This is a genomic window from Leuconostoc kimchii IMSNU 11154 (assembly GCF_000092505.1).
Taxonomy (GTDB): Bacteria; Bacillota; Bacilli; order Lactobacillales; family Lactobacillaceae; genus Leuconostoc; species Leuconostoc kimchii.
Window position 1 is genome coordinate 1,435,514 of sequence record NC_014136.1, and the last position, 230,686, is coordinate 1,666,199.

210 protein-coding genes, 6 tRNA genes, 5 pseudogenes, 1 riboswitch and 2 other annotated features (2 of these 224 cut by a window edge) are annotated in these 230,686 nt (G+C 37.9%); of the genes and pseudogenes, 170 read left to right on the forward strand and 51 right to left on the reverse strand.

The window, feature by feature from the left end:
- The 3 genes from groL to LKI_RS07825 all read left to right on the forward strand — a co-directional run.
- Positions 1-942, forward strand: partial view of a chaperonin GroEL gene (gene groL / locus LKI_RS07815; RefSeq protein ID WP_013103601.1) — the 3' portion only. The gene continues 678 nt to the left of window position 1, outside the view; only the last 942 of its 1,620 coding nucleotides appear in the window; the start codon falls outside the window, past its left edge; it ends in the stop codon at positions 940-942.
- Positions 943-1,044: 102 nt separating this feature from the next.
- Positions 1,045-1,569, forward strand: a complete 525-nt coding sequence (locus LKI_RS07820; RefSeq protein ID WP_013103602.1) for a PadR family transcriptional regulator — start codon at positions 1,045-1,047, stop codon at positions 1,567-1,569.
- The gene (locus tag LKI_RS07825; RefSeq protein ID WP_013103603.1) at positions 1,566-3,131 is read left to right on the forward strand and encodes an MFS transporter; all 1,566 of its coding nucleotides are present in this window, start codon (positions 1,566-1,568) and stop codon (positions 3,129-3,131) included. The genes LKI_RS07820 and LKI_RS07825 overlap by 4 nt, the downstream gene beginning before the upstream one ends.
- Positions 3,132-3,179: 48 nt before the next feature.
- On the opposite strand, the gene LKI_RS07830 is transcribed toward LKI_RS07825, so the two are convergent.
- Positions 3,180-4,517, reverse strand: a complete 1,338-nt coding sequence (locus LKI_RS07830; protein ID WP_013103604.1) for a C1 family peptidase — start codon at positions 4,515-4,517, stop codon at positions 3,180-3,182.
- An 85-nt stretch (positions 4,518-4,602) separates the two neighbouring features.
- Here LKI_RS07830 and LKI_RS07835 point away from each other — a divergent pair, with 85 nt between their 5' ends.
- Genes LKI_RS07835 through LKI_RS07845 form a run of 3 tightly spaced genes read left to right on the forward strand, consistent with a single transcriptional unit; the run spans position 4,603 to position 6,624 of the window.
- A complete protein-coding gene (locus tag LKI_RS07835; RefSeq protein ID WP_013103605.1) occupies positions 4,603-5,046 on the forward strand; it encodes a DUF3290 domain-containing protein in 444 nt (147 codons plus the stop codon).
- Positions 5,043-5,681, forward strand: coding sequence for a DUF421 domain-containing protein (locus LKI_RS07840; protein ID WP_013103606.1), 639 nt, complete (start codon positions 5,043-5,045; stop codon positions 5,679-5,681). Before LKI_RS07835 ends, LKI_RS07840 begins: the two co-directional genes overlap by 4 nt.
- A 55-nt stretch (positions 5,682-5,736) precedes the next feature.
- A complete protein-coding gene (locus LKI_RS07845) occupies positions 5,737-6,624 on the forward strand; it encodes a prenyltransferase (RefSeq protein WP_013103607.1) in 888 nt (295 codons plus the stop codon).
- A gap of 30 nt (positions 6,625-6,654) precedes the next feature.
- Here the strand turns inward: LKI_RS07845 and cbpA are convergent, their stop codons facing one another.
- Positions 6,655-7,299 (reverse strand): cyclic di-AMP binding protein CbpA, encoded by a 645-nt coding sequence (gene cbpA / locus LKI_RS07850; protein ID WP_013103608.1) that lies wholly within the window; start codon positions 7,297-7,299, stop codon positions 6,655-6,657.
- A 118-nt stretch (positions 7,300-7,417) separates the two neighbouring features.
- On the opposite strand from cbpA, the gene pth reads away from it, so the two are divergent.
- The 13 genes from pth to LKI_RS07915 all read left to right on the forward strand — a co-directional run bounded on the left by pth (position 7,418) and on the right by LKI_RS07915 (position 21,560).
- Positions 7,418-7,987: an aminoacyl-tRNA hydrolase gene (gene pth / locus LKI_RS07855; RefSeq protein ID WP_013103609.1), complete on the forward strand. Its 570-nt coding sequence runs from the start codon at positions 7,418-7,420 to the stop codon at positions 7,985-7,987.
- Between the two features lie 56 nt (positions 7,988-8,043).
- The gene (gene mfd, locus LKI_RS07860) at positions 8,044-11,568 is read left to right on the forward strand and encodes a transcription-repair coupling factor (RefSeq protein ID WP_013103610.1); all 3,525 of its coding nucleotides are present in this window, start codon (positions 8,044-8,046) and stop codon (positions 11,566-11,568) included.
- 38 nt (positions 11,569-11,606) lie between these two features.
- Positions 11,607-11,897: an RNA-binding S4 domain-containing protein gene (locus tag LKI_RS07865; protein ID WP_013103611.1), complete on the forward strand. Its 291-nt coding sequence runs from the start codon at positions 11,607-11,609 to the stop codon at positions 11,895-11,897.
- A 69-nt stretch (positions 11,898-11,966) separates the two neighbouring features.
- Positions 11,967-12,362 carry an FtsB family cell division protein gene (locus LKI_RS07870; protein ID WP_013103612.1) on the forward strand — a complete coding sequence of 132 codons (396 nt, stop codon included), beginning with the start codon at positions 11,967-11,969 and terminating at the stop codon, positions 12,360-12,362.
- Between the two features lie 29 nt (positions 12,363-12,391).
- Positions 12,392-13,699, forward strand: coding sequence for a tRNA lysidine(34) synthetase TilS (tilS, locus tag LKI_RS07875; protein ID WP_013103613.1), 1,308 nt, complete (start codon positions 12,392-12,394; stop codon positions 13,697-13,699).
- Positions 13,699-14,238, forward strand: a complete 540-nt coding sequence (hpt, locus tag LKI_RS07880; RefSeq protein WP_013103614.1) for a hypoxanthine phosphoribosyltransferase — start codon at positions 13,699-13,701, stop codon at positions 14,236-14,238. Before tilS ends, hpt begins: the two co-directional genes overlap by 1 nt.
- 23 nt (positions 14,239-14,261) lie before the next feature.
- Positions 14,262-16,358 carry an ATP-dependent zinc metalloprotease FtsH gene (gene ftsH, locus LKI_RS07885; protein ID WP_013103615.1) on the forward strand — a complete coding sequence of 699 codons (2,097 nt, stop codon included), beginning with the start codon at positions 14,262-14,264 and terminating at the stop codon, positions 16,356-16,358.
- A gap of 68 nt (positions 16,359-16,426) precedes the next feature.
- A complete protein-coding gene (gene hslO / locus LKI_RS07890; protein WP_013103616.1) occupies positions 16,427-17,323 on the forward strand; it encodes an Hsp33 family molecular chaperone HslO in 897 nt (298 codons plus the stop codon).
- A 144-nt stretch (positions 17,324-17,467) separates the two neighbouring features.
- On the forward strand, positions 17,468-18,949 hold the full coding sequence (gene lysS, locus LKI_RS07895) for a lysine--tRNA ligase (RefSeq protein WP_013103617.1): 1,482 nt from the start codon (positions 17,468-17,470) through the stop codon (positions 18,947-18,949).
- An 82-nt stretch (positions 18,950-19,031) separates the two neighbouring features.
- A tRNA-Asn gene (locus tag LKI_RS07900) sits at positions 19,032-19,104 on the forward strand.
- 106 nt (positions 19,105-19,210) lie between these two features.
- Positions 19,211-19,283 (forward strand) — tRNA-Asn (locus tag LKI_RS07905).
- A 28-nt stretch (positions 19,284-19,311) separates the two neighbouring features.
- Positions 19,312-19,384: transfer RNA gene (locus LKI_RS07910), tRNA-Thr, on the forward strand.
- A gap of 373 nt (positions 19,385-19,757) precedes the next feature.
- Positions 19,758-21,560, forward strand: coding sequence for a bifunctional metallophosphatase/5'-nucleotidase (locus LKI_RS07915; protein ID WP_013103618.1), 1,803 nt, complete (start codon positions 19,758-19,760; stop codon positions 21,558-21,560).
- Between the two features lie 12 nt (positions 21,561-21,572).
- Here the strand turns inward: LKI_RS07915 and LKI_RS07920 are convergent, their stop codons facing one another.
- Positions 21,573-22,760: an MFS transporter gene (locus LKI_RS07920; RefSeq protein ID WP_013103619.1), complete on the reverse strand. Its 1,188-nt coding sequence runs from the start codon at positions 22,758-22,760 to the stop codon at positions 21,573-21,575.
- 297 nt (positions 22,761-23,057) lie between these two features.
- Between LKI_RS07920 and LKI_RS07930 the strand changes: the two genes are divergently transcribed.
- The 4 genes from LKI_RS07930 (at position 23,058) to LKI_RS07945 (ending at position 27,418) form a co-directional block, all read left to right on the forward strand.
- Positions 23,058-24,380, forward strand: a complete 1,323-nt coding sequence (locus LKI_RS07930; protein ID WP_013103621.1) for an APC family permease — start codon at positions 23,058-23,060, stop codon at positions 24,378-24,380.
- A gap of 86 nt (positions 24,381-24,466) precedes the next feature.
- Positions 24,467-25,855, forward strand: a complete 1,389-nt coding sequence (locus tag LKI_RS07935) for a DUF2130 domain-containing protein (RefSeq protein ID WP_013103622.1) — start codon at positions 24,467-24,469, stop codon at positions 25,853-25,855.
- A 380-nt stretch (positions 25,856-26,235) separates the two neighbouring features.
- On the forward strand, positions 26,236-27,240 hold the full coding sequence (locus tag LKI_RS07940; RefSeq protein WP_013103623.1) for a hypothetical protein: 1,005 nt from the start codon (positions 26,236-26,238) through the stop codon (positions 27,238-27,240).
- Positions 27,224-27,418 (forward strand): hypothetical protein, encoded by a 195-nt coding sequence (locus LKI_RS07945; RefSeq protein ID WP_013103624.1) that lies wholly within the window; start codon positions 27,224-27,226, stop codon positions 27,416-27,418. Before LKI_RS07940 ends, LKI_RS07945 begins: the two co-directional genes overlap by 17 nt.
- Before the next feature lie 109 nt (positions 27,419-27,527).
- On the opposite strand, the gene LKI_RS07950 is transcribed toward LKI_RS07945, so the two are convergent.
- The 4 genes from LKI_RS07950 to LKI_RS07965 all read right to left on the reverse strand — a co-directional run bounded on the left by LKI_RS07950 (position 27,528) and on the right by LKI_RS07965 (position 28,893).
- Positions 27,528-27,806: a type II toxin-antitoxin system RelE family toxin gene (locus LKI_RS07950; protein ID WP_013103625.1), complete on the reverse strand. Its 279-nt coding sequence runs from the start codon at positions 27,804-27,806 to the stop codon at positions 27,528-27,530.
- Positions 27,799-28,050 carry a DUF6290 family protein gene (locus tag LKI_RS07955; RefSeq protein ID WP_013103626.1) on the reverse strand — a complete coding sequence of 84 codons (252 nt, stop codon included), beginning with the start codon at positions 28,048-28,050 and terminating at the stop codon, positions 27,799-27,801. The genes LKI_RS07950 and LKI_RS07955 overlap by 8 nt, the downstream gene beginning before the upstream one ends.
- A gap of 146 nt (positions 28,051-28,196) precedes the next feature.
- Complete coding sequence (locus LKI_RS07960) at positions 28,197-28,445, reverse strand: hypothetical protein (protein WP_242651961.1); 249 nt, start codon at positions 28,443-28,445, stop codon at positions 28,197-28,199.
- Between the two features lie 142 nt (positions 28,446-28,587).
- Positions 28,588-28,893: a winged helix-turn-helix transcriptional regulator gene (locus LKI_RS07965; RefSeq protein WP_013103628.1), complete on the reverse strand. Its 306-nt coding sequence runs from the start codon at positions 28,891-28,893 to the stop codon at positions 28,588-28,590.
- Positions 28,894-28,973: 80 nt separating this feature from the next.
- Here LKI_RS07965 and LKI_RS07970 point away from each other — a divergent pair, with 80 nt between their 5' ends.
- Genes LKI_RS07970 through LKI_RS07980 form a run of 3 tightly spaced genes read left to right on the forward strand, consistent with a single transcriptional unit; the run spans position 28,974 to position 33,201 of the window.
- Positions 28,974-29,726 (forward strand): ABC transporter ATP-binding protein, encoded by a 753-nt coding sequence (locus LKI_RS07970; protein ID WP_013103629.1) that lies wholly within the window; start codon positions 28,974-28,976, stop codon positions 29,724-29,726.
- 2 nt (positions 29,727-29,728) lie between these two features.
- The gene (locus tag LKI_RS07975; protein WP_013103630.1) at positions 29,729-31,942 is read left to right on the forward strand and encodes an FtsX-like permease family protein; all 2,214 of its coding nucleotides are present in this window, start codon (positions 29,729-29,731) and stop codon (positions 31,940-31,942) included.
- The gene (locus LKI_RS07980; RefSeq protein ID WP_013103631.1) at positions 31,939-33,201 is read left to right on the forward strand and encodes a nucleotidyl transferase family protein; all 1,263 of its coding nucleotides are present in this window, start codon (positions 31,939-31,941) and stop codon (positions 33,199-33,201) included. The genes LKI_RS07975 and LKI_RS07980 overlap by 4 nt, the downstream gene beginning before the upstream one ends.
- Before the next feature lie 29 nt (positions 33,202-33,230).
- On the opposite strand, the gene LKI_RS07985 is transcribed toward LKI_RS07980, so the two are convergent.
- Both LKI_RS07985 and LKI_RS07990 read right to left on the reverse strand, forming a co-directional pair.
- Positions 33,231-33,302, reverse strand: a tRNA-Glu gene (locus LKI_RS07985).
- Between the two features lie 134 nt (positions 33,303-33,436).
- Positions 33,437-34,120, reverse strand: coding sequence for a YjjG family noncanonical pyrimidine nucleotidase (locus tag LKI_RS07990; protein WP_013975164.1), 684 nt, complete (start codon positions 34,118-34,120; stop codon positions 33,437-33,439).
- 62 nt (positions 34,121-34,182) lie between these two features.
- On the opposite strand from LKI_RS07990, the gene LKI_RS07995 reads away from it, so the two are divergent.
- The 5 genes from LKI_RS07995 to LKI_RS08010 all read left to right on the forward strand — a co-directional run bounded on the left by LKI_RS07995 (position 34,183) and on the right by LKI_RS08010 (position 38,466).
- Positions 34,183-34,875, forward strand: coding sequence for a cyclic nucleotide-binding domain-containing protein (locus LKI_RS07995; protein ID WP_013103633.1), 693 nt, complete (start codon positions 34,183-34,185; stop codon positions 34,873-34,875).
- Between the two features lie 228 nt (positions 34,876-35,103).
- Positions 35,104-35,571 carry a LytTR family DNA-binding domain-containing protein gene (locus LKI_RS08000; protein ID WP_013103634.1) on the forward strand — a complete coding sequence of 156 codons (468 nt, stop codon included), beginning with the start codon at positions 35,104-35,106 and terminating at the stop codon, positions 35,569-35,571.
- Entirely contained in the window at positions 35,558-35,950 is a 393-nt protein-coding gene (locus LKI_RS08005) for a DUF3021 family protein (RefSeq protein WP_013103635.1), read from the forward strand. The genes LKI_RS08000 and LKI_RS08005 overlap by 14 nt, the downstream gene beginning before the upstream one ends.
- A 180-nt stretch (positions 35,951-36,130) precedes the next feature.
- Positions 36,131-36,289, forward strand: a complete 159-nt coding sequence (locus tag LKI_RS11010; RefSeq protein WP_013103636.1) for a hypothetical protein — start codon at positions 36,131-36,133, stop codon at positions 36,287-36,289.
- Between the two features lie 107 nt (positions 36,290-36,396).
- Positions 36,397-38,466 (forward strand): DNA topoisomerase, encoded by a 2,070-nt coding sequence (locus tag LKI_RS08010; protein WP_013103637.1) that lies wholly within the window; start codon positions 36,397-36,399, stop codon positions 38,464-38,466.
- Between the two features lie 119 nt (positions 38,467-38,585).
- Here the strand turns inward: LKI_RS08010 and tenA are convergent, their stop codons facing one another.
- Genes tenA through LKI_RS08030 form a run of 4 tightly spaced genes read right to left on the reverse strand, consistent with a single transcriptional unit; the run spans position 38,586 to position 41,908 of the window.
- The gene (gene tenA / locus LKI_RS08015; RefSeq protein ID WP_013103638.1) at positions 38,586-39,254 is read right to left on the reverse strand and encodes a thiaminase II; all 669 of its coding nucleotides are present in this window, start codon (positions 39,252-39,254) and stop codon (positions 38,586-38,588) included.
- A gap of 11 nt (positions 39,255-39,265) precedes the next feature.
- On the reverse strand, positions 39,266-39,928 hold the full coding sequence (locus LKI_RS08020; protein WP_013103639.1) for an energy-coupling factor transporter transmembrane component T family protein: 663 nt from the start codon (positions 39,926-39,928) through the stop codon (positions 39,266-39,268).
- Positions 39,925-41,334, reverse strand: a complete 1,410-nt coding sequence (locus LKI_RS08025; RefSeq protein WP_013103640.1) for an ABC transporter ATP-binding protein — start codon at positions 41,332-41,334, stop codon at positions 39,925-39,927. The genes LKI_RS08020 and LKI_RS08025 overlap by 4 nt, the downstream gene beginning before the upstream one ends.
- Positions 41,327-41,908: an ECF transporter S component gene (locus LKI_RS08030; RefSeq protein WP_013103641.1), complete on the reverse strand. Its 582-nt coding sequence runs from the start codon at positions 41,906-41,908 to the stop codon at positions 41,327-41,329. Before LKI_RS08030 ends, LKI_RS08025 begins: the two co-directional genes overlap by 8 nt.
- Before the next feature lie 148 nt (positions 41,909-42,056).
- Positions 42,057-42,146, reverse strand: a riboswitch (TPP riboswitch).
- Positions 42,147-42,246: 100 nt separating this feature from the next.
- On the opposite strand from LKI_RS08030, the gene LKI_RS08035 reads away from it, so the two are divergent.
- Complete coding sequence (locus LKI_RS08035; RefSeq protein WP_013103642.1) at positions 42,247-42,795, forward strand: dihydrofolate reductase family protein; 549 nt, start codon at positions 42,247-42,249, stop codon at positions 42,793-42,795.
- On the opposite strand, the gene LKI_RS08040 is transcribed toward LKI_RS08035, so the two are convergent.
- Both LKI_RS08040 and LKI_RS08045 read right to left on the reverse strand, forming a co-directional pair.
- Positions 42,781-43,317, reverse strand: a complete 537-nt coding sequence (locus LKI_RS08040) for a GNAT family N-acetyltransferase (protein WP_013103643.1) — start codon at positions 43,315-43,317, stop codon at positions 42,781-42,783. The genes LKI_RS08035 and LKI_RS08040 overlap by 15 nt on opposite strands.
- A gap of 86 nt (positions 43,318-43,403) precedes the next feature.
- Positions 43,404-43,475 (reverse strand) — tRNA-Gln (locus tag LKI_RS08045).
- 110 nt (positions 43,476-43,585) lie between these two features.
- Here LKI_RS08045 and LKI_RS08050 point away from each other — a divergent pair.
- The 3 genes from LKI_RS08050 to LKI_RS08060 all read left to right on the forward strand — a co-directional run bounded on the left by LKI_RS08050 (position 43,586) and on the right by LKI_RS08060 (position 46,046).
- Positions 43,586-44,089, forward strand: coding sequence for a phosphatidylglycerophosphatase A family protein (locus LKI_RS08050; RefSeq protein WP_013103644.1), 504 nt, complete (start codon positions 43,586-43,588; stop codon positions 44,087-44,089).
- A gap of 104 nt (positions 44,090-44,193) precedes the next feature.
- Positions 44,194-45,342 carry an N-acetylglucosamine-6-phosphate deacetylase gene (gene nagA / locus LKI_RS08055; RefSeq protein ID WP_013103645.1) on the forward strand — a complete coding sequence of 383 codons (1,149 nt, stop codon included), beginning with the start codon at positions 44,194-44,196 and terminating at the stop codon, positions 45,340-45,342.
- Complete coding sequence (locus LKI_RS08060; RefSeq protein WP_013103646.1) at positions 45,339-46,046, forward strand: GntR family transcriptional regulator; 708 nt, start codon at positions 45,339-45,341, stop codon at positions 46,044-46,046. The genes nagA and LKI_RS08060 overlap by 4 nt, the downstream gene beginning before the upstream one ends.
- A gap of 215 nt (positions 46,047-46,261) precedes the next feature.
- Here LKI_RS08060 and LKI_RS08065 read toward each other — a convergent pair whose 3' ends face one another.
- The 6 genes from LKI_RS08065 to LKI_RS08090 all read right to left on the reverse strand — a co-directional run bounded on the left by LKI_RS08065 (position 46,262) and on the right by LKI_RS08090 (position 52,308).
- Complete coding sequence (locus LKI_RS08065) at positions 46,262-46,957, reverse strand: methionine ABC transporter permease (protein ID WP_013103647.1); 696 nt, start codon at positions 46,955-46,957, stop codon at positions 46,262-46,264.
- A gap of 2 nt (positions 46,958-46,959) precedes the next feature.
- Complete coding sequence (locus LKI_RS08070; protein ID WP_013103648.1) at positions 46,960-48,039, reverse strand: methionine ABC transporter ATP-binding protein; 1,080 nt, start codon at positions 48,037-48,039, stop codon at positions 46,960-46,962.
- A gap of 30 nt (positions 48,040-48,069) precedes the next feature.
- Positions 48,070-49,401, reverse strand: coding sequence for a M20/M25/M40 family metallo-hydrolase (locus LKI_RS08075; protein ID WP_013103649.1), 1,332 nt, complete (start codon positions 49,399-49,401; stop codon positions 48,070-48,072).
- Between the two features lie 63 nt (positions 49,402-49,464).
- Positions 49,465-50,310 (reverse strand): MetQ/NlpA family ABC transporter substrate-binding protein, encoded by an 846-nt coding sequence (locus LKI_RS08080; protein ID WP_013103650.1) that lies wholly within the window; start codon positions 50,308-50,310, stop codon positions 49,465-49,467.
- Positions 50,311-50,352: 42 nt separating this feature from the next.
- A complete protein-coding gene (locus tag LKI_RS08085) occupies positions 50,353-51,204 on the reverse strand; it encodes a MetQ/NlpA family ABC transporter substrate-binding protein (RefSeq protein WP_013103651.1) in 852 nt (283 codons plus the stop codon).
- Between the two features lie 116 nt (positions 51,205-51,320).
- Positions 51,321-51,588, reverse strand: a binding site (T-box leader).
- A gap of 45 nt (positions 51,589-51,633) precedes the next feature.
- A complete protein-coding gene (locus tag LKI_RS08090) occupies positions 51,634-52,308 on the reverse strand; it encodes a YoaK family protein (protein ID WP_041762781.1) in 675 nt (224 codons plus the stop codon).
- 184 nt (positions 52,309-52,492) lie between these two features.
- Between LKI_RS08090 and LKI_RS08095 the strand changes: the two genes are divergently transcribed.
- The 3 genes from LKI_RS08095 to LKI_RS08105 all read left to right on the forward strand — a co-directional run bounded on the left by LKI_RS08095 (position 52,493) and on the right by LKI_RS08105 (position 57,741).
- Positions 52,493-54,337 carry a DUF2207 domain-containing protein gene (locus LKI_RS08095; RefSeq protein ID WP_013103653.1) on the forward strand — a complete coding sequence of 615 codons (1,845 nt, stop codon included), beginning with the start codon at positions 52,493-52,495 and terminating at the stop codon, positions 54,335-54,337.
- 289 nt (positions 54,338-54,626) lie between these two features.
- Complete coding sequence (locus tag LKI_RS08100; RefSeq protein ID WP_013103654.1) at positions 54,627-57,290, forward strand: cation-translocating P-type ATPase; 2,664 nt, start codon at positions 54,627-54,629, stop codon at positions 57,288-57,290.
- Between the two features lie 7 nt (positions 57,291-57,297).
- On the forward strand, positions 57,298-57,741 hold the full coding sequence (locus LKI_RS08105; protein ID WP_013103655.1) for a hypothetical protein: 444 nt from the start codon (positions 57,298-57,300) through the stop codon (positions 57,739-57,741).
- A gap of 75 nt (positions 57,742-57,816) precedes the next feature.
- Here the strand turns inward: LKI_RS08105 and LKI_RS08110 are convergent, their stop codons facing one another.
- Positions 57,817-58,224 (reverse strand): Fur family transcriptional regulator, encoded by a 408-nt coding sequence (locus LKI_RS08110; RefSeq protein WP_013103656.1) that lies wholly within the window; start codon positions 58,222-58,224, stop codon positions 57,817-57,819.
- A gap of 120 nt (positions 58,225-58,344) precedes the next feature.
- On the opposite strand from LKI_RS08110, the gene LKI_RS08115 reads away from it, so the two are divergent.
- The 4 genes and pseudogenes from LKI_RS08115 to LKI_RS08130 all read left to right on the forward strand — a co-directional run bounded on the left by LKI_RS08115 (position 58,345) and on the right by LKI_RS08130 (position 61,293).
- The gene (locus LKI_RS08115) at positions 58,345-59,019 is read left to right on the forward strand and encodes a VIT1/CCC1 transporter family protein (RefSeq protein WP_013103657.1); all 675 of its coding nucleotides are present in this window, start codon (positions 58,345-58,347) and stop codon (positions 59,017-59,019) included.
- 46 nt (positions 59,020-59,065) lie between these two features.
- On the forward strand, positions 59,066-59,770 hold the full coding sequence (locus LKI_RS08120) for a VIT1/CCC1 transporter family protein (RefSeq protein WP_013103658.1): 705 nt from the start codon (positions 59,066-59,068) through the stop codon (positions 59,768-59,770).
- A gap of 46 nt (positions 59,771-59,816) precedes the next feature.
- Positions 59,817-60,665 (forward strand): YihY/virulence factor BrkB family protein, encoded by an 849-nt coding sequence (locus LKI_RS08125; RefSeq protein ID WP_013103659.1) that lies wholly within the window; start codon positions 59,817-59,819, stop codon positions 60,663-60,665.
- Positions 60,666-60,692: 27 nt separating this feature from the next.
- Positions 60,693-61,293 (forward strand): annotated as a pseudogene (locus LKI_RS08130) (DUF1054 family protein).
- A 32-nt stretch (positions 61,294-61,325) separates the two neighbouring features.
- On the opposite strand, the gene LKI_RS08135 reads toward LKI_RS08130, so the two are convergent.
- Complete coding sequence (locus LKI_RS08135) at positions 61,326-62,147, reverse strand: hypothetical protein (RefSeq protein WP_013103661.1); 822 nt, start codon at positions 62,145-62,147, stop codon at positions 61,326-61,328.
- 332 nt (positions 62,148-62,479) lie between these two features.
- Here LKI_RS08135 and metK point away from each other — a divergent pair, with 332 nt between their 5' ends.
- Positions 62,480-63,637: a methionine adenosyltransferase gene (gene metK / locus LKI_RS08140; protein ID WP_013103662.1), complete on the forward strand. Its 1,158-nt coding sequence runs from the start codon at positions 62,480-62,482 to the stop codon at positions 63,635-63,637.
- A gap of 32 nt (positions 63,638-63,669) precedes the next feature.
- Positions 63,670-64,608, forward strand: coding sequence for an ADP-ribosylglycohydrolase family protein (locus LKI_RS08145; RefSeq protein WP_013103663.1), 939 nt, complete (start codon positions 63,670-63,672; stop codon positions 64,606-64,608).
- Between the two features lie 69 nt (positions 64,609-64,677).
- Here the strand turns inward: LKI_RS08145 and LKI_RS08150 are convergent, their stop codons facing one another.
- The 4 genes from LKI_RS08150 to LKI_RS08165 form a co-directional block, all read right to left on the reverse strand.
- Positions 64,678-65,589, reverse strand: a complete 912-nt coding sequence (locus LKI_RS08150) for a diacylglycerol/lipid kinase family protein (RefSeq protein ID WP_013103664.1) — start codon at positions 65,587-65,589, stop codon at positions 64,678-64,680.
- 77 nt (positions 65,590-65,666) lie between these two features.
- A complete protein-coding gene (ppcA, locus tag LKI_RS08155) occupies positions 65,667-67,184 on the reverse strand; it encodes a phosphoenolpyruvate carboxylase (RefSeq protein WP_013103665.1) in 1,518 nt (505 codons plus the stop codon).
- 189 nt (positions 67,185-67,373) lie between these two features.
- Positions 67,374-69,056 (reverse strand): ribonuclease J1, encoded by a 1,683-nt coding sequence (rnjA, locus tag LKI_RS08160; RefSeq protein WP_013103666.1) that lies wholly within the window; start codon positions 69,054-69,056, stop codon positions 67,374-67,376.
- A gap of 2 nt (positions 69,057-69,058) precedes the next feature.
- A complete protein-coding gene (locus tag LKI_RS08165) occupies positions 69,059-69,271 on the reverse strand; it encodes a DNA-dependent RNA polymerase subunit epsilon (protein ID WP_013103667.1) in 213 nt (70 codons plus the stop codon).
- Between the two features lie 153 nt (positions 69,272-69,424).
- Between LKI_RS08165 and LKI_RS08170 the strand changes: the two genes are divergently transcribed.
- From LKI_RS08170 to LKI_RS08240, 15 genes are all read left to right on the forward strand, one after another.
- Entirely contained in the window at positions 69,425-69,988 is a 564-nt protein-coding gene (locus LKI_RS08170; RefSeq protein WP_013103668.1) for an LOG family protein, read from the forward strand.
- A gap of 13 nt (positions 69,989-70,001) precedes the next feature.
- Positions 70,002-70,466, forward strand: a complete 465-nt coding sequence (locus tag LKI_RS08175) for a MarR family winged helix-turn-helix transcriptional regulator (protein WP_013103669.1) — start codon at positions 70,002-70,004, stop codon at positions 70,464-70,466.
- A 104-nt stretch (positions 70,467-70,570) separates the two neighbouring features.
- The gene (gene efp, locus LKI_RS08180; RefSeq protein WP_013103670.1) at positions 70,571-71,131 is read left to right on the forward strand and encodes an elongation factor P; all 561 of its coding nucleotides are present in this window, start codon (positions 70,571-70,573) and stop codon (positions 71,129-71,131) included.
- Positions 71,132-71,293: 162 nt separating this feature from the next.
- On the forward strand, positions 71,294-71,752 hold the full coding sequence (locus LKI_RS08185; protein WP_013103671.1) for an Asp23/Gls24 family envelope stress response protein: 459 nt from the start codon (positions 71,294-71,296) through the stop codon (positions 71,750-71,752).
- On the forward strand, positions 71,752-72,168 hold the full coding sequence (gene nusB / locus LKI_RS08190; protein ID WP_013103672.1) for a transcription antitermination factor NusB: 417 nt from the start codon (positions 71,752-71,754) through the stop codon (positions 72,166-72,168). The genes LKI_RS08185 and nusB overlap by 1 nt, the downstream gene beginning before the upstream one ends.
- Positions 72,169-72,314: 146 nt before the next feature.
- Positions 72,315-73,112, forward strand: a complete 798-nt coding sequence (locus LKI_RS08195) for a TatD family hydrolase (protein ID WP_013103673.1) — start codon at positions 72,315-72,317, stop codon at positions 73,110-73,112.
- Positions 73,105-73,665 (forward strand): ribonuclease M5, encoded by a 561-nt coding sequence (rnmV, locus tag LKI_RS08200; RefSeq protein WP_013103674.1) that lies wholly within the window; start codon positions 73,105-73,107, stop codon positions 73,663-73,665. The genes LKI_RS08195 and rnmV overlap by 8 nt, the downstream gene beginning before the upstream one ends.
- Positions 73,666-73,669: 4 nt before the next feature.
- The gene (gene rsmA, locus LKI_RS08205; RefSeq protein ID WP_013103675.1) at positions 73,670-74,557 is read left to right on the forward strand and encodes a 16S rRNA (adenine(1518)-N(6)/adenine(1519)-N(6))-dimethyltransferase RsmA; all 888 of its coding nucleotides are present in this window, start codon (positions 73,670-73,672) and stop codon (positions 74,555-74,557) included.
- Positions 74,558-74,659: 102 nt separating this feature from the next.
- Positions 74,660-74,893 carry a Veg family protein gene (locus LKI_RS08210; protein ID WP_013103676.1) on the forward strand — a complete coding sequence of 78 codons (234 nt, stop codon included), beginning with the start codon at positions 74,660-74,662 and terminating at the stop codon, positions 74,891-74,893.
- Between the two features lie 49 nt (positions 74,894-74,942).
- On the forward strand, positions 74,943-75,797 hold the full coding sequence (locus LKI_RS08215) for a metal ABC transporter solute-binding protein, Zn/Mn family (RefSeq protein WP_013103677.1): 855 nt from the start codon (positions 74,943-74,945) through the stop codon (positions 75,795-75,797).
- Positions 75,797-76,498 carry a metal ABC transporter ATP-binding protein gene (locus LKI_RS08220; RefSeq protein WP_013103678.1) on the forward strand — a complete coding sequence of 234 codons (702 nt, stop codon included), beginning with the start codon at positions 75,797-75,799 and terminating at the stop codon, positions 76,496-76,498. Before LKI_RS08215 ends, LKI_RS08220 begins: the two co-directional genes overlap by 1 nt.
- Entirely contained in the window at positions 76,491-77,282 is a 792-nt protein-coding gene (locus LKI_RS08225; protein WP_013103679.1) for a metal ABC transporter permease, read from the forward strand. The genes LKI_RS08220 and LKI_RS08225 overlap by 8 nt, the downstream gene beginning before the upstream one ends.
- 101 nt (positions 77,283-77,383) lie before the next feature.
- The gene (gene purR / locus LKI_RS08230) at positions 77,384-78,217 is read left to right on the forward strand and encodes a pur operon repressor (protein ID WP_013103680.1); all 834 of its coding nucleotides are present in this window, start codon (positions 77,384-77,386) and stop codon (positions 78,215-78,217) included.
- A gap of 5 nt (positions 78,218-78,222) precedes the next feature.
- Entirely contained in the window at positions 78,223-79,596 is a 1,374-nt protein-coding gene (gene glmU / locus LKI_RS08235; RefSeq protein ID WP_041762779.1) for a bifunctional UDP-N-acetylglucosamine diphosphorylase/glucosamine-1-phosphate N-acetyltransferase GlmU, read from the forward strand.
- 103 nt (positions 79,597-79,699) lie between these two features.
- Positions 79,700-80,182, forward strand: coding sequence for a hypothetical protein (locus tag LKI_RS08240; RefSeq protein ID WP_013103682.1), 483 nt, complete (start codon positions 79,700-79,702; stop codon positions 80,180-80,182).
- Positions 80,183-80,211: 29 nt separating this feature from the next.
- Here the strand turns inward: LKI_RS08240 and LKI_RS08245 are convergent, their stop codons facing one another.
- Complete coding sequence (locus LKI_RS08245) at positions 80,212-80,469, reverse strand: hypothetical protein (protein ID WP_013103683.1); 258 nt, start codon at positions 80,467-80,469, stop codon at positions 80,212-80,214.
- Positions 80,470-80,836: 367 nt separating this feature from the next.
- On the opposite strand from LKI_RS08245, the gene LKI_RS08250 reads away from it, so the two are divergent.
- The 3 genes from LKI_RS08250 to holA are packed head-to-tail and all read left to right on the forward strand — an operon-like array spanning position 80,837 to position 84,724.
- Positions 80,837-81,472 carry a helix-hairpin-helix domain-containing protein gene (locus tag LKI_RS08250; RefSeq protein WP_013103684.1) on the forward strand — a complete coding sequence of 212 codons (636 nt, stop codon included), beginning with the start codon at positions 80,837-80,839 and terminating at the stop codon, positions 81,470-81,472.
- Positions 81,472-83,757, forward strand: coding sequence for a DNA internalization-related competence protein ComEC/Rec2 (locus LKI_RS08255; RefSeq protein ID WP_013103685.1), 2,286 nt, complete (start codon positions 81,472-81,474; stop codon positions 83,755-83,757). Before LKI_RS08250 ends, LKI_RS08255 begins: the two co-directional genes overlap by 1 nt.
- A complete protein-coding gene (holA, locus tag LKI_RS08260; protein WP_013103686.1) occupies positions 83,726-84,724 on the forward strand; it encodes a DNA polymerase III subunit delta in 999 nt (332 codons plus the stop codon). The genes LKI_RS08255 and holA overlap by 32 nt, the downstream gene beginning before the upstream one ends.
- Positions 84,725-84,777: 53 nt before the next feature.
- On the opposite strand, the gene rpsT is transcribed toward holA, so the two are convergent.
- Both rpsT and rpsO read right to left on the reverse strand, forming a co-directional pair.
- Positions 84,778-85,029 carry a 30S ribosomal protein S20 gene (gene rpsT / locus LKI_RS08265; RefSeq protein WP_010016113.1) on the reverse strand — a complete coding sequence of 84 codons (252 nt, stop codon included), beginning with the start codon at positions 85,027-85,029 and terminating at the stop codon, positions 84,778-84,780.
- 49 nt (positions 85,030-85,078) lie between these two features.
- Positions 85,079-85,348 (reverse strand): 30S ribosomal protein S15, encoded by a 270-nt coding sequence (gene rpsO, locus LKI_RS08270; RefSeq protein ID WP_013103687.1) that lies wholly within the window; start codon positions 85,346-85,348, stop codon positions 85,079-85,081.
- 226 nt (positions 85,349-85,574) lie between these two features.
- Here rpsO and gatC point away from each other — a divergent pair, with 226 nt between their 5' ends.
- The 16 genes and pseudogenes from gatC (at position 85,575) to LKI_RS08350 (ending at position 110,206) form a co-directional block, all read left to right on the forward strand.
- Positions 85,575-85,883 carry an Asp-tRNA(Asn)/Glu-tRNA(Gln) amidotransferase subunit GatC gene (gatC, locus tag LKI_RS08275; RefSeq protein WP_013103688.1) on the forward strand — a complete coding sequence of 103 codons (309 nt, stop codon included), beginning with the start codon at positions 85,575-85,577 and terminating at the stop codon, positions 85,881-85,883.
- A 2-nt stretch (positions 85,884-85,885) separates the two neighbouring features.
- Positions 85,886-87,352, forward strand: a complete 1,467-nt coding sequence (gatA, locus tag LKI_RS08280; protein WP_013103689.1) for an Asp-tRNA(Asn)/Glu-tRNA(Gln) amidotransferase subunit GatA — start codon at positions 85,886-85,888, stop codon at positions 87,350-87,352.
- 88 nt (positions 87,353-87,440) lie between these two features.
- Positions 87,441-88,880 carry an Asp-tRNA(Asn)/Glu-tRNA(Gln) amidotransferase subunit GatB gene (gene gatB / locus LKI_RS08285; RefSeq protein ID WP_041762776.1) on the forward strand — a complete coding sequence of 480 codons (1,440 nt, stop codon included), beginning with the start codon at positions 87,441-87,443 and terminating at the stop codon, positions 88,878-88,880.
- Positions 88,881-88,990: 110 nt separating this feature from the next.
- Positions 88,991-89,980 (forward strand): diacylglycerol kinase family lipid kinase, encoded by a 990-nt coding sequence (locus tag LKI_RS08290; protein WP_013103691.1) that lies wholly within the window; start codon positions 88,991-88,993, stop codon positions 89,978-89,980.
- A gap of 80 nt (positions 89,981-90,060) precedes the next feature.
- Entirely contained in the window at positions 90,061-91,455 is a 1,395-nt protein-coding gene (rlmD, locus tag LKI_RS08295) for a 23S rRNA (uracil(1939)-C(5))-methyltransferase RlmD (protein WP_013103692.1), read from the forward strand.
- A 188-nt stretch (positions 91,456-91,643) separates the two neighbouring features.
- On the forward strand, positions 91,644-93,257 hold the full coding sequence (locus LKI_RS08300) for a CTP synthase (RefSeq protein WP_013103693.1): 1,614 nt from the start codon (positions 91,644-91,646) through the stop codon (positions 93,255-93,257).
- Positions 93,258-93,332: 75 nt separating this feature from the next.
- Positions 93,333-95,126, forward strand: coding sequence for an excinuclease ABC subunit UvrC (gene uvrC / locus LKI_RS08305; RefSeq protein ID WP_041762774.1), 1,794 nt, complete (start codon positions 93,333-93,335; stop codon positions 95,124-95,126).
- A gap of 200 nt (positions 95,127-95,326) precedes the next feature.
- Positions 95,327-96,646, forward strand: a complete 1,320-nt coding sequence (gene obgE, locus LKI_RS08310; protein WP_013103695.1) for a GTPase ObgE — start codon at positions 95,327-95,329, stop codon at positions 96,644-96,646.
- A gap of 275 nt (positions 96,647-96,921) precedes the next feature.
- Positions 96,922-98,607: an acetolactate synthase AlsS gene (alsS, locus tag LKI_RS08315; protein ID WP_013103696.1), complete on the forward strand. Its 1,686-nt coding sequence runs from the start codon at positions 96,922-96,924 to the stop codon at positions 98,605-98,607.
- A 429-nt stretch (positions 98,608-99,036) separates the two neighbouring features.
- Positions 99,037-101,186, forward strand: a pseudogene (gene nrdD / locus LKI_RS08320) (anaerobic ribonucleoside-triphosphate reductase).
- The gene (gene nrdG / locus LKI_RS08325) at positions 101,167-101,754 is read left to right on the forward strand and encodes an anaerobic ribonucleoside-triphosphate reductase activating protein (RefSeq protein WP_013103699.1); all 588 of its coding nucleotides are present in this window, start codon (positions 101,167-101,169) and stop codon (positions 101,752-101,754) included. The pseudogene nrdD and the gene nrdG overlap by 20 nt, the downstream one beginning before the upstream one ends.
- Positions 101,755-101,888: 134 nt before the next feature.
- Complete coding sequence (locus LKI_RS08330; RefSeq protein ID WP_013103700.1) at positions 101,889-102,986, forward strand: ABC transporter ATP-binding protein; 1,098 nt, start codon at positions 101,889-101,891, stop codon at positions 102,984-102,986.
- Positions 102,987-102,993: 7 nt separating this feature from the next.
- Positions 102,994-103,809: an ABC transporter permease gene (locus LKI_RS08335; protein WP_013103701.1), complete on the forward strand. Its 816-nt coding sequence runs from the start codon at positions 102,994-102,996 to the stop codon at positions 103,807-103,809.
- A 74-nt stretch (positions 103,810-103,883) separates the two neighbouring features.
- On the forward strand, positions 103,884-107,426 hold the full coding sequence (locus LKI_RS08340) for a bifunctional glycosyltransferase/CDP-glycerol:glycerophosphate glycerophosphotransferase (RefSeq protein ID WP_013103702.1): 3,543 nt from the start codon (positions 103,884-103,886) through the stop codon (positions 107,424-107,426).
- 100 nt (positions 107,427-107,526) lie between these two features.
- The gene (locus LKI_RS08345; RefSeq protein ID WP_013103703.1) at positions 107,527-109,239 is read left to right on the forward strand and encodes a hypothetical protein; all 1,713 of its coding nucleotides are present in this window, start codon (positions 107,527-107,529) and stop codon (positions 109,237-109,239) included.
- The gene (locus tag LKI_RS08350; RefSeq protein WP_013103704.1) at positions 109,232-110,206 is read left to right on the forward strand and encodes a glycosyltransferase family 2 protein; all 975 of its coding nucleotides are present in this window, start codon (positions 109,232-109,234) and stop codon (positions 110,204-110,206) included. The genes LKI_RS08345 and LKI_RS08350 overlap by 8 nt, the downstream gene beginning before the upstream one ends.
- A 99-nt stretch (positions 110,207-110,305) precedes the next feature.
- Here LKI_RS08350 and LKI_RS08355 read toward each other — a convergent pair whose 3' ends face one another.
- Together LKI_RS08355 and LKI_RS11140 are read right to left on the reverse strand one after the other, a co-directional pair.
- Complete coding sequence (locus tag LKI_RS08355) at positions 110,306-111,142, reverse strand: helix-turn-helix domain-containing protein (protein ID WP_013103705.1); 837 nt, start codon at positions 111,140-111,142, stop codon at positions 110,306-110,308.
- 105 nt (positions 111,143-111,247) lie between these two features.
- Positions 111,248-111,418, reverse strand: a complete 171-nt coding sequence (locus LKI_RS11140; RefSeq protein WP_013103706.1) for a hypothetical protein — start codon at positions 111,416-111,418, stop codon at positions 111,248-111,250.
- Positions 111,419-111,687: 269 nt separating this feature from the next.
- Between LKI_RS11140 and LKI_RS11240 the strand changes: the two are divergent.
- The 4 genes and pseudogenes from LKI_RS11240 to LKI_RS08370 form a co-directional block, all read left to right on the forward strand.
- Positions 111,688-113,001: pseudogene (locus tag LKI_RS11240) on the forward strand (lectin-like domain-containing protein); the annotation flags it as partial.
- A gap of 695 nt (positions 113,002-113,696) precedes the next feature.
- Positions 113,697-114,167: pseudogene (locus LKI_RS11245) on the forward strand (pentapeptide repeat-containing protein); the annotation flags it as partial.
- A gap of 225 nt (positions 114,168-114,392) precedes the next feature.
- The gene (locus tag LKI_RS08365) at positions 114,393-115,946 is read left to right on the forward strand and encodes a glycosyltransferase (protein WP_013103708.1); all 1,554 of its coding nucleotides are present in this window, start codon (positions 114,393-114,395) and stop codon (positions 115,944-115,946) included.
- On the forward strand, positions 115,918-117,624 hold the full coding sequence (locus tag LKI_RS08370) for a glycosyltransferase (RefSeq protein WP_013103709.1): 1,707 nt from the start codon (positions 115,918-115,920) through the stop codon (positions 117,622-117,624). Before LKI_RS08365 ends, LKI_RS08370 begins: the two co-directional genes overlap by 29 nt.
- A gap of 219 nt (positions 117,625-117,843) precedes the next feature.
- On the opposite strand, the gene LKI_RS08375 is transcribed toward LKI_RS08370, so the two are convergent.
- The 3 genes from LKI_RS08375 to LKI_RS08385 all read right to left on the reverse strand — a co-directional run bounded on the left by LKI_RS08375 (position 117,844) and on the right by LKI_RS08385 (position 120,114).
- The gene (locus tag LKI_RS08375; protein WP_013103710.1) at positions 117,844-118,341 is read right to left on the reverse strand and encodes a GNAT family N-acetyltransferase; all 498 of its coding nucleotides are present in this window, start codon (positions 118,339-118,341) and stop codon (positions 117,844-117,846) included.
- Positions 118,342-118,380: 39 nt separating this feature from the next.
- Positions 118,381-119,349 (reverse strand): thymidylate synthase, encoded by a 969-nt coding sequence (locus LKI_RS08380; RefSeq protein WP_013103711.1) that lies wholly within the window; start codon positions 119,347-119,349, stop codon positions 118,381-118,383.
- A gap of 282 nt (positions 119,350-119,631) precedes the next feature.
- On the reverse strand, positions 119,632-120,114 hold the full coding sequence (locus tag LKI_RS08385; protein ID WP_013103712.1) for a deoxycytidylate deaminase: 483 nt from the start codon (positions 120,112-120,114) through the stop codon (positions 119,632-119,634).
- 73 nt (positions 120,115-120,187) lie between these two features.
- Between LKI_RS08385 and LKI_RS08390 the strand changes: the two genes are divergently transcribed.
- A complete protein-coding gene (locus LKI_RS08390) occupies positions 120,188-121,033 on the forward strand; it encodes a bifunctional 5,10-methylenetetrahydrofolate dehydrogenase/5,10-methenyltetrahydrofolate cyclohydrolase (protein ID WP_013103713.1) in 846 nt (281 codons plus the stop codon).
- A 374-nt stretch (positions 121,034-121,407) separates the two neighbouring features.
- Here LKI_RS08390 and LKI_RS08395 read toward each other — a convergent pair whose 3' ends face one another.
- The gene (locus tag LKI_RS08395; RefSeq protein WP_013103715.1) at positions 121,408-121,953 is read right to left on the reverse strand and encodes a biotin transporter BioY; all 546 of its coding nucleotides are present in this window, start codon (positions 121,951-121,953) and stop codon (positions 121,408-121,410) included.
- Positions 121,954-122,131: 178 nt separating this feature from the next.
- Positions 122,132-122,752, reverse strand: a complete 621-nt coding sequence (locus LKI_RS08400; protein ID WP_013103716.1) for a GntR family transcriptional regulator — start codon at positions 122,750-122,752, stop codon at positions 122,132-122,134.
- Positions 122,753-122,936: 184 nt separating this feature from the next.
- On the opposite strand from LKI_RS08400, the gene LKI_RS08405 reads away from it, so the two are divergent.
- The 3 genes from LKI_RS08405 to LKI_RS08415 all read left to right on the forward strand — a co-directional run bounded on the left by LKI_RS08405 (position 122,937) and on the right by LKI_RS08415 (position 127,006).
- Positions 122,937-124,127, forward strand: coding sequence for a quaternary amine ABC transporter ATP-binding protein (locus LKI_RS08405; protein WP_013103717.1), 1,191 nt, complete (start codon positions 122,937-122,939; stop codon positions 124,125-124,127).
- Complete coding sequence (locus tag LKI_RS08410) at positions 124,120-125,826, forward strand: ABC transporter permease/substrate binding protein (protein WP_013103718.1); 1,707 nt, start codon at positions 124,120-124,122, stop codon at positions 125,824-125,826. Before LKI_RS08405 ends, LKI_RS08410 begins: the two co-directional genes overlap by 8 nt.
- A gap of 184 nt (positions 125,827-126,010) precedes the next feature.
- Positions 126,011-127,006: an aldo/keto reductase gene (locus LKI_RS08415; RefSeq protein ID WP_013103719.1), complete on the forward strand. Its 996-nt coding sequence runs from the start codon at positions 126,011-126,013 to the stop codon at positions 127,004-127,006.
- Between the two features lie 71 nt (positions 127,007-127,077).
- Here LKI_RS08415 and LKI_RS08420 read toward each other — a convergent pair whose 3' ends face one another.
- The 5 genes from LKI_RS08420 to LKI_RS08440 are packed head-to-tail and all read right to left on the reverse strand — an operon-like array spanning position 127,078 to position 130,364.
- A complete protein-coding gene (locus tag LKI_RS08420; protein ID WP_013103720.1) occupies positions 127,078-127,545 on the reverse strand; it encodes a hypothetical protein in 468 nt (155 codons plus the stop codon).
- 17 nt (positions 127,546-127,562) lie between these two features.
- The gene (locus tag LKI_RS08425; protein ID WP_013103721.1) at positions 127,563-128,789 is read right to left on the reverse strand and encodes an ABC transporter permease; all 1,227 of its coding nucleotides are present in this window, start codon (positions 128,787-128,789) and stop codon (positions 127,563-127,565) included.
- Positions 128,782-129,675, reverse strand: a complete 894-nt coding sequence (locus LKI_RS08430) for an ABC transporter ATP-binding protein (RefSeq protein WP_013103722.1) — start codon at positions 129,673-129,675, stop codon at positions 128,782-128,784. Before LKI_RS08430 ends, LKI_RS08425 begins: the two co-directional genes overlap by 8 nt.
- Before the next feature lie 10 nt (positions 129,676-129,685).
- Positions 129,686-130,162 carry a hypothetical protein gene (locus LKI_RS08435; RefSeq protein ID WP_013103723.1) on the reverse strand — a complete coding sequence of 159 codons (477 nt, stop codon included), beginning with the start codon at positions 130,160-130,162 and terminating at the stop codon, positions 129,686-129,688.
- Positions 130,155-130,364, reverse strand: coding sequence for a helix-turn-helix transcriptional regulator (locus LKI_RS08440; protein ID WP_013103724.1), 210 nt, complete (start codon positions 130,362-130,364; stop codon positions 130,155-130,157). The genes LKI_RS08435 and LKI_RS08440 overlap by 8 nt, the downstream gene beginning before the upstream one ends.
- 149 nt (positions 130,365-130,513) lie before the next feature.
- On the opposite strand from LKI_RS08440, the gene LKI_RS08445 reads away from it, so the two are divergent.
- Positions 130,514-130,723: a P8 family protein gene (locus LKI_RS08445; RefSeq protein WP_013103725.1), complete on the forward strand. Its 210-nt coding sequence runs from the start codon at positions 130,514-130,516 to the stop codon at positions 130,721-130,723.
- 138 nt (positions 130,724-130,861) lie between these two features.
- Here LKI_RS08445 and LKI_RS08450 read toward each other — a convergent pair.
- The 3 genes from LKI_RS08450 to LKI_RS08465 all read right to left on the reverse strand — a co-directional run bounded on the left by LKI_RS08450 (position 130,862) and on the right by LKI_RS08465 (position 132,283).
- Positions 130,862-130,933 (reverse strand) — tRNA-Glu (locus LKI_RS08450).
- 115 nt (positions 130,934-131,048) lie between these two features.
- The gene (locus tag LKI_RS08455; protein WP_013103726.1) at positions 131,049-131,558 is read right to left on the reverse strand and encodes a ClbS/DfsB family four-helix bundle protein; all 510 of its coding nucleotides are present in this window, start codon (positions 131,556-131,558) and stop codon (positions 131,049-131,051) included.
- Positions 131,559-131,941: 383 nt separating this feature from the next.
- Entirely contained in the window at positions 131,942-132,283 is a 342-nt protein-coding gene (locus LKI_RS08465) for a hypothetical protein (RefSeq protein WP_013103727.1), read from the reverse strand.
- Positions 132,284-132,832: 549 nt separating this feature from the next.
- On the opposite strand from LKI_RS08465, the gene LKI_RS08470 reads away from it, so the two are divergent.
- The 3 genes from LKI_RS08470 to LKI_RS08480 all read left to right on the forward strand — a co-directional run bounded on the left by LKI_RS08470 (position 132,833) and on the right by LKI_RS08480 (position 135,817).
- Positions 132,833-133,651, forward strand: a complete 819-nt coding sequence (locus tag LKI_RS08470) for a VanW family protein (RefSeq protein WP_013103728.1) — start codon at positions 132,833-132,835, stop codon at positions 133,649-133,651.
- Between the two features lie 98 nt (positions 133,652-133,749).
- On the forward strand, positions 133,750-134,220 hold the full coding sequence (locus LKI_RS08475) for a YagU family protein (RefSeq protein ID WP_013103729.1): 471 nt from the start codon (positions 133,750-133,752) through the stop codon (positions 134,218-134,220).
- A gap of 190 nt (positions 134,221-134,410) precedes the next feature.
- Positions 134,411-135,817 (forward strand): NAD-dependent succinate-semialdehyde dehydrogenase, encoded by a 1,407-nt coding sequence (locus LKI_RS08480; RefSeq protein WP_013103730.1) that lies wholly within the window; start codon positions 134,411-134,413, stop codon positions 135,815-135,817.
- A 76-nt stretch (positions 135,818-135,893) separates the two neighbouring features.
- On the opposite strand, the gene LKI_RS08485 is transcribed toward LKI_RS08480, so the two are convergent.
- Positions 135,894-136,490 carry a recombinase family protein gene (locus LKI_RS08485; RefSeq protein ID WP_013103731.1) on the reverse strand — a complete coding sequence of 199 codons (597 nt, stop codon included), beginning with the start codon at positions 136,488-136,490 and terminating at the stop codon, positions 135,894-135,896.
- A gap of 299 nt (positions 136,491-136,789) precedes the next feature.
- On the opposite strand from LKI_RS08485, the gene LKI_RS08490 reads away from it, so the two are divergent.
- From LKI_RS08490 to LKI_RS08690, 40 genes are all read left to right on the forward strand, one after another.
- On the forward strand, positions 136,790-139,474 hold the full coding sequence (locus LKI_RS08490; RefSeq protein ID WP_013103732.1) for a SpaA isopeptide-forming pilin-related protein: 2,685 nt from the start codon (positions 136,790-136,792) through the stop codon (positions 139,472-139,474).
- Positions 139,471-140,595 (forward strand): pilin N-terminal domain-containing protein, encoded by a 1,125-nt coding sequence (locus LKI_RS08495; protein ID WP_013103733.1) that lies wholly within the window; start codon positions 139,471-139,473, stop codon positions 140,593-140,595. The genes LKI_RS08490 and LKI_RS08495 overlap by 4 nt, the downstream gene beginning before the upstream one ends.
- Entirely contained in the window at positions 140,585-142,111 is a 1,527-nt protein-coding gene (locus tag LKI_RS08500) for a SpaH/EbpB family LPXTG-anchored major pilin (protein WP_013103734.1), read from the forward strand. The genes LKI_RS08495 and LKI_RS08500 overlap by 11 nt, the downstream gene beginning before the upstream one ends.
- Positions 142,112-142,259: 148 nt before the next feature.
- Positions 142,260-143,438, forward strand: coding sequence for a class C sortase (locus tag LKI_RS08505; protein ID WP_013103735.1), 1,179 nt, complete (start codon positions 142,260-142,262; stop codon positions 143,436-143,438).
- Positions 143,428-144,567, forward strand: coding sequence for a class C sortase (locus LKI_RS08510; RefSeq protein ID WP_013103736.1), 1,140 nt, complete (start codon positions 143,428-143,430; stop codon positions 144,565-144,567). The genes LKI_RS08505 and LKI_RS08510 overlap by 11 nt, the downstream gene beginning before the upstream one ends.
- Positions 144,568-144,696: 129 nt before the next feature.
- Complete coding sequence (gene recG, locus LKI_RS08515; RefSeq protein ID WP_013103737.1) at positions 144,697-146,727, forward strand: ATP-dependent DNA helicase RecG; 2,031 nt, start codon at positions 144,697-144,699, stop codon at positions 146,725-146,727.
- 40 nt (positions 146,728-146,767) lie between these two features.
- Positions 146,768-149,365, forward strand: coding sequence for a DNA mismatch repair protein MutS (mutS, locus tag LKI_RS08520; RefSeq protein ID WP_013103738.1), 2,598 nt, complete (start codon positions 146,768-146,770; stop codon positions 149,363-149,365).
- A gap of 28 nt (positions 149,366-149,393) precedes the next feature.
- Entirely contained in the window at positions 149,394-151,373 is a 1,980-nt protein-coding gene (mutL, locus tag LKI_RS08525) for a DNA mismatch repair endonuclease MutL (protein ID WP_013103739.1), read from the forward strand.
- Between the two features lie 43 nt (positions 151,374-151,416).
- Positions 151,417-151,932: a YehS family protein gene (locus tag LKI_RS08530; RefSeq protein ID WP_013103740.1), complete on the forward strand. Its 516-nt coding sequence runs from the start codon at positions 151,417-151,419 to the stop codon at positions 151,930-151,932.
- 64 nt (positions 151,933-151,996) lie between these two features.
- On the forward strand, positions 151,997-152,410 hold the full coding sequence (ndk, locus tag LKI_RS08535) for a nucleoside-diphosphate kinase (RefSeq protein ID WP_013103741.1): 414 nt from the start codon (positions 151,997-151,999) through the stop codon (positions 152,408-152,410).
- Positions 152,411-152,513: 103 nt separating this feature from the next.
- A complete protein-coding gene (gene murB, locus LKI_RS08540) occupies positions 152,514-153,392 on the forward strand; it encodes a UDP-N-acetylmuramate dehydrogenase (protein ID WP_013103742.1) in 879 nt (292 codons plus the stop codon).
- Positions 153,393-153,395: 3 nt separating this feature from the next.
- The gene (locus LKI_RS08545; protein WP_013103743.1) at positions 153,396-155,489 is read left to right on the forward strand and encodes a Na+/H+ antiporter; all 2,094 of its coding nucleotides are present in this window, start codon (positions 153,396-153,398) and stop codon (positions 155,487-155,489) included.
- A gap of 68 nt (positions 155,490-155,557) precedes the next feature.
- Complete coding sequence (cdaA, locus tag LKI_RS08550; RefSeq protein ID WP_013103744.1) at positions 155,558-156,373, forward strand: diadenylate cyclase CdaA; 816 nt, start codon at positions 155,558-155,560, stop codon at positions 156,371-156,373.
- On the forward strand, positions 156,370-157,452 hold the full coding sequence (locus LKI_RS08555; protein WP_013103745.1) for a CdaR family protein: 1,083 nt from the start codon (positions 156,370-156,372) through the stop codon (positions 157,450-157,452). The genes cdaA and LKI_RS08555 overlap by 4 nt, the downstream gene beginning before the upstream one ends.
- A 9-nt stretch (positions 157,453-157,461) precedes the next feature.
- Positions 157,462-158,826, forward strand: coding sequence for a phosphoglucosamine mutase (gene glmM, locus LKI_RS08560; RefSeq protein WP_013103746.1), 1,365 nt, complete (start codon positions 157,462-157,464; stop codon positions 158,824-158,826).
- An 86-nt stretch (positions 158,827-158,912) separates the two neighbouring features.
- The gene (gene rnc / locus LKI_RS08565; RefSeq protein ID WP_013103747.1) at positions 158,913-159,614 is read left to right on the forward strand and encodes a ribonuclease III; all 702 of its coding nucleotides are present in this window, start codon (positions 158,913-158,915) and stop codon (positions 159,612-159,614) included.
- A gap of 3 nt (positions 159,615-159,617) precedes the next feature.
- Positions 159,618-163,172, forward strand: coding sequence for a chromosome segregation protein SMC (gene smc, locus LKI_RS08570; protein ID WP_013103748.1), 3,555 nt, complete (start codon positions 159,618-159,620; stop codon positions 163,170-163,172).
- Between the two features lies 1 nt (position 163,173).
- Positions 163,174-164,538 carry a signal recognition particle-docking protein FtsY gene (ftsY, locus tag LKI_RS08575; RefSeq protein WP_013103749.1) on the forward strand — a complete coding sequence of 455 codons (1,365 nt, stop codon included), beginning with the start codon at positions 163,174-163,176 and terminating at the stop codon, positions 164,536-164,538.
- Complete coding sequence (gene ylxM, locus LKI_RS08580; protein ID WP_013103750.1) at positions 164,535-164,879, forward strand: YlxM family DNA-binding protein; 345 nt, start codon at positions 164,535-164,537, stop codon at positions 164,877-164,879. The genes ftsY and ylxM overlap by 4 nt, the downstream gene beginning before the upstream one ends.
- Positions 164,880-164,951: 72 nt before the next feature.
- Positions 164,952-166,427 carry a signal recognition particle protein gene (ffh, locus tag LKI_RS08585; protein WP_013103751.1) on the forward strand — a complete coding sequence of 492 codons (1,476 nt, stop codon included), beginning with the start codon at positions 164,952-164,954 and terminating at the stop codon, positions 166,425-166,427.
- Positions 166,427-166,606 carry a hypothetical protein gene (locus LKI_RS08590; protein ID WP_013103752.1) on the forward strand — a complete coding sequence of 60 codons (180 nt, stop codon included), beginning with the start codon at positions 166,427-166,429 and terminating at the stop codon, positions 166,604-166,606. The genes ffh and LKI_RS08590 overlap by 1 nt, the downstream gene beginning before the upstream one ends.
- A 60-nt stretch (positions 166,607-166,666) precedes the next feature.
- Positions 166,667-167,470, forward strand: a complete 804-nt coding sequence (locus LKI_RS08595; protein WP_013103753.1) for a Cof-type HAD-IIB family hydrolase — start codon at positions 166,667-166,669, stop codon at positions 167,468-167,470.
- A 116-nt stretch (positions 167,471-167,586) separates the two neighbouring features.
- On the forward strand, positions 167,587-169,023 hold the full coding sequence (locus LKI_RS08600) for a 6-phospho-beta-glucosidase (protein ID WP_013103754.1): 1,437 nt from the start codon (positions 167,587-167,589) through the stop codon (positions 169,021-169,023).
- A gap of 13 nt (positions 169,024-169,036) precedes the next feature.
- Entirely contained in the window at positions 169,037-169,351 is a 315-nt protein-coding gene (locus tag LKI_RS08605; RefSeq protein WP_013103755.1) for a PTS cellobiose transporter subunit IIB, read from the forward strand.
- Between the two features lie 28 nt (positions 169,352-169,379).
- Positions 169,380-171,380 carry a BglG family transcription antiterminator gene (locus LKI_RS08610; RefSeq protein WP_242651964.1) on the forward strand — a complete coding sequence of 667 codons (2,001 nt, stop codon included), beginning with the start codon at positions 169,380-169,382 and terminating at the stop codon, positions 171,378-171,380.
- Positions 171,380-171,739 carry a PTS cellobiose transporter subunit IIA gene (locus tag LKI_RS08615; protein WP_013103757.1) on the forward strand — a complete coding sequence of 120 codons (360 nt, stop codon included), beginning with the start codon at positions 171,380-171,382 and terminating at the stop codon, positions 171,737-171,739. The genes LKI_RS08610 and LKI_RS08615 overlap by 1 nt, the downstream gene beginning before the upstream one ends.
- Entirely contained in the window at positions 171,696-172,247 is a 552-nt protein-coding gene (locus LKI_RS08620; RefSeq protein ID WP_242651965.1) for a sugar transporter, read from the forward strand. The genes LKI_RS08615 and LKI_RS08620 overlap by 44 nt, the downstream gene beginning before the upstream one ends.
- A 17-nt stretch (positions 172,248-172,264) precedes the next feature.
- Positions 172,265-173,593: a PTS cellobiose transporter subunit IIC gene (gene celB, locus LKI_RS08625; RefSeq protein ID WP_187286375.1), complete on the forward strand. Its 1,329-nt coding sequence runs from the start codon at positions 172,265-172,267 to the stop codon at positions 173,591-173,593.
- A gap of 61 nt (positions 173,594-173,654) precedes the next feature.
- On the forward strand, positions 173,655-174,512 hold the full coding sequence (gene hisJ / locus LKI_RS08630) for a histidinol-phosphatase HisJ (RefSeq protein WP_013103760.1): 858 nt from the start codon (positions 173,655-173,657) through the stop codon (positions 174,510-174,512).
- A 332-nt stretch (positions 174,513-174,844) separates the two neighbouring features.
- Positions 174,845-176,449 (forward strand): ATP phosphoribosyltransferase, encoded by a 1,605-nt coding sequence (gene hisG, locus LKI_RS10785; protein WP_013103761.1) that lies wholly within the window; start codon positions 174,845-174,847, stop codon positions 176,447-176,449.
- A 9-nt stretch (positions 176,450-176,458) separates the two neighbouring features.
- Entirely contained in the window at positions 176,459-177,736 is a 1,278-nt protein-coding gene (gene hisD / locus LKI_RS08645) for a histidinol dehydrogenase (RefSeq protein WP_013103762.1), read from the forward strand.
- 33 nt (positions 177,737-177,769) lie between these two features.
- Positions 177,770-178,357, forward strand: coding sequence for an imidazoleglycerol-phosphate dehydratase HisB (gene hisB / locus LKI_RS08650; protein WP_013103763.1), 588 nt, complete (start codon positions 177,770-177,772; stop codon positions 178,355-178,357).
- On the forward strand, positions 178,357-178,998 hold the full coding sequence (gene hisH / locus LKI_RS08655) for an imidazole glycerol phosphate synthase subunit HisH (protein WP_013103764.1): 642 nt from the start codon (positions 178,357-178,359) through the stop codon (positions 178,996-178,998). The genes hisB and hisH overlap by 1 nt, the downstream gene beginning before the upstream one ends.
- Complete coding sequence (gene hisA, locus LKI_RS08660; protein ID WP_013103765.1) at positions 178,995-179,708, forward strand: 1-(5-phosphoribosyl)-5-[(5-phosphoribosylamino)methylideneamino]imidazole-4-carboxamide isomerase; 714 nt, start codon at positions 178,995-178,997, stop codon at positions 179,706-179,708. Before hisH ends, hisA begins: the two co-directional genes overlap by 4 nt.
- 1 nt (position 179,709) lies before the next feature.
- The gene (gene hisF / locus LKI_RS08665) at positions 179,710-180,474 is read left to right on the forward strand and encodes an imidazole glycerol phosphate synthase subunit HisF (RefSeq protein WP_013103766.1); all 765 of its coding nucleotides are present in this window, start codon (positions 179,710-179,712) and stop codon (positions 180,472-180,474) included.
- Positions 180,471-180,872 (forward strand): phosphoribosyl-AMP cyclohydrolase, encoded by a 402-nt coding sequence (hisI, locus tag LKI_RS08670; RefSeq protein ID WP_013103767.1) that lies wholly within the window; start codon positions 180,471-180,473, stop codon positions 180,870-180,872. Before hisF ends, hisI begins: the two co-directional genes overlap by 4 nt.
- 22 nt (positions 180,873-180,894) lie before the next feature.
- Complete coding sequence (hisE, locus tag LKI_RS08675) at positions 180,895-181,221, forward strand: phosphoribosyl-ATP diphosphatase (protein ID WP_013103768.1); 327 nt, start codon at positions 180,895-180,897, stop codon at positions 181,219-181,221.
- Positions 181,218-182,291 (forward strand): histidinol-phosphate transaminase, encoded by a 1,074-nt coding sequence (gene hisC / locus LKI_RS08680; protein WP_013103769.1) that lies wholly within the window; start codon positions 181,218-181,220, stop codon positions 182,289-182,291. The genes hisE and hisC overlap by 4 nt, the downstream gene beginning before the upstream one ends.
- A gap of 306 nt (positions 182,292-182,597) precedes the next feature.
- Positions 182,598-183,881, forward strand: a complete 1,284-nt coding sequence (locus LKI_RS08685) for an adenylosuccinate synthase (RefSeq protein ID WP_013103770.1) — start codon at positions 182,598-182,600, stop codon at positions 183,879-183,881.
- Between the two features lie 38 nt (positions 183,882-183,919).
- Positions 183,920-184,432, forward strand: coding sequence for a YiiX/YebB-like N1pC/P60 family cysteine hydrolase (locus LKI_RS08690; RefSeq protein ID WP_013103771.1), 513 nt, complete (start codon positions 183,920-183,922; stop codon positions 184,430-184,432).
- 115 nt (positions 184,433-184,547) lie between these two features.
- Here LKI_RS08690 and LKI_RS08695 read toward each other — a convergent pair whose 3' ends face one another.
- Both LKI_RS08695 and LKI_RS08700 read right to left on the reverse strand, forming a co-directional pair.
- Positions 184,548-185,723, reverse strand: coding sequence for a DUF2075 domain-containing protein (locus LKI_RS08695; RefSeq protein ID WP_013103772.1), 1,176 nt, complete (start codon positions 185,721-185,723; stop codon positions 184,548-184,550).
- A 131-nt stretch (positions 185,724-185,854) separates the two neighbouring features.
- On the reverse strand, positions 185,855-187,906 hold the full coding sequence (locus LKI_RS08700; RefSeq protein ID WP_013103773.1) for an ATP-dependent Clp protease ATP-binding subunit: 2,052 nt from the start codon (positions 187,904-187,906) through the stop codon (positions 185,855-185,857).
- Between the two features lie 182 nt (positions 187,907-188,088).
- Between LKI_RS08700 and LKI_RS11025 the strand changes: the two genes are divergently transcribed.
- From LKI_RS11025 to LKI_RS08865, 34 genes are all read left to right on the forward strand, one after another.
- Positions 188,089-188,262, forward strand: coding sequence for a hypothetical protein (locus LKI_RS11025; RefSeq protein ID WP_013103774.1), 174 nt, complete (start codon positions 188,089-188,091; stop codon positions 188,260-188,262).
- A 101-nt stretch (positions 188,263-188,363) separates the two neighbouring features.
- Complete coding sequence (locus tag LKI_RS08705) at positions 188,364-189,371, forward strand: rod shape-determining protein (RefSeq protein WP_013103775.1); 1,008 nt, start codon at positions 188,364-188,366, stop codon at positions 189,369-189,371.
- 75 nt (positions 189,372-189,446) lie between these two features.
- Positions 189,447-190,304 carry a rod shape-determining protein MreC gene (gene mreC / locus LKI_RS08710; protein WP_013103776.1) on the forward strand — a complete coding sequence of 286 codons (858 nt, stop codon included), beginning with the start codon at positions 189,447-189,449 and terminating at the stop codon, positions 190,302-190,304.
- Positions 190,304-190,831: a rod shape-determining protein MreD gene (gene mreD / locus LKI_RS08715; RefSeq protein ID WP_013103777.1), complete on the forward strand. Its 528-nt coding sequence runs from the start codon at positions 190,304-190,306 to the stop codon at positions 190,829-190,831. The genes mreC and mreD overlap by 1 nt, the downstream gene beginning before the upstream one ends.
- 42 nt (positions 190,832-190,873) lie before the next feature.
- Positions 190,874-191,096, forward strand: a binding site (T-box leader).
- Positions 191,097-191,277: 181 nt separating this feature from the next.
- Positions 191,278-191,919, forward strand: coding sequence for an amino acid ABC transporter permease (locus LKI_RS08720; protein WP_013103778.1), 642 nt, complete (start codon positions 191,278-191,280; stop codon positions 191,917-191,919).
- Positions 191,920-191,922: 3 nt separating this feature from the next.
- Positions 191,923-192,561 (forward strand): amino acid ABC transporter ATP-binding protein, encoded by a 639-nt coding sequence (locus LKI_RS08725; protein ID WP_013103779.1) that lies wholly within the window; start codon positions 191,923-191,925, stop codon positions 192,559-192,561.
- Positions 192,561-193,415: an amino acid ABC transporter substrate-binding protein gene (locus LKI_RS08730; protein ID WP_013103780.1), complete on the forward strand. Its 855-nt coding sequence runs from the start codon at positions 192,561-192,563 to the stop codon at positions 193,413-193,415. Before LKI_RS08725 ends, LKI_RS08730 begins: the two co-directional genes overlap by 1 nt.
- Before the next feature lie 141 nt (positions 193,416-193,556).
- Positions 193,557-195,011: a cardiolipin synthase gene (gene cls, locus LKI_RS08735; RefSeq protein ID WP_041762604.1), complete on the forward strand. Its 1,455-nt coding sequence runs from the start codon at positions 193,557-193,559 to the stop codon at positions 195,009-195,011.
- Positions 195,008-196,270, forward strand: coding sequence for an EF-P 5-aminopentanol modification-associated protein YfmF (yfmF, locus tag LKI_RS08740; RefSeq protein ID WP_013103782.1), 1,263 nt, complete (start codon positions 195,008-195,010; stop codon positions 196,268-196,270). Before cls ends, yfmF begins: the two co-directional genes overlap by 4 nt.
- 3 nt (positions 196,271-196,273) lie before the next feature.
- Positions 196,274-197,545: an EF-P 5-aminopentanol modification-associated protein YfmH gene (gene yfmH, locus LKI_RS08745; protein ID WP_013103783.1), complete on the forward strand. Its 1,272-nt coding sequence runs from the start codon at positions 196,274-196,276 to the stop codon at positions 197,543-197,545.
- A gap of 13 nt (positions 197,546-197,558) precedes the next feature.
- A complete protein-coding gene (locus LKI_RS08750; protein WP_013103784.1) occupies positions 197,559-198,440 on the forward strand; it encodes a helix-turn-helix domain-containing protein in 882 nt (293 codons plus the stop codon).
- Positions 198,441-198,449: 9 nt separating this feature from the next.
- Positions 198,450-199,031 carry a CDP-diacylglycerol--glycerol-3-phosphate 3-phosphatidyltransferase gene (pgsA, locus tag LKI_RS08755; RefSeq protein ID WP_013103785.1) on the forward strand — a complete coding sequence of 194 codons (582 nt, stop codon included), beginning with the start codon at positions 198,450-198,452 and terminating at the stop codon, positions 199,029-199,031.
- A 132-nt stretch (positions 199,032-199,163) separates the two neighbouring features.
- Entirely contained in the window at positions 199,164-200,312 is a 1,149-nt protein-coding gene (gene recA / locus LKI_RS08760) for a recombinase RecA (protein ID WP_013103786.1), read from the forward strand.
- Between the two features lie 113 nt (positions 200,313-200,425).
- Positions 200,426-201,115 carry a response regulator transcription factor gene (locus LKI_RS08765; protein WP_013103787.1) on the forward strand — a complete coding sequence of 230 codons (690 nt, stop codon included), beginning with the start codon at positions 200,426-200,428 and terminating at the stop codon, positions 201,113-201,115.
- Positions 201,116-201,294: 179 nt separating this feature from the next.
- The gene (locus LKI_RS08770; protein WP_013103788.1) at positions 201,295-202,209 is read left to right on the forward strand and encodes a phosphate ABC transporter substrate-binding protein; all 915 of its coding nucleotides are present in this window, start codon (positions 201,295-201,297) and stop codon (positions 202,207-202,209) included.
- Between the two features lie 74 nt (positions 202,210-202,283).
- Positions 202,284-203,639: a sensor histidine kinase gene (locus LKI_RS08775; RefSeq protein ID WP_013103789.1), complete on the forward strand. Its 1,356-nt coding sequence runs from the start codon at positions 202,284-202,286 to the stop codon at positions 203,637-203,639.
- A 97-nt stretch (positions 203,640-203,736) separates the two neighbouring features.
- Complete coding sequence (locus LKI_RS08780; RefSeq protein WP_013103790.1) at positions 203,737-204,618, forward strand: phosphate ABC transporter substrate-binding protein PstS family protein; 882 nt, start codon at positions 203,737-203,739, stop codon at positions 204,616-204,618.
- 124 nt (positions 204,619-204,742) lie between these two features.
- Positions 204,743-205,666 carry a phosphate ABC transporter permease subunit PstC gene (gene pstC, locus LKI_RS08785; RefSeq protein WP_013103791.1) on the forward strand — a complete coding sequence of 308 codons (924 nt, stop codon included), beginning with the start codon at positions 204,743-204,745 and terminating at the stop codon, positions 205,664-205,666.
- Positions 205,666-206,550, forward strand: coding sequence for a phosphate ABC transporter permease PstA (pstA, locus tag LKI_RS08790; RefSeq protein WP_013103792.1), 885 nt, complete (start codon positions 205,666-205,668; stop codon positions 206,548-206,550). The genes pstC and pstA overlap by 1 nt, the downstream gene beginning before the upstream one ends.
- Positions 206,551-206,646: 96 nt before the next feature.
- Positions 206,647-207,486, forward strand: a complete 840-nt coding sequence (gene pstB / locus LKI_RS08795; protein ID WP_013103793.1) for a phosphate ABC transporter ATP-binding protein PstB — start codon at positions 206,647-206,649, stop codon at positions 207,484-207,486.
- A complete protein-coding gene (gene pstB / locus LKI_RS08800; RefSeq protein WP_013103794.1) occupies positions 207,483-208,253 on the forward strand; it encodes a phosphate ABC transporter ATP-binding protein PstB in 771 nt (256 codons plus the stop codon). The genes pstB (LKI_RS08795) and pstB (LKI_RS08800) overlap by 4 nt, the downstream gene beginning before the upstream one ends.
- 37 nt (positions 208,254-208,290) lie before the next feature.
- Positions 208,291-208,965 (forward strand): phosphate signaling complex protein PhoU, encoded by a 675-nt coding sequence (gene phoU / locus LKI_RS08805; protein ID WP_013103795.1) that lies wholly within the window; start codon positions 208,291-208,293, stop codon positions 208,963-208,965.
- Positions 208,966-209,168: 203 nt separating this feature from the next.
- A complete protein-coding gene (locus LKI_RS08810; RefSeq protein ID WP_013103796.1) occupies positions 209,169-209,525 on the forward strand; it encodes a phage holin family protein in 357 nt (118 codons plus the stop codon).
- A gap of 1 nt (position 209,526) precedes the next feature.
- The gene (gene hprK, locus LKI_RS08815; protein ID WP_013103797.1) at positions 209,527-210,489 is read left to right on the forward strand and encodes an HPr(Ser) kinase/phosphatase; all 963 of its coding nucleotides are present in this window, start codon (positions 209,527-209,529) and stop codon (positions 210,487-210,489) included.
- Entirely contained in the window at positions 210,482-211,492 is a 1,011-nt protein-coding gene (locus LKI_RS08820; protein ID WP_013103798.1) for an NAD(P)H-dependent glycerol-3-phosphate dehydrogenase, read from the forward strand. The genes hprK and LKI_RS08820 overlap by 8 nt, the downstream gene beginning before the upstream one ends.
- 48 nt (positions 211,493-211,540) lie before the next feature.
- Entirely contained in the window at positions 211,541-212,413 is an 873-nt protein-coding gene (gene galU / locus LKI_RS08825) for a UTP--glucose-1-phosphate uridylyltransferase GalU (protein WP_013103799.1), read from the forward strand.
- 152 nt (positions 212,414-212,565) lie between these two features.
- Entirely contained in the window at positions 212,566-213,513 is a 948-nt protein-coding gene (trxB, locus tag LKI_RS08830; RefSeq protein ID WP_013103800.1) for a thioredoxin-disulfide reductase, read from the forward strand.
- A gap of 274 nt (positions 213,514-213,787) precedes the next feature.
- Positions 213,788-214,981 carry an MFS transporter gene (locus LKI_RS08835; RefSeq protein ID WP_013103801.1) on the forward strand — a complete coding sequence of 398 codons (1,194 nt, stop codon included), beginning with the start codon at positions 213,788-213,790 and terminating at the stop codon, positions 214,979-214,981.
- Between the two features lie 93 nt (positions 214,982-215,074).
- Positions 215,075-216,526 carry a sucrose phosphorylase gene (gene gtfA / locus LKI_RS08840; RefSeq protein WP_013103802.1) on the forward strand — a complete coding sequence of 484 codons (1,452 nt, stop codon included), beginning with the start codon at positions 215,075-215,077 and terminating at the stop codon, positions 216,524-216,526.
- A 171-nt stretch (positions 216,527-216,697) separates the two neighbouring features.
- Positions 216,698-218,398, forward strand: coding sequence for a phospho-sugar mutase (locus tag LKI_RS08845; RefSeq protein WP_013103803.1), 1,701 nt, complete (start codon positions 216,698-216,700; stop codon positions 218,396-218,398).
- A 129-nt stretch (positions 218,399-218,527) separates the two neighbouring features.
- On the forward strand, positions 218,528-218,887 hold the full coding sequence (rplS, locus tag LKI_RS08850) for a 50S ribosomal protein L19 (RefSeq protein WP_013103804.1): 360 nt from the start codon (positions 218,528-218,530) through the stop codon (positions 218,885-218,887).
- 377 nt (positions 218,888-219,264) lie between these two features.
- The gene (dinB, locus tag LKI_RS08855) at positions 219,265-220,350 is read left to right on the forward strand and encodes a DNA polymerase IV (protein ID WP_013103805.1); all 1,086 of its coding nucleotides are present in this window, start codon (positions 219,265-219,267) and stop codon (positions 220,348-220,350) included.
- Between the two features lie 67 nt (positions 220,351-220,417).
- The gene (locus LKI_RS08860) at positions 220,418-221,410 is read left to right on the forward strand and encodes a DHH family phosphoesterase (protein ID WP_013103806.1); all 993 of its coding nucleotides are present in this window, start codon (positions 220,418-220,420) and stop codon (positions 221,408-221,410) included.
- 24 nt (positions 221,411-221,434) lie between these two features.
- Complete coding sequence (locus tag LKI_RS08865; protein ID WP_013103807.1) at positions 221,435-222,802, forward strand: DEAD/DEAH box helicase; 1,368 nt, start codon at positions 221,435-221,437, stop codon at positions 222,800-222,802.
- A gap of 40 nt (positions 222,803-222,842) precedes the next feature.
- Here LKI_RS08865 and LKI_RS08870 read toward each other — a convergent pair whose 3' ends face one another.
- Both LKI_RS08870 and LKI_RS08875 read right to left on the reverse strand, forming a co-directional pair.
- Positions 222,843-223,670 (reverse strand): alpha/beta hydrolase, encoded by an 828-nt coding sequence (locus LKI_RS08870; protein ID WP_013103808.1) that lies wholly within the window; start codon positions 223,668-223,670, stop codon positions 222,843-222,845.
- The gene (locus LKI_RS08875; RefSeq protein WP_013103809.1) at positions 223,660-224,877 is read right to left on the reverse strand and encodes a PTS sugar transporter subunit IIC; all 1,218 of its coding nucleotides are present in this window, start codon (positions 224,875-224,877) and stop codon (positions 223,660-223,662) included. Before LKI_RS08875 ends, LKI_RS08870 begins: the two co-directional genes overlap by 11 nt.
- Before the next feature lie 152 nt (positions 224,878-225,029).
- Between LKI_RS08875 and LKI_RS10790 the strand changes: the two genes are divergently transcribed.
- The 5 genes and pseudogenes from LKI_RS10790 (at position 225,030) to dltD (ending at position 229,471) form a co-directional block, all read left to right on the forward strand.
- The gene (locus LKI_RS10790; protein WP_083774976.1) at positions 225,030-225,170 is read left to right on the forward strand and encodes a teichoic acid D-Ala incorporation-associated protein DltX; all 141 of its coding nucleotides are present in this window, start codon (positions 225,030-225,032) and stop codon (positions 225,168-225,170) included.
- A 15-nt stretch (positions 225,171-225,185) separates the two neighbouring features.
- Positions 225,186-226,718: a D-alanine--poly(phosphoribitol) ligase subunit DltA gene (gene dltA, locus LKI_RS08880; protein WP_013103810.1), complete on the forward strand. Its 1,533-nt coding sequence runs from the start codon at positions 225,186-225,188 to the stop codon at positions 226,716-226,718.
- The gene (gene dltB / locus LKI_RS08885) at positions 226,711-227,916 is read left to right on the forward strand and encodes a D-alanyl-lipoteichoic acid biosynthesis protein DltB (RefSeq protein WP_013103811.1); all 1,206 of its coding nucleotides are present in this window, start codon (positions 226,711-226,713) and stop codon (positions 227,914-227,916) included. Before dltA ends, dltB begins: the two co-directional genes overlap by 8 nt.
- Before the next feature lie 28 nt (positions 227,917-227,944).
- On the forward strand, positions 227,945-228,181 hold the full coding sequence (gene dltC / locus LKI_RS08890; RefSeq protein WP_013103812.1) for a D-alanine--poly(phosphoribitol) ligase subunit DltC: 237 nt from the start codon (positions 227,945-227,947) through the stop codon (positions 228,179-228,181).
- Between the two features lie 5 nt (positions 228,182-228,186).
- Positions 228,187-229,471 (forward strand): annotated as a pseudogene (gene dltD, locus LKI_RS08895) (D-alanyl-lipoteichoic acid biosynthesis protein DltD).
- A gap of 61 nt (positions 229,472-229,532) precedes the next feature.
- Here dltD and LKI_RS08900 read toward each other — a convergent pair.
- Positions 229,533-230,240, reverse strand: a complete 708-nt coding sequence (locus LKI_RS08900) for a YslB family protein (RefSeq protein WP_013103815.1) — start codon at positions 230,238-230,240, stop codon at positions 229,533-229,535.
- Between the two features lie 90 nt (positions 230,241-230,330).
- Here LKI_RS08900 and racE point away from each other — a divergent pair, with 90 nt between their 5' ends.
- Positions 230,331-230,686: the beginning of a glutamate racemase gene (gene racE / locus LKI_RS08905; protein ID WP_013103816.1), read on the forward strand. Its footprint extends 487 nt past the window's final position; only the first 356 of its 843 coding nucleotides appear in the window; it begins with the start codon at positions 230,331-230,333; the stop codon falls past the right edge of the window.

Consider the following 230,686-nt stretch of genomic DNA (forward strand, 5'->3'; position numbering starts at 1 on the left):
AATATACAAGATGTTTTGCCTGTATTGCAAAGTGTTGTTGAACAAGGCCGTGCTTTGTTAATCATAGCTGATGATATTACAGGGGAAGCCTTGCCAACATTAGTTTTGAATAAGATGCGTGGTACATTTAATGTCGTTGCTGTTAAGGCACCTGGATTCGGTGATCGTCGTAAGGCACAATTAGAAGATATTGCTATTTTGACAGGCGGTACAGTTATCACGGAAGACCTTGGTTTGAATTTGAAGGATGTGACAATTGACCAACTTGGTCAAGCAAGTAAGATTAATGTCACAAAGGATAACACCACAATTGTAGAAGGTTCTGGTGATAAGGATGCCGTAGCAACACGTGTGGCTACGATCAAGCAACAAATTGCTGAAACCACTTCTGACTTTGATCGTGAAAAGTTGCAAGAACGTTTAGCTAAGTTGGCCGGTGGTGTCGCAGTGATTAACGTTGGTGCAGCTACTGAAACAGAATTGAAGGAACGCAAGTATCGTATTGAAGATGCTCTAAATGCGACACGTGCCGCTGTTGAAGAAGGATTCGTTTCAGGTGGTGGTACAGCCTTAGTGAACGCGATTTCTGCTGTTGCTGCCTTGTCAGAGACGGGTGACGTTCAGACAGGTATTAACACGGTTATTAAAGCATTAGAAGAACCTGTGCGCCAAATCGTTGAGAACGCTGGCTTGGAAGGTTCAGTGATTGTTAACAAATTGAAGGAACAAAAAGAAGGATTTGGATACAACGCTGCTACTGATGAGTGGGTAGACATGATTGCAGCTGGAATTGTCGATCCAACCAAGGTAACACGTTCGGCTTTGCAAAATGCGGCTTCAGTATCTGCATTATTGTTAACAACAGAAGCTGTTGTTGCTGAAGTACCAAAGGATGATGCACCTGTGGCTATGCCACAAGGTGGTATGCCTGGTATGATGTAATATTAGTTTTTGGCGAAAAATCAATTGTCATTGGGACAATTGATTTTTTTGTGCAAAAAAATATTGACAAGAGTATCTAAAAGATATATTTGGGAGTTTCGTATGTATGAATTATATATATTAGGACAATTATTGTTTACCGATCGTTCGGCTTATAAGTTGCGTTTTGTGCTTGAAAATGTTTTGGGAGATAATCGTAAAGTCAGTTTTGGTGTGCTGTACCCCTTATTAGAAAAAATGGAGGCAGCTGGGACCATTGTAATGACAGACGACTTAGATTTTCGTGGTAAAAAGAAACTTCGTGTAACGCAAGTTGGTCGAGATAGATTTTATACATTAATGCGTGAACCGGTCAAAAAAAATGCGCACATGAATGATGTTTACTTGTTTAAATTATCTAGCTTGTCTTTAGTGGATCGGACATTGGCCCAGGAAATTATCGATGCTTTTCGGATTGAAAAGCAAACACAACATGATAAACATAGTGAACACGTTGTTCAACTAAAAGCATATCATTCAGATGCACCGTTTTTAAAATCTGCCATGCAGACGAATCAGTTACAAATAGATTTGGCGGATACTTATTTGACGTATTTAGATAAAATTGAAAGTGAGTTACAGTCATGATAAAAGAACAAACATTAAATCCGAAACGCTGGTTAGCATTGATTGCTGTTGCTTTAGGTGTTTTTATGGCATTGATTGACACAACAGTGGTTAATGTGGCACTTCCCAGCATTCAAACGAATTTGAATGCCTCGTACGCTGATCTGCAATGGGTTATTTCAGCCTATACGATTGTTTTTTCAGTACTATTATTGATATGGGCAAAATTAGGTGACTTATATGGTCGTAAATTGATGTTTATTATCGGTCTGGTTATATTTACAATTGGATCTGGTTTGGATGCTGTATCAACATCTATCGGCATGTTACATATTTTCAGGGCTGTTCAAGCCATTGGTGGCTCTGCTATGATGTCGTTATCTTTTGCCATTATTGGCACGACATTCAATGGCAAAGAGCGAGGCATCGCTTTGGGTATATTAAGCTCCATTATAGGACTTTCTACTGCTTCGGGACCATTACTCGGGGGTTGGTTAGTCGACACGTTCGCATGGCAATCAATATTTACAATTAACTTGCCCATTGGTTTAATAACAGTGGTTTTGGCCTTGCTCTTTATTTCAAAAGAACAGGTTCACCATGAAACCGGCGGTGTTGATTATATTGGCATGATATTGTCAACTGGCACAATCTTTTCTTTGGTCTTTGGTTTAGTTCAAAAAGAAATGCATGCGAGTTGGAACTGGAGTAAGCCAGAAGTTTCAGGCTACTTAATTGCAGCAGTCATTTTATTTGTTTTATTTATTTGGCGACAAAAAACGGCAAAAAATCCAATGATGGATTTAAGCATGTTTAAGTCTACTAGTTTTACAGGTGCTGTGTTGGTAGCATTCTTCTTAGGTGCCGGTTTATATGGTTTCTTTGCCTATCTATCAACATTTATGCAAAATTATGTTGGGTATTCTGCGTGGGATACTGGTTTGAGACAAGCAACAATTTCAGGATTTTCCTTGGTATTAGGACCAATTGCTGGTATGCTGACTAATCGGTTGCGTCATGGTTACATGTTGGCAGTATCAGCAATGTTTATTGGTGTTGGATTATTTACTTTAAGTGCATTAACGACTGATACTGCAACATTTGCCGATTTTTGGCCAGCTTTTATTTTGATTGGTATTGGTAATGGATCCATTAATCCGCCGATGACAACAGCTGCTATGTCATCAGTTGAACCACGACAAATGGGAATGGCCTCGGGTATGATTTCAACATTTATGCAAGTGGGTGTCAGTTTTGGTGTTGTTTTCCAAGGCTTGCGTCTAGCTGATGGTTATCAAACTGGCTTAACACAACAGTTGCCCAATGTTCTTGGTGCTCCAAAGGCGATGATATCAGCTGTGCACGACGCATTGGTCACGGCAGGGCCATTTTCTGGTCATGCCATTGTGACAAGCAAACGTATCATGGCAACACCATTTGCTAAAGATTTAGAAATGGCTGTTCGTCGGGCATTTGATAGTGGTTTTAAGGACATTATGCATTTGGATGGTATGTTATTAATTATTGGTGGTATTGTAGCGCTTCTTTTGGTCAAAACAGGTGTTCAAGGTCAGAAAAAATAAAGTACCAGCGACTCGTTTAGTCGCTGGTACTTTATTTTAGTAACGATTTTATGCTAAAGCACCCATTGGATCCCATGGTGCTAATAGTTTAGGGGTTGTGTTGTTGTAGATATCGACTAATTCACCACTTAAATATGATTTATTAACAACGATTTGATAAGCATATTCACTCATCCAATCATCAGACATTGTGAAATAGCCTTTTTTACCTGCTTTTTCACCCCATGAATTTTCAACTTGCCATTTTGTTGGTTTCCCGGTTTCATCCAAATCAACACCGGTTAAAACCATTGCATGTGTCATTAGACTCTCTCCGTAATCTAGACGTTGTGCTTTGGTCATTGTCGTGTCTACTTGAAATAAGTCATCAGTGGCAAATATACCGGCAGCCATGATACCGTCGGTGCGGTCAACTTGTGGCCCCATATCGACACCGAACCAAACTGACTTGCCATCTTTTAGTTGCGCAATTGCCAATGCCTTCATTTTCTCAATTGTGACATTTAAATGTTTGACCTCCCGGCCACCGACAACGTTTCCTAACATATCAACGTTGTAAGTGGCATTGAAAGGTTTATCAGCAGTTGGGGCATTGATAATAGACACATAATCTGACAATTGCCAACCAACAAATTTGTCAAAGTAACTTTGTGGCGTTAATCCGCGATCAACTTTAAATTGATTATCCGTGTCGCGATATTCAAAGTCAAAATTAACAGGTGGTTCACCAAAAGTAATGGATAGGACACGATAAACATGTGCTAACATCTCTTCACGTCTAGCATTGATCATTTCTTCAGTGGCGTGTTGGGCGACTAATTCTCGTAAACTGACAGCATCATGACGTAATAGTGTATTAAATGTTGTATTAAATTCGCGTGAGGCTGATGAAGCGGCTGATTCAGGATAGACTGATTGCGGTACGACACCGTATTTTTCGATGAGGGCAACAATCATATCCCATTGACCACCATCTTGCTGAGGTGTTGTCATCAAAAAAGAGACTTTGCGTGAGTCGAGTGGTTCTTTAGCAGTATCTAAGACATTTTGATAAAAATAATTTGCTTTTTCAAATTTGTCCCAAAAAAAGGTGTAGCTTTGCGAAAGTTGAAATTCGTCACTAAGGTGAAATAGTGAGGTGATATCATGCCGCATGGTGTTAAGTGCAGCAAACATCCAGCAACGACCGGATTGTTTTTGGTTGGCTACTTTGCCAGTATTGAGGTCAATTGAAAAAATTGGGGTGTTGCTATTGGCCACTGATTGATTAAAACTGGCATTATGTATGCCGTTTTTTGTTGTAGCACGACGTGCAATATCAGTTGTTAGAGATTGTGCTGATTTTTTGAACTCAGCTATTTGATGTTGTGTAATTTCTAAAGACATTATAAGCTCCTTTCACATAATTATAATATAACGCTATTGGTTATAAAGGACAAGAATATGATAAAATAATTCACAGGAGTAACGTATGACATTCTATAGTGTAGATTATTTAACTAAACACAATGATTTAGGCGATACAATTGGCATATACTTAATGGTCATTGCTTTTGTGTTGATGGCGGCAGGTGCCTTTGCAGCTATCCGTAATCGACTACAAACAAAATATCGTGATTTAAGTATGATTGCTTTACTTTTGTTTTTATTCTTAGCTGGCGCGCGATATACTGATTATGAACAGGCAAAAACAAATGACTCGCAAATTACGCAGATGGCGTCGTTCGCAGAACAAGTGGCTAAAACACAGCACGTCAAAACAACGGCGTTATACTTCAATCAAAAAACAGTTAGCGATGGCATGTTGGTGCGATTTAATAAACGATTTTATCGCATGACAATTAGTTTGGACCAACAGTCATACACACTAGACAGAGCCTACCTTATCAATACGAAAGTTAACTATATCAAATGACAATTTATTTACCAATTTTAATTAAATTAGCAATCGGTTTATTGGCTTTGATTGTCCAAATTAATGTCATGGGAAAAGGGAACTTAGCGCCTACTTCCGCATTAGACCAAGTTCAAAATTATGTCTTAGGTGGTATTATTGGTGCTGTGATTTATTCCGATACGATCACGATTTTTCAATTTACAATCGTGTTAATTATATGGACCATGCTGGTGATGTCTTTAAAATTTGCTAAGCAGCATAATAATTTTGTTAAAAACCTTATTGATGGGCAGCCGCGTGTTGTTGTTGAACGGGGACAAGTCAAGGTTGAAAATGTATTAAAAGCTGGATTATCAGCGGATGATTTGATGTTCAAACTACGTTCACAAGGTATTTATGTTTTGGCTGATGTTAAACGTGCTGTGCTTGAACAAAATGGTCAATTGTCAGTCATTGAATATGGTGATGAAAGTATTAAGTACCCCATTATTTATGATGGTCAAATTAATTATGATGTTTTGGAACTGATTGACAAAACCGATGAGTGGTTGCTAGAGATAGTTCAATCACGTGGATTTGACCATATTAATCAAATATTTGTTGGTGAATATATTGACGGTGAAGTAAAAGTGGTACCGTATCCGAAACGTTAGAGACCGCCTTTGTGTTTGCTTTTCTGGTAAAATAGATGTTTAGAGGTTTAAAAAAATGACACCAAAACAATTTTTAGATTTAGTTGAAATTCGTGTTGTGATTCCAAGTGTGGCGCCATTAATGTTTGGTTTGGCTTATAGTCAGTGGCAATATGCGCGACTCAACTGGTTGAATGCTGTGTTATTGATTGTCGCTACAGTGAGTGTTCATTTAGCAGTGAATACATTTAATCGTTATGAGGACGCCAAACGTCAAAAAGTCAATGAATTTTTACGTGAACAGGCACAAGGTGAGACTGTCACCGATAAACAGGTATTGCATGTTGCTGAAATATTAGCCGTTATTGCCATGTTAGCCGGTGTGCTTGTTGCATGGCGTACAGATTATGTGACATGGATTATTGGTATTGTCAGTTTTTTAATTGGCTATCTATATTCAGCGGGTCCCAAACCAATTACAAACACACCTTTTGGTGAGGTTGTTTCTGGTATAACAATGGGGTATTTTATATTTGTTGCGCAAGTTTATGTTAATACACGTATGGTTCCTGTACCAAGCGTTTTATTCCAATGGTTTATTGTCAGTTTACCGTTGACTATATTTATTGCTGAAATCATGTTTGCTAATAACATTGCTGATCATGACGAAGATGAAGAAAATCAACGGCATACACTTGTGCATTATGTTGGTTTGGCATCGGCTAAAAAATTGTACATCTTTTGGGCAGTGGCTGCATTTATTGAAATCATCGTCGTAACAGTTGTTGGTTGGTTACCGGTGACAAGCTATGCCATGATTGTATTGCTTGTCATTGTTCTTCAGAATGCAAGGAAATTTGTAAATCGACCAATAAAGCAAGAAACCTTTGTGTTGGCTATCAAAAATCTTGTCATTGTGATGCTCGGTATGACATTAGTTGTTCTAGCTGGAATATTATTATAAAAAAGATCTGACTCGTTTGAGTCAGATCTTTTAGCTAAAACGTTGTAAATCTTCAATACTTGTCACTGTAAAGTGCCTTTTTTCTAAATGAGTCACAAGTTTTTGTAATAGCAGACTATCAAAAACGAGTGGGAGTGTAAACATTAAGGTCAGTGTTTCGTTTTTTGGTTGTACGCTCAATACGGATTCGATATTCGAATAGCGGGCAATAATTTTTGAAATGAGTTTTAGATCACCTTGTGTGTTATGTGAAGCAACAGAAAGCGCCACACCACCTGTACCGACAGACCAACTTTGAGACAATAAATCCATGAGTGAATCGTGTGTGAAAATACCAGTAAAATGATGATTTTCGTCTAGTACAGCAATAAAAGGTAGGTCACGAATAGCGAAAAAGACTTCATAAAACTGACTAGTTGTGTAAATGAATTTTGTTGAATTACGCATGATAGCCGTTACAGGTAGGTTCATATCCCCATTTTTGGCAATATGTTCGTAGACGTGCTGTTTATAAACATTGCCACGGAAAAGACTACCAGATTCATCTAGAATTGGCATTGTACGTGTATGCGCTTCTTTTTCCGAATTAAATAAGGTATTAACTTGCGCAATTGTTGTATTTTCAGTAACTGTTGTCAGCTCTGATTTTGGAGTAATCATTGATTTATGAAGCATTTGTATATCCTAAAATTAATTTTTTATCATGAAATAGCCATATATCATGATAACACAGAATTCTGGTATACTGGTAATTAAGATTAAGAATTTTGGTAAGGAAGCGCGTATAATTAGCATGAAATATATTATTGGATTGGGTAACATCGGCAAGCAGTATGATAAAACACGCCACAACATAGGATTTATGGCTCTTGATGCGTTTGCAGCAGCTTATCAAGCATCATTTACGCCGAGCAAACAATTTGCTACGACAGCTAAAATAACAGTTGATGGGGAGCAGGTGATGTTAGTGAAGCCAACAACCTATATGAACGACTCTGGTAAGGCTGTAAGAGCTATCTTAGATTATTATGGTGGCGATATTAATCAAGATGTCTTGGTATTAGTAGATGATATGGATTTACCTTTTGGTAAGTTAAGATTCCGCGCTAAAGGATCTGCTGGTGGTCACAATGGTTTGAAATCCATCATAGCACATACCAACTCGCAAACTTTTTTACGACTGAAATTTGGTCTGGGTCACCCAGATCATGATAAGCAAGTTGTGATTAATTATGTTTTAGGACAATTTACAGCTACTGAGTCACAAGATGTAGAACATATGCTAGACAACAGCACAAAAGCACTAGTAGATTGGATTCAAGGTGCAACCACGGCGCAATTGAGTAACCAATACAATGGCTAGTCAAACCAATCGATGACACGATTATCGGTTAATAAATAGGGGAATTGATTGGAAGTATGCTAACTGATTTTTTAGCAAAAACAGAAACAATAACACAGCTTAATGATCAAGCAACTGAGCACTCTGCCCAGTTGCTTTTAGGCGTTAATGGCAGTGCCCGTGCGGCTAGTATTGCTTCTTTATATTCAGGTAGACCACGACAAATGCTTGTTGTAACAGATACGCAGGCGCATGCAGATCAGTTGTTCTCAGATTTATCAGGACTCATGAGTCCTGTACTAAACTTTCCATCAGAAGAATCCCTGGCAACCGAGATGGCAATTAGTTCACCAGATTTACGTTTACAACGTATTGAAACGTTATTGGCATTGAGGCGCGGTGAGAAAAAAATTATTGTGACAAGTATCGCTGGGGTGGAGCGTTTATTACCACAGCCAGTTAGCCTTGATGAGGCGTATTTGTCGTTCACTGTTGGACAAAATTATGATTTAAATGAGATTAAATCAACACTTATGATGATGGGATACACGCCGACCAAGTTAGTACAAGGCGCAGGTGAGTTTGCACAGCGTGGTGCAATCATAGATATTTATCCATTAACAAGTGACGATCCTATACGGCTAGATTTTTTCGATACTGAATTGGATCAATTGAAACAATTTGATGTAGCTACACAAAAAAGCACAACTGTTCTGAAACAAGTTGTCATTCAACCTGCGACAGATTTTATTGTATCAGAGGCACAGTATCAAGCTGCTAAAATAGCCATTGAAAAAGATTTTAGTCAACATCGGACGACACTTACAGGTGTTAACAAAAAACATGCAACCGACGGCTTTATGCTGACACAACATGTTTTAAATGAACGTGAACGCGGTAATCAATTATTACCATATGCTGCTTATTTCTTTGGCGGTGTGACAACGTTGCGCGACTATTTTACAAAAGACGCCTTACTGATTGTTGATGAACAAACGAGGTTAAAAGAAACACGGCTACAACAATTGACCTATGATCAAGAATGGATTGACAAACAACTTGAAACTTATCAATTGTTACCTAACCAAATTTTACGCGCAGATTGGTCAGAACTATTAAGTCAAGAGACGCGTGCAATATTATACCTTGCTAATTTCCAGCGTGGATTAAATCAATTACGGTTTACGAATTTAGAAGAAGTCATTACACGACCGGCAAACCAATATTATGGACAACTAGATGCATTGAAATCAGATCTACTCTACGCACAAGATTCAGGGACAACGGTTGTTTTGTTGATTGATGATGCGAAACGCCGACAAACTTTTATTGCATCGTTAGACGAATTTAAAACACCAATTATCGAGACGCGTCAGGTTCAATCTAACCAAGTTCAGGTTATGGCAGGTGATTTAGCTACTGGTTTTGAATGGCCAAAGTTACATCTCACGGTATTAACAGAGCATGAGTTGTTTACTCAAACTAAGCGTGTTGCACCGCGACAGCGTAAAATCAATAACGCTGAGCGTTTGAAATCATATAATGAGCTCAACGTGGGTGATTATGTTGTGCACGTCAATCATGGTATCGGACGCTATGAGGGATTACAGACAATGACGTCTGATGGAGGTAAACAGGATTATCTTTCTATTGCCTACCAGAAGAATGCTAAAATATTTATTCCAGTTACCCAGCTTAATCTCATTCAGAAATATATTGGTGCTTCAGACGCAGCTAAGGCACCAAAGCTCAATCAACTTGGTGGCACACAGTGGGCCAAAACGAAACGTCAAGTTGCTACTAAAATTGAAGATATTGCTGATGACTTAATAGCACTTTATGCACAACGTGAGGCACAGCAAGGATATGCCTATCCACCTGATGATACAGATCAGTTAAAATTTGATACAGCATTTGGTTATCCTGAAACACCCGACCAGATTAGATCGATTGAAGAAATTAAGCTAGACATGCAGAAATCACGTCCAATGGATCGGCTACTGGTCGGAGATGTTGGCTTTGGTAAAACTGAAGTGGCATTGCGAGCTGTGTTTAAAGCTGTACATGCTGGCAAACAAGTGGCTTTTCTAGCACCTACGACGATCTTAGTTCAACAACACTACGAGACCATCTTGGCAAGATTTGATGACTTTCCAAAAATTAAAATTGGTGTCCTCAGTCGTTTTCAAACAACAGCACGCAACAAAGAAGTGATTAGAAAATTAAATGCGCACGAAATTGATGTCGTGGTTGGAACGCATCGTTTGTTGAGTAAAGATGTCGATTTTGCAGACCTTGGTTTATTAATTATTGATGAAGAACAGCGATTTGGTGTGAAACATAAGGAACGTTTGAAACAATTACGTCATTCTGTTGATGTGTTAACATTGACAGCCACACCAATACCAAGGACTTTGAATATGGCGATGGTTGGTGCACGAGATTTATCGGTTATTGAAACGCCGCCTGCTAATAGATACCCAATTCAAACCTATGTTTTAGAGGCTGATTGGGTGATTGTACGTAATGCTATTGAAAAAGAGTTATCTCGTAATGGTCAAGTCTTTTACCTTCATAATCGTGTGGCAGATATTGATCGTGTCGCTAGCCAAATTGAAGATCTGGTCCCATCGGCGCGTGTGGCTGCAATTCATGGTCAGATGTCTGAGACACAACTTGAGAGTATTCTATATGATTTTTTAAATGGTAATTACGATGTCTTAGTTACAACAACAATTATTGAGACAGGCGTTGATATTCCTAATGCCAATACGTTGATTGTTGAAAATGCTGATCATATGGGCTTGTCGCAGCTCTATCAATTAAGAGGACGTGTTGGCCGTTCAACACGATTAGCCTACGCGTACTTCACTTATCCTTTCTCGCGAACACCAAGTGAAGAAGCAGAAAAAAGATTGGAAGCTATCCGAGATTTTACTGAATTAGGATCTGGATTTCGTATTGCCATGCGTGATTTAAGCATTCGTGGTGCAGGCGATTTGCTAGGCAAGCAACAACATGGCTTCATTGATTCAGTTGGGTATGATATGTATATGGCAATGTTGAAGGAGGCGGTAGCTAACAAGCAGAAAAATCCAGATGATAAAACGGTGAAACAACAACCAGAGACTGATGCCGAAATGATTCTAGGGGTGTTAGCTTACCTACCTGATGATTATGTACCAGATAGTGCACAAAAGATTGAATTATATACCCGAATCAGGCAAGCACGAGCAGATCAACAATTTGAAGATGTTGAAGCTGATATGCTGGATAGATTTGGTGAGATGCCAGATGAAGTTGCTAGGTTATTGCTTGTTGGTCAAGTTAAGCAATTAGCCGATCAGGCGCAAGTGACAAGTATTAGGCGACAAAAAAGAATGTTAACGATTACTTTTAGTGCTGACGCAACAGCTAAATTGTCTGGTGAAACGATTTTTGAAACATTGGTGAACGTACCACTCAAAGTGGCCGTTCGAACTGAAAAAAATAAATTACAAGTAATTCTAACCGTTGATGATGTTGCTGAAAGTAGCATTTGGTTGAATATCTTACGTGATTTTTTGTTGGTTGTCCTAACACACGATGATAAAAAAGATTAATGAGCTAGCGTGTGTTATTAAAAAAAGAGGTAGAAAATATGCGTTTAGATAAATATTTGAAGGTATCACGCCTAATTAAGCGTCGTACTGTTGCAAAAGAGATTGCTGATCAAGGGCGTATTTCAATTAATGGTAAGGTAGCTAAATCATCATCTGATGTGTCAACAAATGATGAACTTGAGGTACGTTTTGGTAATAAAACGGTGACAGTTAAAGTCCTTAAAATTATCGAAACCACTAAAAAAGAAGACTCAGCTGATATGTATGAAATTGTTAGTGAAACATTTGCGCAAGATTTTCGGCAAGTTGGGGATGAACCATCTGCCTAATGTTTAAGTAAATCTAAATATTGTTGAAAAAAAATTAAGAACGTGCCAAACTAATACTAGGTAAAATTCATGTCGACTCAAAACAGAAGACAATTGAATAAACAACATGTTAATCCAGAAATACAGGCTATTATTCGTAATTCTGAACCTGCCAATATGAAGGCTAGGCGTTATTATCAAAGAGCACATGCTAATCGTGAGAAAAGAATTCTCTTTTTTGGTGCAATTTTTGCAACAATCTTTGCAGTGCAATTGTTGATTAGTCAAGTCAAGTTGCATACGGCAAATGTGACATTAACAGCAGCACAAGATCGTTTAACGGCTGTCCAAAAGACAAATGCGGACTTAAAAGTTGATGCCAAAAAAATAAATGATCCGAGTTATCTACAGCAAATATTACGGGATAAGTACGGTTACACAAAACAAGGTGAGTTAATTTATAACTTACCATCGGATAACAACTAATAAAGCACCTTTTGGGTGCTTTTTCCATCATGATTAATAAAATTGAAAAACAACTAAAAAAATATAAATGGGGTGATACAGTGATCGTTGCTGTGTCAGGTGGTGTCGACTCTGTTGTGTTGTTACATGCCCTACGCCAACAGTTACCAACTGCGAAACTAGTTATTGCCCATGTTAATTATCATCTGCGTGAGGAAAGTGATGCAGATGAGGTTTTTGTGCGCCGTTTGGCAGAAAAGTATCAAGCGGTATTTGAAATGACAACATGGTCTGACATACCAAGTAATTCTGTTGAGAGTAAGGCACGTCAGTTGAGATATCTCTTTTTTGAGAAATTAGCATATCAATACCATACGGAAACAATTGTTGTGGCACACCATGCAGATGACCAAGCTGAGACAGTGTTATTGAAGTTAGTGCGAGGTGGACAAGTCTCTCAACTGGCAGGCATGGATAGTCAAAACAGCCATATTACACGGCCGTTCTTGTGCATAACTAAACAAGAGTTGCGACATTATGCACAGGACAATGAGTTAACTTGGCGTGATGACAAAACGAATGCGGATCCATTATATACGCCACGGAATTTTTTCAGAAATCAAATTATACCAGAGCTCAAAACAATTAACCCCCAAGCAGTTGCCCATATCAATGATTTTGCCAAACAAATACAAGATCAAAATGCCTTAATAACAGCACAAACAGATATTTACGTGCAACAAATCGAAAACCATTGGCAAAGTATTCCACCAATATGGCTTGAACAGACAATTAAGCGTTTTATTCAAAAAAAAGGTATTTATCAGTTCAAACAAGTGCAGATATCACAAATACGTCATCTTTTAGAAAACAAACAAAAACCAATAGGTACTGTTCAATTATCTAAAAATATTAAATTTGTGAAGAATTATCAACAAATTGCCCTTAAAAATATGACAAAAGTTACAAATAAGGCACAAGTTTTGTCACCAGTTATGTTAAAATTAAACCAATGGCAAAATTTTTCAAAAAACACGTTTCTGTGGACGACTATTCGACCAGCTGAAGGGGTTAAAAATTTCTCATTTGATTTGCATCAAATGACGTCATCATTGTACTTGCGTCCAGTAAAAACAAGTGATAAAATTGCAGTCATACATGGACATAAAAAATTGAGACGCTTGGCAATTGATGAGAAACTAACCCAAGAGGAACGTCAGGAAATGCACGTCTTAGTGACGGGCAATGATGATGTTATTGCGGTCAATATTCGTCATCAGTGGCGTGTCAATGGTGATTTTGTCAGCAAACAAGATGTGAAGCCGTATTGGTTAGCATGGCGAATTGAGGAAAAGTAGTGAATAACGATATACAAGAAGTGTTGTTTGATCAAGGCCGCATCCATGATGCTGCAATGCGTCTAGGCAAACAAATTACACAAGATTATGCTGGAAAAAAGCCAGTGGTGCTATCAGTTTTAAAAGGTGCTTACCTTTGGACTGCTGATTTATTACGTGAGGTCGATCTGTATCTTGACTTGGAATTTATCAATGTTTCTAGTTATCATGGTGGTGTTTCAAGTACAAATGAAATTACGCTTGTCACAGATATACGTTCTGATATTCAAGGACGAGATGTGCTTATCTTAGAGGACATTGTGGATACAGGTCAGTCACTATTATTTATGAAAGAACTACTTGCTAAGCGTGGCGCCAGCTCAATTAAAGTCGCGACGTTACTTGACAAAAAAGACGGACGTAAAGTAATAATTGATGCAGATTATGTTGGCTTTGATGTGCGAAATGAATTTGTTGTTGGCTATGGTTTAGATTACAAAGAAATGTATCGGAATTTGCCATATGTCGGTATTTTGAAAAAAGAAGTTTATACTGATTAACTTCTAGAAATTGGGGAAACTTAATGAATAACAATCCTAAAGGTGGTTTTTTAAAAAGTTCGATCTTTTATGTCTTCATTTTCCTTGCTGTTGTGGGTATGATTTATGGTCTGTTTGGAAACGACAAATCAACATCTAAAGACCTCACATCAAGTGAATTTATGACCGCATTGAACGATAAAGACCTTAAATCAATTACCGTGCAGCCAAGTAATGGTGTTTACAATATTACTGGTGAGTACCGTAAAGCAAAAACTGTCAAAGCAGACAAGGGCTTTAATCTCTTACAACAGTCACAAAAAGTAACTAAGTTTACGTCAACTGTTTTGCCAAATGATACGTCATTGAAGTCGGTGACGGAAGCAGCGACAAAAACCAAGACAGGTTTGGTTACGAAACAACAAGAAACGTCTGGTTTTTGGTTAAATCTGCTTGTATCGTTGATTCCAGTTGTCCTTATTGTCGGTGTCTTCTATCTCATGATGAGTCAAGCTGGCGGTAAAGGTGGCGGACAAGGTGGTATGATGAGCTTTGGTAAGTCTAAAGCTAAGCCATCTGATCCAAAAGATAATAAAGTTCGTTTTTCTGATGTGGCTGGTGCTGAGGAAGAAAAACAAGAATTAGTTGAAGTTGTCGAGTTCTTAAAGTCACCTAAGAAATTTGTGAGCTTAGGTGCACGTATTCCAAAGGGTGTCTTACTCGAGGGGCCTCCGGGAACAGGTAAAACATTGCTTGCTAAAGCAGTTGCAGGTGAAGCTAATGTGCCATTCTTTTCAATGTCTGGTTCGGACTTTGTGGAGATGTTTGTCGGTGTTGGTGCATCACGTGTACGTGACTTATTCGAGAATGCTAAAAAGTCAGCCCCAGCAATTATCTTTATTGATGAAATAGATGCTGTTGGTCGTCGCCGTGGTACTGGTATGGGTGGCGGAAATGATGAACGTGAACAAACATTGAACCAAATTTTAATTGAGATGGATGGTTTTGAGGGGTCTGAAGGTGTGATTATTTTAGCCTCAACAAACCGTTCAGACGTCTTAGACCCAGCATTGCTACGCTCTGGTCGTTTTGATCGTAAAATCTTGATTGGTGCACCTGATGTTAAGGGCCGTGAAGCTATTCTTAATGTTCACGCTAAAAACAAACCATTAGCTGATAATGTTGATTTGAAAGCTGTTGCACAACAAACACCAGGTTATGTTGGTGCCGATTTGGAAAACTTGTTAAATGAAGCTGCTTTGTTAGCCGCTCGCCGTAACAAGAAAAAGGTAGATGCAGCAGATATTGATGAAGCTGAGGATCGTATTTTCCAAGGTCCAGCTAAAACGAATCGTGGCATGTCTGAAAAAGAACGTCGGACAACCGCTTATCATGAAGCTGGTCATGCGTTAGTCGGGCTGGTTCGATCTGAGGCATCAATCGTACGTAAAGTAACAATTGTGCCACGCGGTCGTATTGGTGGCTATGCCTTGATGACACCTAAGGCAGATCGCTACAATCTACGTTATTCTGAGGCAAAAGAACAATTGGCTGGCCTTATGGGTGGTCGTGCCTCTGAATTATTTACATTTAATGAAGCTAGTTCAGGCGCATCAAACGATTTCCAACAGGCGACTGGATTGGCACGTCAGATGGTAACTGCATTTGGTATGTCAGATAAATTAGGCATGGTACAGTTAGAAGGTAATGCTAGTGTCGGTTATTCAGAACAAGCTGGTAACCGTGCTTACTCTGAAGAAACTGCGCGTTTGATTGATGAAGAAGTGCGCCGTTTGTCTAAAGAAGCATTTGACGATGCTACGGCTATCATTTCAGAACATAAAGACAAGCTTGCAGCTATTGCCGAAGCCCTGCTCGAAGTTGAAACATTGGACGAAAAGCAGATCAAGGATATCTATGAAACGGGTGAATTTACACGTAAAGATATTCAAGACAATGATGAGTTGGCAAAAGCAAAATCATTTGAAGAAGCAAAGGCTGCTGCCGATGCGAAGGATTCTCAAGCTGAAGCGCGATTTGAGCATCCTGATGAGTCAGAAAAAAATGATGACGATGATCGTTCAGAAGCTGAACCGTCAGATGAATCAAATAGTGATGACAAAAGCGATGATAATAAGTAAAATAGAAGTTGACGTGACCGTCAACTTTTTTATTTTAAATGAACGTTAATTATAACTAGGAAAAGAATATGTCAGATCAATTTATCAAAACAATTACCAAAAACAAAAATTTTAGAGCTTACGCTTTAAATGGTACAAATCTTGTGCGTGAAGCAGCATTGACCCATGAAACATCGCGAATAGCTGCTGTTGTTTTAGGTCGTGGTCTGTTAGCGACGGCTTTGACTGCCCAATCTGTCCTTAAAGGCGAAGAACGGATGTCCATTCAAATTAACGGTCGTGGTCCTATTGGCAACGTGGTTGTTGAAGGCGATGCAAAAGGCAGCGTTCGTGGCTATGTGACTAACCCACAACTTGAGACAGTACTGGATGACAAAGGGCAATTAGATGTGTCACAAGCAGTCGGGACCAATGGCTTTTTGCAAATTACTAAGTTCGCGCCATATGCCAATCCATATATTGGTCAAAGCCAGCTTATTTCTGGCGAAATTGGTGATGATTTTACTTATTATTTGGCGCAATCAGAGCAAATTCCATCAGTGGTGGGTGTTTCTGTGTATATGAACGCTGATGACACAGTCGAAGTTGCTGGAGGATTTCTTGTTCAAGCTTTGCCAGATGCAACAGATGAAGCTATCGATGAACTTGAAGTTGCATTAAAAAACATGAAACCATTGTCTCAAATGTTGGTAGATGGATATACACCATTAGAAATATTAGAGACCATTTTTGGTAAAGATGAAGTCGACATTTTACAGGTTGCAGGTGTTGGATTGGCAGCAGAACCAAGTAAAGCTGCGTATCGAAAAATGTTGACCACGCTACCAGCCACAGAAGTACAAGCCATGATCGATGAAGATAACGGTGCAGAAGTTGTGGGTAAGTTCTCTGGTAAACGCTACTTTTTCACAGCTGACGAGTTACGTGATGTTATTTTAGAAATAAATGCTAATAATGCGGAGTAATCTTTGAGGTTGGACGTAATTTTTGGTATAGTAATTATTGGTGAAAACATTTAAAACCGGTCACTAGTTACCGGAATAAACTGGAGGAAATGTGCTTTAATACGTAATAGACACGATTATGACGTATTGGGTACGCTAAAAGATATGGCAGAAGAAAAAGCCCTTAATGATCAAATGTTAGCACGTCGTCAGAAGTTAGCGACAATTGTTGATGATTTAAAATTAGATCCATTTGGTAAACGATTTGAACGCACTGCTAAGGCGCAGGAACTACATGATTTGTATGACAGTAGCACCTTAGAAGAACTTGAAAAAACACCACACGAAGTGATTATCGCCGGACGTATGGTTGCTAAGCGCGGTGCTGGAAAGGTGATTTTTGCTGATTTTCGTGATGTTTCGGGTAAGATTCAAGTGTATGCGAAACGTGATGATTTGGCTGAAAATTATCCAATTATTAAGCGTGCAGATTTAGGTGATTTCCTTGGTATTAAAGGTATCATGATGAAGACTGAAGCGGGTGAGTTGACAATTTTGGCAACGGAATTGACACACCTAACAAAAGCTTTGCGTCCAATGCCTGATAAGTTTCATGGTATTGCTGATGTTGAAACACGTTACCGCAAGCGCTACTTAGATTTGATTGCGAATGAAGAATCATTTAAGAAGTTCCAATTACGCTCAAAAATTATCTCAGCAATTCGTGCTTATATGGATTCACAAGACTTCATGGAAGTTGAGACGCCTATCTTACAGACTGAAGCGGGTGGTGCGGCAGCACGACCATTTATAACACATCATAATGCGTTAAATATTGATATGTATATGCGTATTGCCACTGAATTGTATTTGAAACGTTTGGTTGTGGGTGGTTTTGAACGTGTGTATGAAATTGGTCGTATTTTCCGTAATGAGGGAATGGATCCTAAGCACAATCCTGAATTTACCACAATGGAAACATATGCGGCTTATATGGACTTTACTGACGTTATGAACGAGACTGAGGGTATTTTTAAAGCAGCAGCTTCGGTTGTGTCTGATGACCTTAAAGTGACGTACCAAGGGACGGAAATTGATCTTGGCACTAAATTTGCTCGCAAGCACATGGTTGACTTGATTAAAGAGCAAACAGGCATTGATTTCTGGCAAGATATGACTGTAGAGACAGCGCAAAAACTAGCTGATGACAAGCACGTCAAATACGAAAAGTATTGGGATGTTGGCCATATTATCAATGCATTCTTTGAAGAATTTGTTGAAGATACCTTAATACAACCAACGTTTGTTTATGGTCATCCAGTTTCAGTTTCACCGTTGGCTAAGCGTAATGCTGATGACGATCGTTTTACTGATCGATTTGAGCTTTTCATTATGGGAAGTGAATATGGTAATGCCTTTACTGAACTAAATGATCCAATTGATCAACGCGCACGTTTTGAAGCACAGGTTGCTGAACGTGAAAATGGTAATGATGAAGCAGAAGGTATTGATGAAGACTTCATAGAAGCACTAGAATATGGTATGCCACCAACAGGTGGTTTGGGTATTGGAATTGATCGTTTGATTATGCTGTTGACAGATTCTGACACAATCCGTGATGTCTTGTTATTCCCAACAATGCGTTAATTATTTTTTGAAACTGATTTTTAAAAGCTTGACAAAACCTCTAATTATTAGATATAATAGTTAAGTTGTGTTAAGCAATTATTCCGACTTAGCTCAGTTGGTAGAGCACCTGACTGTTAATCAGGTTGTCGTCGGTTCGAGCCCGACAGTCGGAGTTTTATGAGAAGCAAATCTTAGAAGATTTGCTTTTTTTGTGCCTTAAAAAGTATTGACAAATAGATGTGAAACTGGCATAATTAAATAGTTGTGTTAAGCAATTATTCCGACTTAGCTCAGTTGGTAGAGCACCTGACTGTTAATCAGGTTGTCGTCGGTTCGAGCCCGACAGTCGGAGTTATCAGATAACTTCAATGTTATTATTTGCCGATGTAGCTCAGTTGGTAGAGCACGGGTATCGTAAACCTGGGGTCGGAGGTTCGATTCCTCTCGTCGGCACTAATTAAAAAATAGCTATCAATTATGTATTATTGATAGCTATTTTTTTGTGCGCTTATCAATAATACACGAACATTAATGATCAATAGTATACTAATTTTTAACAAAAAATAATATAATGAGGTTTTTAATTAGTTAAAATCGTTTTTTACTGAATTTTTTGTTAGAAATTAGTGAGCAATAAAATGAACAACTAATATTTTCGCCCTTAATATCGTTATCTTACACTGAAAATATAAAATAAAAGTCCATTTAAATAAACGAACTATGAATGCTGATTTAATCAATATTGTTCTTTTTTAACCGAATTATAACTAGGTGACTATCATGTGAAATGATATACTAAAAACACTGATATTGAGGGAGAATGATTATGAAATTAAGATTTTTAAATGGTTTGTTACCATTGGCTTTATTTGGATTACTTTTAACGAGTGATTCGGTCATTTATGCAGATGTCCAAATTACGAACAATGCTGATAATTACAGTAAGCCAAGCTTGGAACCTGATTACAAAAAAGCGGACATCAGTAATAGCGATAATATTGCGGTACAGTTTTTAGGTATTAATGATTTACACGGTGGCTTAGAAACAACAGGATCTGTTGATATTGGCACAAAAACGTATGAAGATGCAGGAACGGTTGGTCGCTTGGCATCTTATTTGAACCAAGCCGAGTCACAATTTAAAAAAGTAACGCAATCAGATAATAGTTTACGTATTGAAGCAGGCGATATGGTGGGTGCTGCGCCTGCCAATTCATCGCTGCTAGCTCATGAATCAACTATGCATGTTTTAAAGGCAATGAAGTTTAAAATTGGTACCTTAGGTAACCATGAATTTGACCAAGGATTACCAGAATTCAATCGTATACTAACTGGCGGGGCACCAAGTAGTCAATCAGATTCTTTGATAAAGAAATATACACACGATGCTTCTGGTATTGAAATGGTCGTTGCCAATGTGATTAATAAGAAGGACCACAAAATACCTTATGGTTATAAGCCTTACGTTATAAAGACTATCAAGCAAAACAAAAAGACCGCTAAAATTGGCATTATCGGCTTAGAGACATCAACATTACCTAGTTTGACATTATATAAAAATTATAAAGACTATCAGGTACTTGATGAAGCAGACACGATTGCAAAATACGATAAGATTTTACGCGGCAAGGGCGTGAATGCGGTGATCGTTGTGGGACATACAGGCGTTCAAAGTAAAGATAAGACGACTAGTGGTCCGACAGTAGATATTTTGCAAAAACTCAATAAAATTAATCCGAATAATAATGTGGGATTATATATTGCTGCACATTCGCATCAATATGCAAATGCACAAGTTGGACATACTCATGTGGTGCAGGCTGTCTATACAGGAAAAGCATACGATAATAGCTGGGCGTATATTAATGCTAAAACCGGTAAATTCACCAAAGTGTCAACACATGTTTATCCAGTATTATCTCAAAAAGATGATCGTGAAACTAAAGCGGACAAAAAAGTGACCGCAATTGTTAAAGATGCCGATAAGCGGGTGAAAAGTAAGGTTAACAATGTGATTGGTTATGCGGGTAAAGCAGAAACAATCACAGGGCGATTACATAACAATGAAAGTAAAGAAAATCAAGCGGGTGAAATGGTTGCGGATGCACAATTATATGAAGCACAAAAAGCTGATTTGAAACCTGATTTTGCTTTTACCAACACTGGGGGCGTGAGATCGGACTTAGTCGTTAAAACAAATAAAGCGATTACATGGGGATCGGCAACAGCTGTTCAACCTTTTGGTAATATTTTACAGGTTGTTGAAATGACAGGCGCTCAAATTCGCCAAGCGTTGAATGAGCAATATGACGAAGAGCAACATTATTATTTACAAATAGCTGGGCTAACTTACAGCTACACAAAAAATGATAACAATAACCAAGCCTATATTGTCAAAGATATATGGGATAGTAAGGGCAATGTCGTGTCGGATGATCAAGTGTATCGTGTCGTGATTAATGATTTCTTACACGGTGCAGGTGATAATTTTCACGCATTCAAAGATACTAAGATCGTTGGGGCAGTTGGTACTGATACAGAGACGTTTATTAAATATATTAAAGCAATGACTAAAACCGAACATAAGGTTGTGCCACCAGTATTAAATAGAAAAAAATTTGTGGAATAAATAAAGCCAGCCTCACACAAGAGGCTGGCTTTGTTTTTTAAATTTCACTGTAAACGTTAACATACTGGCAATTGCTAGAATAACTGCGACAAACATATAGGGTAGGTTACTGCCAATATCTAGCAGTATGCCACCTAGAACTGGACCGATAATATTACCAACACTGGTTAATGACATGTTCAAACCATTGATGAGTCCTTGACGTTCTTCGTTGACATGTGACAATAATGTTGTAATTGCTGGTCGTAAGATATCAAATCCAACGAAGGCTATTAGTGTGGCGATAAATGCTTCCCATTTACTTTGCGATAATAAAATCCAAATAATAGCTAAGAATCCGGCTATGAAACTAATGCGAATGACCATTAATTCGCCAATGTAGCGTACCATTTTTTCAAAAAAGACCACCTGAATGATTAGTGATAAGAAGCCATTGACGACTAAAAACCAGGCAATTTCGGTTAGATTAAAGCCACGCACATCGTGAAAATACAAACTAAACATATTTTCGAACGCTGCTAAACCAAATGAAGCAACAAGAATCATCAGTAAGAGCATTGTTAATGCGACAGACCAAAAACGACCCGTTGGTTTGGTCATGTTATCTTGAATCGAATGAGAACCATTGATGCGTAACTTTTTTTCATCAGGCATAAAAATAATAAAGATGACAAAAGCCACTAACCCTAAGATAGCAGAACCAAAAAACGGTAAGGTGTGATTGATATTAGCTAAAACGCCACCAATACCTGGTCCTAAAATAATACCCCCACTAAATGAAGCGGATAACCACCCAATAACGCGGGCACGATTTTCACTTGTTGTCATGTTAGATGCTAGAGCAGTAATTGATGGCATTGAGAGGGCTGCAGCTAGGCCACCTAAGGCACGTGCGATGTTCAGTTGCCAAAGTGAATGACCAATACCCAAGGCAAATAGACCTTCTGAAATTGCGAATAGCAGTAAACCAGCAGCAATCAATGGTACGCGGGCGAATTTATCTGAAAAACGACCGATAATTGGTGAAGCAATAAACTGAACAGCAGCAAATAAAGCTGCCATGATACCCATATCAGTTGCTGTCAGGGACATGTCTTCTTTAATATAAGGTTCAACTGGGATAATCAAGCCAATGCCAAGCATAATTAAAAGTTGTGAGCCGACCAGTAGGAATAAGGCACGTTGTTGAATTTTTGTCATGAGAAATGAGCACGCTTTCTTTCAATTTCGTAAAAAAGGGTATAAAAAAGAGGGCGTCGCATTGACAACGCCCAGTCTACATCCACTATTGCAGGATAACGCAAACGCGATTAAAATCGCGTCAATATTTATTACCATCTCAGAACAGAATATCATCAAAAAAAGTCAGTGTCAAGTTAATAGTGCAATGTTAACGCTACTTCAGAGCAGTTGAAAAAACGTAAAATAATGATGTCTTTGCGGCGCGCAAACTGGTATCATAAAAGAGTATGATTAAATGCAGTTAAAGAGGTAAACATGGGGACGAATCAAAATCTTAATCGCACAATGACCTTGCTTCCGGCTATTTCAACTGTGGTCGGAACAGTCATTGGTGCTGGTGTGTTTTATAAAGCATCAAGTGTCGCTGATGCAACGGGATCAACAAGTATGTCATTATTTGTCTGGCTTATTGGTGGCTTGATTAGTTTAGCAGCTGGATTAACTGGTGCTGAATTGGCAGCAGCTTTGCCACAAACTGGCGGTATGTTAGTTTATATCGAGCGTGCCTATGGTAAATTAGCTAGTTATTTATTAGGTTGGGCACAAATTATTATTTATTTTCCAGCCAGTTTGGCGGCCAAAGGCATTATCTTTGGCACACAGGTGGCTAACCTCTTTCATTGGGGATATATCGCTATTATTCCTTCGGGTATCGCGGCGTTAGTTTCGGTTGCGGCTATTAATATGCTCGGTTCAAAAATTGCCGGACAGTTCCAGTCAATCACTTTGTTTTTCAAACTGATTCCATTAGCGTTGATCATTGTTTTTGGTCTATTACAGCCTGGTGGCGTTGACGTGAGCATTTTCCCAGTATCACCTGGACATGCTGTGGGTGGCTGGGCTTCCGCTATGGGTGCAGGCTTACTAGCAACAATGTATGCTTATGATGGTTGGATTCATGTTGGTAACATTGCTGGTGAGATGAAAAATCCAACGCGTGATTTACCACGTGCCATTGCTGGTGGTTTAGTTGGTATCATGGCGATTTATTTGCTTGTAAACTATGCGTTCTTACACGCGTTACCGTTTAGTGCTGTTCAGGGTAATGCCAACACTGCAATGGATGCTGCACAACAAATTTTTGGTGGTTTCGGTGGTAAATTAATTACGATTGGTATTCTTATTTCCATTTATGGGACATTGAATGGCTATACGATGACGGGGATGCGGTTACCTTATGCGATGGCGTTGGAAAAAGGCTTGCCATTTTCTAACCAGTTAGTCAAGTTAAACCGTTTTCAAGTGCCTTATATTGCAGGTATATTCCAACTGGTCTTAGCGATTGGCCTAATGTTCATGGGTGGCTTTGATATGCTCACGGATATGTTGGTTTTTGTGATTTGGTTATTTTACACGTTAGTCTTTGTGGCAGTTATTAAGTTACGCCATACAGAACCAGATCTTAAAAGACCATATCGTGTACCACTGTATCCATTCATGCCAATCATTGCTATTTTAGGTGGCTTATTCATCATTGTCATGACATTGATGACAGAATGGCAATTAGCTTTGATTGGTGTCGGTGCTACATTAGCAGGTTTGCCATTATATTTCGTGATGCAACATCGTCAAAAATAACCGAAATGTCACTGTATTTAACGCAGTGACGTTTTTTGTTATAATGAGACCAATAGAGTCAATTTTTAAAAAGGAAGGCATGGCGCATGGCAAAAATTAAATTCCATATTGCCTCACAAACTGAATTAATATTAGATCAAGCTGCCCAAGTTGGCGATGTGATTGATTTGACTGATGAGCAAAATATTGATACCAGTATTATCAATGGAAAAATCGCTGATATGATTGCGGATCAGGTTGCCCAAGCCAAAGAAGAGTGGGCAGTGCAACAAGATAAGCAAGCAGCTATTGAGTTGACTAATCAGTTACAGAAGCAAGAACAAACGTTACAATTAACCATTAATGATAAAGATAATCGCATCGTTGCGCTCGAAACGGAACTGAAAAGCATCGCGCAACAAAATGATGCTGAACTAAAAACACAACTAGTCAAACAAGAATTGACGTTGCAAGCGACTTTGGCGCAAAAGCAGACTGAAATTGCTGAACTAGAGTCAAAAATTCAAACAATTACCCAGCAAAGCCAATCTGAACTGACAACACAATTGCTTAAAAAAGAAGCGGCAGTCCAAAGCGAGTTAGCGCAACGAGATCAAAAAGTGTCTGAATTAACGTCACAGCTCCAGTTAAAAGACCAAGAGAAGCAGTTACAGTTGGTTAACATTCAAAGTCAATATGAAGCGCAACTCAAAACGGCTAATGAACAAGTTGAGTTCTATAAAGACTTTAAAGCACGTCAATCAACTAAAGAGATTGGGGAAAGTTTGGAACAATATGCGATGACAGAATTCAACAAAATTCGACCATACGCTTTTCCAAATGCTTATTTTGAGAAAGATAATACGTTGTCGGAGACCAATTCGAAAGGAGACTTCATTTTCCGAGATTTCCAAGATGGGTTAGAATTTATTAGTATCATGTTTGATATGAAAAATGAAGCTGACACGACTGCGACAAAGCATAGAAATATGGACTTTTTCAAGGAGCTAGACAAAGATCGCCGTGAAAAAAAGACAGAATATGCTGTCTTGGTGTCTATGCTAGAAGCTGACAGCGATTACTATAATACTGGGATTGTGCAAGTCTCAGAGTATGATAAAATGTATGTGATTCGGCCACAATTCTTCATTCAGTTCATTGGGGTGTTACGTAATGCAGCGTTGAATAGTGTGGCTTATAAGCAAGAATTAGAACAGGTACGCGAGCAAAATGTCGATATTACACATTTTGAAAGTGATCTGACAAACTTTAAAACAGCCTTTGGTAAAAATTATCAAAGTGCCTCAAAAAACTTTAAAACAGCTATTGATGAGATTGATAAGTCGATTGCACGTATGGAAGCCGTTAAACGCTCGCTGACGACGTCTGAGAACCAGTTGCGTTTAGCTAACAATAAATTGGAAGATGTGAGCGTTAAGAAGCTGACAAGGGGTAATCCAACGATGAAGGCGAAGTTTGATGAGGTTGGTGGGTAAAGTGTACAAAAAGCAATGTACATTGCTTTTTGATATCAACTAAATTACTTGTCAGCAAGTGATGCGATGTAGTTAGGAAAATTAATAGGATTATTGAAAGGTTTAACAATATAAAAAATTTCACAGCTAGCTTGAGCTTGTTGGAAGAGATTATAATTCTTAATTTGAATTTTTTCGATTGTTTCAAAAATAGACTATAATTAAATCAAACACTACGCCACTTATTGATGTAGTGTTAAGTGGTTGATATATTAACAGGAAAAAATTGATGTTTAAATGAACGATTTACTAAGTTGAAAAACAAAATTAAATGACGATAATCTTAGATATAATTGCGGATTAAGTAAGTAGTTAATGACAACCTATAAGGGGGCAAGTTAATGAATGAATTTGAAATAACTATACCAAATAATAAATCACTAATTGTTGATGTGACAGACAAGACACTTTACAATTATGATTTTGGAAGTTACTCGTTAGCACCATTACAAAAAGCAGCTGGCATAACTATTGGGGAAAAAATAAAAAAAGAATTAATTGCAAATGTTTCTAAAGCCGAGCTACTTCAAAAATCAGGATCAAAAAATAATGTAGAATATGTTGCCAAATTTACTAACGAAGCTAGAGAAAAATTAAAAACTGGAGAATGGTCATTAGGCGTCAAAAAGGATACAAACGACTTATTTGGCATTATCAAGGAGACTAAAACAGGTAAAAACAAAAGCATAATAACTTTAGATGCCAAAACTGTTGATAAATTAGGAAATTTGACTGAACTTTCTGCAATACAAGGACAGTTAACTGAAATAACTGAACAAATTGAAGGCTTGAATCGACTAATTGAACGTATAGAGCAAGGACAATATAATGATCGTTTTGCAGGGTTTTTCAGTGCACGACAGTTAGTCATTGAAGCATTGGCCAGTAATAATAACGATCTTAAAAAAGATTTATTAATATCAGCAGTTAAAACTAATAATGACACAATTGCAAAATTAATGTTTACGATACGACAAGATGCAGATGCTTTTATTGATATGAAGACAAAGGCTAAGGATGCAAAGCGTATTGATGATTTTCTTCAGAATTCAATTGGTTATTTGAATGCTTCAATACAATTAAATTTGGTTGCTTATACTGCAATGGGTGAAAAAATGCCATTGATGGCAACGTTGGTGAATTATCAATCTTTTATTGAACAGACATTGCTAAAGCAAATTGGTGATTCAGAAAAATCAGTTTCATGGAAAATTGATAATATGCATCAAGGAACAGAGGGGAAGTTCAATAAAATTGCTCAGAATGTATCTGGTAAAATTACTAGCTTAGTCCATAACATGGAAAAACTTAAAATTGGAGAATTAACTAATGACAGTATCGGATGAAAAAGTATGTAAGGTTCCAGGATGCAGCAAAGAAGTCTATAACGCAAAATCATTTTTTTGTGGAGAACATAAAAGAAGCGTAAAAGAAAATGGAAAAAAAGCACTACAAACAGCTGTTACAGTGGTTGCTGCTGTTGGTGTAGTTGCAGTAAAAATTAAAAAAAGTTTAAAGAAATAAAATACGCATTCACTGCGTACAGTAATATCAAAATGCAATTTATTATGAGTAACAAGTTGATTATATACTATAACCACAAAGGTATTAAAGCAAAAGCCATAACAGTCTGTTATGGCTTGAATTTATAAACTTCAGAGCGTTTACCAACATAAAGTGCAGTAATGATGAATACCTGATTATCAACCTTTGTAATGATACGAAAATCACCAATACGAAAGCGAATAAGACCAGATAACTCACCGGTTAGTGCTTTACCAGGTGATGTTGGGAAATCAACATCATGTAGGTGCGTGATAATCCATTTGGTAATCAGACGTTGTGTTGATTTGTCTAGTTTGCGAAACGTTTTCTTATAAGAGTCTGCAAATGCGACAGTATATTTAGTCATTGTCAGTCAAATCCATTAAATCAAATTCAGTTAAGAAATCATCGAGTGAAGTTGTCTTAAAATCATCTGCTTCCCATGCCTTATAAGCATTTTCGGCAATTTGATAATCCATTAAATCGGCCATTTTTTCAGCAACGGCCTGTTCAATAAATTTTGAAGTTGAAATATGTTGGTTATGAGCGTAGGCTTTGACGTTTTCCATTAAGGTATCATCAAAACGAACTGAAGTCGCATATGTGGCCATTAGAATTCCTCCGTGATATTTGTAGTTATATTATACTACAATTTGTAGTTGGATGTGGGTACAATAATTATTGATAACAGATGAATAAAATAAAGGTGCAACAAATTAAACATTTGCTCAATTTGCGAAACGGGCATATCAAAAGCCTAATTCAAAGTGACATTGCCATTTTCATCAATTTTACCAATACTTGTTTTCTTATCGCGTGTCCAAATAGAAACGTTTTTTGAGGGATACATAGGTGCTAAGCTAAGGCCCCATGCTTGAATCTGTTTTAACTTGTCATCACGCTTCAAATTAGATGTTACAAGGTATTTAATATTTTCAATATCAATATTTCTGTCTCTATCATTTTGTGCTATTCTAGTTCCAATAATATTGATAAATTTATTCAACGTGTTTTTTCCTGTTATTTTATTCATTGTAAATAAGTATACCTTTCCTCAGAGCGAAAAAGCCTCTACGACATGAACTATAGTTCATATCGTAGAGGCTTTTTAGTATCTCAACAAATTAGATCAATAATAGATTACGTCACTACCCATGATAACGAACATACCAAGCCTTAATATCGGGGATTAGCTTCAATAAATATAGACCTTTATCAGTAAAATGATAGGCAATTTGTGGTGGATTGGTTGGTAGATGCTCTCTTATAATAATACCGTTTGCTTCGAGATCTTTTATTCGAGTTGATAGAATTCTAGGATTGATGCTGGGAATATGACTTTTCATCAGACCATAGTGATTATGCCCATCGTGAATAGCCTGTAAAATTTCCACGGTGAATTTCCCTTTGACGACATCGATTGTAGATTGCACTGGGCAATTGGCTGCTGGCATAGTATACTTTTTTTCCCTTCTTGTGAAAAATTAATAATCGTTTATCATATTAAATATATCACAAGGGAGACGATAAACCAATGTCGAAGAGCAATATCATTAAAGTACAGCAGTTATCCAAACACTATGACAATCATAAAATTTTAGACAATGTCAATCTAGAGATTTTTGAATCAGATTTTACTGTCATCATGGGGCCTTCAGGTGCTGGGAAATCAACGTTGTTACAAAACATATCAACGATGGATAAACCAACTAGTGGCAAAGTTATATTTAACCAACAAGATCTCACAAAACTTACAGACAAAGCGTTGTCATTATTTAGAAAAAAAGATATTGGTTTTATTTTCCAGTCATTTAACCTTATTGAACATTTAAGTGTTTTGGAAAATGTTTGTTTGCCAGGATTATTACTGAAAACAGAGTCTAAACAACAAGTAATCCAAAGAGCTAAGCAACTGCTTACCGGATTAGGGCTTGATGCCCATATGGAGCAAGCTATTACACACTTATCCGGTGGTCAAAAACAACGTGTTGCTATTGCTAGAAGTTTGATTAACCAACCTAAAATTTTGTTCGCTGATGAACCAACAGGTGCCTTAGATTCGACTTCTGGTATTGAGGTGCTTGATAGCCTCACGTTGAATAATCAAAATGGTCAAACAATTGTTATGGTGACACATGATTTAAAAGCTGCACTACGTGCTGATCGTATTCTGTTTATTAAAGACGGTACAATTTTTGGAGATAGAAATTTTACGCCTTATAATGCTAGTCAAATTGCAGCACGACGAATAGAAATTGAATCTTGGTTACAAGAAATGGGATGGTAACTATGAGAAAAATTATCAAATCACTCATTATGGGGCAAAAAACCTTTATGATAACCATTGCCTTATTAACACTTGTATCGGCACTGACAAGTATGACAATTTTAACTGCTTATCGCGCTAACATTTCCCAATATCGATCAGCTTACCGTACGGATAAATTACCCGATGTACTTGTTAAAGTCGACAATCGTGATAATGTCACAAACGCGATAAAATCACTTAAAAACGTTAAAAATGTCACTTCTAAAGCAGGTATTGTGTCACAAGTTATGGGCAAAAATGACGAAAATGTTGCCTTATTTATTTCAAATGATGTCTCAAATCTCAATTTAAAATTACCGGATAATCATAAGATTGTATTATCTTCCTATCTTAAATCGAATAATAATTTTAAAGTAGGCGACACCTTTGAAATTGGGCAACAACGATTAACAGTTCAAGGATTTTATGATGATCACTTACTTGGCAGTCCATTGTTTAAATATAAGCAAGGCACTGTCTCTGAAGAAACAATGCAAGTCTTGCAGTCACAAAAAGGACAACAGAAAAGTCAATTGGCACTTGTGAATGTATTTGGAAAAATTAAAAACAACAATAAACTATTATCAGATTATCCAGACAGATTGCAAGCGGATTTGATTTATGATAAAGACTACATTCAAAAAGCCTATACAATGTTACCAACAATTGTGGCACTCGTCATTATTTTAGCCGCCGTATTTTTATTTGGTATTTGTTTATTTGTTATGCGTTTTGCGCTTTTGTCGGGTATTGATAAAGATCGTCAGAAGATTGCAACCTTTAAGACGCTAGGCATGACTAATCGACAAGTTAATTTGGCATACGTGATGTCTTATTTAGGCAGTAATCTGGTTGGGTTATTTGGCGCCGTGTTGGTTAGTTTTTGGACAAGTAACCTAGCTTTCAAATTTTTCTGGCAGTTAAATGGTTTAACAGGTGTGCAACATGTGCCGATTAATATAATCATTGTGTCAATCATTACACTGATTATGGTCAGTTTTTCTACAATCATTATTCTATTATCACTTAGGCCAGTTGGGTCAATCTCACCAGCAGCAGCCTTTCAAGGTAGTCAGAGTAAAGTCATATCAAGTAGCGGGCATTTAAAATTAACGAAAAGCAAGATGCCACTTCAAATAACGCTAGCATTTAAAGATTATAGGCAAAAAATTGGTCATTATATGACTTTCACCTTAGTGATTAGCCTGTTTGTGTTTTTGAGTTTAATGATTATGACCCTAAATCAGGGGTTTAAAGGAAAAATTAATGGTTTGTTTGGTTTACCAAGCGTTGATCTGATTATGCAAACAACAAACGATACACTACGTCATGAATCATTGCAAAAAATCAATACGATAACACCAATTAAATCGAGTGGTTATAACCAAGAGACAAAAATTCTTCTAAGTAAAGACGTGATACCAGTACATCGGTATAGTCAAATACCAGATGAAATAAAAGTATTATCAGGACATCAACCGAAACAGTCAAAAGACCTATTGCTATCAAGTAATCTCATGAAGACGCTGCATCTTAGTGTCGGACAAACTGTCCGCGTCAAAACAGCAACAAATGAGCAGATACAAATGACAATTGTTGGTACGTATCAAACAATTAACAATTTGGGAAAAGAGGCATATAGTCTTATTGATATAAAGTTACCTATGACAACGACCTATATTAATTTAAAAAAGACAAGTAACAAGAATAGCTTATTAACACGTTTTTCACACAAGAATGTACAATTAATCGATACAAGTACGAGCTCAAAAAATTTAACTATGAGTATTCAGCGTGCGGTTAAGGCGTTAGCTAATATCATTTTACTGTTAACACTTATTATTTCTGGTTTGTTTGTTTATCTTGTCAGTTATCTGACGATTGAAACAGAAAAGAGACAAATAGCGTTGAAAAAAATGTTAGGTTTTACCAATCAAGCATTAAGAATTCAGTATCTACTCCGAGCAGGATTTGCATTGATGTTAGGTATTGTCATTAGTTTGATACTTAACAAATTCATTGGATCCGCTTTAATAAATAGTTTAGTGAGCTTGGGTGGATTAACCAAGCTGAGTGTGACATTACCATTATCATATGATGTGTTCATCATCGCGTTACTGGTTTGTGAAAGTAGTTTGATTGTTTTAGTTGCAAGTCAACGAATAACAAAAATTAAAATTGGAGACTTTTTATGAAATTTGTGCATAGTATTTTTTTGAAAATTGCGCTTAGTATGGGAATCGTGATGTACATGGCCTATGCTATTCCAACGCGTCAATATACTAACCTTTATTTAATTGGTATTAGCGTATTTACAGCGTTATTTTTACCCATATTTACAATCGTTAGCACTTACTTGGAGCAACAAACATTCAGATTAACGGCTTCGATGTTTGCTAGTAAGTTTGCTAAATTTGTGTGGCAGAGTCTTTATAACCTTTTTGCGCTAGGTCTACTCGTCAAAGGGCATGTAATTGATACGAATAATCTTCGAATGGTCGGTGGATTGGTAGGCGCAGTTTGTTTAACTTCTTTGGCTTCACAAGGACTACAGTACCTTGCTATCATGCTGAGTAACCATGGGAAAGGCAATCGATTTGCTAATATTTTTTTTGCCTTGAGTTTTAATGTCATTATTAGTGCTTTGGCTGCAATAGGTTATAAAAAAATCCAAGTGATTTTCATCATATTGGGCTTAGCGCTTGGTATTATTGGTATATTTATCAGTTTAGTAACAGATATTTGGGGTATAGTGCCTTCTAAAGGTGGTGTCGGCTTGTTTCTTGGCACATTTAATCCTGTTCATAAGTCACATATTGCCATATTAAAAAAATTTATTGATGAACGTCATTTGGATAAAGTATATATTCATCCAACGGTCATTCCAAAAATGCATCAATACCTTTTAGATAAAGAGATGATTGAAATTGTCAAAGAAGATGCGGGTAAGCGATATTATGAAAAATCTGCTTTAGCAGATCCGCTTGTCAACTTTTTTCCTACTGGTAAAGTATTTTATGAAGCTGAAAATCGCTTATTTATGTTAAAAACCGCAATCAAAGAAGCTGGTTTGGAGAACAAAGTAGAGATTTTATCTGATACAAAACGTTATCAAGACGATGGCTTTTATGCTATTATCAAAGCTATTCGAAAGAAACATCCCCATACACAATTGCATGGTCTTCTAGGGACAGACGAAGGCGGTATGTTGCTTCATGATATTTACGATGAAACACGTGTTAAACCGTATGTTGTATTACGACGAGACAACATATCGGGTACTGCGATACGAAGAGGAGAGAAAGGCATGACAATGCCTAAAGTAACAACTTTTTGTCTAATGTCAAAGAAGGTCAAAGTGGTATGTTGTTTGGTAAAACAGCACATGTCGTTAATAATCGTTTGGAGGTTATTGATGAGTGAGTCAAATACTAAATTTTTAATCACAACATAAAAAGCCGCAACCGAAGTTGCGACTTGATATAGCTCGTGAGAGAATCGAACTCTCGATTCCGCCGTGAAAGGGCAGCGTCTTAGCCACTTGACCAACGAGCCATGGTCAGTGATGTCTGATATGCATCAGACAACTATACTATAATATCAAGTTTTTGGTCACTCGTCAATACGTTTGACATGATTTTTAAAATAATGACCAACTAGTCTCACAAAACTGCGTTTTGACACATATCTTACGTGGTGACAATATCCAAAATATCTTGGTAATTCTGTGCAATGTATGTCGGCTTTATAGTTGATAGTGGTTGATCATTGTTGGGATTGAACCAAATACTTTTCATATTAACCGCTAAAGCACCTTTTATATCTGCAGATAGTTTATCACCAACCATAACCGTGTTGTCGATTGTTATTTTGGGATCAACATCTAGGATATGTGAGAAAAATTGTGGTTGGGGTTTATTAAAACCAATTTCCTCTGAAATGAAAATGCTATCAAAATACTTTTGAATATTGGCACCAGCTAATCTAGCATACTGTGTTTTAGCTAAACCATTCGTTCCAACAATCAGTTTATAACCACGTTTTTTTAAATTATCCAAAAGCGTTGTAGCACCTGAAATGACATGATAATTATGATCGAGTTTTGTGCGATACATCGCTTCTAGCTGGCGACCATCACTTTGAATGTCAAAATGTGCCAATGTATCCGAGAATCTAGTATTCAATAGGGGCTGACTATCATAACCCTGTTCAATTTTTTGCCAAATAGTCGCGTTCAATGCAAGATAGTATTCAAATGCGACTTCTAAGTCTGGCACATGCTGCGATGCTAAAATGTCTCGTACGCCTTCGCACTCGCCGCGTTTGAAGTCCAAAAGTGTGTCATCTAGATCAAATATGATGTTTTTAATCATTAGTTGGTTACTTCCATTCAATATTTTATAATAGTTATTTGATATAGATAAGTATACTGGATATGCTAAAATTAACATATGCTATTTCGCACATTATTGGTGGGACAATGATTGATCAAATGACTATTGACAATGCTAACTTAAATTTTCTACCAGATGACGTATTTGCTGGTAGTTATTTAGCCTATTTTAAAAATGGTGACGTTATCACGACTTCTGAGCCGTCAGGTGAAACTGCTAAATTATATTACTTAATAGCCGGTCGTGCTAAAGTTATCGCATTGTCTGATGAGGGGGACGCTAATTTAGTTCAACTTTTATACCCCAATGATTGGATAGGAGAACTTGAATTTACGGCACAACAAACAACTGCAAAACAAGTTACTGCAATCGGTGACAGCGTATGTATTTGTATTCCCAATCAGATCGTCAAAAAATATTTATTAAACCATGTCGGTTACTTACAGCATATTAATCAGTATCTAGTAAAAAAATTATTGGCGCGCACAAATATGATGATTACGAGCCGTACTTATGCATTTAAATATCGCTTAGCAACGTTTATCTTGGATGATTCGTATGATAATTTTTATAGTGAACCCCATACTTTAGTGATGGCATATTTAGGGGTAAGCTACAGACATCTTTTATACACATACAAAGTATTTGAAACAGAGCAACTATTATTTAAAGTAGGCCGAAATCAATACCGACTTAACGCTGATAAACTGAGAGAATTCTATCTTAAGCCCTAGGATACTTAAATAAAAATTGAGTTAGGCCAGCTTTATGCGTCAATATTAAACTAGAAGTGACGTGTCAACATAACCTTGAAAACTAACCGCTTATCACAAAAGCGGTTTTTTTAGTGTCTTAAATTGCTAAGATAAAAGCATAAACGAGACAAAGGAGAGATGACATGCATCGTGTTAAGAAAATCGTATTTTTGGTAAAATAGTAGCATTGTAGTTAGGAGAAGAAATGTGGAAATAAAAATCACAGTTGACGAGTCAATGGCTGGTGTTGAAGTTGCCATAACGGGCAATGATATTGAACAGATGACTGCGATTGCCAAGCAGATACAAAATAAAAAAGTCGAAACAAATAAATTAGTGGTTAAAACATGTGATGGTATTCAGGTGGTGACACAATCAGATGTATTGTTTGTTGAAAGTTTTGGTAACGAGTTATCAATGACCTGCAATAATAAACAAACATTAGTGACGCGGAAAACGTTGAAACAGTTTTTAGCTGGTGATACGGCGCGATTATTTGTTCAAATATCGAAATCGATGGCAATAAACATGAATGCTTTAATACGTATGGAAGTCGCATTTTCTGGTAATTATTATGCTTTTTTGACAGATGAGACACGAGTGACGGTGTCAAGGCGGTTTATTAAAGGTATTTTAAAGCGGTTAGAAGGGAGTACGGAAGATGAAATACTTTAAAGCAGGCATGATCTATTTATTTGTTGGTGTTGGTATTGGATCCTTTATTTCATTACTATCATTTACGCTATATCAAGGGACACCTTCGATCAAACAGTTTCTATTATTAATGACGATGAGCGCGGTAATGGGGCTATTATCTTTGATTTATGAGCTTGATAACATGACGTTTGTGACACAATTGATCAGTCATCTGATTTTAGAAATGCTGACCTATGGGTTCTTCATATGGCTAACTTTTGGGAGTGTTATGATTGCATTGACAAATATACCAACATTTATTATCAGTTATGTGATTGTTTTCATTGTTTTTAGAAAACAAGGACAAGCTAATGCAAGACGAATTAATCAGCAGTTGGCAGATAAAAGACAAGAGTAGTGTATTAGGTAGGATTTTTTAGTAGAATAGGCATAAGCAAAGATTTGAACAAATACACTGGCAATAAAGCCTGTTAAAATAGCCATGTTAGATGATTTATTTTTGAAACTGAGCCACATCAAATTAATTTTGGCCATGATAAAACGATCGGTATTAATCAGCTATAAAAGGAAACTAATCATGAAAAAGAAAACTATTGGACGTACCGATTTGGATAACACCCTAAATGAGATTACCTCTCATCCAGAACGTGGGTTGGGATTGCTTGGCGTTAAAGGAATTATTGGTCTACTGATACTAGTCGTATTGGGGTTTATTGTGTATATTTTGGTGCAATAAGATGTCTTCAGATATAGGTCTTAAAAACAATGACAAGTATGCAAGACCTCCCCGTAATCTGTTAAAATTAAGAGAGATAATTCAAGAAAGATATGAAACCATAACTTATGCCTAACTACCTTATTTTAACTGAAAAGCCATCAGCGGCAGCTAATTTTGTCAAAGCATTGGGTGGCAAAACAGGCACATTTAACAATTTCACCTACAAAATCACCAATCTTCGTGGGCATGTGATGACACTCAAAGATCCCGAAGAAATGGTTGCGGAAGATTTGAAAAAGCAATACAAATCTTGGTTAGTCAAGCATTTACCATGGGATTTAAATGATTTTTCTTGGGAACGAACGTATATTCGTCAGCGTAACATGCGTACTGGTAAAACTGAATCAACTAAAAAAATAATTGATGAGCTTAAAAAAGAAGCCAAGACAGGTTATGATGCCATTGTGATTGCGACTGACACGGATCCATCAGGTGAAGGCGAATTATTGGCCTGGGAGGCATTAGACGCAATTAAATGGCGTGGTCAAGTGCTACGAGCCAATTTCATGGATGAGTCTGCAACAGGCGTTAAAACAGCCATGATGAACTTGCGTGATGTTTCAGACAAGCAACAAGACGGTGAGTATATTAAAGGCGAGAGTCGTAACCGTTGGGATTTTGCCTCAATGCAGCTCACACGAATTGCGACGACTGCTGCCAAAAAACAGGGGTTTAAAGTTGTTGCGCGGGAAGGCCGTTTAAAATCAGTCATTGTTTGGCAGATCTATGCCCAGCTACTAGCAATAAAAAATTACGTGAAAAAACCTTACTTTGAAGTTAAATTTAAGGACCCAGCCGGGCATATTTTTGGTCGTGTGACACCAGACGGGGATGTTATACCTTGGCGATTTTCAACAAAAAATGATGCACAAAAGGATATGACGCAATATCATGAGAGTGCGGTTGCCAATGAAAAACACCAAACACGTACGCAGGCACCAGGGAAATTACTTGATCTGGCAGGCTTAGCTGCTATTTTGGCGCCACGTGGTTTTTCGGCCAAAGAGGTTTTGAGCACGTATCAAAAAATGTACGAGGCACAAGTTGTGTCATATCCGCGTACAGAAGATAAAACTGTGACGCCAGAACAATTTAACGAGTTGCTACCTAAAATTGACCAAATTGCACAGCTTGTTCAGGTTGATACGCGTTTGTTAACGCATCGTCAACCGCGTCCAACACACGTTAAAAAACAAGGTGCCCATGGGGCCAACCGGCCTGGCGAAAATATACCAACCAGCTTGACGAGTCTGACTAAATTTGGGCCAAGCGCGCAAGCCATTTATGATATTTTAGCAAAAAACTATTTAGCGATGCTCGCTGAAGATTATGTTTATGATCATGTGACAGCTGATTTACAAGATTACCCACGATTTAAAACAGCTTTTAATATACCAATCGAAATGAATTTTAAAGCGGTTTACGATTCTCAACGAGCGGTTAAGGTTGAAGACGAGGTTGAAGATGATAATTCAGGACAGTTAGGGCCAAACGCACAACCCTATTTGTATGAAGGGGCGAACAAAAAACCACAAACGCCGACCACTAAATGGATCATGGCATTCCTAGAAAAGCACCATGTGGGTACTGGTGCAACTCGTGTGTCCACGTTATCTGACATGAGTCGTGGTACAAAGTCTATGATCAAAGAAACACGTGGCAAACTTATGCTAACTGAGACAGGGAATGTCTCGGCGGTAATGGTGAAAGATACATGGATTGCGTCACCCAAAATTACCAAACGTTTATTTGAGATGATGGACCAGGTCGGCCAATTTGAAATTACAATGCCTAAATTACTGGATTCAATCACACAGGTTGTTGAACATGATATGCCAATTATGTTGTCAAATGCTGACGAACTTGAATTATTATTAGGTAAGCCAAAACCTGCACTAAAAAGACCAGTTACTGAAAAAATAACGGGCGTATTTAAAGGTGAAGAAATTACCTTTGCCAAGTCATGGAGCGGGCATAGTTTTACAGATGATGAGTTAACCAAACTATTGAATGGGGATGAAATCAGTTTTGATGCGAAGTCAAAACGGGGAAAATCATATACTGCAATAGGCAAAATGGCAAAACAAACGTTTAAGGGTCGTACTTTTTACGGTTTTAAGTTGAATCCAAAGTGATGAAGTATCTAATATACATGGTATAACAGTTAAAGTAGTCAATTGTCATGTGAAAATGATGCCAATTAAAAATAGGTTAGCGTGCTTATCTGCACATTAACCTATTTTTTGACGTAATTTTAAAATTTAAACTGCCATTGTGTTTGCTTCCAGGCAGCTTCCCAGAAACGCCACTCCATTTCTAAACTTTTCAAAAATGTTTGAGCGACATGTTCTTTTTGGTTATCATTGAATTGAGAAACAGCACGTTCTAAGGCGTCAAAACGCCAAGCATTATAATCAACACCATCATCTGTTTGTGGCGCATAGATTTCAATCCATTCTTTCAATGGGTTGGCATCATTGTTTGCTCCTTGGGCAACGAGTTCACTACCAATAACGCCATAACTCCAAGCGCAGGGTAACAAAGTGGCAATCGCATCGGCGTATGTACCATGATATGCGGATGTGTACATATGGTCTGTATAAAGTTGTGTTTCGGGACTGCGACGCCAGTTTTCAACGTGATGACCAGTGATAGTTAACATCACTTCGTGTGCTTTTGATTCATTACTGACAAATTGCGCGGTTTCTAGGAGACGTGCGATATCATCTGAATGACTCGTTTTTGTGACTGTTAGTGCGGTAACTTGCAAATAGTCTTTTAAATAGTGTTCATCTTGTTCAACGTAATAGTTTAAAACATCATTGGGGACCTCACCTTTAGCGATTGCTTGTACAAATGGGTGAATCATAATTGCATCCATTATTGGTTGAGCGCGCGTAAGTAGGTCTTGTGAAAAAGTCATAAAAAATCCTTTCAGTACCAGTGTGGTAATAGTAATAATTGAAATGCAATTAAAATGATAACGAGTAAGAACCAATCACGTCGCTTAATAGTAACGACTTGAAGGTGCGTACGTGTTGCACCTTCAGTAAAACCATGACTAACCATGCCTTCAGCTAGATTTTGAGACCAACGAATAGCCGCTAAAATAGCTTTAAAATAGAGCTGTGGTTGCCAAATATGAAGGGTTTGACCACGCATTTGAGAAGCGACTCTAATGGTCTTCATTTCTTGGCTAACAGCAGGCATGAAATTTAAAACACCAACTAATGCATAAACAAATGTTGCGCTCAGTTTGGCTTTTTGTTCAAGTGTTGCTAGGAAAACATCACGTTCATCATTAAGCTTTAAAGTGAATAAACCACCTAGCCATAGATAGGCGAAAACACGTGATAACATGACCCAAGCCATGTGTTGATGGTCACCAGTACCAAAGTACATCAATGAAAACCAAGAACCGAGTCCTGGGAGTAACGGTAATATCAATAACCATAGCCATTGACGCCAATTGAGCTTTAAAAATAGGTATAGAAAGGCACTGACACCAATAACAATTAGATTGAGTGTCACACTTTTTATGAAAGTCAGCTCTAAAGCAATAACCATAATTGTGGCAAATTTTATGAGTGGATTCATGATGCACCGCCGATGTAATTTAATGATTGATTGTCAAATTGCAGATGGTAATCAAACCAATTAGTGACTGCATGTAATTGATGACTAATCATGATGACCGTTTGATGTTGACGTGTGGTAAAGTCAGCGATGATATTGAGCAAATGTTGCTGCGATACGCTGTCAAGTCCAGCTAATGGCTCATCAAACAATAACGTTGGGGTACCTGTCATTAACATGAGCAATACTTGTAGCTTTTTCTGTTGGCCACCAGATAATTGATAAACAATGTGGTCACGAAGATCATTGAGATTTAACTGTGTTAACACTTGTGTCAGTTGATCATTATGCCAAATTTCAGGGAAGCGGCTTAATGATTGCGCTTGTTCTAATTCTTCGCGCACGGTCATGGCGACGAATTGTTGTTCAGCATTTTGAAAAACGAGTGCAACGTCTTGTACATGCCTAGCTATTTTACGCTTTGCAATATTTTCTTGCTGGTAAGTAATCGTACCACCGTAAAGGTATAATTTAACCAAAGCAGATAGTAGGGTTGATTTACCAACGCCGTTTGGTCCAGTGATAAGGATTCTTTTGCCTTTTGGAAATAAACGTGTCGTGCGAGATAACAGTGTCCGCTGACCACTTTCAAGTGTGACAGATTCAAGTGTCAGAATGCCTTTTTTTTCAGTAGGCAAAGACGTATGAAGCACGGGTTGGTTTGGTAATTTTGTCAAAATCTGTTGTCGCTCGTCTGGCAATGCATGATGTAAGCGACCAGCTGTCATAACAAAGATATCATCAATGGCATCAGCATAACCACTCCAATCGTGATCTGTGATTAAAATTGTTTTACCTTGACGTTGGTAGGATTTGATGACATCAATCAGTTGTAATCTTGCTGTGGGATCGACGTTTGCAAACGGTTCATCTAGCAATAAATATTCACTGTCTGCGGCTAAAACGGTAGCCAGTGCAACTTTTTGCTTTTCACCACCAGATAAATGTAATAAATCGTGATGCATAAAAGCTGTCATACCGACACTGTCTAGTGCATTTAGGATACGTTGTTCAATTTCTTCAGGTTTAACCTGTAAATTTTCAAGGCTAAATCGTAGTTCTTCAAAGGGTGTTTTCATGACAAATTGGCGTGCAGGATTTTGAAAAAGATAGCCAATGTGTGCAACACGCTGATAAGGTACAATGTCATGAACATCATAATTATCTAGCGTTAAGTTACCAGTTAATGACCCATCACTAAATGTTGGGTACAAACCAGATAGTAATTTAAGTAATGTCGATTTACCGCTACCGCTTGGACCGACAAGCAAGCTGAAACTGTTAGGTCGCAATTTAAGTGAAATATCGGTTAACACTGGTGTTTCGCGATAAGCAAAATTCACATGGTCAACCACTAACTCAGTCACGATGCAAAACACCAGCCTTTTCAATCAGTTTCTGAATGGCAACAACTAACACACCACCAAAGAATAGAAGTGAAACAAAGCGTGTTAAGAATAAGGCAATTAGAAGACCAATGTGATAAGAACCGTAGCCATCACGGACAGCAGACCAGATAAATGTCACAATTGTACCTGTGATTGCTGAGGCAAAAATACCACGCCATCCCCAGTTTTTGTAGCCCAAGACAGCAAATCCTGCTTCACTACCGATACCTTGAACAAGACCAGATAGCAAAGTTGCGACACCCCATTGGCCACCAAGTAACATTTCAACAGCAGCAGCGAAAACTTCACCTAAGACACCAGCACCAGCTTGGCGGATCAAAATGCTGGCCAGTGGTGCAGCCATCATCCAACCACCTAGTAGTAGTTCATTTGCAAATGGTGCTAAGCCCAAGGGCGTTAGGGCAGCTGATAATAAATTATAGATTGGACCAAGAACCCAAAAGATAAATCCAATAAAAACAGCGACGAATGCCAGTAGCAACACGTCACGAAGTGCCCAACGCGTTGATTTTGACTTTGAAATAGTTTGCATAGTATTATGCCTCCAAGAATTTTTTTGTAGTTGTTATTTTATGTCTGGTATACAAAATGGTTTAAAATTGAAATCATCCTCTTGAGATGTTTTCTAGGCAAATAAAAAACTCTTGGTTCATTTATGAGCCAAGAGTTTGCCTAGTACAACATCAAAAAAGCAATTCTCCCTTCGCTGGTATTAGCCAGATCAGGTTCAATGGGTGTTTCTCAGCCACGCGGCACCCCAGATTGTTAATATTAAACTACAGGTTAAATTTAACATATATTTTATATTAATGCAACTATGTTAACATGAAGTATAGTCAATTGTGATGCTAAAAAAGAAAGAGGTGTATCATGCGACACGTTGTTTTTTATGGCGCAATCAGTTTGGATGGTTTTTTATCCGATGAAAACGATGATTTGCAGTGGTTGTTCGACACGAACTTAAATAATCAGTCAACTTATGAAGCGTTCGAAAAAACAGTTGGCACATTTGTCATGGGTCGAAAAACTTTTGACATGACCAAACAACTTATGGGTGACGAAATACTTTATGAAGGCAAAGAAAAAGTTGTTTTTTCACGGGGCCAGCATGAGAATATAAAAGATGTCACCTATGTTTCAGGAGATATTGTAAAGATTATTAAAGGTTATCAACAACAATCTGGTGGTAACATATGGATTATTGGTGGTGGTGGCATTTTAAAACCATTACTTGAAGCGCATATGGTTGATGAGTTATGGGTACAAATTGTGCCGGTATTACTCGGACGAGGAAAGCGATTGTTTGAACCAGGTGACTACCGCTATCGCCTGCAAACAATTGGCACGACTCAATTAGGTGAAATGACAGAAATACATTTCAAACGAGTGGATGAATCGTTTAGCTCACTTCCTACTTGATACTATCTCAGTACGCAGAATACCATATTTGATAGAGTCGTAATAGTGACCTTGCCAATAGCGTACTTGTCGTATAGTACCTTCATGTACAAAACCTGCTTTTTTACTTACACGTACCATTCCGGCGTTACCAGACCATGTTGTGAGACCAATATGTGGCAGTTGGTCATGTTGTGCGAAAAGATCTAATATCCAAATTTTTATCGCACTGGTGGCAATACTTTTACCCCAATCACTTTTTTGATAAATAATGATACCAATTTCTAACCAATGTTGCAGGTTCCCATCAGCCCAATGTGCAGAAACCTCACCGACAATCCGATGGTTAAAATAAATTAAGCGATGATGCGTACTATTAATTAAATGGTACGCTTTTTGTTGAAATTCATGCCATGTTGGGATAGGGTCACGAAAATAGGGACCATTGAAGGCCATCCAAGTGCGATCAGCTAATCTGCCATATTCAATATCATAAACGTGTTGCATTGCTTCCTGTGAAAAAGGTTCAAGGGTAATATTCATATATTTTCCTCCTAATAAAGATTATTATACGCGTACACCATCAAAAAAAGGAAACAAAAAAAGCGATCAATTTGATCGCTCAGCTATTGCCCCTGCTGGATTCGAACCAGCGCGTAGTGGCACCAGAAGCCACCGCCTTACCGCTTGGCCAAGGGGCAATTACTCTAACTATTTTACAGAATTTTTGTGACTTTTGCAAGTGAAAAAACAACCTTTGTCAAATATTGCTTTTTTGGATATACTAGGTAAAACGGTAGGGGGAAAAAATATGCAATATGCAACTTATGAAAATACAGTTGAAAAGTTAAAACAGCACCACATTAGCTTGCATGACATCGCAATCATTGGATATGATAGCGAACAATCTTATATACCAGGCCTAACCATCGAACAGGTTGAAGAAGCAGTTATCAGTATCTTGCATAAGCGCGTGGTGCAACATCAGATATGGGTTGCCTTGGAATTAGATCGTTTGGCCGAAGCCCATTTACTAGAGTCGCCATTACAAGACTTGGTTGAAAATGATGATACGTTATTTGGTGTTGATGAGACATTAGGGACAGCTATTGCAATGTCTTTTGATACGATTGGCGTCACAAATTATGGTTATATTGACAAGATAAAGGTCGGGTTAGTTGGTGAATTAGATCGTAAGGGAAAGACAACGGAAGCTGTGACAACCTTTGCAGATGACATTGTCGGTGCGTTAGCAGCAGCAGCGGCATCTAAAGTGGCTCATAAATTTGCCGCCGGTACAGGACAAAAAGATTAAATTTGCAAAATCGGTCTATACCAATTATAATGAGGTTAAGAATAAATAGGAGGAAAGGCAGATGGGTTATAGCACAAATAACCCCATTTGCTATCATCTATATCATGGCTAAATTATTGCAGCATATTGATCTTTACACAGGTTCAAAACATTTGACAGATGCGTATCTACGATTCACAGATGTGATTCATGATGTTGGCTACATGACTGACTTTACACCACAAAATGATGATGAATTGGTTGTAGAAGCAACTGGGAAGTTGGTCGTACCTGGTTTTATTGATGTTCATAAACATGGTGGGTATGGTCTGGATACCATGGACGGCGATGTTGAAAAGCTTGATGATATGGTCAATAAAATGGTTACCGAAGGTATCACCTCACTATTTCCAACAACGATGACGCAATCACCTGAAAATATCGAACGTGCATTATTAACAATTGATGAAGTTGCTAAAATAAATCCTGTTATTCAAGGCATTCACTTAGAGGGTCCCTTCATTAATAAAGTCTTTATGGGTGCCCAACCAGAAGAATACATTATTGACCCCAATACGGCATTGCTTAAAAAATGGTATGAATTGTCTGGTAAACGCATTAGACTGGTGACTTATGCACCAGAAAATGGTGGGATACCAGATTTTGAAGAATTTATGCTAAAGCATCACATTATACCTTCAATTGGTCACTCTAATGCCACACGTGCGCAATTATTGCATTCACGGGCAACACATATAACCCATTTGTATAATGCACAAAGACCATTACACCATCGCGAACCTGGTGTCACTGGACATGGTATGATAGAAGAATCAATAACAGGTGAGCTAATCGCTGATGGTTTTCATATTGTGCCTGATATGCTTGAAATTGCTTTTCGTTTGAAGGGTGCACATCGACTAGAACTCGTAACAGATTCGATGCGTGCTGAAGGATTAGGAAACGGTATATCAGAGCTAGGTGGCCAAAAAGTGGTAGTCCAAGATAAACAGGCACGTCTCGAAAATGGTCATTTAGCCGGTTCCGTATTGGCCTATGATGATGCGTTTCGTCATATACAACAGTTTACGTCTGCTGATATTAACGATGCCGTACAAATGAGTTCAGTTAACCAAGCACGTGAGTTTGGTTTAACTCAAAAAGGCGACCTATCTTTTGGAAAGGACGCAGATTTTAATATTTTTAACAAGGAAGATATGCAATTACAGGCAACCTATTCATTGGGTCGCCGATTTGCTCGGGAAAATTTATGACAAAACCTGTCACACCACGTTATATTCAAATTCACAATCAAATTAAAGCACGTATTGAAGCGGGTGAATGGGTTGCACAAAAACGGTTACCTGCTGAACGCGAATTATCGGAAACTTTTAATGTCTCACGGATGACTTTGCGGCAAGCCATTCAAACATTGGTGGATGAAGGCTTGTTAGAACGAAGAGTTGGATCTGGTACGTACGTTGCAGAGAAAAAAGTCTCCGAACGTGCATTAGGCATGACAAGCTTCACCGAATTAATGGCAGCCACAGGACGTGTGGCGAAAACGCAAACCATCAGCTATAAATTAACGTCGCCTTCTGCTTCTGAAGTCTCACGGTTACAATTATCAGAGGGTGAAGAGGTATTGGTTATGGAACGTTTAAGAATGGGGGACAATGAACCTATTTTATTAGAACGGACAACGTTACCAGTATCTCTTATTCACAATTTTTCACGTCGCGATTTAACAGAGTCTTTGTATGTCACATTAGAAGATGCAGGCATTCAACCAGGACGTGCTGAACAAACGATTTCAGCAACTTTGGCGAATGAACGTCTGTCAGAATTGTTACAAATTAAACGTGGCGATGCTATTTTGAATGTGCGCCAAGTATCCTTCGATCAAAATGAGCGACCTTTTGAATATGTGCGTTCATATTATGTTGGCGAACGTTTTGAGTTTACATTAGCACGGTGAATCATTTTGTTGAAATATATGGAAAATAAAGTTTTTTTGATAGGAATAATTATCATTTTTTTAGGTCAATTTTTTGCTATACCTAAAGTGTTAGAGTTATGCTTGATTGCCATTCTGATGGTATTAATTTTGGTAATACGCTTGTACATGAAAAATAAAAAACGAAGCATGCGTTGATGCTTCGTTTTTTATTTGATTTATGACGATACAACTAGTTATTTGTGGCTCAACTTTTTTGCTAAATAATCACCAATCAGTTGAACAGCAAGCACGAAGATCAAAACGAGTAATGTTGCCACAAGTGTTGTATCCGTGGCAAAACGATTATAACCATAGGCAATTGCCATGTTACCTAATCCACCGGCACCTATAGCACCAGCCATAGCTGTTAAGCCAATGAGACTAATCAAAGTTACTGTTGAAACGCGAGCGATTTCAGAACGTCCTTCACGTAAGTAAACACCAAAAACAATATCCCAAAATGAAGCACCGACAGCTTGTGCTGCTTCAACAATACCACTATCAACCTCTGATAAGGCAACTTGTATTTGACGAGCGTAAAATGGGAAAACACCAAGAGCTAAGGGAACTAAAGCAGCAGTTGTACCAATTTGTGTGCCCACAACCAGTTTAGTGAAAGGGGCAATGAACGCTAAGAGAATGATAAATGGGACAGCACGGAAAATTGAAACGATCTTATCAAAAATCCAGAATGTCCATTTATTGGGGGCAATGCCATTTGGTGCTGTGATAATCAACCCAATACCAAAAATTAAGCCGAGTAGGCCACCAAAAATAGCCGACCAAAAAGTCATATAAAGTGTTTGTACGATTGAAGTCCACCAGCCGGTGTCACCAGTCCAACCTTGATAAACAACGTTTGGAAATGTATCTGAAAACCATTGTGTCATAATTATTTACCGCCTTTTAATATTTCAATTTCAACATGATGATCGGCTAAAGTAGATATGGCTGCTTTAATTTGATCGTCTGTACCTGATAAAATGACTAGTAATGCGCCAACAGGTGTGTTTTGCAAAATTTCAACATTACCATATAAGATATTGGCTGTGACCTGGAAGTCACGAAATAGACTAGCAATCAAGGGCTCATCAGTGGTATCACCAACATATGATAGGCGAATAAACAACTCATTTTCATGAAGATTTTTTACCAATGGTTGGGCTGAAATGGTTGCAATGGCTTTATCAATATTGGTTGCTGTTTCGATGAATTCCTTTGTTAATTGTTGTGTTGGTTTGGCAAAGATTTCAAGCAGTGAGCCACGCTCAATAATTTCACCATCTTGCATGACAGCAACTTTGTTAGCAATCTCTTTGACAGCTTGCATTTCATGCGTAATTAGGACGATCGTCAACCCAAGTTCTTCATTTAGCTTTTTTAATAGGCTGAGAATTTGGTTAGTTGTTTTGGGATCTAAAGCTGAAGTGGCTTCATCAGAAATTAAAATTTCAGGATCATTAGCTAAGGCACGGGCGATAGAAACACGCTGTTTTTGACCGCCTGAAAGTTGAGAAGGATATTGTTCAGCGCGATCTGATAAGTTAACTAACGCTAGTAATTCAGCAACTTTCGCTTTTTTTTGCTCTGCGTTTAATTCGCTATGTTTTAAGGCAAAAGCCACGTTTTCAGTGACTGTACGTTCGTTTAATAAATTAAAATGCTGGAAAATCATACCGATCTTACGACGACGATTACGTAGATCATTTGTTGTGATGCGTGTTTTTTTATTAGCTTTTTTATCAGATTGAAAAAAAGTTTCATCATTAACAACAACTGAACCATGAGTAGGTTCTTGCAATAAGTTAATAACACGTACTAATGTTGACTTACCGGCACCAGAATAACCGACAATACCATATACGTCGCCACGATTAATGGCAATAGAAACGTCTTTAACAGCTTCAATGGTGCGTTTTTTTTGATAAAATGTCACATCGATATGATTTAGTGAAATTATGGGGTTACTCATTTATTTACTCCTTTTTTAAACCAACAGGTATTAAGACTCATAACTTTTAATAAGCGCCTTGATGACATCAATATGTTGGTTATAATCCGCTAAGCGAATATTTTCATTTGGTGCATGATCTTTTGTATTAGCGTAACCAACACCAAGACTTGCAATAGGCGCTTGTAAAGTTTGGTGAACGATCGCCATAGGGCCTGTACCCGGCGAGGTAGGGATAACAACAGGGGAGACATGGTAATAATTAGCCGCAATATCGATCACGCGTAAGATTTCAGGGTCAGACATGTCGCTACGATATCCAGGTTGCCCCAAAGTTTTAGTGATGACAATATCCGACAAGCCAGCTGCTTTGAAGTGATCGGATATACGTTGCAGCGTTAGGTCTGGTGACATATTGGGAACTAAGCGTGATTCTAGTTTTGCGGTTGCAGTTGCAGGTAAAACAGTTTTAACACCAGTACCATTATAACCCGAAATAATTCCCTCAATGTTAATTGTTGGCTTGAAATATAATGTTTCTTTGAGATCATGGCCATTCTTATCGGAATAGAGTGGTGCAGTCAAACCATGCTGTGCAATCAGTGATTCTCTTGTTAGTGGTAATGCCTGAACAAGTGTTTTTTCACGATCATTTGGTGCGACAACATCATCATAAAAATGAGGCACTGCAATATTGCCTTGAGAATCAAATAATGTTGCAATTGCTCGTGACAAACGCATAGGCGCAGAGTCCACAACAGCAGCTAATGATGAATGTAGATCGTTAGCTGCTGTTGTGACAGATAGGTCGAAAGTAACAATACCTTTATTACCTCCAAATATTTCAATCACATCATTTTCATTTTTGCCACCAGACTCCCAAATCACAAGGTCAGCTTGTAACTGGTCCTGGTATTTATTGAGATATTCGGTTAAATATCGTGATGCAGTTTCTTCTGAACCTTCAATAATAAAGGTAATATTGATTGGTAATGATTGGTTATTTTCGGATAAGTATTCTGCCACAGCTGCTAATCTGGCAGTTAAATTACCTTTATCATCATCAACACCACGTCCGTATAATTTGCCATCATGTTCCGTTAAAATCCAAGGATTAGACTGCCATAAATTTAGTGGTTCGGCTGGCTGTACATCATAGTGGTTGTAAATCACAACTGTTTTTGCATTGGGGTTTTGGCTAACAAACTTGGCTACAATAAAAGGTGCAAAGTATGTATCATCATAAATGACTTGTGCACCCAGTTGGCGAAATGCACCTGCAATTATAGTTGCTGTCTCTGGTAAGTTACTTTCAATAGCAGACACACTGGGCAGGGCAACAAGTTGTTCTAGGAGTGATCTATATTGTTGGCGAATATCCATTCTGTTTTCTCCTATTAGATATTATGTACCTGCAAAATAAATTGCAGATGATTATTCATGTTGTTATTTTTTATAATCCCAAACAGTAATTTGGGCTGTGCCATAAAACTTTTTAACAAGTGATTTTGTTTTGTCTGTTTGTAATGACTTAACAACGTCTTTATAAACTTGCTTATCTTTGTCTTTTTTGTTAGCCGCAATAAAGTTAAAGTATTGTTGAGAATCCTTATTTAACTTTTCAACATAGATAGCTGATTCAACATCTATTTTAGCTGATTTAGCGAAGTTCGTGTTAATAACAGAAGCGCCGACAGTGGGATCCTTCAAAGAAGAGGCTGTTTGTGAGGCATCAACAGGTGTCACTTTTAAGTTTTTAGGGTTAGATGTAATATCTTTGGGTGTCGCCTTTGTTGTGTCCTTGACTTTAATTAGACCAGCTTCAGCCAAAAGATGGATTCCGCGATTTTCGTTAGTTGGATCATTTGAAACGGTGATTTGGTCACCAGATTTTATATCAGATACGTTTTTGTATTTGTCAGAGTAGATGCGCAATGGTGTCGTCCAAGTGTCACCGATAGAAACGATGTTTGTTTTATATTGACTGTTCCAGTTATCCAGGAAAGGATAGTTTTGGAAAGCATTTAAATCAATATCCCCTGATGATAAGGCTTTGTTTGGTTGTAAATAATCAGTGAACTTTTTTGTTTTTAATGTGATACCATACTTGTCTTTAGCTGTTTTAATAACTGATTTCCAGATTTCATCTTCATTCTTATCACCAGCCATGACACCAATAGTAACAGTTTTATCAGCGGATTTATTACCTTGGTGACCAAATATGGTATAGGCGCCTGCAGCAATGACGACGACAGCAACACCAGCAATAATCCAATTTGTTTTTTTACTCATAATATGATTCCTTTCAAATTAACAAGATGATTTATATTGTGATTACTTACTAAAATCTTTACCCCAAGCAGCTAACTCAACACCATCATAAGCCTTGTTGATCGCATCCTTTGTGGTTTGTGTTTGATACGCTTTGACAACATTTTTTAAGACAGTTTTGTCTTTGTCTTTTTTGTTGGCAGCAATAATGTTGACCCATTGATGTGAATCCTTGTTAATTGGTTCAACAAAGATAGCTTTTTTATAGTCTAAGCCAGCAGTATCGGCATAGGTGCCGTTAACTACTGCACCCTGTACATCACTTAATGAACGTGCTGTCTGATCGGCAGCTAATTCTTTAATTTTTAGATTTTTAGGGTTCTTAGTAATATCTTTAACAGTTGCTGTTGTCAAACCAGGCTTAAGATCAATTAAACCGGCTGCTTTCAAAACGTAAAGTGAACGACTCTCGTTTGACGTATCGTTTGGCACAGAGATTGTATCACCAGATTTGTATTCTGATACTTTTTTATAAGTGTTTGAATATAATCGAATTGGTGAAATGACTGTATCGCCAATGGCAACAATTTTATCACCTGTAGATTTGTTAGATGCATCAAGGAAAGCATAATGCTGGAAGGCATTAATATCAATATCCCCAGCAGCCAAGGCTTTGTTGGGTTGGTTATAGTCTGAGAACTGCTTGAACTTCAAAGTAATACCATACTTGTCTTTAGCCGTTTTGGCAACACTATCCCAAATGGCTGTGTCTTGCTTGGAACCAGACATGATACCAACCTTAACGACTTTACTATCCGATTTTGATTCTGACTTGTGTCCAAAGCTGGCATAGCCAATACCACCAATGACAACGACAGCAGCGCCGCCAATAAGCCATCCTGTTAATTTACTCATGATTTTTTCTCCCAAATTTTTCTATTAATTGTCAATGATTTTAGAAAAAACGTGTGAACAGAGGCACATGACCAGTATATTATTTGGCCAAAAAAAGCCGCTACTGTACACTTAAATACAGAAGCGGCTATAAAAGCGCGTTACCATTCTGAGTTGTAAGTTATCATTACCAATAACTTGCTCACTAACCATCAGATATCGGGAAATGACCCTAGTCGAATGGTGTGCCCAGTAACGAGGGCCAAACCGTTGTTAACTAAATGGTAAACCAATTCGTTAACACCAATCACAGGTCATTTTCACAATCTCACGCATGCTAATTTTCATCAACCATTAGCTTTCTGGGTTTTGCTTAATTGCTACTTTTCTGTTCAACTTGTTTAATTCTAAAATCGTTAACCTTTATAATACCTACAAGCTGAAGATTTGTCAACTATTTTCTTTTGAATGATCAAAAAGTAGAAAAAATATGCTAAGTAAAATGATAACTGATCCAATTAATGTTTTTTGTCCAAGGTAACTTGCTAAAAATGCCGAAAGAAAGGCACCAATCAGAAACGCTAAAATGATGCTTGAAAATAACCTCACGTTTTTTAATGCAGTGGGATTTTTGGTGTAATAATATTGCATTAAATTGGCGCCGACGTTTCGTAGATTACCTGTTGACATGACACTTGTAAAGGGTAAACCACGTACTCTAGGAAAGGCATCTAATTGAATGGCTAAGAAAAATGAAATCAAAGTAATGAAAACAGTACTTGATATATGAGCGTTAATGGCGATAATGATACTAATACCAATAATTTCAACTAACAAACTGTGCTGCTTACTAGTTAATTTTTTTGCTGTCATCCGATGTCGAATCATGCCATTAAAGGCAGCACCTAATAGGAAAAATAAAATAGGCATAAAAAAGCTTAAAGAACCGTTGAAATCTTTTCTAGCGAGTGCAATACCTGCTTGAATGATGTTGCCTGTTTGTAAACTGGCAAATCGTTCAGCGTGATAATGAAATGTATATGCGTCAACAAATCCAGAATTAGTTGCTAGCAGCAAAGCAATCTTAAGTCGTTCGTCGGTTGGGTGTTTAGTATGTTCAGGCATAATCAGTATGTTAACAAGCGTGTGATCAATTGTGATAACATCTTGCTGTTCCTTCCAAATGAAATGAGTTTCTAGCATGTACGACGTTGGCGCTGTCAAAGGCTAAAGTTGGTCCTTGTTATTATTGGTTTTACGACACAATTTTGTTATACTTTTGTATAACATGGGCAATGAGAGGGGAAAAATGAAAATCATAGCAAAATTGACGATGACTGTCATATTTAGCTTGTTAGTCGGCGTAAAAGTTGTACAAGCAGACTATCATATTACCAATTATCAACAACAAGTGCAAATTGGTCAAGACGGTACAGCTCAAATTGATAAGACGGTGACATATCATTTTGATGATGATATGAATGGTGTTTATCTCAAAGAAAAACTGATGCGTTCCAGTAGTGGCGGGCAACCATATCAGTGGGGTGGCATGCAATCAGTGGCTATTTCAAAAAATGGGAATCAGTTTCAATCAATACCTGTACGTAAGAGTGGGTCAGACATTGGATATGTTGAATCAAAGACGGCAGCTCGTGTACAAGAAAAAGTCTATTATCCCATTAAGGCAAATGACAAAATCATTGTTAAATATAATTACCAGTTGAAAAATACTGTCATTAATTGGGATGATGTTGCCGAGATGAACTGGCTTATCATTGATGACTGGGATCGGCCGCTTAAACATGTTAAAATTCGTGTCGCGTTGCCACAAAAACCAGCTACAACATTTAAGGGTTGGGTTCATAGTGATACGAAAGGTCAGATTGCTGTTGATAAGAAAAACGCTCGTCTTGTGATTACTGCACCTGAAGTGAAGACACATCAAAAACTAGAATTACGGACATATTTTGATAAAGCACAAACACCTGAGAACACGAATACACAGCCAGGTCAACGGGCTAAAGTAATTTCTCAAACTGAAGCTCAAAAAACGATTAAACATAATCAAAAACTGCATTTCATGGCTATTTTTGGATTTCTTATCATACCAATTATTGTTTTAGTAATGATCGTGTTGACACTATGGTATGTGTTTTATATGAAAACAAAATTACGTCGAGCAAAACGACGGAGTGGTGTTGATCGAGCAGCTGTGCATATTTATGATTTACCAAATGATCTTGGTCCGGCGGTTATTAATGATAGAATTCAACAACAAGCAGAAGTACCACAAATCATTGTGGCGACTTTAATGGACTTAATTGCGCGTCGAAAAATTACAATAACTTATCAAGATGTACGCGATGTTAGTCAGGCACTGTATCAAGTTAACAATGAAGATGACTTGGCTGATTTTGAAATAAGTTTTATGACGATGATTTTTGGTAAAAAACGGGAACCAGTACAGCAAGATGATTTTCAAAAACCAGAATCACGTGTTTCAAGACGCATTCGCCAAAAGTTAGGGCAATTCCAGCATGATGTAGCTGTTCAGTCAGCCAAAAAAGCGATTATTGATGCACAGATTACGCGGAAAATGACGCATGACAAAATTGCGATTTTGAGCGTGTTGTCATTTATTAGTATTAGTGCAATTGTGGCTTTGATTGTGATGGCAAATTACAGTGATATTTGGCAATTATGGCTTGTAGCCGGTGCTGTACTTGTTTTGAGTGGCGCAAGCCTGGTGATGTTAAGTATTCAAGCCACGACATTTTTTACTGAGCCTGATGGTTTTGTAGAAAAATGGCAATGGGATGGCTTTGCATCAATGCTACATGATATTGCAAAACTAGATGATAAAACGGTATTAGATGTACAATTGTGGGATAAATTATTAGCTTATGCTGTGATTTTTGGTGAAGCTAAGACTGTCGCCAAAACACTTAATGTTTGGGCAAACGACATGAATATCTCACCATCATATTTACCCGTCTATATGATGTATAGTAGTTTTGGCATGAACTGGTCTTCTAATCTGACGCATCATATTCAAACAGATGTCGGTTTTGACAGTAATGTTTCAGGCTCGGGTGGTAGTTTTTCAGGTGGTTATTCCGGTGGCGGCGGTGGCGGTGGCGGTGGTGCTTTTTAAGACTACTGACATGATCATTTATTTTCTGCAAAACCTTGCACCGAAACAACCGCTTTGGTACAATTGACTTATGATAATTCCTGAGGGAGTAACTGGCGGATTTTCCGCGATAATACCGTCAAAGCGAGCAAATCAATTTTGCTTATATCGAACGAAACTAGTTCCGGTACTATCTTAAATGGTGAGACTCATGTAAATGGCTAGCGTGAATTCGTTAAGTTTATTTGCATGAGTTTTTTTGTTTGAAGTGAACCCTGAGGTATAAACGCTTTAGCGTAGGAGGAAAAATATGGCAGAACAGCCATTGTATAATCAAGATGCCACACAGGTACTATCTCAATTGCGAACTAACGGGCAAACTGGACTCACACAGTCAGAGGCAGCCAAACGTTTAAATGATGACGGTCCTAACCAGTTGAAAGAAGCAGCATCAACCACGCTTTTTCAAAAATTTATCAATCAATTTAAAGATTTTATGATTGCTATTTTGTTGGTAGCTGCCGTTGTAGCGGCTTTTACTGGTGAACTGGTTGATGCCATCTTCATCTTAGCTATTGTGATCATTAATGCCGTATTTGGTGTTTTTCAGGAAGCAAAAGCAGAAGATGCCATTAATGCTTTGAAGGAAATGTCAACGCCAAATGCCAACGTCATACGTGATGGTAAAGAAATGTCTGTTAAATCAACAGAGTTAGTTGTCGGAGACCTTGTACGTTTAGAAGCTGGCGATATTGTGCCCGCCGATTTACGTTTTATTGAGTCTGCCTCTTTGCAAATAGAAGAAGCATCATTGACTGGCGAATCGGTGCCAGTTGACAAGGTAGCGACGACATTGACTGATGCTGATTTGCCATTAGGTGATCGTAAAAACCTTGGATTTATGAATACCAATGTGACTTATGGTCGTGGTATAGGTATTGTGACAAGCACTGGTATGGCTACTGAAATTGGACATATTGCTGGCATGCTTGAGTCTGCAGATGAAACTAAAACACCCCTCCAAGAAAACTTGATTAGATTAGGACGTGTCTTAACATATCTTATTTTGATCATTGCTGCCATAACATTCGTCGTTGGTTTAGTGCGTGGCAAAGAAACAATTATCGATATGCTTCTGACATCAATTTCACTGGCTGTTGCAGCTATTCCAGAAGGATTACCAGCCATTGTTACGATTACCTTGGCATTGGGTACAACCCGGATGGCAGCTCGCAATGCTTTGATTCGTAAATTGCCGGCTGTAGAGACGTTGGGATCAACAGATATTATTGGTTCTGATAAAACTGGTACATTAACACAAAACAAAATGACAGTTGAAAAAGTTGTTGTCAACGCTGAAATCGTTGACGCACCAGCTGTTGAGGATTTTTCAGGGACCTATGGTCGTTTAGCAGATATTTTAGCGTTAAACAATGATACCAAACGTACAGAGAACGGTTATGTTGGTGATCCAACTGAAACAGCCTTAATCGCTTTTAATGAAAGTCATCATCGTAATATTGATCAGTTATTCCAGGAAATGCCACGCTTGGCTGAAATACCATTTGATTCTGAACGGAAATTAATGTCAACGGTTCATCCAGCACCCAATAGCTATATCGTCACTGTTAAAGGTGCTCCGGACGAACTACTTAAGCGTGCGACAAAAATTGAAATGGCTGGTGAAGTTGTTGAATTGTCCGATGATATACGTGCTAAGCTTTTGGCAATCAATTCAGAATTGGCCACTCAAGCTTTACGTGTCCTCGGTTTTGCTTACAAAACGTTAGATGCAGTACCAGAGGAGATGACCTCTGAAGTCGTAGAAAGTAATCTTGTGTTTACAGGATTTGTGGGTCTGATCGATCCAGAACGACCAGAGGTTGCACGTGCCGTTTCTGAAGCTAAAACTGCAGGTATCCGTTCGATGATGATCACAGGAGACCATCGTGATACGGCAGCAGCCATTGCAATTCGTTTGGGTATATTAGATGAAAAAGACAAAGATACAGCTGTGATTTCAGGATCTGATTTGGATGCAATGACTGAAGAAGCCTTTGCTGAAAATGTTGATAAGTACAGTGTTTATGCGCGTGTTGCACCAGAGCATAAAGTTAAAATTGTCCGTGCATGGCAAAAAAAAGGTAAAGTCGTTGCGATGACTGGGGATGGTGTTAATGATGCGCCAGCCTTAAAGACTGCTGATATTGGTATTGCCATGGGTATTACAGGGACAGAGGTTTCAAAGGGCGCATCAGACATGGTGTTAGCAGATGATAATTTCGCAACAATTGTTCATGCTGTTGAGGAAGGCCGTAAGGTCTTTGCTAATATTCAAAAAGCGTTACAATACCTATTAGCTTCTAACTTGGCTGAGGTGATTTCTATCTTTGTTATGACATTATTGGGTTGGAATATTTTAGCGCCAATCATGATTTTATGGATTAACCTAGTGACTGACACATTACCAGCCATTGCTTTAGGTGTTGAACCAGCCCAAAAAGACGTGATGACTCAGCGTCCTAGAGGACGAGGCGCAAGCTTCTTGTCTGGTGGCGTTGGCGCGGCAATTATTTGGCAAGGTATTTTACAAGCAGTTATTGTCTTATCTGTTTATGGATTTGCTTTGGCATACCCTGTACACGCTGCGGAATTTGAAGCACATCGTGATGCATTAACCATGTCATTTATGACACTTGGCTTGATGCAAATGTTTAATGCAATTAACGTGAAGTCCGTTTACGGGTCAATGTTTGGACCACAAGCTTTTCAAAATAAACTATTTAATTGGGCACTATTAGGATCATTAGTCGTTATGGCAGCAGTGGTTGTTATTCCTGCGCTAAATCCCATATTCCATGTTTCTCACTTGGATGGTTATCAGTGGGCAATTGTATTATGCGCAGGTATTAGTATCATTGTGATTGTAGAAATCGTGAAGTTGATACAACGTAAAATTTTTAATAAAGGATAATAGAACATTGGCAAAATTTAATCCAAAACAAGCACAAATATATATTCAAACCCTACAAAATGTTTTAACAAATACAGAAGAAACAGCAGAACGGGTGACACCTTTTTTCACGAAACTTGATGATGCCAAGCAGGCAGACAAAGTTTCAGAAATTCCGACTGCGGAATTTGCTGAAATTAAAGCAGAATTTGAAGACACAGTGGCAAGTTATAAGCAGAATGCTGACCAACTAAACGCTGCGTCAGCACCTATTCGTTTACTGGGAATTCATAAGTCACTGACTTCAGCCTATCAAAAATATGCTGAAGCAACAGCCTTGATGGCTGATGCCGTTGTTGTTACAAGTCACACGATCGATAATGATAAGTATGAAAAATCAGAGAGCGACCAAGCAATTTATCTTGAAAAGATTCACGCTGCCGTTTCAAAGATTATGACTACTAGCATGTAATTGTATCTGGAATTTAAAAAACCAAAAACCGATTAATTGTCGGTTTTTGGTTTTTTTGTATCATGATAAGTTAAGCTATTTTGCTTCATCAGGGTCAACACCATAAATTTCAATATGAAATCCGGTAATATTGAGGCCACTTGCTTGACGGGCAGCCTCAAATAAAGGTGCAACATCAAAATTATCTGCATCAATAATTTCATTCGTATGATTGTTAATAATATGATAATGTGGTTCGCCGTAATAATCGTAATGACGTTTATCATCTTTTTGTGTGTCAATGACAATAACAAGCCCCACATCAACCAATTTTTCTAAAGTATTATAAATAGTAGCTAAGCTGATTTCTTTTAAATCCATATGAATCATATCAGCCGTTGGATGTGTTTCGTGTGTCATTAGATAATCTAAAATGGTAATACGCTGGAATGTTGCTTTTAAACCGTGGGTTTGTAACATATCACGTAAGTCTGGATTTGTCATTTTATTACCTCATATTCTATAAATATTATAGCACGTAAAATAGAATGTTTCTAATTATCTTGATTTTTAAGCAAATATTTGGTATAACTAAATTAGAATAATTCTAAAAGAGGGATTGAAATGGACAAGCAAAGTTTAATGCAACGTAACAACTTAATTCGAGCTGGTGTTATGGGTGCAAACGATGGGATTTTATCAGTATCCGGTATTGTTTTAGGTGTGGCTGGGGCTACAAGTAATACAGGTACAATTTTACTGGCAGGTTTTGCCGGTATGTTGGCGGGAACTGTATCTATGGCTATGGGAGAATATGTTTCTGTTAGTTCGCAGCATGATGCGCAGGAGAAAGTACGACGCATTCAAACAGACGCATTAGCAACAAATTATGATGGTGAGTTTGCGTACATACAAAATAAATATACATCTGATGGTATTTCACCCAAATTAGCACGCCAAGCAACAGAAGAAATGATGAGTAAGGACGCGTTAACGACGACCGTACGGGAACGTTATGGGTTCACATTAGATCATGAACTTAGCGCAGGTGGTGCAGCGATGGCATCATTAATCAGTTTTCCAATTGGATCTATTCTACCGATGTTAGCCATTTCTACGACACCGAAAGATATGCGAGAAATTGCAACCTTTATCGCCGTTATTATTGCGTTGACGTTGACAGGTTATTCAGCAGCCGTATTAAATGGTGCGAATAAAAAACGTGCTGCACTCAGAAATGTTATTGCTGGTGTCTTCACGATGGTTGTTACGTACATCATTGGATCGCTATTTAGATGAAAGGAGCGTTGCTATATTGCGTAAACAATATAACAATCATTGACAGATGGATATTAAAATTAAAAAAGAACATGTTGTAAAAGAACAAGCGACGATGGATGAACGTCTGAATGCTATCCGAGCAGGTGTATTAGGATCGAATGATGGTATTTTAACAGTTGTTGGTGTGCTTTTTTCTGTTGCAGCAGCAACGACAGATAATTTTGCTATTTTCATAGCTGGGTTAGCCGATTTAATGGCTTGTGCGCTATCGATGGCTTCAGGTGAATATTCATCTGTTAGCTCTCAATCTGACAGTGAAAAAGTAGTTGTCGCACAGGAACAAGCATTATTAGAAACAGATTTTCCGGGTCAACATTTATCAGTTGAAAATTTTTATGTTGATCGTGGTGTAACGAGGTCAACGGCTAAGGCGATTGCTGACGAATTAATGAGTAAAAAGCCGCTTGAAACCATGTTGAGTACAAAATATGATATCACTTTGGGACACTATATGAATCCTTGGTCAGCTGCCTGGGCTTCATTGTTTTGCGCCGCTATTGGTGGCGTATTCCCATTAGCAGCATTGATTTTATCGCCCGTACGCTATCAATTTATCGCTACAATTTTGGCAACGGTTGTTGCTGTTGCACTGACTGGTTTACTGAGTGCGAAAATGTCAAACGGTTTGGTTAAACGCGCTGTTGTGCGCAATATAGTGATTGGCTTACTAACGATTGCCATTCACTATGGTATTGGTATGTTATTTTAACTAAAATTTTAATACATGATAACTAAATGTTTGGCATAATAGAAGTATGATAAAACAAGCTAAACAATATTGGCAAGTGCTCGATAAGCGATTCAAACTCTCGACCCTAGGTGATTTATTAACACGCGCCCAAATTAATTATGTCGGACCTACGTTTGCTTACTATGTTTTGTTAACAGTCTTTCCGATGTTGATTTCGGTGGCTATTATTATTTCTATTACAAATGTTAGCCAGACAGATCTAATGACGGCCATACAAAGTGTATTGCCGAGTAATATTGAACAAATTGTGACACCTATTTTGCGGTCAGTTCTGTCATCTAAGAGTACGTCGTGGTTGTCATTTTCGATACTCTTAACGTTGTGGACTGTATCACGTGTTATTGCTGTTTTCAGATTATCTTTCAATCGCATTGCAGGTGTAGAAGAACGTATTAGTAACTTATTAACACGTGTATGGTCGTTTATTTGGTTATTAATTATTATTGCTGTATTTGGTGTGCTAATGGTAGGCAGTAATATTCTAACGATTGTGATCCAACAATTACCTGATAATCACTGGACTTTTTTCTTAACACATCAGTCACACTGGTTAATTTGGTTAGGTATGTGGCTGGCATTGACATTAATGAATTACTTATTACCGACCAAAGAAGGACGTGCACCTTTTAGATTTGTGGCTATTGGTAGCTTAATTGAGGTTGGCATGCTGAATTTGTTAAATGTTGGTTTTACTTGGTATACCAAATTTGGTTTGAAACAATATGATTTTTATCAGTCTATGAGTTCAATTATTGTTGTATTAATCTGGTTAAATCTTATTGCTACTGTTCTGGTCATAGGATATGTGTTAATTCAGTGGATGACGATTCTAAAAAATGAATGGCATCAATAATGTATGCCTTTTGGAGGAATGTTAGATATGTTTCAGGATGATGATTTTAATATATTTTCTGTTGAGACGCTAGACGAGCGTATGCAGTTGATTAGGGAAAAAATAGGACCAAAATTTGAGCAAAGTGCAGCGGCCATATTACCAGTTTTAAATGAAAGTGGTCAACAATGGTATGCGCATATTGCAAAACATTTACGGCGAACAACGAATGCGCCTGATAATACTTGGGTGGCTTTTGCGCCAAACAAACGTGGTTATAAAATGATGCCACACTTTGAGTTAGGTATTTGGGCAGATCGTATTTATTTTTACCTTGCCGTCGAAGAAAATATGAAACCAAATGATACGCAAAGCATTGTGACAAAAATGAATGCCGCCCGTGATTTGATTCGGTCGCTGCCTAGTGATTTTGTATTGAGTGCGGATCATATGATTAACATGTCACAATCGTCTAACATACAGGCATATGATGACATGGTCACACGTTACCATCAAGTTAAGCATAGTGAAGTGCTCATTGGGGATTAATATACTGCGTGGCGATCAAAGCTTTGTCCAAGATACAGATTTATCGCAAATAATCACTGCGCTAAAATTATTGTTACCCATTTACGATGTCTTAAAATAAAAATGTCGCCCCGTAAGTTGGGGCGACATTTTTTAATGGTATATTAATAGCATCGATAGCGCTAGCATGAGCACATAGCCCATATGTTGCCAGTTACCAATTTTTGCCTTTACAAATTGCAAGATAAAAGCTAATAAACTAAAAATAATAATAAAGACAGTACTGATTGCCATTTCATGACTAAAGACAGTAGCCAAAAACAATCCTAGCGTCAAAATACTTAATTTACGACCTTCAGGATTTGGCATAAAGATTGGGGTGAAATAAAAGCCAAAACCAAATAGCATAGGTAATAATTGCCAGATGAAGCGCTGTGTCACGAAATTATTGGTGACATAAAAAATACTAATAGGTATGGTATAGGTTGCTAAAACACTGAATAAAACCAAACCAAGCCAGTTTTGTAAACCAAGCCAATTTTGTTGAACAGCTGCGCAGAATCCTGTTAATAATAAGAGTAAGATAAATATCTCGTGGCGTGTTTGGATGAGTGAACTAAAGGTAAATAGCATACTCAATATTAAAAATAAATAACTTAGAATACTACGAAAGTTTTGTGTCATCATCAATGTCATGCCGATTGCAATGGTTAACGTGTAACCAAACAAAGGCACAATTTGCCACGTCATCGCTGCGCCAGCCAATGCCTTTGTGTGAAGTAATGGTTGACGCCACCAGACAATGTTTAAGCTGATAGCGATGACGGCTAAAGGTGCCCAACGACGCCAATCAAAAAAACCAGCTGGTGTAAAATTTTCATAGCTGCGACGTTCTTGTGGATTAGTGCTCATACGATTTGGCATACGACGACCATCTGGTAATTGTTTAGATTGTTCTTGATAATTGAGATCCATAATTAATATTGTACCCTAATTTAATAGGAATGCGTATGGTTTTGTGAAATATCTCAAGGCACAACACAGATATGATTTTAAATCATATTTGCATTTTTGTGAAAGCTCTGCTATTCTAAAGATACAATTTAAATCAGCTATCAAGAGTAGGCGAGTGATACAGCACATTGACCCTACACCAACCGGTGGTATATGACAACATATATCAGCACGGTGGTCCATCTGTACAGATAGTCGTCACGTTAGCGCGTACCGACTAATCGTTGGTGTGCGCTTTTAATTTGCGACCAGTAGCTTTTTATTTTGAATATTTTTAGGAGGTCATGTTTAACATGGCAAAGTATTTCACATCAGAATCAGTTTCCGCAGGACATCCAGACAAAATAGCCGATCAAATTGCTGATGCTATTTTGGATGCAGTACTCGAACAAGATCCATATGCACGCTCAGCTGTTGAAGTCACAACATCAACAGGTGACGTTTCTATTTTTGGAGAATTATCAACGTCAGCCTATGTTAATGTACGACAAATTGCTACGGATACCATTCGTGAAATTGGTTATAATAAGGCAGATCTTGGGTTCACGGCTGATTCTGTCAACGTATCAAATCGCATAGTTGAACAGTCAGGGGATATTTCTCAGGCAGTCGATAATGCTGATGATGATCCTGAGCAATTAGGTGCTGGCGATCAAGGTATGGTTTTTGGTTATGCTACAAATGAAACTGATAGTTATTTACCCTTGACACTTGCTTTATCACATCGTTTGATGCGTAAAATTCGTGATGTTCGCGAAAGCGGTGTCGTTTCTTATTTGCGACCAGATGCTAAAGCTGAAGTGAGTGTTGAATTAGATGATAATGATCAAGTGACACGAATTGCAGCAGTCGTTTTGTCAACGCAACACGATGAAGATGTGACACTAGAGCAATTGCGTGATGACGTCCGTCGATTTGTTATCGATGCAGTATTGCCACAAAACTTAGTAGACGATGATACGATTTACTATATTAATCCTTCAGGTCGTTTTGTTTTAGGCGGACCACAAGCAGATTCAGGACTAACGGGTCGTAAAATTATTGTTGATACCTATGGTGGCGCAGCCCATCATGGGGGTGGTGCATTCTCAGGTAAGGATGCGACAAAAGTTGATCGATCAGCAGCTTACTTTGCACGTTATGTTGCTAAAAACTTAGTAGCAGCAGGCGTGGCTGATAAGCTTGAACTTCAAGTCGCTTACGCTATTGGTGTTGCACAACCTGTATCTTTGAACATTGATACATTTGGTACTGCAAAAATTGATGAAGACAAAATTCGCCATATTACATCACAATTATTTGATTTCCGACCATTAGCGATCATTAATCATTTGAATCTACGTCGTCCAATTTATAAGCAAACAGCAGCTTTTGGGCACTTTGGTCGCACAGATATTGACTTACCTTGGGAAGAATTAAATAAGGTAGCTGAAATTAAGTCATTGTTGTAATATTTAAATTGTTGTATATGTTAAAATAAGGTATGGCAAAAAAGCAATCAACAATACAGAGTTTAATGTTTGGCATGGCCATTGGTGAAAGTATGATCCAATTGACAACCAGTCAACAATATAAGCTATTAAAAACACCGAATCAATTCAACGGTCTACTAAGTTGGGGGTCACAGACAAGTTTGGCTTTAACAACAATTGCAAGTTTATCCCGTGGATATCAACTATCAGATGTGATGAATCACTTTCAAAATTGGTATAAAAAACGACAATTTGCCCCAGAACAGACATTACAACAGGTAGATGATGTCACTAAACAAGCGTTGGAAAATTATAATAAGAATAGAGATACGTTAGCATCAGGAATATTGGAAGATACAGCAGATAGTGAAGATATTCTTGTGAGAATGTTACCAGTTGCATTGTACTTGCATCATGAATATGGTGTTTCTTTTATTAATGATGAAGTGGCAATGTTGACATTACATCGCATAGCAGGATTAACACATAATGACGAAGGTGCTTTGGTCAGTGTTGGCATGTTAAGTCTGATTGTTAGTCAATTATTAGATGGTCAAGTTATTCGGGATGCAGTTGAAAATGGATTGGCCTTTGGATTTGAATATTACTCACGGCATAAAGTATTTGAAGCAGAATTAACGGCTTTTGAGGAACTGAATTTACCAGATTTTGCTAATATTCCGGTCAATCATATTGAGTTGAACGGTCGTAGTGCGAATACATTAGAGGCAATTATTTGGTCATTACTGAATAGTAGTAATTATACTCAAGCTATCGAAAATGCATTTTTGCATGGGCACGCTAATCACATTGTACCAACTGTGGTGAGTGCTATTGCTGCAGTGGCTTATCATGAAGATTTAATTTTACAGGCCAGTCAGCATTTAGTTGCACGTAAATTGATTGTAGGTGTGACAAACCAAGCTGAGAGGTTAGGTCGGTTTAATTAAGTTAAAAAGTACGTAAAACATTTAAAAACAGGTCTGAGTCTACTTAATTTAGTAGATTCAGACCTGTTTTTATAACCAAAAAGGATATGTTTCGTGATGGACAGTGAAAGCAAACGTACCATTTCCTAATGATTTACCGTCCATGTAGCCTGTTTGAATATCAGGTATATGGATATTCGCGTTGTCAGCTAGTGCAATATGGTGAATAGGATTGAGCTGATATTTTTTGTTACTTAACTTGAAAGGGGAGAGTATTGTTAAAAGCCTGATAGCTGACATTTTTTCAGAAATGATCAAATTAAGTGGTGTTTTATGGCAGTCGACTTGTGTTAAGTTGTGATCAAAGCAAGGGTTGTTTTGAATAGTCATTAGAGCAGTATTGGCTATTTGATGATAATGTTTACCATTCAAAATTGTCATGTGAAATGGTTGTTTCGTAATGGGTACGGCTTGTTTAGATAATAAAGGTGTAACCATTTTAAAAAGGGTATGTGGCAACGAGGTGCGTGGTGTTTCTTTTTCGGCATTGGCGACTGCATAACCAATATCGATGCGATTAACAAAATATTGTGTTGTTTGATGTGGTGCATCACCACAAATTTTACCAACATTGAGTAGTTGTGATTCATTAGTTTTTTGTAATCGTAAAATGGCTTCAGAAACATGATTAACATGAATAGTTCTTAAAAAAGTATGATCTAACCCTGTTGGTATGTAAGTAAGTGGCAATTTAATATCACGTTTGACTGATAATAGACCGTTTAATACGTCATTTAAAGTACAACTATCGCCGACAGCTAGAATAACGGCTGTGGGATCAGTAGTCTTTCTGGCTATCATTTTAGCTAAGTAAGTTGCATGGCCAGTATATTCAGTGTCGTGCCACGCGACAATATTTGGTATTGCTTTGAGTGCTTGTATGGTGTTTAAATCATTTTCAGTACTAATATGTGGATTATTAATAACATAAAATTTAGGCATGAGTGACAATTTCTTTCGATAAAAATTAGTTCCATTGTAACAAAAAAAGCCCCAAAGGGCTATGGCACGAATGAATATTAACCTAAGAAGTGGCGGAGTTGCGCCATACGGTTGATGAGTGCTGTCGTAGCGATTGGTGCGCCTTCCTTAATTTGTACGACCTGTAGAGCAATTGCAGCGTGCTGTTGTTGCTCACGTGTTTTAGGACCAATTTCAAGGTCAAAGATATTTTTCAAAGTCATAATATCTTCTTCAACATCTGCCCAAGCAGGACTTTGAGTTTTCAAAATTTGTAAAGCATCTAAATTAACATAGGCTGCAAGTTCACGAAAATCTTGTTTCATACTAGGATAGTTACGAACAAAGACAGATAGATGATCTGCGTTCAAATGAGCTAAAGCACGACCAAACCCAATAAATTCTGGTGGGACACCGATGGAATAGAATGATCCTGTAAAATTAATTGCTCGTGGTAATTCAATACCGTCAACGGAACGTGAATAACCGAGTACACCAACGTGTTGACGACGATCACGACGCTTTGGGAAAGCTTTGAAAATAGGTTGCATGTCAGGGACAAGTTGATCAAGTGTATGCGCATAAAATTCAGCGGACTCTTCGGCAACTTCGGCAAGAATTTTTTGATCATCACGTGAAATTTTTAGTGGTGTTGCCACAGGGAGCTTTTCTTTTAGTTCAGCAATAGCTTGTTGAACTTCTTCCAAGGGGAAGTCATACCGAAAAGCCGATTGTACAGTAGCCGTGCGTACACCAGGAAATTCTGTTAAATAGCGATCAATACGACGTGGTGATAAGCCACCACGGAAGATAGCAGAGCCCGTACCTGAAATGGGATAAATATCAATATTTTCTTCTTGTGCAAATTCGTGTAGTCTTGCTATGGCAAGTTTATTACCTGTAATTGAACTCATGAAGCCAGCTGTTAATGCGGAGTCTGATCCAGCCAAGAACACACGAAGGTATTTTGGACGGAAACCAAAATGTTCTTCATGTAACTTTAAATATTCTTTCAAAATTTCCGGTGCATGTAATTGTGTATTAAAGTCCTCAAATAGAGGAATCATTTCAATATAAGGTGTATTGCGATCATTCTTTGTAAATTCGACTGATTTAAAATTAGCCAACTTCTCAAAGAGCACTTGCATTTCAATGAGTTGATCCGCACGTTGTGCCATGGGGAGTATCGTTTCAAATAAAGGTCGTTGGTCAAATCCTAAATCATGTGCAAAGTCTTCAGAACTTAAAATGGCCGTCATGGCCTGCATCAAGTTGTAGCCCTTTTCTTCCCATATATTTGGAAAACGAAAAGTCAAAAACTTATCACGACCAATTTGGTCTTTTTTAAAATAATCATATTCTGTGCTAAATAGGCGATCAATAACAGCGGCATCGGCATGTTTACCTTCCCAGTCCCACATGTATTCATCGACGTTTAATTCGCTGAAATTTTCAAATGCTTCGTTCATTTCACGATAAGCACTAATGAATGGTTGTTGTGAGGCATCCCAAAATGGTGCGTTGGCGTTGTCGGGGTGTTGTGTACCCATAATAGTAGGGATTTTTCGTTGTGTCATGATGGCTCCTTCATCTTATACTTATACCATTCTAGCATATAGATAGCTAATTAAAAATAAGTTCGTCAGCTTTTTTTATGATAAAAGGAGGAAAGGTAGATTAATTGTTCGGAAAATGATAGTTTGGTTTGATCGAATATTATGACATACTAATGATTAAAACAAAAAAACGCCGTCAGGCGTTTTTTGTTAAATCATAATCAACATTGGCAAAACCATTGGTTTGCGCGCAGTCTCTTTATATAAGAATCTGGAAAGATCATCAATAACAGCTTGTCGTATATCTGCTTCACTAACATTAGCATTATTCATCACACGACGCATCGTGCCAAATATAATACGGCGACCTTCATTAATTAAGTCACCAGATTCACGCATATATACAAAACCGCGTGATAGAATATCTGGTCCAGATAGGATTTCTTTTTTCTTTAAATCAATTGTTGCTGTGACAACGACTAAGCCATCTTGTGATAACTTTTGTCGATCGTGTAGTACGACAGAACCAATGTCTCCAATTCCAGAACCGTCAATGTAAGTGTCTTCACCAGGGAAGTGACCAGCAACACGTGCACTTTCACCGTCTAATGCCAAAACATCGCCATTTTCTAGAATGAATGTATGGTCTTTTGGAATTTCTAACTCATGTGCCAAGGAAGCATGGACTTTTAACATGCGATACTCACCATGGACAGGCATGAAGTATTTTGGCTTCATTAAAGCAATCATGAGCTTTTCTTCTTCTTGTCCACCATGACCAGAAGTATGGATGTTATTCACTTTACCGTAAATAACATTAGCACCACCTTCTTCAAGTTTATTAATCACTTGATTGACCGAAGCTGTGTTACCCGGAATTGGTGAAGAAGAGAAAATAACATTATCCTTAGGCTTCAAGCGAATTTGCTTATGTGTACCTTCAGCAATACGTGCTAAGGCAGCCATTGGTTCGCCCTGAGAACCAGTTGATAAAATTAAGAGTTCATCGTCTGGAATATGTTTAATTTCAGATTGTTCTACGAGCATGTTGTCCGGAATGTTTAAGTAGCCTAGAGCACGCCCATTGGTTACAGCTGATTCCATTGAACGACCAAATACAGCGATTTTCCGTCCATGGGCTATAGCAGCATCGGTCGCCATGCGCACACGGTTCATATTAGATGCGAATGTCGCAAAAATGATACGTCCGTGTTCGATTTTATCAAAAATACGATTAACAGACTTAGCAACCCAAGCTTCTGATTTGGTCCATTCTGGACGCTCAGCATTAGTTGAATCACTCATCATGAGTAAGACACCATTTTCACCAATACGAGCCATAGACCAAAGGTTTGGTGGCTGCTTTGTTGTTGGTGTCAGGTCAAACTTAAAGTCACCAGTTTCAACAATTGTACCAACTGGTGTATGAACAGCAACGCCGAATACATCAGGAATTGAATGTGTTGTTCGGAAAAATTCAACACTTAATTGGTCGAATTCTAATATTGAACCATCTGTAATTTCATGGAGTTCAACACGATTAAGCATTTGCTTTTCTTCAAGTTTGTTCTTGATTAAAGCCATAGCTAATGGGCCAGCATAGACCGGCACATTAACAGATTGTAAAAAGTAGGAAATAGCACCGATATGGTCTTCGTGTCCGTGGGTAATAACCAGTGCTTTAACGCGATCGATGTTGTCAACTAAGTAAGTATAGTCGGGAATCACATAATCAATACCAAGTAAGTCGTCTTCTGGGAACTTAATACCCGCGTCGACCACAATAATTTCGTTTTGATATTCGATACCATATGTATTCTTACCGATCTCGCCTAATCCACCTAGCGCGTATACCGCGACTTCATTAGGTTTGATATCTACAGAATATGCCATAGCTAGAATGTCGTGATTTCGAAGGCAGGGTTGGCTTTTTCATAAGTTAGCGCCTTGTCTGATAATTCTTCGATAGCTTCCACATTGTAAGTTGTGTTCTCTTCAATAATTTCCCGTGCTTGTGGCAAGCTGTCTGCCGTCAAATAAAGTGAAACTGTCGTCTCACGTTTGGGGTTGCGTTCCGGATGTTCTTGATAATAAACTTTGTAAATCATAAATGCCTCCAATAATAGTAGTTAATTTTAATTTGTCACGAACGAAAACCTATATAATAGTGTACCACATAGCGCATACAAACGGGGAATTTGTCTAACTATTGCTTGATTATTGTGCGCAATATTGTTAAATTTATAGAAAGGAATAAATTTATGACAGTTCAATCAATTGCAGTGTTCATGGGAGCACAATTTGGAAATGATCCAAAATATACTGAAATTGCGAAACAGCTTGGTCAAACGATCGCGCAGCGGAAACTCACTCTGGTTTATGGTGGTGGTAGAGACGGGCTAATGGGGGCTACAGCATTAAGTGTTATGGCTAATGGGGGAGAAGTTTTGGGCATTACGCCTGATAATCTTGCTGAGGATGCTATTTCGCCAGATCAGGTCACCAAGCTAATTGAAGTTGAAAATATGTCGGAACGTAAAGATTTGATGATGTTTTATGCGGATGCTTTTATTGTATTACCAGGCGGTTTTGGCACTTTAGAAGAGTTAGCACAGGTTTTGAGTTGGGCAAAGATTGGTCTACACGACAAACCGCTAACTTTGTTAAATGTTAATGGTTTTTATGATAATTTATGGGTGTGGTTAAAAGAAATGGAAACGAGTGGTTTTGTTGGCTCACATGACTTAGAACACGTACAATTGTTTAATGATATTACTGATACTTTGGACTATCTTGACAATTTTAACACCTCATCAGCAAAGTAGCATGGGAGGCTAAATGGCACACGATGATTTGCTAACAGAATTTATTGATATATATATGTCATCGCTTAAAAACTTAGAAAAGCTTATTTCACAGCCGACCAGTGAATTTGGCATATCTTTTGAACAATGGCTCATTATGTCTGCTGTTGCAAAAAATACAAGCGAGAAACCGTTAACCATGACAGAAATTGCAGCGACACGTGGGGTTACAAAAGGCGCCGTTGCCCGTCAGCTTAAACCATTATTTGAACGTGAATACTTACAGCAAATACATGATACCGCTGATCGACGCCGTGTTTTATTAGTATTGACTCAGACAGGGCAGGAGGTTGAATCAATGATTACATTGCGAGTCAATCAGCGTTTTAATGGTTGGCTTGAGATTTACGGTCACGACGAAGGGCTAGACTTATTGAATACTTTTCAGCGCTTAGATGATTTAATTGTAAAGCCTGAATTAAAAAAGAAAAAGCATTGAAAGATTAACATATTTGTGGTAAAATTTTAATTTGTTTGAATACTGCAATATAAGCAGTTTTCTGGTATAATAAACTATATTATTAATAAAAGAGGGTATTTATCATGGCTATTGGCATGAATGATTTAAAAAATGGATTGACAATTGAGTACTCAAACTCAATTTGGCGTGTTTTGGACTTCCAACATGTTAAGCCTGGAAAAGGTGGTGCCTTTGTCCGATCAAAGTTGAAGAACTTGCGCACAGGAGCTGTTAACGAAGTAACATTCCGACCTGGTGATAAGTTTGAACAAGCTGATATTACAACACGTCCTATGTCTTATCTATTTGCTGAAAATGATGGCCGTGTATTTATGGATGTTGAGTCATATGAGCAAATTAACTTGCCTGATGATAAGATTGAAAATGCCTTGAAGTTTTTGCTTGAAGGCATGGAAGTTAAAATCACAATGTATGGTAATGAAATTTTAGGTGCTGAATTACCATCAACAGTCTCTCTAAAGGTGACAGAAACTCAACCTGGTATTAAAGGTGCCACAGCTACTGGTTCAGGTAAACCAGCAACTGTTGAAACAGGGGCCACAATTACTGTACCAGACTTCATTAATGAAGGTGAAACGATCATTGTGAACACAGAAGACGGTTCATATAAGGGCCGTGCTTAATTACTAAGTGTAAACCAATACAAACTGAACACGCTGGTAGGATAACTTAAGTCAATCGTTTTGATGTCGTAAGAAGTACACGTGCTTAGATCGTAGGGAACACACGTCAAAAAGTTCCCTAGTGGGACTTTTTATTTTAAAAATTATTTCAAGGATAGAATAATGGCCAGAGAAATTAAGCGTAGCAAACAAACAACAAAAAATATTATTTTGGCAACTGACAGTTCAGCTGTTGGCACAACACAAGTAACGCCAGAAGTTATCGAAGTGATTGCACAGATTGCAACACAAGAGGTACATGGGGTCTACTCGATGCGTGGCAAGTTATCAGATCGCTTCACCGATGCTTTTGGTTCCAATGCACGTGGAAAAGGTGTTGAACTAACACAAACCGAAGATGGGTTGGTTATTGAAGCATACGTCTTTTTGCAATATGGTGTCACTGTGCCGCGAGTTGCGCTTGAGATTCAAAAAGCCATCCAGTCACAAATTGCATCTATGACGGATCTACATGTTTCACAAGTTAACGTACACATTAGTGGGATTGTACCAGAAAAAGTGGCAAACAAAATTGATCCTGATAATTTGTTTGGTGAAGATGCAACAGAGGTGGCCAATTAATGGCGAATTTAACACGACATGAGTCGCGCCAAGCAGCCTTTCAAGTGCTGTTTGCATTAGAGAAAGATCCACAAAGTAATAATATTGATAAGTTATATGATATCGTTTTAGCAGGTAAAGATTATGACGATTATTTGCCGAGGCTTGTTAATGGTATCCTAGGAACTAAAACTGAATTGGATGAGCAAATTGCGGCTCATTTAGCAGATGGCTGGGCCATTAATCGTCTCAATAAGGCTGACCTAATCATTTTACGTTTAGCAGTCTATGAACTATTAAATAATTTGGTGCCTTATAAAGTAGCCATTGATGAAGCGCTGATTTTAACCAAAACATTTTCGGATGAAGACAGTCGTAAGTTTGTCAACGGTGTATTGAAAAACTTTGCACCATCAGTTGTACCAAAAGCCGAGTAAGCATTGAAAAATAGCTTGTCGGTTTTTTTTCTTCATTGGCAATGCAATGGTTAATAGCATTTTGAAACTCAGAATAAAGGAGAAGTGTGAGTTTGGTCTTACGTGAAGCATATGATACGTATCCTTACTCGCCGAATTGATTAGTTATGGCAATTTATGATTTAACAAAGACACCAGCAGATAGTTATGATACACATACGCATCTCAATGATGATAAATTATTTCACGATGTTCCTGCATATATTGGTCGGGCAAATGAATTTCGTGTGATGGAAATGAATATTGTTGGTTATGATGCCATAGGGAACCAACGTGCCTTAGAAATTGCTCAAGCACATGATAATATTTATGCAGTGCTTGGTTTTCAGCCGGAAGACACAGGTAGTTTTGATGCCTCAGCTGCAGGACAACTTGAAGCGCAGATACAACAAGATAAAGTTGTTGGTGTTGGTGAAACTGGTTTGGATTACTACTGGGAAACAACGGCACATGATGTACAAAAAAAGGCGTTTAAAGCACACCTAGCATTGGCAAAAAAATACCAATTACCAGTGATTATTCATAATCGTGATGCATTTGAAGATGTTTATACAATGTTGAAAGAAAGCGGTGTCACCAAGGGTGTCATGCACAGCTTTTCAGGTACACCAGAACAAGCATTAGCATTTGTTGATTTGGGAATGCATATTTCATTTAGTGGTGTTGTGACTTTTAAAAAAGCAGAAAATGTTCGTGAAGCGGCAAAAGTAGTGCCATTAGATCGCATACTTGTTGAGACGGATGCGCCTTATTTAGCACCAACGCCTTTTAGAGGTAAAGACAACGAACCAGCTTTTGTGAAGTATGTGATTGATTCGTTAGCAGAAACACTTGATTTGACGGCAAAAGAGCTTGCAGATATCACGCGCAAGAATGCACATCAGCTTTTTTTAAACTATGATTAAACGATTATATATTAATGAAATGATTGTTGTTGAAGGACGGTCTGATACACAAAATTTAATGCGAGCTGTTGTTGCGGATACGATTGAAACAGGCGGTAGTGCGGTTAACACAGATGCTATTGTACGTGCCAAACAGGCAGCAGAGACACGTGGCATTATTATATTAACTGACCCGGATTTCAACGGACAACGTATTAGACAAATAATGACTGATGCAGTGCCAACAGCAAAGCAAGCATATATTACACAAGATGAAGCGCGTGCAGCCAAAGATACGTCGCATAAATCATTGGGTGTTGAACATGCAACACCAGAAGCCTTGCAACTTGCTCTATCCCATGTGATGACGCCAAAGGTTGACATGATAACAGATGTTGATCAACAATTTTTGATGGCAAATGGCTTGTTGCGTGGTGAAAATGCACGTAAACATCGTGAAATAGTCGGTGAAGAGCTACATATTGGCTATAGTAACGGGAAACAATTGCTCAAGCGTGTCCAACAGTTTGGTATCACTCAGGCACAAATTTTGGCAGTATTGAAAGGTAAATGATTGAATGGCAGAAATAATTGATATTGCAGATCCGATGCGCACCCAAGCAATTTTGAATACATATGGTTTACATGCTAAGAAGAAATTCGGACAAAATTTTTTAACGGACTTGACTGTTTTACACGGTATTGTTGATATAGCTGGTATAACAGATCAAGATTATGTGATTGAAATCGGCCCTGGTATTGGCGCGTTGACTGAACAATTAGCTCGTGCGGCCAAAAAGGTTGTGGCTTTTGAAATTGACACACAAATGGTTGATGTTCTTAGTGAAACACTGCAGCCGTATGATAATGTTAAAGTGATTAACGGCGACATATTAGATATTAACCTACCTGAGGTGATTCGTGCTGAATTTGGTGAAGAAGCACATGTTAAGGTGGTTGCTAATCTACCTTACTACATTACAACGCCAATTTTAATGCAACTTTTACGTACGAATATCGCATGGGACAATATCGTGGTAATGATGCAACGGGAGGTAGCAGAACGTTTGAACGCCGAAGTAGGGACTAAAGCTTATGGCGTGCTAACTTTAATTATTCAATATTTTGCTCAGGCAGAGTTGGCCATAGAAGTTTCTGCTGCATCATTTAATCCTGCACCCAATGTTGATTCAGCGGTGGTTAAGTTAACCCCACTGTCACCAGAACTCGTGGTGGCGCAACCTGAGCGTTTATTTGGTGTTATTAAAGGCAGTTTTTCACATCGACGTAAAAGTTTATGGAATAATATGTTACAAACTTATGGTAAAGAGGCAGTGACTAAAGAGAAAATAACCAAGGCCTTGGACCAAGCCAATATTGCACCATCGATACGTGCGGAACGTTTAGATTTAAAACAATTAACTGCTCTTTACTTGGCTTTAAAATCTCAAGGTTTAACGCAATAACCGTATATTTTATCATGATTCCGTCAGAATATACACCTTAATTTGTGATTAATGCTTATTTATGTTATAATTAAATGAGTTTTTCACGAAAGGTGGTATAAAATGCCAAGTAGTTTACAAGACATCAAGTTTAAGCTCGACGCCCATGTGGGTGAAGCAGTCACTGTGGTAGCACAAGCTGGCCGCAAAAAAATCACTGAGCGCACAGGCGTTCTGCGTTCTACTTTCCCCTCGTTATTCATTGTAGATTTGAATGAAGAGGCTAACTTTGAACGTGCATCGTACAGTTATACCGACATTTTAACAAACAATATTGATATTACTTTTGCTGATTAAATTAATTGCCCTTGTTGGGCTTTTTTTGTAGTTATGAGATAATTGAGTGATGAATAAACAAAACATATACGCAATTTTAACAATTTTACTTATTCCAGTGGGGTTATTTTTAATCTCTATAAAAATGACAGTTGAAACCAAACAGCCACAGCATACACCAGTTCAAATTGTTACGGATAATGTGGCCTATCAACAAATCGCTCAAGCCGTATCAGACAAAAGCAGTCATGTATCACTTTTGTCTGGTAAGTTAACATCTGAACGGGAAAAGACGCTTTTTAAGCATGCAGAAGTAGTAATTGTTGATGATCATCAAAATCAGTTATTAACACAACGGCGTAATCTAAAATTAAATTCTAAAGTACTAGTAGCCAGTGATGTTGTGAAGGATCAAAGTCAGAGTAATTATTGGCTTAGTCCGGAAATTACTTTGAAAACAATTTCGCGACTCTCTGACCTGTTAAGCGATTTTGACCCGCGTAATCGTGATATGTATATTAAAAATAGTCAAAAATTAGCAGCTGAAACACAGGAGTTGACCCAGGGGATTAGTGATTTAAAAGCTCAAAAAAATGTTCGGTATGTTGCGACTAATAATGCGCAACAAGTTTTTATGGATCAATTGAACTATACGACAGCAGTCACAAATCTTGAGTCTAGTTCAGATGATAAATTCAAAAAAACAATATCAGAAATTCAAAATAAACAAGTGAGATTTGTATTGACAGCTAGTCAGGATCAATCAACAAGAGATCAGTACTTGGTAAAACAAGCAAAAGACGCTAAAATACCGGTGATTACAGTTAATCAGGTCTTGCCGTCTGATCAAAAAATATGGCATTGGCAATTAGTGCTTGTTAGACAACTTCAAGCTGTTTTTAAATCAGAAGAAAGCGGTAAATAATGGGAATCATCCAAACACAAGATTTTGGTATTCGATATGGTGAAAAAGTGATATTGGCACACGCTAACATTGATGTGCCAGAGGGACGCTTTTTTGCTGTACTAGGTGAAAATGGCGCAGGCAAAACAAGTTTTATCAAAGCGCTTATTGGTCAAAATCAACAAATCAACGGACAGATACAGTTGAATACAACAAAAGTAGGTTTTGTGCCACAATTTCGCGATATTACACGTGATTATCCGCTAAGTATTGCTGAATTTGTAGGTTTAAATTATAATCAAGGTTGGCGATTATGGTTAAACAAGCAAGAACGTGCAGCCGTTTTTGCTGCATTGAAGCGACTGGATTTGTCTGACATGGCTGATAAGCGGTTGGGATTAGCCTCGGGTGGTCAAAAACAACGTGCATTTGTTGCCCAGGCACTTGTACAACAACCTGACTTGTTGATACTAGATGAGTCAACGGCAAGCTTAGATCATGAACATAAGGTTGCATTATTGCAAACAATCAAACAATTACAACGAGAAACACAATTAACGGTGCTATTTATTACACATGAATTAAAGTTAGTGTCACAGTTTGCGGATGGCTATTTATTTTTTGAAAACGGTCATGTGAGTCAAGGTGAGGCATCTGAGTTGCAATCACTGACAACACAAATAACAAATATTCATGAAGAAGATGAGGTACGGCATGTTTAGTTATGACTTTATGCAAAATGCTTTTATGGCTGGGACGGTTGTGAGCATTGTTGCAGGTATTGTTGGGACATTTGTTGTTGCACGAAATTATGCTTTTTTGACACATAGTTTAAGCGAGATTGGATTTGCTGGTGCAGCCTTTGGTTTGTTTGCTGGATGGCCTGCGTTGCTTGGTATGATGCTAGCTACCAGTGGGGCATCTTTGGCAATTGGAGCGCTTGAATCAAGTTACACAAAACGAGACAATGTCACAAGCGCCATTTCAGCATTGGCTATAGGATTAGGCATTTTATTTTTAGCTTTGGGGCATACTAGCACAACAGCGGCGACGGGTATTTTATTTGGTTCAGTTTTAGGTATTAGCCGCCATGACTTGTGGTTGTTGTTAGGATTGGCTGTGTTTGTTATCGTTGTTTTGCTGATTAACTATCGTGCGCTCAAGCAGTTAGCATTTGATGAAGCTGGTATATTTTTGCAAAGTCGTGCTCAAAAGTCAGTACGCTATATTTTTTTGGTGATGATTGCCCTGTCTGTTAGTATCTCAGCGCAGCTGGTTGGGTCGTTGTTAATTTTTGTTTTAGTGACATTACCTGCTGCCAGTGCAAAGTATTATGTGACGTCAACGTTGAAACTCATGGCATTGGCTATAATATTTGCACTTTTTGGCACATGGATTGGTTTAACTTTAGCTTATTTGACCAATTTGCCAACAAGCTTTTTTATTGCCATGCTTGAAGTTTTGATCTATCTAATTTCAGTTTGGCAATTTCAAAAAAATGCTTAAATACCGAACGTTGCTATTTTAAAAGTGTTATAATTAATCTTAAATACTAATATTTATAAAGGAGAATACGTGCTAATAAGGTTTTAGTACGTTTATACATCATGAAAACACGTCGTTCTGATCGCCTTGTCGATATGGCGCGCTACATGCTTGAGCGCCCACGCACACTGATTTCTTTGTCATATTTTGCCAAACGTTATGACTCTGCAAAATCATCTATTTCTGAGGATTTATCCATTTTAAAGCGCACGTTTCAAGAACGTGGGACAGGTTTGTTAGAAACAGTACCAGGAGCTGCTGGTGGCGCTCGCTTTGTGCCCTATATGGCTGAAGACGAAGCAAAAACGTTTATTGAAGAAATCCGCCAAGATGTTAATGATGAAACCCGAGTTTTACCGGGTGGCTATGTTTATTTATCAGACTTACTTGGACGTCCAGATATATTGCGACAGGCTGGTCGATTGATTGCTACGCAGTATTTACGTGATAATATTGACGCTGTTATGACAGCTGCTACGAAAGGTGTACCTTTAGCACAAGCAGTAGCTGAGCAACTTAATGTGCCATTTGTTATTGTGCGTGACGATGCAAAGGTTACTGAAGGACCAACGGTGTCTGTGAACTATTTGACAGGATCTTCTAAGCGTGTAGAGAAGATGGAACTATCTCGCCGTTCACTACGAACAGGTTCTCGCGTATTAATTGTTGATGATTTCATGAAAGCTGGTGGCACAATCCAAGGCATGCAAACACTGGTTAGTGAGTTTGATGGGACCGTTGTTGGGACTGCAGTATTTGCTGAAGGCCGTTCTGCGACAAGACTGCTCGATCGGTTTACGTCATTGTTGCATGTTGATACGAACTTGAAAAATGGGGATCCTATTTTAGTAACGGCTGGTAATTATTTGCAAGAAATTTATAAGCGCGAGGCATAATGTTAATGAGTAATGGGGTAAATATTTTAGTATTGGCAGCAGGCAATGGCTCTCGTATGAAGTCAAATACACCAAAAGTGTTACACAATGTTGCTGGAAAAAAGATGATTGATTGGGTTTTAGATGCAGTTGAACCTTTATCTAATCGTAAACCAATCACCATTGTCGGTGTGGGGGCAGAACGTGTTGAAGAACATGTTGGCACACGCTCTGAATTTGTATTACAGTCAGAACAACTTGGCACAGGTCACGCTGTTCAACAAGCGCAAGATAAATTGTCACAAAGTACTGGTGTTACATTAATTATGTCAGGGGATACACCACTGTTTCGACCTGAAACCTTGTTAGAATTTATAGAAGCACATGAGAAGTCAAATCATGCAGTGACAGTATTGACAGCTATAGCTGATGATCCAACTGGCTATGGTCGTATTGTTCGTGCAGACGATGAGACAGTTATTAAAATTGTTGAACAAAAAGATGCCAGCATTACGGAACGTCGCATTCTTGAGATAAACACCGGTGTTTATATATTTGATAATCAATTGCTATTTAATTCATTAGCGCAAGTTAAAAATAATAATGTTCAGGGTGAATATTACTTGCCAGATACGCTAGATATTTTACGTCAAGCTGGGCAACAAATCGGGGCATATACATTACAAAATTTCACAGAGTCACTTGGTGTCAATGATCGTGTCGCGTTATCCGTTGCTAATCAAGTGATGCATGAGCGAATTAATCACCAGTTAATGCTGGATGGTGTTGAGCTCATTGATCCAGCGCATACATACATCGATGCAGATGTCGTTATTGGTCGAGATACTGTGATCGAAGGTGGCGTAACGATATTGGGCCATACAATCATTGGTCGAGATAATGTGATCACACAAGGAACGCGTATCTCAGACAGTATCATTGGTGATGAGAATGTGATTACGGCATCGCATTTAGAAGAAACAACGCTTGCAAATGGTGTGACTGTTGGGCCATTTGCGCATCTAAGACCTCAAGCAAACTTGAAAAATAATGTACATGTGGGTAACTTTGTAGAAGTGAAGCAGGCAACATTAGCTGATAACACTAAGGCAGGTCACTTGACTTATATTGGCAATGCAACTGTTGGTAGTGATGTTAATATCGGTGCAGGCACAATATTTGTCAATTATGACGGTGTCCATAAATTCAGCACAACTGTTGGTGATCGTGCGTTTATCGGTTCAAATACCAAAATTGTTGCGCCTGTGACGATTGAAAGTGAAGCCATAACAGCAGCAGGATCAACTATTACAGAAAATGTACCAGGTCATGCGATGGCTATTGCTAGAGCACGTCAAATTAATAAAGAGAATTTTTGGGACCACATGCCGCATAAATAATTCATGTTACATGGCAGTGAAATGCGGTGACGTGTCTAGGCTTTCGCCACTAGCTTAAAAGGGCAATAATGGCATACGATAAAAATTGGTTAAGGATAGGGTCATGCAAATTACAGGTGAAAAGGCACTAGCTAACATTTCAGAAGAGCTGATTTACGATGATACAATTAACATTTTAGATGGTGAAAATGTTAATTTGGATGCGCTATTTTTGGCATTAGACCAGCACGTTTCAGATGAAACGTTTATGCGTATTGCGGGGCAAATCAATGGCGGTGTTGCGGTAGGTGGGACGACACTTGCTTTAGAGACAAATGTTATTAACTTACCATTACGATATACAAATCAATTAAAAAAACTCATTTGGCCTGAAAAAGAGGACAATGAAGTCAATTTATATATGATTGTCGAAAATGATGACGTAAGTCGGTCTCATTTAAAAATAGCGTTGGCAAGTTCAGTGACAACGTATTTAGATGATGCAGATAGTGTGAAATCAAAAATTTCACAATGGTATGATGAACAGTTGGTTCACATTGTTAACGCACAGCAACTGGCTGAGCAAACTGAAGAAAACGATGCATAAAACAGCCAAAGCATAACGCTTTGGCTGTTTTATGCATCGTATGTGATTTTACCTGTTACGCGAGATGAACTAGCACCATTCAAATAGGTGAAGTCTAATATGTGCTGAGAAACTGTCGTTTTCACACCATCCAATTCACCTAAATCATAGGTCTCAATCACATATTGGGCAATTGATTTTTTGGATTCGGCATTGAAATCTGGTATGTACAGGTCGGCTAGTGCACTTTGTTTAGGATTAGCCACACGATTAATATCGTGTTTTTGTAATTGCGTTAATTTTATCATATGTTAATTATATCAGGTTATCACTTAAAATCATGTGTCATAAACTTTTGACTAATAGGCTAGTATTTGATATACTATGTACATGCGATGAGTCGAAGCGCTTGAAAAATTAGCGCCGAAGGCGGCCTGCCGTGTTAAGTCACAAGTCTCGTATAGACGCAGGTGTTAATGGTGGTTGTGGAACCCCATTTTCTCACCATGACTAACAGTGCTTGCACTGTGGTGACGCGACTTTACTACTAGTGTGACAGCTAATAGTCGCCCGTAGGAGCGAATCCTACATGCCAAACTAACACCTAACATACTTTGTTAGGTGTTTTTTAGTGTCATGCTATCTGTCAACGTATCATGACACAGAGGTGTGCTGATGATAGATATACTTGATTTAATTAAAGATAGAATGATGCAGTATAAAATATGGCTAATTGTTATTGGTATCTTGTTTGTGGGTGTTATGCTTTGTTTATGCTTCAAACAAGCCAAGCCAGCATCGAACACGAACATACCGGCTATGCAGAGTACCGGTAGTACAGTGTCTGTAACGAGTGCTTCGATAAGTTCAGAAAACGCTGTTATGATGGTTGATGTCAAAGGAGCGGTTAAAAAACCAGGTGTTTATGATATTACAAATTCACCTCGTGTGCAAACTGCAGTAGCAAAAGCTGGTGGGTTAACGGACGAAGCTGATACGGTTAAACTTAATTTAGCTCAAAAATTAACCGATGGTCAACTAGTTTATGTACCAATGCGTGGTGAAGTGACTACTGATATACTTACTGACAATAAGGACAGTAAGGCGACCAATAATCAAGAAAAGGTCAATTTAAATACAGCAACAGTAACAGAACTACAGACATTAACAGGCATCGGCGAAAAGAAGGCAGAACAGATTATAAGTTACCGAGAAGCGCATGGTGGCTTCAAAAAAATTGACGAAATTAAAGAAGTTTCAGGTATTGGCGATAAACGGTTTGAGACAATACAAGATAGCATTATCATATAATGGGGAATCGGTATTTATTAATCATCAGTTTAATGATTGCTGCTATTGGGGGCTGTATTTACCGTTTAAATATTGTGACAGTTGTCTTGTTAGGAATAACGATTGCCGTTTTTTGCTTAAATTTTAACAAACAGAGTGCTTATTTATTTATTGTGTTAGCAATACCCTTTTTGTGTTATTTTGCCTACGACGCAAGCAGACTAGCACAACAGTCGTCACAAAAAGATAATGATTCAGCATCAGTTTGTGGTGTTATTTTACCGGATGAGATCATTATTAATGGTGATCGCCTGCAAGCAAATGCACACTTAGTAAGTGGTGAAACGGTACGGCTATATACTAAATTAACATCGCAATTAGAAAAACAGGCTTGGTCTTCAGAAAATCGTATCATGCATTTCCAAGGAATAGGGGATTTTGCACGTATTAAGGCGCCAACAAATTTTAATCAATTTGACGCAAAAAGTTATTATGAAACGAAACATGTGACGCATCAAATCATCATAAAATCATGGACAGTTCAACAGGCAAAAGGAACCAGCTTATGGCAAAAATGTCGATATCAGTTACATATTTGGCACGCAAAAGGCATCCATAATACGGAAACATTACCACAGCCGTTAAGCGATTATGCGCAGGCATTGATTCTAGGCACAACGCCACAATCATTATACGGCAATAATCCAGGTGTTCAAACATTGGGGTTGATTCATCTATTTAGTGTTTCTGGTTTTCACGTCTCTTATGTGTTGATGTTATTAATGGGAATTTTACGTCGATTATATGTTCCTAAAGAAATTTCAGCACTCATTGGCAGTGTTGTTTTACTGCTGTATTTTGTATTTGCTGGTGAGCCTGCGGTGCTTGTACGCGCCTTGATTGCTGGTTTAATTATGATGACGCGTCTAGCTGGCTGTCGCCGTGTACCTTCTGGCAGTGTTTGGGCGGTCAGTCTGCTAGGTAGTTTGATTTATGAACCAGGAATTTTATTATCTTTAGGTGGTCAACTATCTTTTGCACTGACATTTTGTTTAATATTTGTTAAAAAATTAAACTTCTGGCAAATTAATTTATTACTGAGTGCAGTCAGTTTACCATTGATTGTCAGTCAACAGTACACATGGCACATTCTACAAACAGTGACAAATTTTGCGGCAATACCTTTATTTAGTGCAATTATCGTGCCTTGTGTCATGATCGGTTTTTTTGGCCAACTATTGCCGATCGTTATGCATCTAATGAATGCTGTGATTAAACTATTTGCACAAACAGTAGATGCCATAGCAAATCTGCCTGGTCAAATAGTAGTAGGGCATATACCTTGGTTTTTTGTTATCTTACTATTCCTGCTATCACTCATTTTGTTTGTACGGCAAAAACGTATTGCACAATTTGCAAGAATAGGTTGGCTAGTACTATTAACTTTGACCATGATTTGGACACATTTGCCATTGCATGGTGAAATAACCACGTTTGACATTGGCCAAGGAGACTCGGCTTTAATTCGAGAACCCTTTAATCGGACGGTCACATTAATTGATACTGGTGGTAAATTGACATTTGGTAATCAACAACCTTGGCAAGTACAATCCTTTCAGCGAACAAGTGGGGAAACTGTTATCATAAATTATTTACATAGCCGAGGGATTAATCATATTGATAATTTAGTTTTAACACATCATGATTATGATCATATTGGGGATGCCAAAGTTATTCTGCAAAAAATGAAAGTGACACGTCTTGTGATGCCTGCAGGTATGAGCAATCAGCCAGCATTTGAACGAGAAATAAAACCTTATTTGAGAAAAACAGTTATTTTTGAAGTCACGCAAGGGATATCAGTACCTGATTTGCCATTTCAGGTACTACATCCTTTTCAAACCGGTCAAGCAGGAAATGAGGATTCTGTGGCACTGTATGGCCAATTTGGTGGACAAACAATGTTTACATCAGGCGATTTAGATCAATCAGGGGAGACAGCTATTGCAGCACAATATCCAATGATGAAAGTTGATATATTGAAATTAGGCCATCATGGGTCTAAAACGTCAACGCATCCTGATGTTATAAAACAATGGCAACCTCATGTGGGCATTGTTTCTGCAGGTCGTAACAACAGGTATCATCATCCACATGCGGAAACGTTAAAAACAATACAAGATTCTCATATGACACTGTTTAATACCCAAACACATGGTATGATAAGATATATTTATACAAAGCAAAAAGGTCATTTTGAGGTAAAGTTAACACATGAACCTGCAGCAACTACAACAGCAAATTAAGAATCAAGCACTGGCTAATTTTTATGTTATTCTCGGTGAAGAAGAGGCGCTGATTCAGCGAGCACAATCCGAATTTAAACAACTTATCCAACCACTTGATCGTGAGATGAACTATGCACAATTTGATTTATCAATACAAAGTTTAGAGGATGTTATCAATGATGCCACGTCAATGCCATTTTTTGGTGAACGTCGTGTTGTTGTTGTTCAGAATCCAGATTTTTTGACGGCAAAAGGTAAAGTTTCGGATCAGACTCAGGTACAGTTTTTAGAGTTACTCGAAAAACCGGTGTCAGAAAATATCGTGGCTGTTTTTATTAACGACTTAAAAATTGATAAGCGTAAAAAAATAACGAAAATGTTATTAAAATATGCTGAAAGCATTGATCTACCTGCGTTAAACGAGCGGCAAGCTCAGCAAGCAGTTTCAAAAGAATTAGAAGCACGTGCTTATCGTATTGACCCAGACGCATTACAGGAGTTAACACTCAGAACAAATGCACATTATACAGCGATGCAAAATGAGTTACCTAAACTGGTAGCTCAGGCAACACATACGAAACACATACAATTACAAGCAGTAAGCGCGCTTGTACCAAAAACGCTGACGGCCAATGTTTTTGATTTGGTGGATGCTGTTATGACACGTCAAACCAAAAAGGCATTGACGATATACCGTGATTTATTACAAAATGGCGAACCGGCATTACGTGTGAATGCTGTATTAACAGGACAGTTTCGATTATTATTACAGATTGCGGGATTAAAAGGCACTGAACAAGATATGAGTAAACAATTGGGTATACATCCGTATCGTGTCAAACTCGCACGACAAATGCTAAAAAAATATGCATTGAGTTCATTACGGGCAAGTTATTTAGGCATGATTACGATTGAAATTAAATTGAAATCGACTAATCAAGAGCCTGAATTGTTGTTTGAACGATTTATCTTAAAAAACAAATAATGAGAACAAAATAAAAACGACTTGGATAGCTTCCAAGTCGTTTTTATTGAATATTACTTAACGTACTTAGCTAAACGTGACTTTTCACGTGAAGCTTTGTTCTTCTTAATCAAACCCTTTGAGTAGGCGTGATCAATTGCAGAAGAAGCAGTCTTGTATAATTCTGCTAAATTGTCTTCACCAGCAGCTGAAGCTTTTTCAAAACGCTTAACAGCTGTACGGTAAGCACTGAGTTGTGGTTCGTTACGATCATGTTGCTTTTTCGTAAGACGAACACGTTGAATTGCTGATTCAATAACAGGCATATGTCTTTTCTCCTTAAATTTGATACGAGGTTTTCATGTAATCCTAAGATTAACGACGCAAACCTAAGCGTTGGATCAATTCACGATAACGTTGAATATCAGTATTACGGAGGTAACGTAGTAAGTTACGACGGCTACCGATCTTCTTCATCAAACCACGTTGTGAGTGGAAATCATGCTTGTGAGCTGCCATGTGTGTGTTCAACTCGTTAATATCAGCAGTTAAAACTGCGATTTGTACTTCAGCTGAACCTGTATCGCCTTCGTGGCGGGCATATTCCGTGATGATTTCGTTCTTACGTTCTTGTGTAAGGGCCATAATCATATCCACCTTTCTAAAATGTCGCCAAAGACTGTGTAAAGCGACGGTGATACGCTAAACAAAGTAGTTGGTCATGTTGTTTATACAACAAATTTAATTATACGCGAATATTACTAAAATGCAAGCGTAGACAAGGATGGAGTTATGGTAAAATAAATAAGTATATATAAAGTGTTCGTTGAATGCATCAATGACCAACAAACATGCTTAAAGGAGTAAGTAAATGTCTGAAACAACGATTTCAAAAGAAGAAGTTGCTCATGTTGCTAGTTTAGCAAAATTAGCGTTTAATGATACTGAATTAGAGCAGTTCACCACGCAATTGGATAGTATTTTGACTATTTTTGATACATTGGGTGAAGTTGATACAGAACAGGTTGAGCCAACCTACTCTGTCACCGAAAATGTGAATCATTTACGTCAAGATGTTGCAGATAATTGGCATCAAAAGCAGGCGTTATTAAAAAATGCGCCACTTGAAGCAGCAGATTTGATCAAAGTACCAGCAATATTGGAGGGTGAGGGAGAATAATCATGACGATTAATTTTTTTGATAATGACTTAACTTCTTTACATGATAAATTAATAAATAAAGAGTTAACAGCTACTGAATTGACACAAGCGACATTAGATAATATTGCACAAACTGATGATCAATTAAATGCTTTTATTTCAACTAACCAAGAAGAAGCGCTTTTACAGGCTAAAAAAACAGATGAAGTGGCTAATTTTTCTGATATTCTAACTGGGTTACCCGTTGGTTTGAAAGATAATTTGGCAACAAATGGTATTCAAACGACTGGCGCTTCGCGTATTTTAGAAGGTTTCAAACCTGTTTATGATGCGACAGTGGTTAGCAAATTGAACACAGCTGGTGCAATTTCCGTTGGTAAGACAAACATGGATGAATTTGCCATGGGTGGTTCAACAGAAACGTCTTACTACAAAAAAACGACCAATGCGTGGGATGCTACTAAGGTACCCGGTGGTTCATCAGGTGGTTCAGCAGCAGCTGTTGCAGGTGGATTGGTACCATTTGCACTGGGATCAGATACAGGTGGTTCAATACGCCAACCTGCTGCGTTTAATGGTATTGTTGGTTTGAAGCCAACTTACGGTCGTGTCTCTCGTTGGGGGTTGTTTGCAATGGCATCATCTCTGGATCAAGTGGGACCGTTCACGCGTACTGTGAAGGATAATGCTCTGGTTTTAAATACCATTGCTGGTTTTGACGAAAAAGATTCAACGTCTGCTGACCGTGATGTACCAGATTTCACAGCTAAGTTAACTGGTAATGTGAAGGGTTTGAAAATTGCGGTACCTAAAGAGTATTTTGGTGAAGGCATTGATCCCAAAGTAGCAAGCACTGTTAAAGCTGCAATAGCACAACTTGAGGCACTAGGTGCGACGGTTGACGAAGTGAGTTTGCCACATACGAAGTATGGTGTCGCCGCTTATTATATTATTATGTCTTCAGAAGCGTCATCTAACTTGCAACGATATGATGGTGTGCGTTATGGCTTTCGAGCAGATGACGTTAAAAACCTAGAAGACTTGTACATCAAAACACGTTCTGAGGGCTTTGGAGATGAAGTCAAGCGCCGTATTATGCTTGGCACATTTTCACTGTCTGCAGGTGCTTATGATGCGTTCTTTAAAAAAGCAGCAAAAATCAGAACGTTACTGATTGAAGATTTTAATCGTGTTTTTGCTGATTACGATGTGATTGTTGGACCAACAGCGCCAACTGTTGCATATGGCATAGGTGAAGAAATTGATGACCCAACGGCGATGTACTTAGCTGATGCCTTAACAATTCCAGTTAACTTAGCTGGTTTGCCAGGATTGTCTGTCAATGCTGGATTTGTAGATGGCTTACCAGTTGGTTTACAGATTATTGGTAAACCATTTGATGAAGCAACTGTTTATCAAACAGGCTATGCTTTTGAACAGGCGAGTCGCTTATTTGAACAGTTACCAAAAATTGCTAAAAAATATTAAGCTAAGAGGGAGGAAACGCGTGAGATAATTGATTATTGGGTAGCAGTTTTGGTATTTAGTAATCATGATTGACTTACGCTCTAAAATTATGGCAACAGGAAATTTTGAAACAACGATTGGCCTTGAAGTCCACGTTGAAATGCAGACAAACTCTAAGCTTATGTCACCTTCACCAGTGCACTATGGTGATAAGCCCAATGAAAATACGAACGTCATTGATTTTGGGTATCCTGGTGTTTTACCAGTAGCTAACAAAGGCGCCTTAGAATACGGTATGCGTGCTGCACTTGCGTTGCATGCCACGATTTCACCATTTATTCGTTGGGATCGTAAAAACTATTTTTACCCTGATAATCCTAAAGCTTATCAAACAACGCAATCACAAACGCCGCTTGGTAAAAATGGTTATTTAGATGTTGTACTAGAAGACGGCACAACTAAACGTGTTAGAATTAAAGAACTTCATGTTGAAGAGGACGCCGGTAAGAATACACATGGTACCGATGGTTATTCTTATGTTGATTTGAATCGTCAAGGCACGCCATTGATTGAAATTGTGTCTGAACCAGACATTGCGTCACCAGATGAAGCTTATGCTTATTTGGAACAATTGCGACAAGCAATTTTGTTTACGGGTATCTCGGAAGCAAAAATGCAGGAAGGTCAAATGCGTGCTGATGTCAATATTTCAATACGGCCATATGGTTCATCTGAATATGGCACTAAGGTTGAAATGAAGAACATTAACTCGTTTAACTATGTGCGCAATGCCTTAATTTTTGAAGAGAAACGTCAAGCGGAAGTACTACGCTCTGGCGGTATTATTCAGCAAGAAACACGACGCTATAATGAACCCACAAAGTCAACGATATTGATGCGTGTTAAAGAGGGAGCGGATGACTATCGTTACTTCCCAGAACCTGACCTAGCACCGGTTGTCATTGATCAAAATTGGATTGATAAAGTTGCTGATGAACTGCCAAAGTCTGCCGGTGATCGTCAAAAAGATTATGTGTCAACTTTGGGAATTGAACCTTATGATGCCGAAGTATTAACACAGACGCTCGCCATGTCTGATTTTTATGATGCGACTGTTACTGCAGGAGCAGATGCAAAGCGTGCAGCAAACTATTTGATTGGTGATGTGAACGCATTTATGAATAAACATCAAGTTGAATTGCAAGAGACGCAATTGACACCAGAACATTTAGCTGGCATGATTAAATTAATTGAATCTGGTACGATTTCAACAAAACAAGCTAAACAAGTTTTTGAAGCAATCATGGCTGGTGAAGAACCAGAAGCATTTGCTAAGAAAAATGGGCTAGTACAAATTAGTGATCCAGAGATTTTGTTAACTTGGATTACTGAAGTATTGGATAACAACCCACAATCCATTGAAGATTTTAAAGGTGGTAAGGACCGTGCAACAGGCTATTTGATTGGGCAACTTATGAAGATGTCAAAAGGTCAGGCAAATCCTGGTGTGATGAATAAGTTATTATTAGCTGAATTGGCTAAACGTTGATTTTCAAGCAGGCATTTGCCTGTGTACATAATTTTTAGGAAAGGATCGTGTGGCACGGCAACGTGCTTTGTAATAATTGTTTTTAAGCTATTATTACGACACACTTTAACATGAGAGCACGAATTATATACAATCCGACATCGGGTCGTGAGGCCATTAAGCGTGAAATGTTGGATATTTTACGTGTGTATGAGCAAGCGGGTTATGAAACATCAGCTTTTGCGACGACACCTGAGCCAATGTCAGCAGCTAAAGAGGCTAAACGTGCAGCGGAAGCAGGATTTGATTTAATTGTTGCGGCTGGTGGTGACGGGACGATTAATGAAGTCGTTAATGGACTAGCACCACTATCAAAGCGGCCAATGATGGCGGTTATTCCAGCTGGTACAACTAACGATTATGCACGTGCTTTAAAATTACCACGTGATGAGCCTTTAGAATCAGCTAAAATCATTTTTCAACATGAAACAATCAAAATGGACATTGGTAAAATAGATCAGTCAGGTGATACTAAATACTTTATGAACATTGCGGCACTTGGTACGATTAGTGAAGTGACATATGCTGTCCCGTCATTGATGAAGTCATTATACGGTTATTTGGCATATCTTGTTAAGGGTGCAGAATTAATTACACGGATCAAGCCGGTTAATGCTAAGGTAACTTATGATGATGGTGAATATTCTGGAAAAATTTCAATGATCTTTTTAGCTTTAACGAATTCAGTTGGTGGATTTGAATCAATTGTGCCTGATGCTAAATTGGACGATGGCAAGTTCACATTATTAATTGTTAAGGAATCTAACTTAGCTCAAATTTTACAGATAGTGGCTCAAATGTTAAATGGTGGTAAGCACATTGATAACGCACGTATGATCTACAAAAAAACCAATAAAGTTGAAATTACGCCATTAGATGATGACCAGTTAAAAGTTAATTTGGATGGTGAATATGGCGGTGATGCGCCAATGTTATTTACAGATTTGCAGCAACATATTGAATTTGTTGCTAACCGTTCTGGTATGCCAGAAGCAGCAACAATTTCTGATCAAACGAAACAAAAGTTTATGGCCGACGTCGAAAAACTCGACGTTAAATAAAGTTGACAGTGGGTGTCGAAAAACCCAAGAAAAGGAGAAGTGTCGAAGAATTTTATCAAATTCTTCGACACTAAAACATCATGGCAAAAGCTAATCGTGTTTACAAAACAGCAGTTCCAGTAACAAAGAACCAAGAAATCGAAGGTGAAGTCATTGACATCACTTATCAAGGTATGGGAGTTGTCAAAATTGATAATTTTCCTATTTTTGTCATTGACGCCATTCCTGGTGAAGTGATTAAAGTTGGCATAACCAAAGTGCTTAAAAATTATGCATTTGGGCGTGTTGTGTCACGTATTCAAGAATCTTCAAATCGTGCCGAGCATGTGGATAAAGTTGCAATCACAACAGGAATTGCACCATTAGCAAATCTTAAATATGACGCACAGCTAGCATTTAAACAACATCAAATCGAACAAATGTTTAAAAAGGTTAATGTGCCAGTTGAAGTTAAACCAACAATTGGTATGGCCGATCCAACTAAATACCGTAACAAGGCGCAAGTGCCAGTTCAATTGATCAATGGCAGATTAGAAACTGGATTTTATCGTCGTGGCTCACATAAATTGGTACCTGTTGAAGATTTTTATATTCAAGATCCTAAAGTTGATGAAGCAGTGACAGTGACGCGTGATATTTTGCGTGATTTAGGTCTTTCGGCTTATGATGAAGAGACAAACAAAGGTGTTGTGCGCCATATTATGGCACGCAGAGGTTATTATTCACATGAATTGATGGTTGTCATTATAACAAACACAAAAAAGTTGCCAGAAGAGCAGGAAATTGCGACAAGGTTGCAGGCAAAACTACCTGAATTGAAGAGCTTTATCCACAATATTAATAATCATGACACGAATGTGATCATGGGGCAATGGAATGAAACTGTTTGGGGTGAAGATGAAATCCATGATCAACTCATGGGCAAAGATTTTGTGATTGGTCCCAACTCGTTTTATCAAGTTAACCCACAAACGACAGCAACATTGTATACGTTAGCTGCTGAAAAAGCTGGTCTAAAAAAGACAGACACAGTTGTTGATGCGTATTCTGGTATTGGTACAATTACATTATCAATTGCTGATAAAGTTAAGAAAATTTATGGTGTTGAAGTTGTTGAAAATGCAGTTGAAGACGCTGAAAAGAATGCCAAAAACAATCATATTGATAACGTTGAATTTGTAACAGCTGATGCGCCAGAGCAGATGGTTAAATGGGCCGAAGATGGCCTAAAACCAAATGTTGTGTTCGTTGATCCACCACGTAAGGGATTAACATCTGAATTGATTTCAGCTGTTAGTGCTATGAAACCAGAAACATTTGTTTATATTAGTTGTAACCCAGCAACATTAGCACGTGATGCTGTTCAAATTTTGGCAGAAGGGTTTGAAATTGATGGGGCAGTTCAGCCGCTTGATCAGTTTCCACAAACAACACATGTGGAAAGTGTGACTGTTTTCAAACGCGTAACGAAGTAAGCAACTAGTAATCTGTTAAAATTGTGTATAAATATTTGACAAAAATAAGTTAACTCTGTATTATATATTAGGGCTCCCATTTCATGGGACAGACGTTAGAAGCTCCCAAGTTCATCTTGGGAGCTTTTCTATTTTATTTTCCCCTAAAACTTTGCGAGCGCGGCTGCGCTGAATCATAAGGAGGCATTATGTCAGATAAGCAAGTCAAATATATTTTCGTTACCGGTGGCGTCGTGTCATCCTTGGGGAAAGGTATTGTGGCAGCATCGTTAGGCCGTTTATTGAAAAATCGCGGCTTAAAGCTTGCCATTCAAAAGTTAGATCCTTATATCAATATTGATCCAGGAACAATGTCACCATACCAACACGGTGAAACGTTTGTTACTGGTGATGGGCTTGAAACTGATTTGGATATGGGGCATTATGAGCGCTTCATGGACATTAATACAAATATGTATTCTAATGTGACAACAGGACGTATCTATTCTGAAGTACTTGCTAAAGAGCGTCGAGGTGATTACAATGGTGGAACGGTACAAGTTATCCCACATATTACTGATGCGATTAAAGACAAAATGAAGAAGGCAGCGGAATCAACAGATGCTGATGTTGTCATTGTTGAAGTTGGTGGCACTGTTGGTGATATTGAAAGTTTGCCGTTTATTGAAGCATTGCGTCAAATGAAATCAGATCTTGGTAGTGATAATGTTTTCTACATTCATACTAGTTTGATTGTGTACTTGACAGCGGCTGGTGAAGCAAAGACGAAACCAACACAACATTCTGTTGCACAATTACGTTCACTTGGTATTCAACCAGATATGATCGTTTTGCGTACATCAGCGCCGTTAGAAGAAAGCTTGATTAAGAAGATTTCGACATTTACAGATGTCGATGCTCAAGCCGTAATCGAGTCTCGGGATGTTGAAACGTTATATGATATTCCATTGAATTTGCAAAAACAAGGCATGGATGATGTCGTATTAAATAAATTAAACATTGATGCACCAAAGGCTGATATGGCTGATTGGTCGACAATGGTTGATCAGATTAAGCATCCTAAAAAGACAGTTAATATCACTTTGGTTGGTAAGTATACAGACTTACCGGATGCTTATATTTCCGTTAATGAGGCGCTTAAACATGCTGGTTATGCCCAAGAAGCAGATGTTATCATTAAGCATATTAAATCTGAAACAGTCACAGCAGAAAATGTAGCGGCACTACTTGCTGGTTCAGATGGTATTATGGTTCCTGGTGGTTTTGGTGAACGTGGTACCGAGGGTAAAATTGAAGCTATTCGTTATGCTCGTGAAACGAATACACCATTCTTAGGGGTATGCTTGGGGATGCAATTAGCTTCAGTGGAATTTGCGCGTCACGTTTTGGGTTATTCAGACGCCAATTCAACTGAATTAAACCCTGAGACGTCAGCACCGATCATTGATTTGATGAAAGATCAAGCAAACGTTGAAAATCTTGGTGGTACGTTACGTTTGGGTCTTTATCCAGCAGTACTAACACCCAATACAGTAACGGCTAAGGCTTACGATAATGTGGCAGAGATTCAACAACGTCATCGTCATCGTTATGAATTTAACACAGCTTATCGTGCAGAATTCGAAGCAGCTGGTATGGTATTTTCAGCCACATCACCAGATAATCGTTTGATGGAAGTGATTGAATATCCAAAAAATGATTTCTTTGTTGCTGCACAGTACCATCCAGAATTCTTGTCTCGCCCAGAGCGACCAGAAGGCTTATATCGTGAGTTTATTGGTGCTGCTTTGAAGCACCAATAGTAGTAAGATAACGACACGCGAACGCGTGTTTTTATTTTAGAACAAAATATTTGCATGGCTTGGTATAATAGAATTATGTTAGCAAATCCTTCAAAACACATTGAACAAAAACTCGCGTTGCTGCCTGCAGAACCCGGGTCATATCAAATGAAAGACAAAAACGGTAAAATTATTTATGTTGGGAAAGCCAAAAATTTAAAAAATCGTGTACGTTCTTATTTTAAACAAGATCATGATGGTAAGACAGCGGAACTAGTAGGGAATATTGTTGATTTTGATTTCATTGTGACCAATTCTGATAAAGAAGCCTTTTTGTTAGAAAATGAATTAATTAAAAAATACAAGCCCTATTACAATATTCGTTTGAAGTATGGCACTGGGTATCCTTATATCAAGATTACCAAGGAGCGCAACCCTAAAATGGCTTTGGTTAATGAAGTCAAAAAAGATGGCGGTTTTTATTTTGGGCCATATCCAAACGTTTATGCTGCGCAAGAAACTTTACGCTTTTTAGAAAAAAATTACCCACTACGACGTTGTAATGGGTATCAAGGTCGGCCATGTCTCTATTACAATATGGGGCAGTGCTTGGGTCCTTGTTGGCAAGATGTTTCTGTGGAAGAATATGAAGAACAGATTAGCCGTATTAAGCACTTCTTAGATGGCAACACAGCCTCTGTAAAGAAAGCAATTGCTGAAAAAATGCAAGCAGCAGCAGCGACATTGGAGTTTGAACGTGCCGCTGATTTAAGAGATCAGTTGAAATATATTGATGAAACAGTTGAAAGTCAACGTGTGTTATCTAAAGATACAACACCTAGAGATTTGTTTAATTACTATTTAGATAAAGGTTGGATGACGGTTGAAGTGTTCTTTTTGAGACAAGCACGTCTTATTCGACAGTTCAAACAAACATTTTCAGTGGTTGGTTCAGAAGATGAAGAAGTGATTAATTTTATTCAACAGTTCTATTCACAACGCAATATTCAAAAACCTAATGAAGTACTTGTCCCACACGGTATTAACACTAAGGCATTATCAGAAATTCTTGCAGTGCCAGTGCGTATACCTATTCGGGGCGAAAAGCGTGATTTGCTAGATTTAGCTAAAAAAAACGCGCAAATTGCTTTAGAAGAAAAATTTAGACTGATGCAGTTGAATGAAAAGAAGACCACGGGTGCCATGCGAGAAATTACGGCAGCCTTGAATATTCCAATGGGTCATCGGATTGAAGCTTTTGACCATTCACACACACAGGGGGTTGAAATCGTTAGTGCCATGGTAGTCTTTGATGACGGTGTGCCAAATAAAGATTTGTATCGTAAATATAAAATCAAATCGGTGACTCATGCAGATGAATGGTCAGAAACACAAGAAGTGATTCGGCGACGTTATTCACGTATTTTAAAAGAGGGCGGTGACATGCCGGATTTGATATTAATGGATGGTGGCGAAATTCAGTTACATGCTGCCAAAGAAGTATTGGTGGATGAATTAGGATTAACGCATGTCCCGATTGCCGCCATGGTCAAAAATGATAAACATAAAACTGCCGATTTAATTGATGGTAAAACAGGTGACGTGGTTGTTTTAAATAAACAATCAGAAGGCTTCTTTTTGATTCAACGTGTGCAAGAAGAAGTGCATCGGTTTGCCATTAATTTTCATCGACAGTTGCGTAGTAAAAATTCGTTAGCATCACGTTTAGATATGATTGATGGTGTCGGTCCAAAGACGCGACAAAAGTTATTACGAGAATTTGGGTCACTGCCTAAAATTGCGGCGGCATCTATTACAGAACTGCAGGCCATTGGTGTCAATGAAAAATTAGCACGTGTGATTCATATGAGTTTAAAAGCTGGTGATTAGCAGCATAACTCGCAAGATATCGTATAGTATGTTAAACTAAAGTATTAATCATCGCAAGCTCACCTGTGTGAGCAGACAAGGAGAAAACGCATATTGGATTGTTTTACTGTATGCATAGAGTGATTTAGGGTACAGCTATTGTACGCTTAGCGCCAGTCTATGACTAGTTGACAGTATACAAACCGTTATGTACAAGGACTATGGCATTCGTAGATCAAGCTGAAATTGAAGTAAAAGCCGGAAAAGGGGGCGATGGCATCGTCTCATTTAGACATGAAAAATTTGAGGCAATGGGCGGTCCATTTGGTGGTGACGGTGGCCATGGTGGCTCGATTATTTTTAAAGTTGACGAGGGTCTTAGAACGTTGATGGACTTTCGTTACAATCGTCATTTTAAGGCACAACCAGGTGGTAATGGTGGTACCAAGGGAATGACTGGTGCTTCGTCAAAAGATCGTTATATTAAAGTACCTCAAGGAACAACTGTTACAGATACCGAAACAGGCGAAATTTTAGGTGATTTGCTTGAGAATGGTCAAGAATTAGTTGTAGCTAAGGGTGGTCGTGGCGGTCGTGGTAACATTCGTTTTGCTACACCTGCCAATCCAGCACCAGAATTATCGGAAAATGGTGAACCTGGTGTCATCCGTAATTTGAAATTAGAGTTAAAAGTTTTGGCAGATGTTGGTCTGGTGGGATTCCCATCAGCAGGTAAATCAACTTTGTTATCAGTTGTGTCTAATGCTAAACCAAAAGTCGCTGCTTATCATTTTACAACGTTGTCACCCAATATTGGGATGGTTCGGTTGGATGACGAACGTGATTTTGTGATGGCTGATTTACCTGGTCTAATTGAGGGTGCCTCACAAGGTATTGGGTTAGGATTTCAATTTTTACGTCACGTTGAACGTACTAAGCTTGTGTTGCACTTAGTTGATATGTCGGGAATTGAAGGCACTGACCCTTATACGCAATATCGTAAGATTTTGGATGAACTACAACAATATGATGAAACAATTTTGGATCGACCACAAATTGTTGTACCAACAAAAATGGATATGCCTGATTCACCAGAGAATTTAGTTAAATTCCGTGAAGCAGTCGCAGCAGATTCTGGTTTATCAAGTCAACCAACGATTGTTCCTATTTCTGCATTAACACGAGATGGGGTGCAAAACTTAATGCGGTTAACAGCCGATATGTTAGCAGATGCACCAGCACCGGAGAGTTACCGACCCGTGGCAGAAACCGTTGGAAACACCAAAAATTATGACTTCAAACCTGAAAAACATGACTTTACAGTCGAGTGGTCTGAAGAAAGTGAGCAGTGGATTGTTGGTGGTGCAGAAGTTGAAAAATTGTTCTTAATGACAAATATTCAACGAGATGCTACAATTATGCGCTTTGGTCGCCAATTGCGCCATATGGGTGTTGATGATGCATTACGTCAAGCAGGCGCTAAAGATGGCGATGACGTACGTATCAATGATTCGGATTTTGTTTTTGAATTTAGTGATTAAGTATAAACAATCTAGGATATCAAAAAATTCTCGTGGTAGCGTTATACCGTGAGAATTTTTTTGATTAGGGTATGATAATAAACAGCTTGTGAAACATTATAGCCTGATATAGATACAAACTTCACAATGTTTGATTGGCATTCCAGAGATAAAAAGTGCTATGATATGGTTATTGAATAAAGTATGGAGGAAATGAGCGACGCAACGCGATCTTGTTTTGTAACACGATGTTGTCATTTCAATGAAGACACGGAACGCAGGCTCTTAATGTAATTATGTCAGAACAAAAGTATGGTGCAGATATTGTCACAGATAGTTTAGTCAACCACGGTGTTGATTTGGTTTTTGGTATTCCCGGTGCAAAAATTGATCGTTTATTTGAAACGTTAGAACATCCTAGTGCAGGCCAAAAAGTGCCGCAACTTATCGTGGCACGTCATGAGCAAAATGCGGCTTTTATGGCACAGGCTTTTGCGCGTATCACGGGTAAAACTGGTGTCGTTATTGCGACTTCTGGTCCTGGTGTCGGCAATCTTGTGACTGGATTAATGACGGCAAATGCTGAAAGTGATTCGGTTGTTGCAATCGGTGGTCAAGTACCTCGTAAAGACCTGTATCGTTTAACGCACCAATCAACTAATTCGGTTGCATTATTTACACCGATTACAAACTTTAGTTCAGAAATACAAGATCCTAATAATATTTCAGAAATTTTGGCAAATGCGTTTGCAGCGGCTAATGGTGCAAAAAAAGGCGCCTCATTTGTCTCATTACCTCAAGATGTCGATGATGCACCTGTAACAATTGAAGCCTTACCACAAGTGCCAAAGGCACAACAAGGTGCTGCTTCGTTAGCTGACTTAGATTGGTTAGCTGAGCAAATTAAGCAAGCTAAACTCCCTGTTTTGTTGGTTGGTGCGCGTGCTTCAGATGATCAATCTGTTGTTGCTTTGCATAACTTGCTTAAACAAGTATCCTTACCAGTTGTCGAAACTTTCCAAGGTGCTGGTGTGATCTCACGTGAATTAGAACCAACGACTTACTTCGGTCGTGTGGGCTTGTTCCGTAACCAAACGGGTGATAAATTACTGCAACAATCAGACTTGGTGATTACACTGGGTTATGATGCCATTGAGTATGAACCACGTAACTGGAACAAAGAAAATACTTTGAATATTGTGTCGTTAGATACGGCACCTGTACAAATTGATAATAACTTTGTGCCAAAACGTCAATTAGTAGGTGATTTAGCACAAAGTCTTGATTTATTGACTGGTCGTATCATTGGCTATCGTATACCAGATGATAGTCAAAAAATATTGCATGAATTAAAAGCAGATTTGCGTGCATCAGATGAACCAACCTACACGCCAGCAGAGGGAAATTTGAGTCATCCTTTGCACATTATTAAGGCGATCCAAGCACATGTGACTGATGATATGACGGTTTCAACAGATATTGGGTCACATTATATTTGGATGGCTCGCCACTTTAAGTCGTATGTTGCGCGTCACTTCTTGATATCCAATGGTATGCAAACTCTTGGTGTTGGTTTGCCATGGTCATTAACTGCAGCTATGGTGCGTCCAAATGCGAAATCAGTGTCTGTTTCAGGAGATGGCGGTTTCTTCTTCTCAGCCATGGAATTGGAAACGGCTGTTCGCTTGCATTTGAATACGGTTCACATTGTTTGGAATGATAATGCGCACTATGATATGGTTAAGTTCCAAGAGGAAATGAAGTATAATGGTGCTTCTGCAGGTGTTGACTTTGGTAATGTTGACCTTGTGAAATATGCGGAGAGTTTTGGCGCTAAGGGTCTGCGTGTCAATACACCTGATGAACTTAATGCAGTCTTGGATGAAGCCTTTGCAACGCAAGGACCCGTTGTGGTTGATATTCCAGTTGATTATTCACATAACTATGAATTGGGTTCACAGCTGATTCAAGGTGAAGGGTAACGCCCTTATCTTCATTTAATATATATTGTTTGTATTATTGAGCATGCGCTTGGCGCATGCTTTTTTAATGTTCGGTTATTTAGTTTAGGAGACTCATAAACTAAAAACTGTAAAGAGATTGTTACATTTATGCTTATGCAAAAGTGAGCATGAATAAAAGTGCGACTAAGTGAGTAGTTAAACGTTTACTTACAAAAAATAATGAATAAATACTGATATTATGATCTCGAATAATAGTAGCTATCATGACTTAAGATACTATATTTGTCTCACCTAGCAAAAGACTTCGGTGGCTATTTATACATAGAACAAGTGTTTGACTCTAATGTATATAGCGCGCATAATTTGAAATGCGGTCAAACGATTATTGCCACAAACTTAGGTTATGGCAACACGATGATTGATTAGAAAAGTGGGGGTAGTTATGATATGAATACAGACAATACATTGAAAAAAGTTATGAAACGTTCGGGTGAGGTGGTTCAGTTTCAATCTTATAAAATTAGATTGGTGCTTGATACGCTATCTGTTACAAAAACGCTTCAGCAAGATATTATGTCAGAAATCGTGGCTAAAGCGAGCACAACAGACTTAACAACGACAATTATTTTTCAAGTTATTTTGTCTCGGCTTAAATCTGATTTGCCACAGGCAGCAAATGCCTATCAAGCAATTCATGATCAGAATGAAAAAGCATGGTTACAAGCAATTAATCCAGAAAATAAATTGAATTCATTGGTGAATCAAGATGATAAGACGATGCATGAGAACGCCAATAAAGATTCACAGGTGTTTAATACTTTTCGTGATCTGACTGCGGGTATGATTGGTAAGTCAAAAGGACTAACCATGATGCCTGAAACAGTCGCCAAGGCACATTTACGTGGTGACTTACATTGGCATGATCTGGATTATACGCCACTTGGACCAATGACGAATTGCTGTTTAGTTGATTTTGACTATATGTTTAAATCAGGTTATACCATGGGTAATGCGCAAGTTGAAACGCCTAAATCAATCGGCACTGCTACTGCGCAGATGGCCCAGATTATAGCCAATGTGGCCTCTTCTCAGTATGGTGGCACGTCAATTAATCGTGCAGATGAACTACTAGCACCTTACGCGGAAATGAACTATCAGAAACACCTTAAAGCTGCAGAAGCTTATGTGGTAACTGATAAGCGTGTTGCATATGCTACAGCATGTACTAAAAAAGATATCTATGATGCGATGCAAGCGCTAGAGTATGAAATTAATACATTAGCTTCAGCACAAGGGCAAACACCGTTTACCACTTTAGGATTTGGACTAGGAACCACTTGGTTTGCGCGTGAGATTCAACGTGCCATTTTTAAGATTCGAATTGAGGGTATTGGGCCAGACCACCGAACAGCAATCTTTCCTAAGTTAGTATTTTCATTGAAACGTGGTGTGAATATGAATTCTGAGGATCCCAATTATGATCTTAAAAAATTAGCTATTGAATGTGCCTCAAAACGTATGTATCCTGATGTTTTAAATTATGAACAAATAATTGATTTGACGGGGTCTTTCAAAGCGCCAATGGGTTGCCGGTCTTTTCTTCAAGGCTGGCATGATGCAGATGGTAAAGAGGTGAATGAAGGTCGCATGAACCTTGGTGTTGTAACTTTAAATATACCGCGTATTGCTTTACAATCACATGGTGATATGACACTATTTGGAAAATTTTGGCAGATCGATTAGCTTTAGCTAAAAAAGCATTGAAATTTAAACTCGCTCGTACAAAGGAAGCGGTGCCAGAAAATGCACCAATCTTATATAAAAACGGTGCATTTGGTCATCAATTACCAGATGGTGGACAAGTAGATGATTTATTCAAAAATGGTCGAGCAACATTGTCATTAGGATACATTGGGTTATATGAAGTTGGGACGTACTTTTTTGGATCAAAGTGGGAAAACAATCAAACTGCTCATGACTTTACTGTTGAAATCGTGCGCCGCCTGAATGAAGCGTGCCAGTCATGGGAGGCTGAAGATGGCTATCATTATTCAGTTTATTCAACGCCTGCAGAGTCTTTGACTGATCGTTTTTGTGAATTAGATAAAGCACGTTTTGGCGCAATTACTGACATTACAGATAAAGATTATTATACAAATTCGTTTCATTATGATGTTCGTAAGCATCCCAACCCTTTTGAAAAACTATTATTTGAGGAAGCGTATCCGAAATATGCGAGTGGTGGATTTATTCATTATTGTGAATATCCTAACTTACGTCAAAATCCAGCAGCGTTAGAAGCTGTGTGGGATTTTGCTTATGATCATGTGGGCTATTTAGGCACGAACACACCAATTGATAAATGCTTTAAGTGCGGTTTTGAAGGTGATTTTAAACCAACAGCGCGTGGCTTTTGTTGCCCTGAATGTGGTAACCATGATCCACAAACTTGTGATGTCGTTAAAAGAACGTGTGGTTATTTGGGAAATCCTCAAGCTCGTCCGATGATTCACGGTCGTCACGTTGAAATTACATCACGTGTGAAAAACATGTCACAAACGGAGGTTAATACAACACATGTCAAAAAAACTAGCTAATGGCATAACAGTTCCTGAACATCAAGAATGGCGATCAGAAGCCTTGTCGCAGAACTATGTTGCCGATTATAAACCCTTTATTATGGTTGACGGTCCTGGTGTACGCTGTTCGATTTATCTTTCAGGTTGTAAATTTTTATGCCCCGGTTGTTATAATGTCGTGGCTCAAAATTTCCATTATGGTTCTGAATACACGCAAGAATTGGAAGATCAAATTATTGCTGATTTGAGCCAGTCTTATGTACAAGGATTGACATTGCTGGGTGGTGAACCGTTTTTAAATACAGCAGTCGCATTGAAGTTAACAAGACGCATTCGCGCCGAATTTGGTCATACAAAAGATATTTGGTCTTGGACAGGCTATACATGGGGAGAATTAATCCATGAAACAGAGGACAAACAAGCATTATTAAAAGAAATTGATGTTTTAGTTGATGGTCGTTTTGTTCAAGCATTGATGGATCTGAAGTTGAGATTTAGAGGGTCGTCCAATCAACGCATTATTAACGTCCCTGAATCATTAGCGACAGATCAGATTGTCTTGTGGTCAGATGAATATGATGGTTGATAGGTGAACGGCACTGATTTATTGATGTGCCGTTTTCTTTATGATTTTAGCGTGGTTCGACTAATGGCCTATAAATAGGTTATAATATAGTATTGTGACTTTTTCACACATTGATATTTTGTCGGAGGAAAGACATGGCTGAAGATAACAAAAAAACTGTTTATACCCCTGATGATCCACGTGGGTTAAACGAACCATTTTTGCCGGTAGCAATTGCCAAGCAGATTGATTTACCGGGTAATAAAAATGTGTCTGATGCACCTATTAAAGTTACTGGACGTTATATTACAAAAGAATATGACATGGGTACATCACGTAATGAAAAAATTCAAGCAATTTTAAATCCATTAAAATCTAATAAAGAAAAATTTTGGGGATTAAAGGGTATCTCGTTTGATGTATTTGAAGGAGATGTCGTTGGTGTTATTGGTGTGAATGGATCCGGTAAATCAACATTATTAAATATTTTAAGTGGCGCTTTAGTTGAAACCTCTGGTCGTTTAGTGATAAAAGGTCAAACATCGCTCTTGTCTGTTTGGGATGGGTTGCGTGATAATCTAACAGGGTTGGAAAATATTCGGTTAAAATCACTTATGATGGGCCTGTCTAACAAAGAAATTGATGATCAAATTGATGACATAGCGGAATTTTCTGAATTAGGAAAGTTTATTAAACAACCAGTTAAGAATTATTCTTCTGGTATGCGTTCAAAATTAGGTTTTTCAATTGCTGTGCATCAAGACCCAGATATTATGATTATTGACGAAGCATTATCTGTGGGTGACCAGACATTTACCCGTAAAGCACTAAACAAAATGAAAGAATTTAAAGCGGCGGGTAAAACGATCTTTTTTGTTTCTCATGCTTTGGGTCAGATTGAAGAATTTACTGACAAAACAATGTGGATTCAATATGGCGAATTACGGGCTTATGGAGACACGGCTACCATATTACAAGAATATAAAGACTGGACCAAATGGTATAACCAACTGGATGATGATGTTAAGAAATCTTATGTGTCTGCGCGTAAACAAGCACAAAATGATTTTAATCGAACGCAATTAGCCGAGCGTATTGCAGAGGATGGTCATCTGGACAACAATGAGAAGAAAAAAATTGTACGTGATAATGAAATAGGTGGACGGCTAAGTTTATTGAACTGGATACTTGCGCTTGCAGGTACGGGTATTTTCGCGTATGCAGTGTATATGTATACGTATTTGGGGCGGTAATTAAAAAATGAAAGAAATTTGGATTGTGCTACGGGAGCAAATAAAATACTTCCCCGTCATTCTACGTTTGGCTCGTTATGAGACACGTGCCAAATATAAGGATCATTCACTTGGTATTTTATGGGATTTTATTAACCCTGTGATGCAGATCGCAACATACTGGTTAGTATTTGGTATTGGTTTGCGTCAAGGTGGGACGACTGATGGCGTTTCTTATGTGGGTTGGTTAGTTATTGGACAAGCAACTTGGTTATTCCTGAATACATCATTTATGGATGCTACTTGGAGTATTAGAGCAAATGTGCGCCAGGTGTCGAAAATGAACTTTCCTATCAGTATCATGCCAACAGTTAGAACATGGATTAATGTGATTCCCTTTGTTTTGACGCTTGCTGTTGGTGTTTTGATTGCTGTAGGATCTGGTGTTCAGCTGACAGCACATGCGTTTCAGTTTGTTTATTATTTCATCGCTATGTTAGCTTTTTTACATGCATTGGGTATTTTTAACGCTACAATAACTGTGATGTTCCCTGACTATCAACAGTTGATTCAAACGATTATGCGTTTTGTTTTCTGGTTTTCTGGGGCAGTTATTGATATTGCCAGTAAGTTGGGACCAACTCATGGTCGCATTGGTCGCTTAATTGAGTTAAATCCGTTTTATTATCTCATTGCGGGCGTTCGTGATTCATTCTTGAGTACAGGGTGGATCTGGGATCATCCATCTCAAAATATTGCTTTTTGGATGTTTATATTAGTCACATTACTAATCGGATCACATCTACACTTAAAGTTCCGCGCACATTTTGCGGACCTTGTTTAAATAAGATAAAAGGGGGCGTGGGCGAAATGTTCACCCCCTATTTACATACATAATTAAAATAGGAGTTCTTACTTATGACCGAACCAATTGTTCATGTACCAAAAAATCTTGATAAACCAGTAACAGTAATTAATAAAAGTAATCGTGCAGTTACAAAATTAAGTGTCGTTGTACCAATGTATAATGTGGCATTATTTTTGGAAGAGGCCTTAGATTCTTTATTACGTCAAGGGATTAGTGACGAGTTACAGGTTATTTTGATCGATGACGGTTCAAAGGACGAAACGGCAACTATTGCTCAAACATACGTTGATCAATATCCGAATATTTTTGAACTTTATTTGTTTGAGAATGGTGGTTTGGGTGCAGCGAGAAATCGTGGCACCAATTTAGCTGTTGGTGAGTATGTGACATATGTTGATCCTGATGATATTGTGACGGATTTTGCTTATAGAAAGATGCTTAATATTATTACACGAACTGGTTCTGATCTTATTGGTGGTGCAGTTCGACGGTTTAACAGCTCAGGTAAGCAATGGACTTCATACGTACATAATAAGGCTTATCATGACACATATGAAAAAACAACACTTGCGGAGCATCCTGAGATGGTTTGGGATTCAACAGCTTGGAATAAGTTATACCGTAAAGATTTCGTTGTGAAATTTAGTTTATACTTTCCAGAAAAAATGTTATACGAAGATATGCCTACAGTCGTACCAATGTATAGTTTGGCACGCACAATTGACATTTTAGATGATGTGGTTTATTTATGGCGGGCTCGTGATGCTGGTGCACCTTCAATTACACAGGCAACTGGGCAAATTACGAACTTTACAGATCGCGTCAAGGGCATGAAAATTATTTTAAGCAGTTTGAAATCGTACCGAGCATCACAAGTCGCACAAGATGAGCAGTTACATAAAATGTTAGATTTTGATTTAACATTACCATTTACTTATGATAATTTTCTAACTTTAGACCAATCTTATAAAGATGCTATCTATGAAAACGTCAAGTCTTTCTTAGACATTTTAACGCCTCAGCAATTTAATCAGGCACGCTTTTGGTATCGTGCATTATATACAGTTTGGTTGCAACAACCAAAAGATATTGTACAGCGCGCCATTGAAACGTATGCAAAAAAAGAATTTCATATAACGTTTGATCAGAAAACAAAAAAACTACACAGTACTTATCAGGATGAATTTCATTTCGAATTACCAACATTCTTATCCGATTTTGAAAGTCGAACACGACTTTATTCTGTAGTTAGAGAGGGGGATAAACTGGTATTAGAGGGGCATCTGTACCATGGTTATCTAAATGTTCATACGGAATCAGATTTTGAAGACGCAACAGTGTCATTTGTAAATAAGGATGATCAAAACATTGCGCCTTTTACTGGATCCATTACCTTTACAGAAGATCCAGATATTACTGCTTATAGCGGCTTTGATAACACACAAACAAAAGTTGAGGAGCCGGCACATGAGTATCGATACAGTCATTATCGCATTGAAATACCTTTTACGGATCTACAACGTTTAAAGGAATCTGTATATGTGAAAGTGACTCAGTTTATTCATGGTCTTGAGCTCAACACGATAATCACTGAACCAGTACCAGGAGACGCGCCACGTCCTGAGGGGTACATCTTTGATGGTGATTTTATTTTACCTAACTATTCTTCAGATTGGCGTTTTAAATTAGACCGTTTTGCTGATGCACCGGTTGTGGTTAATAGTGTATATCATAAAAATAATTATGTGTGGACCATTAATAATACAAAAAAACAGGTTGCATTGTGGGACTCTGGTTCACAAGAAAAAATCATATTGAGAGAAGCTGATGGTCAGTATACTTTATCAGAAAATAGTAAAAAGCGTCTAGGTCAAGATACGGGAGATGCCAAACGTTGGTGGCAAATGGTTACTAGTGATGATTTATTAGATGAAAGTACCTATGAATTTGTCCGTATGGTACAACCAGTAATCGCTGAGCCACATAGTCTGGGTGCAAATATGAGTATTTTTCATGTATCAAATCATGTGGCGACACTAGCAATTTCTTGGGAATATCCAATTATTAAGTCATTAACAGTGGCTAATGAAAAAGCAACAATTAGATTTTGGCTAGGGGGATGGACGCGAACTGCTATAGGTGCAAAGTTAACTTTTGGCACTGATGAATTGGCAAACAGTTATACTGCTAAAAAAATTACTCATGGATTCGGCGAACGACAGTTATGGGAAGTTCAGATGCCGCTATCATTTGGTCAATATGATAATCAACAGTGGTTACATCCAGAAGTCACGATGCACTTCTTACATCGCAAGTCATTTACAATGCCTCTACGTTGGGGTAAATCAATACATGAATTATTAAGAGAGACAATAGCAGTTAATGAACTAGAGTGGCGATTTGCAGCAGATGATGGTGAAGAGCACAGGCAATTAGTAGTGCGCCAAAATACCAATCGCGAAGAGTTTAAAAAAATGAGTGATAAAGTTGATTTTTGGCAAAACGAATATCAAGAATATCTTAGACAACCACTGCTTAATAAGACAATTGTTTATTCCTCTTTGTGGGGCGACAAATTCAATGATAATCCACGGGCCATCTATGATTATTTGCAAAAGCATTATTCGAATTTTGAGCACATTGTTGTAATGAAAAATATACTTAAAAAAATGACGTTGCCAAATGTAAAGTTTATATCTTTTGGTACAAAAGAATATTGGTACTATTTGGCGAGAGCCAAATATTTTGTGAACAATGTCAATTTTGAACAGACGGAACGTGTGAAGCGAGATGACCAAATTGAATTGCAAACAATGCATGGGACCCCGCTAAAAAATATGGGATTTAATGTATTAAACGAATGGTCTTCAGCTGGATATGAGCGCTATTTAAGAAAAAATCGTAACTGGGATTACTTGACTGTACCATCTGATTTCGTTGCTGACGTTGCTCAAGACGCTTTTCGTCACCAGGCAAAAGTATTGAATTCTGGCTATCCACGTAATGATGCATTATTTATGAAAGCTAATGGGTCTAATTTATCGGATTTAAAGTCAAAAATGGATTTACCATCTGATAAAAAAATAGCTTTGTATGCACCAACTTGGCGTAAACGAGGGGACGTTGATTTAGAATTAAATTACGAACAATTAAGCCAGTCTTTACCAGATGATATGCTGTTAGTAATTCATGGTCATTACTGGACTAATGTGATTAATGTGCCAAATCTTAAAAATATTCGAATAGCTAACTCTGAATTTTCAATTGATGATTATTATCTCGTGTCTGATTTAATGATTACGGACTATTCTTCAACTATGTTTGATTATGCGTTGTTAAAGAAGCCAATGATTTTTTATGTGTATGATTATGACACTTATACTCAATCAAGAGGGTTAACCTTTGACTTTGAAGCCGATGCACCGGGACCACTTGTTTATAATCAAGAAGAACTCGAATCTGCTTTGCAAAATTTTGAAAATATACCTAGTAAGTATACAGATAAAATTTTGGACTTTAATACTAAATTTATACAGTATGACGATGGGGAAGCTAGTCGACATGTAGTCGAGGCTGTATTTTATAATGATTAGTATACCAGTGAAAAATGCTATTTATGCATTTTTCATCGAGATTTTTTAGTAATAATAGAGTAAATTAATTAAATATGTATTAAATGTTAATGGGGGAAGCATGACAAAAAAAAAGAGCTGGTTTTTGATAGGTATGATTATACTACTGCTTCAATTACCAATGATTTGGAATCATAGTGTGAATTTAGGTGGTGATACCTTATTTCACTATAATCGTATATATGATGCAGCGATACAGCTTAGAAGTGGAAATTTTCAACCACTTTATTCATTTTATGGTTTTAATGGAACAATACGAGTAATTAATGCGTTATACAGTCCAATGTTGGCATATATATTGGGTGCTATTAGCTTGATTTCAGGATCATGGTTTAAATTTGATTTGGTAGTCAATGTGCTATTAGGTATTTCAATTAGCGCTACATTATGGCATATGTTTAACTTGCAAAAAGTGCCTAATAATTGGCGTGTATTACTGATAGGCTTAGTTTTGAGTTCAAATAATTATGTTAGTTGGTTATTGCAGCATCAATTTAATGTGATTGGGGCTGTACCACTTATTTTAATAGTTACTATTCTAGTTCGTATGTACCAAGAACCTCAAAATCCAATAAATGTAATTGAACTGAGTTGCTCCATGGCGCTAGTAATTCAAGTGCATATGCTATCAACTTTATTGGCAATATTAATTTTAATACCACTCACAATATTGGCAACGTATTGGTGGCAAGATAAAGTAAAAAATTGGTTTAAAATAATAAAAGCAGTAATGATAACATTATTTCTTACTGCTAATATCTGGTGGCCATATTTATACGTAACCCGAAATAATGTTATTAATACACCAGGGACATCTAAAATGTCTGGTAACGTTACTCGATTTTTTGAAAATGATTATGCCTGGAATGGGACTGTTAATTGGCCATTATCAATTATTGTTTTTACAATCTTGGTTGCTGGATTAACTTTGTGGAAACGAATAAATTTGGTAACGCGTGTGCTTACAGTACTTGGATGGATTTTGTTAGTATTGCAAACTAATTTAGTGCCTTGGGATCAGTTACTAGGTCATTGGCCTGTAATCGCTTTGATTCAATTTCCTTTTCGTTTTGGATTTTTATTAATTATTGTTATAATTGCCTTGGTTGGACAGTATATTGTAAGTTATGAAAAGATGGACATAACTCGTATCGGAATGACGATGTTAACCGTTATTACAGTTACAGGTTTGTTAGTTTCTTACAATAATATATGGCAATGGAATTCTAATTTTCATTCTGATATAACAACGAATATTGTTAGAAATCCTTCAAATGGTCAAATTGGTTCGACAATTAACGCTAAAAGAGCGTTCTTTTCAAGAGATTTACAGAGGGGAATTTTGACCTCAAGTCGTGGTTCAACTGACTATTTAACTGGATCTAATAAAGATTATTTTAAGTACAATGAAGCAGTTTTTTTACCTAACAGTAGGTTTACGAAAAAGGTTTCTCACAGTACAGAGGTACTGAGTTGGGAAGCTAATAATGAGACCTCAATTACAGTTCCTATTGCAGTTTATAAAGGATTATCATTAGAATTAAATGGGCAAAAGATTAATGTTAAACGTGGAGAATTAGGGTTAGCAATTATCAATCAAAAATCTGGGTACAATAAATTGATAGCACGTCAAATAACACCTTTAAGTATTTTTATTAGTTATTATGTAACTATAGTTGTATGGTCTATTATTTTTGTGGTATTTTATGTAAAACAATGGAAAAGTAGACTAACCAAGCAACCAAATTTTATTAAGGAAATGTCAAATGACTGAAAAAACTGTAACAGCAGCAATTGTAACTTATAACAGATTACCGCTTTTAAAGGAGTCATTAGCTGCCGTTTTGGCACAAAATAATTATTTATCACATGTTATCGTTGTAGATAATTTATCTACAGATGGTACGAAAGAATACTTGGATGGTTTAGATGATGCGCGTATTGTCGTTCATCATGCGGATGAAAATTTAGGTGGTGCAGGTGGATTTAATCAAGCGGTACGCTTGTTTGGGGAACAATTAAACGATGATTTTATTTGGCTCATGGATGACGATACAATTCCTGAACCAGATACGTTGTCGCATTTGGTAGAATTTACATTGGAACACCCAGAAGTCGGATTTGTGAATTCACAGGTTCGTTGGGGTCGTGTCAATGGTAATCCATCATGGATGAATGTTACAGCACCACGTCCATTTACATGGCAACGCTATCTCATGAATTCTAAAGAACCGGCAGTAGAAGTTGTTAACGCGACTTTCGTGTCTGTTATGTTTTCACGTGAGATGGTGGCAATGGTTGGGTTACCGCAAAAAGAATACTTCATTTGGGGCGATGACATGGAGTATACGAACCGAATTGCTGACATTAAACGTGGTTATATGGTGATGAACTCTATAGCTGTGCACAAATCTAAAGAAAATACCAAACCAGGTGATATTGTTGCCGAAACAGATGACAGTCGATTATGGCGTTATAACTATGAATACCGCAATCGTGTACTGACAGCACGTCGTATTTCAAAAAAAGAAATGTTTAAAGTCGTATCAGTTGCTATTCTGCGTGACTGGCGAAAAACATTGTTGAGAAAAAATGTGACTTCTCGAGGTAAGAAACTAAACATCATCATGCGTGGCTTGTGGCGTGGCTTATTTTTCAATCCAGCAATTGAGTATGTACTAGGATTAAAAATGGCAAAGACACAAAGTTTACGTGATTCCGAAATGGATTTATTGGATTAAATTTGTATATTAAAAATAAAAGCTTGACTCTCAATTTGAAGGAGTCAAGCTTTTTTGTAATTTTATTTATATTAGGGACGCCTTCATTTTAATGAATAGTTATAAATGAAGGTGACGGTCAAAAAAATGTTGTCGAAAATAATTTGGTGTGACGTGTGTCACCTCTTTAAAAGTTTTCACAAAATAGCTCGTTGTTGAAAAAGATAATAGGTTAGCAATTTCGACTAAGGTCAAATTTGAAGCAATTAGTAACTCTTTTGCAGTATCTATTTTTGTTTGTCTAATGAATTGCGTAATTGTCAAATGATATTCTTTTTTAAAGGCAGGATTCAGGTTCTTTTTGGATGCATTTAGTGCCTCAGCGATATCATCTAGTGTGATATTTTCAGTAATGTGTTCTTTGATATACTGGTGAATTCGCTGTTGAAGTGGTAAAAAATTAGTGACACGATAATTTTGAATGACTTTGAAATAGTGCCAAGTAATTTCTCTCAGGACTTGAAAAAAATCTAAGAATTGCGGTGTCAATTCTATTTCTTGTACTAACTCGTTGTGTAATTGGAATGCTAAATCTACAGGATAGCCCCATTGAACAATTGCACGATTTAATACTGCGATATAAGAAATGAGTGTATCTTTTTCACCTCTAATAAAGTTGTTGTTGGCAAACCGTTCACCAATGAGTTTAAGATGTGATAAACGTTCTAGCGCAGAGACAAGTTGATCATTGCGTGAATAAATAATGGCTTTGATAATGTCAGTTTCTGTGTTAAAGAAAATATTGGCATCAAAAGGTTGAGTTGTTTCACTTTTAACAATTTTCTGGTTTGAAAATTGCGTGATGATAACATCTGTATCTGGTGCTTCTTGATTACTATATAAAGCGTAAATAATTTGTGAAATGGACTTTAAGTTGGATAGTGAATGAAGCGCCAATAGTTCATTACTAGTTGATGAGGCGTCGCTATAATCAAAGGAAAAGCAAATAATTAAATGACTTGTAATTTTGCAAGTTAGAATATGTCCCGAATGATTGTTTAGTTATTGATACTGATGGATTGGTAGTGTTTTGATATTAGCCATTAAAAAGTTGATCATGCGATTGTTTGGATCAGCGGGTTCATTATTTAAATAACTAGCTTCATGAGTATCAATATTGAGTAAAATTGCATCAGCATTTAAAATATCCGCCAATTTTTGAATATTGTTCATGAATTCCCCCTGTAACTTACATCTTGTCAACTTAAAAAATAATCCTGTCTTATTGATAAAATAGGATTTTAAAAAAGCTATATTTTTTCAATTATATAAAAAAAAGCATGTGATAAATATATAGTTTATGACAAAGTATCTTTATTTAACACAAAATCTCTTTTTCTATCATGAAAGCATGTTGCTTTTGAGTCATAATCATAATAGGACAATTAGGTTATTTACTTTTAATAATATAAGGATAAGAAAGATATAGAGGTATAAAAGCCATGGAACAGCAATTAAAAACTCATTACAAAATGTATAAGAACGGAAAACATTGGATATTTGCAGGTTTAACAACTATAACAATTGGTCTATCCTTCGCTCAATCTGACCTAAATAAAGTTAGCGCAGACACAATTGATATTAGTCAACAAACATATCGTGTGACATCAGCGACACCAACAAGTGAAGTATTACCGGTTTCAGCGACACCAACAAGTGAAGTATTACCAGTTTCAACTAAGCCATCAAGTGAAACGCAATCAAAAATTTCTAACGTAAAAGTTTTATCTAACAACAAAATGCTTCGTGACAATGATGCTGATGGCATAACACATGTTAATAAAGATAATTTTTTAGAGTATTTTAATGTCCAGGGTAGTAGTGCTAGTTATGATGAAAGTACAGGGATTGTAACAATTACCCAAAATAAAAACAACCAAGTTGGTAATTTTGCGCTGAAAAGTAAAATTGATATGGGCACAAGTTTTACACTCAAAGGACAAGTGCAGTTGGGTGATAAAACTTCAAGTCAAGGGGGAGCTGATGGTATAGGTTTTGCTTTCCATACTGGGAATACAACTGATGTTGGAAACGCTGGTGGTAATCTTGGAATCGGAGGATTGCAAGATGCTGTCGGATTTAAACTTGATACTTATCATAATGATTACTTGATACCAAAAACGAACCAAGACGGTGCACAGATTTCTTCAATTGATTCCAATGGTTACGGTTGGGATGCTGATCCAAGTAGAAATCAATTTCCTCAATTTGGCGCGTTTGTCACGACCACTGACAAGCAAGTAAGAGCCCAGGATGGTAAGTACTATCAAAGATGGTGGGCAACAACTGATGCGGATAGTGCTAAACCATTAAATTCTGGTGACTTAAATGGAAAATTTCATGATTTTGTAGTTAATTATGATGGTGAAACTCGTAAATTGACTATTAGCTATACTGAGACCGATGGGAAAGTTTTGAATTGGCAAACAAATGTATCTGGTTCGAACGATGCAATGGCTATGATTGTTAGTGCATCAACCGGAGGGTCAAAAAATTTACAGCAGTTCAAAATCGAAAATTTCGATTTTAAACAAGCTGCAACTGTCAATGTCAAGTATATTGATATTAATGGTAAGCAACTTGCGCAAGGCCAAGTAAATTATCCCGGCGGTCCATCACAAAATGGGCGTTATGAAACAACGCAACTGAGTATTCCAAATTACAAATTTATTCAGATGGATGACGGTAGTGTCACGGGAACAGCTAGTTTAGATGCAAATGGTATATTAAAAGATGCTGGAGATAATGGGACAGTTGTTTATGTCTACGCACCATATCAAATTGATACAGCAGAAGCAGATGAGAATATCAAGTATCAGGACACTCAAGGAAACACACTCTATGAGGATAAAAATGCGGATACGATTCACTTTGTCACTGTAACAGATCCAGTTGATCAGTCAACAAAAACTTACTACTCAAAGACAACATCAACTGCTACGTTGGATGACAATGGCGTACCAACCGGTACTGATTGGAGCATTTGGAATGACAGCGATACAAGCTTTGATAGCGTTATTAACCCCGAAATATCAGGCTATCATGTTGTGTCAACTACTGATCCAGCAAATGATTTGGCGCAAATAACTCAACAAAATGCAACACCAACTACTGGTAAGTTGAACTATGTTGTTGTGTATGATCAGAACTCAACACCAAGTTCAGAGACACCAAGTTCAGAAGTACCAAGCTCGGAGACACCAAGCTCGGAAGTGCCAAGTTCAGAGACACCAAGCTCGGAAGTGCCAAGCTCGGAAGTACCAAGCTCGGAGACACCAAGCTCGGAAGTGCCAAGCTCGGAAGTACCAAGTTCAGAAGTACCAAGCTCGGAGACACCAAGCTCGGAAGTGCCAAGCTCGGAAGTACCAAGCTCGGAGACACCAAGCTCGGAAGTGCCAAGCTCGGAAGTACCAAGTTCAGAAGTACCAAGCTCGGAGACACCAAGTTCAGAGACACCAAGTTCAGAAGTACCAAGCTCGGAAGTGCCAAGTTCAGAAGTACCAAGTTCAGAGACACCAAGTTCAGAGACACCAAGTTCAGAAGTACCAAGTTCAGAAGTGCCAAGTTCAGAGACACCAAGTTCAGAAGTACCAAGTTCAGAAGTGCCAAGCTCGGAGACACCAAGCTCGGAAGTGCCAAGTTCAGAGACACCAAGTTCAGAAGTGCCAAGCTCGGAGACACCAAGCTCGGAAGTGCCAAGTTCAGAGACACCAAGTTCAGAAGTACCAAGCTCAGAAGTACCAAGCTCGGAGACACCAAGTTCAGAAGTGCCAAGCTCGGAGACACCAAGCTCGGAAGTGCCAAGTTCAGAGACACCAAGTTCAGAAGTGCCAAGCTCGGAAGTACCAAGTTCAGAAGTACCAAGTTCAGAGACACCAAGTTCAGAAGTGCCAAGTTCAGAGACACCAAGTTTGGAAACTGAGAAAAACATACATTCAGTTAAACAAAACAAAAGATATTATGACAAAAACTTACCAAAGACCGACGCTGAAAAAGACAATACTAGTAGTGCTATAGTGCTTGCAGCACTTGCAACACTAGGGATTTCGACTATTATTGTCAAACGGCGTAAGAAATAATAAGTTTTAACAACGAGTGACATAGGTCACTCGTACATAGAGAAAGTTAATAAAAGGATGTTGACTTGATGCAAGCAATTTTTTTAAATACGTTTTACGCTGAAAATTTATCAGGTGCAAGTTATGCGGTAAATAAAAGGTTAGAGCTTTTTTTACGTCATCAAGTAGATACTAAAATCATGACGACGACATTTTATTTAACAAATCGTTACTATTTTGGAAAGCATTTTCCTAGTCAAAAAGATGCTTTTTTTGACTTTACAAATGTTGTAACTAATACTATAAATGTAAACGAAAAAGAAATTAAACCAGACAAAACATTTTTTAATACATTAGGATTTCAAATTACGAATGAAAAGAATAAGGCAGTTTCAAAACAGTCAAATTACGTTACTTGGATAACATATCCAGACGGTAGAATATTAGAGATCAGCTATTATAATCGAGACAATCAGATTCTGAGAAAGGATGGCTACGATCACCGAGGATTTTTGTGCCTTAAATCATATTATGAAATCAATGAGGATAATCATCTTTGTTTGACACGTCGGGAGCATCTTAATCAAAATGGCAATGTGATGTTAACCTATTTTTTCACACTTGATAACAAATTAAGAAAGATTTTTCGGTGTGTTGAAGGTGGGGCTATATATGCTTTTAACAATGAAAATGAATTGTTATTAAGTGTCTTAAAGGAATATACAAAAAATCGGTCAGAAAATTATGTTGTTATAGCAGATTTATTTATAACCGATACACTAGCCAAATTAAGTCAATTAAATGAACAAAAAAATGTTGCATTGTTTGTTCAACTTCACAATATACAATATAAGCAAACCCGTGAGGGGAATCCGATTCGAATAGGTTATAGTTATCCTGTTTTGAACAATGAATTATACAAGGGACTTATTGTATTAACGGATCGACAAAAAAGAGATGTCGATAGCATTATTCAAAGTAAAAATAACATCTACACCATTCCTGAAAATTGGTTTTCAAAAACAGATGTTAACAACTATTATTCTGTTAATTGGGATGATAAAGAAGATGGATTAGTCATCATCTCAGCACGATTAGATGCAGTTAAGCAAATTGATCAAGCAATTAGTGCTGTGATATTTGCTCATAAACGTGTACCGAAAATACACTTAGAAATTTGGGGAAATGGGTCGGAACGCGAGACACTCGAACAATTGATTGAACAGCACAATGCAGGAGACTACATTTTTCTAAAAGGCACACTTGATAATGTTAGTATGAAAAAACGTATATCAGAGTCCCAACTACATCTCTTGACGTCAAAAAATGAAGGGTTACCAATGGTTTTATTTGAAGCTCAGCTGGGACAAACCCCATCCATTTGTTATGACATTGACTATGGACCGGATGCCATTATTAATAATCGTATCAATGGTGATCTGATAGCTCCAAATGATACTAAGTATTTGGCTATGCGTTTGGAGGAGTTGTTTAAAGATGAAAAGCAGGGGACGTTAAGGCAATATGCTTTTAATACGCGTGCAACACTGGATAAATATAGTGAATCATCAATTTGGTCGCTTTGGGAAAGTTTAATAAAGCAGGCATTCAATTATGAAAATTATAATCACCGAGAAAGTTAATAAAGAGTTACTAGACTGGCAGGCGGAGCAAAAGGAAGAAACACACATTGTGTCCTGGACAGCTGAGATAAATTATAAACCACAACAAAATGAAACAAATCTATATCATTTTATGCGACAAGGTAAATCTGAATATTTAATTCAAGATTTACCTTTTACAAAGCAGTTTGTGTTGAACCATCGTTCAACATCCGGTAGTCATCAATTAGAATTCAAAGATGATCAACAAATTATAGTGGCAAAGGTTTATCTGAGGGAGTACACACAATTTGTAGAACGATTAGAGATAATAGATCGGTTTGGTGAAACGCTTAGTAATTTGACTTACAGTGGTAAAGACTTAGTTCAACAAATTAACTATGATGTTTCAGGGCATCCAGTCGAAAATCAATTTTGGGGACATGAACAAAAAATTACAACTTATTGGGGAATGCGTAATGATAAGTTAAGTAATGTTGGTATGAGTTTAGTGACCGAAGATCAAGAGATTATCTACAATAGCTATTGGGATTGGCATTTTTCGGCTTTTCGTGAAATCATTTCTTCTTTTGCAGATGTATCAGAGATTATTAGTTATGAAGCACCTACTTTAAGTATTGATATGCCCAATAGACGAGTTCAATATGGCGAATTAATGCCAGATATGCCAATGAATCAACCTAAAAAGTGGATGGTTGGTTTTCAACAGCAAAACTTTTGGAAACCGAGAACAGACGTTTCAAAAGTTGCGAAGACACTTGGGTATCAGCAAATTAATTTTGATACCCCCTATGTTGATAGTGATACTTGGATAGCTAAACAGCTGGAAAAGCATTGTTTACAGGTTAAACCAGGAGATTTGGTCGTTTGGCAATATCCTAAATATTCCCCACAACTAGAATTAACTGTACTCAATTGGTTTCATCAGAGGAAAATTAGAGTTGCCTCATTTATACACGACATTAGCTTGTTACGGGAAGACATTAAGGTTCGAGAACATTATTTACCAGAATCTGATAAAATATTATTAAATTCTTTTGATGCTAATATAATACCAGAAAATTTTGTTCAACCCCTATACGATTTAACAGGAGTAGTTTTAAAAAATATCGTTGCGCTTGCGCCTTATGATTTTATGGTAGAGGGTAAAATTGAACCAGCACAATATAGTCAAAATATTGTTTATGCAGGTTCTTTGGTTAAGTTTCCTAAGTTACAAGATATTGATTTTAATTTAACAGTTTACGGTGAAAAAAATTTTTCCAACATTAATATTGAAAATCCAAAAATTTTTAATGGTGGTTTTCTGCCAGCGGAAGAACTAGCCAAACAGTTAAATGAGGGTTTCGGCTTAATTTGGGATGAAGACAAGAAAAATTCGTATCGTCAGGCATATACAAAGTGGAACTGGCCATACAAATTTAGTCTTTATATGGCCGCTGGACTACCGGTTATAGCATGGTCAGATTCGGCAATTGCTGAATTGATAAAGGCTGCTCATGTTGGTATCGTAGTCGATAATTTGTCTCAAGTTTCATATGAAATAAAAAAAATTAGCACAGCCGAATTTGACGAAATGGCATCTAATGCTGCACAAATCGGTAGTCAATTAGCACAGGGAAAAAGTACAAAAGCGGCTTTGAATAAATTAGAAGAAGTTTTGTCTAAAAAAAAGAAATCGTTTTTAATTAATTATTAAAAATAATCTTGTCAGTTGTAGTAAATTCAAGTTATGAGGTTTCACTATATACTCGAAATAATTCAAATAAAAGTTATTATGATATATAAAGGTACCTTATATAGTGAAATTCGTTATCAGTTTGGCCTTAAAATATTTACAATATGTGTTTCTTCTGACCGTATACTAAAAACCATTAACTGGATTAGTTCCAATTAATGGTTTTTAGTCGTATTTATCTCAACTCATAAACTCAGTGGCAAGTATACCCATCATCATACTATCATGATACTTACCTTCTGCAAAGAAGTGACCACGAAGGATTCCTTCTTCAACAAAGCCAACTTTTTTATAAATATGAATTGCAGCATCATTATCAACATCAACATATAAATAAACTTTATGCATGTTTAGGACTTTGAAGGCATATTCAATACCCGCCTTAATTGCCATTTGCGCATAACCATGACCTTGATGATCAGGATGAATAATAATCTGAATTTCGGTGTGCCGGTGAAGGCCGTCGATGTACATTAATTCGACGACGCCAATAAATTGATTATCATCTTCAACCACAAACCGACGTTCAGTTTGATCGAGCACGTGACGGTCATAGAGCAATTCTAATTCATCAAAAGAAGTATAGGCTTCTTGAAACCACAAAGCCATGACTTTACGTGAATTTTCTTGCTGATAAATATAAGGTAAATCTTTCTTTTCGAGCGGTCTAATTTTCATGATTAATCTTTCAGTTGCGGTGTCTAAACAATTAACGGACTAAACAGCAACAGGTGCTTTGATTGCTGGTTCGCTTTCGTAATCCAATATTTTTATGTCATCCATGGTGTAATCAAATAGCGACTTCACTTCGGGATTTAACCAAATTTTTGGTAACTGATGCATTGGACGTGAAAGTTGTTCGGTTATTTGGTCAACATGGTTGTTATAAATATGTGTATCACCAATAGTGTGAACAAAGTCACCAACTTCATAACCAGTTTGAGCAGCGACCATATGAAGCAACAGTGAATAAGAAGCAATATTAAAGGGTACACCTAGGAAAAAGTCACCCGAACGCTGATATAATTGGACGCTAAGCTTGCCATCAGCCACGTAAAATTGGCTAAGCACATGGCAAGAAGGCAAAGGCGCTTGTGGGGTTGTTTCGGCATTCCAAGCTGTGAGAATCAGACGTCTTGAATCAGGTGTTGTTTTAATATCATGCACTAAGCGGCTCACTTGATCAATAGTGCCTTCATCTGCGTTTAGAGATGTTGTCTCCCAATTACGCCAAAGTTTACCATAAACATCCCCAACATAGCCAAATGTAGCCATAAAATCATCGTCATTTAAGATCTTATCCACAAAAATATCTTTTTGAATTTTATAAGTGGCGGCAAATTCAGGATCTTCTATGGCACGGTGACCAAAGTTTGTCATGTCAGGGCCGGTATATTGGTCGGATTCTACCCAATTCTTAAATGCCCACTCGTCCCAAATATGATTGTTATGTTGTAATAGGAAACGAATATTATTATCCCCACGCAAGAACCAAAGTAATTCAGACTTAATGAGACCAAAATAGACCTTTTTAGTTGTCAGTAATGGGAAGCCCTCTTGGAGATCGAAACGCATTTGTGTTCCAAATAAGGAATGTGTTCCAGTGCCTGTACGATCGCCCTTTAAAGCCCCCTCGTTGAGTACTTTTTGTGCGAGATCAAGATATTGTTGTTCATTTTTTGACATAGTGTATTTCAGACGTGAGACTAACTTGCACGTCATTCCTTTCAGGATGTGCCTTACTATAAATATTAACGAAAAGAGGGTTAATAATCAAGGTTGACAAAGTAACAAAACAGCGAAGGTTTAGTTAACAGACGAACTTTTTGATATTGTATGGCATTAAGGGTGCATATTGTGTCATTAAGTGTCTAATATATTTTTTATATTCGTTTTCTTAAATAATAAACTATGATAAAATGAAAATAGTTCGTTATTAACAGATACACACGCTAACTATTTATAACACTAATCGTGCATAATAAATTGATTTAAATTAATTTGTTCGGCAGTCTGTTGTGAAAAAGGTACTTGTTGTAAACTGACATGTTTTTCTGCCAATAATGCCTCAGCGAAAGCATCATTATGATAATCGCGCATAAAGTTTATTTTTGATATACCCGCTTGTAATAATAATTTTGTACAATGAATGCAAGGGACATCAGTGACATAAACTTCGGCACCGTCAACGCTTATACCCATTTGTGCCGCCTGCATGAGAGCATTTTGTTCCGCATGAACAGCACGAATGCAGTGACCGTCAACAATGAGATCGCCAACATCTGTACAATGTGGTGTTCCCGATACGGCACCATTATAACCACTTGTGATAATTCTGTTGTTTTGGACAATTACAGCGCCGACATGTAATCGTGTGCAGGTTGAACGCGTTGATAAGATGGCGGCTTGTGCGATAAAATATTGATCCCAACTGATACGTTTTTGTGGCATGATGCACTCCAGTTAATTTATTTTGTTAAGAAGAATATAACATAAAATTACGAACAAACGAAGGAGCTTTTTAATGACTGAAATACTAGATGGTGCAGCGGTAGCCAAGATTACTAATGCCAAAACTGCTGAACGTGTGTCAAAATTACCAAAACCAGTGACTTTGGCTGTGGTCTATGATCCTAAAAATGATGGCAGTCGGTTGTACGTCAATATGAAATCAAAAAAGGCAGCGACAGTAGGTATTGTAACGCAAGACATTCCAACAGATGCCACGGCAACAACGGAAAGTGTCATTTCATTAATCGAAAAGTTAAATGCGGATGAACATATCACTGGTATTTTGGTACAAAGCCCCTTAGCAAAAGGGGTCAAAGAACGTGAGGTCTTTTCGGCTGTTGCACCACACAAAGACGCCGACGGTTTAGGAGCCACTGTGCAAGGTATGCTGTTTGGTGATGCGCTGCAAGATTATACAGTTGCTGCCACACCACAAGGTGTGATGACATTGTTGCAACATTATGATATCGATATCGCTGGAAAGAGTGCATTAGTTATTGGACGATCACAGTTGTTCGGTCGTCCAATGTTTGCCTTATTAACAAATGCTGATGCTACAGTTACACTAGCACATCGGTACACACCCGAATTAACATTAAGAACGCATTTAAAAGCGGCAGACATTGTTGTTATTGGTGTCGGTCAACCTAACTTTTTAAAAGGTTCTGATCTTAAAGAAGGTGCGGTGGTCATTGATGTGGGTATGAACTATGTTGATGGTGTTGCGGTCGGAGATGTTGATTTTAAGTCAGCACAAGGTGTGGCTAGTTATATTACACCAGTTCCTGGCGGTGTTGGGCCAATGACAATTGCAACGTTATTAGAAAATACGGTGACATTAGCAGAAAATTACCAATGAGTTTAAAATAGCTACGCGTCAATCATGACGCGTAGCTATTTTATATGTTTTATCGTCACATTTTATGGCATGATGATTTTCAACAAAAATAAATATCTTTGTGTAGATGGCATTGTGGATTAAACTGATGATGACAAGTTGGGCAGTTTGTTTGCTGGATATAATCATTGCCAGTCATTTTCAAGTGACAAATACCACACATGACACTTATTTGTGACATTGGCATTGGTTCAAATTGGTGTGTCATTATCGCATGATGACATAAGTAACAGGCAAAATATTTTTGGCAAGCGCGACATTTGTTGGCAATGATGTCAACTGATTGATGCCAATGTTGACAGCGACCAGCATCATCAATTGCGAGTCCAATAATTTCAGACATGGCGTAACATACTGAATCGACGACGCAATGTCAAGGTAATAATTGTTGCAAGCACTGCTTTAATGGCATCACCTGGAATAAATGCTAATTGCATGAATAATGCTTTTGACAGTGGCATATGTGTCACAATGTTCAGCCCGACAGCACCTGAAACATCGATGAATATGACACCAAATAGTAAAATTGTGAGTAGAATCGTCACAAAATTGGTGGCATTGAACTTATCAAGCATTGACATACCAAGTCCAATAAGTAGTGCGGCAAATGGGTAGGCCCAGAGATATCCGGCGGTGGCACCAAAGAAATGTGGTAAACCACCAGAACCACCAGTCAATACTGGTAATCCTAGCATAGCCAGTAATAGCCAGGCTATAATTGCTAAAAATCCATGGCGCCAACCTAATATGGCACCTGCTAACATAATCCCAATATTTTGAATTGTAATCGGAACAACACCAATCGGAATGACGGGAACGTAGGCCATGACAATTAGTATTGCAATAATAGCAACTGTGAATGTTAGTTTTTTGGTTTTCATAATTTCCTCTTTTGTAAACTTTTAATATTCATTAGTTTACAAAAGAGTATGATATTTGTCAACTTATTTTTAAAAAAAGTTTACTTTAACACATAAATGTAACTTTGATCAGAATATTTTTTATGTTTAACAAAAAACAGTCACTTCAAATGATGTTGAAGTGACTGTTTTTGAATGATTAGTCATGATAGAAAAATTTATGAACAGCTTGCACAGTGGTTTCTTTACCAACAAAGTAAAGCGTATCACCACGTTCGATAACAGCGTAGGGGCCCGGGGAAACAACAAGTTCATCATTGTGCAATAGTGCGACGATAGTAGCACCGGTGTTTTGCCAAAGTGTCAGACTGCCAATAGATTGCCCGAATTTTGAACTGTCATCATTCAATTCAAGTTCATAGGGGCTCAAAGGACTATGGCGTTGTACACGTTGATTTTGTTCAAACAGTAAGGCCAAATTGTTTTCCAATGCTTTAATTTCGGTTTTTTGGCTAGTAATCAATTGATTAATTTGGGTATGAATTGTTTGCATGTCTGAAGTTTCTTGTGCTTGGCTTAAAAAATCTTTGGCTTTTTCACGTGATAAAACTTCAACACCACTGCCATGAACAGGCTTGACAATTTGAAGATCAGCTAGGACGCTAACCGCCTTTCTTGCAGTTTCAGAGGAGACACCAAAAGCGACTGATAACGTTGATCGTGCATGCAATTTACTGCCAACTGTATATTCATTATCAGCTATTTTCTTTGCAATTTGATAAGCAATTTTACGGTATCTAGGTTCTCTGATTGTTTGCATAACGTTCTCCGAAATCATGTGTGAATTTGACAAAAGTGACAACTTGTGACAAAATAGAAGACATCACTTAGTGGCAACTTGTTTTTTGTAATGAGTTGTCACTCTGAAGTATAAGATAGATTACAAAAAGAGTCAATGGAGAATAACACAAGTTGAATTATTTTTCAAAAAAATTGGAGGATTCATGGCTAAAGTAGAGATTAAACATCTCACGAAAATATTCGGTAAGCGGCCTAAGGCAGCGCTGAAGATGGTGAAGCAGAATAAAAGCAAGGACGAAATTGTTGAAAAAACAGGTAGTACCGTGGGTGTTTATGACATCAGTATGAGTATTGACGAAGGTGAAATATTTGTCATTATGGGACTATCAGGTTCAGGAAAGTCCACTTTGATTCGATTGTTAAATCGATTGATTGAGCCGACTGAAGGACAGTTATTTATTGATGGACAAGAAATAACAAAATTTAATAAGAAACAGATGCTAGATATTCGTCGTCAAAAGATGAGTATGGTGTTCCAAAATTTTGGGCTTTTCCCACATCGCACGTTATTGGAAAACACAGAATATGGTTTGGAAATTCAGGGTGTCGACAAGGAAGAGCGACGTAAGCGCGCAGAACAAGCCTTGGACAATGCTAAGTTGCTAAGTTATAAAGATCAATATCCTAATCAGTTGTCAGGTGGTATGCAACAACGTGTCGGATTAGCACGTGCATTGACAAATGATCCGGATATTCTATTAATGGATGAGGCTTTCTCAGCTCTCGATCCACTGGTTCGTGGTGAAATGCAAGATGAGTTGCTAGAGCTACAAGCTAATGTGCAAAAAACAATTATTTTTATTACTCATGATTTGAATGAAGCCCTACACATTGGTGATCATATTGCCATTATGAAAGATGGACAGTTACAACAAATTGGAACAGGTGAAGAAATTTTAACTAACCCAGCTAATGATTACGTGAAAACATTTATTGGTGGTGTTGACCGTTCAAAAGTTCTGACTGCCGAAAGTATTATGATTCCATCATTGACAACAAATGTTGATGTAGATGGGCCAACTGTCGCTTTGCGTAAAATGGCGGACGAAGAGGTATCTGGTTTAGTAGCCGTCAATCGTAAACGAGAGTTACTTGGTTACTTGTCATCAGATGAGGCTGTTAAAGCACGTCGTAATCAAACACCATTATCTCAAGCAGTGTCAACGATGCCAACGGTTGCATTAGACACGCTAGTTGCAGATATTATGCCTATTATTTATGATTCACAGACACCAGTTGCGGTTGTTGATACTAATAACCGTGTGCGTGGTGTGATTATTCGAGGCTCTGTTTTGGAAGCACTAGCTGATACGGAGGGAGAAGATAATGCCTAATTTACCTAAGATACCGTTAGAAAATTGGATTAGTGATATTGTCAGTTGGTTAACAACGCATTTATCAGGGTTATTCAATTTGATGCAAAAGGGTGGACAAAATGTTATGGACGGCATAACAAACGGTTTAACAGCTGTTCCGATGCCGTTGATGATAATTGGTTTAACGCTTATAGCTGTATTAACAACACGAAAAAAATACGGTTTCCCAATATTTACCTTTATTGGATTAGCATTGATTGCTAATCAAAATTTGTGGTCTGACCTAATGAGTACAGTGACATTGGTGATCATGGCGTCCGTCATATCGCTTGTTATTGGTATTCCGTTAGGAATTTTAACTGCTAAGTCTCCTAAAACAGCAGCGATAGTGAAGCCAATTCTAGACTTTATGCAGACAATGCCTGGCTTCGTCTATCTGATACCAGCTGTTGCATTCTTTGGTATTGGTGTTGTACCCGGCGTGTTTGCTTCGATTATTTTCGCCTTACCACCAATGGTTCGAATGACTGATTTAGGTATTCGTCAAGTACCAATTGCTTTAGTTGAGGCTGCTGATTCGTTTGGATCAACAACATGGCAAAAATTGATTAAGCTCGAATTACCTAATGCACGTAATACCATTTTAGCTGGTGCTAACCAAACAATCATGTTAGCATTGTCGATGGTTGTTACAGCTTCTATGATTGGGGCCCCTGGTCTTGGACGTGGTGTCTTGTCTGCTGTACAACGTGCTGATGTGGGTTCTGGATTTGTTAACGGATTAGGGTTAGTTATTTTAGCTATTATTATTGATCGTTTTACTCAAAAGTTAAATACAACACCTGGTCAGAAATCAATTAGTAAACCTTGGCGTCGATGGGCCGTACTAGCTACGGTAGTTGTGATGATTGGTGGCGGCGTTGTGAATGCCATGACATCACATAAAACGACAGGCCAAAAAGTGACATTAGGGTATGTTGCATGGGACTCTGAGGTTGCTTCAACAAATGTGCTTGCGCAATCGTTACGTCAACATGGCTATGACGTTACCATGACGCCCCTGGATAATGCTGTTTTATGGCAGTCAGTAGCTAATGGTCAAGTTGATGCATCTGTGAGTGCTTGGCTACCATACACGCATAAAGCATTGTATGACAAGTATAAGAATGATATATCATTACTTGGACCTAATCTTCATGGTGCCAAAACAGGGTTCGTCGTACCTGATTATATGAAAGTAAATTCAATTGCTGACTTGAAAAATGAAGCTAATAAAACAGTAACTGGGATTGAGCCCGGAGCAGGTGCTATGATAACCGCACAAAAGACGGTTGATAGTTATCCTAATCTTAAAGGATGGCAACTGTCGTCGTCATCTTCAGGCGCCATGACTACTGCGCTTGATAAAGCATATAAGGCAAAACAAGATATTATTGTGACGGGTTGGTCACCTCATTGGATGTTTAGTAAGTATAAGTTAAAGTATTTAGAAGATCCAAAAGGTACAATGGGTAAGAATGAAACAATTAATACCATTGTGCGTAAGGATTTGAAGCATGATAATCCTAAATTTGAAAAAGTGATGAATAAATTCAATTGGACGAAAGACGACATGGAAAGTGTCATGCTTGACATACAAAATGGTCAATCACCAGAACAAGCTGCAAATAAATGGTTGAAATCACATGCCAAATTGGCCGATAGTTGGTACAAGTAATAGGAACAGCATATTTTTTTTAAAACAAGACAGCGCGTTAAATCGATGCGTCTTGTTTTTTTTGTTGTGAACACAATCAAAAAAATGTCTTATCTGATTAAACTATGTTAGACTTTAGTTGTTAATTGGTATGGTTAAGTTAAAAACATTAATTAATTGATATGTGATAAGGAAAGGTAATGATATGTATCAAGCAAACAATAATCGTTATGAAACAATGCTGTATAATCGTGTTGGACAAAGTGGTCTGAAAATTTCTGCGCTTGGATTGGGATTTTGGCATAATTTTGGTAGTGTAGACGCTTATGATAACCAAAAACGTATTGTGCACCAGGCATTTGATTTAGGGATTACCTATTATGATTTGGCGAATAACTATGGGCCAACACCGGGTAGCGCTGAAGTGAATTTTGGTCGCATGATGGCTAAAGATATGAAACCTTATCGTGATGAGATGGTAATCACTAGTAAAGCAGGTTATGAAATGTGGGATGGACCCTATGGTAACTGGGGGTCACGTAAAAGTATTATTGCAAGTGCGAATCAGAGTTTGAAACGATTGGGGTTAGATTACGTGGATATTTTTTATTCGCATCGTCCAGACCCCGAAACACCAATTGAAGAAACTGCCCTAGCATTGGATGCATTGGTACATGAGGGAAAAGCATTATATATTGGTATTTCAAATTATGATGGCGCTCAAACGGCGGCTATTAGTCAAGTTTTTAGGGCGTTACGAACACCGTTTATTGTTCATCAGCCACGATACAATATGTTTGATCGTCATATTGAAAATGATTTATTGCCAGTTTTGAGACAAGAAGGTAGATCTGCAGTTGTTTTCAGCCCACTAGCGCAAGGATTATTGACTGATCGCTATCTTGATGGTATTCCGACAGATTCTCGAGCTGCTAAGTCGTCAAGCCCGTTTTTAAAAGTGGATCAGGTTGAAAAAACCTTGCACACGGTTAAAAAATTAAATCAAATTGCCAAACGACGAGGACAGACACTTGCTGAAATGGCCTTGGCTTGGGATCTACGTCAACCAGAAATAGCCAGTGTTTTGGTCGGTGCTAGTCGTCCAGAACAATTAATTGATAATGTTAAAGCGCTTGATACGCTAAAATTTAGTCAATTAGAAGAAAAAGAAATTGATGCTCTTTTGAATGGAGAATCCTAATATTGATTTTATAGATACTAAAAAGGCGCCACAATCGTTGATTTTTCAACGAGCGTGACGCCTTTTTTATGTCAATGATTGACTTTATTATCTTGGGCAATAATCCAAGTGTTAAGCGCTTCATCTGCAATTCTTGTGGTATGGGCTTTTAGGAATTTCCGATACAAGGAACCAATACGTTGACTAAAAATAAGCGTATTTGGTGCATTTAAATCATCACTGAGCAATTGGTATGACCGAATAGCATAGCTGATAAACGTGAGTTCACGAGCGATTGCGACATCATCTAATCCATGCTCTTCATAAAGTAGATGTTGTCGTGCAGCATACCCAAGGGCTTGTTGGAAGCGATTGAGGTTTGTGGGGTCAATGATGGCATCTCGCCCAATAACCATCATCGTTTCCTTAAAGCTTTTAATTGCTGCTGGTGTGGCTTTGTTGGTTAGTTCGAAGCGTTGAAATGGCACACCAGTAGATGTTTGACGTTCTTCGTAGGTGTACCACTTACGATTCGTTAAGAAGAAAGGTGTGTGATCCATGGTTTTAAAGCTCCGAATTAATGTCTATCTTTAATATTTTTGATAAGTTGTGACATGATTTTGTCATCACTATAGGATAGCACATTTTTGGCGTAAATACGCTTTCCAAACCAAGCGAGTGCAATCACGCTTACAAGAGAAATAAGTAATGCAACAATTGCTGCTGGCCACGTTTCAACCTTAGTGACCAAACGAATGGGCATCATACTTTGTGAAATAAATGGGACATAACTCACAACTTTGATGACGATGTTATTTGGCATATTAGTCATAACAAAACTAAACATATAACCGATCATTGCTAAAATTGTAATTGGTTGAACGGCTTGCTGCACTTGTGCATTATCATTAATGAGTGAGGCAATCATTGCTGTCAGTACAAGATACAAAGCAACAGCAACTAAAATGAACAAAACGGCGTAGATAGCAAAGCCGATTGTGACATTTGAAAAGGTTTGTTTAATGCCACTTAACAAGGCATTGTTTTGCAAAAAGAAATAACCAATAGTGCCGGCAATAATGTAGATGATTAAGTGAGTAACGGCCAACGCAAAGATGCCAATCATTTTACCGAAATATTGGATACTAGCAGATGTTGCTGCTAAAAGTGTTTCCATAATACGTGATGATTTTTCATTGGCAATTTCAGTAGCAATCATGGAAGCGTACCACATGACAATCATTGTTGTAACGATACCAATCGCTACGGCAATACCATAGTTAGCCATGTCAGAGTTATCACCATCTGTCGATTGACTGTTAGTTTGTTGCACAACTGATTTCAAATTAAAAGGTTTGATTAACGCTTGTGTTTGTTCTGTTGTTAGACCGTATTCCGATGCTTTTTGGCTACGAGACAGATTGCCTAGTACACTGATAATCGCTTCTTTATTGATGGTGTTACTTTTTGGTTGTGTTGTTAGTGTGGCATTATCTGCACCAATGGTTAAAACACCATCGATATCTGTTGCAGTAAGTGCCTTGTTAGCAGCTTTGCTGTCTGTTATTTTTGACACTTTGATATCTAATGATTTTTCATCAGCTTTAAATACTTTGCGTACCTGAGGATTTCCAATAACTGCGACTGTTGGTGTTGTATTACCTTGCATTTGAGTGATACCAAAGATAATACCACCAATAACGACGGCAAAAATAATAGGGGATAACACGAGTAACCAATACCCACGAGATTTGAAATGGGTACGGTAAGTTTGTTTGATAACAATAGCGAGTCCGTTATTCATGATAGGCGACCTCCTGGCGGAAAATATCATCGAGTGTAGGCGGTTGTTGTGAAAAAGCAGGGATATAGCCATGACGTGTGACGTAGTCAAATATTTGATGACCAACAGTTTCGTTACTAATTGTAATGTCAAATCCTGCGCCTTGTGGTTTGATATGCGTTACACCAGTAATTTTGGCGAGCTCATCCATTGTAAAGGGGCCTTCGACGTATACTTTTGTACGACCAAATTGTTCACGTATGTCTTGCACACCACCTTGTAAAACAATTTTACCTTGTTTAAGCATGGTGAGATTGTCAGAAATTTTAGTGACGTTGTTCATATCGTGACTCGAGAAAATAATCATGGCACCATTGTCACGCATACGCACAATTTCATCCATCATAATACTTGTATTAACTGGATCAAGACCTGAAAAAGGTTCATCAAGGATAATAAATTCAGGGTTGAAAATCAGAGACGCAATCATTTGAACTTTTTGAGCGTTTCCTTTGGATAAAGATTGCACTTTATCTGTTGCTTTTCCAACAACATCTAATCTCTTTAACCAATCTGCTAAAGCAATTTTAGCATCTGAGCGGGTCATACCATGGAGCTCAGCGAAATATAAGATTTGCTCTTCAATTGTTAGTTTTTGATAAAGTCCGCGTTCTTCCGGCAAAAAACCGATCTTTTGTTTATCAGCCTGCGTAATCGGGTGACCGTTCCAAGTAATCGTACCTGAGGTTGGTGTAATAAAATTTAAGATCATCCGAAATGTTGTTGTTTTACCAGCACCATTTTGACCAATCAAACCCATCACTTTTCCAGGTTCTAGGGTCATGTTCATGTCGTTAACGGCAATTTTATCGCCGAACTGCTTGTTAAGATTTGTGAGTTGAATCATGTATTACTCCTTATAATAGTTTAGTCAACAACCAACGAAGACTAGGCTGTAGTATGAGAATTAGAAAAAGCGGTGAAGCGAGGTACCAAAAATATTGTGTAAAATAACTTGCGCCTAAAATAAAGGCTAAGTAAGCAATAACAAGTAATATTTTCAAAGTAAGTGCATCAGCACGTTGGCGAACTTGTTGCACACGTTCATCAATTTCCTTTATCTTTTTGCGATGTAATTCCTGTGGATTGGACAAATAGGTCATACTAGCCAATTTTGTACCAATGGCACCTCCAATTAGACCAGAGTAAATACCGGATGTAAATGAACCAAGCTGATGACCATAAAAATAATATATTGGTATACTAGCTGCGAATAAGAAAATAGATAAAGCAATGAAAAGTATCGTGATAAAATTAGTCTGCCATCGTATTAAATCGCCATATTCTTTATCGCTCATACCAGCTTGTGGTGTTGCAAATAACTTTTTAAGCATCTGTTTTGTCCTCCTCAAAAATAAAAATGTCTTCAATTTTAAGTTGAAAAAGGGTTGCAATATGATGCGCGAGTAATAGCGATGCATTATACTTGCCTTTTTCTAGAGATATGATTGTTTGGCGTGTGACTTCTAACTTATCAGCTAAGTCAGCTTGTGTCATATGTTGTGCCTTTCTGAGCTCCTGAATACGATTTTTCAATGGTTAGCCTCCAAAAAATGTATATAACACTTTACATTTATATTGTAGCAAAGCTTTTTTTAAATGTAAAGCTTTCTATACATTTATAACAAACTTGCATTTTTGTTTAAAAAGAACTATAACAAGGGTATAGATAAGGGGGCCATAAAATGGCAGACGAAAAGTATCAAACGTTAGATCTCGCAATGAACGAAGTGTTCGATTGGAGTGAGGACAAAACCCCATTACGCGATGCACTGTGGAATCATTACATGGACGAAAGTAACAAAAATACAGCATCAACATTGGCACACTTAAAAGCCTACAAAACTATGAGTGATAAAGAAATTAAGGCCGAAGCTGAGAAAGTCTTGAAGTAAAAGTCGACCTAGACTAAAAAACAACGCCTAATTTAGGCGTTGTTTTTGCTTGTTGGGGATTTGACGATATGTGGTGAGACGAAAAAGGCACTACATCAAGATTTTTAAAACCTAGTGTAGCGCCACAAAATGTTAAAATAGCGCTAGAGGGAGTCGAACCCTCGATTTCGGCCTGAGAAGCCGACGTCTTAACCACTTGACCATAGCGCCATAACAAGATATAAGTATACAGAAAAAAAGGTCTGACGTCAACTACTTTCTACATGAGGTAAGCCAAATATTTCTCATTATCAATAACTGAGATAAAGTCGTTTCCGCTCTTAGCTTAGAGCGCATACTTTTTCCATTTTCGAATTTTAGTTCGAAATGTTTTGAAAGGGGCCACAGAGTTGATATGAACCCATTTCCAGACTGGCCATTGTGCATTTGTCGTTGCCCATTGCCGTTTATTTGGCGCAAACAAAATATCCTCAGGTAAGGATGCAACTAAATTGCATAATGCTGCCACACGTGCGTTTAGCAACGTGATTAATGCTTCTAATGAATAGTCACTGTAGGTCGCATAAAAAGAGTGATATAATTCACCCAGGTTGTTCCACTTGTAACCTTTAGCAGGTACATCAACATGCTTTCCGGCCTTTTCATTTTCTTCCCAGTCTAATAGTGCGGTAAGCCATCCAAGTTGGTACGATAGGTTTTCGGCTGGTGTACGATCTACTTCTGCAATACGTTTATCCTTTAAATGATTTGGAATATCTGTAAATTCAGTTATGTATTTTTGATAACTTGTGTTAATTGCCATGATTAATTCGTCTTTGTTGGCATACGATTGCATTGTTAAACTCTCCTGTTTTGTTAATCATCAATTGTGAATGTCTGCAGCGCTTATTTAAAAGCAAGCAGGACAGTAATTAAAATTAATATTGATACACCTATGAAAATTAAATGCCGTACCAAGTATTTCTTAGAATGGTTTTGTTGGTATTGATCAATAGCAATAACCAACCAGAGAGAAAAAAATAAGACAGTTTGTGTTATTTGTAGGAATAAATTATGAGTATTAGTGATGAATTGGTACAATAATATGCCTAACAAAGCAATTATAATAGCAATTCTAAATAGATTTGTTTTTTTCATACGTACCACCAGTAATATATTTTTTTGAATGCGCCTTGTAGACATACACAATATAGGTATGCACGTTTTTCGTGCGTTGAGTTAATAGCGATTATTATTTAGGATAGATGTAATAACAGTGCCAATGAATAAAAAGTATAGGGCAAGAAAAGCGACAGTGATGATAAAGTATACTAATCCTGCGCGATTCCAAGTGGCTTGCACTGCCTTAAAAGTTTCAACGTCTTTATAATCACCATCTTGCCATGCCCATTCATTACCTTTAAAGCCACAAACAAACATCCAAATTAAGTTGAAGATGGGTATGAGGCAGAGTAAGGGTAAGTATGTTTTATTGCCAATACCCCACAAAACATTAAAAATAAAAGCACCCCAGTTCCAACCTTTGACTTCTTCGGGAATATGTGTTGAATTTTCACTCATCATGTCTCTCCTCAATGCACGTATTGTTAATCGTAAATGATTTTATACGATAGTGATTACCAAAAGATCTGAAAAATAAGGATCAATAGATTCATAATCTACCAGTATAATTACATATAGTGTACCAGACAAGCAAAAACATTTAAAGGATAAAGTAAGTTATTAAATTTAATAAATTGTAAGCGCTTGCATAATTGAAAGATAGATGCTATAATTTAGGTATAGATTAGGAAGAACTCCTAATAACAATCCAAGTTGTTGAAGTCATCCATAACGATGGCGGGAATGGATTTCTTTCAATCCAAGACAGTTTACTCAATGTTTGAGCTTAGAAGTGATGGTTATGTTATGTGATCATTTGGCGGAAAGTTTGGGCACGCGGACGATATTACACAGATGAGAATCTTGTAAATGAGTTGCGGGGTAAGCTGTTTTTTGTGCCCTACAGTGAATGAATATCATATTAATTTTGTAAAGAATAGCCCAATTAAGCTTTATAAATAATTACTATTGTGCTAAAATTTCCCTAGACATATTGGGAGAATAGTAATGACAAGAAAGTTGTTTTGTGAAATATCACCGTTGACCTATAAGATTTCATATGAGGCACATATTTTAAAAAGACAGTTGACGGATAATTTGAAAAATAATCTAGCACATCAGATACAGGCCGATAAGCTCCCTTATTTGGTGTTTAGTCATCAGTCATTAATGAGACGTGGGCTCAGAAAAGTACCTGTGCCAGTTGAAGAAGCCAAAGTGGCGAACTTAAAAATTGCGGCACCCAAAGTTAATGGCATTATAATTAAGCCAGGAGAGACATTTTCATTTTGGCGTTTAGTGGGCCGATGCACAGCCGAACGAGGTTATCAAAATGGTCTGATGGTTGCCAATGATGGGCAGCTTAAAAAAGGAACTGGTGGCGGCCTTTGTCAGTTTAGCAATTTAATTCACTGGATGGTTTTACACACACCATTAGATGTTATTGAAAAGTATCATCATGAACAAGTCGACATGTTTCCAGATGCCAATCGAGAAGTGCCATTTGGCAGTGGCACTTCTATTGTGTATAATTACCTCGATTATCGATTTAAAAATAATACATCAATAACATATCAACTCGTGACGTATGTCGGTGAAAAATATTTGCATGGCGAATTATATGCGTCTGAACCACAATCTGAACGCTATGAAGTTAAGGTTGTTGGCGAACATTTTTCTGAAGAAAATCATGTGGTTTACCGTTGTGGTGACATCTATCAATATCGTTATGATCAAAATGATCAATTATTAGATCAGCAACTTATAAAGACTAATCATGCCAAGGTGGCATATGATACGAGTCAACTGAATGTGGTTAGAAGTTAACTGTAAAAACGATATCAGTGGTTGTCGTCTTCTCGATAAATGATGATTACAAATTGCTGTGGTATAATTAAATGATTTGATTTTCGGAGGATTTATAGATGATAGCGATGAATTTATTTGTGGGGATTGCTGCTGGTTTGATTTCTGGTATGGTAAAAATTGGTTGGGAAGCAATATTACCACCAAGAAGTCAGGCACGTGATGAAACGAATCCGCCACAGCAGTTATTACAACAGCTCGGCGTACCACGCCGTATCACTCATGCTTATGTGCATTATTCGAAAGACCAAAAGGTGTACTACGTCGCACTTATGATGCACTTTGCCTTTTCTATCTTCTTTGCAGTTGCTTTTGCACTGTTTTACCGTGCATTGCCAATCATTAGTTTAGGACAAGGTAGTTTATATGGTCTTGTTATTTGGTTTGCTTTTCATATTGTGATTATGCCACTATCAAAGACAGTACCTTCACCAGCCAATCAACCATTTGCTGAACATTTTTCAGAAATTTTAGGTCACATTGTTTGGGCTTGGTCAATTTATCTTGTGGTGATTGCCTTGCTGGGTTAATGATGTATGGTATAAAAGCTAGTTTATGTTTATCAAAATAGGGTCTGTAGTATATGCACTTCAACAATTTTTGAAGTGCTTTTTTGATGGGAAAATCACAAGTAAAATAGTTTGATTCGTGGTATTGAGGTGTTATAGTTGAGGTGTTGTAAGTTATAGTCGGTTGATATTTCAAGAAAGGTTGCATAAAATGAGTTATCAAACAGTTAATCCATTCACAGACGAAATAATCAAGACATACGACAATCATGACGATGCCTATGTTGAGGAAGCAATTACTAAGGGACATGCGTTATATAAAAAATGGCGTAATGATCCGGTAGCCAGTCGTGCTGATGCACTACATAGTTTAGCTAATTTGATTGAATCAAAAACAGATGAACTCGCTAAAATTCTCACAATTGAAATGGGAAAACGCTTAGTAGAGGCGAAAGGCGAAGTTGCCATTACGGTTGCCATTGCGCGCTATTATGCTGAACATGGCGCAGAATTTTTAAAACCAAGAGATATCATATCATCGATTGGTCCAGCCCAAATTATTTCACGACCAACCGGTGTCTTAATGATGGTTGAACCATGGAATTTTCCATATTACCAAATTATGCGTGTTTTTGCACCAAACTATATGGCAGGAAATCCAATGCTGTTAAAGCATGCTAGTAACACCCCATTGGCTGCGGCTACTTTTGAAAGACTTGTTAAGGAAGCTGGTTTACCAGAGGGTGTGTTCACTAATTTATTTATAGATTACGATCAAGTGAATAAAATTATTGCGGATGATCGTGTCCAAGGTGTTGCTTTGACAGGATCAGAACGTGCAGGACAATTGGTAGCTGCAGAAGCTGGTAAATATCTCAAACAAAGTTCATTAGAACTAGGGGGTAGTGATCCGTTCATCGTGTTGGATGATGCTAATCTATCAGAAATTAAGAAAATTATTGGTGGTGCTCGGTTGCACAATGCTGGTCAGGTATGTTCATCTTCAAAACGGTTTATTGTGACTGAAAGGAACTATGACAAAGTTCTTGATATGCTTAAAACGGCATTTTCAGAAGTGGTATTGGGTGATCCGCTCAGACCAGAAACAACTTTGGCACCATTAAGTACAAAAAAAGCTAAGCAAAATTTAACTAAACAAGTTCAAGCAGCCGTTGATGCTGGCGCAACGATTGCTTTTGGTAGCGTTGAACAAAGCCAACCAGCAGCGCTGTTTGAGCCAGTCATCTTAACAAATATTACAAAAGAAAATCCAGCCTTTTATCAAGAATTTTTTGGTCCAGTCGGTGAAATTTTTAAAGTAAAGGATGAGGCAGAAGCGATTGCATTAGCTAATGACTCTCACTATGGATTGAGTGGTGTTGTCTTTGGTGCTGATGCAGAACATGCTGCTGAGGTTGCTGCCCAAATTGAGACGGGTGTTGTCTTTGTTAATAGTTTTGGTGGGACATTACCAGAATTACCATTTGGTGGCGTTAAAAACTCTGGTTACGGTCGTGAATTAGGTGATCTTGGTATCGACACATTTGTCAATAAAGAAACGATTGTTACAAAACACGAACCAATTGATCTTAACAATGCTTTTGGTGGCTTTGTTTAAAAGATAATAAAACAACTGATGATTTGATATTCCATTATAATTGTGATGGATATCAGATCGCCAGTTGTTTTTGTGTTCATAGTTTTTTATTTTGTATCACTCGTGAATTATTTTTAAGGTCAAGCTTTTTAATGCGTCGCTTTAGCGTTGAAATACTAATGCCTGTTTGCGCAGATACTCGTTTATATGTGATATCTTGGCAGTGCATATTGTAAGCGTTGATGATTTCTGTGTCAGTATATTGTTCTCTTCTACCTTCCTTAAAGTTAGGATTATGCATACGAGCATAGGCTTTGCCCTCCTGGGTTCTGGTGACAATAAGATCGCGTTCGAATTGCGCAAACGCAGAAAATATTGTAAAAATTAACTTACCAGTGGGACTTTCATCGATTAGACCTAAATTCAAGATGTGAATAGCAACATGACGATCAAATAAGGTTTGCATAACTTCAAGAGCTTCATGCGTATTCCTAGCAAAACGATCTAATTTAGTTACGACCAATACATCTTTTGCTCGAAGATCTTTTAATAATTTATCAAATACTGGTCGATTAGTTGTTGTGCCAGTATATTTTTCTGTATAAATTTTTTCAATACCTGATTGTTTTAATGCTTCAATTTGGGTTTCTAAGTGTTGTCCCTCTGTGCTCACACGAGCGTATCCGTATTTCATGTAAGTGTCTCCTTAATTATAAATTGAGGATTATCTGCATTTAAATATACAATATAAAAGCTCGCAACTTGAAAGATGTAATCCCTAATTTTATGTACTTTAATGATTATATTTTTGACTTAAATTAATTGAAAATTAAGGTAAATGAACTTTAAAATTATTTATATGATATAATTATCCTGTTATTGAAAAAAGCTCGCATCTTTCAAGTTGTGATACTTTTTAAATTATACCGTGAACATGCCTTAAAAAGTTGTCCACTTTGATAATTATATGAGTGGTTTATAGAAGGGGGAAGAATGGGAAGAAATAGTCATAATGTTAGAAATAAGGTCATTGCTCGTTCTATTATTCAATTTTTTTTGATATTATCATTAATTGCCACTGAATTTACTGTACCTATTACGACTGCCTTTGCTGATAGTAATATAACGCCACAATATACGAATGACAACAAAGGTGTATATCCTACTAACTCTTGGACCATTCCAGGTCAAAATACGGTAATAAATCATCAAGGTGGAGATGCGAGTAATGGCTGGGACAAGAATAGCAGTTGGAGTGGGGATTCATCTGATACATCAAAATCATATTTGAAATTTGGTACCGACACTAGTAATCCGGATTATCAAATTCGGAAGTATGCTAAAGAAACATCAACACCAGGGTTATATGATGTCTACTTGAATGCCAAAGGTAATGAAGTTAAGAATATTAAACCGATCGATATTGTGTTAGTTGTTGACATGTCTGGATCAATGAACTCATCCGTAAACGGTGGAAACGACCGAGTTGGTGCGGCTCGTCAAGGTGTTAAAAACTTCTTAAAGACTATTAACGATGCGGGAATTGGTAAGTATGTTAATGTCGGTGTAGTTGGCTTTTCAAGTCCAGGGTATATAAGTAGTTCAGGAACGTTATCTGAAAATATTGATGCATCTGATAATCAGGCACATATAACGAGAATTAATAATTTATTAGCTAACGACTTTAAAGGTGGAACTTTCACACAATTAGGAATTCGTACCGGTCAAAGCATGCTTGCTGGTGATAGCAATGATCATAAGAAAATGATGATCTTGTTAACTGATGGAGTGCCTACATTTTCATACAAGGTTACTGGGGCAACGACTATTAATGGAACAGATTATGGGACGGCATTCGGTACAAATCGAGACGAACCAAGATTTACTTCTCAGTTATGGAAAGCAAGTGGAAATAGTAGAACACCCTCATCGTATACTGTTTCTGGGAAAACTATTAAGGACACTTGGCCAGCAACATTAGGTGAATCATTAATTGCAAAAAGCCAGAGTACCGAATTACATGCATTGGGCATTCAGTTATCCAAAGATGTAGGTTATACAAATAATAATAGCTATACATACTTAACTGATAGCCAAGTACGTGATCGGATGAAGCTATTGGCCTCTCCTGGTCTTTATCAAGATGCTAACAGTGCATCTGATGTGGAAACGTATTTGAAAAACCAAGCAAAAGATGTTCTGAGTCAATTCAACACGGTCAACCAAGGAAGTATTTCAGATCCGTTAGGTTCTCAATTTATTTATGGAGATGACACGCCGACGGTTAAGAGTGTAGGAAGTAGTGTTGTTCAGAATTTACCAACAGTTACCAAATCAAACGGAAGTATCTCTGTAAGTAATATTAATCTGGGGAAAGATCAAGAAATTCAAATACATTATCAGGTGCATTTAAATACTGAATCAGATAATTTTAAACCGGATTACTGGTATCAGATGAATGGCAAAACAACATTTACACCGACAAAGGATAGTAACGCTGTAGAATTTGGTGTTCCTTCTGCGAAAGCACCTGGAACGGAGCTAAAGGTTATCAAACAATGGCAAGAGTTGACTGATTCATCGAAGCGACCAGATAGTATTAATTTTGAAGTAACGCGAACTACGAACAACCAATCAAACGATTGGCGGGCAACTGGTACTTTGAGTAAATCGGATAATTGGTCTAAAACTTTCAAACAGTTGAATAGAAATAATCAATCGGTTTCGTTACCAGCTTATGATAACAAAGGTGGAACGTTCAATTATCAGGTGCTAAACGAAAGTACGGATGGTTACGTTTCAAGCATTACTAACAAAATAAATGAGTCAACGATAACAAATACACAATATGGTTTGATTATTGATAAGTATGCAAGTAACTCGAAAAATAAACTCACTGGTGCTGAATTTATTGTTAAATCAACGGATGGCAAGCAGTCCTATACATTAAAAGATAATCAGTTACAGCAACTGACACCAGGGGATTACACCATTCAAGAAACTAAGAGTCCATCTGGGTATCAACTTGATTCTACGGTTTATCCAATAACACTATCGCAAGATGGAAAATGGTCAAGTAGCGGTCAAGGTATTAATGTGAAATCACCAACCACGGATGGCAACGGCTATAAAGATGGTTTTTCTATTGCTACTGACAAATCAAACAATACTGATAAGAATAATGTTGTTAGATTTGTAAAAAATGATACTTTCAAGAAGTTTAATCTGACAGTTAATAAAGTTGACAAAACAACTGGAAATGCGCTTAAAGGTGCTAAATTCACATTAACTGACTCTGATGGCAAAACATCAGTTTACAAAGAAACCGATCCAACGTCGACTTTCACTTTTGAAAATCTTTCATCAGGAACATATACTTTGAAAGAATCAAAAGCTCCTGATGGATACATTGCTAGTAAAGATGTCACAATAATAATTTCTGATGATGGCAGTGTTAAGGTAACTAACAATAATGGCGATTGGAAATCAACTTTACAAAATGATGCAGGTAACAATCAGATTAGCCTAACGGTCAACAATTCAAATAAAACTGTTTTTCCATCTACAGGTGGCACTGGTATTGTGCGCTACATGTTGATAGCTGGTGCCTTTATATTAATTGCCTTGGGTGCTAGCGGTTATTATATTTTCCGAATAAAGCGGGGTAACCGATCATGATTAAAAAAATGATTGTGTTTATCATTACCTGTATTTCATTTGGGCTGCTTAGCTTGCAACAAGACAATTTAAAGGTTTTAGCCGATACTGATAACCAATTTACGATAGAATTGCATCATCAGTTGAGTGTGTATGAATCAAATCCAGTATCCTATACTCCTGGCAGTAACGTAACATTTCAATTGTATGATTTGACGGCTGATTACCAGAAGCATGAAAATGATGAAAATTATTTTGAAAATTTGAAATCTCAAAACCAGGGTATTCAAAATTATATTCAAGACAGTCATATTTGTTTGATAGATACTAAAACTACTGATGCCAATGGACAAGCAACATTTCATGTTTCAAAAAAATATGGAAAAGCTTATCTTATTGTGCAACAAAAAAGTAGCCAACTTGAAAGTGATGGTTTGTCCTATGAGCAAGTTAGTGATCCAGTTGCATTTTCGCTAAGCAATCAAGAAATGGATAAAAACAAGCTTGAAGTTGAGACCAAATCTGCTATTGTGACACGTATACCATATTTTTTTAAATATGGAAAAACCCTTGATCATAAAGAATTACCATTAACAGGTGTCAAATTTGTGTTGTATAAAACGGTTGATAATCAAAAAAAATACCTGACTGATGACAATAGTTGGAAAACCACTGATGACCCACTACATGAGAAAGAAATAAAGAAAATCGTATCTGATGATACCGGTTTAGTTGCTTTGAATAATAGTAAGCTACCCGCGGGTCAATATTATTTTCAAGAGGTTCAAACATTAAAGAACTTTGACATATCTTCTCAGGCACAACACATTAGTGTTAACATTCCAGCAGTCACTAGCTTAGCTAATGTACCGCCAATTACTGTTAATGGCGAGCCATTGTCTAAAGTAGCTGCGGGTGTGATACCTAATGACGTGTCTCAAAATGCCAGTTTGAGGGTTTTAAATTACCAAAAAAAGCAACCGACTAAGCAACCACCATTTAGCTTGCCATTCTTACCAGAAACAGGAATAGCAATTGGTACCATTTCTTTAGTCGGCTTGCTGATTATTTTATTAGTAATATTGATAAAAATTTATAAGAAGAGATTACAATTAAAAAGGAGTTTTAAAAATGAAAAGTAAATCATGGGCACAAATGGCTAATGCGATTTTACTCGTACTTCCTCTTTTAGTAACAGCTATGTTTGGTGTTACTAATGTATCTGCGGACACAACAGACAGTGTTAATGTTACATTACATAAGAGGGTCTTTGATGAAGGACAAGTGCCTGATAGTAAGACCAATACAGGTGAAGTAGACAACAACTTTGGTGGCACGCCATTAGCAGGTGTTACTTTTACAGCTTATGATGTCACTGACCATTATTTGAACTTACGTTCTAATGGCGCTACTGCCGAAAAAGCATCCCAAGAGGTTCAATCGGATGCGACTGATGCTGCGCCAAGTTACGCCTCAAAAATTGCGGAAGGGGTAACGGCAGGAGCTGATGGCACAGTAACTTTTTCAAATCTGAAGTCTAAGGACGGCGACAAAGATAAAGTTTACTTATTTGTTGAAACAAATTCACCAACAACGATCACACAAAAAGCAGCGCCAATTGTGCTAGCACTACCTGTTTATAAGTCAGGGTCAGACTCAGAAATTAATTCTGATGTTCACGTTTATCCCAAGAACGAACAAACTGATGCTATTACAAAAGATTTAAGTGATGAAAGTAAAAAAGATTTGATTGTGACATTGCCTGATGGATCAAAGGTTTATAATGCCACTTATGGTCAAAAATTTGGTTATCAACTACAAATAGCAGTACCATGGAACATTGCGGATAAAGATACATTTAATGTAGTTGATACGCCTAATTTAGGTATTGATGATGATGCTACTACAGTAAAGATTGCAGGATTAACTGAAGGAACTGACTATACAGTTTCAGCAACTGATGCAACCGATAAGGATGGTAAAGGTTTCAAAATAACCTTTACACCAACTTCAGCAGGTGTGAAAGCTGCTGCTGGAAAAAAGTTAACAATTACGTATGATGCTACACTAACAAGTGCTGCTATTCCTGATAAGGAGCATAATAACACCGCAACACTAAATATTGGTAATGGTTCAGATGTCACATCAACACCAGCGGAAGGGCCAGAAATATATACTGGAGGTGTAAAATTTGTTAAGCAAGACAAGCAAAGTGCTGCAAAGCTTGCTGGTGCAGAGTTCCAGTTGGTTACGTTAAATGCAAATGGTGACAAAGTTGCCTATGCCAAACAAGCAGCTGATGGTTCATACACATGGTCATCAAATAATAACTCAGCGACAACATATACATCAAATGATCAAGGATTAGTTGAATTAAAAGGTCTTGAATATTCAACCAAGTTGACTGATGGTCAAAGTTATGCACTTGTTGAGACAAAATCTCCATCTGGTTATGCACTTTTGACAGATCCTGTTAAGTTTACAGTTACTAAAGGAAGCTATGCTGACAATCAAACAATCACTGTTACAAACATTAAAAAAGGTATCTTACCATCAACTGGTGGATCGGGTATTTATTTATTCTTAATTGTTGGTATGCTTTTGATGGGTGGTGCCTTTGTTTGGAATAGACGTAATAAAAAGAACCAAAATATTTAATTATATTTGTAAACTAAAGTGCAAACTCAGGATAAGGGTGGCGCTTTTTTTATAAGATTAAATCATTTATGTGTTTCGCCATTCATATTTTTTTGGAATGGTAACTTTATTGATATTTGATTAGTAATTTTAAAGGATATTTGAACTTATGACAGAACAAAAAAACGACGTTAATATTTTTTTAAAATTGTTCATTGCCTTAATGTTTTTTATTGGTTTTTTAGTTTTTATGTATCCGTTTATTGCAAATGGTGTGAATAATTATGTTGCACAAAGAGAATTAAATGTTGTTAATCAATTGAATCAAAACAATCAAAAAGCGAGTGAAAAAAGATTAAGAACATTAATCGAAAAAAACAAGCAAAGAACTAAAGAAAATCAACAATTAGGCATATCGCCTGTTAAAAATCTTTTAGGAGAAACTTTGAAGAATGTTCCAAAGGAAGACAAAGATTATTATCGACAACATTCATTAGGGGGCATATTTATCCCTAAATTATCCTTAAGCTTACCAATATTTGATACAACTACTGATAGTCTTTTATATAAAGGAATTACGCAATTACCTGGTAGCTCTTATCCTGTCGGAGGAAATAATACACATACAGTTCTTATGGGACATAATGGTTTACCGAACCAAGAATTGTTTACTCATCTAGATAAACTAAAAAAAGGTGATAAATTCTTTTTGAAAATATATGGGAAACGTTTGGCTTATCAAATTATTCGTATTAAAGTGGTTTTACCAACGGATCTTAGTGATGTCACTATACAAGAAAACCAAGATTTAGCGACATTGGTTACATGTACACCCTACATGGTAAACACACATCGATTACTGGTTACTGGAAAAAGAGTTGCTTTGGACAAAAAAACATTTGATGATCAGGAAAAAAAGACAATATCACAGCAAAGTCAATATTTATTTTATTTAATTGCCCTTATTATGTTCTTTGGGGTTATAGTTTTTTATTTTGTTAGGCGTGAAGTTATTGCATTATTATCTCATAAAAGAGTGTATCAACTAGACTTTTTTGTTTATCATAATAATCAACCTGTATCTGGATGTCATTTTATCTTGGTAGATTACTCTGGTAAAAAAATAGTCAATAAATTATATGAGGAGACAAGTGATTCGTTAGGATATGTTTCATTTGGTAAAATTAATGGTGGGCGTTATAAAGTCGTATCTACGAATCCAAATATGAGTATTAAGACTTTTAACATTAGGGTTAAACATTTAAAAGATAGTCATTTTTATATCAAAAAAGCAGTTGAAAGCGATTATCAGATTCAATCAGAAAGAAATTTAATAAATGAAAAATAAGAATAAACAAAATATATTTTTAAACATCATTTTTTTAATCGGATTTTTAGTAGCATTGTATCCGTTCTATGTCGGGGCATTGAATCATTTTATAGATCAGCAGCGAATCAATACCATACAAAAACAGACCAGTCATACTATCAAGCAAAAAGAGTTAGATATGAGGAAAAAGAATGAAAAACTTAGTAAAGATGGCTTACAGCCTGGTAATGATCCTTTTTCCGGATCTAACTACAAAGAACATGTTATATTAAAACGACATTTAATAGGGACTATTTCTATTCCCAAAATAAATTTACATATCCCCTTATTTGACACTACAAATGAAGAGACCTTGAACTACGGCGCAACAGTTTTGCAGGGCACGTCTTTTCCAATTGGCGGGAAGGGTACACATAGTGTTATTTCAGGTCATCGAGGATTAGCATCACGTGTGTTATTTACAAATTTGAATCAAGTGAAAAAAAATGATGTTTTTGTATTGCAAGTATTTGACAAAAAGTTAGCGTATAAAATTTTTAAAATAGAAGTTATTAAACCAGAAAATTATCAAGGATTGAAAATTGAACAGAGCCAAGATTTGGTTACTTTATTGACATGTACACCTTATATGATTAATTCACATAGATTATTACTTACTGGAAAACGCATCCCTTATCCGAAAGATATGTCATCAAGTATACAAACTTCGGATAAGTGGCATAATATCCAGCAAGCATTGATTATTCTTTTTGTAATGCTATTTTTAGTTGGTCAAGTTATATTATTATATAAAAAATTTGTAAATTGGAGATTAGCTAAAAAAACATATAACTTAGCATTTTACCGTGTAGATTTAAATGATATACCATTACCATCTGTGCCTTTCCAATTGTTTTCAAAAAACAAAAAAGTGCCAATACAAAGAGATAATCAAAATATGATTCGTTATGCTGATCGTGATGGTTTGGTTTTATTTGAAAATCTTCCTGGTGGTTGTTATTATATTAAAGAATTGGCATTGAAAAATAATAATGGTGTCGTTGCTGGCGTTAAGAAATTAAAATCTAAAGAGATGATTTTTTATCCAACTAAGTCAACACGTGTAAATTACTATTTTAAAGATGCTAAATTGTGGATCAAAAGATAATTTTTTATAGTGAATAGCAGAAAATTAGATTGTGCTATTTAGGTGTGTGTTATTTTAAATGATGTCTTTTGATTTTTTTATAGCGGTCTAACGGGCGCCTTTTTTTGCCCAAAATGTTACAATAATAACATGATAACACGCGTTGATAATGTCGATGTTCTACCAGGTGTTGGGCCAAAACGGCTTAATGCTTTGCACGAACTCGGTATATTTACAATTGAAGATTTGATCAGTTATTTTCCGTTTCGATATGAAGATTTAGGTGAACGTTTACCTTCTGAAACATTAGATGGTGAAAAAGTAACGTTTAAGGGAATTGTGAGCGCGCCAGCAGTTGTAACACGATTTGGTAAAAAAAATCAAACACGGTTTGGTTTATTAATTGAACATGAAAATATACGTGTCACTTTTTTTAACCAACCTTGGATAGCGCAAAACATTGATGTCGGTCAAGAGATTGCCGTTTATGGGACGTATAATGCTGCAAAAGCTGCACTAACCGGTATGAAGATGATTAATGCAAGCACGGATGCACTGGATCCCATTTACCCGGCCTCGAAGCAAGTTACTGCCAAAACAATTCGTCACTTGATTGAGCTCGCTTGGGCTGATGTACGTGGGACACTTGACTCATTAGTGCCAACTACTATTCGGGAGAAATATCGGTTGCTGGACCGTAACAGTCAAATTGAAGCGATGCACTTTCCAGTGGATATGCTGGCTGCAAAGGCTGCGCGTCGAAGTGCTGCTTTTGAAGAGTTTTTTGTTTTTCAAATGCGGTTACAATTACTCAAACTTGCTGATCAAAATTTTGCTGGGGAAGGCATCAATTACGATACCCTAGCGCTTGAAAAGTTTGAAGCAGAATTACCGTTTGATTTAACACCTGCACAACAAAAAGTCATTTCAGAAATTTTGCAAGATCAAAAAAGGCCACGCCACATGAATCGCTTATTGCAGGGTGATGTCGGATCTGGTAAAACTGTAGTTGCGGCCATGGCAATGTATGCCGTTGTTACAGCGGGGATGCAGGCTGCCATTATGGCACCAACCGAAATTTTAGCCCAGCAACATGCGTTAAATTTAGCTCAACTATTTGAAAATGCTGGTGTATCTCTACGTGTTGAGTTATTGACGAGTGGACTTAAAGTTGCGGCTCGACGACAATTATTGGAAGATTTAGAAAGCGGCGAGATTGACATTTTAGTTGGTACGCACGCGCTACTACAGCCAGACGTGGCGTTTCATCACCTTGGATTAGCTGTTATTGATGAACAGCATCGGTTTGGTGTGAAACAGCGTGCGGCACTGCGCGAAAATGGTGTGAACCCGGACATTTTAGCGATGACTGCTACACCAATTCCACGCACATTGTCAATTACCGCGTATGGCGAAATGGATGTTTCAGTGATTGATCAATTACCAATTGGTCGTAAAGCTATTCAGACGACACGCATGAGTCATAATCAATTGGATCATGCCATTGCATTTGTCAAGAAGCAGATTGATGCGGGTGCACAGGCATATGTTGTCACACCGCTGATTGAAGAATCAGAGTCACTTGATGTCCAAAATGCCACGGCAATGTATGAAGCCATGCAATTAGAATTTCCGCAATACACGGTTGGATTATTGCATGGGCGGTTATCAAATGATGAAAAAAAAGCATTGATGGCAGACTTCAAAGCGAATCACATTCAAATATTAGTTGCAACAACTGTCATTGAAGTCGGTGTCGATGTGCCAAATGCGACTGTGATGCTAATTTTAGATGCAGACCGTTTTGGTTTGGCACAATTGCACCAACTACGTGGTCGCGTTGGCCGTGGACATCGCCAATCTTATACGATTTTAGTTGCTGACCCGAAAACGGATTATGGGACTGCACGTTTAGATGCCATGGTTGAAACAACTAATGGTTTCATACTAGCACAACGTGATCTTGAATTACGCGGTTCTGGGGATATTCTAGGCACCAAGCAATCTGGTGTACCAGAGTTTGTTGTGGGTGATCCCATCAAAGACTTGACGATGATGGAAATTGCACAACAAGAAGCCATTACACTAGTCAGTCAGAAAGATTGGGATCAACAAGCAGATAATCATGCTTTAGTTGATTACTTGTCACGTACAATGGCACATTATCGTCATTTTGACTAAAGTGAGACAAAGATAAATTATATAAATGAGGAAGTTTTAGATGGTCAAGCCTGTTGATACACCCATGATGGTGCAGTATCATGAAATTAAATCGCAATACCCAGATGCCTTTGTTTTTTATCGCTTAGGCGATTTTTATGAGCTTTTCGAAGAAGATGCTGTTCTAGGAGCCAAGCTACTCGAACTAACATTGACCGCACGTAATAAAAATTCTGAAAATCCAGTACCTATGGCAGGTATTCCGCATCATGCTGCAAAAAATTATATTGACATCTTAGTTGATCAAGGGTACAAAGTAGCCATTGTGGAGCAAATGGAGGATCCAGCTGTCGCAAAGGGCATGGTTAAGCGTGATGTTGTGCAGCTTATTACACCGGGTACAAAAATGTATGATGGGGCGGGATCAGATAAGCAAAACAACTATTTAGCAGCTATTTTACCAAATAGTGACAGTTGGGCTTTGGCATATATTGATTTGTCAACAGGTGAACTAAAAGCGACAACGATTCGTCGATTAACGGATATTTTAGATGAATTGAGTTCATTAGAAGTGAAGGAAGTCGTTTTGCGTCAAAACGATGATTTGACAACACAACAACAATTAGCCACTCAGTTAGGTGAGCGTGGTCTAGTCATTTCAACTCAATTGGCTATTGAACCCAATGCAACAGTCAGTTTTTTAACGCAACCATTATTGAAGATAGACGAAACAAAAGCGACGGCTATGCTGTTAAATTATATTTTTGACACACAGCGACGCAACCTTGATCATATCGTTCCGGCTATTAGCTATGAACGTTTAGCTTATTTGAAATTCAATCAAGACACGCGCACCAATTTAGATTTAGTTGAAAACAATAGGACGAAAAAAAGAGCGGGATCATTGCTTGGTTTGATAGATGGCACGCATACTGCTATGGGCAGTCGATTGCTCAAACAGTGGGTGTTAAAACCATTGCGTGATCAAAATGACATTGAGGACCGGTTAGACTTAGTTGATGCTTTTCGAGATGATTTCTTTACCCGTGGTGCGTTGCAGGACCAGCTAAAATCAGTCTATGATTTAGAGAGATTAGCTGCACGGGCAGCGATGGGAACAATGAATGCTCGTGAATTAGTGCAATTAAAACGGTCATTATTAGCTATTCCAAGTATCAAAGCTGCTTTAGCGCAAACAACAAGTATTCTAAAAAATGCTAGTGACACACTAGATGACATGGTAGATGTAGCTGGGTTAATTGAAGAAGCAATCGTTGATGATCCGCCAATTAGTGTGCGTGAAGGGGATATTATCAACGACGGTTTTGACGACAAAATTGACAATTATCGTCGCGTTTTACAAGATAATCAAACTTGGTTGGCACAATTAGAAACAGATGAACGTGCGGCTACTGGAATTCATTCCCTCAAAGTAGGTTATAATAAAAACTTTGGTTACTTTATTGAAGTCACCAAGGCAAATATTAGTAAGCTAGAAGAAAATCGTTATGAACGACGTCAGACTTTGACTAATGCTGAGCGTTTTGTGACACCGGAACTAAAAGCGCATGAGCGATTGATTATTGAAGCGCAAGCTAAACGTACGCAACGTGAATATGAACTGTTTGTGACGGTACGCGAGCGTGTCAAAGCAAACATCAGTCGTGTGCAAAACTTAGCACAACAGATTGCGCGGTTAGATGTTTTATCAACGTTGGCTGATGTTGCCGATAATCACCGTTTTGTTCGCCCAGAGTTTACCACACATAATCGTGTTTGTGTTAAACAAGGTCGTCACCCTGTGGTGGAATCATTATTGGAAGCGGGTGAATTTGTTGCCAACGATGTGTTGCTTGACGAAAATACCACGATGCAGTTAATTACTGGACCAAATATGGCCGGAAAATCAACTTATATGCGCGAGTTAGCGTTAATTGTCATTCTTGCTCAAATGGGTAGTTTTGTACCTGCAGATGCAGCAGAGTTGCCTATTTTTGATCAAATATTTACACGTATTGGTGCTAATGATGATATGGCGATGGGCCAATCGACGTTTATGGTTGAAATGGCGGAAGCCAATCACGCATTACAAGAGGCTACTGCACATTCACTCATTTTATTTGATGAATTAGGTCGAGGAACGGCAACTTATGATGGTATGGCGTTGGCACAGGCAATCATTGAATTTTTAGATGCTCATGTGCATGCTAAAACATTATTTTCAACGCACTATCATGAATTAACAGTTCTGGCAGATCAACATGATAGTATTGAGAATGTTCATGTTGGTGCTGTTGAGGACGAGTCAGGGCAATTGCATTTCTTACACCAAATTAAGAAAGGGCCAGCGGACAAATCTTATGGTATTCATGTTGCGGCATTAGCTGGGTTACCTGAGACGTTAATTACGCAGGCTAAAGTCATTTTGACTGAACTGGAAGCACAAAAATCAAGTATTGTGACACATGATCAACCAGAAGAAAGACAGTTAGAACAAACAAGGGATCAATTGTCTGAACAAGTCGCGTTATTTAATGTCGATACGATCAATCCAGAGATCAAAACATTGCTTGATACGTTAGACAACTTTGATATTTTAACGATGACACCAGTAGATGCCATGAATGCTTTGAATACGCTAAAAAAGCTGAGAAATTAGGAGGCAAGCGCTTGAATGCGCGGACAATATGGGAAAAATACATGAACTCTCAAATTTATTAGCTAACCAAATTGCTGCAGGTGAAGTGATCGAAAGACCGGCTAGTGTGGTGAAAGAACTGGTTGAAAACGCGATTGATTCAGGTGCAACCCAAATTGAAGTGGTTGTTGAAGATGCTGGTGAAGCGTTAATTCGTGTTGTTGATAATGGCGCTGGTATTGATCCTGAAGATGTGCCACTAGCATTTACACGCCATGCGACCAGTAAAATTGTCGATCGACATGATTTATTTAACATCATGTCGCTTGGTTTTCGAGGTGAAGCCTTGCCTTCAATTGCAGCCATTGCTGATGTGACATTAAATACAACGACGCATGATGCACCGGAAGGACTAATGTATCACATAAAGGGCGGTAAACAAGTCAGTGCGACACCTGCAAATGGTCGTTTTGGCACTGTCGTATCTGTTCGTGATTTGTTTTATAATACGCCCGCACGTCTCAAATATCTCAAACGACCGCAAACTGAATTATCTAAAATTGCAGATATTATGAATAGACTAGCTTTATCCTACACTAATATTGCTTTTACAATTACTGCAGATGGTCGTGTATTGCTCAAAACAACTGGTAATGGTAATCAACAACAAGTTATTGCTGCAATTTATGGTCGTGAATCGGCACAAAAAATGTTATCCATTGCGGGCGAAGATGATGATTTTAATATCACGGGATATGTTTCACTACCAGAATTAACACGAGGATCACGTGAATATTTAACCATTTTAGTTAATGGCCGTTTTATTAAAAATTTTACGGTTTCTAATGCAGTGATTCATGGCTACGGGTCAAAATTGATGGTTGGGCGTTTTCCAATGGGTGTGGTTAATATTAATACGGACCCACTTTTGATTGATGTTAATGTGCATCCACAAAAATCAGAAATACGTCTATCCAAAGAAACAGAACTTTCTGCGTTGATCGTTAAAACGATTCAAGAACGATTAGCTGAGGAAAATTTAATTCCAGACGCTTACGAAAATTTATACGGGAAAAAGCAGGTATCTCAAACCACGCGCCCAACACAAACTGCGCCTTGGGTACAAAAAAATGTGTCAGAAGTAGGGCAAGCACGGCCAAATGTAACGACAAATACAGGGTCAGATATTGCGGGCATTAGTATCACAAAACGTACCCAACTGTCACAAAATACTGTACAAGATTTTTTTAACAAATACACCAATGAGGCTACTTTGCCAGTGTTTAATGACCTTGAACAAGATATGGCACAAGTGACAGAGCCGGTGACGACATATCAGTCGTCTGTTTATGACGACGTTGTAGCCCAGCAAGAAACGTTGGATGTCATCCCAGACAAGCCAAGTGGCTTTCCGGAGTTATCATATATTGGGCAAATGCATGGCACATTTTTATTTGCTCAAAGTGCAGATAGTCTGTTTTTAATCGACCAACATGCTGCTCAAGAGCGCATTAATTATGAATACTATCGTCAAAAAATAGGTGAAGTTAGTGCTGATAAACAACGACTTTTAGTACCAATTACAATTAATTACACTGCTTCTGACATGCTAAAAATTGCAGATCATGAACAAGAGTTAGTTGATGTAGGGTTAGCGGTAACGCAATTTGGACCAACAACAGTCATTATTCGTGAACATCCAACGTGGTTTGAAACTGGTCAAGAAGAAGAGACTATTCGTGAAATGATTGACTGGATATTACGTGATGGTTCGTTAACGGTTGCGAAATTTAGAGAACGAGCAGCCATTATGATGAGTTGCAAACGTGCGATAAAAGCAAATATGCATTTATCTGATAGTCAAGCAAAAGCCCTACTACAAAGTCTGTCACTAGCTAAAAATCCGTATAACTGTCCACATGGCCGACCAGTATTAACTCAATTGACACTAACAGAGATGGAAAAAATGTTTAAACGTATTCAAGATTCACATGAAAAATGGGAGACGTACGATAATCACCCTTATTAAAAGCAGCGTTAGAAATGCTGATTTGTACACAGGAGATCAATAGATGAACAACAATGATATTATTATTCGCTTAAGGTATGCGTTAAATATTCAGAATGAGGATATGCTTAAAATTTTTAAATTAGGTGGGGTGTCCATTGATGAGGCACAACTGCATACCTTGTTAACCAAACAAAATGATGAGAGTCCTCGTGATGAAAAAGTTGATATGCACCAACTTGAATCATTTATGAACGGTTTAATTATTTCTCAGCGTGGTCAAAAATTTGGTGCTGATTTGAAACCCGTACCACCAACATTTGATATGCATAAGGAAGCAGATATTAACAATGTTGTCATGAAAAAGCTCAAAATTGCGATGTCTTACACCAGTGATGATTATATGAGCTTTCTAAAATCGGCAGGTGTCACCATTTCAAACAACGAGTTGAGTGCTGTGTTGCGCCGACCAGATCATCGTAATTATAAACCAGCAGGTGATCGTTATTTGCGAAATATATTAAAGGGGATGGCCGTGGAATATCGGCCGGCTGATGTTAAAAAAGCTACTCGAAAATAAGTTGAGTTCGTATTTTTGTAATCATGTATAATGAAGGTGTTAAGTGACTTTATTGGAGGACAATATGACCGAAAAGACATTAATGTTAATTAAGCCAGATGGCGTACAACGCGCTAAAGTAGGCGAAATTATACAACGTATTGAAAATAAAGGGTACCAAATTATAAATATGAAAATGGTCACGCCAACGAGAGCATTGTTAGACTTGCATTATGCTGAACATGTTGATAAACCCTACTACCCGGCACTGGTCGATTATATGACTTCAGGACCTGTTGTTGTGATGATTGGCGAAGGCACCAATATTGTAGCAGGATGGCGTACGTTGATGGGCGAAACGAATCCCACAAAAGCAGCTCCCGGTACAATTCGTGGTGATTTGGGACGTGAATGGCCTCAAGAAGCCATGATGAATGTCGTTCATGGGTCAGATAGTATTGTATCTGCACAACGTGAAATCAGCTTATGGTTTAATTAGTTTTTTATTGGCTTGATGTTAAAAAATCAAGCTTTTTTTGTGCAATTCAAGTGGTCTAGCTAAAAGTTTGGTAGAATAGTAGATATAGACTCGGAGCATAATGATGAAATTAGATGATATAACGATATTTGAACAGACAGCTTTAGCACCTTATGCACACACACAAGTGGGTGGTACGGTAGAATACTTAGCCATACCAAAGACATTATTAGCATTACAAAAATTATTGAATTGGGCCAAAACAAATGGGCATGAAATTCATATTTTTGGGCGTTTATCTAATTTGGTTGTTCGTAATGGTGGCCTTAAAGGGTTGTCAATTTTATTACATGAGTTGCGTGATATTCATGTTGACCAAAATACGATAACAGCTGATGCTGGTGCTGACTTAATTTTAGTTGCTGAAACCGCGATGGAAAATAACTTAACTGGACTCGAATGGGCTGCAGGTATTCCTGGATCTGTTGGTGGTGCAATTTTTATGAACGCTGGCGCCTATGGCGGTCAGGCTTCTATGGTCACGGTTTCAGCAACGGCGATCATGCCAAATGGTGAATTAAAGCGTTTTCCTGCAGAAAAATTGGATTTTGACTACCGCCAATCTGTTTTTCAAACTAATGGTGGGGTAATCGTTAGTGCAACTTTTGCGTTGTTGCCAGATAATAAACAGAATATACAATCGCGTATGGATGACAATAATTTTAAACGTGCTAACAAGCAACCATTAAACTATCCTTCAAACGGCTCAGTATTTAAACGACCGGAGGGCTTCTTTGCTGGCAAACTCATTATGGATTCCGAATTACAGGGCGTACGTATTGGTGGTGTTGAAGTTTCCAAAAAACATGCTGGATTTATGGTCAATATTGGTAACGGCACAGGAAATGATTATGAAGATTTGATTCATTTTGTACAAAAAACCGTTAAAACCAAATTTGGTGTGACATTAGAAACGGAAGTACGTATTATGGGGGAACGATAATATATGTTTGTATTAGAATTAATCGTTATCTTAATCGTATCTGTCACAATATCAAATGTGTTGTCCCACTTTGTGCCTGATGTACCAGTGAGTTTGTTCCAAATTGCCATCGGGTTAATATTATCACTAGCGTTTGGCGTCTTTATTGAAATTGATTCACATTGGTTTATGTTGCTATTTGTGGCCCCATTACTTTATAACGATGCTTGGCGGTTTCCAAAACACGAATTGTGGGAATTACGAGGCCCTATTCTAGGTAATGCCATTATCCTAGTATTGTTGACAACACTAGTTGGTGGTTTTTTCATACATATATTGATGCCGCAGCTTCCTAAATCAGTGGCGATAGCATTAGCAGCTGTTGTTTCACCAACTGATCCTGTTGCGGTTCAAGCCATTGCTAGACGTGTTAAGTTACCCACAAATGTGTTACACATTGTTTCTGGAGAGAGCTTAATCAACGACGCCAGTGGCTTGGTAAGTTTCAATACTGCGATCAAAGCAACTGTTGCGGGGACTTTTTTATTAGGACATGCGATTGGTAACTTTTTTTGGATGACACTCATTGGTCTAATGGTTGGTTTGGTGGTTGGAAGCATCGTTAATTGGTTACGCGACCTGTTTGACCGTTTTGGTCTAAACGATGTTGTCTTTCATACAGTGGTAACTTTGTTAGCGCCATTCTTAATTTATTGGGTTGCAGAAGATGTATTTCATGCTTCGGGTGTTATTGCCGTAGTCGCGGGGGCTATTTTAACAAAAATACTCAATGATCAACATATCGATGCACGTAGTCCAGAAATATCAGTTACTTCAATTCGAACATGGGAAATATTTGTTTATCTACTCAATGGTACTATTTTTGTGTTATTAGGCATTGAATTACCACCAGCATTGGTTGCTGTTGCCCAGAACTCACAAATGAATACAGGATACGCCATTTTTTATGGTGTTGCTGTTTGGTTTATTGTATTTGCAATTAGAACATTTTGGGCATATGGCAATCAGGTCGTCTTATATTTTAAAAATAAAACAACTAAGCCAGCATTTAAAACAGCGGTGACATCTGGATTAACAGGCGTTAGAGGTGCCGTGACAATGGCTGCTGTGATGACCGTACCGACGGTTATTAATGATGGCACTGCTTTTCCACAACGCGAACTGTTAGTGTTTGTTGCGGCAATTGTTGTAATCATGAGCTTGCTCGTCGCTACAATCATGTTACCAGTGATGACTAAAGAACGATCATCTCATGATTTTACACAACCACAAACATTGGATGCAACAGAAGATGATGCGGATAATAAGAAGCCAAAAATGACAGAATCGCAGGCGCGTATTTTTGCTATTCAGGTTGGTATTCAAACTTTAAGAGAACAACAACGTACAGAAAATCGTGCAATTATTTATGAGTTGATTACAAGAAAACAAGGAACAATTGCACACATTAAAAGACAATTGATTGGTGATACATCAGGGTATACACGTGCTGATGATTCAGAATTACAATTAATTGGTTTGGCGGCACAGCGGGAACGTCTGCAACAGTTATTGGTTAAAGAAAAAATTTCACCGCTTACATTTTCGTCACAGTCACGTCGATTAGAACGACTTGAAAATTTAATCAAAGAAGATGTGCATTATCAATTTTCGACACAATGGTTTACGATACTTATGCATCGCTTTTTTAGAAGTATTCGGATTTGGTTTTCTGATGAAACCAGTGAAAAGATTAGAGCTGAAACATCACTATCTGTTCGAGAAACATCAAAGGCAGCAATTAGTGCTTTGTCTGCTCATATGGAAAAGTATAATGGCGACACCATTACCCACCGTGTCGAGCGTCAAAATGCCTATAATCTAATCGTGACCTATCGTTATCGTATTGAAAATGAAAAGCATCCAGATACACCTGAACAGCGTGAACTGGACGATAAGTTAAGAATGGATTTAGAATTGAAAGCGTTAAACGCACAACGTGAGACGGTTCAAAATTTATATGAGCAAAAATTAATTACGCGACAAGCAGGCATTAATATTAGGCAGTTTATTAATTTTTCTGAAACAGCTGCATTAGCTGGAAAAGATGAATCGTGAGTGTCACATAGCCTTTTGCTATACACTTATACACAACAACTGTTATCAAATGAGACAAAGGGGAAACTATGTTATCGTATCTAACGACTAACAATTTAATGCATGCAGTGGATATTATCATTATTTGGTTTTTGCTGTATAAAATTATTCAATTCGTAGAAGGCACACGGGCCTTACAAATTTTACTTGGTGTTGGCACAATTATTTTAGTTAAAGTTGTTAGTTGGTACCTTGGGCTGATTACACTCTCGTGGTTAATGGACCAATTAATTACTTGGGCGCCTATCGCGCTGGTAGTGATTTTCCAGCAAGAAATTAGACGTGGACTAGAAACCGTTGGTAGGCGGTTGACGATACGTCGTGCCCGTGTTGACAATGCACTTGAACATCAACTGATTAAAAGTTTAGATGATGCTTTACAATATATGTCAAAGCGACGTATTGGCGCGCTAATTACCATCCAGCGAGATGCCCAGTTAGATGAGTATATTAAAACAGGTATCAAATTAGATGCTAATATTACAGGCCAATTGTTAATCAATACGTTTATACCTAATACCCCCCTGCATGATGGTGCAGTCATTATTAGTAAAGGTCGCGTGGCGGTTGCGGCTGCTTATCTACCATTATCTGAAAGTACAAGAATACCAAAAGAGTTAGGAACCAGACACCGAGCTGCAGTTGGTATTTCTGAGGCAAGTGATGCGATTACAGTCGTTGTTTCGGAGGAAACAGGTGAAATTTCAATCACGCAAAATGGTGATTTGCTCAGACATATGGATCAAGAGAGCTACCTCAACTTCTTTGAACGGCAATTTTTACCTGTTCCAGAAACTGGCGTGGCTAAGAATCGTTGGTGGCATAAAGGAGGGCGTGTGCAATGAAACGAATAGTTCAGTCAAAGATTGTCAATATTGCCATTTCATTCGTGATCGCAATTTTGCTTTCATCTTACGTATTAAGCACGAAATCAGCAACGTCAACGACTAATAACCCTAATAATTTTACAACGCTAATACCAGAAAAAAAGGCATCACTGAAGGTAGCGCTTAATCTACAATTTGATAATGATAAGTATGTTGTAATTGGTGCACCGGCAACAGTTCAAGTAGATATTGAAGGATCAGGTGCGTTGGTGTCTGCCGCACAAAGCCGAAATGACATTCAAGCCAGTGCTGATTTGCGTTCTCTCAAGCCAGGGAAACATATTGTCACAGTTGCGTTACGAGGTGTAAATGCATCGTTAACTTCAACCGTTAATCCACAAAAAGTAAGTGTGACAATTGCTGAAAAAACAGCAACAACATTACCTGTGAGCGTTAGCTACGATAAAAGTGAGGTCGCTAAGGGTTACACAGCTAGTGATCCGACTGCTACACCTAAAAGCGTCACAATTAGTGGTCCTAAAACAAATGTTGATGCAGTAGCAACAATTGCCGCACACATGTCATTACCAAGTGGCACTAAGTCGTCATTAACGCAAACAGTTAAATTAGTACCATTAGACAAGAATGGTCGTGAGGTTGAAGTTAATTTAGGACGTCAAAATGTAGATGCGACAATAACAATTTCGCCAGAAGATTCGAAAAAAGTTGCCTTGGCTGCTAGTATAAAAAATGGCGACAGTAAAAACTATCAAGTGACTTTTGATCCGAAAAATGTGACGGTATACGGCTCATCTGATATACTTAATGCTATGAATAGCATTAATGTCACGGTGGATGTGGCAGATATTAAAGATAAAGGCAGTGTTCAACTTAAATTACCGCAGATTGATGGTATTGTACGTTACGACACTGATACTGTGACGGCTACAGTGTCTCAGATAAACAGTAGCAGTAATAACAGTAGTGCAAGTACGAGTGGTACTTCAGAGTCACTAACAAGCGAAAGTTCTGAAAGTACAACGAGTAGTAGCAGTAGTAACGATACAGAAGCTTCAAGTAGTCAACAAGGAGAGTAGGACGAAATTATGTCAGACATTAAATTAAAATATTTTGGAACAGATGGTGTACGTGGTGTTGCTAATCAAACGCTAACCCCCGAACTAGCTTTTCGTCTAGGGCGAACAGGTGGTGCAATATTAACACGGCATGCAGAAGCTGGTCAAAAACCAGTTGTTATTGTTGGTCGAGACACCCGTATATCTGGTGAAATGTTACAACAAGCAATTGTTGCTGGCTTTTTATCAGTGGGTATTGATGTGTTGCGTTTAGGAGTGATCACAACACCAGCTGTTGCTTTTTTGGTACAAAATTTGGAAGCAGATTCTGGCGTGCAAATTACTGCATCACATAACCCAGCAGCGGATAATGGCATTAAGTTTTTTGGTAAAGATGGGATGAAGTTATCTGATGAACTTGAATATGAAATTGAGCAATTATTGGATTCACCAACGGATACTTTACCACGACCAAGTGCTGAAGGATTAGGTACAGTTAATAATTATCCTGAAGGCGCTTTGAAATATATGGGTTTCTTACAAAAAACAATACCTACTGATCTAGATGGTATGCAAATCGCACTGGATGGTGCTAACGGGGCTACTAGTGGTCTATTAGCACGCCTATTTGCTGACCTAAATGCTGATTTTGTGACAATGGGTACGGAACCCAATGGTTTGAATATCAATGATGGTGTGGGTTCAACGCATCCTGAAGCACTAGCCGAATTTGTGAAGGACAACGGGGTCCAAGCAGGGCTGGCTTTTGATGGTGATGGCGACCGATTAATTGCTGTGGATGAAAACGGCGAAATTGTTGACGGTGATAAGATTATGTATATTGTTGGTAATTTTATGAACGAACAAGGTCGATTAAAGCACAATACAATTGTTTCGACGGTCATGAGTAATATTGGCTTTTATAAGGCACTATCAGAAAATAACATGACAAGTGTCAAAACAGCTGTTGGTGATCGTTATGTGATGGAAGAAATGCTAAAGTCGGGGTATAACCTTGGTGGTGAACAATCAGGACATATTATTTTTCGTGACTGGGCGACAACTGGTGATGGTCTTTTAACCGCACTACAATTGCTATATGTTATGAAAGAAACTGGAAAACAGCTGTCAGAGTTAGCTGAATCTGTTCAAATTTATCCACAAAAGTTGGTTAATATTAAGGTTGCTGATAAAATAGCGATTCAGAATGATCCAGATGTTATCGCAAAAATAGCAGAGGTTGAGGCATTAATGGCAGGTGATGGCCGCGTGCTTGTACGTTCTTCAGGTACGGAATCAATTTTGAGAGTGATGGCTGAGGCACCAACGAAAGAATTGGTGGCGCAGTATGTTGAGATGATTGCTGAAGTTGTACGTGAAAAAGCAGATAAATAAAGCGAAAGAAGTGCTAAGTTTAATAAAACCTAAGCACTTTTTTTGATATAATAGAATATAAAACTATGATTTAAAAGGAAAAAATCGTGCCACAAGACAGTTTTAAACAACATTTATTATCAGAATTCAATATTCAATTTCACAATGAAGAATTGTTACGGGAAGCGTTAACGCAACGTAACTATTTGAATGAACATCCAGATGAGCCGGGACGTGATTATCAGCGCCTTGAATTTTTAGGTGATTCTGTCATGCAAGTGTCCGTTGCGGAATACCTATTTAAACGTTATCCCAGTTGGCATGAAGGTCAATTGACTGAAATGCGAATTGCAATGGTGCAGACACGTTCGTTTGCGCATTTTTCGCGTGTTGCACACTTGAACGAAGGTATTCGCTTGGGAAAAGGCGAGGAAATGTCTGGCGCACGTGATCGTGATTCTCTATTAGAGGATATTTGGGAAGCGTTTATTGGTGCTTTATATTTAGATCAAGGTTCAGAAGCTGTTCGTACTTTTTTGGATCAAACGTTGTTTGCCGCGATTGATACAGATTTTTTTGATCGGTTTATTGATTTTAAAAGTCGATTGCAGGAAAAACTTCAAAAAAATGGTGCGGTAGACATTGCATATCGTACTGAAAGCGAGAAGCAAATGATAGGTAACGAACAGTTATTTGAAGCTAGCGTTTCGGTAGATAATCGTGAGCTAGCACGTGGCACTGGTAAGTCAATTAAGGATGCCGAAAAAGTTGCAGCACGTGCTGCACTAAAACTATTGGAAGAAAAGTAAGTTATGAAACTTAAATCACTCGAAATCAGTGGCTTTAAGTCTTTTGCTGATAAGACAGTTATAGAATTCATGCCTGGTATGACTGGTATCGTTGGGCCAAATGGCTCAGGTAAATCAAATATTATTGAAGCCATACGCTGGGTTATGGGTGAACAAAGTGCTAAAGATTTGCGTGGTACGAAAATGGCAGACATCATTTTTGGTGGCACAAGCAAGCGTGGTGCTTTGAATCGTTCCGAAGTTTCAATGACTTTTGATAATTCAGATCATTATGTGAAATCAGAGTTTAATGAAATTCGGATTACCAGAAGGCTTTATCGATCTGGTGAAAGTGTTTATCAAATTAACGGTGTTGATAGCCGTTTAAGAGATATCCATGAGTTATTTATGGACACTGGCCTTGGTAGGGAAAGTTTTTCGATTATTTCTCAAGGACGCGTAGAAGGCATTTTTAATGCTAAACCGGAAGATCGTCGCGGTATCATTGAAGAAGTTGCTGGTGTTTACAAATATAAACAAAATAAAGAACGTGCGCAAAAAGAATTATCACAAACCAGTGATAATTTAGCACGTGTCGCTGATATTATTTATGAGATAAAGGGTCGTATTCAACCTCTTGCTGAACAATCGGCTCAAGCAACAGATTATCTTGCACAAAAAGAACGTTTTAATACATTAGATAAGACTCGGTTAGCCTTAACACACCGCGAGTTGGAAATTCAGATTAAAACTACGATAACTGAGGTTGAAGTACATGATAAGCGCGTAAACCAGACAAAAGTTGGTCTCGATAAGCTCAATAAATTGTTATCTGAAAAACGACAAGAACGTGTTAGTACACAGCTCAAGCGAGACCAATTACAACAAGATATTCTACAATTAACGCAATCACGTGAACGTTTAATTGGCGCTAAAAATTTAAGTGCGCAGCAAATTGAAACGTTAGAACAAAACTTACGCCAAAATGAAGAACAAGTGACAGACTGGCTATCACGTTTTGGGCGCATTAAAGAAACACTTGGTCAGTTAACTGACGATAAGAAGGTGTTGCAGACAAAAGAAAAAGAATTGCAACAAAAGCTGTCAGTGTATGATAAAACTAATCAAGTCGCCTTACAACAAGCCTTACAACAAAAAATAGAAGATAATCGTCATGCTTATATTCAAACGATGCAAACGATTGCTGCGTTGCATAATACAATTAAAAATGACGAAAAGGCAAAAAATTTATTAATAAGTCAAACGTCAAATTTAACCCAAAAATTGGTAGCAGCGCGACAAGAATTAACAAACAACCAAGCTGAGATACCTGACGTCACTTTAGCGCAAGAACAGAGCGTAAACATAACTGCGCGACAAGCAGAAGTGGACCATGCGCAAAGACAGCTTGATCAAGCTGCACAACAGTACCAAGCGGATGAAAAAAAATGGTATAGTGCCTTAGATGATTTAAATAAGGCACGTAGTCAACGCGATGCACTAACAGCATTGGATGACTATGCTGGGTTTTACCAAGGTGTGCGTGCTTTGATGCAAAAGCAAATCAGGCAAGACTTAACGGGTATTAAAGGTGTTGTTGCAGAATTAATGGCAGTACCAAATCAATACACACAGGCAGTCGAGACAGTATTAGGCGCCGCACTGCAACAAGTTGTGGTGGATACGACAACAACAGCCAAGCAAGCAATTAGTTATTTGACGAAAAAGCGGGCAGGGCGTGTGACAATATTGCCAGTTGATACGATCAAGCCAAGGCATTTAACAGGTATTGAATCATTAAGAAAACTTGATGGTTTTGTGGGCATTGCGGCTGAGTTGGTAGAAATGCCACCAGAAATGAATGATATTAAATTTAATTTATTAGGTAGTACAGTTATTGCTGACAATCTTAATGCTGCGACACAGATTGCTCGCGAAGGACACTATCGTTTTCGAGTTGTCAGTTTAGATGGACAAGTGGTTAATGCTGGTGGTTCAATGACAGGAGGTGCTAATCAAAAATCAGGGAGTACGATACTGAGGCGCCAAACTGATCTTAAAGCGTTAAACGAACGCGTGGGTAATTTAACAGCCTTTGTCAAAAATTTAGAGCATGCGTTGCAAAATCAACGTGAGCAAAATGATGACTTACGGAAAACCCTACAACAATCTCAGGCAGCTTTGTCGACAGCAAAAAACGCCACAGCTCAGATAGATTACGAACTGTCACGTAAACAAGATTCTGTTAGGCAACAAGAACGTGTGGTAAAAGCTTTACAATTTGAAAGTCAAGATATAACACAGCAGTTAGAAGATCTTTGCCAACAGTTAGAAACAAATAATCAAGTCCTTGAAACTGCACAATTAAAGCAACAAGAACAGGAATCTGCTGCAGAACGTTTAAAGCAAGAATTGCAGACTATTTCAATTCGATCACAAACTAGCCAAGATGAACGTTCACAGGTACAGGCTGCGCATGCAACAGTCGAGGCCAAAATTGATAGTTTGCTTGAACAGCTTAAGTTATTGAAGGGGCAACGTGATGATGCCCAAAAGCAGTTGGACGATGCACAAGAGTCTGTGGTACGTTTCAAAACACAATTAGCGACAGCTAAAAATACAACGAATAATGATGCGCAAGTCAATGTTATGACAACTAAATTAGAGACGGTGCAAACACAATTTGAACATGAGACGCAACAAATTAAAGTGTTATCTGAAAATGTCATGACGCTAGAGAATCAATTTGCAGTGCAGCAGGAAGCACTACGCGTTAATGTTAGTTCACAAAGTCAAACAGCTGCACAACTAGCAAGATTAGAAACACAACTGGATAATGTGCAAACACAATTGTTGACACAATATGATATTGTGGATATAACGGATATTGTAGCAAAACATGATCTGTCGGAACGTGAACAAATTGACTCACAACTGCATTTATTAGAAAAAAGTTTAGCCGAAATTGGCTCGGTTAATGTGGATGCTATTGCAGAATATGAGGAGGTTAAGATACGTTTTGACTTTCTTACAAAACAGCGTGATGATTTAAATCAGGCGCGTGATACGTTGTTGCAAACAATTGATGAAATGGATCAAGAAGTGCAAACACGATTTAAGGCAACATTTGATGCTGTTGCAGCACGTTTTTCGGATGTTTTTGCGCAAATGTTTGGTGGCGGGCGAGCAGAAATCTATTTAACAGATCCTAAACATTTATTAACAACGGGAATAGATATTACCGCACAGCCACCAGGCAAAAAGTTCCAACAAATGAGTCTCTTATCAGGTGGAGAAAAGGCATTAACTGCAATTACTTTGTTGTTTGCCATTCTGCATGTGCGGCCTGTACCGTTCGTGGTGTTGGATGAAGCAGAAGCAGCTTTAGACGAAGCGAACGTTGATCGTTTTGCTAAATATCTTTACCATTTTTCTGACGATACACAGTTCATTGTGATTACACATCGCAAAGGAACCATGATAAAAGCAAACTTGTTGTATGGTGTGACGATGCAGGAAGCTGGTGTTTCAAAAATGATTGCGGTTGACTTGGATAAAGTAACAGAAAGTGTGGAGTAATATGGGATTATTTGATATTTTTCGAAAAAAGAAGGCAGAAGTAACCAGTGACGCACCAGAAACAGTGGTTACTCCGGTCACTGATGAAAGTGAGTCAGAAGCAGTGTTGTCTGATGTGAGTTCTGAAATAACAGAATCTACGTCAGACCATTCCGATAAAATAGAAGAAGTTGTTGACAAAATATCTGAGCATGACACACAATTAACAGAAACAGAAACAGAAACAGAAACAGAAACAGAAACAGAAACAGAAACAGAAACAGAAACAGAAACAGAAACAGAAACAGAAACAGAAACAGAAACAGAAACAGAAACAGAAACAGAAACAGAAACAGAAACAGAAACAGAAACAGAAACAGAAACAGAAACAGAAACAGAAACAGAAACAGAAACAGAAACAGAAACAGAAACAGAAACAGAAACAGAAACAGAAACAGAGCAACAGGTTTATGATAAAGGGTTAGAGAAGTCACGTACGGGTTTCGCCGCACGTTTTAATCGCTTTTTAGCAAACTTTCGTTCCGTCGATGAAGATTTTTTTGAGGATTTGGAAGAGACATTGGTTGGCGCTGATGTCGGCTTTGATATGGCAATTAAAATTTCTGATGAACTTCGTGAGGAAGTCAAGTTAGAAAATGCCAAACATAAAGAAGATGTGCGTGATGTCATCATAAAAAAGATGGTTGATATGTATGAAGCCGATGGTGTTGATGAAGATGCAACAATGCATTTTAATAGCAACGGTACGACGGTTATTTTATTAGTTGGTGTTAATGGCGTGGGAAAAACAACAACAATTGGCAAGTTATCCACAAAATATCAACAACAGGGTAAGTCTGTTTTACTTGCCGCTGCGGATACTTTTCGAGCTGGTGCAACTAAGCAATTACAAGAATGGGGCCAACGTGCTGGTGTACCTGTTGTTTCCGGTAAAGAAAAAGCTGATCCGGCTTCCGTTGTATTTGAAGCAGTGACTAAAGCACGTGATGAACAATTTGATGTGTTGTTTGTTGATACAGCCGGTCGCTTACAAAACAATGTTAATCTGATGCAGGAATTAGAAAAGATGAAGCGCATTATTCAGCGTGAAATACCTGGTGCACCACACGAAGTATTACTGGTTCTCGATGCAACAACGGGTCAAAATGCCTTACAGCAAGCAAAACTATTCAAAGATTCATCAGATGTTAGCGGCATTGTATTGACAAAAATGGATGGTACTGCAAAAGGTGGGATTGTTTTTGCTATCAGAAATGAGATGCATTTACCAGTTAAATGGGTTGGATTTGGTGAAAAAGCTAGTGATTTGCGTGAATTCAAGCCTGAAGAATTTATTTATGGCCTATTTAAGGACCTGATTGCATGAAATTTGAAGAAAAAAATCGGATCAATGCTTTATTTGGATTCTATGGTGCATTATTGACGCCAAAACAACAGGCCTATTTGCGTTCCTACTTTGAAGATGATTATTCAATTGTCGAAATTGCTGAGGCAGAAACAGTCAGTCGCCAAGCAGTGTCAGACAACATTCGTCGTGGTATTGATCAGCTTGTAAAGTACGAAAGTATCTTACATTTGCAGTCTGATTTTGAGGCCCGCTCGACAATTGAGGTGGCAGTACAAGAATACATTGCAATGTATTATAATAAAGATGTAAAGTTAAAAGAACTTGTGTCTCAATTATTGGCACACGAAATAGAAGATTAAAATACTATTCTAAAAGGGGAAACGTGTTCGACACCGACAATGTAATACTGGTGATCTGGGCACTTAAATAATATGGCATTTGAAAACTTAACCCAACGTCTCTCTAAGGCAATGAAGAATTTGACTGGTCGTGGTCGTGTCAGTGAAGAAGATTTACGAGCAACAATGCGAGAAATCCGTTTAGCATTACTGGAAGCCGACGTTAATTATGATACAGTTAAAAAATTTGTTGCTAATGTACGAGAAAAGGCAAGCGGTGCAGATATTCTAGAGGGTTTAAACCCAGCACAACAAATTGTTAAGATCGTTAACGATGAATTAACCGCAACAATGGGTGAAGAAGCTGTTCCTCTTAATAAGTCACCAAAAATCCCAACAATTATTATGATGGCTGGTTTACAAGGTGCTGGTAAAACAACGACTGTTGCTAAATTAGCTTACAAACTCAAAAAAGAATCACAAGCGCGACCACTGTTAATTGCTGCCGATGTCTACCGTCCTGCAGCTATTGATCAGTTGGAAATTTTGGGTCGTGATTTAGATATACCGGTATTTCAGCTTGGTACGGAAGTTAATCCGCGCGACATTGTACGTCAAGGTTTGGCACAAGCAGCTGAGAATAAAAATGATTACGTGTTTATTGATACAGCTGGACGTTTACAAATCGATGACGTGTTAATGCAAGAGTTAAAGGATGTTGCAGAGATTGCGAAACCTGATGAAATTCTGTTAACAGTTGATGCCATGACCGGACAAAATGCCGCAGAAACAGCAAAAGGATTTTCTGCATCACTTGATTTAACAGGGGTTGTGTTGACCAAATTGGATGGTGATACGCGTGGTGGTGCTGCGCTTTCAATCCGTGATGTCACTGGAAAGCCAATTAAATTCGTTGGTCAAGGTGAGAAACCTACAGATCTGGACGTTTTTTATCCAGATCGTATGGCGTCACGTATTTTGGGTATGGGAGACGTCTTAACCTTAATTGAAAAAGCGCAACGTGATTTTGACGAGGAAGCACAAGCGAAGCAGCTTGAAAAAATGCGTGAAAACACATTTGATTTCAATGACTTTGTTGCCCAACTCAAGCAGGTTCAGAGCATGGGGCCTATGGAAGATTTGTTAAAAATGATTCCAGGGATGGCGAATAATCCTGCTTTAGCAAATGTTAACATCGATGCCAAGCAATTCGCTCATTTAGAAGCGATTGTTAGTTCTATGACGCCTGCAGAACGTGAAAATCCAGATTTGATTAACCCCTCACGTCGACGTCGTTTAGCAGCTGGTGCTGGACGCCCAATTGTTGAAGTTAATCGCATGATTAAGCAATTTGATCAAATGCGTAAAATGATGAATCAAGCAACTAATGGTAATTTTGGTGGCATTGATAAGATGATGGGTGGCGCTGGTATGGATATGTCATCTATGATGGGTGGTGCTGGAGGCGGTATGCCAACTGGTAATTTTGGTCAAAAAGTCCAAAATTTTGCGCTTAAGCAAGCTGCACGACGTTTACAAAAAGCTAAGAAAAAACGTGGGAAAAAGTAATGCAACGATTAGAACGTGTGTTGCCAACTTTTGTATTTGTGGTCATGCTTGGGTCTAATTTAATTAATGCAAGCCACCTATCAGTGTCAGTTATTTTTATGGCTGTCATCATGGCAGCGATATCAGGGCTGATTATTTTTGGCTTAATTAAACTTTTAACGTGGTGGTTATTACACTAATTTTTGGGAACATAATAGATAGATGATGTAAACGCGAATTGTGATAAGTAGAGGAGAGATATGTCAATTAAACTGATTGCTTCGGATTTGGATGCGACTTTTCTAAAAAAAGATAAGTCCTTCAATGAACCATTATTTCAAGAAGTCCTAGATAAGTTACACGCACAAGGTGGTCAATTTATTGTGGCTACTGGTAATCATGTTCAAAAAGTACGTGAATACTTTAAAAATTTTGAAGGTCAGTATCAATTGATCGCTAACAACGGTGCTGAGGTTGTTTTAGATGGTGAATTAAAACATGTTTGGTCGGTACCATCAGAGGTACCAGCTGTGGTGGATCAATTGGTTGATAAGTACGCTGATCATGTCGAACTTGGCTTGTCTTTTGTTGCAGCTGATAAAGCATTCATGATTGTTAAAAACTTTAATGCAGCACATCTTGACTTTGCAAAAACATATTTTCAAAATTTAACTTTGATTGATTCGGTTTCTGAAATTAATGAACCTATTTTAAAAGTATCATTGGTAGTACCTCAGGTCGAGTATGATTTCATGCGTGATGTGAAAACGTTGTTAGGCAACAAAGTTCATGTGACGACGTCAGGCTATGGGGCAGTGGATATTGTTAATCCCAATGTTAATAAAGCAAATGCCCTTACTTATATAGCAGAAACCTTAGATGTTGAACCAAATGATATTATGGCTTTTGGCGATGGTCTAAATGACATGGAAATGCTTGAATATGTTGGACATCCCGTTGCTATGACAAATTCTGATGAGGCTTTATTTCAACACGATTTTGCACGTAGTGTTGCTGATAATGATAATGATGGTGTTTTACGTACAATTCTTGAAACAATCTAACACGCAATTAGCGTGTTTTTTTATGACCTTAATTTCCGCATGCTTACGGAAATTAAGGTCATGGTAATGTAAGCGCTTTCTTGTTAAGCTATAGATAATATAAGGAGGAACTTAAAATGACGCAAAGTTTACCAAAAGATTTCCTTTGGGGGGGAGCAGTAGCTGCACACCAACTTGAAGGTGGCTGGCAAGAAGGTGGTAAGGGTATCAGTGTTGCAGACGTAATGACTGCTGGTGGGCCGAATAAAGCACGTGGTATTACAGATGGCGTAGTACCGGGCGAGTATTATCCTAATCATGAAGCGATTGATTTTTATCATCATTACAAAGAAGACATTAGCTTATTTAAGGAAATGGGTTTTAAATGTTTTCGAACATCAATTGCGTGGACTCGAATATATCCAACAGGAGAGGAGACGGAACCAAACGAGTCAGGTTTGAAGTTTTATGATGATTTGTTTGATGAATTGATCAAACATGATATTGAGCCCATTGTGACGCTTTCTCACTTTGAACTACCTTATCATCTAGTAACGAAATATGGTGGATTCCGCAATCGTAAGTTGATTGATTTGTTTGTGAAATTTGCGACAACATGCTTACAACGTTATCAAGGTAAAGTAACGTATTGGATGACGTTTAACGAAATTAATAATCAAGCAAATTATGACAATGATTTCTCTGTGTTCACTAATTCTGGATTACATTTTGAGCCAGGTGAAAATCGTGAAGAAGGGATGTATCAAGCAGCTCATAATGAACTAGTGGCCAGCGCACGCGTAGTTAAAATTGGGCACAATATTAATCCAGATTTGAAAATGGGATGTATGATCGCTATGGGGCCAGTTTATCCAGCAACAATGGCCCCAGACGATGTACTAGCAGCTCAAAAAGCAATGGAAAAAAATTATTTCTTTGCGGATGTCCACGTTAATGGCTTTTACCCATCATTTTTAACAAAGTATTGGGCACGTCAAGGATTTGAAATTGATGTGACAGCACAAGACGAGCAAGATTTGCATAATGGTACAGTGGATTATATTGGTTTTAGTTATTATATGTCACATGCAATTCAGAAAAATGAAGGACGCTCATTTGATGAGTTAACGATGCAAAATAGTCTCGTTCGGAATACTTATTTAGAAGCAAGTGATTGGGGATGGCAGATTGACCCTAAGGGGTTGCGTTATGCGTTAAATTGGTTTACCGATAAATATCATCTCCCTTTGTTTATTGTTGAGAACGGCTTTGGTGCCTATGACAAGGTTGAACCTGACGGATCGATACATGATGATTATCGGATTGACTATTTGAGAGAGCATATACGTCAAATGAAATTAGCAGTCACAGAAGATGGTGTTGATTTGATAGGTTATACACCATGGGGCTGCATTGACTTGGTGTCGGCGGGCACTGGTGAAATGGATAAGCGTTACGGTTTCATATATGTGGACAAAAATAACAAAAATGAGGGTTCTTTAGCTAGATCTAAAAAAGATTCATTTGAGTGGTTCAAGACAGTTATTGCGACAAACGGTGAGCAGTTAAATTAGAAAGGAACATATTATGAAAAAAGCATTGATTATTTGTGCAGCAGGTATGTCATCATCTATGATGGCTAAAAAAACAACGGATTATTTCAAAGCACAAAACAAAGCTATTGCCTTAGATGCAATTACAGCCACTGAAGGGGAAGACGCTATCCGTGATGGGCAATTTGATTTGTATTTAATTAGCCCACAAACTACGATGTATCTTGATAATTTTAAAAAAATTGGTGAGGAAGTTGGTAAGCCAGTTGTGTCGATTCCGTTTGATGCCTATATTCCAATCCCCATGGGTATTGAAAAAATGGCTAAATTAGTTGAAACAAATGTTTAAAAAATCGTGTACCTGATAATGAGGTGAGATGATGTTACAAAAAGAGCGGGATTTATTGCTTTATTTACTAGATAATCAAGACCGTTTTGTTACCAGTGATGAGCTGGCTGAAATACTCTCATTGTCATCAAGGACTATTCGAAGTTATGTGAAAAAGTTAAAAGAAAAGCTCATTGTTAATGGCGCTCAGTTTGAATCCAAACCAAGTTTTGGATATCGCCTACACATTGATCATCCTGTAGCGTTTGATTTATTTTTAAATGAAAATTATAAGTTATCTCAGTGGACAAGTAGTACAATCAATAAAACAGATACGATTGATCGCCAAAAATATATATTGAATAAATTAGTTATTGAGAATCAAACATTTCGAATTGATGATTTAGCAGAACGACTTTTTGTCACACGATCAACGCTGTCTAAAGATCTGACGTTAATTCGGAAAATACTGGCACCCTACAGATTAGTCATAGATAGTAAGCCAAACAAGGGAATATTTATAACCGGTTTAGAACGTGATCAGCGACATTTTATTTTAGATTATTTTTTTAATCATATCGATAATACTCTGCAACACTATATGGCAAATAAATCATTTTTTAAAACAATTAGTTTTGATCAGATTACCATTATTGTTTTGGACGAATGTCGTGAAGCAGGTATTGATTTAACTGACTTTACGATACAAAATATCGTGTTGTATATCGCTTTAAGTATTCAGAGAATGGCTGGTGGGTTCAAATTGCAACCGGTTAGTCTTGATGACACTGTTGAAACAAAAAGTGTTCATGCAGCTGCTCAAAATATTATTAATCGTATTGAAAATAGTTCACAACTCAAGTTTCCAGAAAATGAAGTGGCTTACTTAACAATTCAGTTGTTAGCCAAAGGAAAAAATAATAATATACCCAGTGATGCGAAAATTTGGCATGATTTGGATGATGTGTTACAAAAAATTGAATGGGAAACGGGTTATCCTGTGTCTCAGGACTATGAATTACGGAAGAATCTTGTCGCACATCTGAAACCGATGATTGTGAGGCTGGAACAAGGCTTGCAGTTGAAAAATCCATTATTACAAGAAATAAAAATGAATTATGCATCTTATTTTACTGCCGTCAAACATTATATTAGTTTTTCCGAGCAACTCTCGCATTTTGATATTAATGACGACGAAATTGCCTATTTAACGCTACATTTTATGGCAGCGAGTGAAAAATACAAGGATTTCGATAAACCAAAAGCATTAATTATTTGTGCGACAGGTTTTGGGTCAGCACAATTGCTTAATAATCGCATTGAAAAGGCGTTTGGTAAATATATTCATATTGTTGGTATCAAAGGCTATTACGAAATTGACGACAGTGTCCTTCAAGGTGTTGATTTTATTATTAGTGCCATAGATTTATCAACGCAGGTGTTTAAAGTACCAATTGTTCAGGTCAGTATTTTTTTAACCGCGTTGGATGTTCAAAAATTACATCACTTTTTGGACCAACTCGAATTAAATACGGACCTTGATTATAAAAAGGCATCAATAAACGAGACGACAAGTGAGCCGTTAAACTATTTTGATCAATTTACAAATAAAACGCGTTTTAAGATCTGGCAAACACCAACAACGCGTTTAGAAGTTTTAGATCAATTAACGCGTATGATGATGACTCATGAACTGCCAGAATTCAAACAAGAATTTTTAGACCAAATTAATCAACGTGAGCAAATGAGTGCCATTACATTTAGCGAGGTAATTGCTGTCCCGCATCCATTACGACCTATTAGTCAAGTACCAAAAATTGCCATTGGTGTGATACCAAATGGGCTGAAGTGGTCAGACGACTATCCTAATATTAAACTCGTTTTTCTATTGTCACCATCGTATTGGAATAATCAAGGGTTAACTGAAACAACGCAAGCAATCGTACAGTTAACTGAAAATATGGCATTACAAGAACAGTTAATTTCAGTAGCGGACTTTGAAACATTTCGACAAAAATTTATGTCGGTGATGAAAGGGGGTAAAAATTGATGAATTCTGAAGAAATTCAAGTGATAGCTTTTGAAATTATTTTGCACAGCGGTAATTCGCGAACATATATACATGAATCGTTTGATGCAATGCGTCATAAAAATTTTAAACTAGCTGATCAAAAATTAAAACAGTCAAATGATGAACTATTATTAGCACATAAATCACAAACAAAGTTATTACAAACCTATGCAGCGGGTACCAAAATTGATATGGAAATCATTTTAGTACATGCGCAAGATCATCTGATGACAACTATGGCGTTACGTGAGATGGCTGTCGAGATGGAAAACCTTTATAAGGAGGTAAAAGAAATTGAAGACAAGTTTGAAGTCGGAAAGGATGACATTAAAGTCTAAAGAACGCACCTCAGAAACCAGCATTGAAAAAAATCGTCAGGATATGAGTCTTAAGAGTATGCAATTCAATCGTTTCATGTTGATTCGCTATGCAACTGCTTTCTTTTTCTTTGTTAACTTGTATTGGGCTTTAATCATGAGACATACTTGGGTTGTTGCTTTACCACTATTATTAATTGTAATCACATCACTGGCAATCATTGAACAGATCAAATTATTTGGACAACATAGTAACCAATTACGTTTTTCAAAAATTTATTTTAGAAGCCAGATAGTTGCTAATGCTATGTTAATCATTAGTACGATGACGCCACTGTTTTCGTCACTCTTTCAATTTATTAATAATACGTGGCAAAATAGGGTGATTGTTCTATTCTTATTGTTACTTGGTATATTGTTACTATTGGTAGTTAACAAGCGTCTGAACCTAATTTCAGTGGATCAAGATAAATACTATGCACGCTTAATAGCCTACCAGAACTCACTTACAAACAAGGAGATGAAATAGTTATGGAAAATGGGCGATTGTTTAATTTTCTACAAAAAGTGTTGCTCAAGCCGATGACAAAGCTCGCGCAATATCGTATTGTGCGAGCCATTATGGCAGCGGGGATGGCTTCCATTCCATTCACCATTGTAGGATCAATGATATTAGTATTAAATATTTTACCAACAGTTTTTCCTTTTTTAACTGGATTTTTTAATGCTACATTCTTTAAGTTTAGTGACCTTTATATGATTGCTAATACAGCCACTATGGGGATTTTGGCGATGTACTTCAGCTTAGCGATTGGTTTTGAATTAACACGTATCATTCAGACCGAAGATAAACTCAAAGTCGCACCGTTGAATGGCGCTTTTCTTTCAATGTTTGCTTTCTTTATGTGTTTGCCAGAATTAGTCTTGAAAGGTGGCAAAATCGTATTATTGAACACGATTACACCAGATGTCAAAGTGATTAATGGTTTCAGAATGACAAGCACGATTGATCGCATTGGCACGAGTGGTATATTTACCGCAATTATTATGGCTGTGCTTGCCGTGTGGCTATACGCCTTCTGTGTTAAGCACAATTGGACAATTAAAATGCCTGATGCCGTACCAGAAGGTGTTTCAAGATCATTCACTGCGTTAATTCCTACATTCGTCATCGCATTTGTTGTGTTGGCTATTAATGGTGGGTTAGTGCTATTAGGAACAGATATATTTAAAATGATTGCCATTCCATTTAGCTTTGTTACAAGTATGACAAGTACTTGGTTAGGCATTATGGTGATTGAATTCTTGATTCATGCGTTATGGATCGTCGGTATTCATGGTGCAAATATTATTTCTGCTTTTATTACACCAATTTTCTTAGCAAATATGGTGGCCAATTCGCATGGCGCAAATATACCATTTGCCGGTGAGTTTAACAATTCTTTCGCGATTTTAGGTGGTTCTGGAGCAACATTAGGATTGTGTATATTTATCGCATTACTAGCGCGTTCCGAACAATTGAAAGTGTTAGGTCGAGCTGCTATTGTTCCCTCGTTCTTTAATATTAATGAGCCGTTAATATTTGGGTTACCAATTGTTTATAATCCTTACCTTGCCATTCCATTCTTTCTGGCACCCATGGTAACTGCTTCAGTTGCTTATGCAGCAATTAACTTTCACTTTATTCGGCCAATTGTCATTCAAGCACCGTGGCCATCACCAGTGGGTATCGGCGCATTTATCAGTACGGTTGACTGGAAAGCAGCTGTATTAGCAGTGATCTGTGTGATCATTGCCTTCCTGATTTATCTACCATTTATTAAAATCTATGACACAAAGTTGTATAATGACGAACAAGGGCGTAGTCAAGCATAAAAATTGGACAATGGCGTGTTATTGTTTTCTCTGCTACAATGATTTCAAGGAGAGATGGCATATGGTAAAAAAAGATGGTCACACACATACGCGTTTTTCACATCATGGCTCTGATGAACGGTTAGACAACTATATTGAACAAGCCATATCATTAGGATTCACGACGTATGTGGTAACAGAACATGCGCCGTTGCCGACAGAGTTCTTGGCACATTTTACAGGACCGGTTGCAGCACAAAATAGTTCGGCAATGTTATCAGCAGAATTAACAAGTTATCAAAAAGAGGTAGCGCGCGTTCAGAAAAAATATGCGGGTCAAATTGATGTTAAACGTGGTTTTGAAGTAGATTATTTACAAAATTATGAATCGGACATACGACAATTTCTATTAGCACAGGCTGATTGGATAGATGAGATTGTTTTATCAGTTCATTTTTTAACTAATCATGATCAGTTAGTGGCGCCGATTGATTTTGATCCGAAAACTTTGGCGACTTATTTTCCAAAGATTACACAATCGCCACAAGTTATTTTTGAGAATTATTTAGCAACAATTCAAAAAAGTTTAGATTTTGCGGCAACGCTGCCTGATCGTTTTGTAGTTCGAATCGGACATTTGACCTTAATTCGAAAATACCAAAAATATTTTAATCTGCCACAATTTGATTCTAGTAACCAGTTGCGTATAGATAATTTATTGCTACAAATCAAAAATAATCATTTTCAATTAGATTTAAATACTGCTGGTCTGCGTAAACCGTATAATGGTGAAACTTATCCAACCACCAATATAATTAAAAAAGCGCATGACCTCGATATTGAAATGGTTTATGGATCAGACGCTCATGAAGCCAGTGCTGTTGGGCAAGATTATCATGTTGTTGAATCATTTTTGACAAAAGTTAAAAATAAGTATTGACATATAATATTATGGGTGTATGATTAGTTTAATCTAATAAAACACGCTGAAATCGGAAGAGTAATTAAAATAATGTTGTACAGAAAGTGCCTAAGCTAACGCATTGAGATGGGCGCCTACGTTTTTAATGAAACACACCGATGAGTGAAATGATAAAAAATCATTTCGGAAACTCCCGATACCGAGTACACCTGTGTTAGCAGGTGAATGAGTAGGTAAACGCAAGTTTATCTAAAATCAAGGTGGGAACACGCGAAAACGTCCTTGCAAACTATGATACATAGTTTGCAAGGACGTTTTTTATTAGAAAAAGTTTAAGTTAGGAGTTGTTAATGAGCGATAAGATTTTGGCACCTGGGTCACATGATGAATTTGGAGAAACATTAGTACAAAAGCAGCAAATATGTCATGTGATCAGTACGACACTGAATGCAAAAAATTTTACGGCAATCAATACCCCATTAATCGAAAGAGAAAGTGTGTTTGAACAGTATCAGCAGGGTAATGTATTTCATTTGCGTGATCAAGTGGGCGAAAATCTCGTTTTGAGACCTGATCTCACATTACCGATAGCACGATTTTTATCGTCTAAAGTACAACAAGAAAAGACTCATCAGTTTTACTACATTGGGGATGTATTTCGTCGGACAAATTATTTGTCCGGCGAATACAACCAAGAAACACAGGCTGGTATTGAATTGATTGGCGACGCCAGCTTTAATGCAGAGATGGCAGCATTAGATATTATGCTAGATTTTGCGCAACAGTTTGGTATCGCAGATGTTCAGGTTGTCATTAGTGACACGAGGCTAATTGATCGGGTGTTGAACACGCTTGACATCTCTAAAATAGAACAAGCGGCACTTAAACAAGCTATTGAAGATAAAAATATGACAGCATTTGACAAAATTCAAAGGACTATTAAGAATTTTCCAGAAAATTTGAAACGTTGGCCTTTAGCTTTTGGCGAAGATGGTGAGACAGTGATGTGGCAGTTACAAGACTTGCCTGAGGTCAATGATATTGTTGAGCGGTGGTTGCAACTGGCCGCATTCATTCATGAACGTTATCCCGATGTAGCAGTTACAGTTGATCTTGCGGCGTCATCGCCACAAGCCTATTACACAGGTACGATCATACGCGGCTTTGTCCCGAGTTTGGGACGATATCTTTTCAGTGGTGGTCGATATGATAGCTTATTAGAAAACTTTCAAAATCAGCAGCTACCTGCTGTTGGTATGGGTTTAAATATTGACACAATTATGGCAGACTGGCGGCGTGAAGCAGTCGATCATAAACCAGTTGAACCAATTGTTGTTGTTTTAGCTAAAGGGCGTGTTGAGCAAGCCACGCGACCATTATTAAAATCAGCTGGTATTGACACAACACCATTAGATAATCCTGAACGAAAATTAATATTTGATAGTCCAGATGGTATTTACCGATTTATCTTAGTCAAACCAGAAGATGTTGTAAAGTACCTTGATCGTGGCATTGGTGATATTGGTATTGTTGGTTCAGATACAATAGCTGAGCAAATTCAAAATCATTTTGATGTGCTTGATTTGCAAACTGGACAGGCAAATTTTGTCCTTGCTGCACCTCGACATTTTAATATTGCTGGTTTGCAACGCCAGCGTATTGCAACAAAGTATCCCAGAGTAGCTGGACAATATTTCGCTAAACGCGGTGAAGATGTCGAACTGATTAAATTATCTGGATCAGTAGAGTTAGGGCCTTTAACTGGATTAGCAGATGCAATTATTGATATTACACAAACAGGCAACACATTACGAGAAAATAACCTTGTAATTTATGACACTGTTGGCCGTGTGTCGACTCATCTACTCGTACGTCAAGGGGCATTACTCCAATTTCAATCAGAATTAAAGCAAGTCATCGACAACTTGATCACACGATTGAGTCAAAAAAAATGAGGGAATTATATGCAGATTATTAAAAATGAGTCGATTAATCAAATTAAGGCCCGTATTCGACAGCAAACGCTAAAAACAGTTGATCCACAGGTTGAAAATCGTGTTGCTGATATTATTGCAACTGTGCGCGAAAAAGGTGATGTTGCGCTAAAATCATATGCCAAAGCCTTTGATGATGTATCACTTGACGTATTAAAAGTGAGCTCATCGCAAATTAACCAAGCAATGAAATCGGTAGACCCTGAAGTAATTGCAGCCTTAGAAAAAGCAGCAGCCAATATCCGATCGTTTCACCAATTAGAGTTACAAACATCATTTGAAGATTCTCCACGCCCTGGTGTGCTACGCGGTACCAAAGTGACAGCGTTATCAGCAGTTGGCATTTATGTGCCTGGTGGTACGGCGGCTTACCCATCATCAGTCTTAATGAACGCACTGCCAGCTAAAATAGCCGGTGTTAAAAATATCATTATGGTAACACCACCACAAAAAGATGGTACCAATCCGGTGGTGTTGGCAGCAGCCAAAATAGCTGGCATTGATAGCATTTATCAAGTGGGTGGTGCACAAGCCATTGCGGCACTTGCATACGGTACAGAGTCAATACCAAAAGTAGATAAAATCACGGGGCCTGGCAACGCTTATGTCGCCACTGCCAAGCGCGCAGTTTACGGACAAGTTGCGATTGATATGATTGCAGGACCGTCAGAAATAGGTATTTTAGCCGACGATTCGGCACGTCCACAAGATGTTGCGGCCGATTTATTGTCACAAGCCGAGCATGATGTTAATGCGCGAGCCATTTTGATTACAAATTCAGAAAAATTAGCGCAAGCTGTTTCGGATGAAGTGGACAAACAACTGCTCACATTGCCGCGTGTTGATATCGCGCGTGCTGCAGTCGATAGTAACGGTTTTATTTATCTCGTTGACACAGTTGATGACATGATTGATTTAATGAATGTTGTTGCACCAGAACATTTGGAAATTCAGCTGGAAAATGCCTATGATTACTTAGCTAAAATACAAAATGCCGGCTCTGTATTTCTGGGAAAATATGCCTCTGAACCCTTAGGTGACTACCTTGCCGGACCAAATCATATTTTACCAACTGGTGGTACTGCGAGGTTTAGTTCAGCATTGGGTGTTTGGGATTTTCAAAAGCGCATTCAATATTTGGACTATTCACAAGCCGCGTTAAGCGATGATGCCAGCGATGTTGCTGCACTAGCCCGTGAAGAGGGGTTAGAAGCTCACGCACGTGCCATTGAAGTACGTCAATCTTAATGAAATTTTCATCAGAAAGGAGTTGAATGACTGATGTCCAGAACAGCAACGATTACACGGCATACATTTGAAACACAAATCACATTAACTTTAAATATTGATGAACAAACTCCTATTTCAGTCGATACGGGTATTGGTTATATGGATCATATGCTCACTTTATTTGCTAAACATGGTCGATTTGGCCTGCAAGTTAAGGTCAGCGGAGATTTGCATGTTGATTCACACCATACCACAGAGGATATTGGTATTGCCTTAGGTGAGGCATTTACACAAGCCTTAGGCGATAAATCTAGCATCGAACGTTATGGCGCACAGTTCGTACCGATGGATGAGACGTTGACACGAACAGTTGTTGATTTATCTGGTCGAGCATATTTAGTATTTACAGCTGAATTAACAGCACCTGTGTTGGGCACCTTTGAAACAGAGGTTGTTGAAGACTTTTGGCAAGGATTTGCAGATCAAGCACATGCTAATGTGCATATTGCTGTTTTGTATGGTCGTAATACACATCATAAAATCGAAAGTATTTTCAAAGCTATGGGGCGTACGATGCGTCAAGCTGTGACACGTAATCCTGAAATTATTGGGGTTAATTCGACAAAAGGAGTGATTTAATGTCAAAAGAAAATCCGTTTATTGCCGTGATTGATTATGGCGCAGGTAATATTCGAAATGTTATGAAAGCCATCGCTTATGTGAATATGCCAGCAAAATTGACCAAAGATCCTGATGAAATTTTGGCTGCTGATGGCATTGTTATTCCTGGTGTTGGTGCTTACAGAGCAGCGATGGATAAAATCAAAGCCCATGACCTTGTCATACCGCTTCAAAAAGCCGCAGCAAATGGGACACCAATGCTTGGCGTTTGCCTCGGGATGCAATTATTGTTTGACTCGTCTACGGAATTTGGTGAAACAAGTGGCCTGGGGCTAATACCAGGTGAAGTCGTCACATTGCCGCAAAAACAAGGCTTTAAAGTACCACAAATGGGTTGGAATCAAAATAACGTTGCCATTGAAAATTCACTTACTCAAGGGATTAAAGATGAATTTACTTACTTTGTTCATTCATATTATGTTAAAACCGATGCAAAATATATTGCGGCTAGTGTGGATTATGGTGTGCAAGTGCCAAGTATTGTCATTAAAGATAATATTATTGGTGCCCAGTTCCATCCAGAAAAATCCGGTGAAGTCGGGTTGCGCGTTTGGCAAGCCTTTGCAGATATGGTATCAGATAAGGCGGTGATCGTATGATACTACCCGCAATTGATTTATTGGATGGTCAATCTGTACGTTTATTAAAAGGTGATTATAATGCAGTGACTGTCATTAATTCTGATCCAATCAAGCAAGCAAAACAAATAAATCATGCTGGCTTAAAGGCTTTACATGTTGTTGATTTGGATGGCGCGAAATCAGGCATAGCGTCTAATTTTAAAATCATTCTTGCTATACGCCAAGTATTTACCGGATTTATTGAGGTTGGTGGTGGCATTAGAACATTGGCGCAAATTGATCAGTACGCAAAAGCCGGCATTAACCGTGTCATTTTAGGTTCTGTTGCTTTAAAAAATCCTAATTTGGCACGGCAAGCGGTTGAAAAATATGGTGATTTAATAGCCGTAGGCATTGATGGTAAACATGGCAAAGTTGCAACGGAAGGCTGGCTTGAACAATCAACTGTCGACTTTGAAACCTTGCTGGCAAGCATGATAGCAATCGGCGTCGAAAATTTTATTGTCACCGATATCTCGCGTGATGGGACACTTAGTGGACCAAATACGGCACTGTTAGCTCAATTACAGCATCAATTTAGCCACATTAACGTTATTGCTAGCGGTGGCATTGCAACAATAGGTGATCTAAAAGCACTTAAACAAGTATATATACAAGATATCATTGTTGGCAAAGCTTTAGCGGCAGGTACAATATCATTGACGCAGTTGGCTGGATTGGAGGGATAATATGGCATTAGCAAAACGCATTGTACCGGCACTTGATGTCAAAAATGGTCGTGTGGTAAAAGGTATTAATTTTCTTAATTTAAAAGATATTGGCGATCCCGTTGATGCAGCAATTGCCTATCAAAATGCTGGCGCAGATGAATTGGTTTTCCTAGACATATCAGCGACACTTGAAGGCCGTAGCACGATGATAGATATGATTGAGCGTGTATCATCAGCCGTTTTCATCCCCTTAACAGCTGGTGGGGGCGTCAATGATTTAGCAAGTATGCGAGCGATTATTAAGGCAGGGGCAGATAAGGTATTTTTAAATTCAGCGGCGGTTGCAAACCCCTATCTGATTCGACAAGGTGCTGAATTATTTGGATCACAAGCGATTGTTGGTGCGATTGATTCAAAATGGGATGAGCGTGCAAATAGGCATCGCGTTTATGTCTCAGGCGGTACCAAACCAACAGACCTGGAAACGACGCGTTGGGCGCAGAAGATGATACAGTATGGCGCAGGTGAGTTGCTTGTGACAAGTATGGATACTGATGGCACCAAACAAGGGTATGATGTCGCTTTGTACCAAGCCCTTAATAAAGTCGTTAATGTGCCAATTGTTGCAAGTGGTGGCGCGGGGGATTTATCGGATTTTGTTGCAGTATTTAAATCAGGACGGGTTGATGCTGCTTTAGCTGCTTCGGTATTTCATTATGGAGAAATTGCTATTCCTAATTTAAAGCAGCGGTTACATCATGAAGGGATGGTTGTCAGATTATGACAGTGGAACAAAAACCAAATTTCAATAAGGATTCTCAAAATCATCTGCTACCAGCTATTATTACAGATGCAACGACTGGTGCTATTTTGATGTTGGGTTATATGAATGAAGCAAGTTATGAGTTAACTAAATCTACAGGAGAAACGTGGTTTTGGTCACGCGAACGAGCAACGCTTTGGCATAAAGGCGAAACGAGTGGCCATACGCAACGTGTTGTCTCCATGACTTTGGATTGTGATTTGGACACATTGTTGATTCAGGTTATGCCTAACGGACAAGCTTGTCACACAGGGGCATACTCTTGCTTTTTTAACAGCGTGTCTGGCGACACATTGACGAATAATAATCAAGCGCAGATCACAAATCAGTGGACAACAGGTAATTTTCCACAGGCGTAATGCGTAGCAAAGGGATGATAATATGGCACAACAAACGATTGAATCATTGTATGAGCAGGCATTAGTTCGAAAAAGCCAACCAGAAGAAAGTTCATACACAAATTATCTTTATACAAAGGGATTAGACAAAATTCTCAAAAAAATTGGAGAAGAGTCAACAGAGGTTATTCTTGGCGCAAAAAACACGAATGATGAATTAATTTATGAAACGGCCGATTTATTATTTCATTTAATGGTATTATTAGTTGAAAAGGGTGTCTCACTTGATGACATCAAAAATGAACTTGGCAGTCGGGAAGGTCAAAAATCACGACTGCATGAGCGTCAGAATTGGAGAGTAGAAGAATGAAAGAATCAATTAAACATATGTCTGCTTATCAGGCAGAATTACCAGCTGAGGTAGTTAAAGCCAAGTATGGGTTACAACATTTGGCTCGTTTATCTGCTAATGAGTCTGTCTATGGGCCAACACCTAAAGTAGCACAGGCAATCAAAGCGACACCAGATGATATTCTAGGCTATTATCCAGATGGTCAGGCCACAGCGTTACGTGAAGCGGTTGCCAAGCATGATCAAGTGGCACCTGAAAGCTTGGTATTTGGCGTTGGCGCTGATGAGTTAATTCAATTATTAACACGAACGGTATTAACCCCAGGATCAAATATTATTGTGCCAGACCCGACTTTTGGTGAATATGCGATGCACGCTCAAATTGAACAGGCTGATACAAAAAAAATACCTGTTCAACCAGCAACAGGACAACTTGATTTTGATGCTATGCTTGAGGCAGTTGATGACAAAACAACGATGGTATGGTTGGCAAATCCCAACAATCCAACTGGAGTATTCGAAAAGCGAACGGATATTTTAACTTTTTTGGATCAGTTACCAAAGTCAGTCGTGCTGGTTGTTGATGAAGCTTATTATGATTTTGTGGCTGAACCAGATGCTACGGTTGCTAGAGATGTTGATAACTATGAGAACCTTGTTGTTTTGCGCACACTTTCTAAAGCGTACGGTTTAGCTAACTTACGTGTTGGATATGGCATTATGCAAGAGCCATTGTACGGCGTTATGCAAGCAGTTCGCTTACCATATAATTTAAACACTTATCAAATTGTTGGTGGTACAGCTGCTATCGACGACCAGGATTACCTAAACCAAGTTGTCCGTAAAGTAATTGAGGAAAGAACGGCGTTTCAGACGTTTTTATATGAAAATCAATTTACATTTTATGAGTCACAAACGAACTTTATCTGGATTAAAGTTGGTGATACAAAAAAATATGGCGCGCGTTTGTTGTCAAAAGGCTATCAGGTTAATGATCGCTTAAATGCTGAATGGCTTCGAATTGCTTTAGGTACCCCAGAAGATAACCGTGGCATGCAACAAGTTTTGCTTGAGCTAAAAAACGCTTAATTTAAAAACAATAAGCAGTATGGTCATGTGAGTAGAATTTTACGAAAAAATTATCGTGTTATTGTGAGAATGATAATATTCTACTGGATTTAATCTACCTTACTGCTTTTTTATATGGTAAAATATATAAGTAAAAGACGTTTCGAGTTTTTAATGTTCGTTTTTTACTAAAAAATAAAATGTATGTCCACAGAGGGACACTCACGGATAGGCGCAAACAGGCCATTGTTGGTTGTTAACGACAAGGCTTTCTCCGATAAACCTATCCCGTCTGAAAGCAGCTGGGGAATGTACTAGGAGAAAAATATGTCTGGTGTAATTGTTGTTGGCTCGCAGTGGGGCGATGAAGGTAAAGGAAAGATTGTTGATTTTTTTGCTGAAAACGCTGATGCAGTCGTTCGTTATCAAGGTGGAAATAATGCAGGGCATACGATCTGGCATGGTGAGACGAAATTCGAATTATCAGCTTTACCATCAGGTATTTTGACAAAAGGTCAGCTAGCAATTCTTGGTAATGGCGTGGTTGTCAACCCTGAAGCTTTGTTAGCAGAAATTGCAGAAGTTGAATCAAAAGGTATTTCAATTGAAAATTTACGTATTTCAAACCGTGCACATGTGATTATGCCATATCACATTGCGCTTGATAAAGCTGCTGAATCGGCCTCAAATAATCGTATCGGTACAACAAAAAAGGGAATTGGACCAGCATATACAGATAAAATTTCCCGTGTTGGGATTCGTGTAGCTGATTTAATTGATCCAGAGGTTTTTGCTAAGTTACTTAAATCCTATCTACCATTTAAAAATAAACAATTGACTAAATTATATGGCGAAGAAGCTTTGGATTATGACACAATTTATAATACTTATGTTGAATATGGTCGTCAATTGGCACCCTATGTTACCGACACATCTTACTTATTAGGCCAATTAATGGCCAATAAGAAACGCGTGGTTTTTGAAGGTGCTCAAGGCATTATGTTAGATGTGGATCACGGGACATATCCCTATGTTACAAGCTCTAACCCGACTGCTGGTGGCGTCATGAACGGCGCTGGTGTAGGACCTAAGCAAATACAAGATGTTGTGGGTGTTATTAAAGCCTATACATCACGTGTTGGAGAAGGACCGTTTCCAACTGAATTGCATGATAACATCGCAGATCATATTCGCGAAGTTGGGCATGAATATGGCGTTGTGACTAAGCGTCCCCGACGTATTGGTTGGTTAGACGCTGTGGCCTTAAGGCATGCCGTACAGGTTTCAGGATTGACTAAGTTGGCAATTAACTCTCTTGATGTATTGTCTGGCCTTAAGGAGCTAAAAATTGCAACCTCATATACTTATAAGGGTGAAGAAATTCACCATTTTCCAGCCTCAGACGCGTGGTTTGAAGGCTTGGATGTGAATTGTGAAACGCTTCCAGGATGGGATGAAGACATCACTGGCGTGACATCGTTTGATCAATTACCAGTCAATGCACAAAATTACTTGAAACGTATATCCGAGTTGCTCGAAGTTGAATTGTTGAGCTTTGCGGTGGGGCCAAAACCTGAAGAGACACATCTTCTGAGTGAAGTTTGGCAATGATTTTTCCAGTATAAATATGTGTATGGTACAATTGTTTTATGAAAATAAGAAACTCAGATTTACTATTTGTTCGTAGTCAGCATCATGATATTGATGAGGCAATAACTGCTTCAACTGGTGAATATGTACATGTGGCAATTGTTATTGATGAAAAAACTGTGATTCATGCAACATCGCGTTTTGGGGTTGTAACACAAACACTTAGTGACTTTTTAAAAACGTTTGAACATGCGGATGTTTATCGGCCAACAATTGAAAATCTAGCTGGCGTTGTTACGCGCGCGCAACAGGCTAACCAACGTCCTTATAATTTTTCGTTTTATCCAGATGACCCAGGATTTTATTGCTCACAATTAGTAGTCATGGCATTTGCAGATGTATTAACAATTGAAGAGCAACCGATGCAATTTGGTGATGGGAAGCAAGAAATATCAGACTTTTGGCAAGATTATTACGCCAAATTAGGTGTTGCGGTACCGTTAAATAAGCCAGGCACCAATCCTAGCCAGCTAGCTCACTTAGATGAGTTTCAATTGGTTGGTGTACTATAAATGATGTGTCACGAATGATGATGAAAAAATGCCTGATAGTAAGTATGTTTACTATCAGGCATTTTTGTGTATGTCAAAGCACCTATGTTTTTACTATAAGTGATCAGTTATTTCTTCAAGACAACTGATTATCATGTTGTAAGGTAACTAATCGTTCTCTTAATGCATCATCATACGCAGTTAAATACAAACCATATTTCCCACGTTTAATTAATACATTCAACACATTAGCGATAAAGTCTTGATATTGTGCTGGCGTGAATTGTAAATCTTGACGTTTTTTGAAAATTTCTTTATGTGAATATTTTTCTGGTAAAACAGTCATATGATCTGTTTTAGCATCATAACCAAAAGATGGGCCAATAATCATGCCAACATAATTCAAGTCGAAGCCTTGTAATGTGTAAATTGTCCCTACCTGAGTGATAGAAGATTCACGTTTTGCCCAATGTGTCCGTTGCGGATCCCATTCATCCCAAGGCAAAGAGAACGTATCCATTTCAACATTATGACGACCGTTAATTCTTGGAAATCCAGATGTTGCTACGACACGGCTTAAGCCAACTGTTTTATTTTTAGATTTTATTTTTTCATAGAGGGCACCTGCAGTTGAAAATACCTCAAATTCAAAATTACTATCGTTGGGAAAGGGTGTGAGGGGGTTTTGGGCCGTAAGATTATCCAGCCAATTAATCTGCGATTCGCTAGCAATCATACGATATTGAAAGTCCATATTAAATTGCTGATATGGATTGTCACCTATTGTATTTAATAATAGCTCTTGCGACCAATACATTTTAGATTGAAAAACTTGATTGAAATCATAAACCACGACAACAATTTTAGCTAATTGCATCAGATCAGTGAGTTGGTTTTTGCCGCGATAATGAGCGTAAGGCTCTGACTTTGAATATAGTAAGTGGGCCTCATCTACAAAAATAACATCGTATTTGCGATGGTTTTTCTGTGCATCGTTGATGAGAGCTGTTGGTCGGCGAATATCACGTGGATTAAGTCCGGGAAAGTCTTTTGCCATATCCTGATAAGCTTTATAAAGTTCAGGATGATTGACTACCAGAGCAGTTTTGTACTGCGAGTCAGTCATGTATTGTTTGACCAACTGCATGAGAACAACTGATTTCCCAGTGCCAGCGGCGCCTTGAATAATCGCAACAGCATGTTGCTTTTTAAGCAAGCTGTCATGAATATAAGTATTTAACTGAGTGATAACATGTTGTTGATCATCAGATAATTGATCAATTAAAAACTGTGCTTCCAAAATTTTGTTCATTATAAATTACCTCATTAATAAACATTATACTATAACATGTTACACATCAAAGTAAAAATGGGTGGCATGTGTTTGGCCTCATACCAAACACATGCCACCCAGTGGCACTTTTTAAATTAAGCTTTGACATACTAATTTTCGGAAATGACAATGTCATTTGTGATATTGTCAATATCTGCAAATAATTGTGTACTTTCTGGATGTTCTAAATAATAATCAGCTAGATGATCTGCGATTTTGTCTTGTAATACCCGACGAAGAGGTCGTGCACCAAGTGTTGGATTATAGCCTAATTCGGCCAGTTTAGCTTTAGCGGCATCACTGACGCGCACATTTAAATGATTATCAGCCAAGTTGACATTCATGTCAGCTATCATAAGGTCTACAATTGATAGTAAATGCGTTTTTGATAATTGTTGGAATTCAATAATGTCATCAAAACGGTTCAAAAATTCAGGTCGGAAATAACTTTCCAAGCGTTGCAGTAGACGGCTCTGAGAATCAATTTGATTAAATCCCATTGGTGTGTTGCCTGTGTCTGTTGAGCCAGCGTTAGATGTCATAATAATAACAGTGTCTTTAAAGCTGACAACATGTCCTTGTGCATCTGTTAGGCGACCATCATCCAAGATTTGTAAAAACATATTCATAACATCAGGATGCGCTTTTTCTGCCTCGTCAATCAAAATCAATGAGTAGGGGTGACGACGAACTTGTTCGGTTAGTTGGCCAGCTTCTTCATAACCAACATATCCAGCAGGCGCACCAATCATTTTCGAAACAGCATGTTTTTCCATATACTCTGACATGTCAAAACGAATTAAGGCTTCTTTGCTGCCAAACATTTCTTTGGCAAGTTGTTTAGCTAATTCTGTCTTACCTACACCAGTTGGTCCAACAAAGAGGAATGATCCAATTGGACGACCAGATTTGGTTAAACCAATACGATTTCGGCGAATCGCTTTAGCGACAGTTTGAACAGCTAATTCTTGTCCGATGACATGATCTGACAAATGGCTGTCAAGCTCTTGCAACTGATTTGCTTCATTATCCTTTAAGTCACCGACGGGAATATCAGTTTTGTCTTCGATGATTTTTAAAATATCTTTTTCAGTAATGGTTTGAGGTTTAAACATTTCAGGATGAGCCTCGACTTGTACTTTTTGAGATTCAAGTTGATTCGTTTGATCTCGCCAATAACTAGCCTTTTCGAAATCTTCCTTGTCAATGGCCTCTTGCTTTAGTTTATCAGCAGTATCTATTTTAGATTGAATTGCCTTAGGGTCTGTAATTGTCATCGTTAGGTTTTTCCGTGAGCCAGCCTCGTCAATCAAATCAATCGCCTTATCTGGTAAAAATCGTTCAGGGATGTAGCGGTCGGATAAGTCAACTGCTGCAGCAATAGCATCATCTGTAAAACGAACATGATGATAAGCTTCATAGCGTTGTTGGATACCTTTTAGGATTGTAACCGTGGCTTCCTTAGATGGTTCTTCAACTTGAACAGGTTGGAAACGACGTGCAATAGCACCATCTTTTTCAATTTTTCGGTACTCATTCAATGTTGTTGCACCGATTAATTGGAACTCACCTCGAGCAAGTGCAGGTTTTAAAATATTACCAGCATCCATACCGCCTTCAGCATTACCAGCACCCATAATTTCGTGTACCTCATCGATAAAGAGAATCACATCATCATTCTCGGCAACTTCTTTCATCAACTGGCGCATACGTGCTTCAAACTGACCACGCATGGCAGTGCCTTGCACCATAGCAGACATATCTAAGCGAATGACTTCCTTAGAACGTAGCTTTTCGGGCACTTTATTAGCAACAATTGCTTGAGCAAGTCCTTCAACAACCGCTGTTTTACCAACACCAGGCTCGCCAATTAGAACTGGATTATTTTTGGTACGACGATTGAGAATTTCAATTGTACGTGCAACCTCTAAGTCACGGCCAATAACAGGATCAAGTTTGCCTTCACGTGCTTGTTGCGTTAAATTAATACCGTATTCTTCTAATAATGTTGGTCGTTTCTTATTTTTATCTTTTTTATTTTGTTGTTGTGAGCCAAAATTGGCTTGGCTGTTATCTTGCGCGGATTGCATTTGATCGTTCATAGCGCGCATCATTTCGTCAAAATTAATGTTACTAAATCCAAATGGGTCTTGTGATGCCATAGTATCAAGTCGTGCAAAATAATACCACTAAAAGTAAAACTACTTTCAGTTACCTTGCACCTTTCCTTTCTATTTAATATGCCTTAAGTATAACACCCTAAGATTAAATTGCAATTAAAATTAGCACTCGTTTGTATTGAGTGCTAAAATAAATGTTGTATAATAGGTATGAGGTATTAATAATGGATTACGAACAACAATTAAATGATTTACGTGATGGCAAAATTAATCAAATAGATATCACACCAGAGACTTTTCCAGATTTTCAGAAAATTTGGCGGGATTTCCCATCTCAGAACCGAATTCGCGGTATTGCGGGAAAACAAGGCCACGTCAAATATGTCCGTGCAAATTAGTCGGCAAAAGCATATCTTTTTATGCTACAATACTATAAGTTAAGCATAAAATAAGGTGTGCATATTTTTTGATAACAGAAAGCACAAAAGGGGCAAGCATAGTGGCATTTTCATTTGGACAACGAAACGTCGGTATCGATCTTGGTACGGCCAACACATATGTATATATTGAAGGGCGCGGTATTGTGTTACGTGAGCCGTCTGTTGTGGCACGTAATACGCAAACAAACGAAGTTGTTGCTGTAGGGTCTGAAGCTAAAGATATGCTTGGTCGAACACCCGCCAGTATTGCAGCTATCCGTCCAATGCGTGATGGTGTTATTGCGGATTATGACACGACAGTGGCAATGATTCGTTATTATTTGCAAAAAGCATTGGGTGGCCGTATTGGAAAGCCTTATGTGACCATCGGTGTGCCCTCCGGTGTTACGGCGGTTGAGCGTCGCGCTGTTATTGACGCTGCCCGTGTGGCAGGTGCTCGTGATGCGTATGTCATTGAAGAGCCCTTTGCTGCTGCAGTTGGTGCAGGGTTACCTGTTATGGATCCAACTGGTTCCATGGTTGTAGATATGGGTGGTGGAACCACGGATGTTGCAACTATTTCGTTAGGTGGTATTGTATCAAGCCGGTCAATTCGTATTGCTGGTGATAAGTTAGATGAGGCCATTGCTAACTTCGTACGTAACAAGTACGATGTGACTATTGGAGAACCGACAGCTGAAAGACTAAAAATTGAGATTGGGGCGGCGTCATTAGAATTAGCAAGAACTTTGCCCGATGCCTCTGTCAGAGGCCGCGATTTATTGACAGGCTTACCAAAAACAATTGACGTGACTGCAGAAGATGTGGCGACAGCTATTCAAGAGCCTGTACAAGAAATTGTTGTTGCAATACGTGAGACGTTAGAATCGACGCAACCGGAGTTAGCAGCTGATGTCATTGATCATGGTATGGTCTTGACAGGTGGTGGTGCTATGTTACGCGATATGGACAAAATTATACAAGAGGCAACAAAGGTGCCAGTCTTAATTGCTAATGAACCGCTTGATGCTGTAGCAATTGGTACAGGTGAAGCGTTGAAGTCCATTGATGTTATGCGACAACGTTAATCATTAATTAAGATAATCGAACACCAGCGTAGCGCTTGCGCTACGCTTTTATTTTTGAAACAAGGGGACAACAAGATGCGTAAACTATTTTCGTCACGCGCCGTTGTAACAATTATTATTTCCTGCATTGTGATTGTGGGGTTAATTGCAGGGTCTAACTGGTGGGCGAAGCGAACGAATCAACCACCATTTATACAACGCTTTGGTAATGATTTAGCTGGCGGTGTTAGTCGTGTTATTTCTGTGCCAACGACGGCAATCGGTCGCACAGCAAATAGCATTGGCAATTTATTAGATACGTTTGAAGAGAATCAAGCATTGAAATCAAAAATTGATGAGTTTGCACAAGATAAGGTTCGGTTGCAGACAGTGGAGGAGGAAAATGCTTCACTTAAAAAGCAACTCAAACTCGAAGCCACACTCACTGATTATAAGACGGTTTCTGCTGTGACGATTAGTCGTTCGCCAAGCACATGGCAATCACAACTTGTTATTAATAAAGGATTAAATTCAGGTCTTAAAAAAGGCATGCCAGTATTGGCGGGTGCCGGCATTATCGGGCGAATCAGTGAGGTGAATACGACCAATTCAAAAGTGGCGTTAATTTCAGATACCAGTGAAGATGCTAATCGATTTGCAATTACGATTAAGGGTGAAAATGGTGATGTTAATGGTATTGTCACGAATTTTAATCGTGAGAAAAATCAATTGATTATGGGCCAAGTGACGTCTGATAATAAAATTAAATCAGGTGATCTTGTTGAAACATCTGGTTTAGGTGGCGTTATTCCTTCTGGATTGTATGTTGGCAAGGTAGCCAGCGTTTCTAAAGATGACTACGGTTTGTCGAAACGCATCAATATTGAACCAGCTGCCGATTTGGGCAACATTACAACAGTCGTTGTTGCAGTATCAGAGATTGGAGCGCAATAATGGCATTTTGGCAGTTAACACGGTTGCGTGTTGTTTATCCAGTTGTGTTGATCTTTCTTCTATTTGTTGATGGCTCTTTGATGGCTGGTATGGGTGGTATTTTTACTGCGTTTCCATGGTATATTTTACCAACCCTCACATTAGGATGGTTGTTTTATGGTGTTCAGTTCGAAGTAGAACCTGATGTGCCACTTTGGGTATATGTCATTTTGATAGGCGTCTTGTTTGATATGTATTATACAGGTATTTTTGGTACCTATACGTTGGCATTTGCTGTTGCCGTTGCTGTAATGAAACAGTGTCATAAGGTATTAGATGACCGTCTACTGAGCGGTTTATCTGTGTTCTTGATTGGATTAGTTAGCTTTTTAGTTGTAACCTATGTCGCCGGATTTATAATTGGTATTGCAAATGTTAGTTTGACGACTTTTTTTATGTTCGAAGTATTGCCAACGGTCATTCTAAACACTGTGATTGTCGCGCTTTGTTACTATCCAATTTTGTCCTTATTTCAATTTTTGAGATAGTTCTTGACAAACTAAAAAAAAAGACTAAAATAAGAGGTATATTAAAAAACGTTGAGCAGAAGAGTAGTTTGAGATTTTCTTCAGAGAGTTTGCGGGTAGTGTGAGCAAATGATTATCTTAAATGAAACACATCTGCGAGTGTGTGATTGAAGTTAAGTAGGTCATGTCGGGGTTGCCCGTTATCGCATACAGTCTTTTGACTTATTGAGACGTAATCAGTGATGGTTATGTGATAAGAGGTGGAACCGCGGAAAACGCCCTCTGAATACATACGTATTCAGAGGGCGTTTTGGCGTTTTTAACATAAAAGACTGACAGAGTAGTTTTGTGTGAACAAAATTAAAATCTGAGGTGGCACCATGCTAACGCATCCTCTTGCATATGATTTGCAAGAGGATTTTTTAATTAAATCAGCGTTGTTAATAACGCTTAAAAAGGAGTAAATGATGAACTATTTTCTAGAAATTGCCCCAAACTTACTAGCAGGTTTGAAAATGACGCTGGGGGTGTTCTTTTTAACAATTATTGGATCTGTACCACTGGGTATTATCGTGTCCCTTGGTATGAAATCAGAATATTTTACAGTCCGTTGGTTAATTAATGGCTATATTTGGATTATGCGCGGCACACCATTACTGTTGCAACTGATATTTGTTTACTATGGTTTAGGTATGATGGGCATCACTTTTCCTCGCTTTGAGGCGGCAGTTATCGCGTTTATTATAAACTATGCAGCATACTTAGCCGAAATCTTCCGTGGTGGTCTACAATCTGTACCGCGCGGTCAATACGATGCTGCTCGCGTTCTTGGATTTACACGAACACAAACTTTTTTTAAAATCGTATTACCACAAGTGATTAAAATTGTTGTGCCATCATTTGGTAATGAAGTTATTAATCTGGTGAAAGACACATCGTTGGTCTATGTGATTGGATTGGGTGATATTTTACGAGCAGGAAATATTGCTGCCAGTCGTGATGTGACATTGGTCCCATATCTACTTGTGGGATTAATTTACTTACTGATGACAGCCATCGTCACAGTATTACTGCGTCGTAGTGAGAAACGCCTGAATATATGGAGATAACGCATGTTAGAAATTAAAAAATTAACTAAAAAATATAATAGTAACACAATATTTAAAGCACTTGATTTAACTGTGTTAGATGGTGAAGTTTTGAGTATTGTCGGACCATCTGGTATTGGTAAAACCACGTTGATTAAAATATTGGCAGGACTTGAAACGGCTGATAGTGGCGAAGTTATCTTAAATAACGAGCAACTCGCAGTTAATGGGACACGTGCTGATGCCAAAGTTGGTTTGATTTTTCAAGATTTTAATCTTTTCCCTAACTATACGGTGCTTGATAATATTATACTAGCACCAATTAGTGTTAATAAAATTGATAAAACAACAGCTCAAGAGCAAGCTCGTGATATTCTTAAGACGTTGGGTATGGTTGACAAGGCAGATTTGTATCCTTTTCAATTGTCAGGTGGACAGAAACAGCGGGTGGCCATTGCGCGGGCATTAGCCATGAATCCACAAATTTTAGCTTATGATGAACCTACAAGTGGTCTGGACGACGCTTCAACAAAACAAGTAGCTGAGGTTGTTAAAGCGTTGAAAGCACAAGGGGTAACACAAATGATTATTACCCATGACCATCCTTTTGCTGAATTGGTTTCTGACCGTGTCTTTGATTTTGCAACGGAGGTTTCGCGCTGATGGTAAGTATGAAGAAAAAAATTATTGTCAACTCAATTATTGGTTTAATCGTTGTTGGTATTGTGAGCTGGTTAGCGATTAGTTTAAATTCAGGCACTAAAAATACTGCGCAAAATACGCAAAAAGCAACGAAAACGGATGACTGGCAGCGCATTAAGCGTGACAAACAAATTACAATTGGTTTGGATGATACATTCGTACCAATGGGATTCCGTGACAAAAATGGTAAGATTATTGGTTTTGATGTTGACTTGGCTAACGCAGTGTTCAAGTCAATGGGTATTACGGTTAAGTGGCAGCCAATTGATTGGTCTATGAAAGAAACGGAATTAAACACTGGGAATATTGATGCCATTTGGAATGGTTATACGAAAACTGCTGCGCGTGCTAAACAAGTATCATTTTCGAAAACGTATCACCGAGCAACACAAGTGTTAGTTACACTAAAGAAAAATAATATTAATCAGTTTTCTGATATGCAAGGTAAGGTTTTGGGAGATCAAACGGCGTCTAGTGGTGACGAGACGTTCAATGAACATCCTAAAGTCTTGAAACAATATGTTAAGGATCAAAAAGTGATTGGGTATGATACCTTCGACAAGGCATTCACTGATCTAAATGCTGGCCGAATTGATGGTTTGTTAATCGATGAAGACTATGCACGTTATTATGTAGCGCATCAAGCTAATCCTAAGAATTATACGGTTACAGTTGGCGACTTCGCTGTTGATCAGACTGCAGTTGGATTCCGTAAGTCAGATGTCAAGTTACGTCAGGCTGTCAATAAAACATTGGATAAGTTTAAAAAAGATGGGCGCATGACCAGAATTGAAAATAAATGGTTCTCAAATTAATGCCTGTTTTAAAATAAAAGCGACAGATTATTCAATTAGTGAATAACCTGTCGCTTTTTGTATAAGAATAATCTTATTTCGTCATGAAACCCTGAAAAATGGTAAACTAATAGTAATGTTAAAAACTGGAAGAGGGAATGTATGATAAGAGATTCATTGTGGATGATAGTTTCAGTTCTGTTAGTCATCAACACATTTGTGGCGATTATTACTGTTTTTAGTCAAAAAAGAGATATTGCTACAATTTGGGCTTGGTTACTTGTGTTAATCGCGTTACCTGTTGTGGGTTTCTTTATATTTTTCTTAGTGGGTAGTCGTATATCGAATAAGAAAATTTTTAGACTGAGGACACAAGATCAGCGTGGATTAGAACAAATAGCAAACAATCAGAAACGGCAACTGCACAAAATCGAGCAACTCTTACCAATTCCTGATTCAGCGTCTGAACTAGTCCGGCTATTTCTGACATCTGATGACGCCGTATTAACGCGTGGAAATGATATTCAAACATTCACAGATGGTTACGAGAAATTTAAGGCATTGTTTGAGGACATTCGTCATGCCGCCCATCACATTCATCTGGAATATTTTACGATTTACGATGATAGAGTGGGTAATCAATTAATTGATTTATTAGTTCAAAAAGCACGTGAAGGGGTTGAAGTTCGTGTGGTTTACGACCAATTTGGATCACATGGACAACACCGTGACATGTATAAGCGCTTACGTGATGCTGGTGGTGTGGCGGTCCCTTTTCTTATGCGCCGTTTCCAACTCCTGACATTACGATTTAATTTTAGAAATCATCGAAAAATAGCGATTGTTGATGGTGTTATTGGCTATGTGGGTGGGTTTAACGTTGGTGATCAATACTTGGGCGAGTTCAAAAAATTTGGGCATTGGCGTGATACACACATTCGTATCCATGGTGACGCAGTATTATCAATGCAAAGTCGATTTTTAATGGATTGGAACGCTACCGCTGAAGCAAACGAGCTGTTAACGCAAACGATTGATTATTTTCCAGAAATATCAGAATTACCTGGACGTTCTATGGTGCAAATTGTTTCCAGTGGTCCAGACAATGACTTGAAGCAAATTAAGCAGGGTTTTATGCGTATGTTTGCCTCAGCCGGTTCTGAAATCACGATTCAAACACCGTACTTTATTCCTGATGCTGCTGTTTTAGAAACATTGGAAATTGCTGTTATGTCTGGTGTCCGAGTACGTTTAATGATTCCAAATAAACCCGATCATCCGCTTGTTTATCGTGCAACACAATATTATGCCAAAGAACTTATCGAACTTGGTGCAGAGGTGTACCGTTATGATGGTGGATTTTTACATAGTAAAGTCGTGATTATTGATCATGAAATTGGTACGGTTGGTTCGGCTAATATGGATATTAGGTCTTTTGTTTTGAATTTTGAAACAAATGCTTTTGTCTATGATCCGGAGTTTGCAACCCATTTAGAAACGCTATTTGAAAAAGATATTGATAGTTCAACAAGATTAACAATAGAGGATTTTGAAAAACAATCATTCTGGTTGACTTTCTTGCAAAAGTTCAGCCGTTTGTTTTCCCCAATATTATGAAAAAAATACAACTTAAAAAAGGTGTGAACCTTGTCGTTCTACCAACAACACAATTTAAAACGCTCCACATCGCAGTAGATTTCGTTGCACCTTTGCAGCAAACTAATGTTGCGGCAAGATCATTACTAACCTATTTGACTGCTGTTAGTTCAAAGAAATATCCTAGTCAACAAATTGTGGCTCAGAAAACAATTGATTTGTATGGTGCACAGTATCAAACAGATGTTTTGCGTTTTGGACAAACACATCATGTGCGTTATACATTGCAAATGCCAGCGCCGATTTATGTTGGACAAGAAAAAACATTATTGCATGATGCTTTTGATTTTTTACGTGACATGATTTTTGATCCATTAGTTGCAAATAGTCAATTTGATCAAGCAACATTTATCAAAGAAAAACAAAGTCTAATCAACGAGTTAGATAGTTTGAGTGATGATAAGAATCGCTATGCTATGTCTAAGCTACGTGAGCTGACCTATAATGAACCTGCGATGAAAGTGTCTTCGTCAGGTCGTGTCAGTGATGTTAAAGCGCTCACTTCAGACGATGTCTACGCCGCGTATCAAAATATGATAGCCAATGATACGATGAATCTGATTGTTTTCGGTGATATTGATGAATCACGTATTTTATCAGAATTGAAAACATGGTTGTTAGTAGATCGCCAAGTAAAAATGTTACAACCATTTTATCGACAACCTTTGTTAGAAACGCCACATGAATCTTTTGAGACGCAAGCAGACATTAATCAGGCTATTTTAACGTTAGGGTACCGGCTAGCTTTGGCTCCTGACGATCCAAGACGATTCGTTGCTCTAGTGATGAATGCGCTCTTTGGTGGCTCGCCACTATCTAAGCTTTTTGTTAATGTTCGTGAGAAAGAATCGCTCGCATACAGTATTTATTCCCGTTGGCAACACGATACTGGCTTTATGGTTGTTGCGGCAGGGCTTGATGCTGATAAAGTGTCACAGGCCAAACATATGATTCAAGCACAAATAACGGCAATTCAATTAGGAGAATTTAGTCATGCTACCTTGTCGGCTGTTAAAGCAAGCCTAATTAATGATTATTTAAGTCAACAAGACTCGCCAACAAGTGAAATTGAGCTAGCTTTTTCTCGTTTGTTAACACAGCGCGAGACATCTATTGATGATTGGGTAGATGCTGTGAACGGTGTAACAGCATCTGACGTGGTTAAGTTAGCAGGAAACATGGTATTGCAAAGTCAGTTTACATTACTACCCGAGGTTTAATTCATGACAGAAAAACAATATCCACAATTAAAAGAACATATATTGACGGAAGTGTTAGACAACGGGTTGAAAGTCGTCCTGATACCAAAAAATGATTATCATAAGACGTTTGCAGTTATGACGACTCCTTTTGGTGCTTTAGACACACGGTTTCAAATTAACGATGAACTGCCAATTGATATTCCAGCAGGAACAGCTCATTTTTTAGAACATAAGTTATTTGAAAAAGAACATAGTGATGCATTCACACGCTTTGGGGAACTTGGGGCGGATGCCAATGCGTTCACAAACGCTTATCAAACGAGTTATCTCTTTTCCACGACTCAAAATTTAAAACCAGCCCTTGAACACTTGTTAGATTTTGTACAAAATCCATATTTTAGTGATCAAACCATTGTTAAAGAACAAGGCATCATTGGTCAAGAGATTCAGATGTATGAGGATGACGCCAATTGGGCTGTTTACATGGGTCTTTTGCAACTCATGTATCCAAACGCGCCTTTAGCGGAAGATATTGCTGGCACAAAAGCATCTATTGCTCAAATCACACCAGCCCTGTTATATAATATTCATCGTGCTTTTTACCAGCCAAAACAAATGACTTTACAGCTGGTAGGTCATTTTGATCCTAAGTCCGTGTTAGCAATCATTCAAGAAAATCAAGATAAAAAAACTTTTGAAAATGTTACGGTGCAACGTTTTGAATCAACAATCGCACCGCCAATTAAACAAGCGGTAGTTAAAAAATTTGATGTGTCACGTCCTAAAATAGCACTAGGTATAAGGTTACCAGAAAGCGGTTTGACAGGACAAGAAGCGACTAAATTCATCTTAGTAGCCGACATTTTATCTGATATATTATTCGGTGAGCAGACAGACTGGTATCAAAACCTGTATAATAAGGGTATTATCGATACTGAATTTGAAACATCATTTGATTTACTGCGACGTTATCAATTTGTGAGTTTCTTTTCAGAAACCACTGAGTATGATAAGCTAACTGACGCCATTGAAAAACAAATTGCTAATTATCGAACAGTCCTTGCAGGTCAGATGACCAGTTTTGAATCGTTACGACGGGCAACTTTAGGGGAGGGAATTCAACGTTTGAATTCTTTAGAAAGTATTGCTTTGCGTGGGGATGATGTGCTTTTTGGTACTAATTTATTTGATAAAATTATGTTACTAAAAAACTTAACGTATAATGATATATTAGATGGTGCTGAAAAAATATATCAAAACGCTCAGTTACAACGTTTTGTTTTGCAAAAATAGTATTGGGAAAAATATGACTGAAACTTTAACAAACCAGATAGGTGAGCAACTAAAAACTGCACGCCTTAAGAAAAATTTAACATTAGATGATATTCAAGCATCAACCAAGATTCAGAGAAGATATCTTGAAGCGATTGAGAACAATAATCTTGGTATTTTACCAGGAGATTTTTATGTGCGTGCCTTTATTCGACAGTACGCCATGGCTGTTGGTTTAAATCCAGAAGATTTGTTAGGTGAAACGCCTGCTTCAATTTCTCGAACCAATGATCTCAGCCGAGCTCATCGAGATAATGATGGTGTTGTGCGTGCAGGATTAGATTCTTCACCATCCGTCCAGTCACGTCTATCAAACATGTTACCAACAATTTGGATGGGTGCGTTAATAGTTGTGGTGCTCATTGCTGTTTGGTTTGTGCTAACACATTTGACTACTGGGGGGCAACAAAGTAACGATAATGGTAATGTATCAGTATCAACAACCAACGTCCCTGATGATAGTTCTAAACAGGCATCGTCTACAGCTAAAGCATCGAGTTCAAGTAAAAAGAAACCAAAGAAAACTGAATCTAAATTAGATTTAGGAACACCTGAACAAAATGTTGCTTTGCAAACAACTATCTATAATTTATCAGGGCAGGCAGATAAACAGCATGTCGTTAAGATAAGCGCGCAAGGTGCAGGCACAAATGTTAGATTAACAGCTGGAGATACTGTTTTGTTAAATGAGATGGTTACTGGGGATAAAACAATTAATATTCCTAAAGGCACAACGGCTGTTAATGCGCAATTTACAAATGTGACTAATGCAGTTATGACATTTGACAAGCAAAAAGTTACTGTTGTTGACACGGCAACGCCGTTTTGGAACGTCTTAGTGAACTTGGATAATTAAGAGGACATCATGAATTTACCTAATAAACTAACTGTTTTTCGTATCATTTTAATCCCTGTTTTTATTTTAATATTGACATTGCCCTATCAATGGTTAACTATTAATGTATCAGATGTGGCATTACCAATGAATTGGTTGATTGCGGCCATCGTTTTTGCTGTTGCATCGGTTACTGATTTCTTGGATGGCAAGATAGCTCGTAGTCAACACCTGGTTACTAATTTTGGCAAATTTGCTGACCCATTGGCGGACAAATTATTAGTCTTAACTGCGTTGATATTTTTAACAAGTTTTGGTGTTGTACCTGCTTGGATGACAGCTGTGATTGTCATCCGTGAATTAGCTATTACTGGACTAAGAACATTAATTGTTGAAAATAATGGTCAGATATTGGCAGCGCAGATGCCCGGTAAAATTAAAACATTTTCTCAAATGTTTGCTATTTTTTTCTTATACCTTAAAAACATACCATTTGTTTTTATAGGTTTTCCAATCGGAAATATTTTGTTATGGATTGCGGTTATTTTTACCATATATTCCGGTATAGATTATTTTTGGCAAAATCGTTATGTTTTTTCAGACGGGATGTAAAAGCGCAATAAGCGCTTTTTTCGTATCATATATTGAAGCGAACACGAACGAACAATTGTTCGCAAAATGCTTGCTTTTGACTTTAAAAGCAGGTAAACTAATATAGTAAAGTAAAAGGAGTTAGCCACAGATATGGTAACTAAAAAAACGACTAAAAAAGATGATAAAGACAGTCAAGCAAAAGGTCGCAAAGCAGCATTAGATGAAGCGCTAAAGAAAATAGAAAAAAACTTTGGTAAGGGCTCTGTTATGGTATTGGGAGACAATGCACTAACACAGGTTGAAACTTATCCTTCAGGCTCAGTTAAACTAGATGTTGCATTAGGCGTTGGTGGCTACCCAAAAGGCCGTATTATTGAAGTTTATGGACCAGAATCATCTGGTAAAACGACAATTGCCTTACATGCTGTTGCAGAAGTACAGAAAGCAGGCGGTACAGCGGCTTATATTGATGCTGAAAATGCTTTGGATGTTAAATATGCCGAAGCATTGGGTGTAAAAAAAGATGAATTATTGCTATCACAACCAGATACTGGTGAACAAGGGTTAGAAATTGCTGATGCGCTAGTTCAATCAGGCGCTGTAGACATGATTGTTGTTGATTCCGTTGCCGCGTTGGTACCTCGTGCCGAAATTGAAGGTGAAATGGGCGATTCTCATGTTGGATTACAAGCACGTCTCATGAGCCAAGCGTTACGTAAATTGGCAGGTACACTAAATCGTACAGGAACAATTGCTATTTTTATTAATCAAATTCGTGAAAAAATTGGCGTGATGTTTGGTAATCCCGAAACAACACCTGGCGGCCGTGCATTGAAATTTTATTCAACAATTCGTTTAGAAGTTCGTCGTTCAACTCAAATTAAAGATGGTACTGATGTGACCGGAAATTTAACAAAGGTTAAGGTCGTAAAGAATAAGGTAGCACCACCATTCAAAGTTGCTGAAGTTGATATTATGTATGGTAAGGGAATCTCTCAGACAGGTGAAATACTAGATCTCGGTGCGGAACAAGAAATCATTAGGAAAGCCGGTGCTTTTTATTATTATAATGACATTAAAGTAGGTCAAGGTCGTGAAAAAGCTAAGGAATTTTTGGATGCACCTGAAAATGCCGAAATGAGACAGGAAATTTATACCAAAGTACGTGATGCTTTTGGTATAGGAGATGGTGATTCATCAGAGATGTTAGAGTCAGATGATGTGTCTGATTTAGATCAGACGGATACACTAGAACTAGTATCTGATGACGATGATTTAACAGATGAACCAATTGTATAAAAACTGTAAAGAATATATGGAAACGCTAGGGCGTTTCCTTTTTTTTTGTTACAATGCAAGTAAATAAACATTTGGAGAGGAATGCACTTAAACTAATTAAGTGTATGAGGATCATGGCAAAAATTTTAGTAGTGGATGATGAAACTTCAATTTCAACGTTGTTAAAATACAACTTAGAGCAAAATGGTTATACCGTAACCGTGGCAGCTGACGGTCAGACGGCCTATGAACTGATAGGCAAACAAAATTTTGATGCCATATTGCTTGATCTCATGTTGCCCGTGATGGATGGGATGACTGTTTTAAAAACGATACGTCAAGATAAAATCAGTACACCAGTGATACTGGTTACTGCAAAAGGTGATGAGTTTGACCGCGTATTTGGACTTGAATTAGGAGCTGATGACTATATCACAAAGCCGTTTAGTCCACGTGAAGTCATTGCGCGTCTGAAAGCTGTATTAAGGCGTTCGCAGGTTGATCATCATGAATCAGAACGAACAGATGCGATTAAAATTCAAAATCTAGTTATTGATGATAATAAAAAAGTCGTCACAAAAAATGATAAAATACTGACTCTGACACCACGAGAATACGAACTATTGTTGTACTTTTCTCAAAGGGTTGGTCGTGTGATTGATCGTGAAACGATTTTAACAGCGGTATGGGGTTATGAATTCGTGGGTGAAAGTCGTATGGTTGATATGCATATTAGTAATTTAAGAGAAAAGATTGAGACAAATCCAAAATCACCAGAAGTATTAAAAACAGTTCGTGGTTTTGGTTATACCATGGTTAATTAAGATTGTAAATTTTCCTTTACAATGCTTTACTCAATCGTGACAGTTTTGCGAGTGTTTCTTTGACACAGCGTGCGTAATATATAACTTGTAAACAAGGACAGGCACCCAAGAGCCTCTACTACAACCAAGTTTACATTACATACGCTTCCAAAAGAAGCATAGACAAGGGAGAACGAGTCATGAACAAAACAATTGTCGGAATCATTGGTGGTGTCGTTGTTATAGCAGCAGGTGTCGCCATATATACGAATGCCAATTCAGGTAAGAGTACGGCAAAAAATGAAGCAAGTAAAGCATCGTCAACAAATTTGAGTGGCAAGGTGCTTTCGCTTGGCTCAACTGCTTTGCAACCATTAGCAGAACAAGTTGGTACATCATTCCAGGAAAAAAATCCCGGTGTCACAATTACAGTTCAAGGCGGCGGTTCTGGTGCTGGTTTGAGTCAAGTAGCTAGTGGTTCAGCGCAAATCGGTAATTCTGATGTCTTTGCGGAAGAAAAAGAAGGTGTTGACGCTTCTAAGTTGAAAGATCATCAGGTAGCAGTTGTTGGTATTGCACCAGTAGTCAATTCGGATGTGCAAGTTGCTAACATTTCTAAGGAACAACTACGTGATATCTTTACTGGTAAGATTACCAACTGGAAATCTGTTGGTGGTAAAGATGAAAAAATTGTCGTTATTAACCGTGCAACTGGATCAGGTACACGAGCAGTATTTGAGAAAAATGTGTTAGATGGTCAAAATGCAGTGCAATCAACAGAACAAGATTCTAATGGTACGGTGCAGAAAATAGTTTCTACCACACCGGGGTCTATTTCATACTTAGCCTTTGCTTATTTAGATGCTTCAGGTATTAAGGCATTAAATATTGACAAAGTAACACCAGATAAGAAAAATGTTGAAGATAATTCGTGGCCAATTTGGGCATATGAACATATGTATACCAAGGGTGAACCTACAGGTGCAACAAAGGCATTCTTAGCCTACTTTACAACAAAAGACGTGCAGAAGACAATTGTGCCTAAATTGGGTTATATTGGATTAACTGACATGAAAGTGACTCGTGATGCAACTGGTAAAGTGACTAATAAATAAATCAGATATCAATATAAATACGAAAATCCGCGCAGGCGGATTTTTTTGTTATGATAGTTATATTGGAGTAGTTTATGAAAAAAAAAATCTTGAAATATCTATCATTTTTAGCAGTTAATATGATTATGACAGGCTTGTTGGACAGCATGATAACTTTTACTAATCATCAACGACTTATTGTAGTTAGTGTCATGATTATTGCGGCAGTGTTTGAAATGTGGTTAGCAACACTTTGGGAGAACAGTCAGCAGCAAGCGTTGCGCGTGATGCAAAAAAGAATACAGTCAACGATAGCAGGAAATATACCGCGTGAAGTTTTAGTCGAACCAGGATCGTCATATGATGCATTGATTCGACAGTTTAATGTTTTACAAAACTATATTTATCATACACAACAAGCAGCACAAAGAGACGTGACAAATTATCAATCATTACTTGCAAGTTTGCCTGTGGGTGTCATTAATGTGAATCGGCAACATGTCATTGATGTTTTTAATGAAACGGCAGCTAATTTGTTAGGTATTGCTAGACCGACAACACCAATTGCCGAAAGTTTAGTTATTCGCCAATTTACACTTTCGGAACTAATCACACAAACCTTTAATACAAAGCAGCATCAACAATCAATTTTGAATTTACAAATTGCTGGTGAGGTAAAGCAGTATGAAGTGAGTACGTTATATCATCAAGGGGATTTGCAACATGCGGAAGTCATGATTATTTTATATGATCTTACTTCTGTTTTACAAGCTGAGCGTATGCAGTCAGATTTTTTAGCCAATGCGTCGCATGAATTAAAAACACCACTAACTGCAATTACTGGATTTGTCGAAACGTTACAAGGTCCAGCAGGCGAATCACTTGAAACGCGGCAACAGTTTCTTGGCATTGTAGCTGAGGAAGCGCAACGCCTAACATCACTTGTTAGTGATATTTTGTCGTTATCACGTGTCCAACAAAAAAGTGAAGCAGTGTCTCTTGAAATGGCAGTTCATGACATGGTAAATGATCAGTGGCAACATGTTCAGACATTAGCCAGTGTGAAACATGTCGCTCTCAAAAATGATGTGCCTTCTGATTTTTTTGTTAGGGGTTTTAAAAATGATATGGCAACTATTCTACAAAATTTGATTGTTAATGCGGTCAAGTATAACAAGCCAAACGGTCATATTTTAATCACAGCTTATAAAGATCACCAACACTGGCAAATTAATGTGAAAGATACAGGTATTGGTATTCCAAAGAATCAACAGTCTCGTATTTTTGAACGTTTTTATCGTGGGGATGAATCACGTCAACGCACGATTGCCAGCGGTACAGGTCTTGGGTTATCTATTGTAAATGAAATTGTCAGGAAACATAATGGTGATTTAAAGGTGAATTCTCAAGTCGGCGTTGGGACGACGATTAGTGTCACTTTACCTTTGTAAGTTTCTTCTTTACACAATCTTTACAAAACATCGTTGTTACTTTTACATCGTTCTAAGATAATAAAGATGTAGTAGTTAAATCTTGGGAGGCATTATCATGTCGAAATCACATCGCGGCGCGATTGTATCAACAATTGTAGCTGTGGGTATTGTGGCGGTATTTGGAACCGCTTATGCAGCACGAGATAAAGGTGCCACGAGCACATCAATCACGGCTGTCGGATCAACGGCGTTGCAACCACTCGTTGAGGCTGCCGGTGAAGAGTATGCAAAAGCAAACTTAGGCACATTTATAAATGTGCAAGGTGGCGGAACCGGTACAGGGCTAAGTCAGGTATCTCAGGGCGCTGTTGATCTTGGTAATTCAGATGTTTTTGCCGAGGAAAAAGAGGGCATTAATGCTAAAAAATTAGTGGATCACCAGGTTGCTGTTGTGGGTATTGCACCTCTTTTAAATAAAACTAATGGCATAAAAAATCTATCAACTGCCCAATTAAAAGCTATATTTACTGGCAAAGTAACTAATTGGCGTCAACTGGGTGGTGAAAATCAAAAAATTATTATTATTAATCGTGCGGCAGGGTCTGGTACACGAGCCACATTTGAAAAATGGGGCTTACAGGGTGCACAGAGTATCCAAGCGCAGGAACAAGATTCGTCTGGTATGGTCAGATCAATTGTTGCAACAACACCAGGAGCAATATCATATACAGCTTTTGGGTATATTGACAAAACAGTCGTGGCAGCATCAGTGAATAATATACAACCGACAAATAAAAATGTTTCAAATGGTCAGTATCCTATCTGGTCTTACGAGCATGTCTATACAAATGGGGAACCAAGTAAACCTGTCGCCAAGTTTTTGGATTATCTCATGTCAAAAGATATTCAAAGTACATTGGTGCCAAAATTAGGTTACATCTCTATACATGATATGCATATTACCCGACAGGTAAACGGTAAAGTCGTTGAAAGATAATTTGAAACCGATAAACATTAATTAATTATTAGAATGGAACAATTAAAAAAATGCGTCTCATATCTTTTTAAGCAGTACAAATAACGTACGTATTTAAAACGATGTTTGATGTAATGGAGATAAAATGGATAACATTACACAGAAGTTGATGCAAAAATCTGAATCAACAAAAAAAGATTCGTTAGGAAAGATGATCAGTTTAGCGGCTCTGATCCTGATTGTAATTGTGGTTGTTTCAATATTTGCCTTTGTTATGAGTCGTGGATTATCAACATTTATTACAGGTGGCGTCCATGTTAAAGACTTTTTATTTGGTTCAACATGGAATCCGTCGGTTGTTAATCCGCAAACAAAGCAGCCATATATCGGTGCATTGCCAATGATCATTGGCTCATTCTTAGTTACATTTTTGGCAGCAATTATAGCAACGCCTTTTGCTATAGGCACATCATTATTTATGACTGAGATTGCACAAAAACGTGGTGCAAAAATTATGCAACCTGTTATTGAGTTGTTAGTCGGTATTCCATCTGTTGTTTATGGATTTATTGGTTTAACTGTTGTTGTGCCAACTATTCGTCATATATTTGGCGGTTCAGGTTTTGGTATTTTATCGGGTACAATTGTACTTTTTGTTATGATTTTACCAACAATTACATCTATGACCGTTGATACTTTGAAATCTGTTCCGAGACATTATCGAGAATCGGCATTAGCTATAGGCGCAACGCGGTGGCAGATGATATATAAGGTTGTTCTACGTGCCGCAACACCTGGTATTTTAACAGCAATCGTTTTCGGTATGGCGCGTGCGTTTGGTGAGGCTTTAGCCGTGCAAATGGTTATTGGTAATGCGGCATTGATGCCACATAACTTGATATCACCAGCTTCAACATTAACATCAGTATTAACAATGGGAATTGGTAACACTGTCATGGGATCATTGCAAAATGATGTTTTGTGGACATTGGCGATGATTCTACTCCTAATGTCATTGGTATTTAACTTAATTGTTCGTGCGATTGGACGTAAAGGAGAAATGAAATAATGAATGCAAAAACTGCTGATAAAATAGCAACGGGCGTGATTTATGCAATTTCTGCTATTGTGGCGCTAATTTTGATTGCGATGCTTGCCTTCATCTTGGTAAGAGGTGTACCGCACTTATCTTGGCATTTCTTAACTTCACCAGCAAAGGCCTTTGAGGCTGGCGGCGGTATTGGTATCCAGCTTTTTAATTCGTTTTATTTGCTCATTTTAGCAATGCTCATTAGCTTTCCAATTGCTTTAGGGGCGGCTATTTATTTGAATGAATATGCTAAAAAAAGTAAGTTTACAACAGTGGTGCGTACAGCAATTGAAATTTTAAGCTCGTTACCATCAGTTGTTGTTGGCTTGTTTGGTTTCTTGATATTTGTTGTACAATTCCATTTTGGATTCTCAATTTTATCCGGTGCGATTGCGTTGACTTTCTTTAACTTACCCTTGTTGACCCGATCAATCGAAACGAGTTTAGCACAAATTCCTGACCTTCAACGAGAAGCTGGGTCAGCTCTTGGCTTATCACGTTGGGAAACCGTCATTCATGTGATTTTGCCAGCTGCTGTGCCATCAATAGTTACGGGTGTGGTTTTGTCAGCTGGTCGTGTTTTCGGTGAAGCAGCCGCCTTGATTTACACAGCAGGACAATCAGCTCCAGCATTGAATTTTGCTGATTGGAATCCATTTAACATTGCTAGCCCGTTGAGTCCAATGCGTCCTGCTGAAACTTTGGCTGTTCATATTTGGAAAATTAATTCTGAAGGCATTATGCCGGATTTAGATGCAGTTTCTGCTGGTGCTTCCGCAGTTCTGATTATTGTTGTGTTGCTATTTAACTTGAGTGCTCGAAAAATTGGTGCACAGCTTTACAAAAAACTGACAAGTGCCTAACGATATGTAGGCGAAGCCGTTTGTATGACGCCGGTCATTTAATAGCACGACAGCAGTATTGTCAATACCTCAAATAATTAGAGTAACGGAGAAAAAATGGCTAATAACATTGATTTAAAACCAGTGAGCGAGTTCATTACTGAAAATGCGCCAGAGCGTTTCATTGTTGACATGAACTCTGACAAGCATGAAATTGCGATTTCAACAAAAGATTTACAAGTTTATTATGGTGATAATTTAGCATTGAGTGAAGGCGATTTATCTTTTGAACGCTATAAAATTACAAGCTTAGTAGGTGCATCTGGCTCAGGTAAGTCAACATTTTTGCGCTCTTTAAATCGCATGAATGATAGTGTTGCCACAGTTAATGGTAATATTATGTATCGTGGTGTTGATATTAATACAAAAGCAATTGACGTTTATGAAATGCGCCGTCATATTGGTATGGTTTTTCAAAGACCCAATCCTTTTGCAAAATCAATTTACAATAACATTACATTTGCCTTAACGCAACGTGATCACTATACTAAGCAAGAACTTGATGAAATTGTTGAAACAAGTTTAAAACAAGCAGCATTATGGGACCAAGTTAAGGATGAGTTGGATAAGTCGGCGCTAGCTTTGTCTGGTGGGCAGGCACAACGTCTAGTAATTGCTCGTGCGTTAGCTCTAAAACCGGATATTTTGTTGCTAGATGAACCATCAAGTGCTCTTGATCCAATATCTTCTGCCCAAGTGGAAGATACATTATTGGAATTAAAAAATCAGTATACAATTATTATCGTGACTCACAATATGCAACAAGCAGCACGTATCAGTGATTACACAGCGTTTTTCCACATGGGTAAGGTCATAGAGTATGATTTGACACGCAAGATTTTTACGCGACCAAAAGTAGCATTGACAAATGATTACATTTCGGGGAACTTCGGATGACAGATATTAAACAAGACAATATACTTGAAACACGAGATGTTAAATTATGGTACGGTCAAAAAGAAGCACTGCATGGGATTAATCTTAATTTCCCTAAAAAAGGGATTACTGCTTTGATTGGACCTTCGGGATCAGGTAAGTCAACTTATTTACGTGCTTTAAATCGGATGCATGACTTAGAAGATAATGTGACAGTGACTGGAACATTTGATTTTAATGGGACAGATATTTATGCACCAACAACAGACACAGTTGATTTGCGTAAACAAATTGGGATGGTTTTCCAACAACCTAATCCGTTTCCATTCTCTATTTATGAAAATGTTGCTTTTGGTTTAAAATTGGCAGGAATTAAAGATAAAGCAGTACTTGATGAGGCAGTTGAAAAATCTTTGAAGCAATCATCTGTTTGGGAAGAAGTAAAAGATGATTTGCATAAGTCAGCGTTAGGGCTATCTGGTGGACAACAACAGCGTGTATCGCTGGCACGTGTTTTGGCTACAGCCCCAGACTTATTATTATTGGATGAGCCGACCTCTGCTTTAGACCCAGTTTCTAGTCATAATATTGAAGAAACACTCTTGAACTTGCGTGACGATTATGCGATGATTATTGTTACACACTCGATGTCTCAAGCTTCAAGAATATCGGACCGGACCGCTTTCTTTTTAAGTGGTGATTTAATTGAAGTTGATGCAACTAAGCATATTTTCTTAAATCCGCAAAGACAAGAGACACAAGACTATGTCAGTGGTCGATTTGGATAATTAATTGGCTCATATATTTATGAAGAGGAGAAACAACATGCGACGATTATTTGATGAAGAATTAGCAGATCTAGATAATTCATTTACAGAAATGGGGATGCTTGTTGCCCAAACAATTCAAAAATCTGTTCAATCATTTGTGGATCATGATCGTGAAGGAGCGAAAGCTATTTTAGAGAATGATCACCAAATTAATGAACGAGAAGCAGCGATTGAAAAGAAAACGTTCGAAATGATTGCTTTATATCAACCGGTGACAACTGATTTGCGTGAGATTGTGACCATTTTAAAGGCCGTATCTGTATTAGAGCGTATGGGAGATCAAGCGCGTAATATTGCAAATTCGACCATTCGTGTTAAGGGTACAAAACATATTGCTAGTGTGGAGCAATCCCTTGGTGCTATGGGTGAACAAGTTGCGACAATGGTATCAACTGTTATGGAATATTATATTAAAAATGATGCACTTGGTGCGGAAGCTATTGCGGATGAAAATCAATCATTGTCAAAACGTGCAGCACAAGTACGTTTTGATTCTGTGGAAGGCATGAAAGAAGATGCGGAATTAGTTGACTCTGCTGCTGATTATCTGGTTATTGCTGGTTATCTGAAGCGCATTGGTGATTATACAACTGATATTGCTGAATGGATTGTTTATAAACGTACAGGAAAAATTATTGAGTTAAACCCAGGTTATAATTATTTCATTTAAACTAAGATTAATTGATAGTTACGGATCGCTTTGATAGCGCGAAGCAAACGAAAGCGACCAGTTAAAACGACTAAACGATAGTTTAGTCGTTTTTGTTTCTCAAGATGTGCAAACTTTTGGTATAATAAAGTAGTACTTAACCATAAGTAAACGTGATATAACAGTATGTTAAGCGCTTACAATGTAGTATACTAGGAGGCAATATGAGGTTCTTGGCACGATTAGCGACAACAATGTTAGTTTTTTTAGTGCTTTCAGCACTTTTTCAAGCGCAATTTCGTGTTGATAATTGGTTAACGGCTTTGGGCGCAGCCTTAGTGTTGGCGTTGTTAAATACAATTATTAAACCAGTTTTGACGATTTTAACGCTACCGTTGACATTTTTAACTTTTGGTTTATTTACAATCGTTATCAATGCGATTATGCTCGAATTAACAGCAGGTCTTGTTGGTGGCTTTGACTTTTCAAGTTTCGGTTGGGCTATGTTAACAGCGATTATTTTATCGCTTGTGAACACCATGTTGACAACTGACTTACGCGTAAACGTAGAAAGAAAATAAAATGGCACAAAATTCAGTAACAGTAAAACAATTAGTTGATAATACACGTCTTGAAATTGTGGCTGGCGCACAATACTTAGAACGTGATATCACAACAGCAGATATCTCACGACCTGGACTTGAAATGACGGGTTACTTTAATTATTATGCGCCAGAACGTGTGCAGTTGCTTGGTATTACAGAAACGTCGTTTTCAGAACGTATGGGTCATGAAGAATTATTAATGGTCTACCGTCGCATGGCTGACGCTAAAACACCTGCTTTTGTTGTCTCAACAGGTTTGCCAATTAGCGAGGAACTCAAACAAGCGGCTAATGAGGCACATATTCCAATATTAACGTCAACATTAACTTCTTCGCGTATTTTGTCTAATATGACTTATTACTTAGGCGGCCAACTAGCACCACGCGAAAATGTTCACGGTGTCTTAATCGATGTGCATGGTTTAGGTGTGTTGATTACAGGAGATGCAGGGATTGGAAAAACAGAATCGGCATTGGAACTAATACAACAAGATAAGGCACGCCTGGTTGCTGATGATCGTGTGGATATTTATCAAGAGGATGAAGAACGCTTAATTGGTGAGCCAAATGGTGTGCTGCGTAATATGATGGAAATTCGCGGTGTGGGTATTATTGATGTGCAACAAGTTTACGGTGCTGTATCTGTCCGATCTCATGCAACCATTGCACTGAATATTCATTTGTCCAGTGGTAAAATTGGTGAAGCTAATTTTGACCGTTTGGGGAATGATAATGATACGCTTGAAATATTGGGTGTTAAAATTAAACGCATGGTTGTACCTGTTACACCTGGGCGAAACACAGCCAGTGTGATTGATGCAGCCGCGGTTAAGTTTCGAACAGCGAATATGGGCATTGACGCTTTAAAAACGTTAGAAAAGCGTATGTCAGCGGAAATGCTGAAAAACGAACAAAAGGACTTGGAGAGTAAAAATGACTAAGATAGCTGTTCTTGGTGCTGGATCATGGGGCACTGCCTTAGCCAATATTGCTTCGGAAAACGGGCATGACGTCCGCTTATGGACGCATCGTGCTGATCAAGTGGTAGAAATTAACCAACAACACCAAAATGTTAAATATTTGCCAGATGCGACGTTAACTGACCGTTTGGTAGCAACCAACGATATGTTGGTAGCTGTTAAAGATGTTGATATCGTGCTCAGTGTGGTACCAACTAAGGCTGTTCGACAAGTAGCACAACAACTAACGAAAGCCCTGCAAGAACTGTCTCAAAAAGTGATTTTAGCGCATGCAACAAAGGGATTGGAACCAGGGACCTACAAACGTATTTCAGAGATGTTGGCTGAAGAAGTACCAGAGGCTAACCGTTCAGCGTTAGTGGTTGTTTCGGGGCCTTCACATGCTGAAGATGTTATCAAACACGACTTGACGGCTGTTTCGATTGGTAGTTCAGATGAATCAGCTGCAAAGTTGTTGCAGTTAGCATTGTCTAATCATAATTTTCGAGCATATACAAACCATGATTTATTGGGTTCAGAGTTATTTGCAGCGTTAAAAAATATTGTTGCAATTGGATCTGGTATGTTAATTGGATTGGGTTATGGCGCAAATGCTCAAGCAGCGTTGATAACAAGAAGCCTAGTTGAGATGCGTGAACTTGGCTTGGCTATGGGTGCTAAAGAGTCAACGTTATATGAGCTTGCGGGTATTGGTGATTTGATTGTGACAGGTATGTCACCAAATTCACGTAACTATCGCGCTGGTGTAGCACTTGGTAAGGGTAGAGATTTGCAACAGGTTATTGACGATATGGGGATGGTTATTGAAGGTGTGAGCACCACAAAGGCTGTTTATGATTTTTCAAAAACGTACCATGTTAACATGCCAATAACGGATGCGATATATCAGGCACTATACGAAAATAAGCCTCTGCGTGAGGTCATTAAAGACCTTATGTCACGTCCGCTTAAGTCTGAAGATTGATTTAATCTAACGTTTAAACGAAGAATAAGAAAGAGAGTAGTCATAAAAATGAAACCAGTACGTAAAGCAATTATTCCAGCAGCCGGACTAGGCACACGTTTCTTGCCAGCAACAAAAGCATTGGCTAAAGAAATGTTACCAATTGTTGATACACCAACAATAGAATACATCGTTCGTGAGGCCATTGCTTCGGGAATTGAGGATATTGTCATTGTTGATGGCAAATCAAAGCGATCAATTGAAGATCATTTTGATTCAAATCCTGAGTTGGAGAATAACTTGCGCGACAAGGGTAAAGATGAGTTGCTCAAGATTGTTCAGGAAACGACGGATATTAATATGTATTTTATTCGTCAATCACATCCTAAAGGTTTAGGAGATGCCGTGTTAACGGCCAAAGCCTTTATTGGTGACGAACCATTTGTGGTGTTACTAGGTGATGATTTAATGGAGGACGAAGTGCCATTGACAAAGCAACTAATCCAACGCTATGAAGAGACTGGTGAATCAACATTAGCTGTTATGAAAGTACCACATGATCAGGTTTCTGAATATGGCGTGATTGATCCGGCAGCAGAAGCTTCAAATGGCCTATACCGTGTTAAATCATTTGTTGAAAAGCCTAAGCCAGAAGATGCGCCATCTGATTTAGCAATTATTGGGCGTTATTTGTTAACGCCTGAAATATTTGAAGAATTAGAAAACACAAAGCCAGGCAAGGGTAATGAAATACAACTAACAGATGCGATTGATTCATTGAATAATCGTCAACATGTTTATGCACATCAATTTAAAGGCAATCGTTATGACATCGGTTCAAAAATTGGTTTCTTAGAAACAAACATTGAGTTTGGTCTGAAGCACCCACAAACCAAAGATCAATTACGCGCCTACATTAAAGAATTAGCAGCAAAACTTTAAGATTGAGGTATCGTTTAAGGGGTATTAATGTGTTTAAGCTGAGCGAAACATCATAAAATGGGTTCGCTAATAGCAAATCGTTACGCTCGACAAATGGTCTAAACGCGTGTAAAATTGGGTTAACAAAAAGTAAGTGAAATGAGGGTTATTCGATGGCAGATTATAAGCGGTATGATGTTGTGATTATTGGGGCAGGACCTGCCGGCATGACAGCTGCTACCTATGCCTCACGTGCTAATTTATCAGTTTTGATGTTGGATCGTGGTATATATGGCGGGCAAATGAACAATACAGCCGAGGTTGAAAACTATCCAGGATTTGATTCGATTTTAGGACCAGATTTATCAGAAAAGATGTATGCCTCTTCAACCCAATTTGGCGCTGAGTATGGCTTCGGGGTTGTTGAAAATATTGAAATAGAAGGACATAATAAAATTATTCATACGGATATGGATAATTACATTGCTAAGGCGGTTATTATTGCTACAGGTTCAGAACATACGCATTTAGGTGTTGATGGTGAAGAAGATTATCAAGGTCGTGGTGTGAGTTACTGTGCTGTATGCGATGGGGCATTCTTCCGCAATGATGATGTTGTTGTCATTGGTGGTGGTGATTCTGCTGTTGAAGAGGGGCTATATTTAGCTAATGTTGTTAAGTCAGTCACGGTGTTACATCGTCGTGATAAACTTCGTGCACAACAGATCACTCAAGAACGGGCTTTTGATAATGATAAGATGTCATTTCGTTGGCATACCGAAGTGACTGAAATTCTGGGTGACGGAGATAAAGTTACCGGTGTTCGCGTTATTAATAATCAAACGCAAGAAGTATCTGAGATTGCTACAGGCGGTGTTTTTGTATATGTTGGTCTAAAACCTAATACACAAGGACTCGAAAATTTAAATATTACGGATAAAGCCGGTTGGATAATGACAGATGATCGTATGCGGACAGCTGTTGATGGTATCTTTGCTGTCGGCGATGTTCGAGCAAAAGAATTGCGTCAAATCACAACTGCTGTTGGTGACGGTAGTGTGGCCGGTCAGGGCGTCTATGATTATATTAGTGCCTTACCTGCTGAAGTTAAATCAGTATAATGCCTTTTTAAAAGTAAATTGTTAGCAATTTACTTTTTTTATTAAGTAAAAAATAAAAAAAGTTTTTATTTTTATTTTCTCATAAAAATGAGTAATTATCTGATAAATGAACATTGTAAATTTTCTGAAAATAAACACTTCTATTTTCATCTTGAAAAGCGTTTGACAATTAAGGTGCAAGCGGTTACAATTATTTGTGTTAAGTTGCACAAAGAAAGTGTTTTTTTGTTTAAAAAAGGAACCGGTTCTAAGCTGATATTTTAAGGAGAAAATAATGCAAAGTCAAGATAAATGGGTTACCAAAATCGCATTTCTGGCTATTTCATTCATGTTAACTAGCGCCTATGCGATCAATGGGGCCATGCCTCAAATGACAAAAGCTTTAGGTGTGTCTGCAACACAGGTACAGGCTTTGGCAACGACACCATCAATTGTTGTCACTGTGTTTGTGCTATTAAGTTCGTTTATCGCAGCCAAGCTAGGTGATAAAAAGACGATTATCTTAGGTCTATTTTTAGTCGGTGTTGCAGGAGTTGTGCCTTTTTTTGTTAATTCGTACTATGCTATTTTGGTATCAAGAATGGTATTAGGTGCAGGTCTTGGTATTTTTAATTCACTAGCTGTTTCGATGATTGCTGTGATGTATCAAGGTCAAACAAGAGCAACAATGCTCGGTTGGCGTGCAGCAGTAGAACAAATTGGTCAAGCAGTTTTGACGTTTGTCGCTGGCTTGCTTTTGAATATTAACTGGCATGCAACATTTTTGGTTTATCTTTTGGCCTTCCCAATTCTTTATTTGTTCTACCTTCGCGTACCAGATACGTCAGAAATGTTAGCTGATCACACAGCAGAGGAAAAAACAGAGAAAGTTCAAGTTGATTCACCAAAATCAATTAGTCCACTTGTTTGGGTTTTGACGTTGTTTGCTGCATTTTTAGTGATTGACTACATGGCAATTCAACTTAGCTTCCCATTCATGGCGCAGAGTGCTGGTGTGTCAGGTTTGTTAGTATCAACAATCTTATCATTTATGTTAGTTGCCGCAATGGTTGGTGGTTTAGTGTATGGTGGTATGCAGAAGTTGTTTGGTCGATTTACTTTACAGGTTGGTTTACTATTAATGGCAGTATCTAACTTTTTAGTAGCTTTCTCAAACCACAATTTCATCATGTTAACAGTGGGTGTCCTGCTAATAGGATTCCCAATGCAATTGATATCACCATTTATTTTTAGTCAATTACCTAATTTAGCACCATTAAAGAAACAACCATTTGTGACATCAATTGTATTGATTGGATTTAACGTTGGTGTCTTTGTTGAACCATTTATCATTTCACTTTTGTCTAAAGTAATGGGCAATGCAACAAGCAGCGTTGATGAAGCAGCGTATACAACGATCCCACTATTAGGCGTTATTTTGTTAATTATTGCAGTCATAACATTTGTTACAAACCGAAAAAAAGCTTAATCAATTTTAAATTTGCGCCTTCAGGTGGCGCAATAAAAGTAACCAAAATTCTATGATAGTATGCACAATGTTTACACAAGGAGAACGGAAACCATGAAAAAACTGACAAACGAAGCAATGCTTATCACATATGCTGACTCACTTGGAAAGAACTTAAAGGAACTTAATCAAGTATTGACTAACGAACTTGATGGTGTCGTGGGTGGCGTTCACGTCTTACCATTTTTCCCATCAACTGGCGATCGTGGCTTTGCACCTGAAGAATACGAAACAGTAGATCCAAAGTTTGGTGACTGGTCTGATGTTGAAAAATTAGCAGATAAGTATTACTTAATGTTTGATTTTATGTTGAACCATATTTCACCACAATCAAAGTACTTCCAAGACTTTTTGGAAAAGAAGGAAGAGTCAGAATATTATGATATGTTCTTGAAGTATTCAGAATTTTGGCCAGAAAACCGTCCAACAGATGCAGATATTGATATGATCTACAAGCGTAAGGATAAGGCACCGTTTGCTCCTGTGACATTTGCTGACGGTACAACTGACCAAGTTTGGAACACATTTGGTGATCAACAAATGGATTTGGATGTTACTAAAGAAGTAACAAAGAAGTTTATTAAAGATTCATTGGTTAATTTGGCTCATCATGGTGCTTCTGTTATTCGTTTGGATGCCTTCGCATATGCTATTAAAAAGTTAGACACAAATGATTTCTTCGTTGAACCTGAAATTTGGGCTATTTTAGATGAAGTACGTGAAATTTTGGCCGCAGAAGGTTCAGAAGTATTACCTGAAATTCATGAACACTACAAAATTGTTCGTAAAATTACTGATCATGACATGTATTCATACGACTTTGCATTACCATTATTGACATTGTATTCACTATACTCAGGTAAGACAAACCGTATTGCTGATTGGCTACGTCAAAGTCCAATGAAGCAATTCACAACATTGGATACGCATGACGGTATTGGCGTTGTTGATGCAAAAGATTTGTTGACTCAAGAAGAAACAGATTTCACAACTGAAGAAATGTATAAGGTTGGGGCAAATGTTAAGAAGATATTCTCTTCAGCTGCTTACAACAACTTGGATATTTATCAAATTAACACAACTTACTATTCAGCATTGGGTAACAACGACGCAGCTTACTTATTAGCACGTGCCACACAAATCTTTGCGCCTGGTATTCCACAAATTTATTATGTTGGTTTGCTTGCTGGTGAAAATGATATCGAACTTTTGGAAAGCTCAAAAGAAGGTCGTAACATTAACCGCCATTATTATGATTTGGCTGAAATTGCTGAAACAACAAAGCGACCAGTAGTTTCAAACTTGTTTGATTTGCTACGCTTCCGCAATACAAGCGCTGCCTTTGATTTAGAAGGTAAAATTGAAGTTGTTAATGATGGTGAAAATGAATTAACAGTAACACGTTCATCAGCAGATGGTAAGACAGTCGCTGTATTGGATGCTAACTTTGCAACTAAAAACTTTACTGTAACTGAAAATGGTAAAGAAATATTTACGACAAAGTAATTGTCATATTCAAAAAGCGCCTAGGCGCTTTTTTGCTAGGATAAATTAATGATTACGCTGTATTTTTAAAATGATACGAAATTAACAGCCTTGTAAATATGATACTTAACTTATCTGTTTGCAAAGAATTAAAGTTTGTTATAATGAACTTATAAAATATAGGAGAAAAACATGAGCTATCAAAAAAGTTTAGCACAATGGCAAGCAGCTACATTGCCTGACTACTTGGAAAAGAATCTATCTGAATACACACCGGATCAACAAGAAGATGCCTTTTATCAAAATTTGAGCTTTGGTACTGCCGGCATGCGTGGCGTTTTAGGTGCAGGAACAAACCGTATGAATATCTTTACGGTACGTCAAGTAACCGAAGCATTGGCAAGATACATTGATGCCCAAGGTGCATCAGCAAAGAAACGTGGTGTTGCTATCAGCTTTGATTCACGTCATTTTTCACCTGAATTTGCATCAGATGCTGCGCAGGTGTTATCAGCACATCATATTAAATCATATTTGTTCAGTAGTTTGCGTCCAACGCCTGAATTGTCATTTGCGGTTCGTGAGTTAGGGGCATTTGCAGGAATTATGATCACGGCATCGCATAATCCTAAAGAATATAACGGCTATAAGGTCTATGGTGAAGACGGTGGTCAAATGGTGCCGGAGGCGGTTGATATCGTTGTTGCGGAACTAGAACAAATTAAAGACATATTCAATATCGCCTTAGATACGACTAATGAATACGTTCAAGTGATTGATTCAGATATTGATGATAAATATCTCAAGAATATTGCGACAGTTACAGTTGATAAAGATTTAGTTGCTAAAGAAGGTGCATCATTAAAATTTGTCTACTCACCATTACATGGGACCGGACAATATATTGGTGAAAAAGCGTTACAACAAGCTGGATTTACGAACTATTCTATCGTCAAGGAACAGGCTGTTATCGATGGTGATTTTCCAACTGTGAAAAAGCCTAATCCTGAAGATGCTGCTGCATTAGAAATGGCGATTGCCTATGCTAAAAAAGATGGTGCTGATGCCGTCGTTGCAACTGATCCAGATGCTGATCGTATGGGTGCTGCAGTTAAATTGGCAGATGGTAGTTTTCAGGTCTTAACAGGCAATCAAATTGCTGCTGTTTTAGTTAACTATTTGTTGACAGCTAAGAAAAATACAAATACATTACCTGAAAATGGGGCAATTGTTACGTCTATTGTATCCTCACGTTTTGCTTCAAAAGTGGCTGACAGTTTTGGCGTGATTACTGCAGATGTTTTGACCGGATTTAAATACATTGCAGCAACAATTGATCAGTATGAAGCAACCAAAGAACAGACCTTCTTGTTTGGCTTTGAAGAAAGTTTTGGTTATCTTGTCAAACCATTTTCACATGATAAGGATGCCATCCAAGCGTTGGTTCTATTTGCGGAAGTAGCTGCTTATTACAAATCACAAGGTAAGACTTTTGCGGATGGCTTACAAGATTTATTTGAAAAGTTTGGTTATTTTGAAGAAAAGACCATTAGTTTGGACTTCCCAGGTATTCATGGTGGCGATGAGATGGCAGCCATTATTGCTAAGTTTAGAGATCATCAACCGGTCACAATCGGTGGTTTAAAGGTTATCCGAACACAAGACTTTTCGACAGCAACACAAACGACAATTGCGGGTCAAGTGACAACATTACCACAACCAAAGGCTAATGTTTTGAAGTATTGGCTTGAAGATGGTTCATGGGTTGCAGTACGTCCTTCAGGAACTGAACCTAAATTGAAGTTTTATATTGGTGTAGAATCAGGGTCACAGTCGGAATCTCAAGCTAAAATTGATGTGATATCAGAAGATTTAATGACTTACACAAAGTAATATGTCAATAATAGACAATAAAAAGATAATTTGTTATAATGTATGAAGGCTTAAAAGCCATATTAACGATAATCCGCTGTGCGTTTAGTCTAAGGGCGAGTGTAAGATTGTCGACTAGGAGAATGACCAATGCGTCAAAATAGTATTTTAGAAAACATTACATCAGCACAATTACGTTCTGATATCCCTGAATTCCGTGCTGGTGATACAGTCAAGGTCTTTGCTAAGATTGTTGAAGGCACACGCGAACGTATTCAATTGTTCGAAGGTGTTGTTATCAAGCGTAAGGGTACTGGTATCCAAGCAACATATACAGTGCGTAAGATTTCATCTGGTGTTGGTGTGGAACGTACTTTCCCATTACACTCACCACGTGTTGATAAAATTGAAGTTACACGTTTTGGTGCCGTTCGTCGTGCCAAGTTGTACTACTTGCGTGCTTTGCAAGGAAAAGCAGCTCGTATCAAGGAACGCCGTCGCGACGTTTAATTTATTTAAAAACACATCCTCAGGGGTGTGTTTTTGTCTGATTACAGTATATGAATAAGATAAAATTAAATATTTTTTCTTGTAATATTTACGTAATAAAACAGCAAAGATTACGATATAAAAAAACGCTCTCGAGGGGTTATACTTAATACATACTCGAATAATATTTGAGTTTCATTACTCCCCTAGTAATGTTTCAATCAGCCCCCCAATTACTGATTGATTGAGTTGTTAACTTTATGGTTAACAACTAGCCCCCTGACCATTGCCCTCTTCGGTCAGGGGGTTTTTATATGCAGTTCGTTTAATTCAAATAAAGCAAGACTTATTACTGGTTAAAAGACGAACAAGTGTTCTTTTTGTGATAAAATATAAGTATGACTGATTTTTTAATTGCTAATGATGCACGTAAAATTTTACATGTGGATCTTGATGCTTTTTATGCGCAAGTTGAAATGCGTGATAATCCTGAATTACGAACCAAGGCGTTGATTATATCACGTGATCCGGAAGAGACCGGCGGTCACGGCGTCGTGGCGACAGCTAACTATATTGCCAGAAATCTTGGTATTCATTCCGCAATGCGTGCAGCTGAAGCCAAGCGTTTGGCACCTAATGGGGTGTTTTTGACGCCCAATTTTAGTAAATATAAAATTGTATCTCAACAAATTCATGAGATTTTCCATAATTTTACAGATAAAGTTGAACCTGTAGCCTTTGATGAAGCTTATCTGGATATAACAGATTTAAATCAGCCAAGCGCGCAAATAGCAGCTGAGATTCGACATGAAATATTAAGGGCAACGCGATTAACAAGTTCGATTGGCGTATCCCACAATAAACTGTTGGCAAAGTTAGGTTCCGAGTTTAATAAACCAAATGGTGTCACTGTGATAACGCCAGAAAATATGTTGTTATTTCTTGATGAATTAAGTATTGGTGAATTTAGGGGTGTTGGTAAAAAAACACGTGAAAAATTCGAAGCTTTAGATATTGAAAATGGGGCGCAATTACGAGTTATGTCTTATGAGAAATTACGCGGGTTATTTGGTAAAATGGGTGAAAATCTTTATTGGCAGGCACGTGGTGTTCATTTTGGCGAAGTAAAATGGCAACGTCAGCAGCAGTCAATTGGCAAAGAAGAAACATTTGATCAGATGTTACATCGAGAATTTGATATACAAGAAGAATTTAAAAAGCTGGCTGTGAGCATGATTAAAACCATGCGTACACGTCATCTTGTTGGTCGAACACTTAATATTAAAATACGTGATGCTAATTTTGTGACCACGACACGAGCGACGACTCATGAAAAACCCTGGCCACTCTCAGAAGAGGCATTTGTCCAAAATGCACAAGTTATATTTGATGAACTAATAGAGGCGCCTTTTTCAATTCGACTATTAGGTATGTCAATGAGTAATTTACAATCAAGTGCATTTGAGGAAATGACGCTGTTTTAAACGTGATATACTAGATAGAGGCATACTGCGTCGACGTGCCGAGACACGAAATGAGAAAGACAAAATTATGGCAACAATTGAAGTGCAACTATTTGAACAAATTAAACGATATGACACAATTATTATTCATCGTCACCAAAGACCAGATCCAGATGCATTCGGATCACAACTAGGATTAAAGGCTATATTAGAGGCAAGTTTTCCAGAAAAACGTATTTATGCCGTTGGTAAAGCAGTTCCAGGGTTAGCATGGATGAGCGAAGATAGTTCGTTCATGGATGACATTCCTGATAAAACATACCGTAATGCCTTAGTTATTATGGTAGATACGGCAAATGCGCCACGTATTGACGACCAACGATGGTCTAATGGATTGGAAACAATTAAGATTGACCATCATCCTAATGATGATCCTTATGGTGATTGGCAGTGGGTTAAGGAAGGTCACTCCGCAACAAGCACCATGATTTTCGAGTTTTATGAAGCACTCAAGGATCAAGGGCTTGTTATGACAGATAAGGCAGCACGTTTATTGTACATTGGCATTGTTGGCGATACTGGTCGGTTTATGTATAGTATGGATCAGGAAACTTTCCGTGTTGTTTCGGAACTGTTTGGGTATCATTTTGATTATGAAGCTGTTCACCATAGCATGGAAACCATTTCTGAAAGTGCTGCCAAACTATCCGGCTATGTCTTACAAAACCTTACAATTTTGCCTTCTGGATTTGCTTATCTTATACTAACTAAGGCGCTAGTCCAACAATTTGATTTGCGTGAATCAGGGACAGCATTTGTCGTTCCGTTACCGGCTAAAATTGATAAAGTCAAAGCTTGGGCCATTTTTGAGGAACAAGACGAGGGAAATTACCGTGTTCGGTTACGTTCGCGGACGATTACCATTAATAAAATAGCGAACCAATTTGAGGGTGGTGGACACCCAATGGCTTCTGGTGCTTGGGCACAAACCTCACATGATGTTGACCGTTTAATCAAAACAGTGGATGAGGCATTGATTACGCAGTATGATAGCAAAGAAACCAGCTCAAAAAATAATTGAGCTCATTGAAAGTAGAGAAAATTGATGGCAGAAATTGCAAACCAATTTGGACAATTTAATTTAAGTCCTGAAATTATTACCGCTTTGACAGCCATTGGCTTTACAAAGCCAACGCCTGTTCAGGCAAAACTTATCCCTAGTATTCTGAAGGGTAATGATGTTGTTGGACAATCACAAACTGGATCAGGAAAAACACACACTTTTTTGATTCCGATATTTAATCAATTAGAACAAAACAAAGCATATGCTCAAGCTGTTATAACAACGCCATCACGTGAATTAGCTGCACAAATTACAAAAGCAGCCAAAGATTTTTCAGAACAGTGGCATCAAGATGCTATTATTTCTGAATTTGTAGGCGGGACCGATAAATTACGTCAAATTAAGCAGCTTGAAAAAGGGCAACCACAAATTGTGATTGGTACACCGGGTCGTATTAAAGATCTAGTTGCTTCGGGTGCTCTAAAATTGCACGCCGTAAAGACTTTTGTCGTTGATGAAGCTGATATGACGTTAGACATGGGATTCTTGAACGAAGTAGATTTTATTGCTGGTGTGATGCCAGCAAATTTGCAAACCCTAGTCTTTAGTGCCACGATGCCCGAAAAATTGAAACCATTTCTAAAAAAATATTTAGATAATCCACAATTTGAAGCAATTCCTGTATCAACGGTCATTGCGGATACAATTGATAACTGGTTGTTAGCAACGAAATCTAAAGATAAAAACGATGTGATCTATCAAGTATTAACAATAGGGAACCCTTATTTAGCCTTAGTTTTTGCTAATACAAAAGATAGAGCAAAAGAAATTGTTTCTAACCTACGTGGTCGCGGTTTAAAAGTTGCAGAAATTCATGGTGATATTGAACCACGAGAACGACGTCGTGTGATGAAAGCTATTCAGAATTTGGAATATCAATATGTTGTGGCAACTGATTTAGCAGCTCGAGGTATTGATATTACTGGTGTATCACATGTAATTAATGATGATATTCCAGAAGAATTAGAGTTTTTTGTCCATCGTGTTGGCCGAACAGGCCGTAATGGGTTACCTGGTCTGGCGATTACACTGTATGGTCCAGATGAAGAAAATGAAGTTGAAGAATTAGAAGCTTTGGGTATTAATTTTAAAGCTAAGCAGATTAAAGATAACGAAATTGTAGATATTAAGGATCGGCGTGCTCGTAAACAACGTGTAGCGACGACTCGGAAACTTGATCCGACAATGGTAGGTATGGTTAAAAAGAAGAAGAAAATTGTGAAGCCAGGCTATAAACGTCGTATCAAAAAGGCACTTCAGCGTAAGGATCAAATGGATCGACGGATTTCAAAACGAGAAGATATGCGTGCAATACGCAAAGAAAATAAAAAACGTGGTGATAATCAATAAAAAAACACGTGGTTCACAGATCTGTGAACCACGTGTTTTTTTAACGCCTGCCAGTTTGTGATAGAGGCTTAATGATGTTTGTTTGAATGAGCTTGACAACTTCAGGGTTATCTGGCAAATTTGAATGCTGCGCATTATCTCCAGAAACAGTAATTTGAGTATAATCTTTTATTTGCTTCTGATAAATATATCTTCCGGCAATGACACTTTGAATGGGGACAATACCGTCGTCAGAGTAATCTTCAGTTCCTGCAATGGAGTACATTGATAAATTAGTTGGTAATTTTTTGTTATTTTGAATGAAGTCCTTTAACATCTCAGTACGTCGTTGTAAAGAGGACTCAGAAAAATTAAAAGGTGTGCCTAACGTCATGAGTGTTGGGACTGAGAAACTGTCACTATCATAATAATTTTCAAAAAAATCTGTCCAAATTAAACCACCATTTGAATGACCAATTGCGGCAAACGTGCGAAAATGATAACGTTCTTGTAGAGAATAAAGCGCACTGGTTAACCACTGGGTCTGTTTTTTGATATTGTTATAACCATCTTCATTATTTTGAAAACCTATAACAATGAAAGGTTGTCGATCATTATTATTAATACTTCCGCTGTAAACTAACTTACCATCAGTATTAACTTGAACTTTTAAAATACTATGTGTTGGTCCGGATGTGTTAATTGTTGTTAATAAATTATCAAATCGATTAATTGTTGCACTAGAACCAGGAATGAAAATGACTGGCGTCATACGAGAATTTTGAATTTTAGCTTGATTTGTACTTGTTTGTGCAACCCAATGGTGACTGTAAAGTCCCAATAGTATCATGAGTATAACACTCAAACTTAAAATGATTTTATTTTTCATGAGAAACCTCTAGTATAAGACGTGACAAAAATGGCCGATAAATAAGTAAAGAGACGCAGAAAATAAGAATCGTGACAAGAGTTGATCGGATTGGGGTTGGACTGGCAAGCGTTGGTAAAAGTATATTAGGTAAATTACTTGGTGTGATATAAACGCTAGGGTGTATGAAATGACATGCAATAGCTGTGTAACTAATGAGCATACTGATAATATTGGTCATAAGCATAGGTACAAGCATGAGAGGTCTCATAAATAATGGCATACCTGAAAAAAGCAAGCAATTATTATCAAACAAGCTTGGAATCCAAGCCAACAGACCCAAGCGTCTGATGCTTTTTGATGCTGCAAAAAGTAATAAAACATTCAGCGCTAAGGTGTTCCCGATGCCACCAAGTAATGTAAATGAGCCATAGACGCTATATAGATTTTCTGGGAAAGGTAGTGTTGTTAACCCATGGGTAAGCATTGTATCGAGATTTGCAACAACCGTGTTCAGTGTTGTTTGGTTATTCGTAAATTCTAGTGGCAGCGGTAACCCCATGATAAACAAAATTGGAGAAAAAAAGGATACGAGTAGTAAACCTAGAAACGTTGTAAAAAAGGATTGAGATAAAATCGTTGATGAAAATGATTGTAATCGTGGTAATTGGAGAACGATATGAAGTAACTTGCCAAATATAATAATACAGATGAATGACCAAAATAAATATCTTAAAGCATAATGAGACAGTGCTGGACTATTGCGGTTATAATACCACAAATAAGTCTGACAAGTGAGAATCGTGATTACTGTTATGAGAAGATATGGGACAGTATTATAAGGTACTAGTTGGTTTTTATTAAATAAAAGCAAATAAGTTATAATCAAATTAGTTAAAACTGGGAGTGTCGTATTCTGAATGCTTTTTTCTTTAAGATATTGGTGGGTTAAACCGGCAATAAAAATGAGAATAACAGTCGCATCGAGTAGTGCTGAAATATGTCTTGAAATGTCGATAACGTTGTCAGGTAAGATAGGATATTGATCAAAGAGGTTGGCTAATAAAGCATCTGGAGATATGGCTATCTTCATGATTAGGCGCCAATAAATATCAATAGCCAAAATTGGTACAGATTGTTTTATTGCAATAATAATTGCTTGCATAGTGGGTTTGCGATATAAAACCTCATCCCAACGTTGAGTGGTATTGATTAAATAATTAAACATGGCGGCTCCATAAATTTGTGTTTTTTATAAGTTAATAATATGTTACAATATAAAACATGTGTGATATAATAAATACAATTATTCTCGATATTAGTATGATATAATTACTATTTTGATTATACATGAAATCATAGATATGGGGGGGACATGAAGTGATTAAGCAATTTTTTCAGCGGCCGATAATCAATTTTATTAGTCGGGCGCTATTTTATTTTGTTATCTTGCTAGCGCTCATTTATCTTTACAGCTATTCAGGCGTGGGCGAAGGGCACTTTATTTATAATGAATTTTAACTTAGGGAAATTAACATGACTATTGAAAATATCATAGAAGCAATCGACACAATTGGTCAAAGACAAGGTGACACAGTTGCTTATGATGAATTGGGAAAAACACAAACTTATGCACAGCTCAAAACGGCATCGGATCGTCTAGCCGCTTTTATAACACAGGCACAAATTACTGATAAAGCACCAATCATGGTTTATGGTGGGCAACAAGTCGAAATGATTGTTAGCTTCTTAGGTAGTGCTAAATCAGGGCACGCCTATATACCAGTTGATGTTAATTCAGCATCTGAGCGCTTGACTGACATTATTGAAATTGGTAAGCCGGCTTTAGTGATTGCCGTAGATGATTTGCCAATTGAAATTACGCAAGTGCCAGTCATTGACCGGACACAACTTGATGGCATTTTTAACACACCATCTGATTTTGATATGACAAAACCAGTTCGTGGGGATGATAATTTCTATATTATCTTTACATCTGGAACAACAGGTAAACCAAAAGGTGTGCAAATTTCGCATAATAATCTCTTGAGTTTTGCTAATTGGATGTTGGGCGAAGACTTTGGCTGGGGATTAGGCAACAATGTTTTGTCACAACCACCTTATTCGTTTGACTTGTCAGTGATGGATTGGGTACCAACGCTATTATCACAAGGGACATTAAAAGCATTACCAAAAGCGGCTGCTGATGATTTTAAAACCTTATTTAAAACATTACCTGGCCTCCACTTGAATAAGTGGGTATCGACACCATCTTTTGCCGATGTGGCGCTACTTGATCCAGAATTTACGCAAGAAAATCTTCCTGCTTTGAATGCTTTTTTCTTTTGTGGCGAAGTTTTGACGACAACAACAGCGCAAAAACTGATTGATCGTTTTCCAGAAGCAAAAATCTATAATACTTATGGTCCAACAGAGGCGACTGTTGCAGTGACTGGGTTGCCTATTACGAAAGAAACTATTGCAAATAACGACAAAATGCCTATTGGCTTTGTGAAATCGGATACTGAAATCATTATACAAGATGCTGATGGTATTGTCGTAGCTGATGGTCAAGCGGGTGAAATTGTGATTGCTGGTCCGTCTGTATCCAAAGGTTATTTAAACAATCCTGAGAAAACAGCAGCAGCTTTTACAATAGTTAACGGGCAAAATGCTTATAAAACAGGCGATTTAGCTTTACGTGATGCTGGTGGTTTATTGCACTATAAAGGACGCAGCGATTTCCAAATCAAATTACACGGATTCCGTATTGAACTAGAAGAGGTTGCCCAACAATTGCAACAAAGCCAATGGGTTGACCAAGCAGTTGCTGTACCAAGGTATGATGCTGATGGTAAGGTAAAGCAACTGATAGCCATTCTAGTAGCTAAAAGTAATCACTTTGAGAAGCCGATTTTATTAACAAATGCAATTAAAGCTGATCTTCAAAACATTATGATGCCTTATATGATACCAAGTAGGTTTATGTACAGAGATGCGTTGCCACTGACCGCTAATGGTAAGATTGATCTTAAAGGATTGATTTCAGAGGTAAATGGTCATGCTTAATTTACAGCCTTACGCGGATCCAAAGTATTTTGTGATTTTGCTACTAGCCTTATTACCAATTGCTATTGGATTATACTTTGGTAAGCGATTAAATTGGTATGAAGTTGTTGTGTCATTAGTTTTTATCTTTCTGATGTTTGATGGTGAAAAATATCATGAGGGATTTGCACTTGTTGGTTATATGATTTGGCAATGGTTGCTTGTCTGGGCTTACACGCTTTACCGAAAAAAGGCAAATGGTACAGTTGTTTTTTACATTGCAACTTTTTTATCAATTTTACCGCTGATATTAGTTAAAGTAGCACCGGTCGCAAATTGGACGCATGTGACCTCGTTACTAGGATTTCTGGGTATCTCTTACTTGACATTCCGTTCAGTGGCAATGATACTGGAAACACGGGATGGATCAATTAAAGAATTTAACCCTTGGTTATTCTTGCGTTTTATGCTTTTCATGCCTACAATATCATCAGGACCAATTGATCGTTATCGGCGTTTTGTTAAAGATATAACAACAGTGCCAGATCGTCAAAAATATACTGGGATGCTAGAAAAAGCAGTATGGTATTTTTTTCTTGGGTTCTTGTACAAGTTCGTTATATCGTATATCTTGGGAACAGTGCTGCTACCCCAGGTGGAGAGTTTAGCTACTTTATCAGCCAGCGTTCATCATGGTTGGACTTGGTGGCTTGTACCAGTCATGTATACATATGGCTTTAATTTGTTTTTTGATTTTGCTGGTTATTCATTATTTGCTGTTGCAACAAGTTATGTGATGGGCGTTGAGTTACCAATGAACTTTAACAAACCATTCTTATCCAAAAACCTGAAAGACTTTTGGAATCGTTGGCATATCTCATTATCATTTTGGTTCCGAGACTATATTTTTATGAGATTAGTATTTTTAATCATGAAAAAGAAGTGGATTAAAAATCGCGTGACAACATCGAATGTTGCTTATATTGCAAACATGCTCATCATGGGATTCTGGCATGGATTACATTGGTATTATATTGCTTATGGCTTATTCCATGGTGTTGGTATGGCGATTAATGATGCCTGGCTGCGTTATAAAAAGAAACATCATGTCCCACATAACAAGTTTACAGAAGCACTTGCAATCTTTATAACATTTAACGTTGTTATGGTCAGTTTCTTGTTGTTCAGCGGATTTTTGGATACACTATGGTTTAAGTAACAACTTATAAAAGAAAGAGGAAATAAACATGGCAGTTAAAGAAGAAGTAGTAGATATTTTAAATACAATCATTGGTGAAGATATTTCAGATCAAATGGATGATGATTTTTTTGAAAGCGGCTTGCTAGATTCTATGGCAACAGTTGAGTTGTTGCTTGATCTTGAAACTAAATTTGATATTCAAGCACCTGTGTCAGAATTTAATCGTGAAGAGTGGAATACACCGAATAAAGTGGTTGCCAAAGTTGAATCTTTGATCGGGTAAGCACCATGAAAAAACGGGGGTTATGGTGGATTTTTGGACCAGTATTGGTCGCTTTTATCCTGGTTGGTGCATTATTTTTAGCACCGTTTTCTTTAAATCACATCACAAAGAAAGATGTGCGTGAAGCGTCTGTATCTTTTTCAAAAAATGTTTTCAAAGGGGAGGCTGTTAAAACAGCAGCGTTCAATGATCACTCTAAGCGCTATGTGCCGTTTTTTGGTTCTAGCGAGTTATTACGTTTAGATAGTATGCATCCTGCCATATTGGCTGAAAAATATCATCGGAATTATCAACCATTTTTACTTGGTCAAGCAGGTACAGAATCATTAACGCATTACCTTAGTATGCAAGAAATGACACCAGCACTGCACAAAAAGCAAGCTGTATTCATAGTTTCACAGCAATGGTTTACCAAGAAAGATTCAAAATTATCATTTCCAGAGTTCTATTCACCTTTGCAGACGGCGGATTGGCTACGACATATTAAAAAAATTACACCGACAGATCGCTTTATGGCACGTCGATTATTGCAACAAAGTCAGATAAAAGATAATGAACTTTATGCAAAAATGATTACTAAAATTAGTCATAATAAACCATTATCAAAAACTGATCGAAAAGTGTTGGCTGTTCGTCATCGCATGTTGTTACGTGAAGATCAGTTATTTTCAAGCTTTTCAAAAAGTTCAAATTGGTCAAAACGTGTTGAACCAGCTTTGAAAAAATTGCCAGAGCAAGATGATAATAATGAATTAACACGACAGGCAACAAGCGTTGGTAAAAAGCAAACATCCAATAATCGATTCCAAATTAAAAATTCGTTTTACAGTTACCGTGTCAAGCTACGTTTAAAGCAGTTGGCAGGATCTCAGAGAGATTTCGATTATCGTCAATCAGATGAGTACGCAGATTTTCAAGCTGTTTTAGCAGAAATTTGCAAAACAACATACGGATGTTCTGTTTATTATCCAACCTGTTAATCAGCGTTGGGCAAACTACACAGGTCTAAAAAAAGAAATGTATTACCAAAGTGTTGACAAAGTTAAAAAGCAGTTAACCTCGCAAGGTTTTAATCATATTGCTGATTTGTCACATCAAGGTAATCAAAATTACTTCATGCAAGATACGATTCATCTTGGTTGGAATGGTTGGGTTGCAGCAGATCAACATATTAAGCCGTTTTTAACTCAGGGTTATCAGCCAACAAACTATCATATTAATAATAACTACTTGTCAGAAGATTGGCAGAATTTAATGCCAACAACTGATAATTTAGCACAATTCAAATAAAAAACACCGATTATCGTCGATTGAAGTTCACGATAATCGGTGTTTTTTTGATGAAAGGGGGCTATTGTTCATCTTTATTTGATGTTGTGGGGAAATTGAACGGATCAATTGCGTCATCACCAGACATAGCACTTAAACTAGTTTGTTCTTCTGGCGGTAGGCTAATGTCGTCAAAATTAAAGGCTAAGAGTGAATCCGTGATAGATTGTTCACGAGAAATCGCGTCATCATCACGCACGTCAACAATTTTAGCATGCTCAACTGTTTCGTGAGTTTGTTTTAGAAAGGTTTCACGTGCAGCAACACGTTGTTTGAGATCAGAAACATCAACAGTTTCATTTAAATCAGTGACAACGTCAAAACTTACCCCAACATTTTTTTTCATTAAATTAAAAGTGGCTTCAGCAATTGCACCAGTTTGTACCTCAAGTTGTTGTGCTAAAAAGCCAGCCTCTAAACTGAAATCAGCAGTTCTATCAAGAGACAAACGTTGTTGTACTAAGTCACCAGTGAGGTACCAACGTTGATTTTTACTGTCTTGTGAGGCAATTTCCAAGTGACCAAAACCAGCATGATCGAAAAAATCAGTCACTGAACTTAGTGTATCAGTTGGAAATTGTCGCGCAATTTCTTTTCCTGCCCAGTAAAGAATGTGCGGATAATCTTCTTGTAATAGGTTTTTTAAGAGACCATCACGTAGAAGTGATAGGGCGAAACTGTTAACTTGAAAATTTGTTTGTAAAATTTTATCATAATCATTGATATTCATAAGTTTATATAAACCTTTCAGACTTTTATTATACCAAATTTTTAGCCTGTAAAACTTGCATTCTTAATTTTTCCAGTCATAATTATAGATATGAATAAAAATAATCCAATCGGGATGGTTGATTCTGGTGTTGGCGGATTAACCGTAATTAAGGCTGCACAGAAGCAACTACCTAACGAACAATTTATCTTTATTGGCGATACAGCACGTATGCCATATGGCCCACGAACGACTGATGAGGTGATTGCTTACACACTCCAAATGGCTAATTTTTTGGTGAATGAGAAGCATATAAAATTACTGGTTATTGCCTGTAACACGGCAACTGCCCGGGCCTTATCAGTACTTCAAGATCAGTTATCGATTCCAGTTATTGGTGTGATTCAACCAGGTGCGAAAGCGGCACAATTAGCGACAAAAAATAAAAAAATCGGCGTTATTGCGAC

Bases quoted from the DNA above. Each gene is read 5' to 3' on its own strand.
- cdaA (WP_013103744.1), top strand. From the start codon at position 155,558: ATGTTATCGTATCTAACGACTAACAATTTAATGCATGCAGTGGATATT.
- LKI_RS08860 (WP_013103806.1), top strand. From the start codon at position 220,418: ATGGCAACAATTGAAGTGCAACTATTTGAACAAATTAAACGATATGAC.
- LKI_RS08340 (WP_013103702.1), top strand. From the start codon at position 103,884: ATGACCGAACCAATTGTTCATGTACCAAAAAATCTTGATAAACCAGTA.
- LKI_RS08005 (WP_013103635.1), top strand. From the start codon at position 35,558: ATGAAATACTTTAAAGCAGGCATGATCTATTTATTTGTTGGTGTTGGT.
- LKI_RS07870 (WP_013103612.1), top strand. From the start codon at position 11,967: ATGTCGACTCAAAACAGAAGACAATTGAATAAACAACATGTTAATCCA.
- LKI_RS08085 (WP_013103651.1), bottom strand. From the start codon at position 51,204: ATGAGTAAATTAACAGGATGGCTTATTGGCGGCGCTGCTGTCGTTGTC.
- LKI_RS07840 (WP_013103606.1), top strand. From the start codon at position 5,043: ATGACAATTTATTTACCAATTTTAATTAAATTAGCAATCGGTTTATTG.
- smc (WP_013103748.1), top strand. From the start codon at position 159,618: ATGAAACTTAAATCACTCGAAATCAGTGGCTTTAAGTCTTTTGCTGAT.
- LKI_RS08700 (WP_013103773.1), bottom strand. From the start codon at position 187,906: ATGGCATCACAAGACCCATTTGGATTTAGTAACATTAATTTTGACGAA.
- holA (WP_013103686.1), top strand. From the start codon at position 83,726: ATGAACCTGCAGCAACTACAACAGCAAATTAAGAATCAAGCACTGGCT.
- dltA (WP_013103810.1), top strand. From the start codon at position 225,186: ATGACTATTGAAAATATCATAGAAGCAATCGACACAATTGGTCAAAGA.
- LKI_RS08240 (WP_013103682.1), top strand. From the start codon at position 79,700: ATGCAAATTACAGGTGAAAAGGCACTAGCTAACATTTCAGAAGAGCTG.
- LKI_RS08810 (WP_013103796.1), top strand. From the start codon at position 209,169: ATGAGGTTCTTGGCACGATTAGCGACAACAATGTTAGTTTTTTTAGTG.
- glmM (WP_013103746.1), top strand. From the start codon at position 157,462: ATGTCAGACATTAAATTAAAATATTTTGGAACAGATGGTGTACGTGGT.
- rplS (WP_013103804.1), top strand. From the start codon at position 218,528: ATGCGTCAAAATAGTATTTTAGAAAACATTACATCAGCACAATTACGT.
- LKI_RS08040 (WP_013103643.1), bottom strand. From the start codon at position 43,317: ATGAATATTACCCTTGAACCTTTTTCACAGGAAGCAATGCAACACGTT.
- LKI_RS07915 (WP_013103618.1), top strand. From the start codon at position 19,758: ATGAAATTAAGATTTTTAAATGGTTTGTTACCATTGGCTTTATTTGGA.
- LKI_RS08485 (WP_013103731.1), bottom strand. From the start codon at position 136,490: ATGAAATACGGATACGCTCGTGTGAGCACAGAGGGACAACACTTAGAA.
- nusB (WP_013103672.1), top strand. From the start codon at position 71,752: ATGGCGAATTTAACACGACATGAGTCGCGCCAAGCAGCCTTTCAAGTG.
- LKI_RS08720 (WP_013103778.1), top strand. From the start codon at position 191,278: ATGAACTATTTTCTAGAAATTGCCCCAAACTTACTAGCAGGTTTGAAA.
- LKI_RS08875 (WP_013103809.1), bottom strand. From the start codon at position 224,877: ATGTTTAATTATTTAATCAATACCACTCAACGTTGGGATGAGGTTTTA.
- LKI_RS08370 (WP_013103709.1), top strand. From the start codon at position 115,918: ATGAAAATTATAATCACCGAGAAAGTTAATAAAGAGTTACTAGACTGG.
- ffh (WP_013103751.1), top strand. From the start codon at position 164,952: ATGGCATTTGAAAACTTAACCCAACGTCTCTCTAAGGCAATGAAGAAT.
- LKI_RS08470 (WP_013103728.1), top strand. From the start codon at position 132,833: ATGACAAGAAAGTTGTTTTGTGAAATATCACCGTTGACCTATAAGATT.
- LKI_RS08410 (WP_013103718.1), top strand. From the start codon at position 124,120: ATGCCTAATTTACCTAAGATACCGTTAGAAAATTGGATTAGTGATATT.
- pstB (WP_013103793.1), top strand. From the start codon at position 206,647: ATGGCTAATAACATTGATTTAAAACCAGTGAGCGAGTTCATTACTGAA.
- LKI_RS08455 (WP_013103726.1), bottom strand. From the start codon at position 131,558: ATGCAATCGTATGCCAACAAAGACGAATTAATCATGGCAATTAACACA.
- cls (WP_041762604.1), top strand. From the start codon at position 193,557: ATGATAAGAGATTCATTGTGGATGATAGTTTCAGTTCTGTTAGTCATC.
- gatB (WP_041762776.1), top strand. From the start codon at position 87,441: ATGGCAACAGGAAATTTTGAAACAACGATTGGCCTTGAAGTCCACGTT.
- LKI_RS08615 (WP_013103757.1), top strand. From the start codon at position 171,380: ATGAATTCTGAAGAAATTCAAGTGATAGCTTTTGAAATTATTTTGCAC.
- gatA (WP_013103689.1), top strand. From the start codon at position 85,886: ATGACGATTAATTTTTTTGATAATGACTTAACTTCTTTACATGATAAA.
- ndk (WP_013103741.1), top strand. From the start codon at position 151,997: ATGACCGAAAAGACATTAATGTTAATTAAGCCAGATGGCGTACAACGC.
- LKI_RS08020 (WP_013103639.1), bottom strand. From the start codon at position 39,928: ATGAATCCACTCATAAAATTTGCCACAATTATGGTTATTGCTTTAGAG.
- recA (WP_013103786.1), top strand. From the start codon at position 199,164: ATGGTAACTAAAAAAACGACTAAAAAAGATGATAAAGACAGTCAAGCA.
- gatC (WP_013103688.1), top strand. From the start codon at position 85,575: ATGTCTGAAACAACGATTTCAAAAGAAGAAGTTGCTCATGTTGCTAGT.
- LKI_RS08475 (WP_013103729.1), top strand. From the start codon at position 133,750: ATGATAGCGATGAATTTATTTGTGGGGATTGCTGCTGGTTTGATTTCT.
- rsmA (WP_013103675.1), top strand. From the start codon at position 73,670: ATGGCAGAAATAATTGATATTGCAGATCCGATGCGCACCCAAGCAATT.
- LKI_RS07990 (WP_013975164.1), bottom strand. From the start codon at position 34,120: ATGATTAAAAACATCATATTTGATCTAGATGACACACTTTTGGACTTC.
- LKI_RS08135 (WP_013103661.1), bottom strand. From the start codon at position 62,147: ATGGATCTCAATTATCAAGAACAATCTAAACAATTACCAGATGGTCGT.
- LKI_RS08070 (WP_013103648.1), bottom strand. From the start codon at position 48,039: ATGAGTAACCCCATAATTTCACTAAATCATATCGATGTGACATTTTAT.
- LKI_RS08420 (WP_013103720.1), bottom strand. From the start codon at position 127,545: ATGGATCACACACCTTTCTTCTTAACGAATCGTAAGTGGTACACCTAC.
- LKI_RS07845 (WP_013103607.1), top strand. From the start codon at position 5,737: ATGACACCAAAACAATTTTTAGATTTAGTTGAAATTCGTGTTGTGATT.
- LKI_RS08430 (WP_013103722.1), bottom strand. From the start codon at position 129,675: ATGATTCAACTCACAAATCTTAACAAGCAGTTCGGCGATAAAATTGCC.
- rpsT (WP_010016113.1), bottom strand. From the start codon at position 85,029: ATGCCTGTTATTGAATCAGCAATTCAACGTGTTCGTCTTACGAAAAAG.
- LKI_RS08405 (WP_013103717.1), top strand. From the start codon at position 122,937: ATGGCTAAAGTAGAGATTAAACATCTCACGAAAATATTCGGTAAGCGG.
- LKI_RS08385 (WP_013103712.1), bottom strand. From the start codon at position 120,114: ATGCCACAAAAACGTATCAGTTGGGATCAATATTTTATCGCACAAGCC.
- mreD (WP_013103777.1), top strand. From the start codon at position 190,304: ATGGCATTTTGGCAGTTAACACGGTTGCGTGTTGTTTATCCAGTTGTG.
- LKI_RS08335 (WP_013103701.1), top strand. From the start codon at position 102,994: ATGAAAGAAATTTGGATTGTGCTACGGGAGCAAATAAAATACTTCCCC.
- mutL (WP_013103739.1), top strand. From the start codon at position 149,394: ATGGGAAAAATACATGAACTCTCAAATTTATTAGCTAACCAAATTGCT.
- uvrC (WP_041762774.1), top strand. From the start codon at position 93,333: ATGTTAGCAAATCCTTCAAAACACATTGAACAAAAACTCGCGTTGCTG.
- LKI_RS08465 (WP_013103727.1), bottom strand. From the start codon at position 132,283: ATGAGTGAAAATTCAACACATATTCCCGAAGAAGTCAAAGGTTGGAAC.
- dltB (WP_013103811.1), top strand. From the start codon at position 226,711: ATGCTTAATTTACAGCCTTACGCGGATCCAAAGTATTTTGTGATTTTG.
- dinB (WP_013103805.1), top strand. From the start codon at position 219,265: ATGACTGATTTTTTAATTGCTAATGATGCACGTAAAATTTTACATGTG.
- LKI_RS08695 (WP_013103772.1), bottom strand. From the start codon at position 185,723: ATGAACAAAATTTTGGAAGCACAGTTTTTAATTGATCAATTATCTGAT.
- hisC (WP_013103769.1), top strand. From the start codon at position 181,218: ATGAAAGAATCAATTAAACATATGTCTGCTTATCAGGCAGAATTACCA.
- hisA (WP_013103765.1), top strand. From the start codon at position 178,995: ATGATACTACCCGCAATTGATTTATTGGATGGTCAATCTGTACGTTTA.
- LKI_RS07975 (WP_013103630.1), top strand. From the start codon at position 29,729: ATGAGAAAAATTATCAAATCACTCATTATGGGGCAAAAAACCTTTATG.
- LKI_RS07830 (WP_013103604.1), bottom strand. From the start codon at position 4,517: ATGTCTTTAGAAATTACACAACATCAAATAGCTGAGTTCAAAAAATCA.
- yfmF (WP_013103782.1), top strand. From the start codon at position 195,008: ATGAAAAAAATACAACTTAAAAAAGGTGTGAACCTTGTCGTTCTACCA.
- purR (WP_013103680.1), top strand. From the start codon at position 77,384: ATGAAAACACGTCGTTCTGATCGCCTTGTCGATATGGCGCGCTACATG.
- LKI_RS08220 (WP_013103678.1), top strand. From the start codon at position 75,797: ATGGGAATCATCCAAACACAAGATTTTGGTATTCGATATGGTGAAAAA.
- LKI_RS07945 (WP_013103624.1), top strand. From the start codon at position 27,224: ATGACAGTATCGGATGAAAAAGTATGTAAGGTTCCAGGATGCAGCAAA.
- LKI_RS08505 (WP_013103735.1), top strand. From the start codon at position 142,260: ATGACAGAACAAAAAAACGACGTTAATATTTTTTTAAAATTGTTCATT.
- hslO (WP_013103616.1), top strand. From the start codon at position 16,427: ATGTCAGATCAATTTATCAAAACAATTACCAAAAACAAAAATTTTAGA.
- LKI_RS07825 (WP_013103603.1), top strand. From the start codon at position 1,566: ATGATAAAAGAACAAACATTAAATCCGAAACGCTGGTTAGCATTGATT.
- ftsY (WP_013103749.1), top strand. From the start codon at position 163,174: ATGGGATTATTTGATATTTTTCGAAAAAAGAAGGCAGAAGTAACCAGT.
- tenA (WP_013103638.1), bottom strand. From the start codon at position 39,254: ATGACTTTTTCACAAGACCTACTTACGCGCGCTCAACCAATAATGGAT.
- LKI_RS08395 (WP_013103715.1), bottom strand. From the start codon at position 121,953: ATGAAAACCAAAAAACTAACATTCACAGTTGCTATTATTGCAATACTA.
- pgsA (WP_013103785.1), top strand. From the start codon at position 198,450: ATGAATTTACCTAATAAACTAACTGTTTTTCGTATCATTTTAATCCCT.
- LKI_RS08120 (WP_013103658.1), top strand. From the start codon at position 59,066: ATGGATATTAAAATTAAAAAAGAACATGTTGTAAAAGAACAAGCGACG.
- nrdG (WP_013103699.1), top strand. From the start codon at position 101,167: ATGTCAAAAAAACTAGCTAATGGCATAACAGTTCCTGAACATCAAGAA.
- glmU (WP_041762779.1), top strand. From the start codon at position 78,223: ATGAGTAATGGGGTAAATATTTTAGTATTGGCAGCAGGCAATGGCTCT.
- LKI_RS08065 (WP_013103647.1), bottom strand. From the start codon at position 46,957: ATGACACAATGGTTTTCAGATACATTTCCAAACGTTGTTTATCAAGGT.
- tilS (WP_013103613.1), top strand. From the start codon at position 12,392: ATGATTAATAAAATTGAAAAACAACTAAAAAAATATAAATGGGGTGAT.
- LKI_RS08245 (WP_013103683.1), bottom strand. From the start codon at position 80,469: ATGATAAAATTAACGCAATTACAAAAACACGATATTAATCGTGTGGCT.
- LKI_RS08195 (WP_013103673.1), top strand. From the start codon at position 72,315: ATGGCAATTTATGATTTAACAAAGACACCAGCAGATAGTTATGATACA.
- LKI_RS08115 (WP_013103657.1), top strand. From the start codon at position 58,345: ATGGACAAGCAAAGTTTAATGCAACGTAACAACTTAATTCGAGCTGGT.
- LKI_RS08075 (WP_013103649.1), bottom strand. From the start codon at position 49,401: ATGGATATTCGCCAACAATATAGATCACTCCTAGAACAACTTGTTGCC.
- LKI_RS08210 (WP_013103676.1), top strand. From the start codon at position 74,660: ATGCCAAGTAGTTTACAAGACATCAAGTTTAAGCTCGACGCCCATGTG.
- hisE (WP_013103768.1), top strand. From the start codon at position 180,895: ATGGCACAACAAACGATTGAATCATTGTATGAGCAGGCATTAGTTCGA.
- LKI_RS07865 (WP_013103611.1), top strand. From the start codon at position 11,607: ATGCGTTTAGATAAATATTTGAAGGTATCACGCCTAATTAAGCGTCGT.
- yfmH (WP_013103783.1), top strand. From the start codon at position 196,274: ATGACAGAAAAACAATATCCACAATTAAAAGAACATATATTGACGGAA.
- LKI_RS08750 (WP_013103784.1), top strand. From the start codon at position 197,559: ATGACTGAAACTTTAACAAACCAGATAGGTGAGCAACTAAAAACTGCA.
- LKI_RS08050 (WP_013103644.1), top strand. From the start codon at position 43,586: ATGCAATATGCAACTTATGAAAATACAGTTGAAAAGTTAAAACAGCAC.
- LKI_RS08255 (WP_013103685.1), top strand. From the start codon at position 81,472: ATGGGGAATCGGTATTTATTAATCATCAGTTTAATGATTGCTGCTATT.
- LKI_RS08380 (WP_013103711.1), bottom strand. From the start codon at position 119,349: ATGTCAAAAAATGAACAACAATATCTTGATCTCGCACAAAAAGTACTC.
- pstA (WP_013103792.1), top strand. From the start codon at position 205,666: ATGAATGCAAAAACTGCTGATAAAATAGCAACGGGCGTGATTTATGCA.
- pstB (WP_013103794.1), top strand. From the start codon at position 207,483: ATGACAGATATTAAACAAGACAATATACTTGAAACACGAGATGTTAAA.
- LKI_RS08765 (WP_013103787.1), top strand. From the start codon at position 200,426: ATGGCAAAAATTTTAGTAGTGGATGATGAAACTTCAATTTCAACGTTG.
- LKI_RS07995 (WP_013103633.1), top strand. From the start codon at position 34,183: ATGCTAAAATTAACATATGCTATTTCGCACATTATTGGTGGGACAATG.
- LKI_RS08345 (WP_013103703.1), top strand. From the start codon at position 107,527: ATGACAAAAAAAAAGAGCTGGTTTTTGATAGGTATGATTATACTACTG.
- LKI_RS07835 (WP_013103605.1), top strand. From the start codon at position 4,603: ATGACATTCTATAGTGTAGATTATTTAACTAAACACAATGATTTAGGC.
- recG (WP_013103737.1), top strand. From the start codon at position 144,697: ATGATAACACGCGTTGATAATGTCGATGTTCTACCAGGTGTTGGGCCA.
- LKI_RS08170 (WP_013103668.1), top strand. From the start codon at position 69,425: ATGACAGTTCAATCAATTGCAGTGTTCATGGGAGCACAATTTGGAAAT.
- LKI_RS08435 (WP_013103723.1), bottom strand. From the start codon at position 130,162: ATGCTTAAAAAGTTATTTGCAACACCACAAGCTGGTATGAGCGATAAA.
- LKI_RS07950 (WP_013103625.1), bottom strand. From the start codon at position 27,806: ATGACTAAATATACTGTCGCATTTGCAGACTCTTATAAGAAAACGTTT.
- LKI_RS08415 (WP_013103719.1), top strand. From the start codon at position 126,011: ATGTATCAAGCAAACAATAATCGTTATGAAACAATGCTGTATAATCGT.
- LKI_RS08165 (WP_013103667.1), bottom strand. From the start codon at position 69,271: ATGATTTACAAAGTTTATTATCAAGAACATCCGGAACGCAACCCCAAA.
- hisB (WP_013103763.1), top strand. From the start codon at position 177,770: ATGTCCAGAACAGCAACGATTACACGGCATACATTTGAAACACAAATC.
- rnjA (WP_013103666.1), bottom strand. From the start codon at position 69,056: ATGGCATATTCTGTAGATATCAAACCTAATGAAGTCGCGGTATACGCG.
- LKI_RS08490 (WP_013103732.1), top strand. From the start codon at position 136,790: ATGGGAAGAAATAGTCATAATGTTAGAAATAAGGTCATTGCTCGTTCT.
- galU (WP_013103799.1), top strand. From the start codon at position 211,541: ATGAAACCAGTACGTAAAGCAATTATTCCAGCAGCCGGACTAGGCACA.
- LKI_RS08300 (WP_013103693.1), top strand. From the start codon at position 91,644: ATGTCAGATAAGCAAGTCAAATATATTTTCGTTACCGGTGGCGTCGTG.
- metK (WP_013103662.1), top strand. From the start codon at position 62,480: ATGGCAAAGTATTTCACATCAGAATCAGTTTCCGCAGGACATCCAGAC.
- LKI_RS08590 (WP_013103752.1), top strand. From the start codon at position 166,427: ATGCAACGATTAGAACGTGTGTTGCCAACTTTTGTATTTGTGGTCATG.
- trxB (WP_013103800.1), top strand. From the start codon at position 212,566: ATGGCAGATTATAAGCGGTATGATGTTGTGATTATTGGGGCAGGACCT.
- LKI_RS08110 (WP_013103656.1), bottom strand. From the start codon at position 58,224: ATGACAAATCCAGACTTACGTGATATGTTACAAACCCACGGTTTAAAA.
- LKI_RS08820 (WP_013103798.1), top strand. From the start codon at position 210,482: ATGACTAAGATAGCTGTTCTTGGTGCTGGATCATGGGGCACTGCCTTA.
- LKI_RS07820 (WP_013103602.1), top strand. From the start codon at position 1,045: ATGTATGAATTATATATATTAGGACAATTATTGTTTACCGATCGTTCG.
- LKI_RS08030 (WP_013103641.1), bottom strand. From the start codon at position 41,908: ATGCAAACTATTTCAAAGTCAAAATCAACGCGTTGGGCACTTCGTGAC.
- LKI_RS11140 (WP_013103706.1), bottom strand. From the start codon at position 111,418: ATGAACAATATTCAAAAATTGGCGGATATTTTAAATGCTGATGCAATT.
- mfd (WP_013103610.1), top strand. From the start codon at position 8,044: ATGCTAACTGATTTTTTAGCAAAAACAGAAACAATAACACAGCTTAAT.
- LKI_RS08595 (WP_013103753.1), top strand. From the start codon at position 166,667: ATGTCAATTAAACTGATTGCTTCGGATTTGGATGCGACTTTTCTAAAA.
- LKI_RS11010 (WP_013103636.1), top strand. From the start codon at position 36,131: ATGAAAAAGAAAACTATTGGACGTACCGATTTGGATAACACCCTAAAT.
- pth (WP_013103609.1), top strand. From the start codon at position 7,418: ATGAAATATATTATTGGATTGGGTAACATCGGCAAGCAGTATGATAAA.
- LKI_RS08095 (WP_013103653.1), top strand. From the start codon at position 52,493: ATGAAAATCATAGCAAAATTGACGATGACTGTCATATTTAGCTTGTTA.
- LKI_RS08775 (WP_013103789.1), top strand. From the start codon at position 202,284: ATGAAAAAAAAAATCTTGAAATATCTATCATTTTTAGCAGTTAATATG.
- LKI_RS08685 (WP_013103770.1), top strand. From the start codon at position 182,598: ATGTCTGGTGTAATTGTTGTTGGCTCGCAGTGGGGCGATGAAGGTAAA.
- LKI_RS08480 (WP_013103730.1), top strand. From the start codon at position 134,411: ATGAGTTATCAAACAGTTAATCCATTCACAGACGAAATAATCAAGACA.
- phoU (WP_013103795.1), top strand. From the start codon at position 208,291: ATGCGACGATTATTTGATGAAGAATTAGCAGATCTAGATAATTCATTT.
- dltC (WP_013103812.1), top strand. From the start codon at position 227,945: ATGGCAGTTAAAGAAGAAGTAGTAGATATTTTAAATACAATCATTGGT.
- LKI_RS08770 (WP_013103788.1), top strand. From the start codon at position 201,295: ATGAACAAAACAATTGTCGGAATCATTGGTGGTGTCGTTGTTATAGCA.
- LKI_RS08600 (WP_013103754.1), top strand. From the start codon at position 167,587: ATGACGCAAAGTTTACCAAAAGATTTCCTTTGGGGGGGAGCAGTAGCT.
- LKI_RS08175 (WP_013103669.1), top strand. From the start codon at position 70,002: ATGGCACACGATGATTTGCTAACAGAATTTATTGATATATATATGTCA.
- efp (WP_013103670.1), top strand. From the start codon at position 70,571: ATGGCTATTGGCATGAATGATTTAAAAAATGGATTGACAATTGAGTAC.
- LKI_RS08400 (WP_013103716.1), bottom strand. From the start codon at position 122,752: ATGCAAACAATCAGAGAACCTAGATACCGTAAAATTGCTTATCAAATT.
- LKI_RS07980 (WP_013103631.1), top strand. From the start codon at position 31,939: ATGAAATTTGTGCATAGTATTTTTTTGAAAATTGCGCTTAGTATGGGA.
- gtfA (WP_013103802.1), top strand. From the start codon at position 215,075: ATGAAAAAACTGACAAACGAAGCAATGCTTATCACATATGCTGACTCA.
- mreC (WP_013103776.1), top strand. From the start codon at position 189,447: ATGCGTAAACTATTTTCGTCACGCGCCGTTGTAACAATTATTATTTCC.
- mutS (WP_013103738.1), top strand. From the start codon at position 146,768: ATGGTCAAGCCTGTTGATACACCCATGATGGTGCAGTATCATGAAATT.
- rpsO (WP_013103687.1), bottom strand. From the start codon at position 85,348: ATGGCCCTTACACAAGAACGTAAGAACGAAATCATCACGGAATATGCC.
- nagA (WP_013103645.1), top strand. From the start codon at position 44,194: ATGGCTAAATTATTGCAGCATATTGATCTTTACACAGGTTCAAAACAT.
- LKI_RS08185 (WP_013103671.1), top strand. From the start codon at position 71,294: ATGGCCAGAGAAATTAAGCGTAGCAAACAAACAACAAAAAATATTATT.
- ppcA (WP_013103665.1), bottom strand. From the start codon at position 67,184: ATGACACAACGAAAAATCCCTACTATTATGGGTACACAACACCCCGAC.
- lysS (WP_013103617.1), top strand. From the start codon at position 17,468: ATGGCAGAAGAAAAAGCCCTTAATGATCAAATGTTAGCACGTCGTCAG.
- LKI_RS08100 (WP_013103654.1), top strand. From the start codon at position 54,627: ATGGCAGAACAGCCATTGTATAATCAAGATGCCACACAGGTACTATCT.
- LKI_RS08530 (WP_013103740.1), top strand. From the start codon at position 151,417: ATGAACAACAATGATATTATTATTCGCTTAAGGTATGCGTTAAATATT.
- LKI_RS08545 (WP_013103743.1), top strand. From the start codon at position 153,396: ATGTTTGTATTAGAATTAATCGTTATCTTAATCGTATCTGTCACAATA.
- LKI_RS08425 (WP_013103721.1), bottom strand. From the start codon at position 128,789: ATGAATAACGGACTCGCTATTGTTATCAAACAAACTTACCGTACCCAT.
- LKI_RS08090 (WP_041762781.1), bottom strand. From the start codon at position 52,308: ATGCCTGAACATACTAAACACCCAACCGACGAACGACTTAAGATTGCT.
- hisI (WP_013103767.1), top strand. From the start codon at position 180,471: ATGACAGTGGAACAAAAACCAAATTTCAATAAGGATTCTCAAAATCAT.
- LKI_RS08730 (WP_013103780.1), top strand. From the start codon at position 192,561: ATGGTAAGTATGAAGAAAAAAATTATTGTCAACTCAATTATTGGTTTA.
- LKI_RS11025 (WP_013103774.1), top strand. From the start codon at position 188,089: ATGGATTACGAACAACAATTAAATGATTTACGTGATGGCAAAATTAAT.
- LKI_RS08495 (WP_013103733.1), top strand. From the start codon at position 139,471: ATGATTAAAAAAATGATTGTGTTTATCATTACCTGTATTTCATTTGGG.
- pstC (WP_013103791.1), top strand. From the start codon at position 204,743: ATGGATAACATTACACAGAAGTTGATGCAAAAATCTGAATCAACAAAA.
- LKI_RS08390 (WP_013103713.1), top strand. From the start codon at position 120,188: ATGACTGAAATACTAGATGGTGCAGCGGTAGCCAAGATTACTAATGCC.
- LKI_RS08365 (WP_013103708.1), top strand. From the start codon at position 114,393: ATGCAAGCAATTTTTTTAAATACGTTTTACGCTGAAAATTTATCAGGT.
- LKI_RS08725 (WP_013103779.1), top strand. From the start codon at position 191,923: ATGTTAGAAATTAAAAAATTAACTAAAAAATATAATAGTAACACAATA.
- LKI_RS08080 (WP_013103650.1), bottom strand. From the start codon at position 50,310: ATGAGTAAAAAAACAAATTGGATTATTGCTGGTGTTGCTGTCGTCGTC.
- LKI_RS08290 (WP_013103691.1), top strand. From the start codon at position 88,991: ATGAGAGCACGAATTATATACAATCCGACATCGGGTCGTGAGGCCATT.
- hisG (WP_013103761.1), top strand. From the start codon at position 174,845: ATGAGCGATAAGATTTTGGCACCTGGGTCACATGATGAATTTGGAGAA.
- LKI_RS08555 (WP_013103745.1), top strand. From the start codon at position 156,370: ATGAAACGAATAGTTCAGTCAAAGATTGTCAATATTGCCATTTCATTC.
- LKI_RS08870 (WP_013103808.1), bottom strand. From the start codon at position 223,670: ATGAAAAATAAAATCATTTTAAGTTTGAGTGTTATACTCATGATACTA.
- LKI_RS08835 (WP_013103801.1), top strand. From the start codon at position 213,788: ATGCAAAGTCAAGATAAATGGGTTACCAAAATCGCATTTCTGGCTATT.
- hisF (WP_013103766.1), top strand. From the start codon at position 179,710: ATGGCATTAGCAAAACGCATTGTACCGGCACTTGATGTCAAAAATGGT.
- murB (WP_013103742.1), top strand. From the start codon at position 152,514: ATGAAATTAGATGATATAACGATATTTGAACAGACAGCTTTAGCACCT.
- LKI_RS08350 (WP_013103704.1), top strand. From the start codon at position 109,232: ATGACTGAAAAAACTGTAACAGCAGCAATTGTAACTTATAACAGATTA.
- LKI_RS08060 (WP_013103646.1), top strand. From the start codon at position 45,339: ATGACAAAACCTGTCACACCACGTTATATTCAAATTCACAATCAAATT.
- LKI_RS08690 (WP_013103771.1), top strand. From the start codon at position 183,920: ATGAAAATAAGAAACTCAGATTTACTATTTGTTCGTAGTCAGCATCAT.
- alsS (WP_013103696.1), top strand. From the start codon at position 96,922: ATGTCAGAACAAAAGTATGGTGCAGATATTGTCACAGATAGTTTAGTC.
- LKI_RS08215 (WP_013103677.1), top strand. From the start codon at position 74,943: ATGAATAAACAAAACATATACGCAATTTTAACAATTTTACTTATTCCA.
- LKI_RS08500 (WP_013103734.1), top strand. From the start codon at position 140,585: ATGAAAAGTAAATCATGGGCACAAATGGCTAATGCGATTTTACTCGTA.
- LKI_RS08010 (WP_013103637.1), top strand. From the start codon at position 36,397: ATGCCTAACTACCTTATTTTAACTGAAAAGCCATCAGCGGCAGCTAAT.
- LKI_RS08445 (WP_013103725.1), top strand. From the start codon at position 130,514: ATGGCAGACGAAAAGTATCAAACGTTAGATCTCGCAATGAACGAAGTG.
- LKI_RS08605 (WP_013103755.1), top strand. From the start codon at position 169,037: ATGAAAAAAGCATTGATTATTTGTGCAGCAGGTATGTCATCATCTATG.
- obgE (WP_013103695.1), top strand. From the start codon at position 95,327: ATGGCATTCGTAGATCAAGCTGAAATTGAAGTAAAAGCCGGAAAAGGG.
- LKI_RS08900 (WP_013103815.1), bottom strand. From the start codon at position 230,240: ATGAATATCAATGATTATGATAAAATTTTACAAACAAATTTTCAAGTT.
- LKI_RS08145 (WP_013103663.1), top strand. From the start codon at position 63,670: ATGGCAAAAAAGCAATCAACAATACAGAGTTTAATGTTTGGCATGGCC.
- LKI_RS08865 (WP_013103807.1), top strand. From the start codon at position 221,435: ATGGCAGAAATTGCAAACCAATTTGGACAATTTAATTTAAGTCCTGAA.
- LKI_RS08150 (WP_013103664.1), bottom strand. From the start codon at position 65,589: ATGCCTAAATTTTATGTTATTAATAATCCACATATTAGTACTGAAAAT.
- LKI_RS08330 (WP_013103700.1), top strand. From the start codon at position 101,889: ATGGCTGAAGATAACAAAAAAACTGTTTATACCCCTGATGATCCACGT.
- LKI_RS08780 (WP_013103790.1), top strand. From the start codon at position 203,737: ATGTCGAAATCACATCGCGGCGCGATTGTATCAACAATTGTAGCTGTG.
- LKI_RS07955 (WP_013103626.1), bottom strand. From the start codon at position 28,050: ATGGCCACATATGCGACTTCAGTTCGTTTTGATGATACCTTAATGGAA.
- LKI_RS08510 (WP_013103736.1), top strand. From the start codon at position 143,428: ATGAAAAATAAGAATAAACAAAATATATTTTTAAACATCATTTTTTTA.
- rnmV (WP_013103674.1), top strand. From the start codon at position 73,105: ATGATTAAACGATTATATATTAATGAAATGATTGTTGTTGAAGGACGG.
- LKI_RS07930 (WP_013103621.1), top strand. From the start codon at position 23,058: ATGGGGACGAATCAAAATCTTAATCGCACAATGACCTTGCTTCCGGCT.
- LKI_RS08035 (WP_013103642.1), top strand. From the start codon at position 42,247: ATGCGACACGTTGTTTTTTATGGCGCAATCAGTTTGGATGGTTTTTTA.
- LKI_RS07940 (WP_013103623.1), top strand. From the start codon at position 26,236: ATGAATGAATTTGAAATAACTATACCAAATAATAAATCACTAATTGTT.
- LKI_RS08610 (WP_242651964.1), top strand. From the start codon at position 169,380: ATGATGTTACAAAAAGAGCGGGATTTATTGCTTTATTTACTAGATAAT.
- LKI_RS08845 (WP_013103803.1), top strand. From the start codon at position 216,698: ATGAGCTATCAAAAAAGTTTAGCACAATGGCAAGCAGCTACATTGCCT.
- hprK (WP_013103797.1), top strand. From the start codon at position 209,527: ATGGCACAAAATTCAGTAACAGTAAAACAATTAGTTGATAATACACGT.
- LKI_RS07965 (WP_013103628.1), bottom strand. From the start codon at position 28,893: ATGCCAGCAGCCAATTGCCCAGTGCAATCTACAATCGATGTCGTCAAA.
- ftsH (WP_013103615.1), top strand. From the start codon at position 14,262: ATGAATAACAATCCTAAAGGTGGTTTTTTAAAAAGTTCGATCTTTTAT.
- hisJ (WP_013103760.1), top strand. From the start codon at position 173,655: ATGGTAAAAAAAGATGGTCACACACATACGCGTTTTTCACATCATGGC.
- cbpA (WP_013103608.1), bottom strand. From the start codon at position 7,299: ATGCTTCATAAATCAATGATTACTCCAAAATCAGAGCTGACAACAGTT.
- LKI_RS08225 (WP_013103679.1), top strand. From the start codon at position 76,491: ATGTTTAGTTATGACTTTATGCAAAATGCTTTTATGGCTGGGACGGTT.
- rlmD (WP_013103692.1), top strand. From the start codon at position 90,061: ATGGCAAAAGCTAATCGTGTTTACAAAACAGCAGTTCCAGTAACAAAG.
- LKI_RS07935 (WP_013103622.1), top strand. From the start codon at position 24,467: ATGGCAAAAATTAAATTCCATATTGCCTCACAAACTGAATTAATATTA.
- LKI_RS07920 (WP_013103619.1), bottom strand. From the start codon at position 22,760: ATGACAAAAATTCAACAACGTGCCTTATTCCTACTGGTCGGCTCACAA.
- hisD (WP_013103762.1), top strand. From the start codon at position 176,459: ATGCAGATTATTAAAAATGAGTCGATTAATCAAATTAAGGCCCGTATT.
- ylxM (WP_013103750.1), top strand. From the start codon at position 164,535: ATGAAATTTGAAGAAAAAAATCGGATCAATGCTTTATTTGGATTCTAT.
- hisH (WP_013103764.1), top strand. From the start codon at position 178,357: ATGTCAAAAGAAAATCCGTTTATTGCCGTGATTGATTATGGCGCAGGT.
- LKI_RS07970 (WP_013103629.1), top strand. From the start codon at position 28,974: ATGTCGAAGAGCAATATCATTAAAGTACAGCAGTTATCCAAACACTAT.
- LKI_RS08250 (WP_013103684.1), top strand. From the start codon at position 80,837: ATGATAGATATACTTGATTTAATTAAAGATAGAATGATGCAGTATAAA.
- LKI_RS08375 (WP_013103710.1), bottom strand. From the start codon at position 118,341: ATGAAAATTAGACCGCTCGAAAAGAAAGATTTACCTTATATTTATCAG.
- LKI_RS08125 (WP_013103659.1), top strand. From the start codon at position 59,817: ATGATAAAACAAGCTAAACAATATTGGCAAGTGCTCGATAAGCGATTC.